At 49.9% G+C, this 224,496-nt stretch carries 256 protein-coding genes, 4 tRNA genes, 4 pseudogenes and 1 riboswitch (2 of these 265 only partly in view); of the genes and pseudogenes, 93 read left to right on the top strand and 171 right to left on the bottom strand.

Translation table 11 applies throughout. The features are described 5' to 3' along the window. From nhaB to I6L54_RS11780, 3 genes are all read left to right on the top strand, one after another. A protein-coding gene (gene nhaB / locus I6L54_RS11790) for a Na(+)/H(+) antiporter NhaB (protein ID WP_040232330.1) crosses the window boundary here: on the top strand, positions 1-234 show its 3' portion. Its footprint begins 1,311 nt before the window's first position; only the last 234 of its 1,545 coding nucleotides appear in the window; its start codon lies beyond the left edge, outside the window; it ends in the stop codon at positions 232-234. A 141-nt stretch (positions 235-375) separates the two neighbouring features. Further along, positions 376-906: a disulfide bond formation protein DsbB gene (gene dsbB / locus I6L54_RS11785; protein ID WP_005122248.1), complete on the top strand. Its 531-nt coding sequence runs from the start codon at positions 376-378 to the stop codon at positions 904-906. 109 nt (positions 907-1,015) lie between these two features. Continuing rightward, complete coding sequence (locus I6L54_RS11780) at positions 1,016-1,357, top strand: TehB family protein (protein WP_016153372.1); 342 nt, start codon at positions 1,016-1,018, stop codon at positions 1,355-1,357. A gap of 29 nt (positions 1,358-1,386) precedes the next feature. On the opposite strand, the gene I6L54_RS11775 is transcribed toward I6L54_RS11780, so the two are convergent. The 3 genes from I6L54_RS11775 to I6L54_RS11765 form a co-directional block, all read right to left on the bottom strand. Then, positions 1,387-1,833 carry a cysteine cluster protein YcgN gene (locus I6L54_RS11775; protein ID WP_005122244.1) on the bottom strand — a complete coding sequence of 149 codons (447 nt, stop codon included), beginning with the start codon at positions 1,831-1,833 and terminating at the stop codon, positions 1,387-1,389. A 93-nt stretch (positions 1,834-1,926) separates the two neighbouring features. Next, positions 1,927-2,586, bottom strand: coding sequence for a fumarylacetoacetate hydrolase family protein (locus I6L54_RS11770; RefSeq protein WP_040232332.1), 660 nt, complete (start codon positions 2,584-2,586; stop codon positions 1,927-1,929). 69 nt (positions 2,587-2,655) lie between these two features. Then, complete coding sequence (locus tag I6L54_RS11765) at positions 2,656-2,949, bottom strand: YcgL domain-containing protein (protein ID WP_005122238.1); 294 nt, start codon at positions 2,947-2,949, stop codon at positions 2,656-2,658. A 126-nt stretch (positions 2,950-3,075) separates the two neighbouring features. Between I6L54_RS11765 and minC the strand changes: the two genes are divergently transcribed. From minC to minE, 3 genes are read left to right on the top strand one after another with little or no spacing between them, the layout of a single operon-like run. After that, a complete protein-coding gene (minC, locus tag I6L54_RS11760) occupies positions 3,076-3,783 on the top strand; it encodes a septum site-determining protein MinC (protein WP_005122236.1) in 708 nt (235 codons plus the stop codon). Positions 3,784-3,806: 23 nt separating this feature from the next. Further along, complete coding sequence (gene minD, locus I6L54_RS11755; protein WP_005122235.1) at positions 3,807-4,619, top strand: septum site-determining protein MinD; 813 nt, start codon at positions 3,807-3,809, stop codon at positions 4,617-4,619. Between the two features lie 3 nt (positions 4,620-4,622). Continuing rightward, a complete protein-coding gene (minE, locus tag I6L54_RS11750) occupies positions 4,623-4,889 on the top strand; it encodes a cell division topological specificity factor MinE (RefSeq protein WP_001185666.1) in 267 nt (88 codons plus the stop codon). A gap of 85 nt (positions 4,890-4,974) precedes the next feature. On the opposite strand, the gene I6L54_RS11745 is transcribed toward minE, so the two are convergent. Beyond that, positions 4,975-5,892 carry a LysR family transcriptional regulator gene (locus I6L54_RS11745; protein ID WP_005122199.1) on the bottom strand — a complete coding sequence of 306 codons (918 nt, stop codon included), beginning with the start codon at positions 5,890-5,892 and terminating at the stop codon, positions 4,975-4,977. 103 nt (positions 5,893-5,995) lie between these two features. On the opposite strand from I6L54_RS11745, the gene I6L54_RS11740 reads away from it, so the two are divergent. Further along, positions 5,996-7,081, top strand: coding sequence for a tartrate dehydrogenase (locus tag I6L54_RS11740; protein ID WP_040232334.1), 1,086 nt, complete (start codon positions 5,996-5,998; stop codon positions 7,079-7,081). Positions 7,082-7,129: 48 nt separating this feature from the next. Here the strand turns inward: I6L54_RS11740 and rnd are convergent, their stop codons facing one another. From rnd to yoaA, 5 genes are all read right to left on the bottom strand, one after another. Further along, positions 7,130-8,245 (bottom strand): ribonuclease D, encoded by a 1,116-nt coding sequence (gene rnd / locus I6L54_RS11735; protein ID WP_005122195.1) that lies wholly within the window; start codon positions 8,243-8,245, stop codon positions 7,130-7,132. A gap of 84 nt (positions 8,246-8,329) precedes the next feature. Then, positions 8,330-10,015 carry a long-chain-fatty-acid--CoA ligase FadD gene (gene fadD / locus I6L54_RS11730; protein ID WP_005122193.1) on the bottom strand — a complete coding sequence of 562 codons (1,686 nt, stop codon included), beginning with the start codon at positions 10,013-10,015 and terminating at the stop codon, positions 8,330-8,332. 204 nt (positions 10,016-10,219) lie between these two features. Then, positions 10,220-10,804 (bottom strand): Slp family lipoprotein, encoded by a 585-nt coding sequence (locus I6L54_RS11725; RefSeq protein ID WP_005122191.1) that lies wholly within the window; start codon positions 10,802-10,804, stop codon positions 10,220-10,222. A gap of 94 nt (positions 10,805-10,898) precedes the next feature. After that, entirely contained in the window at positions 10,899-11,594 is a 696-nt protein-coding gene (gene tsaB, locus I6L54_RS11720) for a tRNA (adenosine(37)-N6)-threonylcarbamoyltransferase complex dimerization subunit type 1 TsaB (protein ID WP_040232337.1), read from the bottom strand. Positions 11,595-11,652: 58 nt separating this feature from the next. Further along, positions 11,653-13,563 carry a DNA repair helicase YoaA gene (yoaA, locus tag I6L54_RS11715; RefSeq protein ID WP_040232338.1) on the bottom strand — a complete coding sequence of 637 codons (1,911 nt, stop codon included), beginning with the start codon at positions 13,561-13,563 and terminating at the stop codon, positions 11,653-11,655. Between the two features lie 141 nt (positions 13,564-13,704). Here yoaA and I6L54_RS11710 point away from each other — a divergent pair, with 141 nt between their 5' ends. Next, positions 13,705-14,049, top strand: coding sequence for a RidA family protein (locus I6L54_RS11710; RefSeq protein WP_005122186.1), 345 nt, complete (start codon positions 13,705-13,707; stop codon positions 14,047-14,049). A 6-nt stretch (positions 14,050-14,055) separates the two neighbouring features. Here the strand turns inward: I6L54_RS11710 and I6L54_RS11705 are convergent, their stop codons facing one another. Then, complete coding sequence (locus I6L54_RS11705) at positions 14,056-14,235, bottom strand: YoaH family protein (RefSeq protein WP_003020986.1); 180 nt, start codon at positions 14,233-14,235, stop codon at positions 14,056-14,058. Between the two features lie 83 nt (positions 14,236-14,318). Here I6L54_RS11705 and pabB point away from each other — a divergent pair, with 83 nt between their 5' ends. The 4 genes from pabB to I6L54_RS11685 all read left to right on the top strand — a co-directional run bounded on the left by pabB (position 14,319) and on the right by I6L54_RS11685 (position 19,542). After that, positions 14,319-15,680: an aminodeoxychorismate synthase component 1 gene (gene pabB, locus I6L54_RS11700; RefSeq protein WP_040232339.1), complete on the top strand. Its 1,362-nt coding sequence runs from the start codon at positions 14,319-14,321 to the stop codon at positions 15,678-15,680. Positions 15,681-15,683: 3 nt separating this feature from the next. Next, positions 15,684-16,262, top strand: coding sequence for a CoA pyrophosphatase (locus I6L54_RS11695; RefSeq protein WP_005122183.1), 579 nt, complete (start codon positions 15,684-15,686; stop codon positions 16,260-16,262). A 183-nt stretch (positions 16,263-16,445) separates the two neighbouring features. Continuing rightward, positions 16,446-17,810 (top strand): L-serine ammonia-lyase, encoded by a 1,365-nt coding sequence (sdaA, locus tag I6L54_RS11690; RefSeq protein WP_040232340.1) that lies wholly within the window; start codon positions 16,446-16,448, stop codon positions 17,808-17,810. A 130-nt stretch (positions 17,811-17,940) separates the two neighbouring features. Beyond that, positions 17,941-19,542, top strand: a complete 1,602-nt coding sequence (locus I6L54_RS11685; RefSeq protein WP_040232341.1) for a cyclic di-3',5'-guanosine monophosphate phosphodiesterase PdeD — start codon at positions 17,941-17,943, stop codon at positions 19,540-19,542. 6 nt (positions 19,543-19,548) lie between these two features. Here I6L54_RS11685 and yoaE read toward each other — a convergent pair whose 3' ends face one another. Then, entirely contained in the window at positions 19,549-21,108 is a 1,560-nt protein-coding gene (gene yoaE, locus I6L54_RS11680; protein WP_040232342.1) for a CNNM family cation transport protein YoaE, read from the bottom strand. Next, positions 21,096-21,254 (bottom strand): protein YoaL, encoded by a 159-nt coding sequence (locus I6L54_RS24580; protein ID WP_371747004.1) that lies wholly within the window; start codon positions 21,252-21,254, stop codon positions 21,096-21,098. Before I6L54_RS24580 ends, yoaE begins: the two co-directional genes overlap by 13 nt. A 315-nt stretch (positions 21,255-21,569) precedes the next feature. Between I6L54_RS24580 and manX the strand changes: the two genes are divergently transcribed. The 5 genes from manX (at position 21,570) to mntP (ending at position 25,772) form a co-directional block, all read left to right on the top strand. Continuing rightward, entirely contained in the window at positions 21,570-22,532 is a 963-nt protein-coding gene (gene manX, locus I6L54_RS11675; RefSeq protein WP_005122176.1) for a PTS mannose transporter subunit IIAB, read from the top strand. 58 nt (positions 22,533-22,590) lie between these two features. Beyond that, complete coding sequence (locus tag I6L54_RS11670) at positions 22,591-23,391, top strand: PTS mannose/fructose/sorbose transporter subunit IIC (protein ID WP_005122174.1); 801 nt, start codon at positions 22,591-22,593, stop codon at positions 23,389-23,391. 12 nt (positions 23,392-23,403) lie between these two features. Beyond that, a complete protein-coding gene (locus I6L54_RS11665; protein WP_003833769.1) occupies positions 23,404-24,255 on the top strand; it encodes a PTS mannose transporter subunit IID in 852 nt (283 codons plus the stop codon). A gap of 60 nt (positions 24,256-24,315) precedes the next feature. Further along, entirely contained in the window at positions 24,316-24,774 is a 459-nt protein-coding gene (locus I6L54_RS11660; RefSeq protein ID WP_005122172.1) for a DUF986 family protein, read from the top strand. Between the two features lie 196 nt (positions 24,775-24,970). Further along, positions 24,971-25,071: riboswitch (yybP-ykoY riboswitch) on the top strand. A 134-nt stretch (positions 25,072-25,205) separates the two neighbouring features. After that, positions 25,206-25,772: a manganese efflux pump MntP gene (mntP, locus tag I6L54_RS11655; protein ID WP_005120198.1), complete on the top strand. Its 567-nt coding sequence runs from the start codon at positions 25,206-25,208 to the stop codon at positions 25,770-25,772. On the opposite strand, the gene rlmA is transcribed toward mntP, so the two are convergent. From rlmA to mgrB, 6 genes are all read right to left on the bottom strand, one after another. Further along, positions 25,769-26,578 (bottom strand): 23S rRNA (guanine(745)-N(1))-methyltransferase, encoded by an 810-nt coding sequence (gene rlmA, locus I6L54_RS11650; RefSeq protein WP_040232344.1) that lies wholly within the window; start codon positions 26,576-26,578, stop codon positions 25,769-25,771. The genes mntP and rlmA overlap by 4 nt on opposite strands. Before the next feature lie 63 nt (positions 26,579-26,641). Then, positions 26,642-28,387 (bottom strand): peptidoglycan DD-transpeptidase FtsI2/PBP3(PARA), encoded by a 1,746-nt coding sequence (ftsI, locus tag I6L54_RS11645; protein WP_005120196.1) that lies wholly within the window; start codon positions 28,385-28,387, stop codon positions 26,642-26,644. A gap of 219 nt (positions 28,388-28,606) precedes the next feature. After that, positions 28,607-28,816 (bottom strand): transcription antiterminator/RNA stability regulator CspE, encoded by a 210-nt coding sequence (gene cspE, locus I6L54_RS11640; protein WP_001062678.1) that lies wholly within the window; start codon positions 28,814-28,816, stop codon positions 28,607-28,609. A gap of 12 nt (positions 28,817-28,828) precedes the next feature. Further along, complete coding sequence (locus I6L54_RS11635) at positions 28,829-28,972, bottom strand: DUF2627 domain-containing protein (RefSeq protein WP_003034983.1); 144 nt, start codon at positions 28,970-28,972, stop codon at positions 28,829-28,831. A 645-nt stretch (positions 28,973-29,617) separates the two neighbouring features. Continuing rightward, positions 29,618-29,902 (bottom strand): YebO family protein, encoded by a 285-nt coding sequence (locus tag I6L54_RS11630; RefSeq protein WP_005120194.1) that lies wholly within the window; start codon positions 29,900-29,902, stop codon positions 29,618-29,620. 74 nt (positions 29,903-29,976) lie between these two features. Next, complete coding sequence (mgrB, locus tag I6L54_RS11625) at positions 29,977-30,120, bottom strand: PhoP/PhoQ regulatory lipoprotein MgrB (RefSeq protein ID WP_040232348.1); 144 nt, start codon at positions 30,118-30,120, stop codon at positions 29,977-29,979. A 164-nt stretch (positions 30,121-30,284) separates the two neighbouring features. On the opposite strand from mgrB, the gene I6L54_RS11620 reads away from it, so the two are divergent. After that, positions 30,285-30,524 carry a YobH family protein gene (locus tag I6L54_RS11620; RefSeq protein ID WP_005120192.1) on the top strand — a complete coding sequence of 80 codons (240 nt, stop codon included), beginning with the start codon at positions 30,285-30,287 and terminating at the stop codon, positions 30,522-30,524. A 105-nt stretch (positions 30,525-30,629) separates the two neighbouring features. On the opposite strand, the gene kdgR is transcribed toward I6L54_RS11620, so the two are convergent. Then, complete coding sequence (kdgR, locus tag I6L54_RS11615; RefSeq protein WP_005120190.1) at positions 30,630-31,421, bottom strand: DNA-binding transcriptional regulator KdgR; 792 nt, start codon at positions 31,419-31,421, stop codon at positions 30,630-30,632. Between the two features lie 175 nt (positions 31,422-31,596). On the opposite strand from kdgR, the gene I6L54_RS11610 reads away from it, so the two are divergent. After that, positions 31,597-32,964 carry an MFS transporter gene (locus I6L54_RS11610; RefSeq protein ID WP_040232350.1) on the top strand — a complete coding sequence of 456 codons (1,368 nt, stop codon included), beginning with the start codon at positions 31,597-31,599 and terminating at the stop codon, positions 32,962-32,964. A gap of 65 nt (positions 32,965-33,029) precedes the next feature. Here I6L54_RS11610 and I6L54_RS11605 read toward each other — a convergent pair whose 3' ends face one another. From I6L54_RS11605 to I6L54_RS11515, 20 genes are all read right to left on the bottom strand, one after another. Beyond that, positions 33,030-33,236 carry a hypothetical protein gene (locus I6L54_RS11605; protein WP_040232351.1) on the bottom strand — a complete coding sequence of 69 codons (207 nt, stop codon included), beginning with the start codon at positions 33,234-33,236 and terminating at the stop codon, positions 33,030-33,032. A 9-nt stretch (positions 33,237-33,245) separates the two neighbouring features. Further along, on the bottom strand, positions 33,246-35,471 hold the full coding sequence (locus I6L54_RS11600) for an IpaD/SipD/SspD family type III secretion system needle tip protein (RefSeq protein ID WP_082031742.1): 2,226 nt from the start codon (positions 35,469-35,471) through the stop codon (positions 33,246-33,248). A gap of 30 nt (positions 35,472-35,501) precedes the next feature. Next, positions 35,502-36,182, bottom strand: a complete 681-nt coding sequence (locus I6L54_RS11595; protein WP_005120186.1) for a LuxR C-terminal-related transcriptional regulator — start codon at positions 36,180-36,182, stop codon at positions 35,502-35,504. 135 nt (positions 36,183-36,317) lie between these two features. After that, positions 36,318-36,971: a lytic transglycosylase domain-containing protein gene (locus I6L54_RS11590; RefSeq protein ID WP_040232474.1), complete on the bottom strand. Its 654-nt coding sequence runs from the start codon at positions 36,969-36,971 to the stop codon at positions 36,318-36,320. Then, a complete protein-coding gene (locus I6L54_RS11585; protein ID WP_040232352.1) occupies positions 36,961-38,097 on the bottom strand; it encodes an EscU/YscU/HrcU family type III secretion system export apparatus switch protein in 1,137 nt (378 codons plus the stop codon). The genes I6L54_RS11590 and I6L54_RS11585 overlap by 11 nt, the downstream gene beginning before the upstream one ends. Positions 38,098-38,102: 5 nt before the next feature. Beyond that, a complete protein-coding gene (gene sctT, locus I6L54_RS11580; RefSeq protein ID WP_040232354.1) occupies positions 38,103-38,864 on the bottom strand; it encodes a type III secretion system export apparatus subunit SctT in 762 nt (253 codons plus the stop codon). A gap of 10 nt (positions 38,865-38,874) precedes the next feature. Next, positions 38,875-39,135, bottom strand: coding sequence for a type III secretion system export apparatus subunit SctS (gene sctS, locus I6L54_RS11575; protein WP_040232355.1), 261 nt, complete (start codon positions 39,133-39,135; stop codon positions 38,875-38,877). A gap of 2 nt (positions 39,136-39,137) precedes the next feature. Beyond that, positions 39,138-39,827: an EscR/YscR/HrcR family type III secretion system export apparatus protein gene (locus I6L54_RS11570; RefSeq protein ID WP_005120180.1), complete on the bottom strand. Its 690-nt coding sequence runs from the start codon at positions 39,825-39,827 to the stop codon at positions 39,138-39,140. A 9-nt stretch (positions 39,828-39,836) separates the two neighbouring features. Continuing rightward, positions 39,837-40,757, bottom strand: coding sequence for a FliM/FliN family flagellar motor switch protein (locus I6L54_RS11565; RefSeq protein WP_040232356.1), 921 nt, complete (start codon positions 40,755-40,757; stop codon positions 39,837-39,839). Continuing rightward, positions 40,754-41,173: a hypothetical protein gene (locus tag I6L54_RS24300; RefSeq protein WP_040232357.1), complete on the bottom strand. Its 420-nt coding sequence runs from the start codon at positions 41,171-41,173 to the stop codon at positions 40,754-40,756. The genes I6L54_RS11565 and I6L54_RS24300 overlap by 4 nt, the downstream gene beginning before the upstream one ends. Positions 41,174-41,187: 14 nt before the next feature. After that, positions 41,188-41,658, bottom strand: a complete 471-nt coding sequence (locus I6L54_RS24295; protein ID WP_040232358.1) for a hypothetical protein — start codon at positions 41,656-41,658, stop codon at positions 41,188-41,190. Continuing rightward, positions 41,646-42,095, bottom strand: coding sequence for a SpaM family type III secretion system protein (locus I6L54_RS11555; protein ID WP_040232359.1), 450 nt, complete (start codon positions 42,093-42,095; stop codon positions 41,646-41,648). The genes I6L54_RS24295 and I6L54_RS11555 overlap by 13 nt, the downstream gene beginning before the upstream one ends. Beyond that, the gene (gene sctN, locus I6L54_RS11550) at positions 42,085-43,386 is read right to left on the bottom strand and encodes a type III secretion system ATPase SctN (protein ID WP_052463768.1); all 1,302 of its coding nucleotides are present in this window, start codon (positions 43,384-43,386) and stop codon (positions 42,085-42,087) included. Before sctN ends, I6L54_RS11555 begins: the two co-directional genes overlap by 11 nt. Continuing rightward, positions 43,386-43,790: an InvB/SpaK family type III secretion system chaperone gene (locus I6L54_RS11545; protein ID WP_040232361.1), complete on the bottom strand. Its 405-nt coding sequence runs from the start codon at positions 43,788-43,790 to the stop codon at positions 43,386-43,388. Before I6L54_RS11545 ends, sctN begins: the two co-directional genes overlap by 1 nt. Positions 43,791-43,794: 4 nt before the next feature. After that, a complete protein-coding gene (locus I6L54_RS11540) occupies positions 43,795-45,825 on the bottom strand; it encodes an EscV/YscV/HrcV family type III secretion system export apparatus protein (protein WP_040232363.1) in 2,031 nt (676 codons plus the stop codon). Between the two features lie 26 nt (positions 45,826-45,851). Beyond that, positions 45,852-46,151, bottom strand: coding sequence for a hypothetical protein (locus tag I6L54_RS11535; RefSeq protein WP_040232365.1), 300 nt, complete (start codon positions 46,149-46,151; stop codon positions 45,852-45,854). Then, positions 46,144-47,271 carry an HrpJ domain-containing protein gene (locus I6L54_RS11530; protein ID WP_137378366.1) on the bottom strand — a complete coding sequence of 376 codons (1,128 nt, stop codon included), beginning with the start codon at positions 47,269-47,271 and terminating at the stop codon, positions 46,144-46,146. The genes I6L54_RS11535 and I6L54_RS11530 overlap by 8 nt, the downstream gene beginning before the upstream one ends. A 3-nt stretch (positions 47,272-47,274) precedes the next feature. After that, positions 47,275-49,023 carry a type III secretion system outer membrane ring subunit SctC gene (gene sctC, locus I6L54_RS11525; RefSeq protein ID WP_040232366.1) on the bottom strand — a complete coding sequence of 583 codons (1,749 nt, stop codon included), beginning with the start codon at positions 49,021-49,023 and terminating at the stop codon, positions 47,275-47,277. A gap of 203 nt (positions 49,024-49,226) precedes the next feature. Next, a complete protein-coding gene (locus tag I6L54_RS11520; protein ID WP_052463769.1) occupies positions 49,227-50,009 on the bottom strand; it encodes a helix-turn-helix domain-containing protein in 783 nt (260 codons plus the stop codon). Between the two features lie 15 nt (positions 50,010-50,024). Further along, on the bottom strand, positions 50,025-50,396 hold the full coding sequence (locus I6L54_RS11515) for a hypothetical protein (protein ID WP_005120765.1): 372 nt from the start codon (positions 50,394-50,396) through the stop codon (positions 50,025-50,027). A 251-nt stretch (positions 50,397-50,647) separates the two neighbouring features. Between I6L54_RS11515 and I6L54_RS11510 the strand changes: the two genes are divergently transcribed. The 6 genes from I6L54_RS11510 (at position 50,648) to I6L54_RS11485 (ending at position 54,601) form a co-directional block, all read left to right on the top strand. Continuing rightward, positions 50,648-51,922, top strand: a complete 1,275-nt coding sequence (locus I6L54_RS11510; protein WP_082031743.1) for a PrgH/EprH family type III secretion apparatus protein — start codon at positions 50,648-50,650, stop codon at positions 51,920-51,922. Positions 51,923-51,948: 26 nt separating this feature from the next. After that, a complete protein-coding gene (gene sctF, locus I6L54_RS11505) occupies positions 51,949-52,236 on the top strand; it encodes a type III secretion system needle filament subunit SctF (RefSeq protein WP_005120763.1) in 288 nt (95 codons plus the stop codon). Positions 52,237-52,313: 77 nt separating this feature from the next. After that, positions 52,314-52,625, top strand: a complete 312-nt coding sequence (gene sctI / locus I6L54_RS11500; RefSeq protein WP_223236825.1) for a type III secretion system inner rod subunit SctI — start codon at positions 52,314-52,316, stop codon at positions 52,623-52,625. Next, entirely contained in the window at positions 52,622-53,353 is a 732-nt protein-coding gene (gene sctJ / locus I6L54_RS11495; protein WP_005120761.1) for a type III secretion system inner membrane ring lipoprotein SctJ, read from the top strand. Before sctI ends, sctJ begins: the two co-directional genes overlap by 4 nt. Positions 53,354-53,412: 59 nt before the next feature. Further along, complete coding sequence (locus I6L54_RS11490) at positions 53,413-53,949, top strand: hypothetical protein (RefSeq protein ID WP_040232371.1); 537 nt, start codon at positions 53,413-53,415, stop codon at positions 53,947-53,949. Beyond that, positions 53,942-54,601, top strand: coding sequence for a type III secretion protein HrpE (locus tag I6L54_RS11485; protein ID WP_040232372.1), 660 nt, complete (start codon positions 53,942-53,944; stop codon positions 54,599-54,601). Before I6L54_RS11490 ends, I6L54_RS11485 begins: the two co-directional genes overlap by 8 nt. A gap of 76 nt (positions 54,602-54,677) precedes the next feature. Here I6L54_RS11485 and I6L54_RS11480 read toward each other — a convergent pair whose 3' ends face one another. From I6L54_RS11480 to I6L54_RS11470, 3 genes are read right to left on the bottom strand one after another with little or no spacing between them, the layout of a single operon-like run. Next, positions 54,678-55,526 (bottom strand): IpaC/SipC family type III secretion system effector, encoded by an 849-nt coding sequence (locus I6L54_RS11480; RefSeq protein WP_040232374.1) that lies wholly within the window; start codon positions 55,524-55,526, stop codon positions 54,678-54,680. Positions 55,527-55,552: 26 nt separating this feature from the next. Next, entirely contained in the window at positions 55,553-57,331 is a 1,779-nt protein-coding gene (sctE, locus tag I6L54_RS11475; RefSeq protein WP_040232375.1) for a type III secretion system translocon subunit SseC family protein, read from the bottom strand. Next, positions 57,312-57,845: a SycD/LcrH family type III secretion system chaperone gene (locus tag I6L54_RS11470; protein WP_005120757.1), complete on the bottom strand. Its 534-nt coding sequence runs from the start codon at positions 57,843-57,845 to the stop codon at positions 57,312-57,314. The genes sctE and I6L54_RS11470 overlap by 20 nt, the downstream gene beginning before the upstream one ends. 209 nt (positions 57,846-58,054) lie before the next feature. Between I6L54_RS11470 and I6L54_RS11465 the strand changes: the two genes are divergently transcribed. Continuing rightward, positions 58,055-59,095 (top strand): hypothetical protein, encoded by a 1,041-nt coding sequence (locus tag I6L54_RS11465; protein WP_040232376.1) that lies wholly within the window; start codon positions 58,055-58,057, stop codon positions 59,093-59,095. Between the two features lie 105 nt (positions 59,096-59,200). Here the strand turns inward: I6L54_RS11465 and htpX are convergent, their stop codons facing one another. The 4 genes from htpX to I6L54_RS11445 all read right to left on the bottom strand — a co-directional run bounded on the left by htpX (position 59,201) and on the right by I6L54_RS11445 (position 63,623). Then, positions 59,201-60,082 carry a protease HtpX gene (htpX, locus tag I6L54_RS11460; protein WP_040232377.1) on the bottom strand — a complete coding sequence of 294 codons (882 nt, stop codon included), beginning with the start codon at positions 60,080-60,082 and terminating at the stop codon, positions 59,201-59,203. A gap of 192 nt (positions 60,083-60,274) precedes the next feature. After that, positions 60,275-62,323, bottom strand: a complete 2,049-nt coding sequence (prc, locus tag I6L54_RS11455) for a carboxy terminal-processing peptidase (protein WP_040232379.1) — start codon at positions 62,321-62,323, stop codon at positions 60,275-60,277. Between the two features lie 19 nt (positions 62,324-62,342). Next, positions 62,343-63,029, bottom strand: coding sequence for an RNA chaperone ProQ (proQ, locus tag I6L54_RS11450; protein WP_005120752.1), 687 nt, complete (start codon positions 63,027-63,029; stop codon positions 62,343-62,345). Positions 63,030-63,125: 96 nt separating this feature from the next. Next, positions 63,126-63,623, bottom strand: coding sequence for a free L-methionine (R)-S-oxide reductase MsrC (locus tag I6L54_RS11445; protein WP_040232380.1), 498 nt, complete (start codon positions 63,621-63,623; stop codon positions 63,126-63,128). A 128-nt stretch (positions 63,624-63,751) separates the two neighbouring features. Between I6L54_RS11445 and yebS the strand changes: the two genes are divergently transcribed. From yebS to I6L54_RS11425, 4 genes are all read left to right on the top strand, one after another. Next, on the top strand, positions 63,752-65,035 hold the full coding sequence (gene yebS, locus I6L54_RS11440) for a membrane integrity lipid transport subunit YebS (protein WP_040232382.1): 1,284 nt from the start codon (positions 63,752-63,754) through the stop codon (positions 65,033-65,035). Then, complete coding sequence (locus I6L54_RS11435) at positions 65,004-67,637, top strand: PqiB family protein (protein WP_005120749.1); 2,634 nt, start codon at positions 65,004-65,006, stop codon at positions 67,635-67,637. The genes yebS and I6L54_RS11435 overlap by 32 nt, the downstream gene beginning before the upstream one ends. A 171-nt stretch (positions 67,638-67,808) precedes the next feature. Then, a complete protein-coding gene (rsmF, locus tag I6L54_RS11430; RefSeq protein ID WP_040232485.1) occupies positions 67,809-69,197 on the top strand; it encodes a 16S rRNA (cytosine(1407)-C(5))-methyltransferase RsmF in 1,389 nt (462 codons plus the stop codon). A 100-nt stretch (positions 69,198-69,297) separates the two neighbouring features. Next, a complete protein-coding gene (locus tag I6L54_RS11425) occupies positions 69,298-69,534 on the top strand; it encodes a YebV family protein (RefSeq protein WP_029139506.1) in 237 nt (78 codons plus the stop codon). A gap of 27 nt (positions 69,535-69,561) precedes the next feature. Here the strand turns inward: I6L54_RS11425 and I6L54_RS11420 are convergent, their stop codons facing one another. Both I6L54_RS11420 and I6L54_RS24290 read right to left on the bottom strand, forming a co-directional pair. Further along, the gene (locus I6L54_RS11420) at positions 69,562-70,407 is read right to left on the bottom strand and encodes an MFS transporter (RefSeq protein WP_245163447.1); all 846 of its coding nucleotides are present in this window, start codon (positions 70,405-70,407) and stop codon (positions 69,562-69,564) included. Next, positions 70,404-70,799 (bottom strand): MFS transporter, encoded by a 396-nt coding sequence (locus tag I6L54_RS24290; RefSeq protein ID WP_245163448.1) that lies wholly within the window; start codon positions 70,797-70,799, stop codon positions 70,404-70,406. The genes I6L54_RS11420 and I6L54_RS24290 overlap by 4 nt, the downstream gene beginning before the upstream one ends. A gap of 69 nt (positions 70,800-70,868) precedes the next feature. Between I6L54_RS24290 and I6L54_RS11415 the strand changes: the two genes are divergently transcribed. Further along, the gene (locus I6L54_RS11415; protein WP_052463770.1) at positions 70,869-71,786 is read left to right on the top strand and encodes a LysR substrate-binding domain-containing protein; all 918 of its coding nucleotides are present in this window, start codon (positions 70,869-70,871) and stop codon (positions 71,784-71,786) included. A gap of 72 nt (positions 71,787-71,858) precedes the next feature. Beyond that, complete coding sequence (locus I6L54_RS11410) at positions 71,859-72,050, top strand: YdfD/YebW family protein (RefSeq protein ID WP_005120744.1); 192 nt, start codon at positions 71,859-71,861, stop codon at positions 72,048-72,050. Here the strand turns inward: I6L54_RS11410 and pphA are convergent, their stop codons facing one another. From pphA to yobA, 5 genes are all read right to left on the bottom strand, one after another. Next, on the bottom strand, positions 72,051-72,692 hold the full coding sequence (gene pphA, locus I6L54_RS11405; protein ID WP_040232384.1) for a protein-serine/threonine phosphatase: 642 nt from the start codon (positions 72,690-72,692) through the stop codon (positions 72,051-72,053). 88 nt (positions 72,693-72,780) lie between these two features. Beyond that, a complete protein-coding gene (locus I6L54_RS11400; protein WP_052463771.1) occupies positions 72,781-73,611 on the bottom strand; it encodes a GIY-YIG nuclease family protein in 831 nt (276 codons plus the stop codon). A 614-nt stretch (positions 73,612-74,225) separates the two neighbouring features. Continuing rightward, positions 74,226-74,564 carry a YebY family protein gene (locus I6L54_RS11395; RefSeq protein WP_040232386.1) on the bottom strand — a complete coding sequence of 113 codons (339 nt, stop codon included), beginning with the start codon at positions 74,562-74,564 and terminating at the stop codon, positions 74,226-74,228. Positions 74,565-74,580: 16 nt separating this feature from the next. Further along, a complete protein-coding gene (gene copD, locus I6L54_RS11390) occupies positions 74,581-75,453 on the bottom strand; it encodes a copper homeostasis membrane protein CopD (RefSeq protein WP_040232387.1) in 873 nt (290 codons plus the stop codon). A gap of 3 nt (positions 75,454-75,456) precedes the next feature. Further along, on the bottom strand, positions 75,457-75,831 hold the full coding sequence (yobA, locus tag I6L54_RS11385; protein WP_040232388.1) for a CopC domain-containing protein YobA: 375 nt from the start codon (positions 75,829-75,831) through the stop codon (positions 75,457-75,459). Positions 75,832-75,973: 142 nt separating this feature from the next. Between yobA and I6L54_RS11380 the strand changes: the two genes are divergently transcribed. From I6L54_RS11380 to exoX, 3 genes are all read left to right on the top strand, one after another. Then, positions 75,974-76,204 carry a DNA polymerase III subunit theta gene (locus tag I6L54_RS11380; protein WP_005120732.1) on the top strand — a complete coding sequence of 77 codons (231 nt, stop codon included), beginning with the start codon at positions 75,974-75,976 and terminating at the stop codon, positions 76,202-76,204. A gap of 106 nt (positions 76,205-76,310) precedes the next feature. Beyond that, positions 76,311-76,967: a carbon-nitrogen hydrolase family protein gene (locus I6L54_RS11375; protein ID WP_005120730.1), complete on the top strand. Its 657-nt coding sequence runs from the start codon at positions 76,311-76,313 to the stop codon at positions 76,965-76,967. 23 nt (positions 76,968-76,990) lie between these two features. Beyond that, on the top strand, positions 76,991-77,653 hold the full coding sequence (gene exoX / locus I6L54_RS11370; protein WP_005120729.1) for an exodeoxyribonuclease X: 663 nt from the start codon (positions 76,991-76,993) through the stop codon (positions 77,651-77,653). Here the strand turns inward: exoX and ptrB are convergent. The 4 genes from ptrB to yebG all read right to left on the bottom strand — a co-directional run bounded on the left by ptrB (position 77,635) and on the right by yebG (position 81,315). Then, positions 77,635-79,710, bottom strand: a complete 2,076-nt coding sequence (gene ptrB / locus I6L54_RS11365) for an oligopeptidase B (protein WP_170974293.1) — start codon at positions 79,708-79,710, stop codon at positions 77,635-77,637. The two genes, exoX and ptrB, sit on opposite strands and share 19 nt — an antisense overlap. Before the next feature lie 86 nt (positions 79,711-79,796). Further along, positions 79,797-80,456 carry a tellurite resistance TerB family protein gene (locus I6L54_RS11360; RefSeq protein WP_005120724.1) on the bottom strand — a complete coding sequence of 220 codons (660 nt, stop codon included), beginning with the start codon at positions 80,454-80,456 and terminating at the stop codon, positions 79,797-79,799. Positions 80,457-80,547: 91 nt separating this feature from the next. Beyond that, on the bottom strand, positions 80,548-80,904 hold the full coding sequence (yebF, locus tag I6L54_RS11355; protein ID WP_040232392.1) for a protein YebF: 357 nt from the start codon (positions 80,902-80,904) through the stop codon (positions 80,548-80,550). A 120-nt stretch (positions 80,905-81,024) separates the two neighbouring features. Then, positions 81,025-81,315 carry a DNA damage-inducible protein YebG gene (gene yebG / locus I6L54_RS11350; protein WP_040232394.1) on the bottom strand — a complete coding sequence of 97 codons (291 nt, stop codon included), beginning with the start codon at positions 81,313-81,315 and terminating at the stop codon, positions 81,025-81,027. A gap of 132 nt (positions 81,316-81,447) precedes the next feature. Between yebG and purT the strand changes: the two genes are divergently transcribed. After that, complete coding sequence (purT, locus tag I6L54_RS11345) at positions 81,448-82,626, top strand: formate-dependent phosphoribosylglycinamide formyltransferase (RefSeq protein ID WP_005120718.1); 1,179 nt, start codon at positions 81,448-81,450, stop codon at positions 82,624-82,626. 102 nt (positions 82,627-82,728) lie between these two features. On the opposite strand, the gene kdgA is transcribed toward purT, so the two are convergent. The 3 genes from kdgA to zwf form a co-directional block, all read right to left on the bottom strand. Beyond that, positions 82,729-83,370, bottom strand: coding sequence for a bifunctional 4-hydroxy-2-oxoglutarate aldolase/2-dehydro-3-deoxy-phosphogluconate aldolase (gene kdgA, locus I6L54_RS11340; RefSeq protein ID WP_005120716.1), 642 nt, complete (start codon positions 83,368-83,370; stop codon positions 82,729-82,731). A 34-nt stretch (positions 83,371-83,404) separates the two neighbouring features. Continuing rightward, the gene (gene edd, locus I6L54_RS11335) at positions 83,405-85,216 is read right to left on the bottom strand and encodes a phosphogluconate dehydratase (protein WP_005120714.1); all 1,812 of its coding nucleotides are present in this window, start codon (positions 85,214-85,216) and stop codon (positions 83,405-83,407) included. 233 nt (positions 85,217-85,449) lie between these two features. Next, entirely contained in the window at positions 85,450-86,925 is a 1,476-nt protein-coding gene (zwf, locus tag I6L54_RS11330) for a glucose-6-phosphate dehydrogenase (RefSeq protein ID WP_005120712.1), read from the bottom strand. 535 nt (positions 86,926-87,460) lie between these two features. Between zwf and I6L54_RS11325 the strand changes: the two genes are divergently transcribed. Together I6L54_RS11325 and pyk are read left to right on the top strand one after the other, a co-directional pair. Then, positions 87,461-88,330, top strand: coding sequence for a MurR/RpiR family transcriptional regulator (locus I6L54_RS11325; RefSeq protein ID WP_005120711.1), 870 nt, complete (start codon positions 87,461-87,463; stop codon positions 88,328-88,330). A 119-nt stretch (positions 88,331-88,449) separates the two neighbouring features. Next, positions 88,450-89,892, top strand: coding sequence for a pyruvate kinase (gene pyk / locus I6L54_RS11320; protein WP_005120709.1), 1,443 nt, complete (start codon positions 88,450-88,452; stop codon positions 89,890-89,892). 86 nt (positions 89,893-89,978) lie between these two features. Here the strand turns inward: pyk and lpxM are convergent, their stop codons facing one another. From lpxM to znuA, 3 genes are all read right to left on the bottom strand, one after another. Continuing rightward, positions 89,979-90,950, bottom strand: a complete 972-nt coding sequence (lpxM, locus tag I6L54_RS11315) for a lauroyl-Kdo(2)-lipid IV(A) myristoyltransferase (protein ID WP_040232395.1) — start codon at positions 90,948-90,950, stop codon at positions 89,979-89,981. Positions 90,951-91,071: 121 nt separating this feature from the next. Beyond that, positions 91,072-92,391, bottom strand: a complete 1,320-nt coding sequence (mepM, locus tag I6L54_RS11310; protein WP_005120706.1) for a murein DD-endopeptidase MepM — start codon at positions 92,389-92,391, stop codon at positions 91,072-91,074. A gap of 15 nt (positions 92,392-92,406) precedes the next feature. Next, positions 92,407-93,351, bottom strand: coding sequence for a zinc ABC transporter substrate-binding protein ZnuA (gene znuA, locus I6L54_RS11305; RefSeq protein ID WP_005120703.1), 945 nt, complete (start codon positions 93,349-93,351; stop codon positions 92,407-92,409). 78 nt (positions 93,352-93,429) lie between these two features. Between znuA and znuC the strand changes: the two genes are divergently transcribed. Both znuC and znuB read left to right on the top strand, forming a co-directional pair. Beyond that, positions 93,430-94,185 (top strand): zinc ABC transporter ATP-binding protein ZnuC, encoded by a 756-nt coding sequence (gene znuC / locus I6L54_RS11300; RefSeq protein ID WP_040232396.1) that lies wholly within the window; start codon positions 93,430-93,432, stop codon positions 94,183-94,185. Next, positions 94,182-94,967: a zinc ABC transporter permease subunit ZnuB gene (gene znuB / locus I6L54_RS11295; RefSeq protein WP_005120698.1), complete on the top strand. Its 786-nt coding sequence runs from the start codon at positions 94,182-94,184 to the stop codon at positions 94,965-94,967. The genes znuC and znuB overlap by 4 nt, the downstream gene beginning before the upstream one ends. Positions 94,968-95,058: 91 nt before the next feature. On the opposite strand, the gene ruvB is transcribed toward znuB, so the two are convergent. From ruvB to aspS, 6 genes are all read right to left on the bottom strand, one after another. Continuing rightward, positions 95,059-96,069 (bottom strand): Holliday junction branch migration DNA helicase RuvB, encoded by a 1,011-nt coding sequence (gene ruvB, locus I6L54_RS11290; RefSeq protein WP_005120696.1) that lies wholly within the window; start codon positions 96,067-96,069, stop codon positions 95,059-95,061. Positions 96,070-96,077: 8 nt separating this feature from the next. Beyond that, positions 96,078-96,689, bottom strand: a complete 612-nt coding sequence (gene ruvA, locus I6L54_RS11285; protein WP_005120694.1) for a Holliday junction branch migration protein RuvA — start codon at positions 96,687-96,689, stop codon at positions 96,078-96,080. A gap of 80 nt (positions 96,690-96,769) precedes the next feature. Next, entirely contained in the window at positions 96,770-97,291 is a 522-nt protein-coding gene (gene ruvC / locus I6L54_RS11280; protein ID WP_003034867.1) for a crossover junction endodeoxyribonuclease RuvC, read from the bottom strand. 34 nt (positions 97,292-97,325) lie between these two features. Next, positions 97,326-98,069, bottom strand: coding sequence for a YebC/PmpR family DNA-binding transcriptional regulator (locus I6L54_RS11275; protein WP_003833836.1), 744 nt, complete (start codon positions 98,067-98,069; stop codon positions 97,326-97,328). A gap of 28 nt (positions 98,070-98,097) precedes the next feature. After that, positions 98,098-98,541 carry a dihydroneopterin triphosphate diphosphatase gene (gene nudB / locus I6L54_RS11270; protein ID WP_040232398.1) on the bottom strand — a complete coding sequence of 148 codons (444 nt, stop codon included), beginning with the start codon at positions 98,539-98,541 and terminating at the stop codon, positions 98,098-98,100. Position 98,542: 1 nt separating this feature from the next. Next, positions 98,543-100,315 (bottom strand): aspartate--tRNA ligase, encoded by a 1,773-nt coding sequence (aspS, locus tag I6L54_RS11265; RefSeq protein WP_040232400.1) that lies wholly within the window; start codon positions 100,313-100,315, stop codon positions 98,543-98,545. Positions 100,316-100,600: 285 nt separating this feature from the next. Between aspS and I6L54_RS11260 the strand changes: the two genes are divergently transcribed. From I6L54_RS11260 to cmoB, 5 genes are read left to right on the top strand one after another with little or no spacing between them, the layout of a single operon-like run. Further along, positions 100,601-101,167 (top strand): hydrolase, encoded by a 567-nt coding sequence (locus I6L54_RS11260; RefSeq protein WP_040232401.1) that lies wholly within the window; start codon positions 100,601-100,603, stop codon positions 101,165-101,167. Next, positions 101,164-101,982 carry a DUF72 domain-containing protein gene (locus I6L54_RS11255; RefSeq protein WP_040232403.1) on the top strand — a complete coding sequence of 273 codons (819 nt, stop codon included), beginning with the start codon at positions 101,164-101,166 and terminating at the stop codon, positions 101,980-101,982. Before I6L54_RS11260 ends, I6L54_RS11255 begins: the two co-directional genes overlap by 4 nt. Positions 101,983-102,034: 52 nt before the next feature. Then, on the top strand, positions 102,035-102,430 hold the full coding sequence (locus I6L54_RS11250) for an MAPEG family protein (RefSeq protein WP_003034689.1): 396 nt from the start codon (positions 102,035-102,037) through the stop codon (positions 102,428-102,430). Between the two features lie 40 nt (positions 102,431-102,470). Next, entirely contained in the window at positions 102,471-103,214 is a 744-nt protein-coding gene (gene cmoA / locus I6L54_RS11245) for a carboxy-S-adenosyl-L-methionine synthase CmoA (protein WP_005127669.1), read from the top strand. Then, entirely contained in the window at positions 103,211-104,179 is a 969-nt protein-coding gene (gene cmoB, locus I6L54_RS11240) for a tRNA 5-methoxyuridine(34)/uridine 5-oxyacetic acid(34) synthase CmoB (protein WP_005127670.1), read from the top strand. Before cmoA ends, cmoB begins: the two co-directional genes overlap by 4 nt. Before the next feature lie 155 nt (positions 104,180-104,334). On the opposite strand, the gene cutC is transcribed toward cmoB, so the two are convergent. Together cutC and I6L54_RS11230 are read right to left on the bottom strand one after the other, a co-directional pair. Then, positions 104,335-105,081 (bottom strand): copper homeostasis protein CutC, encoded by a 747-nt coding sequence (gene cutC / locus I6L54_RS11235; protein ID WP_040232404.1) that lies wholly within the window; start codon positions 105,079-105,081, stop codon positions 104,335-104,337. Between the two features lie 3 nt (positions 105,082-105,084). Next, positions 105,085-105,651 (bottom strand): VOC family protein, encoded by a 567-nt coding sequence (locus I6L54_RS11230; protein WP_005127672.1) that lies wholly within the window; start codon positions 105,649-105,651, stop codon positions 105,085-105,087. A gap of 238 nt (positions 105,652-105,889) precedes the next feature. Here I6L54_RS11230 and argS point away from each other — a divergent pair, with 238 nt between their 5' ends. Further along, the gene (argS, locus tag I6L54_RS11225; protein WP_005127674.1) at positions 105,890-107,623 is read left to right on the top strand and encodes an arginine--tRNA ligase; all 1,734 of its coding nucleotides are present in this window, start codon (positions 105,890-105,892) and stop codon (positions 107,621-107,623) included. 287 nt (positions 107,624-107,910) lie between these two features. Then, the gene (gene mrdA, locus I6L54_RS11220; protein WP_040232405.1) at positions 107,911-109,839 is read left to right on the top strand and encodes a peptidoglycan DD-transpeptidase MrdA2; all 1,929 of its coding nucleotides are present in this window, start codon (positions 107,911-107,913) and stop codon (positions 109,837-109,839) included. Here the strand turns inward: mrdA and bglB are convergent. From bglB to tar, 10 genes are all read right to left on the bottom strand, one after another. Next, the gene (bglB, locus tag I6L54_RS11215; protein ID WP_040232407.1) at positions 109,811-110,950 is read right to left on the bottom strand and encodes a beta-galactosidase BglB; all 1,140 of its coding nucleotides are present in this window, start codon (positions 110,948-110,950) and stop codon (positions 109,811-109,813) included. The two genes, mrdA and bglB, sit on opposite strands and share 29 nt — an antisense overlap. Positions 110,951-111,279: 329 nt before the next feature. Further along, positions 111,280-111,672: a flagellar protein FlhE gene (gene flhE, locus I6L54_RS11210; RefSeq protein ID WP_005127678.1), complete on the bottom strand. Its 393-nt coding sequence runs from the start codon at positions 111,670-111,672 to the stop codon at positions 111,280-111,282. Continuing rightward, positions 111,672-113,750, bottom strand: a complete 2,079-nt coding sequence (gene flhA / locus I6L54_RS11205) for a flagellar biosynthesis protein FlhA (protein ID WP_040232408.1) — start codon at positions 113,748-113,750, stop codon at positions 111,672-111,674. Before flhA ends, flhE begins: the two co-directional genes overlap by 1 nt. Then, positions 113,743-114,894: a flagellar biosynthesis protein FlhB gene (gene flhB, locus I6L54_RS11200; RefSeq protein ID WP_005127680.1), complete on the bottom strand. Its 1,152-nt coding sequence runs from the start codon at positions 114,892-114,894 to the stop codon at positions 113,743-113,745. Before flhB ends, flhA begins: the two co-directional genes overlap by 8 nt. Before the next feature lie 168 nt (positions 114,895-115,062). Then, a complete protein-coding gene (gene cheZ / locus I6L54_RS11195; protein WP_040232409.1) occupies positions 115,063-115,707 on the bottom strand; it encodes a protein phosphatase CheZ in 645 nt (214 codons plus the stop codon). A gap of 10 nt (positions 115,708-115,717) precedes the next feature. Next, the gene (cheY, locus tag I6L54_RS11190; RefSeq protein WP_005127682.1) at positions 115,718-116,107 is read right to left on the bottom strand and encodes a chemotaxis response regulator CheY; all 390 of its coding nucleotides are present in this window, start codon (positions 116,105-116,107) and stop codon (positions 115,718-115,720) included. Between the two features lie 17 nt (positions 116,108-116,124). Then, the gene (locus tag I6L54_RS11185; RefSeq protein ID WP_005127683.1) at positions 116,125-117,174 is read right to left on the bottom strand and encodes a protein-glutamate methylesterase/protein-glutamine glutaminase; all 1,050 of its coding nucleotides are present in this window, start codon (positions 117,172-117,174) and stop codon (positions 116,125-116,127) included. Next, complete coding sequence (cheR, locus tag I6L54_RS11180) at positions 117,171-118,037, bottom strand: protein-glutamate O-methyltransferase CheR (RefSeq protein WP_005127684.1); 867 nt, start codon at positions 118,035-118,037, stop codon at positions 117,171-117,173. Before cheR ends, I6L54_RS11185 begins: the two co-directional genes overlap by 4 nt. 19 nt (positions 118,038-118,056) lie before the next feature. Beyond that, positions 118,057-119,658: a methyl-accepting chemotaxis protein IV gene (gene tap, locus I6L54_RS11175; protein WP_040232411.1), complete on the bottom strand. Its 1,602-nt coding sequence runs from the start codon at positions 119,656-119,658 to the stop codon at positions 118,057-118,059. A gap of 43 nt (positions 119,659-119,701) precedes the next feature. Next, complete coding sequence (gene tar, locus I6L54_RS11170) at positions 119,702-121,363, bottom strand: methyl-accepting chemotaxis protein II (RefSeq protein WP_005127686.1); 1,662 nt, start codon at positions 121,361-121,363, stop codon at positions 119,702-119,704. Positions 121,364-121,769: 406 nt separating this feature from the next. Here tar and I6L54_RS11165 point away from each other — a divergent pair, with 406 nt between their 5' ends. Beyond that, on the top strand, positions 121,770-123,029 hold the full coding sequence (locus I6L54_RS11165; RefSeq protein ID WP_005127687.1) for a dicarboxylate/amino acid:cation symporter: 1,260 nt from the start codon (positions 121,770-121,772) through the stop codon (positions 123,027-123,029). A 77-nt stretch (positions 123,030-123,106) separates the two neighbouring features. On the opposite strand, the gene cheW is transcribed toward I6L54_RS11165, so the two are convergent. The 6 genes from cheW to flhD form a co-directional block, all read right to left on the bottom strand. Beyond that, positions 123,107-123,610 (bottom strand): chemotaxis protein CheW, encoded by a 504-nt coding sequence (cheW, locus tag I6L54_RS11160; RefSeq protein ID WP_003034638.1) that lies wholly within the window; start codon positions 123,608-123,610, stop codon positions 123,107-123,109. A gap of 21 nt (positions 123,611-123,631) precedes the next feature. After that, a complete protein-coding gene (gene cheA, locus I6L54_RS11155) occupies positions 123,632-125,680 on the bottom strand; it encodes a chemotaxis protein CheA (protein WP_040232412.1) in 2,049 nt (682 codons plus the stop codon). Positions 125,681-125,684: 4 nt separating this feature from the next. Further along, positions 125,685-126,614, bottom strand: coding sequence for a flagellar motor protein MotB (motB, locus tag I6L54_RS11150; RefSeq protein WP_005127690.1), 930 nt, complete (start codon positions 126,612-126,614; stop codon positions 125,685-125,687). Further along, on the bottom strand, positions 126,611-127,498 hold the full coding sequence (gene motA, locus I6L54_RS11145; RefSeq protein WP_005127691.1) for a flagellar motor stator protein MotA: 888 nt from the start codon (positions 127,496-127,498) through the stop codon (positions 126,611-126,613). The genes motB and motA overlap by 4 nt, the downstream gene beginning before the upstream one ends. A gap of 124 nt (positions 127,499-127,622) precedes the next feature. Then, positions 127,623-128,201, bottom strand: a complete 579-nt coding sequence (gene flhC / locus I6L54_RS11140) for a flagellar transcriptional regulator FlhC (RefSeq protein ID WP_005127694.1) — start codon at positions 128,199-128,201, stop codon at positions 127,623-127,625. A gap of 2 nt (positions 128,202-128,203) precedes the next feature. Beyond that, complete coding sequence (flhD, locus tag I6L54_RS11135) at positions 128,204-128,545, bottom strand: flagellar transcriptional regulator FlhD (RefSeq protein WP_040232414.1); 342 nt, start codon at positions 128,543-128,545, stop codon at positions 128,204-128,206. Between the two features lie 795 nt (positions 128,546-129,340). Between flhD and uspC the strand changes: the two genes are divergently transcribed. Next, positions 129,341-129,769 carry a universal stress protein UspC gene (uspC, locus tag I6L54_RS11130; protein ID WP_040232415.1) on the top strand — a complete coding sequence of 143 codons (429 nt, stop codon included), beginning with the start codon at positions 129,341-129,343 and terminating at the stop codon, positions 129,767-129,769. Here uspC and otsA read toward each other — a convergent pair whose 3' ends face one another. From otsA to I6L54_RS11100, 6 genes are all read right to left on the bottom strand, one after another. Further along, positions 129,770-131,191, bottom strand: coding sequence for an alpha,alpha-trehalose-phosphate synthase (gene otsA / locus I6L54_RS11125; protein ID WP_040232417.1), 1,422 nt, complete (start codon positions 131,189-131,191; stop codon positions 129,770-129,772). It lies immediately after the preceding gene. Beyond that, positions 131,166-131,969 carry a trehalose-phosphatase gene (gene otsB / locus I6L54_RS11120; RefSeq protein ID WP_040232418.1) on the bottom strand — a complete coding sequence of 268 codons (804 nt, stop codon included), beginning with the start codon at positions 131,967-131,969 and terminating at the stop codon, positions 131,166-131,168. Before otsB ends, otsA begins: the two co-directional genes overlap by 26 nt. Positions 131,970-132,144: 175 nt before the next feature. Beyond that, positions 132,145-133,131: an arabinose ABC transporter permease AraH gene (araH, locus tag I6L54_RS11115; RefSeq protein WP_005127703.1), complete on the bottom strand. Its 987-nt coding sequence runs from the start codon at positions 133,129-133,131 to the stop codon at positions 132,145-132,147. A gap of 14 nt (positions 133,132-133,145) precedes the next feature. Beyond that, the gene (gene araG, locus I6L54_RS11110) at positions 133,146-134,660 is read right to left on the bottom strand and encodes an arabinose ABC transporter ATP-binding protein AraG (protein WP_005127704.1); all 1,515 of its coding nucleotides are present in this window, start codon (positions 134,658-134,660) and stop codon (positions 133,146-133,148) included. 105 nt (positions 134,661-134,765) lie between these two features. Then, the gene (locus tag I6L54_RS11105) at positions 134,766-135,755 is read right to left on the bottom strand and encodes an arabinose ABC transporter substrate-binding protein (protein WP_005127705.1); all 990 of its coding nucleotides are present in this window, start codon (positions 135,753-135,755) and stop codon (positions 134,766-134,768) included. A 318-nt stretch (positions 135,756-136,073) separates the two neighbouring features. Continuing rightward, positions 136,074-136,631, bottom strand: a complete 558-nt coding sequence (locus I6L54_RS11100) for a DJ-1/PfpI family protein (protein ID WP_040232420.1) — start codon at positions 136,629-136,631, stop codon at positions 136,074-136,076. 545 nt (positions 136,632-137,176) lie between these two features. Between I6L54_RS11100 and I6L54_RS11095 the strand changes: the two genes are divergently transcribed. Then, entirely contained in the window at positions 137,177-137,680 is a 504-nt protein-coding gene (locus I6L54_RS11095) for a non-heme ferritin-like protein (RefSeq protein WP_005127707.1), read from the top strand. A gap of 80 nt (positions 137,681-137,760) precedes the next feature. Here the strand turns inward: I6L54_RS11095 and I6L54_RS11090 are convergent, their stop codons facing one another. After that, entirely contained in the window at positions 137,761-138,012 is a 252-nt protein-coding gene (locus I6L54_RS11090; protein ID WP_005127709.1) for a DUF2766 family protein, read from the bottom strand. 131 nt (positions 138,013-138,143) lie between these two features. Here I6L54_RS11090 and I6L54_RS11085 point away from each other — a divergent pair, with 131 nt between their 5' ends. Further along, complete coding sequence (locus I6L54_RS11085; RefSeq protein WP_040232423.1) at positions 138,144-139,565, top strand: MFS transporter; 1,422 nt, start codon at positions 138,144-138,146, stop codon at positions 139,563-139,565. 33 nt (positions 139,566-139,598) lie between these two features. Here I6L54_RS11085 and I6L54_RS11080 read toward each other — a convergent pair whose 3' ends face one another. Continuing rightward, positions 139,599-140,237 carry an RpiB/LacA/LacB family sugar-phosphate isomerase gene (locus I6L54_RS11080; RefSeq protein WP_005127717.1) on the bottom strand — a complete coding sequence of 213 codons (639 nt, stop codon included), beginning with the start codon at positions 140,235-140,237 and terminating at the stop codon, positions 139,599-139,601. 269 nt (positions 140,238-140,506) lie between these two features. On the opposite strand from I6L54_RS11080, the gene yecR reads away from it, so the two are divergent. Next, entirely contained in the window at positions 140,507-140,842 is a 336-nt protein-coding gene (gene yecR, locus I6L54_RS11075) for a YecR family lipoprotein (RefSeq protein WP_040232424.1), read from the top strand. Positions 140,843-141,034: 192 nt separating this feature from the next. Continuing rightward, the gene (gene ftnA / locus I6L54_RS11070; RefSeq protein WP_005127719.1) at positions 141,035-141,532 is read left to right on the top strand and encodes a non-heme ferritin; all 498 of its coding nucleotides are present in this window, start codon (positions 141,035-141,037) and stop codon (positions 141,530-141,532) included. Positions 141,533-141,577: 45 nt separating this feature from the next. Here the strand turns inward: ftnA and I6L54_RS11065 are convergent, their stop codons facing one another. Beyond that, positions 141,578-141,817, bottom strand: coding sequence for a YecH family metal-binding protein (locus I6L54_RS11065; protein WP_005127720.1), 240 nt, complete (start codon positions 141,815-141,817; stop codon positions 141,578-141,580). Positions 141,818-142,050: 233 nt separating this feature from the next. Between I6L54_RS11065 and tyrP the strand changes: the two genes are divergently transcribed. Then, entirely contained in the window at positions 142,051-143,262 is a 1,212-nt protein-coding gene (gene tyrP, locus I6L54_RS11060) for a tyrosine transporter TyrP (RefSeq protein WP_005127721.1), read from the top strand. Between the two features lie 93 nt (positions 143,263-143,355). On the opposite strand, the gene I6L54_RS11055 is transcribed toward tyrP, so the two are convergent. The 4 genes from I6L54_RS11055 to I6L54_RS11040 form a co-directional block, all read right to left on the bottom strand. Beyond that, on the bottom strand, positions 143,356-144,021 hold the full coding sequence (locus I6L54_RS11055; RefSeq protein WP_005127722.1) for a YecA/YgfB family protein: 666 nt from the start codon (positions 144,019-144,021) through the stop codon (positions 143,356-143,358). 207 nt (positions 144,022-144,228) lie between these two features. Then, positions 144,229-144,510, bottom strand: coding sequence for a heavy-metal-associated domain-containing protein (locus tag I6L54_RS11050; RefSeq protein ID WP_005127723.1), 282 nt, complete (start codon positions 144,508-144,510; stop codon positions 144,229-144,231). Continuing rightward, positions 144,507-144,863, bottom strand: a complete 357-nt coding sequence (locus tag I6L54_RS11045; protein ID WP_040232426.1) for a mercuric transporter MerT family protein — start codon at positions 144,861-144,863, stop codon at positions 144,507-144,509. The genes I6L54_RS11050 and I6L54_RS11045 overlap by 4 nt, the downstream gene beginning before the upstream one ends. Further along, a complete protein-coding gene (locus tag I6L54_RS11040) occupies positions 144,841-145,983 on the bottom strand; it encodes a transglutaminase-like domain-containing protein (RefSeq protein ID WP_040232429.1) in 1,143 nt (380 codons plus the stop codon). The genes I6L54_RS11045 and I6L54_RS11040 overlap by 23 nt, the downstream gene beginning before the upstream one ends. Before the next feature lie 310 nt (positions 145,984-146,293). Here I6L54_RS11040 and I6L54_RS11035 point away from each other — a divergent pair, with 310 nt between their 5' ends. Next, positions 146,294-147,313: a patatin-like phospholipase family protein gene (locus I6L54_RS11035; RefSeq protein ID WP_040232431.1), complete on the top strand. Its 1,020-nt coding sequence runs from the start codon at positions 146,294-146,296 to the stop codon at positions 147,311-147,313. 120 nt (positions 147,314-147,433) lie between these two features. On the opposite strand, the gene I6L54_RS11030 is transcribed toward I6L54_RS11035, so the two are convergent. After that, the gene (locus tag I6L54_RS11030) at positions 147,434-147,904 is read right to left on the bottom strand and encodes an SRPBCC family protein (RefSeq protein ID WP_040232433.1); all 471 of its coding nucleotides are present in this window, start codon (positions 147,902-147,904) and stop codon (positions 147,434-147,436) included. A 217-nt stretch (positions 147,905-148,121) separates the two neighbouring features. Between I6L54_RS11030 and I6L54_RS11025 the strand changes: the two genes are divergently transcribed. Beyond that, positions 148,122-148,460: a hypothetical protein gene (locus I6L54_RS11025; protein ID WP_072041470.1), complete on the top strand. Its 339-nt coding sequence runs from the start codon at positions 148,122-148,124 to the stop codon at positions 148,458-148,460. 168 nt (positions 148,461-148,628) lie between these two features. On the opposite strand, the gene I6L54_RS11020 is transcribed toward I6L54_RS11025, so the two are convergent. The 6 genes from I6L54_RS11020 to uvrY form a co-directional block, all read right to left on the bottom strand. Continuing rightward, a tRNA-Leu gene (locus I6L54_RS11020) sits at positions 148,629-148,715 on the bottom strand. A 12-nt stretch (positions 148,716-148,727) separates the two neighbouring features. Next, positions 148,728-148,801, bottom strand: a tRNA-Cys gene (locus I6L54_RS11015). 52 nt (positions 148,802-148,853) lie between these two features. Then, a tRNA-Gly gene (locus tag I6L54_RS11010) sits at positions 148,854-148,929 on the bottom strand. A 151-nt stretch (positions 148,930-149,080) separates the two neighbouring features. Then, positions 149,081-149,629: a CDP-diacylglycerol--glycerol-3-phosphate 3-phosphatidyltransferase gene (pgsA, locus tag I6L54_RS11005; protein WP_003030490.1), complete on the bottom strand. Its 549-nt coding sequence runs from the start codon at positions 149,627-149,629 to the stop codon at positions 149,081-149,083. A 55-nt stretch (positions 149,630-149,684) separates the two neighbouring features. Then, entirely contained in the window at positions 149,685-151,517 is a 1,833-nt protein-coding gene (gene uvrC, locus I6L54_RS11000) for an excinuclease ABC subunit UvrC (protein WP_040232435.1), read from the bottom strand. Then, positions 151,514-152,170, bottom strand: coding sequence for a UvrY/SirA/GacA family response regulator transcription factor (gene uvrY, locus I6L54_RS10995; protein ID WP_040232437.1), 657 nt, complete (start codon positions 152,168-152,170; stop codon positions 151,514-151,516). Before uvrY ends, uvrC begins: the two co-directional genes overlap by 4 nt. A 297-nt stretch (positions 152,171-152,467) precedes the next feature. Between uvrY and I6L54_RS24680 the strand changes: the two are divergent. From I6L54_RS24680 to I6L54_RS10985, 3 genes and pseudogenes are all read left to right on the top strand, one after another. After that, positions 152,468-152,548 (top strand): annotated as a pseudogene (locus tag I6L54_RS24680) (hypothetical protein); the annotation flags it as partial. Beyond that, positions 152,521-152,634, top strand: a complete 114-nt coding sequence (locus I6L54_RS24675; RefSeq protein ID WP_137378369.1) for a hypothetical protein — start codon at positions 152,521-152,523, stop codon at positions 152,632-152,634. The pseudogene I6L54_RS24680 and the gene I6L54_RS24675, both read left to right, overlap by 28 nt. Next, on the top strand, positions 152,631-152,855 hold the full coding sequence (locus tag I6L54_RS10985) for a DUF2594 family protein (protein WP_005127733.1): 225 nt from the start codon (positions 152,631-152,633) through the stop codon (positions 152,853-152,855). The genes I6L54_RS24675 and I6L54_RS10985 overlap by 4 nt, the downstream gene beginning before the upstream one ends. Before the next feature lie 66 nt (positions 152,856-152,921). Here I6L54_RS10985 and sdiA read toward each other — a convergent pair whose 3' ends face one another. The 8 genes from sdiA to I6L54_RS10945 form a co-directional block, all read right to left on the bottom strand. Beyond that, positions 152,922-153,644 (bottom strand): quorum-sensing transcriptional regulator SdiA, encoded by a 723-nt coding sequence (sdiA, locus tag I6L54_RS10980; RefSeq protein WP_040232439.1) that lies wholly within the window; start codon positions 153,642-153,644, stop codon positions 152,922-152,924. Between the two features lie 231 nt (positions 153,645-153,875). Then, positions 153,876-154,628 carry an L-cystine ABC transporter ATP-binding protein TcyN gene (tcyN, locus tag I6L54_RS10975; protein WP_005127735.1) on the bottom strand — a complete coding sequence of 251 codons (753 nt, stop codon included), beginning with the start codon at positions 154,626-154,628 and terminating at the stop codon, positions 153,876-153,878. After that, positions 154,625-155,293 carry a cystine ABC transporter permease gene (tcyL, locus tag I6L54_RS10970; protein ID WP_005127736.1) on the bottom strand — a complete coding sequence of 223 codons (669 nt, stop codon included), beginning with the start codon at positions 155,291-155,293 and terminating at the stop codon, positions 154,625-154,627. The genes tcyN and tcyL overlap by 4 nt, the downstream gene beginning before the upstream one ends. Before the next feature lie 21 nt (positions 155,294-155,314). Continuing rightward, positions 155,315-156,301 (bottom strand): D-cysteine desulfhydrase, encoded by a 987-nt coding sequence (dcyD, locus tag I6L54_RS10965; RefSeq protein WP_040232440.1) that lies wholly within the window; start codon positions 156,299-156,301, stop codon positions 155,315-155,317. 107 nt (positions 156,302-156,408) lie between these two features. Continuing rightward, entirely contained in the window at positions 156,409-157,209 is an 801-nt protein-coding gene (gene tcyJ, locus I6L54_RS10960) for a cystine ABC transporter substrate-binding protein (RefSeq protein ID WP_005127738.1), read from the bottom strand. 214 nt (positions 157,210-157,423) lie between these two features. Next, complete coding sequence (gene fliZ / locus I6L54_RS10955) at positions 157,424-157,975, bottom strand: flagella biosynthesis regulatory protein FliZ (RefSeq protein WP_040232441.1); 552 nt, start codon at positions 157,973-157,975, stop codon at positions 157,424-157,426. A 57-nt stretch (positions 157,976-158,032) separates the two neighbouring features. Next, positions 158,033-158,752, bottom strand: coding sequence for an RNA polymerase sigma factor FliA (gene fliA / locus I6L54_RS10950; RefSeq protein ID WP_005127740.1), 720 nt, complete (start codon positions 158,750-158,752; stop codon positions 158,033-158,035). A gap of 162 nt (positions 158,753-158,914) precedes the next feature. After that, a complete protein-coding gene (locus I6L54_RS10945; protein ID WP_040232444.1) occupies positions 158,915-160,420 on the bottom strand; it encodes a FliC/FljB family flagellin in 1,506 nt (501 codons plus the stop codon). A gap of 255 nt (positions 160,421-160,675) precedes the next feature. Between I6L54_RS10945 and fliD the strand changes: the two genes are divergently transcribed. The 4 genes from fliD to amyA all read left to right on the top strand — a co-directional run bounded on the left by fliD (position 160,676) and on the right by amyA (position 164,429). Then, complete coding sequence (gene fliD / locus I6L54_RS10940; RefSeq protein ID WP_040232447.1) at positions 160,676-162,079, top strand: flagellar filament capping protein FliD; 1,404 nt, start codon at positions 160,676-160,678, stop codon at positions 162,077-162,079. Between the two features lie 15 nt (positions 162,080-162,094). Next, positions 162,095-162,502: a flagellar export chaperone FliS gene (gene fliS, locus I6L54_RS10935; RefSeq protein ID WP_005127744.1), complete on the top strand. Its 408-nt coding sequence runs from the start codon at positions 162,095-162,097 to the stop codon at positions 162,500-162,502. Then, complete coding sequence (gene fliT / locus I6L54_RS10930; RefSeq protein ID WP_005127745.1) at positions 162,502-162,873, top strand: flagella biosynthesis regulatory protein FliT; 372 nt, start codon at positions 162,502-162,504, stop codon at positions 162,871-162,873. The genes fliS and fliT overlap by 1 nt, the downstream gene beginning before the upstream one ends. A gap of 68 nt (positions 162,874-162,941) precedes the next feature. Further along, positions 162,942-164,429, top strand: a complete 1,488-nt coding sequence (amyA, locus tag I6L54_RS10925) for an alpha-amylase (RefSeq protein WP_005127746.1) — start codon at positions 162,942-162,944, stop codon at positions 164,427-164,429. A gap of 40 nt (positions 164,430-164,469) precedes the next feature. Here amyA and yedD read toward each other — a convergent pair whose 3' ends face one another. Then, a complete protein-coding gene (gene yedD, locus I6L54_RS10920; RefSeq protein WP_005127747.1) occupies positions 164,470-164,883 on the bottom strand; it encodes a lipoprotein YedD in 414 nt (137 codons plus the stop codon). A gap of 185 nt (positions 164,884-165,068) precedes the next feature. Between yedD and yedE the strand changes: the two genes are divergently transcribed. Then, positions 165,069-166,274: a selenium metabolism membrane protein YedE/FdhT gene (yedE, locus tag I6L54_RS10915; RefSeq protein ID WP_005127748.1), complete on the top strand. Its 1,206-nt coding sequence runs from the start codon at positions 165,069-165,071 to the stop codon at positions 166,272-166,274. Continuing rightward, positions 166,271-166,504: a sulfurtransferase-like selenium metabolism protein YedF gene (gene yedF, locus I6L54_RS10910; RefSeq protein ID WP_000790504.1), complete on the top strand. Its 234-nt coding sequence runs from the start codon at positions 166,271-166,273 to the stop codon at positions 166,502-166,504. Before yedE ends, yedF begins: the two co-directional genes overlap by 4 nt. 57 nt (positions 166,505-166,561) lie before the next feature. Here yedF and fliE read toward each other — a convergent pair whose 3' ends face one another. Further along, positions 166,562-166,876, bottom strand: a complete 315-nt coding sequence (fliE, locus tag I6L54_RS10905; protein WP_005127749.1) for a flagellar hook-basal body complex protein FliE — start codon at positions 166,874-166,876, stop codon at positions 166,562-166,564. A gap of 216 nt (positions 166,877-167,092) precedes the next feature. On the opposite strand from fliE, the gene fliF reads away from it, so the two are divergent. The 14 genes and pseudogenes from fliF (at position 167,093) to rcsA (ending at position 178,598) form a co-directional block, all read left to right on the top strand. Beyond that, on the top strand, positions 167,093-168,772 hold the full coding sequence (gene fliF, locus I6L54_RS10900) for a flagellar basal-body MS-ring/collar protein FliF (protein WP_005127751.1): 1,680 nt from the start codon (positions 167,093-167,095) through the stop codon (positions 168,770-168,772). Beyond that, positions 168,765-169,760, top strand: coding sequence for a flagellar motor switch protein FliG (fliG, locus tag I6L54_RS10895; RefSeq protein WP_005127752.1), 996 nt, complete (start codon positions 168,765-168,767; stop codon positions 169,758-169,760). Before fliF ends, fliG begins: the two co-directional genes overlap by 8 nt. Then, on the top strand, positions 169,753-170,460 hold the full coding sequence (gene fliH, locus I6L54_RS10890; protein ID WP_005127753.1) for a flagellar assembly protein FliH: 708 nt from the start codon (positions 169,753-169,755) through the stop codon (positions 170,458-170,460). Before fliG ends, fliH begins: the two co-directional genes overlap by 8 nt. Further along, positions 170,460-171,830 (top strand): flagellar protein export ATPase FliI, encoded by a 1,371-nt coding sequence (gene fliI, locus I6L54_RS10885; RefSeq protein WP_005127755.1) that lies wholly within the window; start codon positions 170,460-170,462, stop codon positions 171,828-171,830. Before fliH ends, fliI begins: the two co-directional genes overlap by 1 nt. 21 nt (positions 171,831-171,851) lie before the next feature. Continuing rightward, positions 171,852-172,295 (top strand): flagellar export protein FliJ, encoded by a 444-nt coding sequence (gene fliJ, locus I6L54_RS10880; RefSeq protein ID WP_005127756.1) that lies wholly within the window; start codon positions 171,852-171,854, stop codon positions 172,293-172,295. Further along, a complete protein-coding gene (fliK, locus tag I6L54_RS10875) occupies positions 172,292-173,509 on the top strand; it encodes a flagellar hook length control protein FliK (protein ID WP_040232451.1) in 1,218 nt (405 codons plus the stop codon). Before fliJ ends, fliK begins: the two co-directional genes overlap by 4 nt. 104 nt (positions 173,510-173,613) lie before the next feature. Then, positions 173,614-174,081, top strand: coding sequence for a flagellar basal body-associated protein FliL (fliL, locus tag I6L54_RS10870; protein ID WP_005127759.1), 468 nt, complete (start codon positions 173,614-173,616; stop codon positions 174,079-174,081). A 4-nt stretch (positions 174,082-174,085) separates the two neighbouring features. Beyond that, on the top strand, positions 174,086-175,090 hold the full coding sequence (gene fliM, locus I6L54_RS10865; RefSeq protein WP_005127760.1) for a flagellar motor switch protein FliM: 1,005 nt from the start codon (positions 174,086-174,088) through the stop codon (positions 175,088-175,090). Then, positions 175,087-175,500: a flagellar motor switch protein FliN gene (fliN, locus tag I6L54_RS10860; protein WP_005127761.1), complete on the top strand. Its 414-nt coding sequence runs from the start codon at positions 175,087-175,089 to the stop codon at positions 175,498-175,500. Before fliM ends, fliN begins: the two co-directional genes overlap by 4 nt. Positions 175,501-175,502: 2 nt before the next feature. Continuing rightward, the gene (fliO, locus tag I6L54_RS10855; protein ID WP_040232452.1) at positions 175,503-175,877 is read left to right on the top strand and encodes a flagellar biosynthetic protein FliO; all 375 of its coding nucleotides are present in this window, start codon (positions 175,503-175,505) and stop codon (positions 175,875-175,877) included. After that, entirely contained in the window at positions 175,877-176,614 is a 738-nt protein-coding gene (gene fliP, locus I6L54_RS10850; RefSeq protein ID WP_005127763.1) for a flagellar type III secretion system pore protein FliP, read from the top strand. The genes fliO and fliP overlap by 1 nt, the downstream gene beginning before the upstream one ends. Before the next feature lie 9 nt (positions 176,615-176,623). After that, positions 176,624-176,893, top strand: coding sequence for a flagellar biosynthesis protein FliQ (gene fliQ / locus I6L54_RS10845; protein ID WP_003030425.1), 270 nt, complete (start codon positions 176,624-176,626; stop codon positions 176,891-176,893). Positions 176,894-176,901: 8 nt separating this feature from the next. Next, positions 176,902-177,694: pseudogene (fliR, locus tag I6L54_RS10840) on the top strand (flagellar biosynthetic protein FliR); the annotation flags it as partial. A gap of 280 nt (positions 177,695-177,974) precedes the next feature. Beyond that, positions 177,975-178,598 carry a transcriptional regulator RcsA gene (rcsA, locus tag I6L54_RS10835; protein WP_040232455.1) on the top strand — a complete coding sequence of 208 codons (624 nt, stop codon included), beginning with the start codon at positions 177,975-177,977 and terminating at the stop codon, positions 178,596-178,598. 47 nt (positions 178,599-178,645) lie between these two features. Here rcsA and dsrB read toward each other — a convergent pair whose 3' ends face one another. Beyond that, on the bottom strand, positions 178,646-178,834 hold the full coding sequence (gene dsrB / locus I6L54_RS10830) for a protein DsrB (RefSeq protein ID WP_005127768.1): 189 nt from the start codon (positions 178,832-178,834) through the stop codon (positions 178,646-178,648). A 162-nt stretch (positions 178,835-178,996) separates the two neighbouring features. On the opposite strand from dsrB, the gene yodD reads away from it, so the two are divergent. Next, positions 178,997-179,224: a YodD family peroxide/acid resistance protein gene (gene yodD, locus I6L54_RS10825; RefSeq protein WP_005127769.1), complete on the top strand. Its 228-nt coding sequence runs from the start codon at positions 178,997-178,999 to the stop codon at positions 179,222-179,224. Positions 179,225-179,411: 187 nt separating this feature from the next. On the opposite strand, the gene I6L54_RS10820 is transcribed toward yodD, so the two are convergent. Both I6L54_RS10820 and I6L54_RS10815 read right to left on the bottom strand, forming a co-directional pair. After that, complete coding sequence (locus I6L54_RS10820) at positions 179,412-179,612, bottom strand: YodC family protein (RefSeq protein WP_005127770.1); 201 nt, start codon at positions 179,610-179,612, stop codon at positions 179,412-179,414. Positions 179,613-179,689: 77 nt separating this feature from the next. Continuing rightward, on the bottom strand, positions 179,690-180,604 hold the full coding sequence (locus I6L54_RS10815; protein WP_170974294.1) for a DUF808 domain-containing protein: 915 nt from the start codon (positions 180,602-180,604) through the stop codon (positions 179,690-179,692). Positions 180,605-180,779: 175 nt separating this feature from the next. Here I6L54_RS10815 and yedA point away from each other — a divergent pair, with 175 nt between their 5' ends. Next, the gene (gene yedA / locus I6L54_RS10810) at positions 180,780-181,700 is read left to right on the top strand and encodes a drug/metabolite exporter YedA (protein ID WP_040232460.1); all 921 of its coding nucleotides are present in this window, start codon (positions 180,780-180,782) and stop codon (positions 181,698-181,700) included. Here yedA and I6L54_RS10805 read toward each other — a convergent pair. The 3 genes from I6L54_RS10805 to I6L54_RS10795 all read right to left on the bottom strand — a co-directional run bounded on the left by I6L54_RS10805 (position 181,692) and on the right by I6L54_RS10795 (position 184,339). Next, positions 181,692-182,159, bottom strand: a complete 468-nt coding sequence (locus I6L54_RS10805) for a very short patch repair endonuclease (protein ID WP_040232462.1) — start codon at positions 182,157-182,159, stop codon at positions 181,692-181,694. The genes yedA and I6L54_RS10805 overlap by 9 nt on opposite strands. Continuing rightward, positions 182,140-183,570 (bottom strand): DNA cytosine methyltransferase, encoded by a 1,431-nt coding sequence (locus I6L54_RS10800; RefSeq protein WP_040232463.1) that lies wholly within the window; start codon positions 183,568-183,570, stop codon positions 182,140-182,142. Before I6L54_RS10800 ends, I6L54_RS10805 begins: the two co-directional genes overlap by 20 nt. A 73-nt stretch (positions 183,571-183,643) precedes the next feature. Further along, positions 183,644-184,339 carry a phosphohydrolase gene (locus I6L54_RS10795; protein ID WP_040232465.1) on the bottom strand — a complete coding sequence of 232 codons (696 nt, stop codon included), beginning with the start codon at positions 184,337-184,339 and terminating at the stop codon, positions 183,644-183,646. A gap of 439 nt (positions 184,340-184,778) precedes the next feature. Here I6L54_RS10795 and ompC point away from each other — a divergent pair, with 439 nt between their 5' ends. Further along, positions 184,779-185,960, top strand: coding sequence for a porin OmpC (ompC, locus tag I6L54_RS10790; RefSeq protein ID WP_040232467.1), 1,182 nt, complete (start codon positions 184,779-184,781; stop codon positions 185,958-185,960). 170 nt (positions 185,961-186,130) lie between these two features. Here ompC and I6L54_RS10785 read toward each other — a convergent pair. Both I6L54_RS10785 and I6L54_RS10780 read right to left on the bottom strand, forming a co-directional pair. After that, positions 186,131-186,258: transfer RNA gene (locus I6L54_RS10785), tRNA-OTHER, on the bottom strand. A gap of 301 nt (positions 186,259-186,559) precedes the next feature. Next, positions 186,560-188,119, bottom strand: coding sequence for an EAL domain-containing protein (locus I6L54_RS10780; protein WP_040232469.1), 1,560 nt, complete (start codon positions 188,117-188,119; stop codon positions 186,560-186,562). A 269-nt stretch (positions 188,120-188,388) separates the two neighbouring features. Between I6L54_RS10780 and I6L54_RS24570 the strand changes: the two are divergent. Beyond that, a pseudogene (locus I6L54_RS24570) lies at positions 188,389-188,532 on the top strand (DinI-like family protein); the annotation flags it as partial. Positions 188,533-188,566: 34 nt separating this feature from the next. Here I6L54_RS24570 and I6L54_RS10770 read toward each other — a convergent pair. Then, a complete protein-coding gene (locus I6L54_RS10770) occupies positions 188,567-189,121 on the bottom strand; it encodes a recombinase family protein (RefSeq protein ID WP_040232470.1) in 555 nt (184 codons plus the stop codon). Positions 189,122-189,168: 47 nt separating this feature from the next. Between I6L54_RS10770 and I6L54_RS10765 the strand changes: the two genes are divergently transcribed. Continuing rightward, positions 189,169-189,732 carry a hypothetical protein gene (locus I6L54_RS10765; protein ID WP_217124641.1) on the top strand — a complete coding sequence of 188 codons (564 nt, stop codon included), beginning with the start codon at positions 189,169-189,171 and terminating at the stop codon, positions 189,730-189,732. 2 nt (positions 189,733-189,734) lie between these two features. Next, positions 189,735-190,241, top strand: a complete 507-nt coding sequence (locus tag I6L54_RS10760; protein ID WP_217124640.1) for a tail fiber assembly protein — start codon at positions 189,735-189,737, stop codon at positions 190,239-190,241. Between the two features lie 15 nt (positions 190,242-190,256). Here I6L54_RS10760 and I6L54_RS10755 read toward each other — a convergent pair whose 3' ends face one another. The 30 genes from I6L54_RS10755 to I6L54_RS24285 all read right to left on the bottom strand — a co-directional run bounded on the left by I6L54_RS10755 (position 190,257) and on the right by I6L54_RS24285 (position 212,298). Then, the gene (locus I6L54_RS10755) at positions 190,257-190,775 is read right to left on the bottom strand and encodes a tail fiber assembly protein (protein WP_281422427.1); all 519 of its coding nucleotides are present in this window, start codon (positions 190,773-190,775) and stop codon (positions 190,257-190,259) included. Continuing rightward, positions 190,768-192,138, bottom strand: a complete 1,371-nt coding sequence (locus I6L54_RS24500; protein ID WP_343216776.1) for a phage tail protein — start codon at positions 192,136-192,138, stop codon at positions 190,768-190,770. Before I6L54_RS24500 ends, I6L54_RS10755 begins: the two co-directional genes overlap by 8 nt. Continuing rightward, positions 192,050-192,613 carry a phage tail protein I gene (locus I6L54_RS10745; RefSeq protein ID WP_040230751.1) on the bottom strand — a complete coding sequence of 188 codons (564 nt, stop codon included), beginning with the start codon at positions 192,611-192,613 and terminating at the stop codon, positions 192,050-192,052. Before I6L54_RS10745 ends, I6L54_RS24500 begins: the two co-directional genes overlap by 89 nt. Beyond that, a complete protein-coding gene (locus tag I6L54_RS10740) occupies positions 192,603-193,523 on the bottom strand; it encodes a baseplate assembly protein (RefSeq protein WP_040230749.1) in 921 nt (306 codons plus the stop codon). The genes I6L54_RS10745 and I6L54_RS10740 overlap by 11 nt, the downstream gene beginning before the upstream one ends. Further along, the gene (locus I6L54_RS10735) at positions 193,507-193,860 is read right to left on the bottom strand and encodes a GPW/gp25 family protein (protein WP_040230747.1); all 354 of its coding nucleotides are present in this window, start codon (positions 193,858-193,860) and stop codon (positions 193,507-193,509) included. The genes I6L54_RS10740 and I6L54_RS10735 overlap by 17 nt, the downstream gene beginning before the upstream one ends. A gap of 39 nt (positions 193,861-193,899) precedes the next feature. Continuing rightward, on the bottom strand, positions 193,900-195,018 hold the full coding sequence (locus tag I6L54_RS10730) for a contractile injection system protein, VgrG/Pvc8 family (protein ID WP_040230746.1): 1,119 nt from the start codon (positions 195,016-195,018) through the stop codon (positions 193,900-193,902). Between the two features lies 1 nt (position 195,019). Continuing rightward, positions 195,020-195,235 carry a tail protein X gene (locus tag I6L54_RS10725; RefSeq protein WP_040230745.1) on the bottom strand — a complete coding sequence of 72 codons (216 nt, stop codon included), beginning with the start codon at positions 195,233-195,235 and terminating at the stop codon, positions 195,020-195,022. After that, entirely contained in the window at positions 195,210-195,671 is a 462-nt protein-coding gene (locus I6L54_RS10720; RefSeq protein ID WP_040230776.1) for a phage tail protein, read from the bottom strand. Before I6L54_RS10720 ends, I6L54_RS10725 begins: the two co-directional genes overlap by 26 nt. Positions 195,672-195,676: 5 nt before the next feature. Continuing rightward, the gene (locus I6L54_RS10715) at positions 195,677-197,380 is read right to left on the bottom strand and encodes a hypothetical protein (RefSeq protein WP_040230744.1); all 1,704 of its coding nucleotides are present in this window, start codon (positions 197,378-197,380) and stop codon (positions 195,677-195,679) included. Positions 197,381-197,482: 102 nt separating this feature from the next. After that, positions 197,483-197,782, bottom strand: a complete 300-nt coding sequence (locus tag I6L54_RS10710; protein WP_040230743.1) for a phage tail assembly protein — start codon at positions 197,780-197,782, stop codon at positions 197,483-197,485. A 58-nt stretch (positions 197,783-197,840) separates the two neighbouring features. Continuing rightward, a complete protein-coding gene (locus tag I6L54_RS10705) occupies positions 197,841-198,347 on the bottom strand; it encodes a phage major tail tube protein (RefSeq protein WP_016150414.1) in 507 nt (168 codons plus the stop codon). Next, positions 198,344-199,813 carry a phage tail sheath family protein gene (locus tag I6L54_RS10700; RefSeq protein WP_040230742.1) on the bottom strand — a complete coding sequence of 490 codons (1,470 nt, stop codon included), beginning with the start codon at positions 199,811-199,813 and terminating at the stop codon, positions 198,344-198,346. Before I6L54_RS10700 ends, I6L54_RS10705 begins: the two co-directional genes overlap by 4 nt. A gap of 38 nt (positions 199,814-199,851) precedes the next feature. Further along, positions 199,852-200,469 (bottom strand): phage baseplate assembly protein V, encoded by a 618-nt coding sequence (locus I6L54_RS10695; protein WP_040230741.1) that lies wholly within the window; start codon positions 200,467-200,469, stop codon positions 199,852-199,854. Beyond that, positions 200,462-201,016, bottom strand: coding sequence for a hypothetical protein (locus I6L54_RS10690; protein ID WP_040230740.1), 555 nt, complete (start codon positions 201,014-201,016; stop codon positions 200,462-200,464). Before I6L54_RS10690 ends, I6L54_RS10695 begins: the two co-directional genes overlap by 8 nt. Before the next feature lie 11 nt (positions 201,017-201,027). After that, entirely contained in the window at positions 201,028-201,684 is a 657-nt protein-coding gene (locus I6L54_RS10685) for a hypothetical protein (protein WP_040230738.1), read from the bottom strand. Between the two features lies 1 nt (position 201,685). Further along, positions 201,686-202,042: a head-tail joining protein gene (locus I6L54_RS10680; RefSeq protein WP_040230736.1), complete on the bottom strand. Its 357-nt coding sequence runs from the start codon at positions 202,040-202,042 to the stop codon at positions 201,686-201,688. Continuing rightward, entirely contained in the window at positions 202,042-202,377 is a 336-nt protein-coding gene (locus tag I6L54_RS10675) for a capsid cement protein (protein ID WP_040230734.1), read from the bottom strand. The genes I6L54_RS10680 and I6L54_RS10675 overlap by 1 nt, the downstream gene beginning before the upstream one ends. A 72-nt stretch (positions 202,378-202,449) precedes the next feature. Further along, positions 202,450-204,552, bottom strand: coding sequence for a ClpP-like prohead protease/major capsid protein fusion protein (locus I6L54_RS10670; protein ID WP_040230733.1), 2,103 nt, complete (start codon positions 204,550-204,552; stop codon positions 202,450-202,452). Beyond that, positions 204,509-206,020, bottom strand: coding sequence for a phage portal protein (locus tag I6L54_RS10665; RefSeq protein WP_040230732.1), 1,512 nt, complete (start codon positions 206,018-206,020; stop codon positions 204,509-204,511). Before I6L54_RS10665 ends, I6L54_RS10670 begins: the two co-directional genes overlap by 44 nt. An 8-nt stretch (positions 206,021-206,028) precedes the next feature. After that, complete coding sequence (locus I6L54_RS10660; protein WP_040230730.1) at positions 206,029-206,244, bottom strand: hypothetical protein; 216 nt, start codon at positions 206,242-206,244, stop codon at positions 206,029-206,031. Next, positions 206,241-208,358, bottom strand: coding sequence for a phage terminase large subunit family protein (locus tag I6L54_RS10655; RefSeq protein ID WP_040230729.1), 2,118 nt, complete (start codon positions 208,356-208,358; stop codon positions 206,241-206,243). The genes I6L54_RS10660 and I6L54_RS10655 overlap by 4 nt, the downstream gene beginning before the upstream one ends. Positions 208,359-208,361: 3 nt before the next feature. Continuing rightward, entirely contained in the window at positions 208,362-208,868 is a 507-nt protein-coding gene (locus tag I6L54_RS10650) for a DUF1441 family protein (RefSeq protein WP_016150425.1), read from the bottom strand. Between the two features lie 288 nt (positions 208,869-209,156). Then, a complete protein-coding gene (locus I6L54_RS10645) occupies positions 209,157-209,330 on the bottom strand; it encodes a GnsA/GnsB family addiction module toxin (RefSeq protein WP_003841960.1) in 174 nt (57 codons plus the stop codon). A gap of 204 nt (positions 209,331-209,534) precedes the next feature. Further along, positions 209,535-209,765 (bottom strand): hypothetical protein, encoded by a 231-nt coding sequence (locus tag I6L54_RS10640; protein ID WP_040230727.1) that lies wholly within the window; start codon positions 209,763-209,765, stop codon positions 209,535-209,537. Positions 209,766-209,838: 73 nt separating this feature from the next. After that, on the bottom strand, positions 209,839-210,027 hold the full coding sequence (gene ymcF / locus I6L54_RS10635; protein WP_082031717.1) for a cold shock small protein YmcF: 189 nt from the start codon (positions 210,025-210,027) through the stop codon (positions 209,839-209,841). Positions 210,028-210,037: 10 nt separating this feature from the next. Next, entirely contained in the window at positions 210,038-210,250 is a 213-nt protein-coding gene (gene cspG / locus I6L54_RS10630) for a cold shock protein CspG (RefSeq protein WP_003841958.1), read from the bottom strand. A 372-nt stretch (positions 210,251-210,622) separates the two neighbouring features. After that, the gene (locus I6L54_RS10625; RefSeq protein WP_040230725.1) at positions 210,623-211,159 is read right to left on the bottom strand and encodes a DUF2514 domain-containing protein; all 537 of its coding nucleotides are present in this window, start codon (positions 211,157-211,159) and stop codon (positions 210,623-210,625) included. After that, positions 211,156-211,704, bottom strand: coding sequence for a lysozyme (locus I6L54_RS10620; protein ID WP_040230723.1), 549 nt, complete (start codon positions 211,702-211,704; stop codon positions 211,156-211,158). Before I6L54_RS10620 ends, I6L54_RS10625 begins: the two co-directional genes overlap by 4 nt. Beyond that, positions 211,676-211,954: a phage holin gene (locus I6L54_RS10615; RefSeq protein WP_001568784.1), complete on the bottom strand. Its 279-nt coding sequence runs from the start codon at positions 211,952-211,954 to the stop codon at positions 211,676-211,678. The genes I6L54_RS10620 and I6L54_RS10615 overlap by 29 nt, the downstream gene beginning before the upstream one ends. A 155-nt stretch (positions 211,955-212,109) precedes the next feature. Next, complete coding sequence (locus I6L54_RS24285; RefSeq protein ID WP_040230722.1) at positions 212,110-212,298, bottom strand: hypothetical protein; 189 nt, start codon at positions 212,296-212,298, stop codon at positions 212,110-212,112. A gap of 345 nt (positions 212,299-212,643) precedes the next feature. Here I6L54_RS24285 and I6L54_RS10610 point away from each other — a divergent pair, with 345 nt between their 5' ends. Beyond that, entirely contained in the window at positions 212,644-212,814 is a 171-nt protein-coding gene (locus I6L54_RS10610; protein ID WP_162835200.1) for a YnfU family zinc-binding protein, read from the top strand. A 407-nt stretch (positions 212,815-213,221) separates the two neighbouring features. Here I6L54_RS10610 and cspE (I6L54_RS10605) read toward each other — a convergent pair whose 3' ends face one another. Beyond that, positions 213,222-213,437, bottom strand: coding sequence for a transcription antiterminator/RNA stability regulator CspE (cspE, locus tag I6L54_RS10605; protein WP_040230721.1), 216 nt, complete (start codon positions 213,435-213,437; stop codon positions 213,222-213,224). Positions 213,438-213,733: 296 nt separating this feature from the next. Here cspE (I6L54_RS10605) and cspF point away from each other — a divergent pair, with 296 nt between their 5' ends. Then, positions 213,734-213,946: a cold shock-like protein CspF gene (gene cspF / locus I6L54_RS10600; RefSeq protein ID WP_072041427.1), complete on the top strand. Its 213-nt coding sequence runs from the start codon at positions 213,734-213,736 to the stop codon at positions 213,944-213,946. 62 nt (positions 213,947-214,008) lie between these two features. Continuing rightward, complete coding sequence (locus I6L54_RS24565) at positions 214,009-214,098, top strand: hypothetical protein (RefSeq protein ID WP_420889181.1); 90 nt, start codon at positions 214,009-214,011, stop codon at positions 214,096-214,098. 134 nt (positions 214,099-214,232) lie between these two features. Here I6L54_RS24565 and I6L54_RS10595 read toward each other — a convergent pair whose 3' ends face one another. The 14 genes from I6L54_RS10595 to I6L54_RS10535 all read right to left on the bottom strand — a co-directional run bounded on the left by I6L54_RS10595 (position 214,233) and on the right by I6L54_RS10535 (position 221,787). Beyond that, positions 214,233-214,664: an antiterminator Q family protein gene (locus I6L54_RS10595; RefSeq protein WP_052463721.1), complete on the bottom strand. Its 432-nt coding sequence runs from the start codon at positions 214,662-214,664 to the stop codon at positions 214,233-214,235. A 14-nt stretch (positions 214,665-214,678) separates the two neighbouring features. Beyond that, positions 214,679-215,719, bottom strand: a complete 1,041-nt coding sequence (locus I6L54_RS10590; RefSeq protein ID WP_040230720.1) for a DUF968 domain-containing protein — start codon at positions 215,717-215,719, stop codon at positions 214,679-214,681. Then, on the bottom strand, positions 215,716-216,075 hold the full coding sequence (locus I6L54_RS10585; RefSeq protein WP_072041430.1) for a RusA family crossover junction endodeoxyribonuclease: 360 nt from the start codon (positions 216,073-216,075) through the stop codon (positions 215,716-215,718). Before I6L54_RS10585 ends, I6L54_RS10590 begins: the two co-directional genes overlap by 4 nt. Before the next feature lie 2 nt (positions 216,076-216,077). Further along, positions 216,078-216,278, bottom strand: coding sequence for a hypothetical protein (locus tag I6L54_RS10580; protein ID WP_040230718.1), 201 nt, complete (start codon positions 216,276-216,278; stop codon positions 216,078-216,080). A gap of 128 nt (positions 216,279-216,406) precedes the next feature. Continuing rightward, a complete protein-coding gene (locus tag I6L54_RS10575) occupies positions 216,407-216,652 on the bottom strand; it encodes a hypothetical protein (protein WP_048221170.1) in 246 nt (81 codons plus the stop codon). A gap of 45 nt (positions 216,653-216,697) precedes the next feature. Beyond that, entirely contained in the window at positions 216,698-216,931 is a 234-nt protein-coding gene (locus I6L54_RS10570) for a DinI family protein (protein ID WP_040230717.1), read from the bottom strand. Positions 216,932-217,831: 900 nt separating this feature from the next. Next, the gene (locus tag I6L54_RS10565) at positions 217,832-218,122 is read right to left on the bottom strand and encodes a hypothetical protein (protein ID WP_040230715.1); all 291 of its coding nucleotides are present in this window, start codon (positions 218,120-218,122) and stop codon (positions 217,832-217,834) included. A gap of 274 nt (positions 218,123-218,396) precedes the next feature. Beyond that, on the bottom strand, positions 218,397-218,609 hold the full coding sequence (locus tag I6L54_RS10560) for a hypothetical protein (RefSeq protein WP_052463720.1): 213 nt from the start codon (positions 218,607-218,609) through the stop codon (positions 218,397-218,399). Further along, entirely contained in the window at positions 218,606-218,944 is a 339-nt protein-coding gene (locus tag I6L54_RS10555) for a DUF977 family protein (protein ID WP_016150447.1), read from the bottom strand. Before I6L54_RS10555 ends, I6L54_RS10560 begins: the two co-directional genes overlap by 4 nt. A 5-nt stretch (positions 218,945-218,949) precedes the next feature. Next, positions 218,950-219,366 carry a PerC family transcriptional regulator gene (locus I6L54_RS10550; protein ID WP_040230714.1) on the bottom strand — a complete coding sequence of 139 codons (417 nt, stop codon included), beginning with the start codon at positions 219,364-219,366 and terminating at the stop codon, positions 218,950-218,952. A 15-nt stretch (positions 219,367-219,381) separates the two neighbouring features. Next, on the bottom strand, positions 219,382-219,927 hold the full coding sequence (locus I6L54_RS10545) for a replication protein P (RefSeq protein ID WP_082031712.1): 546 nt from the start codon (positions 219,925-219,927) through the stop codon (positions 219,382-219,384). Then, on the bottom strand, positions 219,839-220,750 hold the full coding sequence (locus I6L54_RS24280) for a DnaT-like ssDNA-binding domain-containing protein (RefSeq protein ID WP_040230771.1): 912 nt from the start codon (positions 220,748-220,750) through the stop codon (positions 219,839-219,841). The genes I6L54_RS10545 and I6L54_RS24280 overlap by 89 nt, the downstream gene beginning before the upstream one ends. A gap of 252 nt (positions 220,751-221,002) precedes the next feature. Further along, positions 221,003-221,557 (bottom strand): toxin YdaT family protein, encoded by a 555-nt coding sequence (locus I6L54_RS10540; RefSeq protein ID WP_040230712.1) that lies wholly within the window; start codon positions 221,555-221,557, stop codon positions 221,003-221,005. Positions 221,558-221,559: 2 nt separating this feature from the next. Then, positions 221,560-221,787, bottom strand: coding sequence for a transcriptional regulator (locus I6L54_RS10535; RefSeq protein WP_040230710.1), 228 nt, complete (start codon positions 221,785-221,787; stop codon positions 221,560-221,562). A 130-nt stretch (positions 221,788-221,917) separates the two neighbouring features. On the opposite strand from I6L54_RS10535, the gene I6L54_RS10530 reads away from it, so the two are divergent. From I6L54_RS10530 to I6L54_RS10510, 5 genes and pseudogenes are all read left to right on the top strand, one after another. Continuing rightward, complete coding sequence (locus I6L54_RS10530; RefSeq protein ID WP_040230769.1) at positions 221,918-222,325, top strand: helix-turn-helix domain-containing protein; 408 nt, start codon at positions 221,918-221,920, stop codon at positions 222,323-222,325. A gap of 270 nt (positions 222,326-222,595) precedes the next feature. Beyond that, a pseudogene (locus tag I6L54_RS24560) lies at positions 222,596-222,733 on the top strand (hypothetical protein); the annotation flags it as partial. Between the two features lie 164 nt (positions 222,734-222,897). Continuing rightward, positions 222,898-223,236, top strand: coding sequence for a hypothetical protein (locus tag I6L54_RS10520; protein ID WP_135107954.1), 339 nt, complete (start codon positions 222,898-222,900; stop codon positions 223,234-223,236). Further along, on the top strand, positions 223,236-223,574 hold the full coding sequence (locus tag I6L54_RS10515) for an RrF2 family transcriptional regulator (protein WP_232034684.1): 339 nt from the start codon (positions 223,236-223,238) through the stop codon (positions 223,572-223,574). The genes I6L54_RS10520 and I6L54_RS10515 overlap by 1 nt, the downstream gene beginning before the upstream one ends. Before the next feature lie 141 nt (positions 223,575-223,715). Beyond that, positions 223,716-224,496, top strand: the 5' portion of a protein-coding gene (locus I6L54_RS10510; protein WP_052463718.1) for a 3'-5' exonuclease. It continues 1,691 nt past the right edge of the window; the window shows 781 of its 2,472 coding nt (coding positions 1-781); its start codon is at positions 223,716-223,718; the stop codon falls past the right edge of the window.

Below are 224,496 nucleotides of genomic sequence, written 5' to 3'. Positions count from 1 at the left end.
AATACCGGAACCAACCTGCCTTCCGTGGCTACGCCAAATGGTCAGGCGGCATTCTTATTCCTGCTTACCTCTGCACTGGCACCACTGATTCGCCTCTCCTACGGCCGTATGGTGTGGATGGCATTGCCGTATACGATCGTCCTGACGCTCGTCGGTCTGCTTTGCGTAGAGTTCACGCTGGTCCCAGTGACCGAATGGATGACGCAAACAGGCTGGTTAGCTACACTTTCATAACAATAAACCGGGTAAATCACTGCCCGGTTTGACTTTTTGCATGATAATTATCCGATTACACAATATTTCAATTGCCGCTAGTGGCGCATAAATTGAATTGGTTTAAACTGCGGTCTCTACGCATGTTGCAGGGAAATTATTATGTTGCGATTTTTAAACCAGTGCTCCCGTGGGCGTGGAGCATGGTTATTGCTGGCGCTAACCGCCCTGGCGTTGGAACTTGTTGCCTTGTGGTTCCAGCATGTCATGCTGCTTAAACCCTGCGTGTTGTGTATTTACGAACGTAGTGCATTATTTGGCGTGATGGGTGCTGGTCTGGTGGGCGCAATTGCCCCAAAAACGCCACTGCGTTATGTGGCAATGCTTATCTGGATTTACAGCGCCTGGCGCGGGCTTCAGTTAGCGTATGAACACACGATGATTCAGCTTCACCCTTCACCGTTCATGACCTGTGATTTTGCCGCGCGCTTCCCGAGTTGGTTACCGCTGGATAAATGGCTGCCGCAGGTATTTATGGCATCCGGTGACTGCGCTGAACGTCAGTGGTCATTTTTAACCCTGGAGATGCCGCAGTGGCTGTTGGGGATTTTTGCCGCATATCTGGTCGTTGCAGTGTTGGTGCTGATTGCCCAGCCCTTTAAACCGAAAAAACGTGACCTCTTCGGTCGCTAACAGAACGCTCCTTCGGGAGCGTTTTTTTTGCCATAATGTCATTGCTTGCTGGCACCTATAAAATGTATATTAAATACATCTTATAGGTGCCACACAAAGGAGATGTCTTATGTCCCATTTACGCATCCCGGCAAACTGGAAAGTTAAACGCTCTACTCCCTTCTTTACGAAAGACAATGTCCCGGCCGCCCTGCTTTCTCACCACAACACAGCAGCCGGCGTTTTTGGACAACTCTGCGTGATGGAAGGCACTGTAACGTATTACGGCTTTGCCAATGAAGACGCAAAAGAACCTGAAGTAAAAGTGGTCATTAATGCCGGACAGTTCGCGACCAGCCCACCGCAGTACTGGCATCGTGTTGAATTAAGCGACGATGCGCAGTTCAACATTAATTTCTGGGTTGAAGATGACAACCATAGTGATGAGATGTATCAGGCGAAAAAGTCTTAATCCTTAACGCCTGTTAATCGATGGGCGGCTTAGTCCGCCCATGAAGGTTTGTTCAGAATATGGTCCTGCCAGTCACGCACTTCTGATTCTTTCACCGCGATATGGCGTACTGAAATACGCTCACCGTGCATCGCCGCCTTTGAACCCGTCAGCAAAGGGTGCCAGTCCGGTAATCCTTTCCCTTCCGCTAACAAACGATAGGCGCAGGTCATCGGCAACCATTCAAAGGTTGGCAGGTTATCACGTGTTAGTTTGATGCAATCGGGCTCGTATTCGAATCGACGTTCATAATTACGGCACTGGCAGGTTTTGATATTGAGCTGCTTACAGGCAACATTGGTAAAGTAGATTTCGTCAGTGTCTTCATCCATCAGCTTATGCAGACAGCATTGGCCGCACCCATCACATAATGACTCCCACTCGGCATCAGTCATTTCATCAAGGGTTTTACTTTGCCAGAAAGGTATGTCGCTCATCAGGGTATCCGCTATTTCACTAAAGCTGCACCTTATAACCAGTCTGGCACGTTGATGCAAGTTTTGCCGCCCGAAACAGGCGGCAAGCAGAGATTACAGCACCCGGGTGGCTAGCGTCTGACCATGGAAACTGATAGCCAGCTCATCACCGCTGTGTAACGGCCCAACGCCAGCTGGCGTCCCAGTCAGTACCACATCACCAGCTTTAAGCGTGAAGAATCGGCTCATGTAAGCAATCAATGGAACAATATGGTGGATCATATCCGCCGTAGTGCCCTGCTGGCGTACTTCGCCATTCACCGTTAAACCGAGCTGAGTATCCTGCGGATCACCGTTAAATTCCGCTACCGGAATAAACCCAGACAGCGGGCAAGAGTTGTCAAAACCCTTCGCTTTTTCCCACGGCTGCCCCGCTTTCTTCATTTTGCCCTGAATATCACGCAGGGTCAGATCCAACGCGACGCCATAGCCCGCGATGGCTTTGCGCACATGCTCTTCTGTCGCCTGGCGCAGAGTCGCCCCGATCAGCACGGCCAGTTCAACTTCGTGATGAACGGACCCCATATCCGCCGGAATGACCAGCGGTTGACGCAAATCACACAGCGCAGTTTCAGGCTTAATAAATAACACCGGCTCTTCCGGCGTTGTTCCCCCCATCTCTTTAATATGGTTTGCATAATTGCTACCTACGCAAACCACTTTGCTCACCGGATAATCCAGCAGAGCACCATGCCAGTTGTGATGTTGATACATTACTTTCCCCTAACGTAGTCATAGATTTCAGGTACTGCATCGATGAGACATGCTGCTGCCGGATGCAGTTTAACGTTTAGCGTCTGGTGTATTTTCTTTTACCGCAGATAAATGCTGTTTGAGTAAATCTTCAGGCGGCGGTGGTATTTGTAAATAATAGCCCTGCTCGGTTAGTGCCTGTTTTACTTTTTCAAGATCGGCATTAACCAGTTTTTTACGACCATCAAGCGGTAAAATCATAGCCAGCTTTGGCTGACCAAACCCTTTCATCAGTTCTTCAGGAACACGCGAGAAATCGTCTTTTTTTTCGACATATAAATAGGTCTGGTCACGTTTGCTGCTTCGGTAGATCACACAAAACATATCTTTTACTCTGAATTCACGGAATGGTGGCTTGCCTCAATATAATACTGACTATAACATGCCTTATAGTCTTCGGAATATCACCCGGCACTGGGGATGATAAATAGCAAATTGAGTAAGGCCAGGATGTCAAACACGCCAATCGAGCTTAAAGGCAGTAGCTTCACCTTATCAGTGGTTCACTTACATGAAGCAGAACCCGAGGTTATTCGTCAGGCGTTGGAAGACAAAATCGCGCAGGCACCTGCATTTTTAAAACATGCTCCCGTAGTGATCAACGTGAGTGGCCTTGAAAGCCCGGTAAACTGGTCGGCGCTGCAAAAAGTTATCACGTCCACCGGTCTGCGCATTATTGGTGTTAGCGGATGCAAAGATGCAAAACTTAAGGCAGAAATCGACGAAATGGGTTTTCCTTTACTGACAGAAGGTAAAGAAAAAGCCATTCGTTCCGCACCTGTTGAAGCTCCGGCACCAGCAGCACCGCCACAAAACGTTAATCCCATCACAAAAACACGATTAATAAATGTACCGGTTCGTTCCGGTCAGCGTATTTATGCTCCACAATGTGATCTGATTGTTACAAGTCACGTCAGTGCGGGCGCAGAGCTTATCGCTGATGGCAATATTCACGTTTATGGCATGATGAGAGGCCGTGCTCTGGCGGGCGCAAGCGGCGATCGGGAAGCGCAAATTTTCTGTACCCACCTGACGGCAGAACTGGTGTCTATCGCAGGTGTTTATTGGCTGAGTGATAAAATCCCAGCAGAATTTTATGGCAAAGCGGCACGTCTGCAATTGGCAGAGAACGCTTTGACAGTTCAACCGTTGAATTGATCCCTTTTTAACAAGGAATTTCTATGGCACGCATTATTGTTGTTACTTCGGGTAAAGGGGGCGTTGGCAAAACCACCTCCAGCGCGGCCATCGCTACAGGTTTGGCCCAGAAGGGAAAGAAAACTGTCGTTATTGATTTTGATATCGGCCTGCGTAACCTTGATTTGATTATGGGTTGTGAACGTCGCGTCGTTTATGACTTCGTCAACGTTATTCAGGGCGATGCGTCGTTAAATCAGGCGTTGATCAAAGATAAACGTACCGAAAATCTCTTTATTCTTCCGGCCTCACAGACTCGTGATAAAGACGCGCTGACCCGTGAAGGCGTCGCGAAAGTTCTGGACGATCTGAAAGCGATGGATTTTGACTTCATCGTCTGCGACTCCCCGGCAGGTATTGAGACCGGTGCGCTGATGGCCCTGTATTTTGCCGACGAAGCCATTATTACCACCAACCCGGAAGTGTCTTCTGTACGTGACTCTGACCGTATTCTGGGTATTCTGGCGTCGAAATCTCGTCGTGCTGAAAATGGCGAAGATCCGATTAAAGAGCATCTGCTGCTTACGCGCTATAACCCTGGCCGCGTAAATAAAGGTGACATGCTCAGCATGGAAGACGTACTGGAAATTCTGCGAATCAAGCTGGTTGGCGTGATTCCTGAAGATCAGTCAGTCCTGCGCGCGTCTAACCAGGGTGAGCCGGTTATTCTCGACATCAATGCTGATGCCGGTAAAGCCTATGCTGATACCGTAGACCGTCTGTTGGGAGAAGAACGTCCTTTCCGCTTCATTGAAGAAGAGAAGAAAGGTTTCCTCAAACGCCTGTTCGGAGGATAAGTTATGGCATTACTGGATTTTTTTCTCTCGCGGAAAAAGAGCACAGCGAACATCGCTAAAGAGCGACTGCAGATTATTGTTGCGGAACGTCGTCGTAGTGACGCCGAGCCACATTATTTACCGCAGCTGAGGAAAGATATTCTCGAGGTTATCTGCAAGTATGTACAAATTGACCCTGAAATGGTCACCGTACAGCTTGAACAAAAAGACGGCGATATTTCTATCCTCGAACTTAACGTGACTTTACCTGAAGCAGAAGAGTCTAAATAGCGTCTTTTGTAAATGAGTCATGGTTGAAAAAAGGCAGATTATTCTGCCTTTTTTATTTTTGATCGTAGTCCAGGCTACGCCACATTTATTCCAAACTGAACTTCGGGTAGTTCTCAGCAAAATAGCGACGTAAATACTCCACGGTAATACGGATTTTTGCCGACGTCGCCAGACGTGACACATAAACAGCCCAAATATTTGCTGGTTGATAATAGTCAGGCAATATATGAACCAGATGCCCACTGGCGATGTTATCGCAGACATCCCACCATGAACGTAGCGCAATCCCAAGGCCATCCACACACCATTGGTGAACAACTTCGCCATGATTGGAGGAGAGCGGCCCCGTCACCTTGATCGAGTGCACGCCCTCTTTATTACGCATTTGCCAGATGCCAAATGGATGATCGCGCTCTTTAATCACCAGGCAGGGCAACATGGACAGATCGTTCAGCTGTTTCGGTGTACCGTGCTGCGCCACAAACTCAGGTGATGCACACAATATTCGATAATTGGTTGCCAGCTTACGTGCGATCAAATTAGGTGCAATATCATCCCCGATGCGGATATCAAGATCGACACCTTCATTAACCAGATCGACTAACCGATCCTCAACGTCAAAGCGCAACTCCAGCTGCGGATACTCTTTTGCCAGCGCTGACAATGCCGGAGCCACTACACGGCGACCAAAACCAAAGCTGCTGATAATACGTAACATTCCCTGCGGGATCTGTCGGACATCAGACAGCTCATCCATCATCTGATCCACATCCTGCAGGATCCGCTGGGCCCATTCATAGATCCGTTCCCCTTCTTCCGTGATGGTGACACGCCGTGTTGTACGGTGTAACAACACCACGTTCAGTGTCTGTTCCAGCAGGGCAACTCGCTTACTGATAAAAGCCGGTGAAACGCCTAGCTCCTCGGCAACGGCGGCAAAACCCGCACGGCGGGCAACCAGCATAAAGACGCGTAAATCATTTAACAGCGGCAGATTATTCATGATCTGTGTTTTATGTTTCACCAGTTAGGGGGATTAACTATTAATCAGTCAATTATAGGATAAGGGGAAAGTCAATTTTGATGGCGTACAAGTGAGAGCTGCTATGAAGAAAACCTGTCGTATTGCCGCTATTCCCGGAGATGGCATTGGTAAAGAAGTCCTGCCTGAAGGCATTCATGTGTTACAAGCTGCCGCCGAACGCTGGGACCTGTCGCTTAGCGTTGAACAAATGGAATGGGCCAGTTGCGAGTACTATACGCATCACGGCAAGATGATGCCGGATGACTGGCATGAGCAGTTGAAATCCTTCGATGCTATTTACTTTGGTGCCGTCGGGTGGCCAGACACTGTACCGGATCACATCTCACTATGGGGCTCGTTACTCAAGTTTCGTCGTGAGTTCGATCAATACGTCAATCTGCGTCCGGTACGCCTGTTTCCTGGTGTTCCTTGCCCATTGGCGGGTAAGAAACCCGGCGACATTGATTTCTACGTTGTGCGTGAAAACACCGAAGGCGAGTATTCATCACTGGGTGGGCGCGTAAGCGAGGGTACCGAACATGAAGTGGTCATTCAGGAGTCGGTCTTCACCCGTCGCGGCGTGGATCGTATATTGCGTTACGCTTTCGAGCTGGCGCAAAACCGCCCACGTAAAACCCTGACCTCGGCGACCAAATCCAATGGCCTGGCTATCAGCATGCCTTACTGGGATGAGCGCGTTGAAGCTATGGCGGCTCACTATCCCGAGATCCGTTGGGATAAACAGCATATCGACATTCTGTGCGCCCGCTTTGTGATGCAGCCGGAGCGTTTTGACGTAGTGGTCGCCTCTAACCTGTTTGGCGACATCCTGTCCGATTTGGGGCCTGCCTGCACTGGCACGATTGGCATTGCACCTTCGGCAAACTTAAATCCGGAACGAACCTTCCCATCGTTGTTCGAACCGGTCCACGGTTCGGCCCCGGATATCTACGGCAAGAATATTGCTAACCCAATTGCCACCATCTGGGCTGGTGCGATGATGCTGGATTTCCTTGGCAACGGCGATGCGAATTATCAGGCGGCCCACGATGGCATTCTGGCAGCGATTGAACAGGTTATTGCCAACGGCCCTAAAACGCCGGATATGAAAGGCAATGCCACCACTCAACAGGTAGGTGAAGCCATTCGCCAGGCACTGTGTCGCTAACGCGAGTCCGATTAAAAACGGGAGCACCAGCTCCCGTTTTTAGGTTTTCTACTGTGGGTATTCCTGCAGCAGCGCGTTGAGTCGTTCTGCCATCAGTTCGCCACGCCAACCGGAAATCAGCTCCGGCAGACATGCCTGCGGCTTTAATTTCCAGTGCCAGTTGAGCAGCTGGTTGATTTGACGACGCGAAGCAAGGAGTTCCACGCTAAGATTCTGCTCCGCACTCACTTCGGCCACCAGGGCTTTAATGGCTTTGAACGCCTTGCGATAACCCGGCATATCCATCAGATTCAGCAACGGTTGCGGCAAGGCTTCTTCCGGCATTGCCTGCGCTTTCTCGACCAGTGAAATCAGCGTCTTACCATGGAAGCGAATTTCACTCCCTGAGAGACCCAGGCTATCCAGTTCCCCCAGACTTCCCGGCATATAGCGGGCAACCGCCCACAGATGTTCTTCGCGCACCACGAAGTTTACCGCCAGATCACGTTCACGCGCTTTGCGCAACCGCCAGTCGGCCAGTAGTTGCAAACAGGCGAGCTGACGGGTACGCAATTGCCAGGCATTGGTAATTTCTCGCCACGCATCTTCGGGCGCCAGAATTTCCTGACGACGCTGTTGCATCAAACGACATTCGTCCAGCGCAGCGGGCAACCAGCCGGACGCATCGGTTTCTGCCATCAGCTTTGTGGTGATCGGTAATAAATACCAGACATCTGCCGCCGCATATTCGCACTGCCGCTCGGTCAGCGGTCTGGCCAGCCAGTCGGTACGTGATTCACTTTTATCCAGCACCACCCCGGTGAACTCTTCCACCATCGCAGCAAAGCCCCACGACAGCGGGCGCCCACAAAAGGCGGCCAGAATCTGTGTATCGATAAGTGGTTGCGGGAGTTCACCAAACGTGTTGAGAAACACTTCCAGGTCTTCACTGCCGGCATGCAGGAATTTGGTAATGGCGGTATCACGCAAAATATCGCGCAGCGGCGACCAGTCGGTGATCTCTAGCGGGTCAATCAGAGCAACGTGTTTGCCATCAAACAGCTGGATCAGCCCCAACTGCGGGTAGTAGGTACGCGTGCGAACAAATTCTGTATCCAGGGCTATCGCCGGAAATTCACGGACGGCTTCGCACAGCGTGGCTAACGCGTCGTCCGTAGTGATCATTTGATAATTCAAATCGTGCTCTCTTAGGTTTGCGCCAAAAAAAACGCCGGATTATCCGGCGCTTTCTGCTGGCTGTCTTAACGCTCAGCCTTTATTGTCCACTTTGCCGCGAGCTTCGTCACGTAATTCTCGTCGCAAAATTTTACCGACGTTAGATTTCGGCAATTCATCACGGAATTCCACCAGTTTCGGAACTTTGTAGCCTGTCAGATGACGACGGCAAAAAGTAACCAGCGCTTCATCGGTTAACGATGCATCCTTTTTCACCACAAAGATTTTTACCGCCTCACCGCTGCTGCCCGACGGTACGCCGACAGCAGCCACTTCCTGAACGCCAGGATGCTGCATGACTACGTCTTCAATTTCGTTCGGATAAACGTTAAAACCCGACACCAGGATCATATCTTTCTTACGATCGACAATACGCAGGAAGCCTTCGTCGTCCATTACTGCAATATCGCCGGTGTGTAGCCAGCCGTCTTTGACGATTTCATCAGTGGCGTCTGGTCGCTGCCAGTACCCCAGCATCACCTGCGGACCTTTCACGCACAGTTCGCCCGGTTCTCCCGGTGGCACTTCGTTGTCGTCATCATCCACCAGTTTGACCTCGGTGGAAGGAACCGGTAACCCGATGCTGCCACTATGGTAGTCGATATCGTGCGGGTTGACACTCACCAGCGGAGCGCACTCCGTCAGGCCATAGCCTTCCAGCAGGTACTGACCCGTCAGCTTCACCCAACGTTCCGCTACCGCCTGTTGAACCGGCATCCCGCCGCCTGCGGAAAGGTGCAGTGACGAGAAGTCCAGTTGCTGGAACTCCTTGTTATTCAGCAACGCGTTAAACAACGTATTGACGCCGGTCATCGCGGTAAACGGGTATTTTGCCAGCTCTTTCACCAGCCCCGGAATATCACGCGGGTTAGTGATCAGCAGGTTTTGTCCGCCCAGTTCAATAAACAGCAGGCAGTTCATGGTGAGCGCGAAAATGTGATACAGCGGTAACGCCGTCACCACCAGCTCTTTACCCGGATGCAGCAACGGTCCGTAAGTGGCATTAACCTGCTCCAGGTTAGCCAGCATGTTGCGGTGCGTGAGCATCGCGCCTTTCGCCACGCCGGTGGTACCACCGGTATACTGCAGGAAAGCCAAATCTTCAGACACAACTTCCGGCTTCACATACTGCATGCGGTAGCCGTTTTGCAGCGCACTGCGAAATGAGATGGCATCCGGCAGATGATATTTCGGCACCAGACGCTTGATATATTTCACGACGAAGTTAACCAGCGTCCCTTTCGCGGTCGACAACTGATCGCCCATACGCGTGAGGATCACGTGTTGAACCGAGGTCTTATCGACCACTTTCTCCAGCGTGTGAGCAAAGTTAGAGACGATGACGATCGCCGACGCACCGCTATCGTTGAGCTGATGCTCCAGCTCGCGAGGCGTGTACAGCGGGTTAACGTTCACCACAATCATGCCAGCACGTAAAATCCCAAACAGTGCAACGGGATATTGCAGCAGATTCGGCATCATCAGCGCGACGCGATCGCCCTTTTTCAGTCCAAGTCCTTGTTGCAAATAAGCCGCAAATGCCCGACTGCGCTCTTCGAGTTTGCGGAAGGTCATCACCTCCCCCATGTTCATAAAGGCAGGCTGATCGGCATAGCGCCTTACTGAATGTTCGAAGAGTTCCACCAGGGATTGATAACGGTCAGGATTGATCTCCGCGGGAACACCTGCGGGATAACGGTTAAGCCAAACCTTTTTCAATACATCACCTCTAAAATGCGTATTCGTCGTCATCACAACCCCAGGCAATAAACAAACTGTTAACATAATATTAACTCAGCGTACCAGTTTGTTTATTACACAACGACAAGGTTGCGAAGCACGTCACTATTTATTTTTCTTATATCCACGTTAATGCAGAAACAGCGGACGAGCCGCTGTTTCTTTTACTAATAAAACAAAGAGTTACTCAGTTACTATGGTCTGAACCTGTGCCGGGCCGGGATTGTACCATCCCCATCCACCGTAGCCACCGTAAGGCCAGCCACGCGCACCGTAGAACCACGGGTCAATTGGCTGTGGCGGCATCACAATTTGCTGAGTAATATGCCAGCGTTTATAGCCAGTTACCTGCATCAGCATGAATTTATACGGGGTATTGCCGATTTTTCCGTCCACTGTACCGCTAATCGAACCGACGACAGTGACCAGTTGACCACGAAAATCTACCGGATCGAGGAAACCGTTAACATCGGCATAAATTCGCCCGCGTGACGCTTCGCCCAGAATCGGTCGTGCCCCACTATCGAGCGGCATGGTGGCGATCTCCAGTCGGGATTTCCCCTGCTGGTTTTGAATATTCACCACTTTGCCGCCGAAACGGGCTTCCTGTCCGACATACAGCTGCGGCGCATTCATCACCCGCACCAGATCCTGCTGCGGCGTAGGACTCGAACCTTTAATCGCGTCCGGGATGGTGACGCAGCCGCTTAGCATTAACGCTAATGCGCCTGCCAACACACCTTTCAATAACTGCTTTTGCACCGCCATATTACGACTCCCTTTTCTTAGCTTCTGCCCCGGCCTGTTCACAATGCTGTGCACCGACGTCGATAAAAATTAACCGGGGATGTACTACTAAGATTCATTCTTTACCGGGAAGTTTCTTCCACGCCACGGTGTTACGTAAATAAACCGGTTCCGCGTGTTCGACCGCTACGGTCTTACCCGCAGCCAGCATTTGCGTGGCGACAGGCAGCATATCTTCAGCCGCAGGAAGCAACACGTCACCATCGCTGAGCGTCAGACCGCTGTCTTTACCCAGTTCAGGCCAGGCAGGCCAGCCCGTTCCGACCGTTACCCACTCGCCAGACAACTGCAGTAAACGCTCATGCACCTGCTCAGGGGTTAACACCGCTTCGGTCTCTTCACCGTGCCAGTTACCGTTCTCATCACGCTGGTATTCGGCCCAGTAGACTTCGCCCATTCGCGCGTCGATCGCGGCCAGTACGCGGGTAGCGCCCGACTTACGCCAGGCTCCCTGCGCCATTGTCGCCAGAGTGGAAACGCCAATCATCGGTAAATTCGCACCTAACGCCAGCCCCTGAGCAATGCCAATCCCAATACGGACACCGGTGAAACTGCCGGGACCGCGACCAAACGCCAGGGCGTCGATGTCGGTTAACGTGAGATCGCCGGCGGCCAGGATTTCCTCGACCATCGGTAAAATTCGTTGGGTGTGTTCTCGTGGGCAAAGCTCGAAATGAGCCTTGATAGTACCGTCATTCCACAGGGCAACAGAGCACGCCTCTGTGGCGGTATCGATAGCCAGAATTCGCATGGGTGTTTGTGATCAGATCAATAAATTTGGCGCGCATCTTACCACACTCCGTAACAAATTACTCAGCCGATGGTATAGCAAGAAAGCGAACAGCACGCGCAATATCACGCGTGCGTGGCGCAGGCGGAAGGCTTGCCAGGAAGGTCGCGCCATAAGGGCGCATCACCAGACGGTTATCACAAATCACCAGCACACCGCGGTCGTCAGCATCACGGATCAGTCGCCCTACCCCCTGTTTCAGGGTGATGACCGCATCCGGGAGCTGTACCTCTTCGAAAGGATCGCCGCCGCGCAGTCGGCAGTCTTCCATCCGCGCTTTTAACAGCGGATCGTCCGGGGAGGTAAACGGCAACTTATCGATAATCACCAGCGACAGCGTATCGCCACGCACGTCTACCCCTTCCCAGAAGCTGCTGGTGGCAACCAGTAGCGCATTACCTGCGCTGACAAACTGCTGCAGCAGTTGCCCTTTACTGGTTTCGCCCTGCAGCAGAACGGGAAGCGTCATGGTGGCGCGGAATTGTTCCGCCAGATCGCGCATCATCGCGTGCGAGGTACACAGCATAAAGCAGCGACCGTTGTTCGCTTCGATAATGGGACGTAGCATCGATGCCAGCTGACGCGCAGCACCCGGCTGGTTGGTTTGCGGCAGATTGCGTGGTACGCACAGCAGTGCCTGACGCGTGTAATCAAAAGGACTCGGCAGCAGCATCGACTCGGCATCGTCAATCCCCAGCCGCGCGGTGAAATGGTGGAGGTCATCGTTTACCGACAGCGTCGCGGAGGTAAAAATCCAGCAGCCCGGCTTTTGCGCCATCACTTCTTTGAATTTATCCGCCACCGTGAGCGGCGTCAGCGCAAGGGTGAAATGACGGGAGGTACATTCATACCAGTAGCTGAAGCCTGGCTGGTTGATCTCTTTCAGACGCTTCAGGCGCGCACGGTAAAGTGTGGCGCGTTCAAACGCGGCATCCAGCAACGCCGAACGCCCAAGAGACAGCTTCGCCACGTCATAACACAACTCAAGTGTGTCATCGAGCAGCAAAAACGCGCGCTGCACGCGCTGGTCGGCCAGCAGTTCACGCAGGTTTCCGCGATAGCCCGGCTCGCCTAGCTGTAAGCGAAAGTCCTGCGCGCTTTGCGCCAGGCGGTCGGCGCATTTTTGCAGTTGCTGGGTGTCTTTCAGCTCGGTGCGATAAGCAATGGTGATGTCTTTTGCCAGATCCAGCAGTTGGCGGCTGGAGAGCGATTGACCAAAGTATTGACTGGCGATATCCGGTAACTGGTGTGCTTCATCGAAGATCATCACATCTGCCTCGGGGATTAATTCACCAAATCCACTCTCTTTCACCACCATATCGGCGAGAAACAGATGATGGTTGACCACCACTACATCGGCATCCATTGCTTTTTTACGGGCTTTGACGACAAAGCACTCTTTATACAGCGGACAGTCGCTGCCAAGGCAATTATCGTTTGTGCTGGTCACCAGCGGCCAGGCCTGAGAGTCTTCCGCCACGCTGACGCAGGTGCTGATGTCGCCATCAAGGGTTTGATTTGACCACGAGCGTAGCAGAATGACGTCGCTTAAGGTTTGTACCGGCAGGTCGCCCCCCGCCAACGCCTGCTGTTCGAGGCGTTCCAGACACAGGTAGTTGGAGCGCCCTTTTAGCAACGCCAGCTTACCGGTGAATTCCAGCGCTTTCGCCACGGTGGGTAAATCGCGGCTGTATAGCTGATCCTGTAATGCCTTCGAGCCCGTGGAGACAATGACCTTCTTACCAGCGCGCAGCGCAGGGGCAAGATAGGCGTAGGTTTTACCCGTTCCGGTTCCGGCTTCGACAACCAGCGGCTGTGATTTTTCGATAGCATGACTGACGGCGAAGGCCATCTGCCGCTGTGGTTCACGCGGTTTAAAACCTGGTATCGCTTTAGCCAACTGACCGTCTGCTGCAAAATCGTCCGTCACACTGCCCCCTGTTCATTTGAACAGGGATTATGTCAGGCCAGCGGGTCTTTCGCCAGTTGAAGAGGTGACGTGGGCACAACATTATGGCAGTCTTGGCGCAACCCAAAGCCATTATGAAAAAACGTAAATGAGGAATGATTTATGACGATTGTGCGCATTGATGCCGAAGCGCGTTGGTCCGACGTGGTTATCCACAACAACACGCTGTATTACACCGGCGTGCCGGAAAATCTGGATGCAGACGCTTTTGAGCAAACGGCAAATACGCTGGCGCAAATTGATGCGGTGCTGGAAAAACAAGGCAGCGACAAGTCACGTATCCTTGATGCCACCCTGTTCCTGGCAGACAAAAGTGATTTTGCCGCCATGAACAAAGCCTGGGACGCGTGGGTTGTTGCGGGTCACGCGCCAGTACGTTGTACCGTTCAGGCAGGGTTGATGAACCCGAAATACAAAGTTGAGATTAAGATTATCGCTGCAGTTTAAGCGGCGTTATTCGTCTTCATCTTCAAAACGCGCCACGATCCGCTCGCCGGTATGACTGGCGCGTAACTCTTCAGCAACAAGAGCAATGGCTTGTCCGCTGCTCATCCCCTGCGACATCAGCTCCTGAATACGCTCTACCGCTTTTTGCTGCTGCTCATGACTGAGTGAAGGTAAACCTGCAAACATTGTTAACTCCTGCTAAATTGTCTGCGCTAATTATTTCATGCTACCGGGCAGTTAGCCAGTAGAGTAGCAACGAGTCAGGACTGATGAAGACGTTATCTCCCGCAGTAATCACATTCCCCTGGCGTCAGGACGCCGCTGAACGCTATTTTTCGACATTAAGCCATCTGCCCTGGGCGATGCTGCTGCATTCGGGTCAAGCCGACCATCCGCATAACCGCTTTGATATTCTGGTGGCGGATCCCGTCACCACGCTTGTTACGCGAGCTACAGAGACCGTAGTGCAGGACGGGCACACAACCACGTGCTCGCTTGATGATCCCATGACGGTATTACATTCCGCACTAACCGCACACAAGATTCACCCCGAATATCATCCCGACCTGCCGTTTCAGGGCGGGGCGTTAGGTCTGTTCGGCTACGATCTTGGCCGACGCTTTGAATCTCTGCCCTCTCGTGCCGAACCCGATATTGCGCTACCGGATATGGCGGTAGGCATTTACGACTGGGCGCTGATTGTCGATCACCAGTTGCAGAGCGTGTCCCTGCTCAGCCATACCGATGTCGAAGCGCGGCTGAAATGGCTCGACGCGCAACAAGCGCCCACCAGCGAGCCATTTGCATTGACCACGGCGTGGCAGTCCAATATGAGCCGTGCCCAGTATGGCGAAAAATTCCGCCAGGTGCAGGGGTATCTGCACAGTGGCGACTGTTACCAGGTCAACCTTGCCCAACGTTTTCAGGCGCATTACCAGGGCGATGAGTGGCAGGCATTTGTCACACTCAATCACGCCAACCGCGCCCCGTTTAGCGCGTTTATTCGTCTTGAGGAAGGTGCAATCCTCAGCCTTTCGCCAGAACGTTTTATTCTGCTGGAGAATCAGCACATCCAGACGCGTCCGATTAAAGGTACGCTGCCCAGGCTTGAAGATACCACCGCCGATCGTGAGCAGGCCCAACGGCTGGCAAATTCAGCGAAAGATCGCGCGGAAAATCTGATGATCGTCGATTTGATGCGTAATGATATTGGTCGCGTTGCCACACCGGGTTCGGTACAGGTTCCGGAGCTGTTTGTGGTCGAACCGTTCCCTGCTGTTCATCATTTGGTCAGCACCATTACCGCCCGCTTGTCAGAGTCATTGCATGCCACCGACCTGCTGCGCGCCGCCTTCCCTGGCGGCTCCATCACCGGCGCGCCCAAAGTGCGGGCGATGGAAATTATCGACCAACTGGAGCCGCAAAGACGCAACGCCTGGTGCGGTAGCATTGGTTATCTGAGCTTTTGCGGCAATATGGATACCAGCATCACCATTCGCACGCTGACAGCCACAAACGGACAAATTTATTGCTCCGCAGGCGGTGGTATTGTGGCAGACAGTCAGGAAGACGCGGAGTATCAGGAAACGTTTGATAAAGTGAATCGTATTTTGCACCAACTGGAGAACTGACACGTGGAATACAGCAGCCTGACGCTTGATGACTTTTTATCGCGCTTCCAACTCCTGCGCCCGCAGGTCAATCATGCCGCGTTAAACCAGCGCCAGGCCGCCGTACTGATCCCTGTCGTACGCCGTGCGCAGCCGGGATTGCTGTTAACCCAGCGATCCGTTCATCTGCGCAAGCACGCCGGGCAGGTCGCCTTTCCCGGCGGCGCGGTGGACAGCAGCGATGCATCATTGATTGCCGCCGCCCTTCGTGAAGCACAGGAAGAAGTGGCGATCCCACCTTCTTGCGTTGAGGTGATTGGCGTGCTGCCGCCGGTCGACAGCGTTACCGGATTCCAGGTCACGCCAGTGGTAGGTATTATCCCGCCAAATTTACCGTATCGCGCCAGTGAGGATGAAGTGTCTGCGGTGTTCGAAATGCCGCTGGCGCAGGCCCTGCATTTAGGTCGCTATCATCCGTTGGATATCTACCGTCGCGGCGATTCACATCGTGTATGGCTTTCCTGGTATGAGCAATATTTCGTCTGGGGAATGACTGCCGGAATAATTCGTGAGCTGGCTCTGCAAATTGGCGTCAAGCCCTGACTATACTTATCTTTACGCACTCCATAGACAACTTGAAACTCAGGTCACAACATTAGTAAAACCGCGGTTATCTATTAGTTTAATTCATGTGAATAGTTAAGCCGATCGCCGCGTTCCCTCTTACACTATGCGCAGTTATAACATCGTTACTGGAAACCCCAGTCGCCCTGTAGGAGTATTATCGTGATTAGTCTATTCGACATGTTTAAGGTGGGGATTGGTCCCTCATCTTCCCATACCGTAGGGCCTATGAAGGCGGGTAAACAGTTCGTCGATGACCTGGTCGAAAAAGGATTACTGGACAACGTTACTCGTGTCGCCGTCGACGTGTATGGTTCACTGTCGCTCACGGGTAAAGGTCACCACACCGATATCGCCATTATTATGGGTCTGGCGGGCAATGAGCCTGCTACCGTGGATATTGACAGCATCCCCGGATTTATCCGCGACGTAGAAACGCGTGGGCGCCTGCTGCTTGCTCAGGGGCAGCACGAAGTGGATTTCCCGCAGAATGACGGGATGCGTTTTCACAACGGCAACCTGCCGCTGCATGAAAACGGGATGCAGATTCATGCGTACAACGGCGAAACCGTCATTTACAGTAAGACGTACTATTCCATTGGCGGTGGATTCATCGTTGATGAAGAACATTTTGGTCAGGATGCTGCGGGCGAGGTCAGCGTGCCTTATCCGTTCAAGTCCGCGACCGAAATGCTGGAATACTGCAACAGCACCGGCCTGTCTCTCTCTGGCATGGCGATGCAGAACGAACTCGCGCTGCACAGTAAAAAAGAGATTGAAGAGTACTTTGGCCACGTCTGGCAGACCATGCAGGCTTGTATCGATCGCGGCATGAACACCGAAGGTGTGCTGCCGGGGCCGCTGCGCGTTCCTCGTCGTGCTTCCGCCCTGCGTCGTATGCTGGTTTCCAGCGACAAGCTCTCCAACGATCCGATGAACGTGATCGACTGGGTGAATATGTTCGCGCTGGCGGTTAACGAAGAAAACGCCGCAGGTGGTCGCGTAGTAACAGCACCCACTAACGGTGCCTGCGGGATCGTGCCTGCCGTTCTGGCTTACTACGATCACTTTATTGAATCTGTCAGCCCGGATATCTACACCCGTTATTTCCTGGCGGCGGGGGCAATTGGCGCGTTGTACAAGATGAACGCCTCTATCTCTGGCGCCGAAGTAGGCTGTCAGGGTGAAGTCGGTGTGGCATGTTCCATGGCTGCTGCAGGTCTGGCTGAGCTCCTGGGCGCCAGCCCGGAACAAGTTTGTGTGGCTGCCGAGATCGGTATGGAGCATAACCTCGGCTTAACCTGCGACCCGGTTGCCGGACAGGTACAGGTTCCGTGCATCGAACGTAACGCCATTGCTTCCGTGAAGGCGATTAACGCCGCACGTATGGCGATGCGCCGTACCAGCGCGCCGCGAGTCTCGCTGGATAAAGTCATCGAAACCATGTACGAAACAGGCAAAGATATGAACGCCAAATACCGCGAAACATCACGCGGTGGCCTGGCAATCAAAGTCCAGTGTGACTAATACTTAATTTTCGCCCATCTGCGACGGATGGGCGAATTTACCCCTTCTCGCTCGTCTACTGTAATTTTCCCCACTACACTTGCTCTGTTGCTGTTGGCTTCTGGGACCAACGGCTTATCAGGCGGCCCGCATGCAAACAGCACAACGGATCATTCAAAACTATCGCCGTAATCGCTTAATCGTCTGCACAATATGTGCACTACTGACGCTCATTCTCACATTAACGGTTCGATTTATTTCGGAGCGTAATATAAATCATCGTTACACCGTCACCTTTGCTAATCATGCCGTTGAGGCACTGGATGATGTGCTGCTCCCACTGCAGGTCGGGCGCGATATACTGCTCCCATTGATTGGTCTTCCCTGCTCTGTGGCGCGTTTACCTTTGAGCAAGCATGCTGCCAAGCTACAAACAGTGCGCTCTATCAGTCTGATTCAGGGGGGGATTCTTTATTGCTCCAGTATCTTTGGCTATCGCAATGTGCCTATCAGCCAAATTCAGCCTGAATTACCGAGCCGGGAGGCGCAACTGCTGTTGTCCACCGACCATTCACTGATTAAAGGTAGTCCCATTCTGACGCAGTGGTATCCGGCCTCCGCGGATGGCGAAAATGGAGTGCTGGAAATCGTCAACATTGATTTATTGTCGACCATGCTGCTGGAACCCCAGCCGCCGCAAATCACCAACGCCAGTTTAACCGTCGGTAACCGCCACCTGCTCTACGGACAAGGTGTTGTCGAGACCTTGCCTGCACTGAACGATGAAAAACGTTATCAGCTTTCATCGCAACATTTCCCCTTCACGATCAGCGTCACCGGCCCAGGCGCCAGTGAATTGGCGATAAAACATCTGCCGACACAACTGCCGCTGGCGGTGATCCTGAGCCTGTTGGTGGGATACCTTGCCTGGCTGGCAACCGCCAGCAGAATGAGTTTTTCCTGGGAGATTAATCTGGCTCTCGCGGCACACGAGTTCGAGTTGTTTTGTCAGCCACTGCTGAACGCGCAGACCCAGCAATGTATGGGTGTAGAAATTCTGTTGCGCTGGAACAACCCGCGTCAGGGCTGGATTTCGCCGGAAGTGTTTATTCCTATCGCCGAAGAGCACAACCTGATTATCCCTCTTACCCGTCATGTCATCGCAGAAACCATTCAGCAACGACACGTTTTTCCGATGAGTAGCCAGTTTCATATCGGTATCAATGTTGCAGCCAGCCATTTCCGCCACGGTACGCTGTTAAAAGATCTCAATCAGTACTGGTTCAGCCAGCATCCCATCCAGCAACTGGTTATTGAACTGACCGAACGCGATGCCTTACTGGATGTGGATTATCGGATCGTGCGCGAGTTGAATCGCCTCGGCGTTAAGCTGGCGATTGACGATTTTGGTACCGGAAACAGTTCGCTCTCCTGGCTGGAAAAATTGCGCCCGGATGTGCTGAAAATTGATAAATCATTTACTTCGGCGATCGGAACCGACGCCGTGAATTCAACCGTCACAGACATCATTATCGCGCTGGGAAAAAGGCTGAATATCGAACTGGTGGCTGAAGGCGTAGAAACGCAGGCACAGGCGCAGCATTTACGCCGTCATGGCGTACATATCTTGCAGGGTTTTTTGTATGCGAAGCCGATGCCGCTTCGTGATTTTCCCAAATGGCTGGCGGGCAGTACACCACCACCCGCCAGGCATAACGGGCACCATATCATGCCCATTATGCCGTTTCGCTAACCCCGTTTACTCGTTTTCGTCGTGAGCGGGTTGTTCTTTAACAATACGAACTAAATCCACACGATAGTCATTGGCTTCGACAATCGTAATGCTCAGCGGTGCGACCTCAATAACATCACCTACACGTGGGATGTGACCGTTAGCCGCAATCACCAGCCCTGCTACGGTGGCGATGTCTTCGTCCTCATCCACCAGCGTATCCACGTCCAGCGCCTGTTGCAGCGCGTGCAGATCGGTTCCCCCTTTCACTAACCAACCGCCTGCATCAGCAATAATTTCAGGCGTTTCGTCGGCATCCGGGAATTCACCGGCGATCGCTTCTAATACGTCCAGAGGTGTTACCAGCCCCTGCACCACACCAAATTCGTTAGTGACGATGACAAAGCTACCGCGGGCACGACGCAGCACGCCTAACAGATTAATCGGATCCAGCGTTTCCGGGACGACAATGGCCGGCGAGGCAGAGGCAATGGCCGCCACATCCACACCGTCTTCCAGCGCCACCAGCAGCTCTTTAGCACGCACGATACCGATAATTTCGTCCAGTTCACCGCGACACACCGGGAACAGGCTGTGTGGAGAAGAAAGCAACTGTTCGCGAATTTCCGCTACGCTCAGATCGGCGTCGACCCAACTAATTTCACCACGAGGTGTCATGATGCCGCGTAATGAACGGGATGCCAGTGAGAGAACACCGTTGATCATATAGCGTTCTTCTTCCACAAACGCGCCTTCCGGGACCGGGACTGGCACCGGATTGTCGGATTCCATCTGCACGCTGGCCTGACGTTTACCCCCCATCAGACGCAGAATTGCATCCGCAGTACGCGCACGCAGCGGCAGAGTCGACTGGTGGCGAATAAAGTTCCGACGGGCAATCTGGTTAAACAGTTCGATAATAATTGAGAAGCCAATCGCGGCGTACAGATAACCTTTCGGAATATGGAAGCCAAACCCTTCGGCAACCAGGCTCAAACCGATCATCAGCAGGAAGCTCAGACAGAGCACCACCACCGTCGGATGTTGGTTCACAAATCGCGTCAGCGGCTTCGACGCCAGTAGCATCACCGCCATCGCAATAACCACCGCCGCCATCATCACCGGCAGATGGTTGACCATACCGACTGCAGTAATGACTGCATCCAGTGAGAACACCGCATCCAGGATAACAATCTGCGTCACCACGACCCAGAAACTCGCATAGCCTTTTGACTGCCCGGTCTCATGTTCACGGTTTTCCAGCCGCTCATGCAGCTCTGTCGTAGCCTTGAACAAGAGGAAGATACCCCCCAGCAGCATAATCAGATCTCGCCCGGAAAACGCGTAGTCCATGACCGTAAACAGCGGTTTTGTCAGCGTCACCATCCACGAAATAACAGACAGCAGTCCCAGACGCATAATCAGCGCCAGTGACAAACCAATGAGACGCGCTTTATCTCGCTGTTTCGGTGGCAGCTTATCGGCAAGAATTGCAATGAAGACCAGGTTATCGATACCCAGAACAATTTCGAGAACAACAAGCGTGAGCAAACCCACCCAAATCTGCGGGTCCATTAAGAGTTCCATGACAAGCTCCTGCTTAAGGAATGATCAAACTGCGCCCTGAACATCTCAGGCGTTAAAGCAATATGCAGATAAAGTTTGTGGCAAAAAGTGCCAAACTGACAGGCTTGATACGGCCTAAAGGTGAAATGACGTCGGTGACGATCCATATGGTGGGCTACTGCCCTATACTCCTGAGTAATTAAACAGATGCTAAACATAACAGAGACAACTGGTTTTTAGCAAAGATTTACCTTCCTTTGCAATAAGTTGTTTCGGAGATATTTCACCCTTCGAAATTTCTTATGATCGGAAGTTAAATTACGGATCTTCATCACATAAAATATTTTTTTCGATATCTAAAATAATTCACGAAAATCATAGGTTTTTCTTTGTAACCCTTATCTGAATCGATTCGATTGCGGACGAGCGATTCAAAATGCATCTTCACGTTGATGTGTTAACGATAATAAAGGAGGTAGCAAGTGACCATTGCTATTGTAATAGGCACACATGGTTGGGCTGCAGAGCAGTTACTTAAAACAGCAGAGATGTTGTTAGGCGAGCAGGAAAACGTCGGCTGGATCGATTTCGTTCCAGGCGAAAATGCCGAAACGCTGATTGAAAAGTATAACGCTCAGTTGGCAAAACTGGATACCAGTAAAGGCGTGCTGTTTCTCGTTGACACATGGGGAGGCAGCCCGTTTAACGCTGCGAGCCGCATTGTCGTCGATAAAGAGCATTACGAAGTTATCGCAGGCGTAAACATTCCCATGCTGGTAGAAACCTTCATGGCGCGTGACGACAACCCCAGCTTCGATGAATTAGTCGCACTGGCGGTTGAAACGGGTAGCGAAGGCGTAAAAGCGCTGAAAGCAAAACCCGTTGAAAAAGCCGCACCTGCCCCCGTCGCAGCACCTAAGGCAGCGGCACCCGCGAAACCGATGGGCCCGAACGACTATATGCAGATCGGCCTCGCGCGTATCGATGACCGTTTAATCCACGGTCAGGTGGCGACCCGCTGGACCAAAGAAACCAACGTAACGCGCATTATTGTCGTCAGCGATGAAGTCGCTGCTGATACCGTGCGTAAGACGTTGCTGACTCAGGTCGCACCGCCAGGCGTTACCGCACACGTGGTTGATGTCGCGAAAATGATCCGCGTCTATAACAACCCGAAATACGCCGGTGAGCGTGTAATGCTGCTGTTCACCAACCCGACCGATGTAGAACGCATCGTTGAAGGTGGCGTAAAAATTACCTCTGTTAACATTGGCGGCATGGCATTCCGCCAGGGGAAAACGCAGGTAAACAACGCGATTTCGGTGGATGAAAAAGACATCGAAGCCTTCAAGAAACTCAACGAACGCGGTATTGAGCTCGAAGCCCGTAAGGTTTCTACCGATCAGAAACTGAAAATGATGGATTTGATTGCCAAGGCGAAATAACCACCTGGCATTTACTTAGTTTTCACACTTAAGTCTGTATAGCAATAGGAGAAGTACAATGGAGATTACCACTCTTCAGATTGTGCTGGTGTTCATCGTCGCATGTATCGCGGGTATGGAGTCGGTACTCGATGAATTTCAGTTCCACCGTCCATTGGTGGCCTGTACGCTGATTGGTGCCGTTCTCGGGGATATGAAAACCGGTATTATCATCGGTGGTACCCTGGAAATGATCGCTCTGGGCTGGATGAACATCGGTGCTGCGGTTGCGCCTGATGCTGCACTGGCTTCCATTATCTCTACCGTTCTGGTTATCGCGGGTCACCAAAGTATCGGTGCAGGTATTGCGCTGGCTATACCGCTGGCAGCAGCAGGCCAGGTTCTGACCATTATCGTTCGTACCATCACCGTAGCATTCCAGCACGCGGCGGATAAGGCGGCCGAAAACGGCAACCTGACGGCGCTCTCCTGGCTGCACGTTTCCTCCCTGTTCCTGCAGGCTATGCGTATCGCTATCCCGGCGGTAATCGTGGCGATTTCTGTCGGTACCAGTGAAGTTCAGAGCATGCTGAACGCGATTCCGGAAGTCGTTACCGGCGGCCTGAATATTGCGGGTGGCATGATCGTCGTAGTGGGTTATGCGATGGTCATCAACATGATGCGCGCAGGCTACCTGATGCCATTCTTCTACCTTGGCTTCGTCACTGCAGCATTTACTAACTTCAACCTGGTTGCTCTGGGTGTGATTGGTGCCGTAATGGCCATCCTCTACATTCAGCTGAGCCCGAAATATAACCGCGTAGCCGGTGCGCCAGTGCAGGCGGCGGGTAACAACGATCTTGATAACGAACTGGACTAGCAGGTGAGCGAAATGGTTGATATGACTAAAACTACCACCGAGAAAAAACTCACTCCGAGTGACATTCGTGGCGTGTTCATTCGTTCTAACCTGTTTCAGGGTTCATGGAACTTCGAACGTATGCAGGCGCTGGGTTTCTGTTTCTCCATGGTGCCGGCAATCCGCCGCTTGTACCCGGAAAACAACGACGCACGTAAGCAAGCTATTAAGCGTCACCTGGAATTCTTTAACACTCATCCTTATGTCGCGGCTCCCGTACTGGGCGTTACGCTGGCGATGGAAGAACAGCGTGCGAACGGCGCAGAGATTGACGATGGTGCTATCAACGGTATCAAAGTTGGTCTGATGGGCCCGCTGGCAGGCGTGGGCGACCCGATTTTCTGGGGTACCGTACGTCCGGTATTCGCCGCGCTTGGTGCAGGTATCGCGATGAGCGGCAGCCTGCTTGGGCCTTTGCTGTTCTTCATCCTGTTTAACCTGGTTCGTCTGGCAACCCGTTATTACGGCGTGGCATACGGCTACCGTAAAGGTGTCGATATCGTTAAAGATATGGGCGGCGGCTTCCTGCAGAAACTGACTGAGGGGGCGTCAATCCTCGGCCTGTTTGTCATGGGGGCATTGGTTAACAAGTGGACGCACGTCAACATCCCGCTGGTGGTTTCCACCATCACGGGTCAGGATGGCCAAACGCGCGTGACCACTGTGCAGACAATCCTTGATCAGCTGATGCCTGGCCTGGTTCCTCTGCTGCTGACCTTCGCCTGTATGTGGCTTCTGCGTAAGAAAGTGAACCCACTGTGGATCATCGTTGGCTTCTTCGTCATCGGTATCGCGGGCTACGCTGTCGGCCTGCTCGGCCTGTAAGACTGTTGTACATCACCGGGGGCTTGCCCCCGGTTTTTCTATTTAGAGGGTTGAGGATTCATGACTATCACGGACCTGGTGCTGGTTCTATTTATCTTTTCGCTGCTGGCGTATGCCATTTACGATCAGTTCATCATGCCCCGCCGTAATGGCCCCACTCTGCTTACTGTTGCCCTGCTTCCACGCAGTCGAGTCGACAGCGTTATCTTCATCGGTTTGATTGTTATTCTGATCTACAACAACATCACCAGCCACGGAGCACAATTCACCACATGGTTATTATGTGCACTGGTGTTAATGGGGTTGTATCTGTTCTGGATCCGTACGCCCAAAATTATTTTCAAACAAAAAGGTTTTTTCTTCGCTAATGTCTGGATTGAATATGACCGGATTAAAGAGATGAATTTATCAGAAGATGGTGTGCTGGTGATGCAATTAGAGCAGAGACGATTGCTTATTCGCGTACGAAATATAGACGACCTGGAGAAGATATATAAACTTCTCATTTCAAACCAATAAGTTACAAATATAGCCTGAACTATGTTTTTTATATCTCAGTGAAAAACAAACATAGCTAAGGCTATATTACCCCGCCCATATGTTATTTAATTTAACGTTTTATCTATAAATAGATCTAAATGAAAATTATTTTCATTTAGAAGTCAAATAATATTTCTGCGTTTCTTGTTTTATATTCCAAAAATATGTTAAGGTTGCGCCCGTCGTTGGGGAGTAGCCGATTTCCAGACTCCGGAAATGTACGTGTCAACATACTCGTTGAAAAACGTGGCACGTACGGACTGAACATCACGTTTCGTCAGGCGAGACCATAGACACATCAACTGCAATGCATATTTGAATGGCTCTGTATAGACAGTGGGTCCGCTCAGTGTGCATGGTTACTGGGGGCAGTGATGTGTTTTATGGATTACCCCGGTCAGGACGCTGTTATGAATATCACCGCAACTGTTCTTCTCGCTTTCGGCATGTCGATGGATGCTTTCGCGGCATCAATTGGCAAAGGCGCCACCTTACATAAACCTAAATTCTCTGAAGCGCTGCGAACCGGCCTTATCTTTGGCGCAGTCGAGACCCTTACGCCACTGATTGGCTGGGGAATGGGCATGCTTGCCAGCAAATTCGTGCTGGAGTGGAACCACTGGATCGCCTTCATTTTACTGATCTTTTTAGGCGGCCGAATGATAATCGAAGGCTTTCGTGACAACGACGATGAAGATGAAGAGCCGCAGCGCCGCCACGGTTTCTGGCTGCTGGTCACCACAGCCATTGCGACCAGTCTCGACGCGATGGCCGTCGGGGTGGGTCTGGCCTTCCTGCAGGTCAACATTATTGCCACTGCGCTGGCCATTGGCTGCGCCACGTTGATTATGTCCACGCTTGGCATGATGATCGGTCGCTTTATTGGCCCGATGTTGGGCAAGCGAGCTGAAATTCTGGGTGGGATAGTCCTGATTGGTATCGGCGCCCAGATCCTCTGGGCACACTTCCACGGTTAATTCAGGCGCTGCCAGATATGAATACTAAAGTCAGTCTGGCAGTCAAACTTCGTTTTCCTCGCTAACGTTTCCCACACTTCCGGCTTTGCCCGCCAGGCAAACGGCGTCATTTGCAATAACGCAACGGCCTCGCGGCCCTTAAGCTGCATCTGATACCCCAGCGCAATACTCTGTTGCAGAACAAAACCGTCCAGTTGCTCTGTGTGTGGCGCATGTAAACGCACCTCATCATAAATCAGCCCTTTAAGTTCCATTAAATGACGCGGACCCGGCGTGGCGGTGATTACCCATCCACCCGGTTTCACCACGCGGGCCAACTCTTCTGCTTTGCAAGGTGCATAGATCCTGATAATGGCGTCCATTGACGCATCGGCAAACGGCAGACGATGGCTGGAAGCAACGCAAAAGGTCACCTGCGGATAGCGTCGAGCCGCGGCTTTAATTGCCACTTTGGAGACATCAAGACCAAAGGTTGTACAACCCGCTATCGCATCCGCGAAAGCGTGGGTGTAGTACCCTTCCCCACAGCCGATATCCAGAATCGACGCATCACTTGTTCCCAGCGTCTCGCTGAGCGCATTCACAATCGCATCGCGCAGCGGTTGATAGTGCCCGGCATCCAGAAATGCCCGGCGAGCCTGCATCATTTCCGCACTGTCACCCGGATCGCGCGACCGCTTATGCTGAACCGGCATCAGGTTGACATATCCCTCTTTCGCCACGTCAAACTGATGCCGTCCGGGGCACACAAAACTGTTATTCGCTTGAGTAAGAGGCAGATGACAAAGGGGACAGGAAAACGACATGACAACTCCGGCTGGTGATTTAGGGGCGCAAGTGTAACGCGATTCGCGCCCCGCGAAAATAACTTACAGCGACGGCGAGGCCAGGCTACTGCCGTGCATCACCAGTAGATGGTCAGAATCGGCTGGCATCCCGTCGGGTTTCACATTTTCCAGACGCAGGACATCACCCATGATCTGGCTGAAGACCGGCGCGGAAACGGCTCCCCCATAGTAAGCGCCGTTTTGTGGATTATTTATCACCACGACCAACGCGAATTTCGGCTCACTGGCAGGGGCAACCCCTGCCGTATAAGCCACGTATTTATCGACGTACTTACCGTCATCGCCTATTTTTTTTGCCGTCCCGGTTTTCACCGCAACACGATAATCCCTCACCGCAGCCTTGGTCCCACCGCCGCCGGGTAACGCAACGCTCTCCATCATATGTTCAACCTGATGCACTAGCGCCTCTGGCATTACGCGGGTTCCTATAACCGGTGGGTCGATACGTGTAATGGAAAGCGGTCGGTAGATGCCAAAACTGCCGATAGTGGCATAGACATGTGCCAACTGGAGCGGTGTCACCATTAACCCGTAACCGAATGCAAAGGTCGCACGATCCAAATCGCTCCAGTAACGTCGCTGAGGCATTAAGCCGCGACTTTCTCCAGTGAGACCTAAGCCGGTTGGATCGCCAAAGCCAAAGCTTTTATAGGTATCCAGCAGTTTCTGTACCGGCATTGCCAGCGAAAGGTGCGACACACCGGTATCGCTCGATTTCTGCAAAATACCGGTAAGCGATAGCTCCGGGTAAAATCCGACGTCGCGGATGCGATGTCCATCAACGTTAAAAGGATGAGTGTCAATCACGCTGTCCGGCTGCACTATTCCTTGCTGCAGAGCGGTCATGATCACTAATGGTTTGACGGTTGAGCCAGGTTCAAAGGTGTCGCTAATTGCACGGTTGCGGAAATCATCCAGTACCGCGCCTTCGCGGTTATTAGGGTTAAAATCGGGAAAACTCGCCATCGACAGGATTTCACCGGTGGCAATACTTACCAGCACCGCCGCACCAGAATCCGCTTTATTCCATGTCACGGCATTGTCCAGCGCATCTTCAGTCACCGTCTGCAAACGCTCATCAATACTGAGTTGCAATTCGTGCGCGGGGACTGGCATCACTTCCGTGATATTTTCAATCACATGCCCGAACTTGTCTTTGCGCACAAGGCGAGAACCGGGTTTACCCATCAACTGACTGTTGAAACTTTTCTCCAGGCCTTCAATACCTTGTCCATCAATGTTCGTAAAGCCGATAAGATTCGCCGCCACATGACCTGCGGGATAGAAACGGCGGGATTCTTCGCGCAGATTGATCCCCGGGAGATTAAGATCATCGACCCACTGCGCCTGCTGAGGAGAGATCTGGCGCGCCAGATAGATAAAGCGGCTAGCTGGATTGCTGTTAACGCGTTCAGCCAGCGTGCTGAGTGAAATATGCAGGGTCTTCGCCAATGCCTGCCAGCGTTCGTTATAGCCAACGCCACCTTTGCTGACAATCGTCTTCGGATCGGCCCAAACTGCATTCACCGGCACGCTTACTGCGAGAGGACGACCTTCTCTGTCGGTAATCATCCCACGCGGTGAGGCGATTGTGACTTCACGTAACGAACGCATATCCTCCTGCTTGACCAGACTCGTAGGGGTGACGATTTGTAACCACGCAACCCGACCAAGCAACAATCCCAGACTCAACAGAATTGCCACACAAAGCAGGGCAAAACGTACGGGAGTAAAATTGCGTGCATCGCCGACGTTTTTCTTTTTCACCGGGGCTCCTGCAAGATAGTTTTTCAGGTGACTGATTTAACGGGAATTGCCGGGAGAAAGCGGGGAAAACAATGCTACGAACATCACGCCTTTGCAACAAAGCGCTAATGGAGAGGCATTCAGAAATATTTTGACGTAATTTGAATTAAAAAGCCCCGCATAAGCGAGGCTTTATATCTGAATTGGTTGCGCTTGAGCGCTTCAAATCAGTGGTATCGATCAGATAGCTGTTACGTTAACAGCAGCCGGACCTTTCTGGCCGTCCTGAATTTCGAACTCAACGTTCTGGCCTTCAGCCAGAGTTTTGAAGCCGTTACCCTGGATAGCGGAGAAGTGTACGAACACGTCTTTGCTGCCATCAGCCGGAGTAATGAAACCAAAACCTTTAGACTCGTTGAACCACTTAACTTGACCTTTAATCTTTGCCATTTGCAAAATTCCTTAGAGTATTTTCTTCGCCCGCAGGCATAACATAGATAAAACTGAGACATTACTGCTTGAGGCACTAATATAAGGTTCGGCAGAGAAGCGGTATTCAACGTCAACGTGTTTACTCAGGACTTCTTTACTGAAAATGCCACACATAAACAGAACTGTACCTCGTTTAACCCAAACCGTGTTATCACATACAACGTTAATAATGGCAAGCCATTTTTAAACGTGTCTCGATCGGTCGCACAAATCCCGCAGTTCATCAAACAACAACTGCACAGTTATGCGCCAGGCCGAGTAGAGATATATTCTCGCCTCTCTCCCCTTGCCCCGGCTGGCCTGCGCCGTAGCAGGGACTTTTCTACCATAGCTCATCAGGTTCAACTGTTCCAGATTATCTGTCACAGCCTCTGCCAGATATCATTTTTTATGCTTAGTAATGCATAAAAAATCACAAGCTTAAAAATGAGATCGGCATTCTGGTTTTGCACTAAAATAATGAAAGAATGATGACAATGCACAAAAAAAAGGGAGAGAAACGTTTCGCTGATAATAAAACGATCGGCATCACAAAAATGACACAATCATATTATTAATCTATGGATAATTATATTTGTGTCAAACCAGAGATAAGATATTAATTGGTCAGAGCATCAGGAAGAACACAGGTTCGGCGTGTGCCGACGCAGTAATTGCCGGATTGTTGCAGAAGAAAATAATCTGATATCGTTGACGACAGGATGAGGATGAAGCATCTGAGAATAGCAGCTACAAACTCTCACCCTGTCTTTCTGTTTACTACCGTTCGGCTACCAGACGAATGATGTCATCATCTTCATCCTGAGTTTGCACCGCGGCTGGCTCTTCTGCTTTTTCCGGCTCGTTAGCTTCACAAAGACGGCGGAGCAATGCGCTCTGTCGTTTTTGTTGATCCAACAACGCCTCAAGCAGTTCAATCTGCTCGTTAGTACGCGAACTTGCCCGATTGATGAAAAACCACAATACAAGCCCGATTACCAGAACCACCACCGATACCACTAAAGACGCAAAACTCAACGCGCCAGAATTCAAAACTTCGTTCATTTCACCACCTCAATGTAGACAGCATAGTTTACCACTGCCGCACAAGAAGGTAATCAACTGTTACTGAAATGCGCTTACCAGGGAATAAATTTATTGATGGCGCAAATTCCGCTGAAAAATTGTACGTCCTGATCGCACATGATGTTGAACACCTGCGCCCACATCAGTATGCATACCAGCACGACAACGATCAGGACCACCCATCGAAATTTTTTCACTCCAACTCCACTCTCCGAATCTACAGCTTATGTTGATAAATTATCATGAGTTACCTAAACCCTAAGTTAACTGTAACGGCATTAAATGTTTTTAGGAATGATTCACTTGTTTCATCCCATGTACAGGCTAATCTAATAATAACGAGAAAAGATAAGAGGTTGTAATGCGTCTGATTATCCGCGCTATTGTGTTGCTCGCTCTGATTTGGATCGGTTTATTACTGAGTGGCTACGGCGTTTTGATAGGAAGTAAGGAGACTGCGGCTGGCCTGGGCCTGCAATGTCAATATCTGACCGCACGCGGGACCAGCACCGCGCAATACGTCCATACCAACAGCGGCATCATTGGCCTGTCAGATTGTCCCCTGTTGAGGAAAAGCACCGTCGTTATCGATAACGGTTAATACAGCAGCAAAAAATCAGTACGTTATTTGCTCCGGCGACGACGACAGATCGTAAAAAACCCGATACGCCGTATCGGGTTTTTTGTGTATCGCAACGCGTCAAAATCAGAAAGGGTAATCGTTATAACCCATTTGTTCTGAAATCTTACGCGCTGCGGTGTGCAGCATTTCGACATATTCGTGCAAACGTTCTTCAGAAAAACGCAGCGTCGGGAATGAGATGCTCAGACCCGCAATGACCACGCCGAAACGATCAAATACCGGTACCCCGATACAGCGCAGTCCTTCTTCCTGCTCTTCGTTGTCTTCGCCATAGCCCTGCTCACGGACTTTATCCAGTAATACCAGCAACTCATCGGTGTTAGTGATTGTCCGATCTGTACTGCGCTTGTACTCAATACCATCCAGAATTTGCTTCACTTCATCGCGGTCGCGCCATGCCAGCAGCACTTTACCAATGGCGGTGCTGTACAGCGGATTACGACGACCTACGCGAGAATACATGCGCAGATTGTACATCGAGTCGATTTTATGGATGTAGACAATGCTGTCTTCATCCAGCGCACCGAGATGTACTGTCTCTTTGGTCAGGCGCGAAAGTTCGCGCATCTGAATGTCAGCGCTACGGATAAGATCAACGTTTTGCAACGCGCGCGCGCCCAGCTCGAATAATTTCAGTGTCAGAGAGTATTTCTCAGACTCGCCTTCTTGTGCCACATAACCCAGCGTTTTCATGGTCTGCAAAAAGCGATAAACGGTACTTTTTGACATCATGACGCGTTGTGACAATTCGGTAATACCAATTTCGCGCTCTTCACCCAGCGCCTGCAGGATGCCAAAAACCTTCAGCACGGAAGATACAGAATCGGGTTGTTTATCCAGATCTGCGATAGCCATTTACCACCTCATTGCGAGTGTTTTATAAAAATCAGAACCGGTTTTTATTATAATTTCACGTACCAGCCGTCGCAATCTGTCTTTGCTCACTTAGTTACAAATCTGCGACCTAACGCCTGAATATCAATGCTAAAATTATTATTCTCATCATAATTTCCGACAATATTGACTTCCTATGGATAAGTTCCAGGCCGATGGCCTGCCATTGCCCCAGCGATACGGTGCAATTTTAACCATTGTTATTGGCATCTCAATGGCAGTACTGGACGGCGCAATTGCTAACGTTGCCCTGCCGACGATTGCCACCGCTCTTCAGGCCTCCGCGGCCAGCTCAATCTGGATCGTTAACGCCTACCAAATCTCGATTGTCGTATCACTCCTGTCACTCTCATTTTTGGGTGATATGTTTGGCTACCGACGCATATACAAGTGCGGACTGGTGGTATTTCTGCTCGCATCACTTTTCTGTGCCCTCTCCGATTCGCTGCACATGCTAACACTGGCGCGTGTGGCTCAGGGTTTCGGCGGAGCGGCATTGATGAGCGTGAATACAGCACTCATTCGCCTGATTTATCCGCAGCGTCAGCTTGGACGGGGCATGGGGATCAACTCCTTTATCGTGGCGGTTTCCTCAGCAGCAGGCCCGACTATTGCGGCAGCGATCCTCTCAGTTGCCTCATGGAAATGGTTGTTTCTGATTAACGTCCCACTGGGTATTATCGCGTTGCTGCTGGCCATGCGCTTCCTGCCACCTAATACACCGCGTAGCAATAAGCCGCGTTTTGATCTGCCTGGCGCGGTGATGAATGCGCTAACGTTTGGCTTGCTAATCACCGCACTTAGCGGTTTTGCACAAGGGCAATCGCTTAAGTTAATTGGTGCTGAGCTCGTCGGGCTCATCGTGGTAGGTTTCTTCTTTATCCGCCGTCAGCTCGCGCTACCAGTACCGTTATTACCGGTTGACCTGCTGCGTATTCCGTTGTTTTCACTCTCGATTTGTACGTCAATCTGTTCATTTAGCGCACAAATGCTGGCGATGGTTTCCCTGCCCTTCTTTCTACAAACCGTACTCGGTCGTAGCGAAGTAGAAACGGGCCTGCTATTGACCCCATGGCCGCTGGCAACCATGGTGATGGCGCCGCTGGCAGGTTATCTCATTGAACGCGTCCACGCCGGGCTTTTAGGCGCTTTGGGAATGATGGTGATGGCGTGTGGATTATTTTCACTGGTGTTGCTGCCATCCGCGCCGTCGGATTTCAATATCATCTGGCCGATGATGCTGTGCGGCGCGGGTTTTGGCTTGTTCCAGTCACCGAACAACCACACTATCATCACCTCCGCGCCGCGTGAGCGCAGCGGTGGGGCGAGCGGTATGCTGGGAACGGCGCGCTTGTTAGGGCAAAGTACCGGCGCGGCACTGGTGGCATTAATGCTCAATCAGTTTGGCGACAACGGAACACATATATCTCTGATAACTGCGGGTGTACTGGCAACGGTTGCCGCCATAGTGAGCGGCCTGCGTATCACACAGCCGCGCGCATAAACGCCAGGCCCGGCAGCACTTCCCCGGGCCTGGCGTCATTTATTATTCGCGTAACGGTTCCGATGTCACCACTCCGGTTGGTACATAGGATTGGACGGATCGTCAGTATCGCCCATAATACAATCTGAAAAAAAATCTAAACTAAATCCTGAAGTGGCTAGCTGCATCAATTTACGCTGTTCATCCGTTAAATTCGCTGTTGGGCCGAGTTCTTCTGCTGAAGCAGCATCTTCTGCGGAAACTGGCGTTGTGCTGATGGTCATATCGCCCATGACAAATACCTATTTGAGAAATTCTTTTTGGGTTTCCTGTAAGGCTTCTATCGTCGATGACAATACCTTGGTCAGGTTATTAAAGATGGTATTCGCCTGGCTTAATTTTTCGGACATAACTTGTGACTGGCTTTCTACTGTACTGGACATCGTGTTCATCGAGTTTTCCCACTCGTTAAATATACCGCTACTGATAGTGACAGAATCATTCGCGCCCTGACCTTCAAAATCCCAGGTCGATGCAGGAGAAACATAAATATTCGCTTTATCTCCCCCCTCCCCATTCATGTCATATGCCTTGTCCATAACAATAACACTTTCTGTAACATGTACACTAGCGTTACTATTACCAGCTTCAAAATTGGTTTCTGCCGGATCTAACATTGTCGTTGGGATTAAGACGCAATAATATTCGTGCTTTGCCCCATCCTTCTTTGAGGATATCAACGTATACCCATCCGGTATATAATAATTCCTATTACTCACCTCATCAATAGGCACAATAAACATATCGCTGTTAGCTGATACAACACTATATGTCTTCTCATTCAAATCATCCCCTGAATATCTTAAATCTTTATCATCCTTATTTAAATAAGGTGGTTCAATCTTCTCTGATGGATAGGCACTCCCTGCATTTTCTCGATAGGTATATGGTGGCGATGCCTGAACGCCGTGGGCATCAAAATCCCAATCAGCAACATCACTAACATAGATATTTGCAGCCTCCTCCCCTTCAACATTTGGGCCTTTATCCCTAATGTTATAGGATTCAGTCTCAAGAACAATATCTTCCGTGAGATGGCACTTATCTCCCCCATCGGCAATCACCATTGTTGATGGTACCAAAAAGCAATCATATTCGTGATAATCCTTAGTACTCGTTGATGTTATCAACGTATACCCATCCGGATACACAAACCCTTTCGTCTTAATTATATCCTCTGACACAACCATCATCTGGCGAGAAGAGGGAATGACAAAATAGGAGTTAGCCTGAGTATCCGCATAACCTAATTCATCATGCGCATATGAACCTTTGTCATAATCTCGCTCGAAAGGCTGGTTTCCGTAATAATGAGAATCATACCAGGGTACATCCGCATTTGTGGCCGTCTGACCAGCTGGCGTTGTTCCTGCACTTGCATCTGAGTCATTCCCAATTAAGCTAAACGTTGCGTCTTTGGCATCCCGTACGGGCTGGAGATCAGGGTAGACATACAGGGTATAAGTGCCATCAGCCTCCATTACCAAATAAAGCCGACAGTCCTCTTCTGGCGGTTCGACAAGATTAGTGACCGCATCAACCACCGTTATATTGTCAATATCATCCCCAGGATTACCCGTATTCATTTTCCCATCAGCCCCAGCCTCTGTATGTGTTGCGATAGCCAGTTGATCGGATAATGCCAGTTGCTCTGCCCAATAATAAACCCCCTGGGCATCTAACCCACGGATAGCAACAGGACCACGATCGGGATAGGGACCCGCTGTCGTTTCGGGGTTAATGGGATTTAGGTTGATATTGCCGTCAGCATCATATAACCCCCACCCATCAATTATAGCATCAAGTTCATCTTGCACACCACCGACATCGATTTTCATTTTATCTTCATCGCTGGAGATATATGTCACCATTCGAGCTTTAAAGCTATTAACATCATCGAGAAATTCAACGCTTTGATTAGCAAGATCCGTATATACATCCATATAATCTGTTTGCAGCCCAGCAAGCTCAGTACTAACATCCGCATAGATTTCCCAGTCACTCTCAGGGTAATTCACCCCATTGTCATGATCGTTATCATTTGACCAGATATAGGTGCTGAAATCGATATCATCATCAATCTTGCCATCACCATCCTTATCCATGTTTTTGTCAAAAGTGATGTCCCAGAGTGAGCCACCAACAGCCGAGTCCCCTAAAGGTTTTCCCACGCTTTTTTCGCTTGAAACGCCGGTGTTCATGAACCGAGAGAGAGACGATTTCAATACGCCCTGTGCAGGCGTCGTATCGATAAGGATCCCTTTATTGAGAAGCTGATGATACTGATCAGAATAGACTGCCAGTTTTTCTGTCAATATATCCATCACCTGCTGACGGCGTGTACCCGTTTCTGCCGTGCCAGCAGTTGTCGAAGCTTGTAGCACCTCAGGTGATGAAGAAACCGCATTCGTGGTGGTACGTAGAATTGAAAATGAATTTTGCCCTGCTGTTGTGACACTTGTAGACATCGTATCTTTCCCTGAAAGGTGTGCAACGTTTTAGTTACCTGGCATCCCGGCAAGCGTATCCTGAGATTGCACATAATGAAGCAATTGTATGTTGCTGGTAATTGCAAGTTTCTGCATCGCGTTGTGCTTATGTACCGCAACCGTACAGACTGAGCGCTTGAGAAGGTTTGCAATCTCTTTTACCCGCATGCCCCGTGCATACAGGCGAATAATTTCGAGTTCACGCGAGGTTAACAGGGACTGCTGTTGAGCATAATCAGTAGCTATATCCGCCAGTTGAATCCGCGGAGAAGAATAAAAGCGCCTTGCCGCCAAATCAGATAACGCTTTTGGCAGACAACGTTCCAAATCATCTTTCTTGCTTATTAACGCGTGTACCCCTGACGCCCGGAGACGTCGGAGCGTGGGAGTAAACGTGTAGTTTTCACTTACCAGCGCAATCAGTTTAAGATCCGGAGCTACCTTTTGAATTCTCGATATATAGTGACTGGCATCATTATTGTTTTCACAGTCAAAAGATACATCAACAATCAAAACTAAATTTTTATCATCGCATTTGCCTGATAACGTGCGAATCAAATCATTTCGTGAATGAGCTACAAATGCAATATCTGCATACCCGACAAGCAAGCTGCGCAATCCTGTAATAACAATCGGTTCATCACAGGCAACCGCAACGGAGAGTCGAGAATGTAGGAATTTATGAGACATACTCGGTTCCTTCTTATGCAAACGCTAATCAATCCTTAATTAGCTAAAAATAAACTATTTGCGATAGTTTCATGCACGGCAAAGCAACTCAAATTATTTATTCTAATTTTAGAATTAAAAACACATTAAATCATTTCATCTATGAATGGTTTTATACTCATTAATCACGTTTTTAATATATTTATGTGTCTCATTAAATGGGGGTATTTTATTGCTATACTTTGCAACGTTCCCCTCTCCCGCGTTATATGCGGCCAGAACCAGTTCGAGATTACTTGTATAGCGTTTAGCCAATTCTGAGAGCAAATAAGTGCCAAGATGAATATTCATCTCAGGATCAGATAATCTATGCTTTTCAAGAGAATACCCTAATGCTGAAGACAGGCGGTTCGCTGTATCAGGCATCAACTGCATTAAACCCACAGCGCCTTTTGCCGAGATAATGTCCGGATTAAATCCGGACTCAACAGCCATAACCGCCTTAACGAGATACGGATCGACACCATACTGCCTGGCATAGTGGCCGATAACCTTATCGTAACGACCGTTTGCCATTTGTGTCGTAAACTGACGCCGCGGTGAGGAACGCGATATGCGAATGGCGGAATTGGCTTTCGTGGCCTGCCAGCGTTGCACTGCATCATTTTTAGCGATAGCGCAACGCCGACCCTTGTTTGACGTTCGTTGCTGTTCGACATACATAATTCCCTGAGCATCTTCATAACACCACTGCGCTGCCATCGCAGCAGGCATGAAACAACACAGTAAAAGAAATATACTATGACGCATCTCCATCCCCTTCCTTGTTTGTTTCTGCATTTTCTTTATCGCAGTTAACATCAACCACCATCTCTTCTGACTCGTCATTCTGAGGAATATCATCTTTCCATGCTTGTTCCATCTGCTCGAGCCAGGTCAGTAAGCGCATAATTTCATCAATACTGCTGCTATCAATAAAAGTATAAATTTTCGCCGTCTTAAAAATTCGCCGTGCCAGCGAGATGTTGCGAATAACAGGGATATTATTTTTTTCCGCGAAAGCAATAACCGCAACAGCGCGAGAGTTTTTCTCGATGACTGAAATAAAAGGTAAGCCAATTACCGTAGGATTAAAATAAATTCCCAATGCGATATGTGTCGGGTTAGCCAACACCATTTTTGAAGTCAATATATTTGCTTTAGTCTGTTCAGAAAGCAATTCACGATGCAATTGCTTACGTGCGCTTTTAATGTGTTGATCACCCTCATTATTCTTATACTCTTGCTTAATTTCCTGTTTGGTCATCATCAAGTCTTTAATGTATAAATAAAAATCAACCAAAGCATCAAATGCCATAATGATTAAAAACGGTAACAAGGTATAACAAAAAAGCAATGGCATCAGTCCACGCCACACATTAATAAAGTGCTGGATCCCACCCGTCGGTATAGTAAATAATCGAGTATGATATTTTATAATAAAAACACTAAAGCCAGTGAGTGCCATCCCAAGATACAAAATAGCTTTTATACTGTCTTTCAGACCCCTGATGCTAAATATTTCTTTAAATCCTTTTATTGGATTAATGGCATTCAGATCCAATCGAATCGCCTCCGACGCCATTTTGAAACGTGTTTGTAGCAATGTCACCAGTGCCGAAGTGAAAACAGAAATCAGGGCGATACCAGAGATAATTTTAAACGCTGTTGTAAATACCAGTCGCGCATATTCTCCCGTTGATAGCATGAAACCACTACTGACGAATAAATCGAAATAAAATATTAACTCCCTGGCATCAATGGTCATCCACACAAATGAGGAGACAGCAATTAACGTAAGTAGTCCTACAAAATCTCGGCTAAGAAACATCTGCCCCTTTTTAGCAGAATCTTCTTTCTTCTTATGTGTTGGTTGTTCTGTTTTTTCTTCACTCATTATGCTTAACTCTTCGGTAAAAAATCACTCAACCGCAATCCTGTCAACTGGGAGATAAGTAATGGTGTTAAATAAATCAACAGTACGAAAATGGCGATAACGCTCTTTAACGTTAATGCGACAGAAAAAGCATTCAATTGTGATGCAAAACGTGAAAGTAAACCAAGTGCACATTCTGTGACAAATAAAGCGACGACGATAGGCCCTACCAAAATTAAAGCCTTCAGCATTAACTCATTAACAAGATGAACCACTTGCAATGCTAATGCTTTGTCAAAGTGAAAGGATTGTGCCACCGGAAATATTTGATAACTTTTTTTTATCGCCTCACAAAGCGTAACCATTCCGCCACTTAGCATAAAAGTCGCGCCATAGAAATAGTTCATAAAACTGGCGAAAACAGATGTTTCAACCCCTATCCCTGGATTCATAGTACTACTAATAGTTGCTCCGCGTTGGTTGTCAATGACCTCACCTATCACCAAAGCAATCCAGAATGGCACTGACAGGCAAATACCGCATAGTAAACCAATAATCGCTTCCCGAACGATAATCACCATTGGTGGCGCCGCTGGCGCCAGTGAAAACTGTACACTCAGCAGGGGCAAAAAACCGAGAAGCATAAAACACGTAATTACATTTTTGGCTAACATGCCCCCTAGCACCTGGCTGTTAAACCAGGGTAAGAAAAATGTCATTGGCAGAAGTCTGGCCATCCCGATAACAATCAACAGGATATATTCATGGTAGAGCACATAAACATTCATAGGCGACTCATTAGGGTATCTGGAATGCCAGGGCCAACACTTCGGCAGCGAAACTTTTCAGGCTGGAAACAAACCACGGTGCAGTCATAAAAAGCGCGGCACATACTGCCAGCAATTTGATACCAAATGGCAAGGTCTGTTCCTGGATATGAGTAATTGCCTGAAGAAGAGCCACAACTATCCCCACCACCGTTGCGACAATAACCGGAACTGAAGATAATATTAAGACCATATATAGTGCTTTATTGCCTATATAAAAGATACTGTCCATTGTTATCCCGCCGTTTTCCATAACGCTGCGTACTGCATGACCATGCCGGTCGCAATCTTAGACCATCCATCAATGGCAACAAAAAGTACCAATTTTATTGGTAATGATATTGTTACAGGACTCATCATCATCATGCCGAGAGCCAATAATACGTTGGAAACTAACAGATCCACTACAATAAAAGGAAGATAAACATAAAAACCTAAAACAAAGGCGCTTTTTATTTCACTCAGTGAATAAGCCGCTAACAGCGTAAATAACGAACTATTCTCAACTGTTGGTTTAACCCCAACAATCTGATGATCATCCGTTACGGGATATTGCTGCTGATAAATATTGCTAAAAAATGTAAGGAGTTCTTTATCAGAAAATCGGTATAAATAATTTTTATACCCAGAAAGGCCGTTATCGATGAAGTTTTGCACTGACTCAACATTATCGAAAGAGACACCTTCCTGGCGATAATAGTCATAGCCCTGCAAGGCAACAGGCGACATGACAAAAGCAGTTAATAGTAGTGATATGCCATTCAAGGTCATATTGGATGGCGCCTGCTGTAAGCCTATGGCATTGCGTATCAATGAAAAAACAATAGAGAATTTAATAAAACACGTTCCACCCGCAATGAAAAATGGCAAAAGTGTCGCAAGACTCAGAATCCCTATCAGACCAATGCTATTATAATCCGTCATAATTTCATCTCACAGTGTGTTGTAAACGTCCTCTATTTCCACCGCCAGGCGGTCATTCAGTAAAACAAGTTCTCCCGTTGCTAACGTACGTCCCTGAACCCGGAGTTCAACATCAACTTTGTTGTCTCCCAGACCAATCTGCGCATCTAATACATCGCCTGTTTGTATTTTACTAATTTCTGCTAATGTCATGGGTGTTTCACTGAGTACAAACTCAATGTTTAATTTGAGTCCATCTGTTGTCCATAACTTATCAACAAGAGCATTATTTGTTTGACTATCCATAATATCCTCACTTACAGTAAAATTGTGCTGTTCATATTGAACCGCACAATATTTTATGTTTCCGACATAAAGGTAAATCTGAACATTTGTAATCCACAAAGCGTCACCAATGGCCAAATTTTCGATATCACTCACGGGTAACGATGTGAATCCGAGAGAGACTTTGATGGGGCAAAGCAAATGCTGGCAATCGTTTACTGTTTCCGTAACCAGCACGTCTAATGAGGTTAGGGATGTTTTTGGAAACCAAACGAAACCGGCATCGTCACCTGCACTGTAGAATTTCTCATGAAGAGGAATCTGACATTCTGGGTCCTCAATAACAACTTCAGCAATAGGTGCTGAAAACCACTCAGTCCCCAGGGAGAGATTAGATAACAACTCACTGTACAGCGAAGAAATAAATTTATTGCCCATCTGCTGAACAGAAAATCGAGCATCCTCCATACCATATTTCTGCAAAAGCGTTTCTGCAGAGACAAAAAAACATACCTCCGTTCCGGCGTGAACACCGCTACAGCGGATGAACGCGCCCTGCATTCGTTTCTGATTTGTCAGCAAAGAGATATCATTGCGTGCGCAGTACTGCATGATCAGATTTTCTGTGGCATCCAGGTGCCGTAAACTTGAAAGAATGGTGTTCACGTCTCCTCCTCCTCGTCATTTAAATCATCCTTGTTTGCCTCATTCTGCTGCTGTGAGTTCTGCTGGTTCTGCAGATAGTCATTCACCGTTGACACGGCACCATCTACACGCAAACCGTGCAAAGGATGTTGCTGTTGGAAATTTACCAGCTGTTGTTCAGTTGCAATGTCCGATGGCAGAATTTGTATTTGCGTATCAGATCTATTCTGTGCGTGTTCTATGCGTACCTGGGCCGTCTGTTGAGTTGGAAAGGTCCAGCTGACTTCGGTCACATTCGATTTCGTGTTTACCGCAGGCGCTACATTTTTGGCAGACTTTAACGGCTGCTGATTAACTGTCTCTTTTCCGCGTACTCCAGGTGATGGCTCTTCCGTTGCCCATCCAGATTCATCGATAGTCTTGTCAGGTACTGCCATAGCGGAAAAAACGGTTACCTCTGAAGATTCATTTTTTTCTTATCAGTTTTCTGAGTATTCTCTTGATGTTGCGGATCCGCTGCGGTAAAAATTGTTGCCGATCGACTGTGGGTCAGGATTTCTTCCTTTAATCGCCCTAAATCTATATTCACTGTGGAAATACGTGTTGGCACATTAGATACTGAATTATTGCCCGTACTATTCGTTTGTAGCTGCTGCACGAATTTGGCCGACAGAGACGATAATAGCGGCTCCCCAGCTAATATTACCGATGCCGCAATCTGGTCAGTTTGCCCGGTGCCCTTATCTCCTTTTTTCTCATCTTTGTTACCGTCAAAATCCTCAATCTTAGTATTCTTTTTCCACTTGATATCAGTATCACTCAATAATTTCTGGATAATACCATCAATAGATTGTACACCGTCACAAGAGTCCATTTTTTCTGATAAATGTGCTTTCACTGATGATGTTTTTATATTTTCCATGCAATACATTCCTCTATAGAATATTCTTCCTGAGCAATTCTTTTGACATTACGTTGACGTTTAACTTTTTGTTGGCATAAAGACCACTTACGTTTTTTCCGTTCATAGCTGGCGCGTAATTGCAACAGACGCGATTTTTCATCTTCTTGTTCATGCTGACTTGCAATTAACTCATTTTTTTCCGCATCCAGACGATATAAAACTGAGAGCAGTAATGATTCTTTTCTTTTAATAGCATATATATTGTCTTTCGTTACTTCACTTTCGGTAACTCCATGCCATAAGGTGATGATACTGCCATCAGTCTCTTTATGACGTTCAGCATTAACAATCAGCAAATCTTTTAATCGTTCAATTTCGCGTTCAATACGTGTTACTTTCAGAACAACGCTATCGCAGTAAGTTGAATACAGATTTTCCATACTTTTATATGGCATACAGTGACTCCAACATTTGTGTAAATGATGTTTTATCTTCCATCTTTTGCTGGAGAAAATTCTTTATAATGTCAGTTTTCTCAACAATTTTATCTGTGGCTGGATTTTCACCCGATTGGTATTCACCTAATTCAATCATCAGCTTCAATTCGTCCAGTTTTGACAAATAATTGCGAAATAAAGATGCAGCTTCACGTTGCTCATCAGATGATACTGCACGCGTTACACGACTGACGCTACGTAATACGTCAATTGCCGGATAATGCCCTGTACCAGCCAGTTTTCTGGAAAGATAAATATGCCCATCAAGAATCGAGCGCACTTCATCACCGATGGGGTCTACTTCCTCTTCTTCTTCAAGCAGTACCGTATAGAACGCTGTAATGCTGCCGAATTGAGTTTTACCACTTCTTTCCAGGATCCGCGGCAAATTATCAAAAACAGATGATGGGTAACCGCGTCTTGCAGGCATTTCTCCAGCTGAAAGCGCAACGTCACGAAGCGCACGGGCATAGCGTGTCATTGAATCAATCATCAGCACAACATTCTTGCCGGCATCGCGAAAATATTCTGCAATAGTGGTGGCAATAAGCGCTGCATTCCGTCTTTCGACAGCGGGCCGATCGGAAGTAGAATAGACGACAATGGTTTTATCACGCTTTTCCTCCGGGATCCCTTCAGCTAAGAACTCGGTAACCTCCCTGCCTCGTTCACCAACCAGTCCAATAACATAAACATCGGCAGATGAATGGCTAATGATCATTGTCATTAAGGATGTTTTCCCGGCCCCCGCCCCAGCAAAGATCCCTACACGTTGACCTATGCCGCAAGTCAATAACCCGTCGATAGCTCTGACACCTGTGGCAAATAAGCTATCGATTGGCCGCCGCTCACTATAATCTGGCGGAGATTGCATAATGGGTCGAAGCATCGGTAAAAACGCGTTGCCAGGAGCTGGCAACGCAAAACGTTCACAAATCTCGCCTTGTGCATTAATAACTGTACCCAGCGTGTCCATCGATACTGAAAGTGAAAAAGCAGTACCATCCGGAACAATAATATTGGAGCATGAAATACCATCCGATCCGCCCAGCAGGCACAGCACAGCATTGCCCTGGCTAAAACCGATAGTCTCTGCTTGTCCAATGACCTGAGGATCGCTCAGAGAGCGATAAATACGGCATCGTTCCCCAATAAAAGTATGGCGCAACGGTGCAGTAATGATCGTCCCCTGAATCGACGTTATCCTGGCGTTACAATCAAAAATATCACTCAGCAAGATTTCCTGCATTATTTTAGCGCCTGGCTAAATTCATCCACACGCTCATAAAACTGGCTCAATACATCCGCCAATAACTCACCTTGTTCAATTACATTTTCACTTAAAAATGCTCTTAAAACAAAACTGCCATCATCTTCAACTAGCTGTAGCTGGCCTGTCATGCTCCAGTCACAAGTTGCAATCAATGATTCGATAAGTTGTGGAGCGGCATTTAATAAGGCATGACTATTATATTTTGCAATAGCACTCCAAAGAACCACAACACCGTTAACAGTACTAAACATAATTGACGGCTCTTCACCAAAACTAAGCTCGATTGTGGAATGATGATCTATATCAGAGATCAACGATGGATCACATCCCATTATCTCAAGCGCCTGTTTGAGGATATCTACAATTTTTGAAACATCCATTTAATTAGTCCACCATTTTGATTACGTTAACTTTAACACTTTCTGATATTTCACCAAACGAAATGACATCCAGATCAGAGAATTGTGACATTATCAAACGTTTAGTATAGCGTCTGATATCAACTGCAGTTAGAAATACAACATCCTTTCGTGAAAGATTCAATAAATGATGCTCAAACCTATCAATAACAAACTCATTATCTGCCGGTTCCATATTGATAAATGATCCTGAAGCTGATGTTTTAATTCCTTTGCGAATTTTATTTTCAATCTCAGGTGATAACACCATAACTGACAATACATTTTCAGTCGAAAACTTATCCGAAATATAGCGAGCTAACGCACTGCGCACATGCTCTACCAACTGGATAGTATCTCTCTCTTTCCCACCCCATAGTGCCAACGCTTCCAGCACTGCTTTCATATTTCTTACTGAAATGCGTTCACTTAACAAACGCTGTAAGACTTCAGATACTCGCTGGACAGTACAATGTCTGTAAGTTTCCTTTAATAACTCAGGATACTGGCGTTCAAATTTATCCATAATATTTTTGGTTTCCTGAATGCCAAACAGCTCAGGGATCTGTGCGGTCACCAGCAACTGAAAAGAGAGCATCATTTCATCTTCTGCCGAACGCAACGTAAATCCCAAGGATGAACATAACTCCTGGTTTTGTTCGGCGACCCAGTATTCTTTTTCATTTCCATATTCAGTGGTGATTACATCAATGCCGGGTAAATCAATAATGCCGTCAAGATTCAAAAGTTTAAAATACCCAAAGTTTATTGGAAATACACCTGCAGTAACTTCATTGATCAAGACAACAACATGGTTCAACTGCACGTTTGGGCTCATTATTACACTGACTTTCGGGAGTTCAATACCATAATTAAGGTAAAAATCCTGCGAAAAACGCATGCCAAAATGTTCAAGATCCAGATTGCTAAAATCCTGCTCTGGGAGCATTACCATCAACGGTACAGTTTCAGGTATAATACTTGCTGTGGGTAAACCAGTATATCCTTCACTACCTGAACTCCCCCCGGGACTCGTTTTTATACTCCCCGAAAACGTTGCCTGCTTTTTAGCTTTCATCGTACGGTTAAAATAAACAGCAAGAATAATGCTAGCTATAAGCATAAAAATTATCAATGGAAATCCCGGAAGACAACCAATTAAAATGGCGACAATTGCCGTAACAATCAAAACGAAATCACGCTGAAAAATCTGATCAATGATATTATTACCCAGATTTTTCCCATCCTCACTAACCCTTGTTACCACAAAACCGGTACCGATAGAAATAAGTAAAGCCGGAATCTGAGCGACCAGGGCATCGCCAATTGTTAAAATCGTATAGACATCGGTAGCCCCACTAAAGGACATGCCATGACGCCCCATGCCAATAGAAACGCCGCCAATGAAATTGACAAAGATAATCACAATGCTGGCAATTGCATCACCCTTGATAAATTTCATTGTACCATCTAATGCACCATACAGTTGGCTCTCCTTTTCCAGCATGGAGCGTCGCCGTTGGGCATCATCAGCATCAATATTTCCCGCTCGCAGATCTGCATCAATACTCATCTGTTTACCGGGCATAGCGTCCAGAGAAAAACGTGCACTAACTTCTGCGACACGCTCTGAACCTTTTGTTATAACAATAAATTGAAAAAGTGTAACAATTGAAAAAATGATAAAACCAACAATAATATCCCCTGCAATAACAAAGTTACCAAATGTTGTAATAATGTGTCCTGCATCAGCCTGCACCAGTATCATACGACTGGTACTGATAGATAACGCAAGACGAAAGAGCGTTGTAATGAGCAAAAGTGAAGGTAATGCAGAAAACTCCAACACTTTCTGTATATAAAATGTGCCAATAAAAATTAAGATAGAAAATGTAATATTAAAAGCTAATAGTACATCGATAAGCCATGTTGGTAATGGTATAATCAACATGGCTAATATTAATATCATCAATACAACCAAAAATAATTCTGGCCTCTGCGCTATTTTTTGCCACATATGTTTCTCAGACTACGCTATAAGTATTAATTACACTCTATATACTTTATAAATTTCTCGTATATAAGTGCTATATCTATTTTTTTCTGCAATACACAATAATAAACTTTATCGTGATGCGATAGAACTTGTTCATTGTGGCTAAGCATTTCACTGTTATTATATAACCATGCAGAAAGGTCGATCACACCTATGGGCATTTCCACCATTACAAAGTACCATACACCATATCGACAACAGCGGAATAAATTTCCCTTGAATGAAACAGAGATTTCTTCTCCGGCCAGCAAATTGCTTACCTCATCTTCCAGTCCGCTATTAACCATATGTCCTTCCGATATGAGTAAAACGAGCAAACCCGTCGATAATCATTGCAAGAGTATTCTCAATACTCATTTTCATTTTTTCAGCATCGGCCAGATCATCTGCAAAGATTGCAAATGGAAGTGGCTTAATAGCAGAATAAATTTGTTGAACAAAGTTGGTTTTATCACTACCTGAATAATATCTCATACAGTTGTTAATCAGTTCAATCGTTAAATTCTTGGTTTCATCAGGTTGCAAAATAATATGAAAGAAGAAATCAAGCAATCTGAAATCTCTTTCATTTGTTGATGGAATATACTCACCTTCATTCATCTTCGACATAAACATCTGATCGGCAGAACGAAGTATATTCATTCTAAAATTTGCTTCAAGTAAAGTGCCAAATTCAAGTAAACTGCATGAAGGGTCATAACTATTAATATCACAATGCAGTGCCTGAGAATAGTAATCCAGTACGGCATAGCGATTTTCAATGCCAAATTTTTCAATCGACATCTGGTATATTTCTAGCGGATCGATGTTCTGCGTAATAAAACCTTCATAAGCTTTACGCAATGACTGTTCGTTTTGCTTTAATTGCAAACTAAATTTTCTGGCTGTATTTGCACTGTTAATACCTGCTTTTATCTTTTTCCTGTCGGGTCCCTTCATCAGATTTTCAAGTGCAGACTCCAGAATATCCGAAGAAACATCAGGAAATTCATCATCATCTTTTTTCTTCTTTTTCATCAAAATAAACGCATGAAGAAGTAAAGCAATTTCTGTCGGATCGGCGAATAACTGATGCAGATAATTTAACAATTGCTTTGCCGTCATTACTCCGCCTTTGGCAAAATCATTGATTTTTACCACACAGTTTGGTGTTTTCTCCTTTATTGAGGCTTCACACTCTTCAGCAATGCTTTCTGGTGATGAAGGTTTTGCTTTCGCCGCACGGTTATTCTGCAGAAAAGAACTCAATAATGCTGACATATCATCGGCCATAGTCATCGCAACCGAAAAAGAACCTTTCTCCACCTTCACCTCTGCATCATCCTGCATCTTAACAAGGACGTTGCTTAAATCGCCAATCCCTACCGCACTTCGGAAGCGGGCCATTGGCAAAGATTCTAATGCCATATTCTACCCCTGATGAGTTGGTGTTATAAAAGCATCTTGATTAATTTTTTGCGTCTTATTCTGATAATTTTTAATAGCATCCCAGCCATCATTAATGTAACCATCAAGCGCATCCTTGTGGTTAAAATCATCTTCAAGTATCCTGGGCTGAATCAAAAAGAGTCTTACTGCCTTTGAAGAATTGTTTGTCTTTGTTTTAAATAAATTACCGATCCATGGAATATCGCCAAGCAATGGGATTTTAGTAACGCCATCAGACAACTGATCGCGTGTATAACCACCAATTAGAAGATTCTGGCCGGCTGTCACCCGAGCCATGGTGCTGATAGCTGTATTCCCCACAACCGGTAACTGATCTACCGTTGCAGTATCACCTTGATCATCAGCTACAGTATTTCCATCTGTAATGTCAATGTTCATCTCAACGAGTTTATTATCATCTGAAATCATTGGAATAACGTTAATGGAGGTACCATAGGTTACTGTCTGGAGTGAAACTTCTCTTTCCCCCATCAATTTGACATAAAAACTTCGCGAATTGTCAAAAATAGCCGGAATATTATCCTGAGCCAGGATGATGGGGCGTGATACAATATTCGCCTTATTCCTCTGACTTAGCGCATTAACGGTTGCCAAAAATATATCACTCTGCGAGCTTGTTAAGATACTTGTAGCATTAAAAAATGTCTGGATGTTCGAACCGACTTTATATTGCCCTTGCCAATTTACACCTATTTGTTCTAAATCATCCTTATTAATATCAATAATCCAAAGTGAAAACTCGACTTGCTTACGAGGAACATCAAGGCGTGCAATAATATCTTTTATCATGTTAACTTGATCTTGCGTGCCTTTAATAAGCAAACTATTACGACCCGAAAATGGTAACACTTTAATCTCACTACCAGAAAATCTGCCATTATCGTTAAATTCTGCACGCACGCCAAATTCAGATTCTTCGAGAATCCCTGTTTCAGTTGTAGACTCTGGCTTAATTTGCTTTTTCACTGCAACATTACTTTTTCCTTGAATTCCATTATCAGAAAATAAGTTGTTGATTGTGGTGGCAATACCTTGCATCGTTTTCGTTTGCCCGCGATAGCTATAAGTACGATCATCCACGAAAACATGCCGCAGTTTTACTGTATCAATAACTAATTCGCTGTTTGATGATGAATATCCCTCACCCATAAAGCCAGCTATACCAACCACGATTTCAATATATTTTGGTGGCCCTGAGATATAAAGTGTATTGGATGGCATATTCATTTTAAGTGGATATCGAGAATCATACATATCATTGCTGTGCAAGAAATCCTCCAGATCTCTATAGCTTCTGGCTGGAAAATGAATGATTGCAGTTTTAGCTTCTGAGGCTTCATATATATAATAGATTGAACCATCAAAGTACCAAATTAGCCCTAAGTCATGCGTAATGCGTTCAACCATTTCCATTGGTTTGTTAAGATCGAAACGGCCTGTCACCGAATATTTTTTCGCACGTGAACTTACAATAAATGGTTTATTAATTTGTGATGATATCGCTTTAAAAACAAAATCAACACTCTTATTATTGGCAGTAAAACTGTTAATTGGTGCCGTTAAAGCAACATCGTTACTGTGAGTCAATTGGCGAATGCCGTTACTTGTCGAATCATCCTCAACAGCAGAAACCACTCCACTATAGCTTAGTGCACTCAATACAATGAGCGTACTTAAATTTTTTATTACAGCTTCAGCCCTGAAAAACATTGATATATCCATCCATGAAAGACGTGAGAAATTCCATATTCGAGCATTCAAGTGGAAACAAACAAACCCAGCCGTTATTAATACCAATTTTACACGCAAAAAATTGATTCAATTTCATCACTAACATTGAGAGAACTGCATACTTATCAATAAAATATTCGTCGGTTAGCAGGAAAAGCTCATACTGTTCAGAATGACAGATATTATAATTTTTCATTTATCTTCCTCAATGAGGACGGTGTCATACCGAAAGAGGATAAGATAACCTGGTTCAAATGAGACTGTGAGCTAAATCCATTGTTCATTGCTATATGAGTAAGGCTTTCTTTTGTCTCTACAATATCCAACATTGTTTTTGTCAATCGCCATGCCTGCATCCGGGTTTTTAATGTATCACCGAAATATAGTTGTGTTTTTTTTCTGAAATTCGAGTATGACAAACCGTAACGTTCACTCAAGTTAGTAACATTGCCAATATCATTATTGATATAATTTTCTATAAGATAGTTTGCGAGAATATAAGATTCTTGCTGTCGTATAAATTCGCATAATGAAATAAAATCAATATCATCAATTCTTCGAATGTATCTAATAATAAATAATTGTTCCAGTTCTGAATATCTTAAGCATACATTGCCATTATATTTATTTTGAGCATCAGAATTCCTGTACGTATTTACGTCAGAACAAACCTGATACGCAGCATCAAGAAATGCAAGCAGTTCAGAAAAATACCCTATATTTACAGTACCCGTTAAAATCCGTGACTGCTGATGATAATCTCTGATCTGGCGGCCATAGACTAAATACTGTGAAAATCTTCCCTGTTCGCCAATCGTCCAGATATGGTCTTCACACCGCACATTCTTAGGACATTTATTCAATTGATTTTCAGTTCTTAGTGAAACGCATAGCAAAAAATTTTCAGATAACTGTCTGCGACTAATTTCATTTCCTGGATACCATTTAATTCTTTTAGCATTCATGGCCTACATCCGTTTTTATTCAAAACTCTGGTTGGCAGAAATTGTCATACTTCCGCTATCGTTAACATCAGCCATCATTGCCACAGCGTCCGTTACACAGATATTTAAGAAATGTTCCAGATTTTTGTCAGCGCTATTTATCGTTAAGGTTTTTGACTGAAGATTCCATCGAACTTTGGCATCTGGATGTCGGGTCTCGGCAAGATACTGCGTTGCACAGTACACAAGCTGTTGCCTGAATAAACGCGTAGAATGCGTAATATGTCCATCAGACACCAATGCGATGTCTCTTTTTAACGGTTTCTTAACTGTGCAGCCGAACAGTACGGTTGATAAAATCATTACAGCAACAAATGATAAATTCCCGTTATACATAATATTTTTCATATTTAAGTTCCCTTCCTTGTCCTTGGGAGCAAACTCATCTGCCGTTTCGCTACTGAATAATCCTTTTATCACCACGAGTCGGAGCCCTAGCTTTCGTCATAGGCTAATGCCTTTCATAAAAATATTACATAAATTTTTATTTATTTTTTTCATCTTTTTTTATGGAATAAATAAATGTTTATTCTTTTCATTTTCTTTATCCCTTAGACTGCGTTAGTAGCGTAGTAACCTTGTTTTTGTACGGGATTTTTATGGAAGAGAATTCGCAGTGTGCAGGGGATTGCCTGCCCCACTATGTCATGAAGGTGCTTTCTGGCTCGATGTATGGAGTAGACATTCCATTACCTCACTGCGAAAACGTGCATGTCCGCTTCATGTCACAGCAACAGTTATTAACTGCGGAACAAAGTGAACAGCAGTCTATTTTTAGCAGCGTCAACACTATTGTCGTCCCAGCCCCCGCAGAGCAGAGTACCTGCTTTCTGTTGTCGTTCGTAACTTCTGCTGAAACTGATACAGTGGCTGTATATTGCCAGCTACTATCACTCGCCGGAGAAGATCTCCTTTCTTCGGAAAATGACGGAGAGACTTCAGTTCGAGCTTTAAACCTGAACAGCCCAGTTAAGATTGGCCTGATAACTATTGCCTTAAAAATAAAGGATGAATCCTGGAATCAGGACGTTGTAAACTATTCCAGAGAGCCGTTTTCTGCTCTGCATCAGGATGAAAGCATTACCGATCCTTCATTTACTAAAGTATCAACCGATAAATCATATTTTCGTCGCCAACTTTATTGGCTGATTGTTCTCAGCACCGTTATCCTTATTGTAGCCGCCGCTTCTTTCATCGGCTATTGCGCTAAGGTGGATAATAGTGCTTCAGTATTGTCTGTATTATCTCCTGTTGAACCTGATATCGTTAAACTTAACGATGGCAGCATTTATGTCATTGTGAAGAACGATACCGACGTCGGCTGGGGCTGGCAGGAACTCAATAAAAGTAATATTAATACAGAAAAAATTCATATTGTATCTCTTGAATCGGCTCGCCTTGATCTCTCGGCAATGCTCCACGAACTGAAGATCCCATTCCACAAAATTGAACTCGCTGATTCTTCTACTTTAGTAATAAAATTTAGTACAGAACGTTGTACTAATGATACGTGCAATAAGCCATTTAACGCTTTGATTGGTAAAAATTATCCGTGGATAAAAAATACAATCATTGGTTCATTTGCCGATCAAGAAATAATTGCATCAGCTGAACGTAAACTCAATGAATTAGGATTTCAGTTTACAACAGAAATTACACCTTTAAGAGCAAGTTTTATTATTCATGGTGTTATCGAGAGAGAACAGTATTCTGTTATCCAGAATTCGATAGACAGTTTTAGACAAAACTTTGGCGGTGAATATGTTCAGTTTGATTTTGAACTGGACGAACCGGGGTTACGGCCGTTGACCTATCGGAACGGTGATGACAGTTATGCCATCATGTCTGATTACCATTGGCTTTATCCCTATTAAATTAAATGGAATATGAGGCAATTTGAATGGTCACATTTAATAATAAATCACATGATGCAAGTACTGTAACCGACCTGGCGTTTGGTTCGGGATATATTAGCAATATGTCTTTAGGATTTGAGCAAGGTACACAAGACCTTAGACAATCGCTGGATGATGCATTAGCGGTTTTACAAAATGATCCGAGTAACCCCGCTAATCTGGCGGCATACCAATCTGCATTATCTGAGTATACTCTTTACAAAAATGCGCAATCGAACGTTGTTAAATCGTTCCGTGATATTGACCAGGGCATTATTGCTAACTTTAAATAAAATGATGTGCGGCAAGGTAGGTCCGCTGCGTTTGCCGCTATCGATTTATCCTACGGACAGGGAGTACTAACGTGAGTATGTCTATTAATCAGATATCACCGCAGTCATTACAGACACCAACTTTTTCAGAATCACAACCCTCTTTAGTCACGGGTGATTTGGTTGATCTGGATACGCGATTGACTGAAGAAGTCTCCAGACTGGCAGCAGGTACCCAGGTTGAAAAAGACAGAATTACCGCCGCATTGAATAACCCAGCAGTCACTTCCGACCCGGAGCAACTTGCAATATGGCAAAACAAGCTGAGCGCTTATACTATTGACACCAGTTTATATAGCACGCTGGCTCGTAAGGGTGTTTCCGCGATCGAAACATTAATAAAAACATGATGAGATCTTTTAATGTAAAGACTGCGCTGTTGCTACTTATATTTCTACTCTGCGGGTGTAATGAAAAATTAGCTGACCAGTTATCTGAACGGCAAGCTAATGAAATCATTACACTTCTGGAGTCGAATAATATTGATGCGTTTAAAGTTGACAGTGGTAAAGGAAAATATTCCATTCAGGTTTCTTCAGAAAGCCTGGCTTCAGCGACGGTATTACTGACTGCTTATAATCTTCCCTCCGCTGATGATATTGAGATATCTCAACAATTTCCTGCGGATGCAATGGTGTCCACGCCCCTTGGTGAAAAAGCACGACTGATCTCAGCTATTGAACAGAGACTGGGTCAGTCACTGCAAGAACTGGAGCATATTACCAGCGCCAGAGTGCATTTGAGTTATCCAGGTATTAGCCCTGAAAACAATGACTCATCTTCAATGGTGGCATCAGTATTGATAACCTATCAGGGAACGATTGATGAGACAGCATATACAGATAAGATACGCCGTTTTATCAGGAATGGATTGCAGGATATGCACTATGAAAATATATCTGTGGTTATGTTCCGCCAATCCGCCCCACTAAAGTTAGTGAGTATCAAACCTTCACATCCGCTATGGGGATACACCTTTATCATAGTATCTTCAGTTCTACTATTGTTTCTGATTTTGCTTGGTGTGTTCTGGCCTCGTATATCTCAACGTTTTCTTTCTAAGAAAGAGACAGAGTAATCAATCACAATATTATTATAAGCGACGATTTCTTTTCGTCGCTTATCATTGGATAAGCTATGAGTGAGATAATTATGCTTAGCAAAATTGTGCTAATGCCGGCTGACTGGGCGAATACTACCAGATTAGCTAAATTGCGCAATGTGCCACGTACTATTGTAAACAGACTTCTGTTACCACATAACACTATTGATATTGACCTATTGCAACTCTCTGAACAAAATATGTTTTTTATTTCTCGCTGGCAAGAACTCTATAGTGCAGCAATGATGGCCGCATCACGGCAACTGGCTCCTATGTTCGTACGGTTTCCCGCCGCCCTCACGCTTTTAACGGCCAAACAGCGCGCTTTCCTTTATATTCCCTGGTTTTCATCTTTACCCATAAACCAGGAATATCGCCAACCTGATCTCGCTATGCTTGAACAGTATGCATATACATTATTGGTAAAAGCAATGCACAATCGATTCCCCCCTCCTCTTGTCCCTCTACTGGCCTTATTTTTCACTGATGAATGTCAAGAGCCTGATATCAGAGATGACCAAATCTATCCTGAAGAATATCTTCTTTTTTTGCAGGCCTTAGAATATGCTTAGACAAATCTCACTTCCGAAGCAGTATCCTTTGCCTGATACCCCGCTTATCAAAGCGAAATGGCTGAATTCAGCGACCAGTGCATCCAGACTTGAGCTGCTTGCCAGGAAGCATGCTCAGCATATTCTGCGTGATGCAAGAAACGAGGCTGATGAATTGCGTTCACTTGCCTGGATGGAAGGTTATAGCCAGGGAATACAGAAAGCATCACAAACTGTAGTCGATTACGTCAGCAATATTGAATCTGCAACATCACAGTTGTTGCAACATTCGCAACAGCAACTGGAGAAACAGTTACAGCAATTATTTGCCAGTGAGGCCGGTATAGAAAATATACTTGCACTGCTAGCTCATTATCTATCACGTGATGCTATTACAGGCACTAAAGCTATCGTTTCATTCCCTGCTTATGCCATTCGCTCAGCCAAATCCATCAGTGATAATTTTAAGCAGTCCGGAATTAATGTTGAACTTCGAACATGTCAAGCTGAAGAGTTACGGGTAGAATATGGACAGGAAATATGGTGCTGCGATTTTCAGCGCCAACCATCCCAGCTAGCTAAATTAGCTATTGCCGCGTCTTTTGCTACGCTGAATATTTCTGAACGCCTTGAAGAATATCGTCAGCAGGCAGTAGAATCTGTTTCGGAATAATCGAGTTAGATCTTTTATTTTTGATTGCGTCTAAAGGCCCGAAACATATCGGGCCTTTTTATATATTAGTTAGCCATCAGGCTTTCAGATTGCTACTGACTGTAGAAACCAGATCGGCTGACGAGTGTCGTATATCAGCCATCAGAGAAAGAAGGCTACTCATCACTTGCGCCGCTTTTTGTGCCGTTTCTCTACTCATCTCCATGGTTTGATCCATCATTTTGCCACTTGCCTGCAGGGACGTCTGCTCTGCTTCAGAATTTTTCGTCCCCATACCAAACCCGCCCTGCTCTCCTTCAGAAAGAGCTCGACCTATTGTGGTAGCTCCCGACGCTTTAGCTGAATATTTTGCAGCGGCGCCATTGAATTTTGAAGCATCAGCTTCATTCAAGCCTGCCTTGACGCTATTTTTTGCGCTCTTAGCGCCATAACCAATCCCCGCTGCCGCTCCAGCTATCTGAGTCGAACCACTTACGATACCCGATGACAAAGCCAACTCCCCCTGTTCGCGTAATTCATCTGCCGCAGCATTTGAAAAATCCTGGCTAATGACACCGAGTTCGCCGGACATTTTATAACCCGCAATTGAAGATTCATTTTCTGACTCAATCATGGCAACCAGGAGGGTCAGCAGTGCACTGGCTTTTGGCATTGACACGGTTATCACATTACCTGTGCTGGTATCGTTGCTGCCTAAACCACTATGCAACTGGCTAAGAAGTTGCTGAGCCTCTTTGCGCACTGCGGCTTTGTCTTCTTTAGTCTCGTCCACACCTTTGTAGCCATCGCCAACCAATTTCACTAACGTCTGGTAGGCCTGAGTATCTTTAATGTTCCGTCTACTATCCGTCTGGGCAACATCTGCATTCTCACTTGTATTAAGGTATACATTGCCCGTTACCACTGAATTAATCGATCCAACCATGTTATTTATCTCCATTTTTATTACAATTACGCACGGGTATGTGCCAGAATTTGCTTACCCACCTGCATTGACATACCCGATGCTTCTGTTTCATTTTTAATAATCGCGTTCATGGTTTTCATCGTGTTACTGTAGTTTTCCACGATCATATCCATAAATCTCTTTACAAAATCATTATCTTTCATAATTTCGATCAGCTTCGCTGAAATATTATCACGTTGTTGTTCATAAACACCGCTGGTGATTGAATAAGCGCCATTATTAATTCCGCTGGCAGTTAGCGAAACTCTGAATGTAATTTCAGACCCCATTTTCATAATGCGTCCGGCACCTGATGTTCCATGATTTGAAAGGACTCGCAAGATCGAGTTTGCTATTTTGCTTGCGAATTTATTATTCAAGAATTTTGCGCCCTTCCCCAGCACTACCGTAGCGGCAATTGTTGCTAACAACATTGTTATTGATGCAAGAATAGAGGCAACAAGCTCATCCGCCCCCATAGCTTCAAACATTTTAGCAAGTCCGCTCACAACGGCATTCATCGCTTTCCCCATAAAGGACTCGCCCGTTGCAGCTTTCGTGATTTGATCCGTTATCATGAGAGCCGTGCTGGCAACAAACAAAATTGCCATAACGCCACCGGTAAATAGTGCAGAAATGGCACCAGCAATCATCGTCACAGCCATAAGTACTTTGCCGAGAGCGCCAAAAATCTTATGCATCCTTTTTTGTTTTTCCGCGATTTTATCTGATTTTTCAGTTTCCTTTGCCAGTTCAGCCTGTTTGGCTGACTGCTGACTTTTGGCCAGCTCCATATTCGTCTTTAAGGTTTCTTCGTTACATTTACCTAAAATAGTCACTAACTGTGCCATCATAAGGTCGACTCGATTAATGCTACCTGTATTATCGTTATTTACGACCTGGGGGCTAACTGTCGCACTTTCCAATGCGTCCTGCGCTACTTTCAGCATCTGAGTTGCCGTAATCACCGCTTGCTGTTTTTGCTGGGCATTCTTAGTGGCATCGGTTGCTGCCGTTTGCGCCTTGCTTCTGGCATCAATCGCCTGTTGGCATTCATCAGCGGCCACATCCACTGCCTGCTGTGCACTCGTCACCCTATCTGCTGCCGTATTAATCGCTAGCGTTTTTTCTTCATCAGTGCTGTAAATCGCGTTCAGCGCATCGTTATATGCTATTTGCGCTGAAGTAAGAGCATCCTGGGCATCGTCCAGCGACAGCTTAGCGTTGTTTAGCGATGTTTCAACCTGTAGTAAATTATCGTTAGCCTCGTTTTCGGCCTTTATGGCCTCGCTATAAGCTGAATTTGCCTGCGTCAACTCCTGCTGTGCATTTTCAACACCTTGCGACTTCTGAATGAGTGCTGCGGATGCGGCGCTTCCCATCAACTGTGTCGCTGTGGCACGAAACATTTGCCCAACCACAGTAGAATCACCCAGTTTAACCGCTAATGTGGCCAGAACCTCTGCCAGAGAATAGGTTGATGATTGCGTGTTACCTCCCGACATCGCACTATTCGTCTCACCTGACTGCGATTCAGCTTGCAGGGATGATCGCAGCGTCACACTTTCAGGGGAACGCAACGTTGGTTTCCATGATTCGCTGGTCATAGCCAATTTCTCTGCGCGCGTAACCAATTTTTCCTGGACTATTTTCTGCGCCGCATTTCCGTCGCTGCTGCTTGTAGAACTAATGTCCTTTTTCTCAGTAGTTGCTCTTTCAACATCACCTTCACTGGTTACCTGCTGGGTAACCAGCGTGACAGGCTTATTTGTTATTCCGTACATGGTTATGATCCTCATCACTGTCGTTAATCTTTGTTAGCGCTTTAAGATACAGTTCGGCACGTTTGACCAGCTCAGGATCCTTTTCGTGAGCCACGACCTCTTCAAATGAGTCGCGTGCTTTCGAATAGTTATGCAAGTGCATATAGCACTGCCCTGCCTCAAAAATGGCGCGCAGATTGTCATCATCAAGCGCATAGGCAATTGCATAGATATCCAGCGCATGCTTGTAGTCCTGCTTTAGTTGATAAACGGCGGCCAGGCCAAATGCGTAATCAGGATTATAGAAGTCATACATCATTAAAAATTTAAAAAAGTGCTCCGCTTTTTCAATTTCTCCTTTTTGGTAATACTCGTATGCACAGGCGTAGAAACCGTTCATCAGGCTATCTGGAATGCCATACAGCTGTTTGCGGGTAGCGCCCGATTCAAATAAATCTTCAATAAACTGTTCGCGATTTTCTTCAGCGATCTTGCTGAGAAGATCCTCCATCAACACATCATTTCCATTTTCCATAATAAATCCAGTTCCATACAAATAATAGATGATTGTAATCTTATAATTATTACCGCATTTATCATTGAAATAAATAAATAAATATTTAGAAGGTATGTTTTCAGATTGCTAAATAAAGAAATCGAAGCATTTTTTGAAAGAAATCCACCAACCGTGATGACATCATACGTGCGATACTTGATGTTTAAAAAACGCACATGGAGACGGATATGTCAAACACAATTAAAGCATTCTCACACAGTGTTAGCCATTATAGGAGTGATTTCCACAGGCAAAGAGAAGTTAAGAACCATAATTTATTTTCCGCATGTTTTTCGGCTATCGCTAATGTCCCTAAAAATATTAGCATTGACAAAACCATTCAAAAAATAACAGCAGATTTGGCGCATGCTCGTGATACCGGATTTTCTATGCCGCTCTGTTTTGAAGATAATAAAGGTATCTGGACTCTAAATGCAGATCGCACAAAATTTTTGGGAGATACAGCTTTAAATATGCGTAACGCTGTAAATACTTTTGAAGATCAATACAAAATTAGTTCCCTTAGCGGAAAAAATTTAAAAGCCTTTACTGATCTGCAAGAAAAAAGGGAAAATTTTAAATCCAATTTTGGATCTTCGATCCAAACTTTTAAAGCAAGCGCTAACAGGCAAGAGGCCTGTATAAAAATGCTTAATGCTAATACAATAGATCCTATTTTTAATGCAATGCTTGATAAATATACTAAATTGGAGAAATCACCGGTCAGACAGAGTACAACGCTTAGTCTTGATGCTCTCAAGACCTCGTTCGCTGAAATAGTGAATCCCGGATATGGTACACCGGACAGTGGGGCAATTAGTAAGAAAGGTGATGCAGCAGCCCAAATTATCAAAGCGTTTCTGTCGTCTCCTCACACAGTGCATATCAGTGACGTTAACATCACTAAGCTTGAGCAGGCTGCTTTTAATGACTATATGAATCAACAACTTCAGGAGTTAGACGAAAATGACCGCGAACTGACATTATCCTTATATCAGGCTTTCGCTACACACCTAGACCCAGACCCAGCCCCAAAAAATGTTAAATCGTTTGATAGTGATGTTTCTTCTACTTTTTTCGGGCAGGCTATAATACTTAAAGATGATTTTTTGAAGTCCTGTAAAACTGAGGGTAATTCAATTTCAGTTCGTGAGGCTACTCATGTTGTATCTGAAAAATTTATTGCATACATTAAGACCACCGTCCCTGAAATTAATCCACCTGCATAGCATTTTCTTCGAAAATAACCATACTGCTCTCCACCAGCGGTAGTTTAGGTCTAACAAATAACAAACGAAGGGCCACGATGTGGCCCTTTTATCAACCCAGGCAACTTACTTCAGATATTCTCCGCTGCGCAGCGCTTCGATACGCTTATCCAGCGGTGGGTGCGTCATAAACAGCTCGCTCAACGACCTGGACTTACCGTTGATGCAGAAGGCCATCATGCTGGTTGCTTCCTGCGGCTCGTAGCTGGTTTTCAGTCGCTGCAATGCGGCAATCATCTTCTCACGGCCAACCAGTTTTGCTGAACCCGCATCCGCATGGAATTCACGATGACGTGAAAACCACATGGTAATAATACTGGCCAGAATACCGAACACCAGCTCCAGCACCGTTGCGACGGCAAAGTAGATTAATGGGTTACCATTGCTACCCTCGCCTTCTTCGCGGTTTCCGCCCATAAAACCGGCGGCGATTTGCGCCAGAATACGCGAGATAAAGATAACAAAGGTGTTCACCACACCCTGAATCAGCGTCATGGTAACCATATCACCATTAGCAATGTGGCTGATTTCATGCGCGATAACGGCTTCCGCTTCATCCGGACTCATATTTTGCAACAAACCGGTGCTGACGGCCACCAGCGACGCATCCCGGCGCGCACCGGTCGCAAATGCGTTAATATCTGGCGCATGGTAAATAGCCACCTGCGGCATAGCGATCCCGGCCTGACGAGCCTGTGTCGCCACAGTATTCATCAGCCAGCGTTCTCTTTCATTACGGGGCTGTTCAATCACTTCTCCGCCAACGGACTTTAACGCCATCCATTTGGACATCAGCAGCGAAATGAAGGAACCACCAAAACCAAACAGCAGTGCCATAATCAACAAGCCTTGAACGCTGCTTGACTGAATCCCTGTCAGGCTCAATACCAGCCCGAAAACGACCATCACAGCCAGGTTCGTCAGCAGGAAGAGCGCGATTCGCATCATAATTTTCTTTTAACCTCAATTTAACAAAACGCACTATGCGATTACCCATATCGTATGGGTCTTACGGCTATTTTCAAGCATGCATAGGTGCTAAGTCACCAGAAAGACACAACTTTACATTTTATCGTATCAGACTGACGTCTTCATGCGTTTGTTAAAAAAACAGGCACAATCTCTTGTGCCTGTTTGACGTTATTGACTGGTCGCGGGCTGTTCCGCTGGCTTTTCTTTTTCAAGATGCGCCAGGTCGAGCGCGATTTTCACCGTTTCATCCAGATACGGATCGGGCTCCTGGTAATCCTTCGGCAGATCGTCCAGTTTCTTCAGCGGCGGTTTACCTTCTCGCTTAAACCGATCGTTGATACGCGCCAGACGCATTGCGTCATCTTCGTTATTCTCTTTCTCACGCTGGGCGTAATTCAAAGAGGCGATGTTGCGCTTATCCTTCATTGCGTTGAAACGCGCAATGTCTTTCATGATGTACTGGAATTCAGGATCGTTGGCGATACGCGCATTGTGCTCTTTCAGCAATTCCGGCCCAAACGGCGTCAGGTTATCGGACTTGGTGTAGGTTGCCGCATCAATGCTGTCCCACGGCAGCGCGTTATCTTCGAACTTTTCACCGGTTTCGGTTTCTTCATTACCTGTCGGCATGATGATGTCCGGCGTAACGCCCTTACGCTGCGTACTGCCACCGTTTACACGGTAGAATTTCTGGATCGTATACTGCACAGAACCCAGCGCCGGCCATTCCGGACGCAGCATCTGATCGTAAATACGGTTCAGGGAGCGATACTGTTGTACAGTGCCTTTGCCGAAGGTTGGTTCACCAACGATCAGCGCACGGCCATAATCCTGCATTGCCGCGGCAAATATCTCTGATGCCGAAGCACTGAAGCGATCGACTAACACTACCAGCGGGCCTTTGTAGTACACAACGCCGTCGGTATCGCTGTCTTCACGCACTTTGCCGTTATTGTCACGAACCTGAACCACCGGGCCGGAAGGAATGAACAGACCGGAAAGCGAGACCGCTTCGGTCAGTGCGCCACCACCGTTGGTACGCAGGTCGATAATCACGCTGCTGACATTCTGTTTTTCCAGTTTCTGCAGCTGTACTTTGACGTCATCCGTCAGGCCAACATAGAAACCAGGAATATCCAGTACGCCGACTTTTTCTTTGCCAACGGTTTTCACGGACATTTTAACAGCGCGGTCTTCGAGACGAATGCGTTCACGCGTTAACGTGACAATGCGCGTCTTGGTGCCCTTACCGGCAGGCAGGATTTCGAGGCGAACTTTGCTGCCTTTTGGTCCTTTGATCAGCGCCACGACGTCATCAAGACGCCAGCCAATCACATCGACCATGCCTTTTCCGCTCTGACCGACGCCAACAATACGATCGCCAACGCTTATCGCTTTGCTTTTAGCTGCCGGGCCGCCCGCCACCATGGAGTTAATGACGGTATAGTCATCATCCATTTGCAGAACTGCGCCAATACCTTCCAGAGACAAGCTCATTTCAGTATTAAACTGTTCAGTGTTGCGCGGAGATAGATAGTTAGTATGCGGGTCTATTTCACGAGCAAAAGCCGTCATCGCCAGTGAGAACACATCTTCACTGTTCGTCTGCGCCAGACGGCGAATGGCAAATTTATAGCGACGCGTCAGCGTTTCGCGAATTTCCGCATCGGTTTTACCGGTCAGTTTCAGGCTGAGTTCGTCAAATTTAACTTTGCCGTCCCACAGCGTATTAAGCTCTGCTTCGCTCTGCGGCCACGGAGCTTTACTCCGGTCGAGGTTAAAATTGTCGTTACCGGTGAAATCCATTGGACGTGCCAGTACGCTTAATGCGTACTGGTAACGTTCAAACCGGCGCTTTTGCGCCAGATTATAGAGATCGTAAAAGACATCGAGCTTGCCCGAACGCAGTTCATCACCGAGGACGGTTTTCTTTTTGGCAAACTGCTCAATATCGCTCGCCAACAGCACGTTATGGCTGTAGTCGAGCAGATTCAGGTAGCGGTCAAAAATTTTCGCCGAAAACGCCTGATCCAGATCGAACTGGCGATAATGTGAACGCGTAAAGCGTGATGTCACACGTTCACTCACCGTCGCATGCTGAGTTTCTTCCTTTAAAACGGGGATTTGATCGGCACGCGTGATGTCTTCCACAGCGAGTGCCTGGCCTGCAAATGCAAGCAGACCAGCTAACGCAGTAAGCCTAAAAAAAGTGTTCATGCCAGGCCTGGCCTCCGTTTCAGAACACCAGGTGTTCTGCGCGTACAATCAAAGACATACCCGAATTCAGCTGTACACGGACGCCATCTTTGGTGATTTCTAATACGGTGGCATCCATCGCATTATTACCTGCTTTCACCTTCAGAGACTGCCCTACCGTCAGCACTGAAATATCAGATACTGGGGTATGCTGTTCTTCACGAGGAGCACGCGGTGCTTTTGCCACTGGTTTTTCAGCGCGAGGTTTACGCTCAGCACCTTCTTTACGACGCGGTGCAGGACGCGGCTTACGCTCGCGACGCGGTGCGTCTTCTTTTTCACCAGCAGCCGCCGCCGCTTCGCGTTTTTTCGCCTGCTGCTCTGCACGTTGCGCCTGAACGCGGGCTTTAGCTTCTTCAAGCTGTTTACGCGCATGTTCAACGTGTTGCTCATCCAGCTCACCACATGGGTTGCCGTCGAGGTCGACACGCGTTGCGCCCAGCTTAACGCCGTACAGATAACGCCAGCTTGAAGTATAGAGACGTAAGGCCGAACGGAGCTGTGTTTTACTGAGGTTCATTTCGCCCTCAACACGCTCTACCAGATCCTGAAAAATGCCAATTTTCAGCGGGCGCGCTTCGCCTTCCGCACTAAAACACTGCGGGAAGCGTTCGGCCAGAAACGCGATGACTTCTTTACTGCTATTCAACTTAGGTTGATTTTCCATGAAATTTCCTGATTACAACGGACGTAGCCAACAAGCGCAGGCATGAACAGGCGTCATTATAATGACGTCATCAGTAATTGCTACGTTATCCGTTGATTATCCTGCGACGGTCGCAAAGAATTTTTTGTAATCCGTCGTTGCAAGCACGGTTTCAAGCTGTGCCACAAGCGTCCGCAGACCCTGTTCATCTTCTTCAGTAAAGCGACCAAACGCTGTGCTATCAATATCCAGCACGCCGATTATCTGATTGTCGACGGTGATTGGCAGGACGATTTCCGCATTGCTGGCGGCATCGCAGGCGATGTGCCCGTCAAAGGCATGTACGTCCTCAATGCGCTGAACCTGGTTCTGCGCCACGGCGGTACCACACACGCCACGCCCTACCGGGATGCGTACGCAGGCGATTTTCCCCTGGAAGGGACCGAGCACCAGCATAGTGTTCTCAAGCAGGTAAAACCCCGCCCAGTTCACTTCTGCAAGACGTTCGTACAATAACGCGCTGGTATTCGCCAACGTTGCCAGAAAACTGGTTTCACCTGCCATTAATGCCTGAAAATCACGGTTCAGATCCGCGTATAGCTCTATTTTGTTCATTATGTAATCACTTAGTTGTCTTACTTAAATCTGCAGCCTACTAAAATAAACATTAAATGCGTAAATGCTCAAGATCATTCCCATCATGGGTTAAGATAACATTACTTCAACACTTTGATTCGCGATACATGGCCCTTACTCATCCACGCATCACGCCGACTAGAAAAATAGCCATCAGGTCCATTGGTGATGCACTTCCTCGTGCGAATTATCATCGCTGCCCTGAATGTGACCTGATCTTTAGTTTGCCTAAAATGCGTTCGCACCAAAGTGCATTTTGCCCACGCTGTCAGGCAAAAATTCGTGACGGACGCGACTGGTCACTAACGCGGCTGGCGGCAATGGCTTTCACCATGCTGCTGCTGATGCCCTTTGCCTGGGGAGAGCCGCTGCTGCACATCTATTTATTAGGTGTACGCATTGACGCCAATGTGCTGCAGGGCATCTGGCAAATGACCCGACAAGGTGACCCACTCACCGCATCTTTCGTGCTGTTTTGCGTTGCTGGAGCACCGCTAATTCTCGTTACCTCAATCGCGTATCTGTGGTTTGGCAATATTCTCGGGATGAACCTGCGCCCGGTGCTGCTGATGCTGGAAAGGCTCAAAGAGTGGGTGATGCTCGATATCTATCTTGTGGGCATTGGCGTCGCGTCAATCAAAGTTCAGGACTATGCTTTTTTGCAACCAGGTGTGGGGCTGTTTGCTTTTATTGCGCTGGTGATCCTCAGTATTTTGACGCTGTCGCACCTCAACGTAGAGCAGCTTTGGGACCGTTTTTACCCGCAAAGACCGGCCCGTCGCCCTGATGAAAAGCTCCGTGTCTGCCTCGGTTGTCACTTTACAGGTTATCCGGATGCTCGGGGGCGCTGCCCGCGTTGCCATATCCCGTTACGCTGGCGCAGGAATCAAAGTATCCAAAAGTGTTGGGCGGCGCTACTGGCCTCGATTGTCCTGCTTTTGCCTGCTAATCTGCTGCCTATCTCGGTAATTTATGTCAACGGTGGTCGGCAGGAAGACACTATCCTGTCAGGTATAATGTCTTTGGCAAACAGCAACGTCGGCGTGGCGGCGATCGTTTTTATCGCCAGTATTCTGGTGCCATTCACCAAAGTGATTGTGATGTTTACGTTGCTCATCAGCATCCATTTTAACTGCGAGCAAGGATTGCGTACCCGCATAAAACTGCTGCGTATGGTGACCTGGATTGGTCGCTGGTCGATGCTGGATCTCTTTGTTATCGCGTTAACCATGTCGCTGATTAATCGCGATCAGATACTTGCTTTTACTATGGGACCGGCTGCGTTTTATTTCGGTGCAGCGGTAATATTGACTATTCTTGCAGTGGAATGGCTGGACAGCCGCTTACTTTGGGATGCACATGAGTCAGGAAACGCCCGCTTCGCAGACTGAAGCGCAGATTAAAACAAAACGCCGTATCTCTCCGTTCTGGCTGCTGCCGTTCATCGCGCTGATGATTGCAGGATGGCTCATCTGGGGCAGCTATGAAGATCGTGGCAATACCGTGACCATCGACTTTATGTCCGCGGACGGCATTGTCCCTGGCCGGACTCCCGTGCGCTATCAGGGTGTCGAAGTGGGCACGGTGCAGGATATCAGCCTGAGTAAAGATCTGCGCAAAATTGAAGTCCGCGTCAGCATCAAGTCCACCATGAAAGATGCCCTGCGCAAGGACACACAATTCTGGCTGGTCACGCCGAAGGCATCACTGGCGGGCGTTTCTGGCCTCGATGCGCTGGTTGGCGGGAACTATATCGGCATGATGCCGGGCACCGGCGAGCCGGAAGATCATTTCGTCGCCCTCGACACGCAGCCCAAATATCGTCTGGATAATGGCGATTTGATGTTGCATCTGCGGGCGCCTGACCTCGGTTCGCTCAATAGCGGTTCGTTGGTTTATTTCCGTAAGATTCCGGTGGGCCGGGTGTATGATTACACTATCAACCCCAACAATCAGGGCGTAACTATCGACGTGCTGATTGAACGTCGATTTACCAATCTGGTGAAAAAAGGCAGCCGCTTTTGGAACGTGTCCGGTGTGAATGCGGATGTCAGTCTCAGCGGCGCGAAGATCAAGCTAGAGAGTCTGGCCGCGCTGGTCAATGGCGCCATTGCTTTTGATTCGCCTGAAGACTCAAAACCCGCCGCAGCCGACGACACGTTTGGGTTATACCAGGATCTCGCCCACAGCCAACGCGGGGTGATCGTCAAGCTTGACTTACCCAACGGGGACGGGCTCAAAGCTGGCTCAACGTCGCTGATGTATCAAGGACTACAAGTCGGCCAACTCACCAAACTGGATTTAAATCCAGGCGGTAAAGTCACCGGCGAAATGACGGTCGACCCCAGCGTCGTTACGCTGCTGCGCGACAGCACGCGGATTGAATTACACAGTCCCAAATTATCGTTAAACGATGCCAATCTCAGCTCACTGCTGACGGGTAAAACGTTTGAACTGGTCCCCGGCGAAGGCGAGCCGCGTAGCCAGTTTGTTGTTATTCCCGCAGAGAAGTCGTTGTTACACGATCCTGGCGTCATGACATTTACGCTGACCGCACCGGAGAGTTACGGTATTGATGCTGGCCAGCCGCTGATTCTCCACGGCGTTCAGGTCGGTCAGGTGATTGAGCGTACGCTCTCAAGCAAAGGTGTCTCATTCACCGTTGCCATCGAACCGCAGCATCGCTCGTTGGTGCAAGGCGACAGTAAATTCGTGGTCAACAGCCGGGTGGATGTCAAAGTCGGGCTGGATGGCGTGGAATTCCTCGGCGCCAGCGCCAGTGAGTGGCTCAGCGGCGGCATTCGCATTTTGCCCGGTACTAAAGGTGAAATGCAAAAAAGCTATCCGCTGTATGCCAACCTCGAAAAAGCGATTGAAAACAGCCTGAGCGATCTGCCAACCACCACGGTTAGCCTGAGCGCTGAAACGCTGCCGGATGTGCAAGCCGGTTCGGTGGTACTCTACCGCAAATTCGAGGTCGGTGAAGTGATTAGCGTTCGTCCACGCGCCGATGCGTTTGATATCGATCTGCATATCAAACCGGAATACCGCAATCTGTTAACCAGCAACAGCGTGTTCTGGGCTGAAGGTGGCGCAAAAGTTCAGCTTAACGGCAGCGGTTTAACCGTACAGGCCTCTCCCCTGTCGCGGGCGCTCAAAGGGGCGATTAGCTTCGATAACCTGAGCGGTGCCAGCGCCAGCCAGCGTAAAGGTGACAAGCGTATTTTGTATGCTTCCGAAACCGCCGCGCGTGCGGTGGGGGGTCAGATAACCCTGCACGCGTTCGATGCCGGTAAACTCGCTGCTGGCATGCCGATTCGCTATCTGGGGATCGATATTGGTCAGATCCAGACGCTTGAGCTCATCACCGCTCGTAACGAAGTTCAGGCAAAAGCGGTTCTGTATCCGGAATATGTGCAGACCTTTGCCCGAAGCGGTACGCGCTTCTCCGTGATCACGCCGCAAATTTCGGCGGCGGGCGTGGAGCATCTGGATACCATCCTGCAGCCGTATATCAACGTTGAACCAGGACGCGGCAACCCGCGCCGCGATTTTGAGCTGCAGGAAGCCACTATTACCGACTCTCGTTACCTCGATGGTCTGAGTATTGTGGTGGAAGCGCCGGAAGCCGGTTCGCTAAATATCGGTACGCCGGTACTGTTCAGAGGTATTGAAGTAGGGACCGTCACCGGGCTGACGCTGGGTTCACTGTCCGATCGTGTGATGGTGGCCATGCGCATCAGTCAGCGCTACCAGCACCTGGTGCGCAATAACTCTGTGTTCTGGCTGGCATCTGGCTACAACCTCGATTTCGGCCTCACCGGCGGCGTCGTGAAGACCGGTACCTTCAATCAGTTCATTCGCGGTGGTATCGCGTTTGCCACCCCACCAGGTACGCCACTGGCGCCGAAAGCGCAGGCAGGTAAACATTTCCTGCTGCTCGAAAGCGAACCGAAAGAATGGCGTCAATGGGGAACCGCCCTGCCACGCTAATCTTTCCCCTGCTCCGGCGTACTCGCGCCGGAGCGGTTAGCCTCGTCATACTTCAAGTAGGCGCATAGTTGTCCTGCAACTCGAATTATTTAGGGTATATGCTACACTGCGCACCTGTTTTTTTGCCGGTGGTACCAAGTGGCTTATTTTCCCGACGCCTTTCTGACACAAATGCGTGAAGCAATGCCTTCCACGCTCTCTTTTGAAGATTTTCTCGCTGCCTGCCAGCGCCCGCTGCGCCGCAGCATCCGTGTCAATACGCTGAAAATCTCCGTTGCCGATTTCCTCTCACTGACCGCGCCTTACAACTGGTCGCTTACTCCGGTTCCCTGGTGTGCTGAAGGTTTCTGGATCGAACGCGATGATGAAGAGTCACTGCCGCTTGGCAGCACCGCGGAGCATTTAAGCGGTCTGTTTTATATTCAGGAAGCCAGCTCAATGCTGCCGGTCGCCGCATTGTTTGCCGAAGGCAATACCCCGCAACGTGTAATGGATGTTGCGGCAGCACCCGGATCTAAAACCACGCAAATTGCCGCCAAAATGAATAATCAGGGTGCAATTCTGGCGAATGAGTTTTCCGCCAGCCGCGTCAAAGTTCTGCATGCCAATATCAGCCGTTGCGGGATTGCGAACGTCGCACTCACCCATTTTGATGGCCGGGTATTCGGCGCAGCATTGCCTGAATCCTTCGATGCCATTTTGCTGGACGCCCCATGTTCCGGCGAAGGCGTGATGCGTAAAGACCCCGACGCGCTAAAAAACTGGTCACCAGAAAGTAATCTGGAAATTGCCGCGACTCAGCGCGAACTGCTCGACAGCGCCTTTCACGCTCTGCGCCCCGGTGGCACGTTGGTTTATTCAACCTGTACGCTTAACCGTGACGAAAATGAAAACGTTATGCAGTGGTTGATTGAGAGTTACCCGGATGCTGTCGAATTTTTGCCGCTGGGCGATTTATTCCCCGAGGCCGAACGCGCCCTGACGCCGGAAGGGTTCCTGCATGTGTTCCCGCAAATCTATGATTGCGAAGGTTTCTTCGTTGCACGTTTGCGAAAAACTGCCCCTATCCCTGCACTGCCAACGCCGAAATATAAGGTGGGAAATTTCCCCTTCAGCCCGCTGAAAAGCCGGGAAGCCGCACAAATAACCCAGGCCGCTACCGCCTGTGGATTGCAGTGGCAAGACACTCTGCGCCTTTGGCAGCGTGATAAAGAGATTTGGCTGTTTCCAACAGAAATTGAGCCACTGATCGGTAAAGTCCGCTTTTCCCGACTCGGCGTCAAACTGGCTGAAACGCACAATAAAGGCTACCGCTGGCAACATGAAGCCGTCATCGCGCTCGCCAACCCAAATCACAGCCATGCGTTTGAACTGACCCTTGCCGAAGCTGAGGAGTGGTACCGCGGCCGGGATGTCTACCCACAAACCGCACCGACCACCGACGACGTGCTGGTTACGTTCCAGCACCAGCCGCTTGGCCTGGCAAAACGTATTGGTTCACGATTAAAGAATAGCTATCCACGCGATCTTGTCCGGGATGGCAAACTCTTTACAGGATAACGCACGTTTTTACTGGCGCTTTTGCTAACGTTGACTACGCTGAAAAATGGACGGCCTAACTGGTCGTACCACAACCAGCAAATCAACGGAGAGCACGATGATGAAAACCAGTGTGCGCATTGGCGCTTTTGAAATCGACGACGCCGAGTTACATGGCGAATCGCCAGGAGACCGAACGTTAACCATTCCCTGTAAATCCGATCCGGATTTATGTATGCAACTGGACGCCTGGGATGCCGACACCAGCGTCCCGGCTCTTCTGAACGGAGAACATTCGGTACTATTTCGCGAGCACTACGATCGTAAGTCAGATGCCTGGATCATGCGCCTTGCCTGATTCAAAAAGAACCCGTCGCCAGACGGGTTATTTATTGGCGTTAAAATAATTGAATCTAAGTACGCAGGCGGAGAAGAAAGCGATGGTTCCTCCCGCAGCCAGAACACTATAAGCGAGTTCCCAGCTTTGCGTTGAATCCATCACCACACCAAATGTTAAAGGCGCAAGAGACCCTACGCCAAATCCAAGCAGCGACCGCAATCCCATCACGCTCCCCAGCTTTGCCTGAGGCACATTATCGGCAATCGCGGCAGATAAGACGCCTGAATCACCAAGAATGAAGAAACTCCCCATAAACGCGAACAATAATGTCCACCCCGCCCCCCAGGAAACCGATAATCCCATCAGGAGTGAACTCAACGCACCGGCAGCGCCCATAAAAATCAACACCGATGCGCGATTAAAATAATCGGAGATTGCCCCTACAATCAGCGTCGAGAACATCCCCGATAAATGTACAGCACAGGCGACGATCAACCCGGTGGCCATCGGCTCCATCTGCCAGGCTTGCAGCGCATTCGTCACCAGGCTGGGGGTCCATGCCCAGCTCCCCAGTAACTCCCAGCAATGCGCAATATAACCTACCATCAGCAGTATCGCGCCGACCGACAGAACATGGCTCTTTGCCGATCCCCCCTGCTTCTGCGTCCTGTACATGTCTTCCTGATAGCCGGATAACGCCACTGAACCGGATACCGCGCCAACCAATGCGCCTGCGGCACATAAAGAGAACGCAAAGGAAGCTCCCCAGCGCAATGCTCCCCAGGCGGAGATAAATACAGACAGCAGGTAGCCAAACGAACCTGCGGCCAGGATCATCCCAACGGCAAGTCCACGTTTGGGCACGCTGTTCATGCCCATCGACAACATCATCGCTGGCGTGTAGGCCCCCCCTGGGTCAATCCAACAAAGGCCATCATGACCAGAGCGGAGGAATAAGAGCGGGCAAAACAGGCGAAAAGCAATAAAGCGAGCACACCGAACCACGAGAAAATGAGATACACCTTGCGAGCCCCCAGATAGTCGCACAGCCAGGAGGCAGCAAATAAGGCGCAGGCGTTTGAAATACTAAATACCGTCTGTATTGTTCCCGCAGCGGCGGCGTCTATATGCCACTCTTCACGTATTACCGGAAGTGCACCAGCAAAAGCCATTGTCCCCAGGCATGTCCCCGCCCGTCCAAGGCAAAACAAATTGAATGCTTTCACTAAAATTGCCTTCAGAAAAAGTGAATATCGATAATGAACCAGAGCGTTACCGGCCATGTTATGAGCAAGGGGAAGACGCTGACAAACGATCTTTATTGCGTCAATTGGTTGAGTTAGACTCAACCAATGACTCGATTACTCTCGCTCCCCCATTTGCCGGCATTCGAAGCTGCTGCGCGTAAAAGCAGCTTCAGTGCGGCAGCTGATGAACTGTTTATCACCACAGGAGCAGTCAGCCGACATATCCGCGCACTGGAAGCACAACTGGGCGTACAACTGTTTTATCGTGCACACAAATCTGTCAGGCTGACGAGTGCCGGCGAGACCTTTTCCCGTGTCGCAACACGGTTACTCGATGAACTTGCGCAGGCAGAAAAAGAGGTCAGCGCTAACACCTTTTCGGGAAGGTTAACCATCCAGTGCCTGCCCACATTCGCCATGCACTGGCTCATGCCAAGACTGGCTGAGCTGAATGAAATCCACCCTGAACTCACCGTCGATGTCACCACCAGCATTGGTCCCGTTAGCTTTGCCTCTCCCTTTGATATCGCGATTCGCCGGGATCCGGCGCATTTTTCCGGGCTTAAACCTGTTCCATTTCTTCGGGAATCAAGCCTGCTGGTTTGTAGCCAGCAGTACCTGCACAGCCGACCTCTCGTCTCGCCAAATCAGCTGGACGATCATATAAAAATTCAAATTCGTGCGCGTAACGATCTCTGGAAACGCTGGCATAGCCATTTCCCAAATGATCATCATAAAAATAACCAGATTATCACGCTGGATCATACATTTGCGGCAATGCAGGCGGCTGAAGATGGCTTGGGTTTGGTCGTAATGCCCTATTTATTCTGTGAAAAACACCTGAAAACAGGAAGGCTGGTTGCGCCATTTGGCGATTTAACTATCGATACCGGAACCTATTCTCTGCTGTGGAACGACAGGCAAGATGAGGCCGTAAGAAAATTTACCCACTGGTTGCAATCTTTCGAACTGCCCGGTGAAACGTCCCTGCCCTTCACGAGTGAGCACACAGTGACGCGTTAACTTATTTCCCCCCGCCCCATTAACTGCACTTTCTTCTACACTATTGATACGGCAATACAATTTGAGGATGGAATGTTCACGCTGATTCTTTTTGTTTGCTACCTGGATGGCGGTTGTGAAGATATCGTGGTTGATGTCTACAATACGGAACAGCAGTGCCTAATTTCGATGGACGATCAACGCATTCGCAACGGCGGATGCTTGCCGGCCGAAGACTATATCGACAGCTTCTGGCGTCCTGCTCAGGAATATAGCGATTTCTAATTATTGTAACTGTACCAACGTTAGTTCACCGCCAAATACCGCGCCAGTATCAATATAGTGCAGATTATCGCGATCAAGCCGATGACGCAGAGGCGTATGACCAAACCAAAAGTGATCTGCGCCATGAATTCCACTGCCTTTGTTCAGTAATCGCGCACGATCCCACAACACCCGTTGCAAATCGACCTCTTTTCGCCACAGATAATCATCATCCGGGTAATCGGCATGGGCAATCACGTGTACGCCATTCTGACAATGCAGTTCCAGAATCCACGGTAATTGCTGACAGGCTTCAAGAGCAAATCTTGCCGCGGGTTGTGCTGCCTGGGCAAACCACGAGCCCCCATTCATAAACCACAACTGCAGATCCCCCGTTACCAGCGCATCCAGCGCCATCTGCTCGTGATTCCCCCTGACCGCTATGATCCAGTTTCGGCGAAGCAACTGTAGACAGCGCAGACTATCAGGCCCACGATCGGTAACATCGCCGACGGAAACCAGCAGATCGCGCCACGGATCAAACCGACACTGGCGCAATTTATCCATCAGCATAGAAAAACAGCCGTGAAGATCTCCCACGACCCAGATGCGACGCCAGTTTGTACCTTCTATCCTCTGGTAGACGTTGTCAGGCTGCCCCATATGACCTTCTGCATTCTTGTTTCGCTCACCATTAAGTTTAGCAATAACAGCAATAGGCACTGTACCGTAGGGTTTGCGCAGCAAATGTTCAATTATTCATATGTAGTTGGGCATTCAGCATTTTCCCTCTGGAGGTAACAACAACTAGCGGTGTCGGTTTTAGTTCATAGCAGTCCAATATTCGCGAAAGAAGGTCACGCGGTACATTTAAAGAATCCATAGCCTTCATTACAAATGTTTTTCTATTAATAGTACGGAGAAGCAAGCTATCAAAAACAACTTGTTTATATTCATTGAACTCATAATATCGTTTTGCTTTACAAAAAGCTTTAGCCAATGCTTCCCATATCTGTATTTCTTTTTCTGAGTTATGATCTTTCATAAAGCCATCATACCACCTCGAAATATCATTATGAAATACATCAATAAAAACAAGCATTAATATCTCAATCCTATTTTTCTGATCAGCGGTTAATGTTGAATTGTAGCTATCTTGCTCAAGAAGGTCTTTAATCGACAGAATAAATCCCGAGCGATGATATTCTTCAATTTCAATAACTGTGTCTTCCTTTTGTTCTAAAATAACTGGATTAGTATAGTTTAACCCCAGATGTTCATTGATTTTATTACATTCGTCCAAAACTACCTTACTGCAAATTTCTATGGGCAGTTCAAAAAATTCCCTTCGGCGATTGACCCGATAAGGTTTAAGACGCGCGTGGACGTTCTTCTCTGCCTCCTGATAGTTACCTACCTGACAGGCCATCACGACATCAAAGGGCAACGGTACGCCTGTCATCCCGTTAAATAACTGCTTAGCCCTCTGTTCTGGCATGTTCTTTGTGAAACCTATTTTGAAGAGGCTTTTCTGAAAGGCTTCATTCTTCAGAATGTAGACATAGCCACTTGAATCATTCATACATTCGTTCCATTTAATCTAATTCTATAACTAAAAGTTAAATGTGCACCCGTAAATTCACTCCCTGAGTTCCTCACACTATATTTTCCCAGAATTAATAGAATTATTAATGTGTTAAGATGCTATCTTAACTGATAAAACACGACCAATGTTATATTTTCTCTTTATCCGATAAGTCCGTGTTCCGGGACGCGAGTTGTAAGTAAAGGCGCCGATACCCAGAAAAAAGGACCGAAAAGTACTTGGATGTGTGAAAGAAAATGTTTAGATTGTAGTAACAGCTTACGGAAACCGATGAGGATCTTTCGTGTTTTTCGGGGCTATGTCCTATAACTGGCTGGTTTATAAGGGACATAAAAAGAGACCGAATACGATTCCTGTATTCGGTCCAGGGAAATGGCTCTTGGGAGAGAGCCGTGCGCTAAAAGTTGGCATTAATGCAGGCTAAGTTACCCTGCCATTTAAGAATAGATGACAGCGCCAGGTTTTCCAGTCCGCGACTAAAGTGGTCTGAAAAAAAGGGGGATTGTCACTCGCTGCAATGTAAAAACCGCAAGTTCTCCTGTGAGATCCTTGCGGTTTTTTATTGGAAATCAGAGCGCTACATCTGACAATTAACAGAGTTTTTCTGCACGCTCGATAAACGGAGCAAGGCTCATTTTTTCGCCAGGTTTAGCTGGATCGTCAATCTGGATAATATCGATCGGTTTTGCCGTGGTTTTACCGCTCTCAACCTGCTGCCTGGCAACATCATTCAGCGGGTATTGCACCAGCGTGCTGGGGTTGATGACATACAGCGCGTTGCCCGGACGGCAGGTCAGCATCACCTCTTCACGATTAAACGCCCATTTATCTTTGCCAACCTCAAAACGACTGACGGTAATAACCTGCGGCGCAGCCAGTGCCGCTCCCGAACTTGCCAGTAGCAATAAAGAGATAATGATTTTTTTCATACGTTTTGCCAGTCCATCAGAACGGTTCGAGGGTTGCAAACAGGCTGACAATTGCCAGCACAACAGCGCCTATCCCCCATTCCAGCTTCGTCATCCAAATAAAATAGAGGGTCATGCAGCGGTTATCCTGCTGCATACGTGGAACAAGAACATACCGATTCGCCAGCGCAATCGCCACCATTAGCATGACCAGGCCACATTTTAACAGCAGCAGTCTCCCATAAGCCGCATGCCAGGGAACAGAAAAACCGACAATAAACAGCGCATTCATAATGCCGGTAAGCACCACGCCAATCACAAAAAAATGCCCATAGCGGGAGAAGCGCATCATGGTACTGATGGCTTGATCGCGCCAGCGTCCTTGCGCCATTCTCATACAGTAGAGCACCGGCAGCAAGCCGCCAAACCAGGCTGCAGCGCATATCAGATGCAGCGCATGGTTAATCTGATGGAATGTGCCAGTTACGCCATCGTGCAATGTCGCATGCCCAACGCCCGCCAGCAGAATAAACTGCGCAATCGTCAGCATTAGCAGTCGTCGCGGCATACTGCGCGGTACGATAATAGTCACCGCCAGTGTGACCAGCGCAAGGATAATTTGCCACAGCCAGACGCCCCCGAATTGTGTTTGCAGGACAGCTCCCCAAACGGTGATGGAGAGGACATCCTGCCAACCCGCGCCCATTAATCCCCCCTGAACCGCCAGCATCAGCGTCGCGCTGATAAAGCTCCACGCCGCGGCGTGGCGTTGCAGATGCAAGAAACGACGCATCATCAAACGACGGAGCGAAACAGGAGCCAGCCATGCGCCATAGAGCGCACAGCCAAACACCAGCATCAGCGTGGTAAAATGGATAAAACGCAGTGCAACCCAGGTAAACGCCAGCATTGGTTATTTCACACTAAAGCTATATTGTCCTTTCGTCTTGTGGCCATCCACTGACACAACGTGCCAATCGACCGTGTATTTTCCTGTTTCCAGTGGCTGAACGAGCGGAATAATCAGTTGCGTTTTATCCTGCTCATTACGCATTGCCTTGCCCGTTTTGATCTGCTCTTTGTTTGGATCTGTCAGCGTTGCACCGCTAAATCCCGGTTCCACACCTTCAGAGAAATTCAGCGTCAACGCCTGAGGAGATGTCGTTACCTCAGCATTAGCCGCCGGATTTTGTTTTGTCAGGTGAGCATGCGCCAGGGCGGCGGGCGTTGCCAGCACGCTGGCGAGTACGATGAGAGCGCTGCGAAGCATAGATGCAGATGAAGCCATATCAACTATTCCTTTTTGTTATGTCTAATCTATAGAGAATAACCTTCTACAATGATCGAGTCGAGAATCATCATTTCAGGCTTGCCATTAATGCGCACTCTTAGTAACTTTTGCGCGCCAATGGAGAGATGAGGAAAAACGTATGAATATTAATCTGGCCAAACTTGAGCAAGCCGAAATGGATAAAGTTAACGTCGATCTGGCTGCAGCAGGCGTCGCATTTAAAGAGCGCTACAACATGCCTGTCGTTGCTGAAGTTGTCGAGCGTGAACAGCCTGCACATTTACGCGACTGGTTCCGTGAACGCCTGATCGCGCACCGTTTAGCTTCCGTTTCCCTGTCACGTTTACCTTACGAGCCTAAAGTTAAATAAACCTTATATTAAGTTACAATTCCTTACATGATGCCTGCTACAGTATAAGTACATTCTTAATCTACTATTTAAGGATGGTTGTAGACACTATGAAAAGGAAATCATTATGTCACACTGGAAAATTGCAGCAGCGCAGTACGAACCACTTCAACGTTCATTAAGCGAACACGTCGCCCATCATTTGCAGTTCATTCAGGCTGCGGCTAAATGCCAATGCGAATTGTTGGTTTTTCCATCATTGTCCCTGTTGGGATGTGTGGACGAAGACGACACTCTCCCAGCCCCGCCCGATGAAGAGTTATTGCAACCTCTCGCCCACGCCGCGGCCACGTATCGTATGACCATCATTGCCGGGTTGTCGGTAGAGCATCGCGATCGCTTTGTGAAGGGAATAGCGCTTTTCTCTCCCTGGATGACCTCGCCGTTAATGTTTCATCAAAGCCATGGCGCCTGTATCGCCAGGCAACAAAATGCCATCAGCGTTGTCGACAGTCAGCCGGAAGGTATTGATATCGACCCGACATTTTCGCTGTTCACAACCTGTCAGTCCGTCAGCGAACCAGAATTGCTCTCTTCCGCTTCGCGCCTGCAAAGTTTTTCACATAAATTCGCCATTGCGGTGCTGATGGCCAATGCACGTGGCAGCAGCGCATTGTGGGATGAACGTGGTCGGTTAATTGTACGCGCCGACAGCGGTTCGTTACTGTTAACCGGACAACGCACGCCACGGGGTTGGCAAGGTGATATCATTCCATTACGCTAGTCGTTTTTGGTCTGGAGCCCGGCATGTTGCGCATAATAGATACAGAAACCTGTGGTCTGCAGGGAGGCATTGTTGAGATTGCGTCTGTCGATGTCGTTGACGGAACGATCGTCAATCCCATGAGCCATCTGGTGCGTCCTGACCGTCCCATCAGTCCACAAGCCATGGCTATCCATCACATCACTGAAGCGATGGTAGCGGATAAACCATGGATTGAAGATGTCATCCCGCACTATTACGGCAGCAAGTGGTACGTGGCGCATAACGCCAGTTTTGATCGGCGTGTGTTACCCGAAATGCCGGGGGAATGGATTTGCACCATGAAGCTTTCCCGCCGCCTGTGGCCGGGGATCAAATACAGCAATATGGCGCTCTATAAATCCCGCAAGCTGAGCGTCCAGACGCCGTCAGGTCTGCACCACCACCGCGCGCTTTATGACTGCTACATCACGGCGGCACTGCTGATCGACATTATGAAGACGTCCGGCTGGACCCCGGAGCAAATGGCCGATGTCACCGGTCGTCCTGCGTTGCTAACCACATTTACCTTCGGAAAATACCGCGGGAAACCGGTATCTGAAGTCGCTGAACGCGATCCGGGCTATCTGCGCTGGCTGTTTAATAACCTTGATAATATGAGCCCGGAATTGCGCCTAACGCTGAAACACTATCTGGATAACGCCTGAGTTGCCGCCTGACCGGGCAGTGTTCCCTGCGCAAGACCAATTAAAAAAGCGAACTCGAGGGCCACACCTTCATAGGATTTATAGCGCCCGGATTTACCGCCGTGCCCGGAGTCCATATCCGTACACAATAGCAGCAGATGATCGTCTGTTTTCATTTCACGCAGTTTCGCCACCCACTTCGCCGGTTCCCAGTATTGCACCTGGGAATCGTGTAACCCTGTGGTAACCAACAGATGCGGATAATCCTGTGCGGTGACGTTATCGTAGGGGCTGTAGCTTTTCATGTAGGTGTAATACTCTTTGTCCTGCGGATTGCCCCACTCTTCAAACTCACCAGTTGTCAGTGGAATTGACTCATCCAGCATGGTGGTCACCACATCGACAAACGGCACCTGGGCAATAACGCCGTGAAAAAGTGTCGGACGTTCGTTGATGGCAACCCCCATCAGCATCCCTCCGGCGCTTCCTCCCATCCCATAACACAATGAAGGTGAGCCGTAACCCAGTTTGAGCAGTGCATCGCAGACGTCGAGATAGTCATTGAAGGTATTTTTCTTGCACAGAAATTTCCCATCTTCATACCATTGCTGCCCCAATTCACCGCCACCGCGCACGTGGGCTATCGCGTACACAAAGCCGCGATCCAATAAGCTTAAGCGGCTGCTGCTGAAATCAGCGTCCATGCTTGCGCCATATGAGCCATAGCCATACACCAATAATGGATTTTTCCCTTTACGGAAATGCTGCTTATGGTAGACCAGCGAGACAGGCACCTCTGTACCATCGCGCGCGGTTATCCACACGTGTTCACTGCGGTAATTTGCGGCGTCAAAGCCGGGGACTGTAGTCTGCTTAAGTACGCGGCGCTCGCCAGTATCCATATCCAGTTCAAACAGCGTGTCCGGCGTAGTCATGGAGGAGTAGCCATAGCGCAGGCGCGATGTCTCCGGTTCAGGATTATAAGCCAGCCAGGTCACGTAGGCGGGATCGTCAAAGGCAATCCCTATTACTTCGCGCGTTTTGCGATTGATCTGCCGCAGGCTGGTTAACCCCTGTTGTCGTTCTTCCACCACCAGCCAGTCGGTGAATAGCGTAAAACCCTCCAGCATGACACTGTCACGCGCTGGGATTAGCGTCTCCCAGGCGTGTTCGTCCCGAACACGGGTACGATACAGACCGAAGTTTTTACCCTGACGGTTTGAACGCAGATAAAACGCGTGTTGATAGTGATCGAGACTGTATTCATGGTCTTTTCGACGCGCCAAAAAGACCAGCGGCTCGGCATCAGCCAGTTCTGCATCAATGAGCAGAACCTCACTGGTGGTTGCACTCGCAATATGAATAACAACATAGTGCTGTGAGGTGGTTTTATGCAGGCTGACATAAAACATATCATCAGCCTCTTCATACACCAGCCCATCATCGGAGGATGGTGAACCGACAGTATGCCGCCAGACCTGATACGGCAGCAATGTGGTTTCATGCTTGCGGACATAATAGAAAGTCTGGGAGTCGTTTGCCCAGACTAATTCCGGCTCGACGTTTTCAAGTACCTCCGGGTACCAGTTACCCGTTTGTAAGTTGCGAAAACGCACGCCATATTGCCGACGAGACAGATAATCCTCTGCCAGCGCCATAATGGTATTATCCGGTGATATTGCCAGACCACCCAATGTATAGAATTCGCTATGGGCTGCACGCTGGTTTCCATCCAGCAAGGTAACCCATTCATCCCATTCTTCACTGAGGGCAGACTGGCGTTGATAAATGGCATATTCACACCCCGGTTCATAGAGATGGCGATAGCGGTACCCATTTTTCACATACGGTGCAGACACATCCTGAGGGGGAATACGGTCGATAATCTCTTTCAGAACACGATCCTGCAAAGCTTGCTGCGAAGCCATCACCTGGCGGCCATATGCATTTTCTTGTTGCAGGTAATTCAGTACTTCTGGCTGCGAGCGGGTGTCATCTCGCAACCAGTAATAATTATCAACGCGCGTATCGCCATGCTGCGTCATGGTGTGGGGAATACGAGGAGCTTTAGGTAGCATGTCATTGTTCTTTTGCTTAAACATTCTATAAGGGTGGCAAAAGTCAGCAATGATGCAAGCAAAACATGCGTCTTAGCAGTAACTATTTAACCCGGCAGGGCCTGTTTTTGTTCCTTAAGATCCTGTTCAATCCCTTCACGAACATCCTGCGGGATCTTTAACGCATCACCCAATGCATTCAGATAACTGCGCTCCATAAAGTGGTCAATATCAATCGCCGCACAGCTCAGGAAGTAGATTTCCAGTGCTTCTTCTTCATTACGGATCCCCTGAGCCAGACGCTGAGGATCGAGTGGTTGTTCAATCGCACGTTCAATCAGAACACGCCCCTGCTCTTCGACTCCCGCTTCACGAAGTTGGTGTTCAATGGCAGCACGCTCTTTCGCATCGATATGCCCATCGCTTTTCGCCGCAAAGACCAGCGCCAGGATCAGACGCTCAGTTCGCTCATCCAGCGGCGAGCTCTGCGCACCAAATTGTGGTTCGCCCTGATGCGCCGCACGAACCTTATCTTTGTACTTGTTCCATAACACCGTACCGGCAACCGCCCCACCGCCAACCAAAAGCGCGCTGGTGCCGTATTTACTGAGTAATTTTCGTGAGGATTTGTTAGCAACCAGTAATCCTGCCAGACCGCCTAGCGCGCCAGGCACCAGCAGTTTGCTTAGCCCTTGTTCACCGGAAGATGACGCAGATGATGCTTTTTGCCCAAGAAGAGATTGTAGTTGATTCAGCCAGTTAGCCATTTTGCCCCTCAAGTACAGACGAATAATCATCAAAGCGTACCCGAGGGGATGTCAGGAAGTGTTCAGGTCATCAAAAGATGTGCAAATTCAGCTACTGACGCACCTGGTAATCGGCTGTGCCGGCTTTGCAATCAAGCTTTACCTGATAGTGAATGTCGCTGCTTTTGCCGCGCACGGTGAAGGGGACTGTCCACTGCCCGTCTTTACCGACAATATCCTGTGGATTGGCCCATGCTACCGGGTCAAGCTGACCGAGTTTCTTTTGATCGTCGGCCCAGCGCACAATGCGATTCTGCAGGTAGTCACGTTTGACGCTAGCCGCAATACCATCAGCGTCCAGACCTTCACAGTTTGGAAACTGAACTGTCTTACTTTCCGTATTCGCCGCAAATACTGATGCGCAGGCAGATAACAACAGCAGGCTCAATAACGCTCTTTTTTTATACATTCTTTTCTCCTTATCTCCCCTTCGACCTTCAGACCGCAGACCTGCGGTGTGAAGGCTGTCAGAGATTGCACAATGATTCAGGGAAAAGCATGGTACAAAATATCAGGAGCGCAAGTCGCTTCAGGCCGCCTGGGTATCATCCTCAGCAGATGCGTCGTTGTCGACTACCTGTGGAGAAGGCAGCTTGCCGTTTTTGAGGATGGCGCTCAGCACCTCTTTTTGCTCAGCCAGCCACAGAGAAAGCGCTTCACGCTGCTCATCTTCCAGCGCTACCGGTGATTGTTCCAGCCATGTGTCGAGCAGGTCGGCTGTATCGAGCATCTTGTCATACGCATCGGCTTCCTTTTTGCTGGTAAACGACATTTTTTCCTCACCTTCCCGAATGACTACGTATTTAACTTCAACCGCCATTTTTGCAGCCTCTTAAATTACCTGTATTTATATACAGCATATTCTTTTTCATCACTGAAATCAACCTGGTAATAAAGACAGACGCAAACGTTTTCGTATATACTGCGCCCAGTTAAAACAGGGGATTAATTTATGACGTTATTAGGCACAGCACTGCGTCCTGCAGCAACGCGTGTGATGTTATTAGGTTCAGGTGAACTGGGTAAAGAAGTGGCGATTGAATGCCAACGCCTGGGTGTGGAAGTCATTGCCGTGGATCGTTACCCCGACGCACCAGCGATGCACGTTGCTCATCGTTCCTACGTCATCAACATGTTGGATGGTGATGCATTACGCCAGGTTGTCGGGCATGAAAAACCGCATTTTATCGTGCCAGAAATTGAAGCCATCGCCACAGATATGCTGGTAAAACTGGAGCAGGAAGGCCTGAACGTAGTGCCTTGCGCCCGCGCGACTCAACTGACCATGAACCGGGAAGGCATCCGTCGCCTCGCCGCCGATGAGTTATCTTTACCGACATCATCTTTCCGCTTCGCCGACAGTGAAATGCGTTTTCGCGAGGCCGTGGACGAAATCGGTTATCCCTGCATCGTAAAACCGGTAATGAGTTCTTCCGGTAAAGGCCAGAGCTTTATCCGCTCCGCCGAACAGCTAACCGAAGCCTGGAACTATGCCCAACAGGGCGGGCGAGCTGGCGCCGGGCGTGTTATCATCGAAGGCGTGGTGAATTTCGATTTTGAAATCACCCTGCTTACCGTCAGCGCTGTTGATGGTGTGCATTTCTGCGCGCCGGTAGGTCATCGCCAGGAAGACGGCGACTATCGCGAATCCTGGCAGCCGCAGCAGATGAGTGAACTGGCTCTGGCGCGCGCGCAGGAGATTGCCCGTAAGGTGGTGCTGGCACTGGGCGGCCACGGGCTGTTTGGGGTCGAACTGTTTGTCTGCGGTGACGAGGTGATTTTCAGCGAAGTATCCCCTCGCCCGCACGACACGGGTATGGTGACGCTGATTTCTCAGGATCTGTCCGAGTTTGCCCTGCACGTGCGTGCATTCCTTGGTCTTCCCGTTGGCGCAATCCGCCAGTATGGGCCGTCAGCGTCAGCGGTGATCCTGCCGCAGCTATGCAGCCAAAACGTTACCTTTGATAATGTGGATGCTGCCGTTGGCGCAGGTTTGCAGATACGTCTGTTTGGTAAACCCGAAATCGACGGTACGCGTCGTTTAGGTGTCGTGCTGGCAACTGCAGAAAGTGTTGAAGAAGCGGTTGATCGCGCGAAAAACGCGGCTTCACAGGTAATCGTGGCAGGTTAAAACCGGCTCCGTAAACCGGATGAGGCAGTATCCTCCCATCCGGCAAAGCCCGATAGTGGCGCTAACGCCTCTTATCGGGCCTTCGGTTTACACGTTGATAGCTTACTGCTTCGCGCCTTCAACCGCTTCGCGAGCCAGTTTGGTGATACGATCGTAATCACCCGCTTCCAGCGCATCCGCCGGAACCAGCCAGGAACCGCCAATGCACAGCACGCTTTTCAGGGCCAGGTAGTCACGGTAGTTCGCCGGAGAGATACCGCCGGTCGGGCAGAAACGAACCTGAGAGAACGGACCCGCGATTGCCTGCAGTGCTTTCGTACCGCCGTTCGCTTCAGCCGGGAAGAATTTGAACTCTTTCAAACCGTAGTCCATACCCAGCATCAGTTCAGAAACGGTGCTGATACCCGGGATCAACGGAATCGTCCCTTCGGTTGCTGCTTTCAACAGCGGCTCGGTCAGACCCGGGCTAATCGCAAACTGAGCACCAGCCGCAGTAACTTCAGCCAGTTGCTGTGGATTCAGCACAGTACCCGCACCAACGATAGCATCCGGTACTTCTTTCGCGATTGCACGAATAGCATCCATCGCACATGCGGTACGTAACGTCACTTCCAGAACGCGCACGCCCCCTGCAACTAACGCTTTTGCCATCGGCACAGCGTGTTCCAGTTTGTTAACCACAATAACCGGTACAACCGGGCCAGTGGTCAGGATTGCTTCTGCACTTGTCTTCCAGTTTTTCATCAGAGTTTTCTCTCGCCTGATTACAAATTAAGTCTTAAAAAGTGATACAGGTTGCGCCCTGCTCCGCACCGGACAGCTTTTCACGCAACGCGCTGAACATTTCACGCCCGGTACCCACGCGCGAAGCGCTAAGGTCAGGAATGTGAGGCTGACGAGAGGCAAGTTCCTCTTCATCAACCAGCAGCGTCAATTCACCTGTCTGTCCATTCACACGAATGATGTCGCCATCGCGCACTTTCGCCAGCAGCCCGCCATCGTAGGCTTCTGGGGTTACATGGATTGCTGAAGGCACTTTACCTGAAGCACCTGAAAGTCGTCCATCGGTAACTAACGCAATTTTGAAACAACGGTCCAATAATACACCAAGTGGCGGCATGAGTTTATGTAATTCTGGCATTCCGTTCGCTTTTGGTCCCTGATGGCGCACAACGACCACACAATCCCGGTCAAGCAGACCCGCATCAAACGCCGGTAACACATCATGTTGACTTTCAAAGACCACTGCAGGTGCTTCAATCACCTGATTTTCAACTGGAACAGCTGAGGTTTTCATTACCGCACGCCCCAGGTTGCCACTCAGTACTTTAGTGCCGCCGTGATGGGAGAATGGCTGGTCAAAGGCGGCAATCACATTGTTGTCCAGCGATTTTTCCGCACCTTCGCGCCAATCCAGTTCGCCATTATTCAGCCACGGCTCCAGGGTGTAACGCGATAAACCGAATCCGGCCACGGTATTCACATCTTCATGTAACAGACCCGCGTTCAGCAGTTCACGCATTAATACAGGCACACCGCCAGCAGCCTGGAAATGGTTAATGTCCGCCGGTCCATTCGGGTACAGACGCGCCATCAGCGGCACGATATCGGACAGATCGGAGAAGTCATCCCAGTTAATCAGAATCCCGGCCGCGCGCGCCATAGCCACCAGATGCATGGTATGGTTGGTTGAGCCCCCGGTCGCCAGCAGCGCGACAATCCCGTTCACCACCACTTTTTCATCGATCATTTTACCGATCGGCATCCATTCATTGCCGTTGCCGGTCAGGCGCGTCACCTGACGGGCTGCGGCTGCGGTCAGCGCTTCACGCAGCGGCGCATCAGGGTGCACAAAAGAGGAGCCTGGCAACTGCATGCCCATGAACTCCACTACCATCTGGTTGGTGTTAGCGGTGCCGTAGAACGTACAAGTACCCGGTGCATGATAAGACGCAGCTTCGGATTCGAGCAGTGCCATACGATCCACTTTGCCTTCGGCATACAGTTGACGAATACGCACTTTCTCTTTGTTCGCCAGACCACTCGCCATCGGGCCTGAAGGGATGAAAATTGAAGGCAGATGACCGAAGGAAAGCGCCGCCATGACCAGGCCCGGGACAATCTTGTCACATACACCGAGGAACAGCGCACCATCGAACATATTGTGTGAGAGCCCCACGGCCGCCGACATCGCAATGACTTCACGACTTAGCAGAGAAAGCTCCATGCCGTCCTGACCCTGAGTCACACCGTCGCACATCGCAGGTACACCACCAGCAACCTGGCCCACCGCATTGGCTTCATGTAGTGCTTTGCGAATGATGGCCGGATAGTGTTCATACGGCTGGTGTGCGGAAAGCATGTCGTTGTAGGAGGTAATGATCGCGATATTGTTACGCAACATACTTTTTAGCGAGGCTTTATCCTCCGGCTGACAGGCGGCAAAACCATGCGCCAGATTACCGCACGCCAGTTGTGAACGATGGACGGTAGTCGTTTTAGCCTGTTCGATTCGAGCGAGGTAGGCGGAACGCGTGTCCCGGGAACGTTCGACGATACGTTGTGTTACGCGTAACAAATTCGGATTCATAGAGGCTCCTAAAATTTATCTGTCAGAGCGGTTGGGTAAACAATGTATTCAGCATCGCTAAATATTGCTGAATCGCTTGTTAGCCGTAGCTCAGGGGCAAAATCGTTTCAGGCAGTGTAATAAAAAAAACCTCGCGGGTGAATCCACGCGAGGTTTAAAAGTGCAAAAATTATTCTACAATCTGTGTTAGATCATGTTACCGGTAAAATAACACCTAATGGCTAGATGATCTTTTACTCGAATTCGTTCCAGGAGCGACCGTCACGGGTGATCATGGCCACCGACGCAACCGGTCCCCAGGTTCCTGCCTGATAAGGCTTCGGCGACTCGTTATCCATCGCCCAGGCTTCAGTAATTGAATCCACCCACTTCCAGGCTTCTTCGACCTCATCGCGACGCACAAACAGAGCCTGAATACCGCGCATGGTTTCCAACAGCAGGCGCTCATAGGCATCGGCCAGGTGCGTTTGGTTGAAGGTTTCTGAGTAGCTCAGATCCAGCTTAGTGATTTGCAGATTATGTTTGTGATCCAGACCCGGCACTTTGTTCAGTACCTGAATATCAACCCCTTCATCAGGCTGCAAACGAATAGTCAACTTGTTCTGCGGCAGATCCTGCCAGGATTCTTTAAACAGATTCAGCTCAGGTGTTTTGAAGTAAACCACCACTTCAGAGCACTTGGTTGGTAAACGTTTACCGGTACGCAGGTAGAACGGTACACCCGTCCAGCGCCAGTTATCGATATCGACGCGGATCGCCACAAACGTTTCCGTATTGCTGCTCTTATTCGCGCCCTCTTCTTCCAGGTAACCCGGTACCTTTTTACCCTGGGCAAAACCAGTGGTGTACTGGCCGCGAACCGTTTTTTCACGCACGTTCGAGCGATCGATGCGACGCAGCGATTTCAGTACCTTTACTTTCTCATCGCGAATGCTGTCGGCGCTCAGATCAGCCGGAGGGGACATTGCGATCATGCATAGGATCTGCAGCAGGTGGTTCTGGATCATATCGCGCATTTGACCGGCCTGGTCAAAATAGCCCCAGCGCCCTTCAATACCCACTTCTTCCGCTACGGTAATTTCTACGTGGTCGATAGTGCGATTATCCCAGTTATTCACAAACAGGGAGTTAGCGAAACGCAGCGCCAGCAGGTTCAGAACCGTCTCTTTACCAAGATAGTGATCGATGCGGTAAACCTGGCATTCTTCGAAATACTCACCCACCTGGTCGTTGATTTCACGGGATGTCGCGAGCGAAGTACCCAGCGGTTTTTCCATCACGACACGCGCAGGCTTCGCGTTAAGTTTTGCTTCACCCAAACCTTTGCAGATCGCGCCAAAGGTGCTTGGCGGCATAGCGAAATAGTTAATCGTGGTACGTGATTTTTGATCCAGCATCTCGCCCAGACGGCGAAATGCGGCGGTGTCATTGACGTCCAGGTTACAAAAATCCAGACGGCCACTGAGGGTTTCCCATAAACTTTCATCAATTTTTTCTTTCATGAACGTTTCGAGCGCTTCGCGTACAACCTTGGTATAGGCAGCTTTGTCCCAATCAGCACGCCCTACCCCAATGATGCGGGTATCCGGGTTAATCTGACCGGCCTTTTCAAGTTGATACAGGGAAGGCAGCAATTTCCGTCGCGCCAGGTCGCCCTTCGCGCCGAAAATGACCAGGTCACATGCCTGGGCTGTTTGCGTTACCGCCATGTCATTCTCCTCAATTGAGTGCCTGGTACTTTTGCCAGACACTGGTTGTAATTTTATTACAGTGCACTGTACTGCTTTTACGTGATTCCGTGAACCGTAAACGCTTATCCAGCCGTGCTGTTACCGAAAACAGCGGTTAAACAAGCGTCAGTTACGCTCAAAATGGATAAAAAAGTCGCTTTGTTTCGTACCCATGAAGAAGTATGAAAACCGGACTTCGATCATGTAATGAAAAAAAACAACAACTATTCTCTCCATTTTGCCCCGTTCCTTCACTCCCAGAGGTAGTATCTACGCACAAAATAATTCGTGTTGCAGGAAAGCGGCAAACGAGTGACAAATTCGTCAGGAACGAATTTTTCCAACCGAAGGATGTCCCTCATTTCATCCCGATGGGCTTACTCAAGTAAGCGATTCAGGTGAATTAACGTAGCCCCCTGCGGCTCGAAGTATGACGTGTATAGCAAAATTATGCCCCGATTTCCCCATATTGCTGAAATCGCTTTTGCCCATGACCCATGAGTCTACCTAAATCATGAATATGCTGGAAAAAATCCAGTTAAAACTGGAACATTTGAGCAAGTCAGAACGTAAGGTTGCTGACGTTATTCTTACCTCACCAGACCAGGCAATCCATTCGAGCATTGCTGCGCTGGCGCTGGAAGCCAATGTCAGCGAACCGACCGTTAACCGTTTCTGCCGCAGCATGGATACACGTGGCTTTCCTGATTTTAAACTGCATCTGGCGCAAAGCCTGGCAAATGGTACCCCTTATGTTAATCGCAATGTGGATGAGGATGACAGCGTTGAATCCTACACGGGGAAAATCTTCGAGTCTGCAATGGCGAGCCTTGACCATGTTCGTCAGTCGCTGGATAACGCAGCGGTAAATCGTGCGGTTGATTTACTCACTCAGGCGAAGAAAATTGCCTTTTTTGGGCTCGGTTCCTCCGCCGCGGTGGCGCATGACGCCATGAATAAATTTTTCCGCTTTAACGTTCCAGTTATCTATTCCGACGACATCGTACTGCAACGCATGAGCTGTATGAATTGTAGTGATGACGATGTCATTGTGCTTATTTCACACACCGGAAGAACCAAAAGTCTGGTTGAGCTGGCACAACTGGCAAGAGAAAACGATGCCATGGTGATTGCCCTGACATCTCCTGGTACTCCGCTGGCACGTGAAGCAACGCTGGCAATTACCCTCGATGTACCGGAAGATACTGACATTTATATGCCCATGGTCTCTCGACTTGCTCAACTTACCGTGATAGATGTGCTGGCTACGGGATTTACTTTGCGCCGTGGGGCAAAATTTAGAGATAACTTGAAGCGTGTCAAGGAAGCGCTCAAGGAATCGCGTTTTGATAAAGAATTACTCATCAAGAGTGATGACCGCTAAAAGCAATAACAATGTTCTACCCTTTTATCATCCGGGTCGTTCATTTTACCGTTTATGTTCGAGAACGGCCGGATCAATGTTCACGCAACACCTAGTTGTTTCAGTCAACGGAGTATTACATGTCCAGAAGGCTTCGCAGAACCAAAATCGTTACCACCTTAGGCCCGGCAACTGACCGCGATAACAACCTTGAGAAAATTATCGCCGCTGGGGCGAACGTTGTACGTATGAACTTTTCGCACGGCTCTCCAGAAGATCACAAAATGCGGGCGGATAAAGTCCGTGAGATTGCCGCCAAGCTGGGACGTCATGTAGCTATTTTGGGTGACCTGCAGGGACCTAAAATCCGCGTATCGACCTTTAAAGAAGGTAAAGTATTTCTCAATGTTGGCGACAAATTCCTGTTAGACGCCAACCTCGGTAAAGGTGAAGGCGACAAAGAAAAAGTCGGCATCGATTACAAAGGCTTGCCTGCTGACGTAGTGCCGGGCGATATCCTGCTGCTGGATGATGGTCGCGTACAGCTCAAAGTGCTGGAAGTTCAGGGTATGAAAGTGTTCACCGAAGTCACTGTCGGTGGCCCGCTCTCCAACAACAAAGGCATCAACAAACTTGGCGGTGGCCTTTCTGCTGAAGCGCTGACGGAAAAAGACAAAGCAGACATCATTACTGCAGCGCAAATCAGCGTTGACTATCTGGCGGTTTCCTTCCCTCGCTGTGGCGAAGATCTGAATTATGCCCGCCGCCTGGCACGCGATGCTGGCTGCGATGCAAAAATTGTTGCCAAGGTAGAGCGTGCTGAAGCTGTCTGCGACCAGAATGCGATGGATGACATCATCCTTGCCTCTGACGTGGTAATGGTCGCGCGTGGTGACCTGGGTGTGGAAATTGGTGACCCGGAGCTGGTTGGTATTCAGAAAGCGTTGATCCGTCGCGCACGTCAGCTGAACCGTGCGGTCATTACCGCAACGCAGATGATGGAGTCAATGATCACTAATCCAATGCCGACGCGTGCGGAAGTCATGGACGTGGCAAACGCCGTGCTGGATGGGACTGATGCCGTCATGCTCTCAGCAGAAACAGCCGCAGGTCAGTACCCGGCGGAAACCGTCGCGGCAATGGCTCGCGTATGTCTGGGCGCGGAGAAAATCCCAAGCATCAACGTTTCTAAACACCGTCTCGACGTACAGTTTGATAATGTCGAAGAAGCTATCGCCATGTCAGCGATGTATGCCGCGAACCATCTGAAAGGCGTTACCGCTATCATCGCCATGACCGAGTCCGGTCGTACTGCGCTGATGACATCACGCATCAGTTCTGGCCTGCCAATTTTCGCGATGTCTCGTCATGAGCGTACGCTGAATCTGACCTCTCTGTATCGTGGCGTTACGCCGGTCCACTTTGACAGCGAAACTGACGGTGTAGTGGCTGCCAGCGAAGCGGTCAATCTGCTGCGCGACAAAGGTTACCTGGTGTCAGGCGATCTGGTGATTGTGACCCAGGGTGATGTCATGAGCACCATCGGTTCCACCAACACCACACGTATTCTGACTGTAGAATAACGACGCTGCTGACTGCCTGATATTACTTGCTTATCAGGCGTGCAGGTCGACTGATACAAAAAAGCCTCTCGTTCGAGAGGCTTTTTCTATTTCTTAGGATAAAGATCTTTGCGTTTATACGGTTCAATTTCGCCGGGTTTGCGGGTCTTTAGCAGTTTCAGAATCCAGGTGTATTGTTCAAGATGCGGGGTGACAAAAATCTCCACTTCTTCATTCATCCGCCTGGCAATTGTATGGTCATCTGCCGTCAGAATGTCATCCATGGGTGGGCGTACCTGAATCATCAGACGATGCGTTTTGCCATCGTACACCGGGAACAGCGGTATTACGCGCGCATGACAAACCTTCATCAGGCGGCCAATCGCCGGTAACGTTGCCTTATAGGTCGCGAAGAAATCGACAAACTCGCTGTGCTCCGGGCCGTGATCCTGATCCGGTAAGTAATATCCCCAGTATCCCTGCCGTACCGACTGAATAAAAGGTTTAATACCGTCGTTACGAGCATGTAAACGACCGCCAAAACGTCGACGTACCGTATTCCAGACATAGTCAAATACCGGATTGCCCTGGTTATGGAACATCGCTGCCATTTTCTGGCCCTGAGAGGCCATCAGCATTGCCGGAATATCAACCCCCCAGCCGTGAGGGACGAGAAAAATCACCTTTTCCTCATTACGTCGCATCTCATCGATAATTTCCAGGCCCTGCCAGTCAACGCGGTGCTGGATTTTCTCCGGGCCACGCATGGCTAATTCTGCCATCATAACCATCGCCTGAGGCGCAGTCGCAAACATCTCATCAACGATGGCCTCACGCTCGGCTTCGCTGCGCTCAGGAAAACAGAGGGATAAATTGATAAGCGCTCTACGACGCGAACTTTTCCCCAGTCGCCCGGCAAGCCGCCCCAGTTTCGCCAGAATGGGATCGCGAAATGACGCAGGCGTTAATGCAATCCCTGCAATCGCTGCCACGCCAAGCCAGGCGCCCCAGTGGCGCGGGTGACGGAATGATTTATGAAACTCAGGGATATACTCAATACTCTTTTTTTTCGTTTCCATGCTCTTCCAGTATCGGGGGCCGCGAAAAAGTAAATCTGTTGATAGTGTAGCGGCGCACCGTGTCCCGTACAAAATAAAAAAAGCCGGCACGCTTAGCGTACCGGCTCTGTCAGTGTATTTATTAATCGAAGCGTAACTGAGGCAGAACCTCTTTCACCTGTGCCAGGTACTCGGTACGATCCGAACCACTCAGCCCTTCCGTACGCGGCAGTTTTGCCGTCAACGGGTTCACTGCCTGCTGGTTGACCCATACTTCGTAGTGCAGGTGCGGGCCAGTAGAACGCCCGGTGTTACCTGACAGCGCAATGCGATCGCCACGTTTCACTTTTTGCCCCGGTTTAACCAGCAGCTTACGCAGGTGCATGTAACGGGTGGTGTAAGTGCGACCGTGACGAACAGCAACATAGTATCCGGCCGCGCCACTCCGTTTCGCGACAACCACTTCACCATCACCGACTGACAGCACCGGCGTACCTTGCGGCATCGCAAAGTCGACACCTTTGTGCGGTGCAACGCGTCCGGTTACCGGATTCAGGCGACGTGGATTGAAGTTTGACGAAATACGGAACTGCTTCGCCGTAGGGAAACGCATAAACCCTTTAGCAAGCCCGGTCCCGTTACGGTCATAGAATTTACCGTCTTCAGCACGGATCGCGTAATAATCCTTGCCTTCAGAGCGCAAACGAACGCCCAGCAACTGGCTTTGCTCGCGTTTACCGTCCAGCATCTCGCGAGACATCAAAACGGAGAACTCATCGCCTTTCTTCAACTTGCGAAAGTCCATCTGCCATTGCATCGCTTTAATCACTGCGCTGATTTCAGAGCTGGTCAGGCCGGCATCTCTTGCACTGGCGACGAAACTACCGCCCACCGTACCGTTTATTCGGCTGTTGACCCAGTCACCCTGCTGCATTTCGCTGCTCATCTTGAAACCCGTTGTCGTACGATCATAAGTACGGGTTTCACGGCGGGAAACTTCCCAGGTCAGGCGCTGCAAATCACCTTCCGAAGACAGTGTCCAGGAAAGTTGCTGGCCAATTTTCAGATTACGTAAATCTTTATCAGATGCGGCAAGCTGGCTGATATCGCCCATGTCAATGCCGTACTGGTTCAGAATACTGCTCAGCGTATCACCGGTAGAGACAACATACTCATGAACCCCGGCCTCGCCAGAGGTCTTGTCATCGAGTTCATCCTGAGGGATAGCTTCATCTTCCTGAGCGGCTTGATCGATAGGTTCGCTGGCCTCGGGCAACAGTGAACGTATCTCACTTTTTTCCAGCTCAATGGTTTTAACGATGGGCGCAGAGTCGGGATGGTATACATAAGGCCGCCAGACTGCGACGGCCAATGTCAGAACAGTAAGCGACCCCAACATAACACGATGGGGTCGCGGCAAATTATTAAATGCCAGGCTGACAGCGCGAGCTATCTGTTGCACGTATTCACTTCCTCATTAATCTCCTTTCAGGCAGCTCGCATACTGGTTGGCTAATTGGTTCAGAAACGCTGAATAGCTTGTTTTACCCAGTTTGATATTCGTTCCGAGGGGATCCAACGTTCCCATTCGAACGGATGTCCCTCTCGCTACGGCTTCAACGACCGCTGGCCTGAACTGTGGCTCAGCAAAAACGCAGGTTGCTTTTTGCTCAACCAACTGTGTTCTTATTTCATGTAAACGCTGCGCACCAGGTTGAATCTCAGGGTTCACGGTAAAGTGACCAAGCGGTGTTAGCCCGTAGTGTTTTTCGTAATAGCCATAGGCGTCATGAAAAACGAAATACCCTTTCCCCTTGAGCGGTGCGAGCTCGTTACCTACCTGCTTATCGGTTGCGGCTAATTGTGCCTCAAAATCCTTCAGGTTGGCGTCAAGTTTGGCTCGACTTTGCGGCATAAGTTCCACTAATTTATCATGGATTGCAACCGCTGAGGCCCGCGCTATCTCTGGGGAAAGCCAAAGATGCATGTTGTAATCACCATGATGGTGATGCTCGTCACTTTTTTCGCCGTGAGCGTCGTTATGCCCATGATCGTCATCGTCATCGTCAGCGCCTTTCATGAGTAACGGTTTCACGTCATTGAGCTGCGCAATCGTTACCTGTTTTGCGTTAGGAATATTCTTGACTGACTTTTCCATAAACGCCTCCATTTCCGGACCAATCCAAACTACTAAGTCCGCGTTCTGTAAGCGTTTTACGTCTGAAGGACGCAGCGAATAATCGTGTTCGGAGGCCCCGTCAGGCAGCAGAACCTGGGTGTCTGTAACCCCATCTGCAATCGCCGAAGCAATAAAGCCCAACGGCTTAAGTGACGCCACTACAGCAGCATTTGCTGCCTGAGTTGCACTACCCCAAAGAGCAGCGGATAATGCTGCGAAAAGAAGCGTATTTTTATGTAACATAATGCGACCAATCATCGTAACGAATGTGAGAAATGTGATATTATAACATTCTATAACTTCTGCAAGACTAAAATTGATATGACGACTTTGGTTTCACTGGAAAATGTCTCGGTCTCTTATGGTCAACGCCGCGTCCTTTCTGACGTATCGCTTGAACTTCGACCCGGCAAAATTTTAACGCTTCTTGGCCCGAATGGGGCCGGAAAGTCTACGCTGGTGCGCGTTGTATTGGGGCTGGTAGCGGCTGATGAAGGGGTTATCAAGCGCAACGGGCATTTGCGGATTGGCTATGTACCGCAAAAACTCTACCTCGATACAACACTTCCGCTGACGGTGAGTCGCTTTTTGCGCTTACGTCCTGGCACAAAGAAAGCCGACATTCTCCCTGCGCTGAAGCGTGTTCAGGCCGGGCATCTGATGGATGCTCCGATGCAAAAACTGTCCGGCGGGGAAACGCAACGTGTCTTGCTGGCCCGTGCGTTGCTAAATAAACCGCAGCTCCTGGTGCTCGATGAACCGACTCAGGGAGTGGATGTGAATGGTCAGGTTGCACTGTACGATCTTATCGATCAGTTGCGACGTGAGCTGGATTGCGCCGTGCTGATGGTATCCCATGACCTGCATCTGGTCATGGCAAAAACCGACGAAGTCCTGTGTCTGAACCACCACATTTGCTGCTCCGGCACGCCAGAGGTGGTTTCAATGCACCCTGAATTCATTTCTATGTTCGGGCAACGCGGCGCTGAACAACTCGGAATTTACCGTCACAACCATAATCATCGCCACGATTTACAGGGTCGCATTGTTTTACGCCGGGGAAATGGTCACTCATGATTGAATTATTATTACCCGGCTGGTTAGCCGGGATCATGCTGGCCTGCGCTGCTGGCCCGCTTGGCTCGTTTGTAGTCTGGCGTCGGATGTCTTATTTTGGCGATACGCTGGCGCACGCATCACTGCTGGGCGTCGCATTTGGCCTGCTGCTGGATGTAAACCCCTTCTATGCCGTTATCGCCATCACCCTGTTGCTGGCCGCAGGCCTGGTTTGGCTGGAGAAACGCCCGCATCTCGCGATTGATACCCTGCTCGGTATTATGGCGCACAGTGCGCTGTCATTAGGGCTGGTTGTTGTCAGCCTGATGTCGAATATTCGTGTGGATCTGATGGCCTATCTGTTTGGCGATCTGCTCGCCGTCACCCCAGAAGATCTGGTGGCCATTGCCATTGGCGTGGTTATCGTTCTGGCGATTTTGTTCTGGCAGTGGCGTAACCTGCTGTCGATGACTATCAGCCCGGATCTGGCCTTTGTTGATGGCGTCAAGCTGCAACGTGTCAAGCTATTGCTGATGCTGGTCACAGCACTCACTATTGGTGTGGCGATGAAATTCGTCGGGGCACTGATTATCACCTCACTGCTGATAATTCCTGCGGCTACCGCACGTCGTTTCGCCCGTACACCCGAACAGATGGCAGGCGTTGCCGTAGGTGTCGGGATGATAGCGGTTACAGGCGGGCTGACCTTCTCTGCGTTCTATGACACACCGGCCGGGCCATCCGTGGTGCTTTGTGCTGCACTGCTGTTTATCTTCAGTATGATGAAGAAGCAAGCGAGCTGAGTGGTATTTCGCCGGATGGCGGTTTCACCTAATCAGGCCTACATCATACCGTAGGTCTGATTAGCGTAGCACCATCAGGCATTATTGGGGCTTAAGGCATTTCCGGTGGTGTAATGCCAAAGTGGTTCCATGCCCGCACCGTTGCCATACGTCCGCGCGGGGTACGTTGCAGAAAACCTTGCTGAATCAAATACGGTTCCAGCACGTCCTCAATGGTTTCACGTTCTTCGCCGATTGCCGCCGCCAGGTTATCTAACCCGACCGGACCACCAAAGAATTTATCGATCACGGCCAGCAGCAGCTTGCGGTCCATATAATCGAAGCCTTCCGCATCCACATTGAGCATATCCAATGCCTGGGCGGCGATATCCGCCGAGATGGTGCCGTCATGCTTCACCTCGGCAAAATCGCGTACCCGACGCAATAAACGGTTGGCAATACGCGGCGTACCACGTGCCCGCCGCGCCACTTCCAGCGCCCCTTCGTCACTCATCTCCAGTCCCATAAAGCGGGCACTGCGTCCAACAATATGCTGAAGATCAGCCACCTGATAGAACTCCAGGCGCTGCACAATCCCAAAACGGTCACGCAACGGAGACGTTAACGAACCCGCACGCGTTGTGGCGCCGATTAGCGTAAACGGCGGCAGATCGATTTTAATTGAACGCGCAGCCGGGCCTTCGCCAATCATGATATCCAGCTGGTAGTCTTCCATTGCCGGATACAACACTTCTTCCACCACCGGTGACAGACGATGGATTTCATCGATAAACAACACATCGTGTGGTTCAAGGTTGGTGAGCATTGCCGCCAGATCGCCTGCTTTTTCCAGTACCGGGCCGGACGTAGTGCGCAGGTTGACGCCCATTTCATTGGCAACAATATTGGCAAGCGTGGTTTTACCGAGACCCGGAGGACCAAAAATCAGCAGGTGATCGAGGGCATCGCCGCGCAGCTTCGCCGCCTGGATAAAAATCTCCATTTGCGAACGCACCTGCGGCTGACCAATGTACTCTTCCAGCAATTTAGGGCGGATCGCACGATCCACCAGATCTTCAGGGGTCGTGCTGACAGCCGAAATCAGACGGTCTGCTTCAATCATCCTCTACCTCACAGCGCAGCGCGAAGCGCTTCACGAATCAGGGTTTCACTGCTGGCATCAGGGCGGGCAATTTTGCTTACCATGCGGCTGGCTTCCTGTGGTTTATAGCCTAACGCTACCAGCGCAGCAACCGCTTCCTGCTCGGCATCATCGGTTACCGGACTGGCAGGTGATGTCAGCACCAGATCTGCCGCCGGGGTAAAGAGATCGCCATGCAGTCCTTTAAAGCGGTCTTTCATTTCGACGATCAATCGCTCCGCCGTTTTCTTACCGATACCCGGTAGTTTGACCAGCGCCCCCAGTTCTTCACGTTCTACGGCATTGACAAACTGCTGCGCTGACATGCCGGAGAGGATCGCCAGCGCCAGCTTCGGCCCCACGCCGTTGGTTTTAATTAGCTCTTTAAACAGCGTGCGCTCCTGCTTATTGTTAAAGCCATACAGCAGCTGTGCGTCTTCGCGCACCACAAAATGCGTGAAGATGATCGCTTCCTGCCCGGCTTCCGGCAGCTCGTAGAAACAGGTCATCGGCATATGCACTTCATAGCCTACCCCGCCCGTTTCCAGAAGGACCAGTGGGGGTTGTTTTTCAAGAATGATGCCTCTGAGTCTGCCTATCACATGACGCTCCTGCGTTAAGGGCTAAAAGGTAATGCGCTATCATAAAAAAAGGCTGGATAGATATCCAGCCTCATTTGTCACTAACGTAACCTACCGCGCGCTAAATTCAACCTCGACTCACTCATTTGCATGGCGTTCTGGCTGACATGGCAGTGGGTAATGGCAATCGCCAGCGCATCCGCAGCATCCGCCTGCGGGTTAGCCGGGAGTTTGAGCAGCGTACGCACCATGTGCTGTACCTGGCTTTTTTCTGCGCTGCCGATACCGACGACGGTCTGTTTAACCTGTCGGGCAGCATACTCAAACACCGGAAGATCCTGATTGGTCGCAGCAACAATCGCTACGCCGCGCGCCTGTCCCAGCTTCAGCGCCGAATCGGCATTTTTCGCCATAAAGACCTGCTCGATGGCAAAATAATCCGGCTGGAACTGAGTGATGATTTCCGTCACCCCCGCGTATATTAATTTCAGCCGTGACGGGAGATCGTCAACTTTGGTGCGAATACAACCACTGCCGAGGTAGGTCAACTGTCTGCCGACCTGACGGATTACGCCATAACCGGTAATGCGCGACCCCGGATCAATGCCGAGAATAATAGACATCACGCATCTCCTGTTATTTTATGGCTTAACCACATCATTCTAACGTAGCTGCAACCTCATCGGAGATTTCGCCGTTGTGGTAAACTTCCTGCACGTCATCGCAATCTTCCAGCATATCGATCAGACGCATCAGTTTCGGCGCTGTTTCTGCATCCATATCCGCTTTGGTGGATGGGATCATAGAAACTTCAGCCGCGTCCGCTTTCAGACCTGCCGCTTCCAGCGCATCACGAACTTTACCCATCTCTTCCCACGCGGTGTATACGTCAATCGCGCCGTCGTCGAAGGTTACAACATCTTCAGCACCGGCTTCCAGTGCCGCTTCCATGATGGCGTCTTCGTCGCCTTGCTCAAAGGAGATCACGCCTTTCTTGCTGAACAGGTATGCGACGGAACCGTCGGTACCGAGGTTGCCGCCTGTTTTAGTGAATGCGTGGCGCACTTCTGCAACGGTACGGTTACGGTTGTCAGACAGACATTCAATCATCACGGCTGTACCGCCAGGACCGTAACCTTCATAGATGATGGTTTCCATGTTGGAATCTTCATCACCACCCACACCGCGCGCGATTGCACGGTTCAGAGTGTCACGAGTCATGTTGTTTGCCAGCGCTTTATCAACCGCTGCGCGCAGACGTGGGTTGGCATCCGGATCGCCACCACCCAATTTAGCCGCCGTCACCAGCTCACGAATGATTTTGGTGAAGATCTTACCGCGCTTAGCATCCTGCGCTGCTTTACGATGTCTGGTGTTGGCCCATTTACTATGACCTGCCATAAATAATCTCTCCAAAAAGCGCGCCTTCTCAGGCGACGTTAATTACAAACTCTTCAATCGCCTGCCGGTTACTCCACGACTTGGTTAACTGTGCAGCCTCGTGCGCATTAACCCAACGGTAGGTCAAATGTTCGGTGAACACGATCTCTCGTTCAGTGGGCAGTGCCAGGCAAAACCAGGACTCCGTATTACGTACAATTCCTGGCGCATAGCGATGACGTAAATGACTAAAAATCTCAAACTCCACCGTGCGCTGGCAGTCAATTAAGGTCAGCTGCTCACGCGCAACATCAATGGCGACCTCTTCCTTTACTTCACGCAGGGCGGCTTGCGACGCGGTTTCACCTTCTTCAAGGCTGCCGGTGACCGACTGCCAAAAATCAGGATCGTCGCGTCGCTGTAACATCAGCACTCTCCCGGTGTCCTTTGCATAAATCACGACTAACACCGAGACAGGCTGTTTATATGCCATATCAGTTATTCTCGGCCTTCTTAACAACCTGAATACTCAGTTCCGCCAGCGCAGCTTCGTTGGCCAGGCTCGGCGCTTCGGTCATCAGACACGCGGCAGCCGTCGTTTTCGGGAAAGCAATAACGTCACGGATGTTATCAGTACCGGTCAGCAGCATGGTCAGACGATCCAGACCAAACGCCAGGCCCGCGTGCGGCGGCGTACCGTATTTTAACGCATCGAGCAGGAAGCCGAATTTCTCGCGCTGCTCTTGTTCGTTGATACCCAGAATACCGAATACGGTCTGCTGCATATCACCGTTATGGATACGTACAGAACCACCGCCTACTTCGTAGCCGTTGATAACCATATCGTACGCATTGGCAACCGCATCTTCGGGCGCAGCTTTCAGCTCAGCCGCCGTCATGTCTTTCGGCGAGGTGAACGGGTGGTGCATCGCGGTCAGACCGCCTTCACCATCGTCTTCAAACATTGGGAAGTCGATAACCCACAACGGCGCCCATTTGGCTTCGTCGGTCAGGTTCAGGTCTTTACCCAGTTTGAGGCGCAGAGCCCCCATCGCGTCGGCAACCACTTTCTTGTTGTCGGCACCGAAGAAGATCATATCGCCGTCTTGTGCGCCAGTACGTTCCAGAATGGCTTCAATGATTTCAGCATTCAGGAACTTGGCCACCGGGCTGGTTACCCCTTCCAGACCTTTCGCACGCTCGGTGACTTTAATGTATGCCAGACCTTTCGCGCCGTAGATCTTAATGAAGTTACCGTAATCGTCGATCTGCTTACGGCTAAGTGCAGCGCCGCCAGGTACGCGCAGAGCCGCTACACGCCCTTTCGGATCGTTAGCCGGGCCAGAGAACACGGCGAATTCAACAGATTTCAGCAAATCAGCAACGTCCACCAGCTCCATCGGGTTACGCAGATCCGGCTTATCGGAACCGTAGCGACGCTCAGCTTCAGCAAAGGTCATGATCGGGAAATCGCCCAGATCCACACCTTTTACTTCCAGCCACAGATTACGCACCAGCGCTTCCATCACTTCACGCACCTGCGGTGCGGTCATGAAGGAGGTCTCAACATCGATCTGAGTAAATTCAGGCTGGCGGTCAGCACGTAAGTCTTCGTCACGGAAGCATTTTACGATCTGGTAGTAACGGTCGAAACCAGACATCATCAGCAGCTGTTTGAACAACTGAGGAGACTGTGGCAGCGCGTAGAATTTACCTTTATGTACGCGAGACGGTACCAGGTAGTCACGCGCACCTTCTGGCGTCGCTTTCGTCAGCATCGGCGTTTCGATGTCGAGGAAGCCATGGTCGTCCATAAAACGACGCACCAGGCTGGTAATTTTGGCACGCGTTTTCAGGCGCTGCGCCATTTCAGGGCGACGCAGATCGAGGTAGCGATACTTCAGACGAGCTTCTTCAGTATTTACGTGGTTAGAGTCGAGCGGCAGTGAATCTGAACGGTTGATAATGACCAGATCGGAGGCCAGCACTTCAATTTCGCCAGTCGCCATATCGGCGTTGACGTTTTTCGCATCACGCGCACGCACGGTGCCCGTAACCTGGATGCAGAACTCATTACGCAGTTCGGAGGCCAGCTTTAACGCGTCCGCACGGTCCGGATCGAAAAATACCTGCACGATACCTTCGCGGTCGCGCATATCGATAAAGATCAGGCTACCAAGATCACGACGACGGTTGACCCAACCACACAGAGTCACCTGCTGCCCCTCGTGGGACAGACGTAGCTGTCCGCAATATTCTGTACGCATGAGATATCCCTTAACTTTGCCGCAGGCGGATTGTCACCTGCCCGGCAGATGACGAAGTCGCAGCTTTAGCTGAATGTCACAACTGAATGAAAAAAGGCGGCTATTATACTGGAAATTCTGCCGCACGATAAGAGCCTACTGGGATAGACTCTCAGTCCGGTACTGACTGTACGCATGTTTCCTAAGCGGGTATTGCGTAATCTCACAAAAAATAACAAAAATTGTCGCCCCTTTCACACAGATTCGCGATTAAGGTGTAACGGAAATCTTTTTACTGGAGTCACCATGCTGGAACTGAACGCAAAAACAACCGCTCTTGTCGTCATCGATCTACAGGAAGGGATCCTGCCTTTCGCGGGTGGACCTCATTCGGCAAACAACGTGGTCGAGCGCGCCGCACAACTGGCGGAAAAATTCCGTACCAACGGTTCACCGGTGGTGATGGTTCGTGTCGGCTGGTCTGCGGATTATGCCGAAGCGCTAAAACAACCGGTTGATGCTCAGACTCCGGCCAAAGCATTACCCGAAAACTGGCGGGAATACCCGCAAGCGCTGGGAAAAAGTGCGACAGACCTGGAGGTCACCAAGCGCCAGTGGGGAGCATTCTACGGTACTGACCTGGAACTGCAATTGCGCCGTCGTGGTATCGACACCATCGTCCTTTGCGGGATCTCCACCAATATCGGCGTTGAGTCCACCGCGCGTAATGCCTGGGAGCTGGGTTTTAGCCTGATCGTTGCCGAAGACGCCTGCAGTGCCGCCAGCGCCGACCAGCATCAGGGCAGCATGACGCATATTTTCCCACGTATTGCCCGTGTACGTCGCGTTGACGAGATCCTGCAAGCGTTATGATCTATATCGGCTTACCTCAGTGGTCACACCCGAAATGGATGCGTCTGGGGATCACCAGCCTTGAAGAGTATGCCCGCCACTTTAACTGCGTGGAAGGCAACACCACGCTGTACGCCCTGCCAAAAGCCGAGATTGTTGCGCGTTGGCATGCACAGACCACCGATGCGTTTCGATTCTGTTTTAAGTTTCCGGCCACCATTTCACATCAGGCTGCGCTGCGTAATTGTGATGACCTGGTACTGGAATTTTTCGCGCGCATGTCGCCGCTGGAATCACGCATTGGACAATACTGGCTGCAATTACCCGCGACTTTTGGCCCGCGTGACCTCCCTGCCCTGTGGCAATTCCTCGATGCCCTCCCTAAAACGTTTACCTACGGTGTCGAGGTTCGTCATCCGGATTTCTTTGCGAAAGGTGAATCAGAGATCCAGTTCAATCGGGGTCTGCATGAACGCGGGATTAATCGGGTCATTTTAGACAGTCGTCCGGTCCATGCCGCGATCCCACACACGGAAGCGATACGCGATGCTCAACGTAAGAAACCGAAGGTCCCGGTCCATGCGGTAGTCACGGCAAACCACCCGATGGTCCGTTTTATCGGTAGTGATAACATGACACAAAATAGGCAGTTCTTTGCCGCCTGGCTGGCAAAGTTGCCACTCTGGCAACAGACCACCACGCCATATCTGTTTTTACACACGCCGGATATCGCACAGGCTCCTGAGCTGGTAGACACGCTATGGGCAGATTTACGTAGTGCCCTGCCAGAGATCGGATCAGCGCCCTCGATTCCACAGCAATCTTCTCTTTTCTGAAAATGCCACCTATCATAGTCAATGCCAGCAGCCATTTTAAAAGGGAGTTTGTATGGTAAGCGCGCTTTATGCCGTCCTGGGTGCGTTATTGTTAATAAAGTTCTCCTTTGACGTCGTTCGCCTGCGCATGCAATATCGCGTTGCCTATGGTGATGGCGGCTTTAGTGAGCTGCAAAGCGCCATCCGCATTCACGGTAATGCAGTGGAATATATTCCCGTTGCATTAGTGCTGCTGCTTTTTATGGAAATGAACGGCGCTGAAACGTGGATGGTGCATCTTTGTGGGCTTATGCTGATAGCCGGGCGACTGATGCATTATTACGGATTCCACCACCGGCTTTTCCGCTGGCGCCGTTCCGGCATGAGCGCCACCTGGTGTTCACTGTTGCTCATGGTGCTGGCAAATCTTTGGTATATGCCCTGGGAGTTGGTTTTCTCCCTGCATTAGCGCACAATACGCCACTTTATTTTTCCCGGATTTTTACGTTATGTCTCACCGCGACACGCTTTTTTCTGCGCCTATCGCCAGTCTGGGTGACTGGACCTTTGATGAACGGGTAGCTGAAGTCTTCCCGGATATGATCCAGCGTTCCGTTCCGGGCTACTCCAACATCATTTCGATGATTGGTATGCTGGCCGAACGTTTCGTGCAACCCAACACGCAGGTCTACGATCTGGGCTGTTCTCTGGGCGCGGCGACGCTCTCGGTGCGTCGCAATATTCATCATGAGAATTGCAAAATTATTGCCGTCGATAACTCCCCGGCCATGGTTGAGCGCTGCCGTCGTCACATCGATGCCTATAAAGCCCCCACGCCTGTTGACGTGGTCGAAGGCGATATTCGCAACATAACTATCGAAAACGCCTCGATGGTGGTGCTGAATTTTACCCTGCAATTCCTTGAACCACCTGAGCGCCAGGCATTGTTGGATAAGATTTATCAGGGGTTAAACCCCGGCGGTGCGTTGGTGCTGTCAGAGAAGTTCAGCTTCGAAGATGCCAAAGTTGGCGAACTGCTGTTCAACATGCACCACGACTTCAAACGCGCCAATGGCTATAGCGAACTGGAAATCAGCCAGAAGCGCAGCATGCTGGAAAACGTGATGCTCACCGATTCGGTCGAAACGCATAAAGCGCGACTGCATCAGGCAGGTTTTGAGCACAGTGAACTGTGGTTCCAGTGCTTCAACTTTGGTTCTCTGGTGGCATTGAAAGCTGAGGCTAGCGCATGATCGACTTTGGTAACTTTTATCAGCTGATTGCCAAAAACCATCTTTCCCATTGGCTGGAAACGCTGCCAGCGCAAATCGCGACCTGGCAGCGCGATCAGCACGGCTTGTTTAAGCAGTGGTCGAATGCCGTGGAGTTTCTGCCGGAACTGACGCCGCATCGTCTGGATTTACTGCATAGCGTGACTGCCGAAAGCGAGGAGCCGCTCAGCGAAGGGCAGATCAAACGGATTGATACGCTGATGCGTCATCTCATGCCGTGGCGCAAAGGTCCATATTCGCTGTACGGCGTCAATATTGATACCGAATGGCGTTCCGACTGGAAGTGGGATCGCGTTCTGCCGCATTTATCCGATCTGACCGGGCGTACCATTCTCGACGTGGGCTGCGGCAGCGGATACCACATGTGGCGCATGATTGGCGCGGGGGCACATCTGGCCGTCGGTATCGATCCTACGCAGCTGTTCCTGTGTCAGTTTGAAGCGGTGCGTAAACTGCTGGGCAATGACCAGCGCGCACATCTGTTGCCGTTGGGTATTGAGCAGCTTCCGGCGCTCAACGCCTTTGATACCGTATTCTCCATGGGCGTGCTTTATCACCGCCGTTCGCCGCTGGAACATCTCTGGCAGTTGAAAGATCAACTGGTAAAAGACGGAGAACTGGTGCTGGAAACGCTGGTGGTCGAAGGTGATGAAAATACCGTTCTGGTACCAGGCGATCGCTACGCGCAAATGCGTAATGTCTACTTTATTCCGTCTGCGCTGGCGTTAAAAAACTGGCTGGAAAAATGCGGATTTGTCGATGTTCGTATCGCCGACGTGTGTGTGACCACTACCGAAGAACAGCGTCGCACCGAATGGATGATAACCGAATCGCTGGCCGATTTCCTCGACCCGAACGACCACAGCAAAACGATCGAAGGCTACCCCGCCCCACTGCGTGCGGTATTGATTGCGCGTAAGCCGTGATGGTTTGCCCGGTGGCGCTACGCTTACCGAGCAGTAGGCCTGATAAGGCATCGCCGCCATCAGGCATAATAAGGATAAAAAAAGGCCCCTGTTGAAATTGCAGGGGCCTGGTACGAGCAAGCATCATATTGGGCGACATGATGCAACGGTAAAAATCAGCTGGCCTGGTGGTGCGCAATGATTGCCTTCATTTCAGCAACCGCCGCCCCGTCTACCGCATAGCGTGAATACTCATCCGCCTGCGAATCCGAAGACATCGACAACCCCGAATTGCGATACCGCATGGGTGAAGCCAGCCATACTCCGGCAGAACTGTGGACTTCCTGCACTCCGGCATTAAGGAACAGGAACAAATTCGCGGCGCGAACCCCCGCTCCGGCCATAATGATTGGAGCATCTGCCTGCGCAATAAGTTCCATTATTTTTGTTAAACCTTGCGCTGCATCTGATTTTTGCCCGGAAGTCAGCACTCTGGCGACACCTAAATCGGACAATTTATTCAGCGCATTTAATGGGTTGGCACACATATCGAAGGCCCGATGAAACGTGACATTTAGCGGGCCCGCAGCAACCATTATTTTTTCCATACGTGGCATATCGACATTCCCGTCCACATCGAGAATGCCGGTCACCAGCCCTGAAAAACCCAAATCTCTGACCATCGCGATATCATCAAGCATCGCGGCAAATTCACCGTCGGTGTAACAAAAATCGCCCCCACGCGGACGGATAATGGGATTAACGGGAATAGAGACATGCTGGCGTACAGAGCGCAACACCCCCAGCGACGGCGTTAAGCCTCCTTCTTTAGGCGCTGAACAAAGCTCAATGCGATCCGCACCGTTTTGCTGCGCGGTGCGTGCGCACTCCATGCTGTAACAGCAGATTTCCAGTAATGCCATCACTCACTCCTGTTGCTCGCTTGCGACAATCGCTTCAATTGACCACGGATGAAATTTGAGGGTGACGCAGCCATCACTGACCGCCAGCGTCGGATTCGGTAAACGCTCACGCTCTCCTTTTGGCGAGCTGGTTTTCACGAAAATCCCCGGCTGACTCAATCCTTCATCAGAAAGCAGCGCCAGCGCTCGTGCATTCAACGTCTCCACGTCACCCGGCAGTACTATTTCCACATGTTCCCAGCCTTCATGCGGATAGCGTTTTTCGCCCGGCCATGGCAGTTCTACGATCGTAAATTGCCAGTGTTGCACACAAACGGGTTCATCAAGCTTGAACAAGCAAATCGGTCGGCCATTAATGATATTTTCTGACAACAATTCGCCACACTGTTCAAAACCACGACGCCAGCGCTCTGCGGTGGTATTTTGATGACAGCGCAGAGAAATGTGATCGGCTTCAAGCGATGAGACATCCAGCCCAAGTCGAGTGGAAAGATCCGTTAACGCCTGAATGAAATGCGGTAAATCTGCGGAAATATCATGCAGTTCTGCAACTGCTTGCCAGTTCGCCATAATGAAAGCTCATATCCTTGTTCAAAGCGGCTAATTTACCCTGTTGCGCTGCCCCAACCAACAGCTGATTTTCTTAAGCGCGATGTGAATAATTATACGTAATAACAATGTTTATATTTCAGGCTGCTGGCGGTACTCGCAATGCTGACGGCAACGGGCATTTGCAGTATACTCCCGCCCTTAATTCTTAAACTGGTGCGGTCAATTTTAAGCCGCTTCATAAATGTAAGGTATTCCGGTGAATATTCAGGCTCTTCTCTCAGAAAAAGTCAGTCAGGCCATGATTGCTGCAGGCGCCCCTGCAGATTGCGAACCGCAGGTTCGTCAGTCAGCAAAAGTACAGTTCGGCGACTATCAGGCCAACGGCATGATGGCTGTCGCGAAAAAACTGGGTATGGCCCCGCGACAACTGGCTGAGCAGGTGCTGACTCATCTGGATCTCAACGGGATCGCCAGCAAAGTTGAAATTGCAGGCCCGGGCTTTATCAACATTTTTCTCGATCCGGCATTTCTGGCGCAACACGTTCAGCAGGCGCTGGCCTCCGATCGTCTGGGCGTCACCCAACCGGCTAAACAAACCGTTGTGGTTGACTACTCCGCACCTAACGTCGCGAAAGAAATGCACGTGGGTCACCTGCGTTCCACCATCATCGGTGACGCTGCGGTGCGTACGCTGGAGTTCCTTGGCCACAATGTTATCCGCGCTAACCACGTCGGCGACTGGGGCACTCAGTTCGGGATGCTCATCGCATGGCTGGAAAAACAGCAGCAGGAAAATGCCGGCGAGATGGCGCTGGCCGATCTGGAAGGTTTCTACCGTGATGCGAAAAAACATTACGACGAAGATGAAGCTTTCGCAGAACGCGCCCGTAGCTATGTTGTGAAGCTGCAAGGCGGCGATGAGTACTTCCGTGAAATGTGGCGCAAACTGGTCGACATTACCATGTCGCAAAACCAGTTAACCTACGATCGCCTGAACGTCACCCTGACCCGTGACGACGTCATGGGTGAAAGCCTGTACAACCCAATGCTGCCTGGCATTGTGGCCGATCTCAAAGCGAAAGGCCTGGCTGTTGAAAGCGAAGGCGCTACCGTCGTATTCCTTGATGAGTATAAGAACAAGGAAGGCGAACCGATGGGCGTTATCATTCAGAAGAAAGATGGCGGCTATCTCTACACCACGACCGACATCGCCTGCGCCAAGTATCGTTATGAAACGCTGCATGCCGATCGCGTACTGTATTACATCGACTCCCGTCAGCATCAGCACTTAATGCAGGCCTGGACCATCGTGCGTAAAGCCGGCTATGTGCCGGACTCCGTACCGCTGGAACACCATATGTTCGGTATGATGCTGGGTAAAGACGGTAAGCCGTTCAAAACGCGCGCTGGCGGCACGGTTAAACTGGCCGATCTGCTGGATGAAGCACTGGAACGTGCGCGTCGTCTGGTGGCAGAGAAGAACCCGGACATGTCTGCTGATGAGCTGGAAAAACTGGCGAATGCCGTTGGTATCGGCGCGGTTAAATATGCGGATCTGTCGAAAAACCGTACCACCGACTACATCTTCGACTGGGACAACATGCTGGCATTCGAAGGCAATACCGCGCCGTACATGCAGTATGCTTACACCCGAGTCCTGTCAGTGTTCCGCAAAGCAGACATCGACGAAAGCGCGCTGGCAAATGCGCAGGTGATTATCAACGAAGATCGCGAGGCCCAACTGGCTGCGCGTCTGCTGCAGTTTGAAGAAACGCTGACCGTTGTGGCACGTGAAGGTACGCCGCACGTGATGTGTGCTTACCTGTACGACGTTGCCGGTCTGTTCTCTGGCTTCTACGAACACTGCCCTATCCTTAGCGCTGAAAACGAAGAAATTCGTAACAGCCGCCTGAAACTGGCGCAACTGACGGCGAAAACCCTGAAGCTGGGTCTGGATACGCTGGGTATCGAAACCGTAGAACGCATGTAATCACCTCGAGTGATGTGAAAGCCTGCGCTATGTCGTGGGCTTTTTTATTTTCCCGAATGACCTCCCTCGTAGGCCTGATAAGCGAAGCGCCATCAGGCGGTCAGGCGCACCTTGCCGGATGGCGGCGTAAACGCCTTATCCGGCCTACGAGAAACGACTACGTTCACTGTAATTTGTAACAACTCACAAGGAATGACACATTTCCGTAGAGGGATGGAACATTTTTTGCCTGTCATCCCGTTTACGCCTCCGTATCATTAGGCGGCGAATTAATCGGGTACGGGTCAATGACATTCAGAGATTTTGAGGCGGAAGAAAAACTTTTCCAGCGGCGTGTAATGGTGGCCTTTGGCCTGGTCGTCATCTGTTTTGGCATCCTGATTTATAACCTCTATAACTTACAAATCCGTCAACACCAGTATTACACCACCCGATCGGATGCAAACGACATCAAAATGCTGCCCGTCGCCCCAACGCGCGGTATCATTTATGATCGCAACGGTATCCCGCTGGTACGAAATGTCACCTGGTACGACATTTCTGTTACGCCTTATAAAATCAGCGATATGGACGCCCTGCTGAAGCAACTCACACCGATTGTTGACCTCACGCCAGATGATATTGACCAGTTTCGCCATGAGCTGAAGGCCAGTAGCCGCTATCGCCCGGTGGTGCTAAAAAATGCGCTAACCGATGTAGAAATTGCCCGTTTTTCTGTGAATCAGTTCCATTTCAGCGGTGTGACCATCAATAGCTACGAAGATCGCCAGTATCCTTATGGGGCGGCGCTGGCACATGTACTTGGCTACGTATCAAAAATCAACGATAGCGATCTGAAAGCACTGGATAAAAAAGGGCTGGCAGAGAACTACGCCGCCGATCACAACATTGGTAAACAAGGCATTGAGCACTACTACGAGAATGATCTGCACGGCAAAACGGGCTATCAGGAAGTGGAAGTTGATAATCACGGGCGTATTGTACGTTTGATTAAAGACGTCCCCCCTGTCGCCGGCAAAGATATCCATCTGACGCTGGATTTACACTTGCAGGAATACATTGAAAGCCTGCTGGTGGGCCAACGCGCCGCGGTGTTGGTGGAAGATCCCCATGATGGCTCCGTGCTGGCAATGGTCTCAAATCCCAGCTATGACCCCAACCCGTTTGTAAAAGGCATCAGCTACCAGGACTACAACACGCTGTTGCAGGATAAAAACCTGCCATTAATTAACCGCGTCACCCAGGGGTTATATCCTCCTGCCTCAACGGTAAAACCGTACATGGCGATGTCAGCCTTACTGGACGGTGTGATCACGCCGCAGACCAGCTTCTTCGGCGCGGCCACCTGGACGCTCCCCGGCACCGAGCGACATTACCGCGACTGGAAAAAAACGGGTCACGGTATGCTGGATGTCACCAAAGCGATTGAAGAGTCTGCTGACACGTTCTTTTATCAGGTCGCGTATATGATGGGAATTGACCGGATTAACAGCATGCTCGGCCAGTTTGGCTATGGCAAACCGACCGGCATCGATCTTGATGAGGAGTATAACGGCCTGCTCCCGAGTCGCGAATGGAAGCAGAAAGTGCATAAAAAAGCCTGGTATCAGGGAGATACCATTTCGGTTGGCATCGGTCAGGGCTACTGGATTGCCACGCCGATCCAGATGGTAAAAGCCATGGTCGCGCTGATTAACAACGGCAAGGTTATTGCCCCTCACCTGCTACTTGATGAAGAGAGCGGGAAAGCCATCACGCCGTATCAGGCTCCCGAAGCACCCACACAAATTGCTTCTGCTTCATCACCCTATTGGGGACTGGTGCGTCAGGCGATGTTCGGCATGGCGAATGCACCAAACGGTACCGGGTATAAATTTTTCCATACGGCACCTTATGGCATCGCGGCCAAAAGCGGGACATCACAGGTCTTTAGCCTGAAAGAAAACCAGACTTACAATGCGAAGATGATCCCCATACGCCTGCGCGACCACGTATTCTATACCGCGTTTGCGCCGTATAAGAACCCAAAAGTCGCCATTGCATTAATTCTGGAAAACGGCGGCAGCGACGGGGTTACCGCCGCGCCGGTCATGCGCCAAATCATGGATCATCTGTTTGCGCCGCCCGGGCAACCCGATGCCGCAGAACAACCAGGTCCGGTCAGTACAGCATCAGCGGGAGACACGATTAATAGTACTTACGCAAATATTCGGTAAGGCACAGCATTGCCATAGCCTGCCCGTAAGGCATAGAGGTGAGAGGGATGTTGTGGTAGAAATCGAGATTGTGCCCCATGCCGGTGCCAAACGAGGTATGCAGCAATTCACCTTCCGGTGAAATATGTTGCACAATACCTCTGATGGCTTTTTCGGCTACTGCTGCATAGTCTTGTCCGGCATAGCGTTTACGTACCGCCTTGAGGATCCCATAAGCAAATCCGGCGCTAGCCGATGCTTCCAGATATGACTGCGGGTCGTCCAGCAAGGTGTGCCACAGCCCACTTTCATCCTGGCATTCCGCCAGGGCTGCAATTTGCGCATTCAGAACCTGCACCAGATAGCGATGCACGGCGTTGTTTGCCGGCAAATTCAGTAGTTCAAGGAAGTCCGGGATTACAATCGTAAGCCAACTATTACCCCGCGCCCAGCGGGCGTTGGCGAAGTTATGCTGCCCCACATAGCTCCAGCCGTGGAACCACAGCCCCGTTTTCTTATCCATCAGATTTTGTACATGCAGCAGAAACTGATACGTGGCCTCTTCGATATACTCAGGGCGATTGAGCAACTTGCCAATTTTCGCCAGCGGTAAAACCGTCATCATCAGCGTGTCATCCCACATCTGCTGATGATTTTCTTCCGCCAGCGTAATGTGCTGCATACCGCCGAAGTCAGTACGCGGCATATCATGCATTGCCCACTCAGCCCAACTGTCAAGCCACGGCAGATACGCCGGATTACGCGTCTCTTCATAGCGATACGCCAGCGTTAAAAACGGTGCCATGGTGTTAACGTTTTTGGTGGTTGCGCCTTCCGCAAAGCGTTCGGCAAACCAGCCGTCGATGATATCGCGCATCGTTGCATCGCCAGTTTGCTGATAATACTGATACATTCCGTACAAGCCGACGCCGTGCGTCCACTCCCATCCGGCCCAGCCTTTGGTATCGATAACACGTCCGTCATCCAGTCGCAGCAAGAACTCGCCCGTTTCATCATGAATATTGACCAGGTTATGCGTCACCTTTTTAATGAGCGTTTTTAATTCATCCCTGGCAATAAAATGTTCTGGTTGACGCAACAATGGACTGTGTTTAACCGGGTAAACAATCATTTCCTTAACCTCTGTCAGTGTCGAATTCAATGCTGCGCCCTGTTCCAGTTTCGGCGCGGCAGGTTTATTACGATTCGGAAAATCCTGTGTGTTGTTACCCTAAAGTGATTCGTCAACATTGGGTATCATTACCGGGTCACAGTAAAAGCTAATCACAGGGGAAGCCTTTTTGTTTCTGCCAGGGGTTTTTGCGAAATGGCAATAGCACAAAGAGTCCGATAACACAGGTCACTAATTTTATAAAACGGCGTTTCTTTTTGATCGGGATGGTCATTCAGAACTGCGAGGTGACCAGCAGTGTCGCCTGCTGGCCGACGTAAAGAAGGGAATTAACGGTAGTTCACAATCACCTGATTGCTCTGAACCTGCAAGGCAGGGATCAGGCGACCGCCACCAGGCACTTCCCAGACGAAGTGCATGGGTTCAATCGCAGGGACATTATTAAAGCCATTGGTGGTACCGCTTTGTCCATCCAGTTCGACGCAACGAGATTGAGAGCATAAGCGCACACGTAACCCCGCAGGCGTAGGCCCATTTAATTCATAGCGCCAGGCGACCAGCGTCATCAGGCCGGAAACCGGCTGGCTGGGAACCAAAGGCGAAGATGAAGCCGACTCCCCACGATAATTTAAGGTAATCCCCATACCGCTTGCCTGCCATGTTCCTTCCCCGGCGGCCTGTACCGCCAGAGGAAAAAGCAACAGCCAAAGAAATTTACGCATTATTTACCTCCAATGGTCGCGGTCATACGGATATGGCGGTTATCGGAAAGCTCCATATTCGACAACACCACCAACTGCGGAATACTGCGGCGTAAAAAACGCGCCAGGAGAGGTCGCAGCGCATGATTCACCAGCAATACTGGCGGCGCACCCAACATTTCCTGACGCGACAGCGCTTCCTGCGTCTGTGCCAGCAGTCGGTCTGCCAGACCAGGTTCAAGGCCCCCACCGCCCTGTAACGCCTGTAACAACAGACGCTCAAGCGGTGTATCGAGTCCGATAACCTGAACTTCCTCGTTACCCGGGAACCACTGTTGAGTAATCGCCCGTCCAAGCGCCACACGCACCACTGCGGTAAGTTCATGCGGATCAGTCTGTAACGGGGCATGTTCCGCCAACGTTTCAAGAATGGTGCGCATATCACGAATAGGGACTTTTTCATCCAGCAGGTTCTGCAGCACTTTGTGCAGCGTGGTCAGCGTGACCACACCCGGCACCAGATCTTCTGTCAGTTTTGGCATTTCTTGTGAAACACGATCCAACAGCTGTTGCGCCTCCTGGCGACCAAACAGCTCTGCGGCAAACTGGCCAATCAGATGGTTCAGGTGTGTGGCAACTACCGTACTGGCTTCAACAACGGTGAAGCCCTGAATTTGCGCCTGCTCTTTTAGCGCGCTTTCAATCCAGATAGCATCCAGACCAAAAGCAGGATCAACCGTTTTCTCCCCTGGCAGCGATCCGGCCGCGGTACCAGGGTTGATGGCCAGCCAGCGCCCTGGGTAAGCATCTCCACTACCAATCTCGACCCCTTTCATCAGAATACGATAGCGGGCAGGTTGCAGATCCATATTGTCGCGAATGTGTACCACTGGCGGCAGGAACCCCATATCCTGGGCAAATTTCTTACGAATGCTGCGAATACGCCCCAGCAATTCGCCGTCCTGTTGGAAGTCCACCATCGGAATCAGGCGATACCCAACCTCCATTCCCAGCGTGTCTTCTAGCTGAACATCACTCCACGTAGCTTCCACTACCGAGTTGTTTTCCGGCATTTTTACCGGCTGAGCTTCTTCTGGTGCTTTTTGCTCGCGTCCGCGCATCCACCAGGCCAGCCCCAGCAATGCCGCGGTAAACATCAGAAACACCAGGTTTGGCATTCCCGGTACCAGCCCCAGTAAACCGAGGACCGCCGCACTAAGCAGCATAACGCTTGGGTTGCTGAACAACTGGGTGACCATCTGTTCACCCACGTCCTGATCGGTACTCACGCGGGTTACAATAACCCCCGCCGCCGTTGAGATAACCAACGCAGGGATCTGAGCTACCAGCCCGTCACCGATGGTCAGCAGAGTATAGCTTTCTGCTGCGCTGCCCATGCTCATACCGTGCTGCAACACCCCAACCAGCAAGCCGCCCACCACGTTGATGGCCATGATCAGAATACCGGCGATGGCATCCCCACGAACAAATTTACTCGCACCGTCCATGGAGCCATAAAAATCAGCTTCCTGTGTCACTTCAGAACGGCGTTTTTTGGCTTCATCTTCACCAATCAATCCCGCATTCAAATCGGCGTCAATCGCCATCTGCTTACCTGGCATCCCATCCAGCACGAAGCGCGCACCCACTTCAGCGATACGTCCCGCACCTTTGGTGATAACCATAAAGTTAATGATGACGAGAATGACGAAGACCACGATACCGATGGCAAAGTTACCGCCGACCAGGAAGTGACCAAAGGCTTCCACCACCTTACCTGCCGCCGCTGCACCGGTATGTCCTTCCATCAAAATGATACGCGTTGACGCGACGTTCAATGCCAGGCGCAGCAAGGTGGTGAACAGCAGAATCGTTGGGAATGCGGCGAATTCAAGCGTGCGCTGAGTGAACATCGCCACCAACAGCACCATGATCGACAGCGCAATGTTAAAGGTGAACAGTAAATCGAGGATGAAGGCCGGAAGCGGCAACACCATCATCGACAGGATCAGCAGAATGAGGATCGGCCCGGCAAGAATTTGCCATTGCGTGGATTTCAGGTTGCCGGGCAGACGCAGCATCGCGACCAGATTAGCCATCAGTATTCTTCTCGTTCATAAAATCCAGCGCTTCAGGCACCGGAAGGTTTCCAGGTTGTGGTGGCGGCGTGCCGCCAGCCAGACGCCAGCGTTTTAGCTGCCATACCCATGCCAACACTTCGGCAACGGCGGCATACAATTGGCCAGGTATTTGCTGACCGATCTCAGCATGGCGATATAACGCACGAGCCAGCGGCGGAGCTTCTAACGTTGGGACACGGTGCTCCGCGCCAATCTCTCGAATACGCAATGCCACCAGCCCGGCCCCTTTAGCCACAACTTTTGGCGCGCTCATTTTGTTTTCGTCGTACTGCAAGGCAACCGAATAGTGCGTCGGGTTGGTCACAATAACATCCGCCTTCGGCACATCCTCCATCATCCGGCGCTGTGCGGCCGCACGCTGCATCTGACGAATTTTGCCCTTAACGTGCGGGTCACCTTCGCTTTCTTTAAATTCATCACGGATATCCTGACGCGACATCCGCAGTTTTTTCACGTGGCTATAAATCTGGAAAAAGACGTCAAATCCCACCATCGGAATGACGCCAAGCACCACCAGTAATGCGCACATACCAACTAAATCCAGCGCATTTCCCATCGCCGTAATCGGGGATTCGGCCATCAGGCGCATCATCTCCGGCCAGTTATGCCAGAGATAGAAGCCCGCCACGCTACCCACCAACGTGGATTTCAATATGGCTTTGAGCAGCTCCGCCCCGGTTTGCGCCGAGAACATACGCTTAATACCCGGTAACGGATTCAGCTTTGAGAATTTGGGTTGCAGCGATTTACCGCTGAAGATCAAGCCGCCAAGCATCACCGGGGAGATCAATGCCACCAGCACAACCCCGGTAATCAGCGGCAACAACGCAATCATGGCGTCTTTAATCAACAGAATGATTTGACTCAGGATCAGGTTAGGGTCATTGACCATACTGTGGTCAAAGCGTAATCCGGTTGACAGCATGCCTGCCAACCTACGGGCGAGCGACTCTCCACCAATCCAGATAATGCACACGCCCACCAGCAAAATAAGCAGTGAGGTTAGCTCCTTGGATCGGGGTATCTGCCCTTCTTCCCGTGCTTTTTCAAGTCGGTGGGGTGTGGGGGCTTCTGTTTTGTCGTCGTCGCTTTCTTCTGCCACGCATCAGACCCTGGATAGAGATATAGGCGTGAATAATGCCAGAACAGCCATGCAACAATGGGGAGAGTAAGCGGTAAAAAAGACGGGATTTATGGCTTTAACGCCAATTGCCGATGAATAACATGTAAGCCGGATGAGAAGTTTCCTTCGGCATCCGGCAAATACACATCAGAAACCGAGGCTATCCAGCAGGTCGTCAACCTGATCCTGGCTTGCCACTACGCCGGCTTTGGAGGTGTCAACCTGCGGACCGTTCAGCAAGCTTTCGTTTTCACGTTTTGGACGAGCGCCCTGCTCCGGAATGTTTTCCAGCAGCACCATCAGCAGTTGACGCTCAATTTCCTGGATAACATCCATCATGCGCTTGATCACCTGACCGGTGAGATCCTGGAAATCCTGCGCCATCATGATGTCCAGCAATTGGGCATTGGTAAAGCTGGTATGGCCGGGGACATCACCAAGGAACTGGCGGGTATCAGTGACCAGTTCACGGGCATCGGACAGTTCAATCGGATTTTCGAACCATTCATCCCAGCGTTTGGTCAGGTCTTTTGCCCCTTTTTCCATGGCGTCCTGGTGCGGCTGTGAAGCTTCTACGCTGTTTAGCGCACGCTCTGCCGCCTGTGCAGTCATCTGTACAACGTAGTCCAGGCGATCGCGCGCGTCGGGAATGGCTTCCGCCGCTTCGGCAATGGCCTGATCCAGCCCCAGTTCACGCAGGCTGTCGCGCAGCATTCGGGTTAAACTACCGATGCGCGCAATGATGTCCCCTGCTGAGTGTTCGTCAACAGGTTTAATTTGTGGTTGCATCATCATCACATCCTCACATGCCCAGTTTCTCAAAGATCTTATTGAGTTTTTCTTCCAGCGTCGCCGCGGTGAACGGTTTTACAACATAACCACTGGCACCCGCCTGTGCTGCCGCGATAATGTTTTCTTTCTTCGCTTCTGCCGTCACCATCAGCACCGGCAGGGCAGACATGCTGCCGTCAGCACGAATGGTTTTCAGCAGTTCAAGACCGTCCATGTTAGGCATGTTCCAGTCGGAAATCACAAATCCGAATCCCCCTGCCTGCAGTTTGTTCAACGCGTCCACGCCATCTTCAGCTTCTTCAACGTTGTTAAATCCTAGTTCCTTCAGCAGGTTACGCACAATGCGACGCATGGTGGAAAAGTCATCCACAACCAAAAACCTAAGCTCTTTATCCGCCATAAAAATAAACTCCTGATTCAAATACGTATTGCCTGTCCGGCACTGATTTTCGCCAGCATTTGCTGGCTTACCTGGCTAAGATCGACCACTTCGCTTACGCCACCCATATTGATGGCCTCGCGCGGCATGCCGAACACCACACAACTTGCTTCATTTTGCGCAATGGTCCAGGCGCCAGCCTGGTTCATCGCTAACATTCCGGCGGCCCCATCGTTGCCCATACCGGTCAGGATCACCCCGACGGCATTGCGCCCCGCATGTTTCGCCACCGAATGGAACAGCACATCCACTGAAGGCCGATGCCGGTTAACCGGCGGGCCATCATGAATTTTGATCTGGTAGTTCGCCCCGCTACGCGCCAGTTCCATATGCTTGTCGCCAGGCGCGATATACGCATGCCCAGGAAGCACACGTTCTCCGTCTTCAGCCTCTTTCACAGTTATCTGACACAGTTTGTTCAGACGTTCGGCGAACGAACGGGTAAATCCTGGCGGCATATGCTGGGTAATAAGAATACCGGGACTTGAAAGCGGCAATGGCTGGAGTACATGACGAATTGCCTCTGTTCCTCCGGTTGAGGCACCAATCACCAGCAGTTTTTCCGAACTGAGTAACGGCCCCGCCTTCAAGGTCGCTGGCGCTGCCGTGGGTTTGTGGGCGGCCAGTTTTGCGCGCGATGCAGTGCGGATTTTCTCCGCAATCATCTCGCTATATGCCAGCATTCCTTCGCGAATCCCCAGCTGAGGTTTGGTGACAAAGTCAATCGCCCCCAGTTCCAGGGCCCGCAGCGTGACCTCAGAACCTTTGCCTGTCAGCGAAGAGACCATCACCACGGGCATCGGACGCAGACGCATCAGCTTTTCAAGAAAATCGAGACCGTCCATGCGCGGCATTTCAACATCCAGCGTCAGAACGTCGGGATTAAATTTTTTGATGAGATCCCGCGCAACCAAAGGATCAGGCGCTGTCGCAACCATCTCCATATCGCTGTGGCTGTTAATAATCTCGGTCATGATTTGACGCATCAATGCAGAATCATCAACCGACAATACCCTGATTTTACTCATGCTTTATCCTTACCTAGCGCATACACCGTCTGCCCGCGCAGGCTAAACTCGCGCACGAGGTTGCTAAAGTTTTCTGAATGACCGGCAAACAGCAGTCCGTCAGGTTTAAGGAGTGGAACAAAACGGTGCAAAATGTCCTGCTGAGTCGTTTTGTCAAAATAGATCATGACGTTACGACAGAATATGGCGTCGAACGGGCCTGGCACGTTGTATTTTTTGTCCAGTAAATTCACGCTGGAAAACTCAACATGGCTTGCCAGTTCCTGCCGTACGCGCACCAGCCCTTCATGAGGCCCGGTACCGCGCATGAAATAACGTTGCAGCTGTTGTGGCGACAACGTCTTTAGCTCGTCAAGACGGTAAATACCGCTTCTTGCCTTTTCCAACACCTCAGTATCAATGTCGCTGGCAAAAACACGCCAGCGACCCGGCGCCATACCCAGGGTATCGGCCAGCGTAATCGCAATACTGTAAGGTTCTTCTCCGGTAGACGCTGCCGCGCTCCAGACGCGATATTCACCGCTGCGTCGACTGGCGTGGTCAGACAGCACCGGAAAGTGATGCCCTTCGCGAAAAAAAGCGGTCAGGTTGGTGGTCAGGGAGTTAATAAAAGCCTGCCACTCAGCACTGTTCTGGTTAGCTTCCAGCATGCTGAGATAGCGACCGAAATCATCCAGTCCCAGGGTCCGTAACCGGCGAACCAGGCGGTTATAGACCATGTCCCGCTTGTGGTCGGCCAGCACGATCCCCGCGCGCTGGTAGATTAATTGACATATCCGACGAAAATGCGCGTCAGACAGCGCGAGGCGCTGTGTCATCTGTAACAATAATGACGTTTGCCCGGAGGGCAGAGATGATGTCATAGCGCCTTCTCAATCACATTCAGGATACAACGGGCACAACCTGCGGCTGCGCCAATTCTTGTTGTGTTACGGTTTGTTCTTCAATTTTAAAAAACGCGACACAGGCGGAAAGATTATCTGCCTGGGTAGCTAACTGCTCAGTGGCGGCTGCCGCTTCTTCAACCAGCCCGGCGTTCTGCTGTGTGACAGAATCCATCTGGCTGACGGCTTGCGCCACCTGCTCAATGCCTTTGCGTTGTTCATCGGAGGCCGAGGCAATCTCCCCCATGATGTCGTTAACCCGGGTAACCGAGCTAACAATCTCTGTCATCGTGCGCGCCGCCATATCCACCAACTGCGATCCCTGGTGAACGCGGGTGACGGACTCTTCGATCAGTCCTTTAATTTCTTTCGCTGCCTGTGCGCTACGGCTTGCCAGATTGCGAACCTCTCCGGCGACCACAGCGAAACCGCGCCCCTGCTCACCGGCACGGGCAGCTTCCACCGCGGCGTTTAACGCCAGGATGTTGGTCTGGAAGGCGATGCTGTCAATCACACTGGTGATGTCACCTATCTTCTGCGAGCTGGCAGAAATCTCATGCATAGTGCTGGCAACCTTAGCCGTCTGTTCCCCTCCTTTATGCGCCGTGTCAGCCGCACTTTTGGCAATGCCTGAGGCTTGTCGCGCGTTATCCGCATTTTGCCCCACGGTGGCGGTAAGCTGTTCCATACTGGCTGCCGTTTGCGCCAGCGATGCCGCCTGCTGTTCAGTTCGCGAGGACAGGTCGTTATTACCCATCGCGATTTCCGAGATCCCGGTATGCATTGCCGAGCTCCCCTGGCGTACCTCACTGACCGTCTCACGCAGTGCCTGTTGCATCGCTTTCAGGCTGGCAAAAATGGCTGAAATCTCATTGCGCCCATATACCGCTATCGGTCGCGCCAGATTACCCGCCGCAATGCTGTCGAAATGGCTACCGATGATCGCCAGCGGCTGTACAATCATTTTGCGCGACCAGTACAGCGCTGCGGTCGTTAATAGCGCCGCCAGTACCAGCATGGTGGCGAAAATCACCCCGGACATATGGTAACTACGCTGGCTGTGATCCTCTGCTTTTTGCAATACCTGGTTGATGTTGTTTTGCCACGCCGTAAAGTTTGCATCAAAGGCATCCTGTGAAGCCTGTACCGGGGCGGTCAAAAAATCTGACAGCTGATTATTTTCCAGCCAGGTTGCCTGGTGAACCAGATCGCTATGCCATTGACTGAAGCTTTTCTCGGTTGCGCTTTGCAGCGCCTTCCCCTCTTCTGCCGTCTCTGTCGTCGCCATAAAGCGTTTAAATATCGATTCGGACTGGGCCAGGCTGTCCTGTGCAATCGTCATCAGCGCTTTGATATCCTCTGGCGGATAGCTCAGCGCCGTCAGCGTGCCTGCTTTATTAAGTGCAGTACTGGCCTGTAATAACACAGCGCGGGTTTGCGCCAGCGCAGCGCGTTGCTGATTACTCTGTTCGACCTGGTTCAGGTTCTGAAAACCATCCCGAAATGCCCAGAAGGACAAGCCATTACTGCCAATCTGCAAAACGCCGCAGAGGATTAAAATCAAAAACAGCGTGGTCGAAATTCGCATACGATTAAACATCAACGCTCCCATCAGGCGGCGCAGGCCGCGGTTTAGCTGTCAGTCAAAATGTTTCCCAATGCGTATCTTGTTCGGTGGCTAGCTGGCGCGGTTGTGACGCCGGAGTCGCTGTTGCAGGTAGTCGTGTATCTCGCGTCTTTGATGATGCAGGACGTGACGCGAGGCGGAATGTCGACACCGACTGGGTCAGGCGACTGGCCTGCTCCTCGAGTGCGGCAGCGGCAGCGGCCGACTCCTGCACCAACGAGGCGTTTTGTTGCGTAACCCGGTCCATTTCAGACACAGCGAGCGCAACCTGATCTATCCCTCGACTTTGTTCATCGGATGCCGAGGCGATTTCCCCCATGATGTCGGTCACACGCGTGACTGCATTAACGATGTCATGCATGGTTTCCCCGGCGCTTTCTACCAATACAGAACCGGTATCAACCCGCGATACAGAATCTTCAATTAGCGCTTTAATCTCTTTTGCTGCCTGCGCACTGCGGCTCGCCAGGTTACGCACTTCACCGGCAACGACGGCAAAACCACGGCCTTGTTCACCGGCACGCGCAGCTTCCACCGCCGCATTCAGCGCAAGAATGTTTGTCTGGAATGCAATGCCATCGATAACGCTAATAATGTCGGCAATTTTCTTCGAACTATCGGCGATTTCGTGCATGGTATTCACCACGCTATCAACCACTTTGCCGCCATGTTGCGCGGTATCGGAGGCGCTTTTCGCCAGTTGAGAAGCCTGACGCGCATTGTCCGCATTTTGCTTCACGGTAGCGGTCAACTGTTCCATGCTGGCTGCTGTTTCTTCCAGCGCGGAAGCCTGTTGTTCAGTACGGGATGAAAGATCGGTGTTACCGCTGGCAATTTCACTGGTACCGGAATAAATCGCATCCGAACCTTCGCGCACCAGGGTTACCGTTTCGGTTAGCGAACGCTGCATATGATCGACCGTGCTGGCCAGCTCGCCAATTTCATTACGACCGCTGACAGCCAGAGTTGCGGTTAAGTTACCGCTGGCAATTTCACGGATATGCGCAATGACGCGAGACAAAGGGTTTAGCAAGGCATGACGAATGCCATACCACACCACCACCAGAATCAGTACCAGCACTACAGCCAGAATGCCGAGTTGCCATTGGGCAAAATGGTAATCGCTTGCGCTTTGATCAAAGGCCTGGCGGTAGAGTTTCTCGCTAACATCTGCATATTTACCTAACGCTGCGCCGAGGGCATTTTGCATGCCCTGAGTTGGCTGTGCGAAATAGGCATCCATGTTGCCGTTTTCAAGGAACTGGACAAGCTCCACCAGGGCCGCATGGTACTGCTGATATTTTTCATCGACGTTACCGCTGGCATCCGTCATATCAGGCAACGGCGTGATTTTTTTGAAATTAGCGTAATGCGCTTCGGCTTGCGCCAACGACGCTTTCGCATTCTTCAGCAGATCATTTTTCGCGCTGCTTTGCTGGTTGGACGCATCCATCATCATGCGCGCAGAGGAACGACTCAAATTGATGCGTGTTTGCAGCATCAGATCCCATGTTGAGGTGAGTTCGCTTTGCTGCTGTCGAAGATCATTAGAAATAACAAAACTTTGCTGATTCTGCTGCAATGAAGAAAACAACAGACCACCGGAAACAAGCTGTAGCAGTGCGAAAACCCCCAGCACCATCATCAGCATTGTGACAACGCGGATACGGTTAAACATAAGGCACCTTCCTGAAAACGAGTTATCAACATTATCGGCATTCACTGAGATAACTTTACGTTTGCAAAAAGGAAATCCATCAGGAAAGCAAGGCCCGGTGGGAGGAGGGAAAACCGGAGGCACAGAAACCACAACGCATTTACATAAAAACATAATAATTATCATGAAGATAACATTTTCAACTCGCCTTATTTTGCCGCTATTTGTATTCCCCGCCCCTTTTCGTGTGACACCGATCACATAACCATTCACCAAATACCACAACAAAATGGATAAAAAATTAAAAAAAGTTGTATCCGCTTACGCTTTAATTCAATTTATATGATGAATACTTCGTTACCACTTAATAAGTATAAAAAATGAGTAACCGAACAATAAATGTTAAATCCTTACTGAGGGCTTTTTAGTGGCAAATGCAAACAAACTCACGTTGTTTATTGTGATCTTCATGCTGGCGGGGATCCTGTCGGGTGCGGTGATCCACTCTTATGCCTCCCCCGGCGTCGTTACCGCCTGGGCCGATAATATTACGCTGCTTACCGACATCTTTTTGCGCCTGATTAAGATGGTCATTGCGCCTTTAGTATTCAGTACCCTGACCGTGGGTATTATGCGTCTGGGCGAAACCTCAACCATCGGGCGCGTGGGCGGCAAAGCGATGATCTGGTTTATCAGCTCTTCTATTCTGTCTATTCTGGTTGGTCTGTTTGTGGTCTCCCTCGAACAACCCGGCAGCGGTCTGAACCTGGCGATCCCGCTGGAAGCCACTGATACCGGCCTGGCCGTCGGTGGTATGAGCCTGAAAGGTTTTCTGACGCATACCATTCCCACCAGCATCGCCGAAGCGATGGCGAATAATGAGATCCTGCAAATCGTTGTATTCTCGATGTTCTTCGGAATCGGTGGTGCTTCGCTCGGCGAAAAATTTAACGCCCCGCTGGTTGCCGCGCTGGATGTGGTCTCCCACATTATGCTGAAAGTGACCGGCTACGTGATGTATGTTGCGCCGCTGGCTATTTTTGCCGCCATCTCTTCCGTTATCTCCACCCAGGGTCTGGGGATCCTGCTCAACTACGCATCGTTCATAGGTGGTTATTATGTGGCCATTTTGTTGACCTGTCTGGTTCTGCTGGCCGTGGGTTATATGATGCTGAAAAAAGAGGTGTTCCGCCTGGTCAGTATGCTCAAAGACCCGGTTCTGGTCGCCTTCACCACCAGCAGCTCCGAAGCCGCTTATCCGAAAACGCTGGAGCAATTAACCAAATTTGGTTGCTCGCCCAATATCGTGTCATTTGTACTGCCTATCGGTTATTCGTTTAACCTGGTGGGTTCCATGGTCTACTGCTCGTTCGCCTCTATGTTTATCGCACAGGCTTATAACATCCACCTTTCCTTCGCGGAAATTACCGTGCTGATGCTGACATTGATGCTGGCGTCAAAAGGGATAGCCGGTGTGCCACGTTCAGCGCTGGTGGTGCTGGCGGCAACCATTCCAAGCTTTAATATTCCGGTTGCCGGAATTTTGTTACTGATGGGTATTGACCACTTCCTGGATATGGGGCGCTCAGCGATCAACGTGTTGGGTAACGGGATTGCAACGGCGATGCTGGCACAGGATGAAGGTTTGCTGGAAGAAGAATCGGAGCTGGTTGAGCGGGAAGCGTAAAGGGAAAATCTGCCGGATAGCAACGCCTATCCGGCCTACAACAGCATTCATTGTAAGCCGGATAACATGCTTATGATTTATGCCACATGGGAAGCGGCAATATCCAGCAGCGCCATTTCTTCGCTGTTCAGCAGCTTCTCAATGTTGACCAGAATCAGCATCCGGTCTCCCAACGCGCCCAGTCCCGTCAGATATTCCGTTGACAGCGTAACCGCGAATTCCGGTGCCGGTCGGATTTGATCGGTCGTCAGCGACAGCACGTCAGATACGCCATCCACCACAATCCCAACCACCCGTTGTCCGAGATTCAGCACAATCACCACGGTGTTTTCGTTGTAATCCACATCGCTCTGGCTGAATTTCACACGCAGATCAACAATCGGCACAATCACGCCGCGCAGGTTAGTCACGCCTTTAATAAAGGCTGGCGTATTGGCAATACGCGTAACCTGATCGTAGCCGCGGATTTCCTGCACTTTCAGGATATCGATACCGTACTCTTCATCCCCCAGCGTAAACACGAGGAATTCCTGACCTGACGGTTCGCCGGCCAGTTTAGTTACATTACTCATACCGGTCATATTCTTCCCTTTCTTACTCTATCAGGCGGCTGTGATTGCCACACGTTGTTCGCGGTTTAACCCCTGCAATGCAGAGACATCGACAATCAGCGCGACGCTACCGTCGCCGAGGATCGTTGCTGCGGAAATGCCTGGCACTTTGCGGTAGTTGCTTTCCAGGTTTTTTACCACCACCTGGTGTTGACCAATTAACTGATCGACCAGCAACGCGTAGCGACGCCCTGCACTTTGTAAAATCACTACAATACCCTGAGTTGCTTCGGTTTTTGCACCTTCAACTTCAAAGACTTTCCACAACTCAACCAGCGGTAGATACTCACCACGCACTTCCAGAACACGCTCTCCCCCGGCCAGCGGATGGAGATCCTCTTCACGAGGTTGCAGAGATTCCATCACCGCATTCAGCGGCAGGATAAACACTTCATCGGCTACACGTACAGACATGCCATCAAGGATAGCCAGCGTCAGCGGCAGCAAGATACGGATGGTCGTGCCCTGACCCTGTTTCGACTGGATCTCAACATGACCGCCCATCTCCTGGATATTTCGTTTCACCACGTCCATACCGACACCACGCCCGGAAACATCCGTCACCTGCTCGGCGGTCGAGAATCCCGGGGCGAAGATCAGCATGCCGACTTCGTCATCGCTCATATTTTCGTGGATCGGCATCCCCTGGGAAATAGCCTTCGCCAGGATACGTTCGCGGTTCAGACCCGCGCCATCATCGGTCACTTCGATACAAATATTCCCGCCCTGGTGTTCGGCAGAAAGTGTCAGATTACCAATCGGACTTTTCCCTGATTCGATGCGTTTTTCCGGCAATTCAATACCGTGATCGAGGCTGTTACGCACCAGGTGCGTCAACGGATCGATAATGCGTTCGATCAGGCTCTTATCCAGTTCGGTGGAGCTACCGACCTGGGTTAGTTCAACCTGTTTCCCCAATTTACCCGCCAGATCGCGCACCAGACGCGGGAAGCGGCTAAAAACATACTCCATTGGCATCATACGAATCGACATCACCGACTCTTGCAGATCGCGGGCGTTACGTTGTAACTGCCCCATGCTGGTGATGAGATCGCCATGGTTTACCGGATCCAGTTCGTTCGAACGCTGAGCCAGCATTGACTGCGTGATGACCAGTTCACCCACCAGGTTAATCAGTTGATCGACTTTCTCAACCGCCACGCGGATACTGGTTGATTCGCTGGCCCGGGCAGGTTTCTCACGCTCTGCTCGTCCATGCGGCGCTTCGTTGGCGGTCGCTTTGGCCACTGGCGCAGGTGCAGCAACCGGCAGCGGCTGTGGTTCGGCGACATCTGCGACGGCTGGCGTTTCTGCAGCAGTCGGCGCGGCAGTGATGGTTTCGAACTCAATCTGATCCGCTTCAATGACGAAGCAGAGCACTGCAATAATGTCATCTTCGGCAAGGCTACCGTCGATCGTTGCCGACAGCGTATCGGCACCTTTGACCACATCGCTTAAGGTCGCCAGATTCCCCAGTTCCTCTTCCAGTAAATCGACTTCACTGGCTTTCAGGCGCGAGAGAATGATCCGCTTTTTGATCTCTTCAGTGACAGGGGCGGCTTCTTGTGCACCCACCTCCTCTGCTATCGCCGTGCCATCAACAACGCTCAGTTTGGCGCTATTGACCACCGCGGGCGCGGTTTCACCTTTTGCTTCGAGCGCTAACTGTCGTAACGCATTACAAATGTACTCAAAGCTGGCGGCATCTGGCTCCTCTGAGTTTTTATAGGCGTCGAGCTGTTCCTGCATAATATCTTTCGTTTCCAAAAACAGGTTGATAATGTCGGCATTGAGCTGCATCTCGCCACGCCGCGCTTCATCCAGCAGGTTTTCCATCAGATGGGTCGTTTCCTGCAAAATGGTAAAGCCGAAAGTGCCCGCCCCGCCCTTAATCGAGTGCGCTGCACGAAAAATGGCATTCAGCTGTTCGGAGTCCGGGGCTTCAGGCACCAAATCCAGCAGGTGTTGCTCCATGTCAGCCAACAGTTCGTCAGCTTCATCAAAAAATGTCTGATAAAAATCGCTAATATCCATGCTCACGCTATCACCTCGGATTGGCTGGTGGCGATGTGGGAACGCTTGCCGGCGGCAGCGCCACTGGCTGTTGTAAGACACTTACCGGCTCATTCTGGCTTTCAGCGTTTTCATGCAAAATGGCCTCTTCGGCCTGCTTATTCAGAACCAGCAGGCTTATACGGCGGTTGATGGCGTCCTCAGGACCGCGATCGCTCAGACGCATCGTGGCGGCCATACCTACCACCCGTAATACTTTTCCATCATCCAGTCCACCGCTGACCAGCTCGCGACGCGATGCATTGGCGCGATCGGCAGACAGTTCCCAGTTGCTATATCCCTTCTCACCGTTGGCATAGGGATAATCATCCGTATGACCAGAAAGACTGATACGGTTTGGGATCCCGTTCAGCACCGGCGCAATCGCCCGCAAAATATCACGCATGTAAGGTTCAACCTCTGCGCTTCCGGTTTTAAACATCGGGCGGTTCTGACTGTCGATAATCTGTATCCGCAGCCCTTCCTGAACCAAATCAATTTTCAGATGTGGGCGTAGTGCACGCAGCTTAGGATCAGATTCAATCAGTTGATCGAGATCGCCACGTAACTTGCTCAAACGGCTTTGCTCCATGCGCTTTCTCAGATCATCAATGTTGGGCTGCTTGTTCACTTCCCCCTGCTGCTGGGTGTAATCATCACCCCCACCAGGAATTGGGCTTTGGCTGTTCGAGATCCGATTTCCGCCCGTCACCGCAGTGGCCAGCGGAGTACGGAAATATTCGGCAATTTGAATCAGTTCTTTAGGGCTGGAGATGGAAATAAGCCACATCACCAGAAAGAAGGCCATCATCGCGGTCATAAAATCGGCGTAGGCAATTTTCCACGAACCATGCGCCCCACCACCGTGATTTTTATGTTTGCGTCGCTTTACGACGATAATGGGATGGGCCTGATTTTTCATGCGTCCTCGGTCGTCTGCTGCGCTGCTGGATTCCTCACCGCACGAACATGCTCTTCCAGTTCGATAAACGAAGGACGCTCGCTGGAATACAGCGTCTTACGACCAAACTCGACCGCAATCGGTGGCGCGTAGCCATTCAGATTGGAGAGCAGAGTTATCTTCACACACTGCATCATCTTGGTTGTTTCAGCGCTCTTCTGTCGCAGGACGCTGGCGAGTGGGGAAATAAATCCATAGGCCAGTAATATACCGAGGAATGTCCCTACCATGGCATGTGCAATCAGGGCACCCAGTTCAGCAGCGGGACGATCGGCAGAAGCCAGCGCATGTACAACCCCCATCACCGCAGCCACGATCCCGAACGCCGGTAATGAGTCACCGACCATCGCAAGACTGTTAGCCGGAACTTCGGCCTCACTTTCATGCGTCTCAATCTCTTCGTCCATCAGCGCTTCAATTTCAAACGTATTCATGTTGCCGCTGATGATCAGACGCAGATAATCGACAATAAAATCAAGCATCACTGCATCCGCAAGAATACGCGGATAGCTGGCGAAAATTTCACTCTCTTTTGGATTTTCGATATCGCGTTCCAGCGAGAACATGCCTTGCTGACGTGACTTGGCCATCAGGCGGTAGAGTAAGGCCAGCAGGTCCATATACATGGCTTTGGTATATTTCGAACGACGAAAAAGCAACGGGATCGCTTTCATCGTCCCTTTGATGGCTTTACCGTTGTTACCAACGATAAATGCCCCGATACCTGCGCCACCGATGATCACCAGCTCAGCCGGTTGATAGAGTGCCCCAAGGTGTCCGCCGGTCATCATGTAACCGCCGAAAACTGTACCAATAACAACCAGGTAACCTAATAAGATAAGCACGACATCATCCTTTCGCAATTGACTATGACAGGATGCGCAGTCGGGCAGTTAACTCATGGTCAGGACAAAAAAAAGCAGCGGTAATCGCTTACCGCTGCTGGAGTGTTTATCCACACCGTTTCAGTTAAACAGCCTGTTCGATCTGTTCATCCAGCAGTTGTGGAATAATATCGGCAGCATTCTGGGAAAGTTTACGTCTTTTTACGGCTCGCGATGGCGGCTGACATAAACTGCAGGCAAAGCTGCCTGCGGGTTGGTGCGCGTGGGTAATGAAATTTCCGCCGCAGCAGTTACAGGCGGACAATTCAAGTAAACCACTGTCAACAAAACGGACAAGGGTCCACGCACGAGTAAGCGCCAACAATGGCCCTTCTTCTGGCTGCGGACACTGCTCAAGATATAACCGATACGCTTTAATCACGGCATCCACGCCGCTGCACAAACCGGTTTTAAGCAGAAATTGCCATGCATTACAAAACATCGATGCATGAATATTTTGTTCCCACGTCATAAACCAGTCGGTGGAAAACGGAAGCATCCCTTTTGGCGGAGGACTACCGCGTAATTCTTTGTACAGCTTGATGAGTCGGCCACGGCTTAATTGCGTTTCGCTTTCCAGCATTTGCAAACGGGCGCCCAATGTGATTAATTCCATCGCTAACTGGATATCACGCGCTTCCTGAACAATGCTTTTTTCGCTCATCATCAAGCCCTTTTCTTACGCGCTGCGTCATCGATATCGTTAAGCAGGCGTGTTGAAAGCATAATACCGGTATGAATTTGCTGAAGATCGTCAACGCGGGAATCTTGCGTCAAACGCGTTACAGTCTGATGATCGTCGAAACGGAAATGGCATACCAGTTGATTGGTTTCAGCCAATTTGACCATTTGAGGAAGTGTTAATGTTGCCAATGTATCTGCCATCTCCTCGCTGATACCCAAGCGGAACATTGCAGACGCTTTGTCCTGAACGATCAAACGCTGTGCTAGCAATAAATACGACAAATTGATGTCATAAATGTGTTTCAGCAACTCGGATGTATGCATTATTTGCATCCATAATAACCAACATTATTTTCATGCGGCAGAACCGCACCCCGTGATGTCGCCGGGAAGGCCCGGTAAAAAAAAAGCAAAAGGTCAAATACATAGCAACGTGATGGCGCTTACGCGTTGTCTTAACATTCCTTTCTTAGAATGCCGCGCCCCTTACAAGCTCACATCATTTCTTACAAATGTCTAAGATTTTTCCTAATTCGACGCAACTCTACCCGCCACCCGTTACACATACAACGTAGCCATGCTGCGAATTTAAAGAATATGTGACGCAGATCACATAATCAAGCTAAACACTTAACATAAATCCATCAGCACAGCTTTTATTTTGGCTATTTTTTAAACCACCATTATCTTTTTCGATTCCAGCCATACGAATAATCTTGCAATAAAATCGAATAGTATTCTGTTTACGAACGTTAATATCACGCGCTAAAATAGCGAGCTGGCTCACAGATTTAATATGAAATAACCCTCCGCATTAAATTCTTTATAAACAAAGACTTAAATATTAAGACTGATTAATTAATACCGGGCTGTGATAACCGTTTAAATGTTAAATGATGTATACTTTTTATTAACAAATTGTTTTTATTAGAGATGAGTTTAACTTAAATCATCCGAACAGATTTACAGCTTATATGAAGTGATTATTCTATTTATAAGAATAATTAATGAATAATCATGATGGCATTCACACAATTACCGTACGAAACGTAGCAGTATGGCGTTATACGATCAAAACTGAAGAGTTCTCTCATAATTCATGAACAAAAGGAGCGAGTTATGAGCTATGCGCACATTCTTGTCGCTGTTGCCGCCACCCCCGAAAGTCACCAACTGTTAGCAAAGGCTGTTTCAATCGCTCGCCCTGTCAACGCCCGCATTAGTCTGATAACCCTGGTTTCAGATCCTGAACTGTATAACCAGTTTGCCGCCCCAATGCTGGAAGATCTGCGGGAAGTCATGCAAGAAGAGACCCATAATTTTCTCGATCAGTTAAGCAAAGAGGCACAGTACCCCATTGAGCACACGTTTATTACCTATGGGGCATTGAACGACCACATTCTGGATGTATGCCGCAAACACGAGGTTGATCTGGTGATTTATGGCAACCATAACCACAGTTTCTTTTCGCGAGCCTCCTGCTCAGCGAAAAGCGTGGTCAGCGCAAGCCAGGTTGATGTGTTGCTGGTGCCGCTTGCCGGCGATTAATCACGCCAGTTTGCTGCAGGCTGTCTGCGGGTCAGGCGACAGGTTTTCCGTATGACGCGATGCGATGTTCTTCAGATCGCAAATAAATCTCGCCTGCCAGTTGTTGATATCATTTTTAACGATAGTCTGCAGCATTGCCGCATGACGGGAAATGCGCTCGGCAAGCGGCATCGTCAGAGCCAGGTTTAATGCGCCTGCGACGTCATCCCGATCATAAGGGTTTACAATGAGTGCAGAAGTCAACTCATTCGCAGCCCCGGCAAACTGCGAGAGCACCAGAACGCCGGGGTTAGCAGGATCCTGTGCGGCGACAAACTCCTTGGCCACCAGATTCATGCCATCGCGCAGTGGCGTCACCAGTCCAACATCTGAGTAACGGAAGACCTTCATCAGTAATTTACGGTCAAAATACTGATTCAGGTAGTACAGCGGCGTCCAGCCCAGTTGCCCGTATTTACCATTGATCCGCCCGGCCTCGGTCTCTAACTGATGACGAATATCCTGATAAGCCTGTACCTCCTCACGCGAGGTCGGTGCTATCTGCGTATAACGAATCTTACCGTGATGCTGGGGAAACTGTTCCAACAGCGCCTCGTAGGCCTGAAAGCGCTCCGGCAGGCCTTTGGAGTAATCCAGTCGCTCAACAGAGAAGATATTTTTCACATTTTTAAGCTCTGCTTTTAACTGCGCCAGTTTCGGCGGTAGCGATCCTGATGCTTGCCGTGCAATCTCTTCAGGTGCAATACCAATAGGATAAACTTCCGTGCGGAACGCTTTACCCCAGGCCAGATGTTGTTTCTCGCTGGGCGTAGTTACCTGAGTTTGCGCCGTCAGACAGTCAAGAAAAGCCTGGCGATCGTTGTCGGTTTGAAAGCCCAATAAATCAAAGTCGCACAGTTGCTCAAGCAACGCCTGATGTGGCGGCAACGCATTGAAAATTTCGGGTGTCGGAAAAGGAATATGCAGAAAAAAACCGATGCGATTATTCACACCACGTTTGCGTAGCTCGCAGGCAAAGGGTAACAAGTGATAATCGTGAACCCAGATGATATCGTCATCGCTAAGCAGTGGCAGCAGCTTATCAACCAGTAAGGCATTAACCCGCTGGTAGCCTTCCCAGGCACTACGCTGAAACTGTACCAGGTCCAGTCGATAATGGAACGCAGGCCATAACACGGCATTCGAAAACTGGCAGTAATACTCCTCGTAATCCTGTTCACTCAGATTAAACGATGCCCAGGTGATGTTGCCACGGGTAACCTTTTTTAACGGTTGTTCCTCATTGCCTGTATCACCGCTCCAGCCGAACCACAGGCCGCCAGCCGCCTTCAGGGCGTCCAGCACACCTATAGCAAGGCCGCCAGCACTGCCTTTGTCATCCGGTGAGGCGATGCGGTTAGATACTACGACTAAACGACTCATAGCCACCTCTCCTGTCATTCGTTGCTTCTTGTTCCTGCTGCGGACAGTTGATTTGTTCCAGCCAATGCCAGACGTTCCTGACAGCAGCCAGGCGCCATGTCGCCTGAGTCTCCCCGCTTCCCACTTTTACCGAGATACCACCGGCGCGATTGACCACGGCAAAACCTGTTTCATCGGTCAGATCATCACCAACAAAAACAGGGGTCCGTCCGACAAATGGCGCTTCCTGCATAAATGCCGCAATTGCGTCTCCTTTATTGGTGTCCTGTGATTTGATTTCCACCACACACTTCCCGGGCTGCAATGCCAATTGCGGCCAGATATGGGTAATACGTTCAGCCAACGCCAGCAGCGCGGCCTCATGCTCAGGCGCCTGCCGGTAGTGCAGAGCGAAAGCCATGCCTTTAGTTTCAAGCGTTGTCCCCGGTAACGTCGCCAGCGCCGCATGCAATAACGCCCCCGCTTCGCGCTCGACCGCCGCAGGCAAATGCACAATATGGGTTTGACCATTGATGTCACGGCGTTCTGCCCCATGCACCCCGGCGAGCGGGAAACGATAAGGGGTGGTGAGTGCGTCAAGCTCTGCCATTGAGCGCCCTGAAATCAATGCCACAGCACCCGCATTTTGCGTGGCCAGGCGATGTAATAACTGCAGAATGGTCTGTGGAACAACAACCTGGTCAGGATGCGGTTTGATTTCAGCCAGTGTGCCATCGAGATCGAAAAAATAAGCACAGTTTGTGGGATGCTCAGGGGGTAAGGTTAGCGATGCTGTCACCCGATTCTCCTCCTCGTCATGGTCTGTACGCCGCGCGGATCGCGCCGTATATAGGATGTATGACGGGTATAAGTATAGACAGTGTGACCGTGCTCGCCATTTAGAAAAACAATCGCCAGCCGGGTAGCGGCTGGCGATAAGCGGAAGCTAGACTAAAAAGTTGGGATTTAAATCATTAAACAGTACGCTTAGCTTTTTGTTTGTAGCGGTCGAAGATCACCGCTGCCAGCAGGATCAAACCTCGCACCACATACTGTGCGAATGGAGAGATATTCAGCAGGTTCATCGCGTTCTCAACCGTCCCCAGAATCAACACCCCTGCGACGACATATGAGATTTTTCCGATGCCGCCTTTGAGCGAAACGCCGCCTAACACACAGGCAGAAATCACGATCAGCTCATAACCGATAGAGGTCATTGGCTGGCCGCTGGTCATACGTGATGCCAGGATAATCCCCGCCACGGCGGATACCAGACCGGAAAGGATAAAGATAATAATCTTAGTGCGAACGACCGGCACCCCAGCCAGACGAGCCGCCTCCTCATTGCCCCCAATCGCCAGCGTATTGCGACCAAACGTGGTTTTATTCAACAGCAGGCCAAAAATAATAAAACAGCCCACGGTTAACCAGATCGGCGCCGGCAGTCCTAACCAGTTGGCATAGCCAAGCGTAAAGAAGCGCTCGTCTTCGATTCCCACCGCTTTACCGTCGGAGATAATGTAGGCCAGACCACGAACAATTTGCATGGTGGCGAGTGTCGTGATCAACGCGTTAATTTTTAAGCGTGCAATCACGAAACCATTCACCAGACCGCACAGAACGCCGAGCAACAACCCTGACGCCACGCCAATCCACAGGCTTTCGGTCATATTAATGACCACGGCCGTCGTCACCCCTGCGCAGGCAATAACAGACGCTACCGAGAGGTCAAAGTCGCCGGATGCCAGGCAAAATAACATCCCGCACGCAACCATACCCGACATAGATACCGCCAGTCCCAGCCCCTTCATGTTGATGAAAGTCGCAAAGTTTGGCACAAAAATAGCGCAAACCAGGAACAACACGGCAAACACCACCAGCATCCCGTACTGATCCCAAATTCGGCCAAGATTTAGCGCCGACTTCGCAGCGCCTGAACCCGATGTAGAAACGGAAGACATCATATTCTCCTTATTCAGGCAACTGCCTGGCTGACTTTAGGCATAGCAAGGCTCAACGCCTGGCGTTCATCCGCCTGTTCATGAAGTAATTCACCTGCGATCTCACCTTCTCTCATCACCACAATGCGGTCGGCGACACCAAGAACTTCCGGCAGGTCACTGGAGGCAAACAGCACGGCAACACCGCGCGCAGCCAGGGCATAAATCACGTTATAAATTTCATGCTTCGCACCGACATCAATGCCGCGGGTGGGCTCATCCAGCAAAATCACTTTCATCTCTTCCGATAACCAACGCCCCAAAATGGCCTTTTGCTGATTACCGCCAGAGAGGTTCATGATCAGTTGCTCTGCACCCGGCGTTTTAATGTTAAGTGAACGGATATGATGGTCAGCATTGGTCTCTTCCCAGCCGTTGTTGATCAGACATCCCCCCATGACATGTTTACGGCGCGCACTAATATTGATGTTGTTACGTACCGAATGGACCGGGATGATCCCTTCGGCTTTACGATCCTCCGGACACAGCATCATGCCTGCTTCAATGGCGTGACTGGGTTTGCGGATATCTATCGCCTGTTCGTCAATAAACACCTGGCCTTGCGTGATACGCGTCCCGCCAAACAGACCTTTCATTAATTCGCTACGTCCGGCACCAACCAGGCCGAACAGTCCGACAATTTCGCCGCTACGCACCGATAAGCTGATCGGGGTGCGCACGCCTGGCGCTTTTACCTCATGCAGACGCAGACGCTCCGCGCCATAAGGTCTGGCTTTCCAGCCATAGATGTCCCCAAGATCACGCCCCACCATCGCCTGTACCAGTGCGTCGTGATCAACCTGCTGCATATCCGTAAACGTTTTGACGTATTGCCCATCCTTAAACACCGTTATGGCATCGCTGAGGGCGAAAATCTCCTCCATGCGGTGGGAAACGTACAGAATGATGCGGCCCTCATTGCGTAGCTCACGAATTACGCGAAACAGATTGTCAATCTCCCTGGCGGAAAGAGAGCTGGTGGGTTCATCAAAAGCGATAATCTTGGCATTACGCGCCAGCGCCTTAGCAATCTCCACCATTTGCCACTGACCGATGGAGAGATACTTCAACGGAATATCAGGATCGATATCCATTCCCAGATGCTTTAACTGCAGCCCCGCCTCGTAGTTCAACAACGAGCGGTTCACAATCCCACCCTTATGCGGAAGCTGACCTAAATAGATGTTCTCGGCGACGGTCATTTCCGGCACCAGATGCAATTCCTGGTAAATAATGGCGACACCGGCATTCAGCGCAGTGGTTGTGTCCGCAAACGAAACTTCCTGTCCGCGGATCGCTATAGATCCCGTGGTTGGCGCGTAGTTACCGCTGAGAATTTTTAATAATGTTGATTTCCCTGCGCCATTTTCACCCATCAGTGCATGCACCTGACCGGCATAGCAGTCGAAACTAATATCCGTTAGCGCTTTTACGCCAGGGAAGGTTTTGCCGATGCCGCGAAATGAGAGATACGGGGTAGACTGTTGCATAACGTCTCCGTGGATCTAAACGGTTGCCGGATGGCGGCGTAGCCTCATCCGGCCTACTAAGGGCGTTATTTGTAGGCCGGATAAGATCGTTTTACGGCAGTTGAGTTATTTGCCGCCTAAGCCTTTTTTCGCCAGTTCTTCTTTGAAGTTGTCGCGGGTAATCAACACCACATCGGTAACTTCAGTAAACACCGGCGGTTCTGCGCCTTTGGTGACCCAGTTGTAGAGCATTTCGCTGGATTTATAACCGTGAACGTCCGGGCTAGGCAGCAGTGAACCGTAGAATCCGGTGGCTTCCGCTTTTGAAAGTTCGCTAATTGCATCAACACCGTTAATACCGATACCAATCACGTTTGCTGCTTTAAACCCCTGCCCTTCGGTAGCACGCACGCCACCCAGCACGGTGTTGTCGTTCATACCGACAATCAGCCAGTGTTTAACTTCAGGATGTTGCACCAGCATGGAGTTTGCGGCGTCGAATGCGCCAGGGATATCATTAGATTTGGTTGGGACCTGATAGATCTGTTTTTCCGGGAAGCCTGCAGCTTTAAGCGCTTCCATCGAACCCGATGTACGACGGCGCGCGGTATCCAGTTCGTTTGCGGTAATCGCCATTACAGCGGAAGATTTCACATCCCAGCCACGTTTCTGCATCTCTTTGTACAGTTCCTGGCCCTGGCGTTCACCAATTTTGGTTGCTGCCATCATCACCAATGGCACAGTATCCATCGGCTTACCTTTCGCATTGGCGAACTGATCGTCAACCGCGATGACTTTCATGTCATAGCCACGTGCCTTTGCCATAATAGCAGGCCCAAGTTTTGGGTCCGGCGTACAAATTACAAATCCTTTTGCACCGCTTGCCGCCAGGCTGTCGATGGCATTCAGGGTTTTCTCGCCGTCTGGAACGGCAATTTTAATCACCTCAAACCCAAGGTCTTTACCGGCTTTATCAGCAAACTTCCACTCTGTCTGGAACCAGGGCTCTTCCGGTTGTTTGACCAGGAAACCGAGCTTCATGGATTCTGCGATAGCGGATTGTGACATAATGGCAGCCAGACCGATGGCCGCCAGCGCTTTAGTGAATTTGTGCATGGTTAACTCCAGCTTTAACGTTCTTTTATGTAGGGTAAAATCAAACGATTTTTTGTAATCCGGACGTAAAACAAGGCATTACCTTTTATTGATAAGATCAATGCCAGTGCTGAGAGTATTTTTAGCGGGAAATTGATTCTCCATAAGAGAGCGGCATCACACCCTGAAATTACAGTAGTTGCGTACATAAATTCAGCGGAAAATGACATAAAAAAACACAATTTTCAGAATGGAAAAAATAAGAAATAGCAGGTTAATCCATAACATCAGCCAGTGAATCCTTGTTCCCGAATATCGAAACATCCGGGAGTCCAATGATTACCAGGGGTAATAAATATGGTCAGCGTGATCGCGCACAGGGATATCGTCGTCTAACAGACGAGCAGAAAGCGTAAACGCAAAATCAAAAATATGGCCCAGCCCTTTGCCACTGATAAGATTGCCATCTTCAACAACAGCCGCATCGACATACTCGCCGTCAGTGATGGTTTGCCACAGCTCACCTGAACACACGTAGCGCCGTCCTTTCAACAACCCATTACCCGCCAGCACCCGCGCGGCTGCCGAACAAACCGGGCAAATCAGTTTTCCTGCATCGTCATGGCGAGAGACAAACTGGACGACTGCAGCACTGGCGGCAAGATTTACGCTACCCTGTGGTCCTCCTGGCAACACGATCGCATCGTAAAAGGCATCCCGACGGGCCTCCAGCGTATTGTCGGTCACCATAGGCACGTCATGATAGCTCACCACCGCCCGAGACTCAGCGCAGGCCAGCGTCTCAACCTCAATTTGCAGGCGACGTAGAATATCAATAGTAACAATGGCTTCAGCTTCTTCAAAACCGGGTGCCAGCAACACCGCCACCTTCTTCATATACAACTCCTCGATTTATCCACCGATATCCAACAAAAAATGCCGAATAATTCATTCCATTAAATTTATTAAAAATGATCTGGCGCAAGAAATTAGGTTGCAGATAATTTCCAGACACATCACTTCACCGGGAAATTCCCATCAAAACCCACAGTGATAATCACCAGATGTCATAGAATACCGCGGCATGAAATTTAATTTTGAGAATTGAAACGTCATTTTACTATCTGCATTCTAAATAAATACATTATAAATCATCAAATTACATTCACATCAATTATATATCGAAACGACATGGCTAAGCATATTGTTATGCCAATATGTAAAAAAACATAAATAGGTGGTTTTAAGGATTCTCTTGATGCCAGGCACGCGCTATGCTGAATCACGATCGGAAGCGAATATAATTCGTGATCATCTAAAGGACCGGCGGAACGGATTTATTCTGCTAACAGTATTACTCGTACGTAGATGTGAAGTATAACGGCAGCCCGTTGTACTGGCGTTGGTGACGTACTTCACCTTTCTGAAATAAGGATATTGATATGGCTGCAGTTGGAATTGTTCACAAACTCAACACGCAAATGAATCTTGAGTTTTACGCATCGAATCTCTACCTTCACCTCAGTGAATGGTGCTACGAACACAGCCTGACAGGTACCGCGACGTTTCTGCGCGCTCAGGCGCAGGGTAACGTGACGCAAATGATGCGTATGTTTAATTTTATGAAAAGCGCAGGGGCTAACCCCATCGTCAAAGCCATCGATGTTCCCGGTGATGACCTAACGTCCCTTGAAGAGCTGTTTCAGAAAACGCTGGAAGAATATCAGCAGCGTTCCCGTACGCTGTCGCGTCTGACGGATGAGGCAGAAGCGTTGAACGACGCGTCAACCGTTGATTTTCTTCATGATCTGGAAAAAGAACAGCAGCAGGATGGCGTGCTGCTACAAACGATTCTTGATGAAGTTCGTAGCGCTAAACGTGCTGGACTGTGTATGGCGCAAACGGATAAGCATTTGCTAAACGTCGTAAACTACCAACATCACTGATATCCGATCGCGACAAATCTGCGCCTCCCGTTCTGAGAGGCGTAAAAAAACCTTTCTAAAACCTGAAACAACGGTTTATTTTAGTGAGACTCATTCTGCGGGGTGAATTTCAGCTCGATCAACGCAACCGCTTTTTGAATTGCGCGCATCGTAACGGGATCAGCGCCCGCTGGATGGCTGGAAAAGTCGATGCTTTTCAGTTGACTGGACATTTTTTCCCGAACTTCTACCGGGGCAATAACATCAATAACATCCAGAATTTGCTTGATAACCAACTGGCAGGCAACAACGTCCGAGAGCAGTTCCTGATCGGCATTCAGTGTTTGGGACATAATGAGCTCCTTATAGAAAGGTCGTCATAGTACCTATTCAGCGCTCGAAACGGTAGCGGTGCAAGCAGTACAACCGCGCTGAAAATAAAAAAACAGACCCAGTTAATTTCGTTTGAGATGGCAAGCACAACATGAGTGAACATTTAGCGGTTGAGAATAAGCGGGGTCTTTCTCCAGCTGCACTACTGGTCGCTGGGGCCTTCTTTATGGAGTTCATCGATGGCACGGTGATTGCGACGGCCTTGCCCGATATGGCAAAAAGTTTCGGCGTGCAGGCCGTTGATCTGAACATCGGCATCAGTGCTTATCTGATCACGCTGGCGGTTCTCATCCCTGCCAGTGGCTGGATTGCCGATCGTTTTGGTGCCCGAAAAGTGTTTACCCTGGCACTGGCGATCTTTACCTTCGCCTCAGTTTTATGCGGACTCGTCACCAGTATTGAAGTCTTTGTGGCAATGCGCATTTTACAGGGTGTCGGAGGGGCACTGATGGTGCCGGTCGGCCGCCTCGCCGTTCTGCGTACCACGCCTAAACATCAGTTGATCACCGCGATCGCCACCCTGACCTGGCCTGCCTTAGTGGCACCAATAATTGGCCCCCCCTTGGGCGGATTTATTACCAGTTATGCCAACTGGCGCTGGATCTTCTTTATTAATGTGCCACTGGGGTTGCTGGCGATAGCGCTGGCGCTGCGTTTTATCCCGGATATTCATGATGACGAGCGTCGCCCGTTCGATTTTCCCGGCTTTATTGCCACATCGGTCGCGATGGTCAGTCTGGTCTATGCGATGGAACTGCTTGGAACCCAACAACCGCAAGGCTGGTTAACAGCAGGACTTCTGACACTTGGAATAGCCACGTTCCTGTTTGCCCTGCACCATTTTCGCCAATCCGCGTGGCCAATGATTCGTCTGGATGCCATGCGTGTGCCTACATTTCGTGTCACGATGTACGGAGGCTCGCTGTTTCGTGCCTCTATCAGTGCGGTACCCTTTCTGTTGCCACTGATGTTTCAGGTTGGGTTTGGTATGAATGCTTTCCATGCCGGTTCGCTGGTGTTGGCCGTGTTTGTTGGCAACCTGACGATTAAACCCGCTACTACGCCGTTAATACGTTGGTTAGGCTTTAAAAAACTGCTGTTGATAAATGGCGCGCTTAATGTGCTGGCGCTATTGGCCTGTGCGCTGATCACGCCGCAAACTCCCGTATGGGTAATTTTACTGGTGCTGTATCTGGGCGGCGTTTTTCGCTCAATTCAGTTTACCGGTGTCAGCACGTTGGCATTTGCGGATGTTCCTGCATCGCAGATGAGCTATGCCAATACGCTGTTTAGTACAGCGACGCAACTGGCTGTTGGATTAGGGATTTCGTTGGCGGCTATCGGGATCCGTATCGGGGATCAAGTGAGTGAATGGTTGTCACTGGGTGCAATACCCGGCATCAGTTTCCGGCTGGCATTCGTCGCTATCGCCATGATTTGCCTGATAGGAATGGTTGATACCCTGCGACTTACCCGCGATGCGGGAAGCGCAGTGTCAAATAAGCGTCGATAAGCCCGATAGTCCACGCCATCGGGCCAACCGGGTTTAGCCAATAACTTCACGGACAAAGGCTTCAATCGCTTTATCCTGGCAGTTTTCAAAGAAACACTGCTGGAAACGTGGGCCGGAAACGGCGGTTTTCACCAGTTCAGGATCGATAGCGCGCAGGGTATCAAGATAATTTTCTTTTACTACTGCCGCTTTCACCTGGTTTAAAATCCCCGCATTACGCACCTGCGGGTCTTTACGCTCCGGCGGATAACCTTCACCATTACGACCGGTAAACGCTTTTTCAAACATATACCGGACGTTCAATTCAGCCCCCCAGCCAAACCCTTTCGCAAAGGCCAGCGAGAGCGCATTACCGTTGTTTATCTGCGCAAACAGGAACGCATCCGCGGGATCAAGGCAGTAGCCACACACAACGCCTGGGTGAATATTCAGTGACATCATTGCCCCCTGACCCGTACCGCAGCCCGTGACAACGAAATCAATCGCTTTTGAATTGAGCAGAATGCTGGCCATGATCCCTAAATGGATGTAAGTCAGATGGTGATCGTTTTCGTCGCTCATCCCGACATTGAACACAGGAAAACCTTTTTCATCCGCGACAGACTTAAGCTCATGGTGAATTATCGCGTTTTTGCTTGCCTGGCTGTTTTCCATCATCAGTGCAATTTTCATTGTGTATTCTCCTGAATGCGTCGCGGAGGTTCCGCCGTAACTCATGACATTTCAGTCACATTACTATTTAGCAAATCATCTTTCAAATTTTATGAAATTAAGTTTCATAAAATATCGAGATGCTCACGGTTTTTGCGCCAGCCTTCAGATTTAACTCATAAACAGGGTGTCGTTGTGATTAATCGCAGGTGATCTTCTGGCTATTCAGGCCATTGACTAGCCGTGATGTATGTCAGGATAGCGTATCACCGATTTTTCAGAGCGATTTCATGAAGACCTTTATTCTTGCCCTCTTACCGCTCATGCTGACGGGATGCACTATCACTAAGCAGGCTCAGGTCAGCGAAGCCAGCAACATTACCGGCGTGGTTCGTCTGACTTACAACCAGGCCATGCTACAAACAGCACGTACCGACGACTATGTTGCTCAGGGAACTGCGACAAAAGCATGTCAGCGCATGGGTTATGCCAGTGCAGTCGGATTTGGCCAGCCGGTTGCGACCTGCAGCGTTTATGCGGGTTCTCTGTGTTTGAATACCAAAATCACGCAGTCCTGGCAGTGTCACGGTGTTGCCGTACCACAAACTTCTACTTTCCATTATTAATCATTTCGACCAGCACTTCTGCTGGTCATCTATTCTATTTTTATTTATATCATCAATTTAATAGCGCTAATGCGTTTTATTCCCATTCGCATTTTTAATAATTAAATTTATTATTTTACCTTTTGCAAATAATTAAATAACAACTTATAGTGGCGCCACGTCAATATATAATACCGTTCGTGGAGCAGAACCATGCTGAAAACAGAAATGATCGATAAACTGAATGAGCAAATGAATCTTGAATTATATTCGTCCCTGCTCTACCAACAGATGAGTGCGTGGTGCAGCTATCACAGCTTTGAAGGTGCCGCCGCGTTTCTGCGTCGCCACGCCCAGGAAGAGATGACGCATATGCAGCGTCTGTTCGATTACCTGACGGATACCGGCAGCCTGCCGCGTATTAATACCGTTTCTTCACCGTTTGCAGAATATGCGTCCCTGGATGAACTGTTCCGTGTCACCTATGAGCACGAACAATTGATCACGCAGAAAATTAATGAACTGGCGCATGCGGCAATGACCCACCAGGATTATCCGACCTTTAATTTCCTGCAATGGTATGTTGCTGAGCAGCACGAAGAAGAGAAATTATTTAAATCTGTCATCGATAAGCTATCGCTGGCCGGTAAAAGCGGCGAAGGTCTTTATTTCATCGATAAAGAACTGGCAACCCTTGATACACAGAATTAATGTTGTTGGGTAACGGTGGCCGTTTGCCACCGTTATTCGAGAATCTTAGTGGCGGCAGATCTTGCTTTCATGCGTAGAGAAGCCGTCTTCTTTGGCAATAAACTTCCCTTTCGCCGCTAAAAACGCGACCAGTTCGCCCGCCGTCATGCCTTCTGCTGAACAGGTGTGAAAACGTGCCTGCTCGCCAAAACGCGCGGTAATCGCCGCCTCAAGGCTGGCATGTGAATACTGCTCACCAGATTCAATCATCATGTTGAGCACCTCGTGACCGTGAATAGATTCCATACTACCTCCTCAATAAAGCCCGTAGCCTAATGTGAACCGTACAATGCTGCTTTGCGCTAACGCAGGTTTATGCGGGCAGAGCGCAGATAAATATCATTTTTAATACATCTTAACCCCAGCCAACTGTAAATATTAATATACAGCGATTGTAACGGTGATTTGACGAAAATAGCGTTATGCCTTAACCTGCGCCGCAGATATAACCGTTGATTATCTCTGGGACAGAGGAAAGCGTGAAAAACAGAACCCTGGGTAGTATTTTTATCGTGGCGGGAACCACGATTGGTGCCGGTATGTTGGCAATGCCGCTGGCGGCGGCAGGCGTGGGGTTTAGCGTCACGCTGGTGTTGTTAGTTGGGCTATGGGCCCTGATGTGCTATACCGCACTGTTGCTGCTTGAAGTGTACCAACATGTACCGGCAGACACCGGGCTTGGCACACTGGCAAAACGCTATCTTGGTCGATACGGGCAGTGGGTAACGGGCTTTAGCATGATGTTCTTGATGTATGCCCTGACCGCCGCCTACATCAGCGGTGCAGGCGAGCTGTTGGCCTCTAGCATCAGCGACTGGACCGGAACCAGCATCTCGCCCACCACAGGCGTATTGCTGTTCACCTTTGTTGCCGGTGGCGTAGTGTGCGTCGGGACTTCACTGGTTGATTTGTTCAATCGTCTGTTGTTCAGCGCCAAAATCATCTTCCTGGTGGCAATGCTCGCGCTGTTGATGCCGCATATTCATAAGGTGAACTTGCTTACCCTGCCGCTTCAACAAGGCCTTGCGCTTTCCGCGATCCCGGTTATTTTTACCTCATTTGGTTTTCACGGTAGCGTGCCCAGCATCGTCAGCTACATGAACGGCAACATCCGTAAACTGCGCTGGGTGTTTATCAGCGGTAGCGCCATCCCGTTAGTGGCTTATATTTTCTGGCAACTGGCCACGCTCGGTAGCATTAACTCGTCAACGTTTATGGGGCTCTTAGCCAATCACGCTGGCTTAAACGGTTTGTTACAGGCATTACGTGAAGTCGTGGCTTCGCCGCACGTCGAACTGGCTGTGCATCTGTTTGCCGATCTCGCACTGGCAACCTCTTTCCTCGGTGTCGCACTGGGATTATTTGATTACCTGGCAGATCTCTTTCAGCGCCGTAATACTGTGGCTGGCAGGATGCAAACTGGCGTCGTGACGTTCCTGCCACCGCTGGCATTTGCTCTTTTCTATCCGCGAGGTTTTGTCATGGCGCTGGGATATGCAGGCGTTGCTCTGGCCGTTTTGGCTCTGTTGATCCCCTCCATGCTGGCCTGGCGGAGCAGAAAGCACAACCCACAGGCAAACTACCGCGTAGTGGGCGGCACGCCAGCGCTGGCGCTGGTCTTTATTTGCGGTATCGTGGTGATAGCCGTGCAGTTTTCTATTGCCGCAGGGCTGCTGCCTGAAGTGGGTTAACGGGGATTTTGCCTGATGGCGCTTCGCTTATCAGGCCTACCATTGACTCTGCCAGAAGCGCATTAAAGTAAAAGGGGCTTACGCCCCTCTCCCTTAATGCAGGCAGCACTGTTTATATTTTTTACCACTGCCGCACGGGCATGGGTCGTTGCGCCCCACTTTGGCATCAACTTTTACCGGGACGCTAACCGGTGCTTCCTGCGGATGCGCCATCCAGTAAGCGTGCAGATCCAGAGCCGCCAGACGAATGGCATCCACGCTCTCTTCAAATGCCTCTGGCGTCAGTTTCTCCACCACCTCGAAGTTTTCTTCTGTCCCATGTAGCGCAATAGCATCGAGAGCGGGTTTCAGTGAATCAGGTAGCGTTGACCAATCCGACAACGCGACGCCTCGCATATAGCCAAAGCACCACTCTTCTACAATAGTCAGCTCATGCTCTTCAATTTCACGCAGGCCGAACAGCGGTTCAAACTGCTCCGGGAACTCATCCAGACGATCGGCCGTATCCGCCATATGCTGGAACGCCAGATTCATGAAACGCGCCATTTCTTTTTCGGAGGACCAGCGCGGAACATACTGTGCACCGCCCCAGATAGCGACCAGCCACTGCTCCGGCTCGATCTCATACGGTGAACTGAGCACCGCCGTCAGTAAGCCATCCAGCTCTGACACATCCAGAATAGACTTGTCCGTATTGTACTTAGTCAGCACATCATCCAGCCATTCCAGCTCGCTCTCGTTTAGTGGTCCCGTTTTCATAACGCTTTTCCTTAGTAAAAATTCTCGCCTGTGATTATCTTACATGGCTGGGGGGATAACAGATCCAAATGGGCATGAGCGGCTTACAGGTACCGCCAATTCAGGTTAACAGGAAACGAGGGTAATTCCGGTAGTTAACGCACAAAAGGCAGCATCAGCCGCCGGGCATCATACGCGGAAAACAGAACAAAACCACCCGAAGGTGGTTTATTGTGGCTCAATACGGTTCAACGTTGCGGTATATCCCGTTTTCGCCACCGCGTTAAGTAGCGTGTCGGTGGAAAATCCCTCCGGGACGATAGCCTCTGCCTGCCGGGTCTTGAGCGAAGATTTGGCCTTAATCACCCCATCAGTTTCACGTAGCGCCTGATTGACCGAAATGACACATAACGAGCAGGTCATATTTTGGATATCCAGCACCACTTTCTGATTGGCAGCCAGAGTCCACAATGGCAACAGCAAACATGCGATTAACGTAATAATCTTCACTCAAACACCTCATAAAACCAGGCCACGATCGTGGGGTAAAACAACACGGGCAGAATCAGCGCCAACGCACACCAGTAGATAACGCGCGCTTGCTTCAGGGACAACCATCCGGAGCACCATAGCTTTTTTGAAAAGTAGAGTCGCCAGAAAACACGTAATAATAGCCCTAAGGACAGCAACATCAGGGGAACGCGCAGAAACTCAAACTGAGTGAACACGGCAAAGCTCGCCGCCGAAATACCAAACAGCAGATACAGCAGCGGTCCGACGCAACATAAGCCAGCTGTGACGGCAGCCGCGGCGGCCGTCAGCAGGGTCAATCCCGCCCCTTTAGCGTTGTTCTGTTGCGACATAGTGGTAAGAGAACGCTTTCGGGTCATAGAAATTGATGGGGTCACCGTCTACTTCAGCATAAGGATAACCAAAGTTGTTCATTGCTCCCTGCTCAGTAGCCGGGTACAGTTCAAAGTCACGACCATAGTTGAAGCCAACCCAGTTCATTTCCCAGTTGCCAAACAGATAGGTATTCACCGCCTGGACGTCCGCATCCTGATGCGTTTTTTTCTCCGCCAGACGCATTTTGGTCACATCGGCCGGATCGCACGGTAACCAGCCGTAACCCGCCAGGTAGAACTCCGCACGGCAGTGCTGACCCCCGCTAACATCAGCAACACCTGCACTGTCGGCTTTGCCAAATGCGCTTTTTGAGTAGCGCTCCAGTTTGTTTGCTTTCCCCAGACGAATCCCGAACAATTCACGAGCAGGAATGCCGCTGGCTCGGGCCAGGGCGACAAAAACGGAGCTCATATCGGTGCATTTGCCCTTGAGCTTCCCGCTTTTCAAAATCTCCGCTACATCCCCGGTTCCGCAGCCGATAACGTCATTATCACGCTCCATATGACTGCTCACCCACTCATATATCAGGCGAGCTTTTTTCAGCGGATCTTGTTCATTACCGGTAATTTTACGCGCTGTTTCCAGAACCAGCCCATCAATCGGGGTGTGCGTTGTTGGCAGCAGATACGGTTTTGCATCCAGCGGATAAGTAATCTGTTCCGGTGCTTGCCAGTTTTTTAACGCGTCATGCTGCAGTGGTTCCCAATCGGCTGTCTCAATGTCGAGATCAACCTTGATCAGCAACTCTCCCTGCGAGTCAGGCCAACTTGCAAACAACGTTTTTGCGCCATAGACATTGTTGGTTGTGACATACGCCTGTTTATAATTGCCGCTAAAAGCAAGACTTATCATTTGCTGGAATGCGGTATCGACCGGCAAAGGGATCCACAACTTCACGACACCATTCGAACCCTTTGGTGGGTTGAGCTTATACGTTTGCGTTAGCACAAAGCGCCGACGAGTGGCTGGCGCGACTGAAAGTTCTGCGGCCCTTACCGTCTGGCTGATAACCGCTGGGCCGACTAAACCGGCGGCGGAAAGGAGAACGCTATTTTTGAGAAATTGTCGACGTTGCATTGGTGTCTGTCCATGTTGTAAGAGTTGTGCTACGGAAACCGTATGCGATCATCACAGTAGACAGACGCTGATAAAAAAGGTGAATCGATGGAGGCTATTCACCAATAACAGACCTGTTAACTGTGAATGAAATAAGAAACTACGTGGCCGCCATTAAGCCATTTACCGGCTAGAAAGTACAGTAATGGCGGCATGAAGATCCCCCATTCTTATTAAGGAAACACCGCCGAAAACCTGTCTATATTTAAACGCAGGCACTTCCACATGTAGTCCCCCGCTTTCATGTTTCATACACTGAGGGGAAGTCAAAATGGCGATGAGAATACTGTCTATTGATGGCGGTGGCATCAGAGGCATCCTGCCAGGTATGCTATTAGTCGCACTGGAGAAGAAGTTACAAGATAAAGAAAAAAAACCAACAGCAAGAATCGCTGATTATTTCGATTTAGTCGCAGGCACCAGTACTGGCGCCATCCTCTGTTCTGCTTATGTGTGTCCCGACGCGACAGGAACCCCCAAATTTTCCGCTCAGGAAGCCGTCAACTTCTATCTTCAGGACGGCGATGAGATTTTTGACGTCGGCATTTGGAAAACCATCAGTTCATTAGGCGGTGTAAGTGATGAAAAATATCCGGCAACGGAACTGGAGCGAGTATTAAAAACAGCCTTCGGTGATACAAAACTGAGTGAATTATTAAAACCAACCTGCATTGTTGCTTATGATGTCAGCAGTCGTCTTCCGGTGATCTTCAAACAACACTCTGCCGTAGCCAAAAAACGGGATTTTCTGGTCAGAGATGTTTTACGTGCTACCTCCGCAGCACCGACGTACTTCGAAGCAGCGCGGATTTACTCGCTTCCCCCATTGCCGCAAAAGTATGTCCTGGTCGATGGTGGTGTCGTGGCGAACGATCCAGCACTGTGTGCCTATTCCGAGGCGATTAAGTTTTCAAACGTCGCTGGCATCAAAGACATGATCATTGTCTCTCTGGGTACCGGTAAAAAACTGCAGGGCTATTCATATTCAGAGGTTAAAGACTGGGGCCCCTTTGGCTGGGCGAAACCCGCTATCGATATCGCGCTCGAAGGTGGTCCGCAGATGACTGCCTACTATTTACAACAAATCGCCTCAACGGTAAAAAATGCGAAATATTACAGGCTTCAACCCGAATTATATGATGCCGATCCAACGCTGGATAACGCATCACGAGAGAATTTAGAACGGCTGCATAACGCAGGACTGCAAAATGCAGCAGCATTCGACAACACGTTAAATGAAATTGCCACATTGCTAGTTAGCAACGGCGGGATTTTTAACTTTCAGGGCTAAAACTGCCCCTGAGAACAGAGGACGAAGAACCTGTCCAGCAAGTGTTATTGACGCAAACAGTTTGAGCACCGCCCAGCGGTGAAATGGCAAGTAAATAGCCCTAATGGGATAGGCTCTGAATCAAAATATATACACATGGGTGCCAAGTTTACGGGCTAATCCCTTCGCCCCCTCGCGCATTACCGTATCGTGGTTCCAGCGAAATACCGGTGCCGCCAGCGGGGCAAGTATATTCATCCAGCGAATCGTGGTTCGTACATTCCAGTCGTACCTGACAATAGTCTCCCTACCGGTATCAATAAAAGACCATACCCCGCGCCCTTCAACCTCGCCGCTGGCAGCACCTTCAAGAAGAGCGTACTGCAAAATAGTTAATACATTGATATCAAAGGTTAAACGATACGGAAGTACCCCCTTCCAGGTGTAACGATGCAACGCTCCGACCCCCTGTATATCGCCTTTCTTGATCTCAACAACACGCTCAAGGCTGCTCCACCATTCTGGCCACTGATCCGGGTGGGAGAAAACATCCCAGACATCCTGCAGTGAAGCCTCAACCTGCCAGACCGTGGAAAACTGATAGTCAGCCATCGCCTTCTCTCCCCTATGGGGTGAAAAATCTGCGGCACCTGCCTGTGCTACGAACAGGCATAATCACCTGTGAGCTGTTTTTATTATAGTGTTTAATTACACGGCCAGTCCCCCCAAAATCACCGCCTCAGCTGCCAGAAAATGGTTATTTACCGCCCGGATAAGAGCGTCATCAAACGCTATACTTTAATAGCCACATTATTTATGAGTATTTATCATGAAACTACCACGGGTATTTTCATGCGCCGTCCTTGCACTACTGCTGTTGGCATCTTCATCTGTTGCAGCCGGCGCATTGCAACGTCAGGCTCAACGAGAGCAAGAGTTGAGTGCTGCGTTAGCTGTCGGCAATGGCGTTATTGTGATTGGCGGAGCAGATGATTTTGCGTTTACGCTCAGAGCCCGTAACCGGATCCACAGATCCTTTGCGATTGAGGATGGCATTAACGATCCCCTCATAATGAGCGGTTTTCAGAACCATAACCCCGCCCGTGATGGGTTCATGAACAACCCTGCCCGCGGAGGGTTTATGCTGAGCGCGCCTATTCGCCGATAAACGAATGGGCTAAATCATGTTAGTGAATTGGGCGTTTTGGCGGTTTTGCTTTATTGGTGGGTATTGCGACGCAAGCTATTAGCTGTCAGTCAGTTTCAGGCACAAAAAAACCACCCGTAGGTGGTTTCACGACACTGCTTATTGCTTTGATTATTCTGTTCTTTCCCATGGTACCCGGAGTGGGACTTGAACCCACACAGCGCGAACGCCGAGGGATTTTAAATCCCTTGTGTCTACCGATTCCACCATCCGGGCTCGGGAAGAAATTGGAGGCGCGTTCCGGAGTCGAACCGGACTAGACGGATTTGCAATCCGCTACATAACCGCTTTGCTAACGCGCCGAAATCTTCTGGCTTTACAGCCAAACATCCGCAAATGCCGATGTTTTAAATTTGGAGCGGGAAACGAGACTCGAACTCGCGACCCCGACCTTGGCAAGGTCGTGCTCTACCAACTGAGCTATTCCCGCATCACCAAGTAACTTTGTTAATCACTTGATTTTGTTATCGTCTGGCAATCAGTGCTGCCGTTCGATGCGTTGCATTCTACTTACCTGACGCAATGAGTCAACGATATTTTTCACCACTGACGATCGTTTGCTGAAATTTGCGGCGAAACGATCACTGATCAAGCAAATCTCCCCGTGCGGCGCTCAAATACTGGAACATTGACCATAAAGTCAGAATCGCGGCGACAAAGAAAAGTGCAATCCCGGCATACTCTACCCAGATATTTGGACGCCACAGCAGCCATGCCAGCGCCGCCATTTGCGATGTTGTTTTGACTTTACCGATCCACGACACCGCCACACTGCTACGCTTGCCAAGTTCTGCCATCCATTCACGCAGCGCTGAAATGATAATTTCACGCGCGATCATCGTGGCGGCTGGCAATGTCACCCACCAGCTATGGTAGTGCTCCGTCACCAGCACCATCGCGATAGCCACCAGAACCTTATCTGCCACCGGATCGAGGAACGCCCCGAAACGTGTACTTTGGTTCCAGCGGCGCGCCAGAAAACCGTCAAACCAGTCGGTAACGGCTGCAATACAGAAAATCAGCGCACAAACGAAGGGAGCCCAAGTGAATGGCAGATAAAACGCCAATACAAAGAATGGGATCAGAATGACGCGAAACAGCGTGAGCAATGTAGGGATATTAAATTGCATATGACGGATAACTATCTGTTGTCAGTGAAATTACCCCTATGTTGCTACAGAGGGCCTAATGTTTCAACGAGTAGAAGATCTTTTCTGCCAGAGCTTGCGAAATACCCGGCACTTTTGCAATTTCTTCGACACTGGCGTTACGAAGCCCTTGCAAACCCCCCATATACTTCAGCAACATTTGTCGGCGCTTAGGGCCAACGCCTTCGATGGTTTCCAGCGTGCTGGTGCTTTTCACCTTCGCCCGTTTTTTACGGTGTCCGCTAATGGCGTGATCGTGAGACTCATCGCGGATATGCTGAATAACGTGCAACGCAGGGGAGTCCGGCGGCAGGCTAAACCCCTCGCCTTCCGGTTCAAAGAACAGGGTTTCCAGGCCGGCTTTGCGATCTGCCCCTTTTGCCACACCCAGTAACAGAGGGTGCTGTTTATCCCAGGGCACGTCCAGTTCAGCAAAAACAGCTTTCGCCTGCCCTAGCTGGCCTTTACCGCCGTCGATCAAAATAACATCCGGGATCTTACTTTCTTCTATTGCCTTACCATAACGCCGACGCAGTACCTGGTTCATCGCCGCGTAATCATCACCCGGTGTAATACCCGTAATGTTATAGCGACGATACTCCGCACGCAGCGGCCCGTTAGCATCAAAAACCACGCAGGAGGCAACGGTCTGCTCGCCCATTGTGTGGCTAATGTCAAAACACTCCATGCGTTTCACCGCAGGCAGTTTCAGCACGGATGCCAGCGCCGTCAGACGTTGGGTAATAGTGGACTGCTGGGAAAGCCTGGTGGTTAACGCCGTAGCCGCATTGGTACGCGCCAGCTTCAGATATCGGGCACGATCGCCTCGCGGCTTCGTCTGGACGTTAATCTTCCGCCCGGCCAGTTCAGACAAAGAGTCAGCCAACAGCGTCTTATCGCTAAGATTGAAATCAAGCAGGATTTCACCAGGCAAGGTACGCACCTGGCTACCCTGTAAATAGAACTGCCCAACGAAGGTTTCAACCACCTCGCCCAGTTCCGTTCCCCCAGGTACTTTAGGAAAATAGCTGCGACTGCCTAACACTTTGCCCTGACGAATGAACAAGACGTGTACGCAGGCCATTCCGGCATCAAATGCCACGCCGATAACATCCAGATCGTCGCCAGTATTGGAAACAAACTGTTTTTCAGTGACACGGCGAACCGCCTGAATTTGGTCGCGGATACGCGCGGCCTCTTCAAACTCAAGGTTCTGACTGGCCTTCTCCATCCGGGTTATCAGTTGCGTTAACACCTGATCGTCTTTGCCGGATAAAAACAGCCGTACGTAGTCGACCTGCTGCGCGTACTCTTCTTCACTCACCAGACCGGCGACGCAAGGCCCAAGGCAGCGGCCAATCTGATATTGCAAACACGGGCGTGAACGGTTGCGATAAACGCTATTTTCGCACTGACGTATTGGGAAAATTTTCTGCAATAGTGCCAGTGTCTCGCGGACGGCATAACCGTTAGGAAACGGTCCAAAGTATTCACCTTTAGCATGCTTCGCGCCGCGATGCGTCGCCAGACGCGGATGGGTATCGCCACTGAGGAAAATAAAGGGATAGGATTTATCATCGCGCAGCAATACGTTATAGCGCGGTTGGTACAACTTGATGTAATTGTGCTCTAGCAATAATGCTTCAGTTTCGGTGTGCGTCACCGTGACATCAATCTGCTGAATTTGTGCCACCAGCGCTTCGGTTTTACGCGACGCAAGGTTGCTGCGGAAATAGCTGGAGAGCCGTTTTTTCAGGTCTTTCGCTTTACCGACATAGATAACCGTCCCGGCGGTATCGTACATACGATAGACGCCAGGCTGGCTGGTCACGGTTTTCAGAAACGCTTTAGCATCGAACTGTTCGGTCACAGGCTTGTTAATGTCTCCGCATTACACAGGCCATGGCGAATTGCCAGGTGAGTCAGCTCCACATCGCCATGAATGTTTAATTTACTGAACATTCGATAGCGGTAGCTGTTCACTGTTTTGGGACTAAGATTCAGTTGTTCTGAGATCTCATTGACCTTCTGGCCTTTGGTGATCATCAGCATAATCTGCAACTCGCGTTCAGACAAACTGGCAAACGGGGTTTCCGTTTTCTCTGGCTCAATCTGGCTAAGCGCCATTTGTTGAGCAATATCGGAAGCAATGTAGCGCTGCCCGGAAAAGACCGAACGAATCGCGCTCACGACTTCCTGAGGGGCGGCCCCCTTGCTGAGATAGCCCGCGGCTCCCGCCTGCATAACTTTTGCCGGCAATGGGTTTTCGGTATGAACAGTCAACATGATCACTTTAATGTCAGCCGAGGAACGCGCAATTTTGCGGGTTGCCTCCAGACCGCCAATACCGGGCATATTCATGTCCATCAGCACAACGTCGACGGCGTTAACGCGGCACCATTTGACCGCATCTTCGCCGCAGCACGCCTCGCCGACAACTTTAATGCCTTTTATATCTTCCAGAATGCGTCGTATCCCTGCGCGCACCAGTTCGTGGTCATCAACAAGAAAAACGTTGATCAAAGGAATATCTCCAGAATAGGGATAACGCTACCGATAGTTAATCGGTCCTATGTTAACGGGTTTTATCTCAACTTTGAAATCTAAAAAACACCCGACTTTCGATTTTGCTCTCGTTTTTGGAAATTAGATTGTACGAACCGTGGAAACTTTCACGGTTGAAGGGCGTTTGCCCGTGCTTATATCTGCATAGCTGTTTCAGAATAGTGACAAAAAATTCATATTCTTACGTCGAATGCTAAATAGGAAGGTAAGCTTGTAACAATAATTAACGAGTGAAATACTCGGAATAAACAATGAATGGAGAAAATATATGCACTGCAACATCTTGTTTATTTTAATCTCATTGGGTTTTGTTTGCGCAAAAAACAACCTCAGATATTTTTAGCCGAGCTTATGGTATACTCCGCCGCCTTGACGTTTGCCATCGCACTTTTTCATTGAAACATAACGAGGAAAATAAATGAGTACGCCTGATTTTTCCACTGCTGAGAATAATCAAGAACTGGCTAATGAAGTCACCTGCCTGAAGGCCATGTTAACGCTTATGCTGCAGGCAATGGGACAAGCCGATGCAGGACGCGTGATTCTTAAAATGGAAAAACAGATCGCGCTGATTGAGGACGAAACACAGGCCGCGGTATTTACCAGCACTGTTAAACAAATTAAACAGGCCTATCGTCAGTGATAAGAAACCGGCTGACAGCGATGCTCTCAGCCGGTTTTGCGTCTGACACTCAGAACGACATTTTATTCAGATAAGCCCCGTTGCGGCAGCATAACAAGCAATCTGTGTTTTGTTTGGCGCGTTAAACTTCTTCTGCATATTCTTCTGATGAAAGTTAACGGTATTTTCAGAGATCGACAGAATCATTGCTATCTCGGAAGAGGTTTTCCCCTCAGCGGTCCATTTCAGAATCTCTTTTTCGCGCTTGCTAAAACGCATCTCCGGCGCCATGACCATGTCATCTTCCAGCCGCATAAGTACTGACAGACTTTCTCGTATCAGCAGTTGCATCCTGAGCTCGACTTCATCCTGCGCATAGCGGCCATTACGCACGCTTGCGCGTGACACGGACAAAAAGCCTAGCGCCCGATTTGGCAACATTAGGCATTGCGTCATCCCCTTGCGCAGACCGTGATTACGCGCGGCGTCCCACAGCGGTTGTGCGTCACGGAACAAGGCGTCATCCCACGGTAAGTGGCCCTGACTGAAGTTTTCGGGTTTCAGTACCGGATCGATAGCGAAATAATTTTCGGATTGGTAATGTGCGACCCATGCTTTGGGATACGTCGTATGAAGTACCGTTTTAGGTCGGGTAAAGGGTACGGGATGCCGGACGCAGAGCGCATAAAAGTCGAACTCTAAGTGCTGCGTCTGATGTTGTAATTCGTCATAGACATCCTCTGCCGCCGCCATTTCCTGAAAGCGTAACAGCATGCTCCGTCGCCAGGTGAAGAAATCATGATCCTGCATACTAAGTGGTAATGCCCCTGAGATTGATAATCATCCAAATGTATGAAACAAGCTAACACATAAATGTATTTTATATATGCAAATTATCGGACAAATAAGAAATTACTTGAGTGTAACGTAACAGCCCACAATGCTGGCAGGATGAAGCAATAATAATAAAGCAGCAATTATAAATAGTTATGCAACAAGCACTCACCAAAAAAAATATTTCGATGAGTGCTCTCTGACCTTTTATTGCATCAGGAACTTTTCAAGAAACTGACGGGTTCGCGGTTGCTGCGGATGCGTGAATAATGATTTTGCAGGCCCCTGCTCCACTATCTTGCCCTGATCCATAAATATCGCCCGGTCAGCAACGTCACGCGCAAAACTCATTTCGTGCGTCACAATGACCATGGTGCGTTTTTCCTGCGCCAGCTGACGAATAGTATTAAGTACTTCGCCAACCAGTTCCGGGTCAAGCGCGGAGGTCGGTTCATCAAAAAGAATAACTTCCGGACGCATAGCCAGCGCCCGGGCAATAGCGACTCGCTGCTGCTGACCGCCGGATAACCGCCGTGGATAGCTGCTCTCTTTACCCGCAAGCCCAACCTTTGCCAGAAGTTCACGCGCGCGCGCTGTCGCTTCCGCCTTCGGTTCGCCCTTCACAATTACCGGACCTTCAATAATGTTTTCCAGTACTGTGCGATGTGGAAATAAATTAAAGTTCTGGAACACAAACCCCACATGCTGGCGCAACTGGCGAATCTGTCCTTTCTGCTGGCTTAAGGAACGTGCGGTATCAATGGTAATGTCTCCAACCTTGATGGTGCCCGCCTCCGGTTGTTCCAGCAAATTTATACTGCGCAACAGCGTGGTTTTGCCTGAACCGCTCGGCCCGATAATCGCCACGACTTCACCAGGCTTAACGTCCAGATCAATGCCGTGCAGTACCGTTTGCCCGTGAAATTTTTTCACCAGGTTTCTGACTTCAATAGTACTCATTTCGGATCTCTCTCCTGGCGGTTGAGCTGTTCTTCAAAATAGTTCTGCAGCGCAGAAAGCACCGTCGCCATGATCCAGTAAATCAGCGAGGCCGCCAGATACATGGTAAACACCTCCAGCGTGCGTGAAGTAATCAGCTGCGCCTGGCGGAACAGTTCCGGGACCTGGATGGTCGCGGCCAGTGATGTGTCTTTCACCAGACTGATAAAACTGTTGCTCAGCGGCGGCAATGCCACGCGTGCAGCCTGCGGTAGAATCGCCCTGCGCATCGTCTGCCATGGCGTCATACCGATACTCGCCCCGGCTTCCCACTGACCTTTATCAATGGAGGAGATGGCCGCACGCAGCGTTTCTGCCGCGTAAGCCGCGGTATTCAGCGACAGACCGATCATTGCTGCGGGAATCGGATCCAGCTCAATACCAAACTGCGGCAGACCGTAGTAGATCATAAACAGCTGGGCAATTAACGGTGTGCCGCGAAAGATAGAGATATAAAAGCGCGCCAGCCAGCGCACAGGTAACAGTGACGACAAACGCATTAGCGCCAGGATGAACCCCAGCACCAGGCCAAAAAACATCCCGCCGATGCTCAGTTGGAGCGTAAATACCGCCCCTTTCAGCAGATACGGCAGCGAATCAATGACCAGTTGGATACTTTCTTGCATGAGTATTTTTCTACCTGGTTGTCATACATGTGGATGGTAGGCAAACAACGCAGGTGCCCCACCGGTATGAATAAAGAGGATTGGCCCTTCGTCTTTAAAGCGTTTCTGGCTGATACCGTCAATCAGGCCTGCCATCGCTTTACCGGTATACACCGGATCCAACAAAATGCCCTCCAGACGAGCCAACAGTTTTACCGCCTCCATGCCTTCTTCATTTGGCGTACCGTAACCCGGCGCAAAGTAATCATCCCACAGTAAAATATCTGCCGCCGCAGTCAGCTCCAGCTCACTGGCAATGGCCTGCTGCAACGCAACGACTTTTGGTTTTTGGTCAGCAACGCTGCGCGAAACGGTGACACCGATAAGCTCAACATCCGGCATCAGTTGCTCCAGACCCACCGCCAACCCGGCGTGCGTTCCCGCACTGCCCGACGCGACCACCACGGAAGAGAGCGAAACGGCCCCTTCACACTGCTGGGCAATTTCCAGCGCGCTTTCCACATAACCCATCGCCCCCAGAGCATTAGAGCCCCCAATAGGGATCACATACGGGCGGAACCCTTGCGCTTCAATGCGCGTCGCCAGCTCCTGCAACTGCGCATTCGGATCGGTTAGCGCGTCACACATTTCGATCTGCGTATTAAACAGATCCAACAGCAGACGGTTGCCATTGGTGAGATAGTTTTCCGCCGTGGTGCCAATCGGATTTTCCAACAGCGCCACGCAGTGCAGGCCAAGCTTAGCCGCGACCGCCGCAGTCTGACGAACGTGGTTCGACTGGATAGCCCCTGCGGTGATCAATGTGTCTGCGCCTTCACGCAGCGCGTCTGCGGCCAGGAATTCCAGTTTGCGCAGTTTATTGCCGCCCATCGCCATCGGCGTGACGTCATCGCGTTTAATGAAAATATCGCGCCCGAGGTAGTCGGAGAAACGTGGAAGATATTCGAGCGGCGTTGGCGCGCCAATAAATTCCAGACGTGGAAAGCGCGTTAAGTTATGCAGCGGCATACAGCCTCCGGTATTCGTTGTTGTGATGTTCTTTTTATTATGCACGCTCAGGCGCAATGAAATAAAAAAAGGCGCTGTTAAAGGCGCCTTTTTTCATCGGATGCCGATTATTTCGTCACATCCGCTCCAAACCATTTTTCGGACAGGGCTTTCAGCGTGCCGTCTTTTTGCATATCGGCAATGGCTGCATCCACGGCTTTCAGCAGATCTTCATTGCCTTTACGCAGCGCCACACCAGATTCCTGGCGGGAGAAAGCTTCACCGGTCACGGCCAGTGTGTCTTTGGTTTTCTTCACCAGATCCAGCGCTGCCAGACGGTCAACCAGAATGGCATCGATACGGCCTACGCGCAGATCCTGATATTTGGTCGGGTCATCATCATAGGTACGAATATCTACGCCCTGCACGTTCTGACGCAGCCACTCTTCGTAGTTGGTTCCAAGCCCAACACCGACTTTTTTACCTTTCAGGTCCGCCGCGGTTTTAATAACGCCTTCGTTACCTTTTTTCACCAACGCCTGGATACCAGAAACCGTATACGGGGTAGAGAAATCGTATTTCTTCTTACGTTCGTCAGAGATGGTTACCTGGTTTATCACCACATCGATACGTTTGGAATCTAACGACGCCAGCATGCCGTCCCATTTGGTCGGCTTGAGCGAGGCTTTCACACCCAGATGTTTAGCCAGCTCCTCGGCAAATTCCACTTCAAAACCAGTCAGTTTGCCATCGTCACCCTGGAAACTAAACGGGGGGTAAGTCCCTTCAAGCCCCACCAGCAGCGTGCCGCGCTCTTTCACTTTATTTAACAGACCTTCGTCCGCAAATGTTTTTGCGCTCATACCAGCGACAAGTGCAACAGCCATTACACCCATCAGCGCCTGACGTCCCAGAAGTGCTAATTTCATAGTTACCCCGAATATTGTCATTAGTGACTGCTATTTATCCACAAAATCATTCGAGTTGCATCAAGGCGGCAAGCGAGTAAGTCCCCAGGAGCTTACTAAAGTAAGTGACTGGGGCGCCAACGCAGAGACAGCTTGAAGGATGACGTGTATATGACCGTAGTGTAGAGCGTTTGTCATGATCCACAAACACCACTCTGTTACACCTTATTCGTTTTTAATATATATCAGAACTGGCTGTCCAGGCGGATTTCTGCATATGCCCCATATGTGTATGGGCTTTAAACTGCTCATACTTACGTAGCGCAATGCGGTAGTTATTGGTGCTGGTTTCTGGCAGCCACGGGGCGAGGTTTTCGTCGAGGAACCCTTCCTGCAGCAGGTCATGAGAAATTTTTTGTTCAGTCAGATGATTGCCGAGACGACGCAGGCGAACAACATATTCGCGCACCGTACCGTGGCTCATTTCGGTTTGCTCAAACAAAAATTGTTTAAAGCCGATGATGTCAAAGAAGTCGCTTTGCTCTTTGCAATGCAAATCACCGCAGAAACGGCATAACGCCACCCACTCTTTTTTCTCTTGCGCCCATTCAGCATCATCAAGCAGCGTGTCCAGGCGGGAGATGGCTATCTTATTCACAATCTGCCCGCGACGAACCAGCGTGATCCTGTCAAGCAACTTAAAGCAATGGGCGCAATGCGTCTGGCTGTGTTTGAAATCTTTGAGGTAGCGGCTTAGTGGCCGTCTTTTTGATTGCTGCACCGTCATGAGAACTCCTGGTAGTCAATACGTTATGCGGCATTGTTCAGGGGCAAAGATTACCCCTTATAGCTTACCCAGCTTGGTGCGTAGACGTTTGATAGCCTGGCTGTGCAACTGGCTGACCCGTGATTCGCCCACTTCCAGAACAGCACCAATCTCTTTCAGATTCAGCTCTTCCTGATAGTACAGCGTCAATACCAGCTTCTCGCGCTCCGGCAATGCATCAATCGCATCCATCACGCGCTGACGGAGGTTCCCCTCAAGAAGCTGTTGTAACGGGTTTTCTTGCTGATGTTCTTCTGTCACCAGCTCAATACTATCGCCATGCTCTTCCCGCCACTCGTCGTAGGAGAAGAGTTGGCTGTTATTGGTATCAAGCAACATCTGACGATACTCTTGTACAGGGATCCCCAGACGCTCCGCCACTTCAGTTTCCGTCGCGTTGCGCCCTAATTCCTGCTCCAGTTGCCCCATCGCCTGTGCCACTTCGCGGGCATTGCGCCGAACGCTACGCGGCACCCAGTCCCGGCTGCGTAGTTCATCCAGCATAGCCCCACGAATACGCTGCACTGCGTAAGTGGTAAATGCCGTTCCTTGCAAAGCGTCATATCGGTCAACTGCATTCAATAACCCGATGCCGCCCGCTTGTAGCAGGTCATCCAGTTCCACGCTCGCCGGCAAGCGCACCTGAAGGCGCAATGCTTCGTGACGCACCAACGGTACATAACGCTGCCACAGCGAGTGTTTATCCATTACACCTTCAGCGGTATACAGTGAATTCACGATAAACAGCCCTGCGTTAAATGAGTTATCGGCATGATTATCCGTTTCTGCAGGGGTTTTAATCGGGTGAATAGTGGGTGAAATGGGGGGTTATTTGGGGGTTACGGGTAAAGCGGAATGTAAAAAACCCCGCCGGAGCGGGGTTTGCGCGATAAGTGTAAATTAACGCAGCAGAGACAGGACGTTCTGCGTGGTTTGGTTTGCCTGCGCCAGAACAGAAGTACCCGCCTGTTGCAGAATGTTTGCACGAGACATGTTGGACACTTCGGTCGCGTAGTCAGCATCTTCGATACGGCTACGGGCTTCAGACAGGTTGTTTACGGTGTTACCCAGGTTAGTGATGGTAGAGTTGAAACGGTTCTGTACCGCACCCAGGTCGGAGCGCAGGTCAGCAACTTTCGCCAGCGCCGCGTCGATTTTAGCCAGCGGGCTTTCGGTTTTGGTTTTTGCAACTTCGTTCAGCGCGGCACCCGATTTGAAGTTATGATCTTTTACACTGGATGCCAGGTACTCTTTACCACCCACGCTAGCCACTTCGGTTTTACCGTTCACACCACCAAACTGAATCGCTGCCTTCTGGGGAGCGCCTTTGTCATCAGTATAAGCAACCGTTTTAGCAGTGATAGTTCTGGTTTTCTCATCATATTCAGCGGCATATTGTTTACCGTTGTAGCTCAGAGCATAACCTCCATCAATAACTTTGCCATTTTTGTCTTCAAAAGACATTTTGACTAAAGTAGTATTATCCTTATCCGCACCTACAACGCCAGCAGCAACTAATGCTTTTGCTGCGTCTTCAGTCACTGGCTTGCCGCCTGCAAAATCTTCAGCTTGATATTTTGTTACTGTTGTAGTTTCAGCTTTAGTAATATTTGTCTCTTTAGCGCCAATCACTACGGCACCAGTAGTGTCGCTGATAGTCGCTTTGTACATTCCGTTACCTTTACCGGCGTCGGTACTACTTGAGCCAGTGATATTTACATAATGTTGACCATCTTTGAACTCAACTGTCGCCTTACCCTCGCCTGCAGTACCACCAACAGCGTTATCAATTTCTGTCTGAGTAGGTGCAACAATGTCCACACCATTTTTATAAGTCTTAGGAGCCGTAACCTCAGCAGCAGTCGTCTTATAACCATCCTGCACGCTCAGGCTATCCAGACCCAGGGTTTTGGAGTTGATTTCTTTCAGGTTGATATCGATGGTTTCGCCATCGTTAGCACCAACCTGGATGGTCAGGGTGTTGTCTTTCGCCAGTACTTTCACGCCGTTGAACTGGGTCTGACCGGATACGCGGTCGATTTCGTTCAGACGCTGAGTGATTTCAGCCTGGATGGAGTCGAGGTCAGACTGGGAGTTGGTACCAGTAGAAGACTGAACCGCCAGCTCACGAACACGCTGCAGGTTGTTGTTGATTTCAGACAGAGAACCTTCAGTAGTCTGCGCGATGGAGATACCATCGTTGGCGTTACGGGACGCCTGAGTCAGACCCTTGATGTTAGAGGTGAAACGGTTAGCAATCGCCTGACCTGCAGCATCGTCTTTCGCGCTGTTGATACGCAGACCGGAAGACAGACGCTCAATAGCGGAGCTCAGAGAAGACTGAGATTTGTTCAGGTTGTTCTGGGTCAACAGCGACAGGCTGTTTGTATTGATGACTTGTGCCATGATCTTTTCCTTATCAATTACAACTTGATGTTATTGGGCTGTTGCCCACGGTTTCTGACCGTAACCCATGTATCGGCACCTTAAATTCGAACTTTAGAAAATTTTTACTTTCCGCCCATTTTTTTCTTAGCCCCGGAAATACCCGCTTTAATTACCACTATTCCGCGCATTATTTTTGCAAAACTATTATTAAACTTTGCGCGCAGATTGCCGATATAGCGGTTAACTACTGTTTGCAATCACAAGGAATTAGGCATGCCTTCATTTACATCACTGGGCGTTGGCTCGAACTTACCACTGGACACATTGCTGACAAACTTAACCACTGCTGAGAAAAAGCGCTTAACGCCCATTACCCAGCAGCAGAGCGCTAACACCTCGCGTCTGACCGCGTACGGTACGCTGAAAAGTGCATTAGAAAAATTTCAAACGGCGAATACCGCACTGAACAATGCCGACCTGTTTAAAAGCACCACGGCAACCAGCAGCACAGAAGACTTAAAGGTCAGTACAACCGCCGGTGCTGCTCCCGGTAAATATACCGTCAGCGTGTCCAAACTGGCACAAGCACAGTCGCTATCAACCACGTCCAAAATTACCTCTACCAAAGAACAGTTGGGCGATACCAGTGTTGATGAACGCACCATAACGATTTCACAACCGGGTCGTAAAGAACCCCTGGAAATCAAGTTAGGCAAAGGCGAAACCTCTCTGGAGGATATTCGTGACGCCATTAACGATGCGGACAGCGGTATTTCGGCAAGTCTGGTAAAGGTTAAGGAAGACGATTATCAGTTGGTGTTAACCGCGGAAAGCGGCACTGAAAGCGAAATGACCATCTCCGTCTCGAATGATTCGAAACTGAGCGATTTACTGTCCTATGACAGCAAAGCGGGCAGCGGCAAAATGAAGCAACTGGTCGGTGCGCAAAATGCGCAGCTGACCGTCAACGGCATTGATATTGAACGTCAAAGCAATACCGTAACTGACGCACCGCAGGGCATCACGCTGCAACTGACCAAAGAAGTCAAAGATGCCTCTATCACGGTAACAAAAAGTGATGAAAAGGCCACAACGGCAATTAAAGCCTGGGTGGAAGCCTATAACTCACTGGTGGATACCTTTGGTACGCTGACTAAATATAAAGAAGTTGAACCGGGTGAAGCGGCCAGTACAGATAACGGCGCGTTACTGGGCGACAGTGTTCTCCGTACCATTCAAAACGGTATTCGTGCGCCATTTGCTAACAGCGGCAGCGAGTCCCCGTTTAAAACCATGTCTGAGATTGGCATTACTCAGGATGGCGGCACTGGCAAGTTAAAAATTGATGAAGAAAAACTGGCTAAGGCACTGAAAGATAACACAGCAGCGACCCGTGAACTGTTGGTGGGTGACGGCAAAGAAACCGGTATTACCACCAAGATTGCCACCGAAGTAAAAAGCTATCTGGCCGATGACGGTATTATCGACAATGCGCAAGACAATATTAACGCCAACCTGAAACTGCTGACAAAGCAGTATCTGACCGTGAGTAACAGCATTGATGAAGTCGTGGCTCGCTATAAAGCACAGTTTACCCAACTCGATTCCATGATGAGTAAGCTGAACAGCACCAGTACCTATCTGGGCCAACAATTTTCAGCGATGAATAATTCCTGATAACACGAGGTAAGCATGTATACCGCGAGCGGTACCAAAGCCTATGCACAGGTCAGCGTGGAAAGCGCCGTGATGAGCGCCAACCCGCATCAGTTGATCGAAATGTTGTTTGATGGCGCACATAGCGCCCTGGTGCGCGCTCGTCTGTTTATGCAGCAAGGCGATATCGTTGCCAAAGGTGAAGCATTAAGCAAGGCAATCAATATCATCGATAATGGTTTGAAGGCGGGTCTGGACCACGAAAAAGGAGGAGAGATCGCCACCCATCTTTCTTCGTTGTACGACTATATGGTTCGCCGTTTATTACACGCAAATCTAAATAATGATTGTCAGGCGATTGAAGAAGTCGAAGGGTTGCTCGGAAACATCGCGGATGCCTGGAAACAGATCTCACCAAACGCGTCGTCCCAGGAGTCCCGTTAATGACCTCAGCCGTGGAGTTTATCAACCGTTGGCAGCGCATTGCGCTGCTCAGTCACTCGCTGCTGGAACTGGCACAGCGAGGTGAATGGGACCTTTTACTGGAACAGGAAGTTACCTATCTGCAAAGTATTGAAGTGGTCATGGAAGAACAAACTCCATCAGGCATTACGCGAAGCGTTCAGGATTTGATTGCCGGGTATATTAAACAGACGCTGGATAACGAACAGTTGCTTAAAGCATTACTGCAGCAGCGTCTGGATGAACTCAGTACGCTGATCGGTCAGTCAACCCGCCAGAAGACGCTAAATAACGCCTACGGTCGGCTTTCCGGTATGTTGCTGGTTCCTGATGCCCCAACTGCCCCACAATAATTTCCCGTTACGTCTGAAAAATCCTCCATACTCCAGAAGTCGGCCAAACGGCTTCTGGAGTATGGAAGATGAAAAATCCCACCTTATTGCAGTACTTCCACTGGTATTACCCTGATGGCGGCCAGCTCTGGTCGGAACTCGCCGCACGCGCGGGTGGACTTAACGATATCGGCATCAATATGGTATGGCTGCCCCCAGCCTATAAAGGCGCGTCCGGCGGATACTCCGTTGGCTATGACTCCTACGATCTGTTTGATTTAGGCGAATTCGACCAGAAAGGCACTATTGCCACCAAATACGGCGATAAAAATCAGTTACTGGCGGCAATCGACGCGTTAAAGCACAACGATATCGCGGTACTGCTGGATGTGGTGGTCAACCACAAAATGGGAGCCGATGAGAAAGAACACATTCAGGTTCAGCGCGTAAACGCCGATGACCGTACACAGATAGATGACGAGATTGTCGAATGCGAGGCCTGGACGCGGTACACCTTCCCTGCCCGTGCGGGTCAGTACTCTCAATTCATTTGGGACTACAAATGCTTTAACGGCATCGATCATATTGAAAATCCCACCGAGGACGGCATTTTTAAAATCGTTAATGATTATACCGGCGAAGGCTGGAACGATCAGGTCGATGACGAACTGGGCAACTTTGACTATCTGATGGGCGAAAATATCGATTTTCGCAATCATGCCGTGACCGAAGAGCTCAAATACTGGGCACGGTGGGTGATGGATCAAACCCATTGCGATGGTTTTCGCCTGGATGCCGTCAAACACATCCCGGCATGGTTCTATAAAGAGTGGATCGAGCACGTCCAGGAAGTCGCTCCCAAACCGCTGTTTATCGTCGCGGAATACTGGTCCCATGAGGTCGATAAACTGCAAACCTATATTAACCAGGTCGAGGGGAAAACCATGCTGTTTGATGCCCCTTTGCAGATGAAGTTTCACGAAGCGTCCCGCCAGGGGCGCGATTATGACATGAGCCAGATTTTCACCGATACGCTGGTGGAGGCCGATCCCTTTCATGCGGTGACGCTGGTTGCGAACCATGACACCCAGCCGTTACAGGCGCTGGAAGCCCCGGTCGAGCCGTGGTTTAAGCCGCTGGCCTACGCGCTGATCCTGCTGCGCGAAAACGGCGTGCCATCAGTGTTCTACCCCGATCTCTATGGCGCACACTATGAAGATACTGGCGGTGATGGCGAAACCTACACCATCGATATGCCGATTATTGAACAACTTGATGAATTGATCCTCGCACGTCAGCGCTTCGCGCACGGGGTACAGACGCTCTTTTTCGATCATCCTAACTGTATCGCCTTTAGCCGCAGCGGAACGGACGACGATCCCGGCTGCGTGGTTGTTCTGTCTAACGGCGATGACGGAGAAAAGACCATCAATCTCGGCGCGAATTACGGCAATAAAACCTGGCGTGATTATCTGGGAAATCGCGAGGAAAGCGTGGTCACCGATGAAAACGGCGAAGCAACGTTTTATTGCAACGGCGGGAGCGTCAGCGTGTGGGTGATTGAAGAAGTGATTTAAAACTTAACCCCGGTGGCCATTGGCTACCGGGGCGTACGGCTTATGGCAGTGGCGTAGGCAACGGCGTTTTATTTAACGCATCGGCGCACTCCTGCGTCGGGCGATCCACCCGTTGCAGCGTCATACCGTCATAATCCAGCGTATTGCCATCGCGATCGATCTCATACAGCTCGCGTTTCACCGTCACGTTGGTGAGGTCACCGGAAAGCATGGTCAATTTCCCGGGGACGGCAATCACTCGCTGCCACTGACGGCAATCCAGCGTATCCCCCTCTTTCGTGACAATCAGACTGGCAATCGCTTCCGGGCTCACCAGCGCGCGCTGCGGACCTTTAGACTGCCAGTAACCTGCCAGACCGGCAGGGGCTGGTGTTTTCACCACGTCATTATAATTTTGTACTTCGGCGCAGCCGGCAAGCACCAACAATACACCCACAATTGCTAATTTTTTCATCATTCATCCTGCATGCGAAGAAAAAGGGATTGTGGCATTAAAGCCCTGATGTCGCCAGCCTTTCGGCAGCCCGGAGAAAGATTGATCCCGACGGTGTTACCTCTTATTACTCATAGTCAAAAATTCTGATCGGTGTAATATCCACGCTTCTTGTTACATACCTTCTGAGTTCAGAGTCAAAACGCATGTCATGGCAACACTTCAAACAGGCCTGGTTAATTAAATTTTGGGCCCCTGCCCCTGCGGTTATCGCAGCGGGTATTCTCTCCACTTACTATTTCGGCATTACGGGAACCTTCTGGGCCGTTACCGGCGAATTTACCCGCTGGGGTGGGCAAATCCTGCAACTGTTTGGCGTGCACGCCGAAGAGTGGGGATACTATAAACTGATCCACCTCGAAGGCTCGCCCCTGACCCGTATCGACGGGATGATGATCCTCGGTATGTTCGGCGGCTGTTTTGCCGCCGCGCTGTGGGCCAACAACGTCAAATTACGCATGCCGCGCAGTCGGATCCGTATTCTGCAGGCGGTGGTCGGCGGGATGATCGCCGGTTTCGGCGCCCGTCTGGCAATGGGCTGTAACCTGGCCGCGTTTTTTACCGGTATTCCACAGTTCTCGCTGCATGCCTGGTTCTTCGCGCTGGCGACGGCAATGGGTTCATGGTTTGGCGCCCGCTTTACCCTGCTACCGATGTTTCGTATTCCGGTTAAAATGCAGAAAGTTTCCGCCGCCTCGCCGCTGACGCAAAAACCTGAACAAGCGCGTCGTCGTTTCCGCCTCGGTATGCTGGTATTTATCGGCATGATCGGCTGGGCGCTGCTGACCGCAATGGACAAGCCGAAGCTGGGTCTGGCCATGTTGTTTGGCGTTGGGTTCGGCCTGCTGATTGAACGGGCGCAAATCTGCTTTACCTCGGCCTTCCGCGATCTGTGGATTTCCGGGCGCACCCATATGGCAAAAGCCATTATCTTCGGCATGGCGGTGAGCGCCATTGGTATCTTTAGCTATGTGCAGCTGGGCGTTGAGCCGAAGATTATGTGGGCCGGTCCAAATGCGGTGATCGGCGGCTTACTGTTTGGTTTCGGTATCGTGCTGGCGGGCGGGTGTGAGACCGGCTGGATGTACCGCGCGGTTGAGGGCCAGGTGCATTACTGGTGGGTGGGACTGGGTAACGTTATCGGCTCGACCATTCTGGCTTACTACTGGGATGACTTTGCCCCTGCCCTTGCCACTCGCTGGGATAAAGTGAATCTGCTTGACACCTTTGGGCCGCTCGGCGGGCTACTGGTGACTTATCTGCTGTTGTTTATCGCATTGATGCTCATCATCGGTTGGGAAAAACGTTTCTTCCGCCGCGCCGGGCTGACGCCTGCTAAGGAATCCGCATGAAAAATATCGTACCTGATTATCGCCTCGACATGGTCGGTGAACCGTGTCCTTACCCGGCGGTCGCCACGCTGGAAGCCATGCCGCAGTTGAAGAAAGGTGAAATTCTGGAAGTGGTCAGCGATTGCCCGCAGTCAATCAACAATATTCCGCTGGATGCGCGTAACCATGGGTATACGGTGCTGGATATTCAGCAGGATGGACCAACTATTCGCTATCTGATTCAAAAATAATAAGTGTTTGCCGGATAGCGCTGTGCGTATCCGGCCTACATTCTCAGCTTGTTGCACCTACACCTGCATCGACATCACTTCCTGGTATGCTGATACCAGTTTGTTACGCACCTGAATGCCCATCTGCATCGAAACCGACGCTTTCTGCATATCGGTCATCACATCATTCAGCGCAATGCCTGGTTCACCCAGGGTAAATTTTTCAGCCTGAACGCGAGAGGCGGTTTGCACATCACTGATTCTGTCCAATGCCGCGTGCAGTTGACCGGCAAAACTCACGGTCGATTGTGGCTGCACATCCTGCATTTTCGCTGACATTGCCGTGGCCTGTAGCTGACTGATAACCCCTTCAATCCCCTGTATTGCCGACATTCTGATCCCCTGGATGATTTTTTACGTAGCAGAGATTACCAGTTCGTCAATAAGATAAAGGCGCTAAATAACGATAAAAAACCTCGGTTTTTAACGCATAGAAAAATTCGAAACCGCAAATAATGAGACCGTCAATTTTTCGAGTTTGCTGACCCGGGAGTGAGTCTTGTTCCACTTTGCAAAAAACGCCGTCCACGATAAGCCACGAGGTGCGAGATGAGTGCGACAGCATCGACTGCAACCCAACTGAAACCTCTCGAGTGGTTAAATCGCCTGCGCGCGAATCCCAAAATCCCTCTGATTGTGGCGGGAGCCGCTGCCGTCGCTATCATCGTTGCAATGGTCCTGTGGGCCAAAACACCTGACTACCGCACACTGTTCAGCAACCTATCCGATCAGGACGGTGGCGCGATTGTCACGCAGCTGACGCAGATGAACGTTCCTTATCGTTTCACTGAGGGAAGCGGCGCCATTGAAGTCCCTGCTGATAAAGTTCACGAACTGCGTTTACGTCTGGCACAGCAAGGGCTGCCGAAAGGCGGCGCGGTGGGCTTTGAGTTACTGGACCAGGAAAAGTTTGGTATCAGCCAGTTTAGCGAGCAGGTCAATTACCAGCGAGCTCTGGAAGGCGAATTAGCCAGAACCATTGAAACACTGGGGCCGGTAAAACGCGCCCGTGTCCATCTTGCGATGCCCAAACCGTCACTGTTCGTACGTGAACAAAAGGCTCCTTCTGCCTCCGTCACGGTAAACCTGGAGCCGGGTCGAGCACTGGACGAAGGCCAGATTAGCGCGGTAACGCATCTGGTCTCCAGCGCTGTCGCAGGCTTACCGCCGGGCAACGTGACGCTGGTCGATCAGGCAGGACATCTGTTAACGCAGTCGAACACCAGCAGCCGCGACCTGAACGATGCGCAGCTGAAATATGCCAGCGATGTTGAAGGTCGCGTACAGCGTCGTATTGAATCAATTCTGTCGCCAATTGTCGGTAACGGCAACGTACATGCACAGGTTACCGCACAGCTGGATTTTGCCAACAAAGAGCAAACCGAAGAGAAGTACAGCCCAAATGGCGACGACTCACAGGCTGTTCTGCGCTCACGCCAGCTTAACGTCAGCGAGCAGATAGGAAGCGGAGCGCCTGGCGGCGTACCGGGCGCACTGTCTAACCAGCCCGCGCCGGCGAATACGGCCCCGATTAATACGCCACCGGCAAATCAGCAAAATGCGCAGAATGCACAGAATGCGCAAACGGCAAATAACGCCAATGCCGGCCCGCGCAGCACGCAGCGTAACGAAACCAGCAACTATGAAGTTGACCGTACCATTCGTCACACCAAGATGAATGTGGGTGATGTGCAGCGCCTGTCGGTGGCGGTAGTGGTCAACTATAAAACGTTACCGGATGGCAAACCGCTGCCATTAACCGCCGACCAAATGAAACAAATTGAGGACCTGACCCGCGAGGCCATGGGCTTCTCTGAAAAACGCGGCGATACCCTGAATGTCGTGAATTCCCCCTTCACCGCGAGTGATGACATGGGCGGAGAGCTTCCATTCTGGCAACAGCAGTCCTTTATTGAACAGCTGATGGTAGCCGGTCGTTGGTTACTGGTTCTGCTGGTGGCCTGGATCCTGTGGCGTAAAGCGGTTCGTCCGCAGTTGATGCGTCGCAGCGAAGAGGTCAAAGCCGCACAAGAACAAACACGTATTCGCCAGGAAACGGAAGAAGCGGTTGAAGTTCGCCTCAGCAAAGACGAGCAGACCCAGCAACGCCGTAACAACCAGCGGCTGGGTGCTGAAGTCATGAGCCAGCGTATTCGTGAAATGTCAGATAACGATCCGCGCGTCGTGGCGCTGGTCATTCGCCAGTGGATAAATAACGAACATGAGTAATCTTAGCGGCACCGATAAAAGCGTCATCTTATTGATGACCATTGGCGAAGATCGCGCGGCGGAGGTCTTTAAGCACCTTTCCACGCGCGAAGTACAGGCCCTCAGTACGGCAATGGCCAACGTGCGTCAGATCTCCAACAAACAGTTGACGGAAGTTCTGGCCGAATTTGAACAAGAAGCCGAGCAGTTTGCCGCACTGAACATCAACGCCAACGAATACCTGCGCTCCGTGCTGGTAAAAGCGTTGGGCGAAGAACGTGCCTCCAGCCTGCTGGAAGACATTCTGGAAACTCGCGATACCACCAGCGGCATTGAAACGCTCAACTTTATGGAGCCACAAAGCGCCGCCGATCTTATTCGCGACGAGCACCCGCAGATTATCGCCACCATTCTGGTTCACCTCAAACGGGCCCAGGCCGCCGATATTCTGGCGCTGTTCGACGAGCGCTTACGCCACGATGTCATGCTGCGTATCGCGACTTTCGGCGGCGTACAGCCTGCCGCACTGGCAGAACTGACCGAAGTGCTGAACGGCCTGCTCGATGGCCAGAACCTCAAACGCAGCAAAATGGGCGGCGTGAGGACAGCAGCAGAAATTATCAACCTGATGAAGACGCAGCAGGAAGAAGCAGTTATTACCGCGGTGCGCGAATTCGACGGCGAGCTGGCGCAGAAAATTATCGACGAGATGTTCCTGTTCGAAAATCTGGTGGATGTCGACGATCGCAGCATCCAGCGTCTGTTGCAGGAAGTGGATTCCGAATCGCTGCTGATAGCCCTGAAAGGTGCCGAACAACCATTGCGCGAGAAGTTCCTGCGCAACATGTCGCAGCGTGCCGCCGATATCCTGCGCGACGATCTTGCCAACCGAGGTCCGGTACGTTTGTCGCAGGTGGAAAACGAACAGAAAGCGATTCTGCTCATCGTACGTCGTCTGGCCGAGACCGGCGAGATGGTGATCGGCAGCGGCGAGGATACCTATGTCTAACGATCTGCCATGGAAAGTCTGGACGCCTGACGACCTCGCCCCGCCAATGGCGGAGTTCGTACTGGCCGATCATACCGACGATCAGCCGTCCGACGAGACAGAAGAGCCACAGCTATCTGCGGAACAACAGCTTGAGCAGCAGTTGGCGCAAATGCAGCTCCAGGCCCATGAGCAAGGATATAACGCCGGCCTGGCTGAAGGTCGGCAAAAAGGGCACGAACAAGGTTATCAGGACGGACTGGCCCAGGGGCTGGAACAAGGTCAGAACCAGGCTCGCGCCCAACATGCGCCGATTCATGCCCGCATGCAGCAACTGGTCAGTGAGTTTCAGAATACACTGGATGCCCTGGACAGCGTCATTGCATCGCGCCTGATGCAAATGGCACTGGAAGCCGCGCGCCAGGTTATCGGCCAGACACCCATCGTGGATAACGCCGCGCTGATTAAGCAAATCCAACAGCTGTTGCAACAGGAGCCGCTGTTTAGCGGTAAACCGCAGTTGCGCGTCCATCCGGACGATCTGCAGCGGGTAGAAGAGATGCTGGGGGCGACCCTCAGTCTGCACGGCTGGCGACTGCGTGGCGATCCAACGTTGCATCACGGTGGCTGTAAAGTCTCTGCTGACGAAGGCGATCTGGACGCCAGTGTTGCAACCCGCTGGCAAGAGCTCTGCCGTCTGGCAGCGCCGGGAGTCGTGTAATGACCACTCGCCTGACTCGCTGGCTCAACACGCTGGACAACTTCGAAGAGAAAATGTCGCTGCTGCCTGCGGTGCGTCGTTACGGGCGTCTGACCCGCGCCACCGGACTGGTACTGGAAGCCACAGGTCTGCAGTTACCGCTGGGTGCCACCTGCGTTATTGAGCGTCAGGATGGCAACGAAACCCAGGAAGTCGAAAGCGAAGTAGTTGGCTTTAATGGTCAACGCCTGTTTCTGATGCCGCTCGAAGAGGTCGAAGGCGTTCTGCCGGGCGCGCGCGTTTACGCGAAAAACATCGCCGGCGAAGGGCTGCAAAGCGGAAAACAATTACCGCTGGGCCCTGCCCTGCTGGGGCGTGTTCTCGATGGCAGTGGGAAGCCGCTTGATGGGCTGCCTGCCCCCGACACCACGGAAACAGGGGCGCTAATCACCCCGCCATTTAACCCCCTGCAACGTACCCCGATTGAACACGTGCTGGATACTGGCGTACGACCTATCAATGCACTGTTAACCGTCGGGCGCGGTCAGCGAATGGGGCTTTTCGCCGGTTCAGGTGTGGGGAAAAGTGTTCTGCTCGGCATGATGGCACGCTATACCCAGGCTGACGTCATTGTTGTCGGTCTGATTGGCGAGCGTGGACGCGAAGTTAAAGATTTTATTGAAAATATTCTTGGCGCCGAGGGACGTGCACGCTCGGTGGTGATCGCTGCTCCGGCGGACGTTTCCCCGCTGTTGCGTATGCAGGGTGCAGCCTACGCCACGCGCATCGCCGAAGATTTTCGCGATCGCGGCCAGCACGTGCTGCTGATTATGGACTCCCTCACCCGTTATGCAATGGCACAGCGTGAAATCGCACTGGCGATCGGCGAACCTCCGGCAACGAAAGGCTATCCGCCCTCGGTGTTTGCTAAATTACCCGCACTGGTTGAACGGGCTGGTAACGGTATTCATGGCGGCGGTTCCGTGACCGCATTTTATACCGTACTGACCGAAGGCGATGACCAACAGGACCCTATTGCTGATTCCGCCCGTGCCATTCTCGACGGCCACATTGTCCTGTCCCGTCATCTGGCAGAGGCGGGTCACTATCCGGCCATTGATATTGAAGCCTCAATCAGCCGCGCAATGACCGCATTGATCAGCGAGAAACATTATGCGCGGGTACGCAACTTTAAGCAGCTACTGTCCAGTTTCCAGCGTAACCGCGATCTGGTCAGCGTAGGCGCCTACGCCAAAGGCAGCGATCCCATGTTGGATAAAGCCATTGCCTTATGGCCACAACTGGAAGCATTTTTACAGCAAGGCATCTTTGAACGAGCCGACTGGGAAGACTCCCTGCAGGCTTTGGATCTGATTTTCCCTGGTGTGTGATTAAGCAGGAGAGCATAGGTCATGGCACAACATGGTGCGCTGGCAACACTTAAAGACCTGGCTGAAAAAGAAGTCGATGACGCAGCTATCTTATTAGGCGAGATGCGCCGCGGATGTCAGCAGGCGGAAGAGCAGTTGAAGATGCTGATCGATTATCAGCATGAATATCGCAACAATCTTAATAGCGATATGGGTCAGGGTATCACCAGTAATCGCTGGATTAACTATCAACAATTTATTCAGACGCTGGAAAAAGCGATTGAGCAACATCGCCAACAACTCAACCAATGGACGCAGAAAGTAGACCAGGCGCTGAGCAGTTGGCGCGATAAAAAGCAGCGACTGCAGGCATGGCAGACTCTGCAGGACAGGCAAACCACAGCCGCGTTACTGGCTGAAAACCGCCTGGATCAGAAAAAAATGGATGAATTTGCTCAGCGTGCAGCTATGAGGAAACCCGAATGATTACTTTACCCCAACTGATTACCACCGACACCGACGTAGCCGCAGGTCTTCAGTCAGGCAAAGCGGTAGATTCCCCCGAGGATTTTTTAGCGTTGCTGGCAGGTGCATTAGGTGCAGGCGATGCACAGGGTAAAGATGCCCCGCTGTCGCTGGCCGATTTACAGGCCGCAGGCAGCAAACTGCAAAAAGGGTTATTGCAAAAGAATGGTGATACCGCGCAGACGGTAAAATTAGCCGATCTGCTGGCACAAAAAGAGGTCCAAACCGAGGCGTCGCTGACCGACCTGACTGATGCACAACAGCTGTTGTCTGCGCTCACGCCGTCACTGAAGGTTAATGCCCTGACAACACTGGGTAAAACCGCACAGCAGGATGAAAAAACAGTCCGTCTGAGCGATGACGAGCTCGCCAACCTGAGTGCGCTGTTCGCTATGCTGCCGGGGCAACAGGTGACCACTCCGGCTGTTGATGCCACCCCAGCCCCGGCGGATACGACGCTGTCGGTGCTGTTACGTGGTAATACCCCCAACACGACTACCGATAGCGCCAGTGAATTACTGACCGGTGAAGGGAAAAAAGGTAAAGCAGATACAGCGATGCATACCAGTGGCGCGGATCAGACCAATAATGTTGGTTTAACGCCATTAACGGTAGCGGCAGCTACGCGCGCGGAGATTGAAAGTTCACCGTCACCAACCAGCGTTGGCGCAACAATAGCTCCGCTGGCTGGCACACAGACACATGCGCAGCCGTTACCGACTGCCGCGGCACCGGTATTGAGTGCCCCGCTGGGAAGCCATGAATGGCAGCAATCACTGAGTCAGCACGTCACGCTGTTCACCCGCCAGGGCCAGCAAAGTGCGGAATTGCGCTTACATCCGCAGGATCTGGGGCAAGTGCAGATTTCCCTCAAGCTCGATGACAACATGGCGCAACTACAAATGGTCTCGCCTCATAGCCACGTGCGCGCGGCGCTGGAAGCAGCATTACCGATGCTGCGTACTCAACTGGCTGAAAACGGGATCCAACTGGGGCAAAGCAGTATCAGCAGCGAAAGCTTTGCCGGTCAGCAACAGTCGCCTTCGCAGCAACAACAGGCTGGGCGTGCGCATGGACAAGATATTTTTGCTCCCGAAGATGATGCTGTTCTGGCCACACCTGCCGCACTGCAAGCCGCGGCTCGCGGTGATGGTGCAGTAGACATCTTCGCCTAACGCCAGAGGTAGCATGATTATCCGTGTCTTTTCCACGCTTTGTCGTGGTCAGGACACGGGATAATCAGCCTATAAGCTGTACCGAAACAGGAAGCCCGTATCTGATGACTGACTCCGCGATTAACAAAAAGAGTAAACGCGCTATTTGGATCCCTCTGCTGGTGTTAATTACGCTCGCCGCCCTCGCTACTGCGGGCTATAGCTACTGGCGCATGCAGCAGCAGCCGTCCGCCAGCGTAAAAGCGGAACCGGCTCCACCGCCTGCCCCAGTGTTCTTTGCACTGGATACGTTTACCGTCAATTTAGGTGATGCAGATCGCGTGCTGTATATCGGTATCACACTGCGCATGAAAGACGAGGCGACACGCTCGCGTTTTAACGAATATCTGCCAGAAGTGCGCAGCCGTCTGCTGTTATTGTTCTCTCGCCAGAACGCCGCCACGCTCGCAACAGAAGAAGGCAAACAGCAGCTGATTGCCGCTATCAAAGAGACGCTCGCGACTCCGCTCGTTGTCGGGCAGCCGAAACAGGTTGTCACCGACGTTCTTTATACAGCTTTTATTCTGCGGTAAAGACATGGGCGACAGTATTCTTTCTCAGGCTGAAATCGACGCATTGCTTAACGGCGATAGCGAAACTAAAGACGAACCCATTTCCGGTATCGCAAATGAAAGCGATATTCGTCCTTATGATCCCAACACTCAGCGCCGCGTCGTTCGTGAGCGTTTGCAGGCGCTGGAGATCATTAACGAACGCTTTGCGCGCCAGTTCCGTATGGGGTTATTTAACCTGCTACGCCGCAGCCCGGATATTACAGTGGGCGCGATCCGTATCCAGCCCTACCACGAGTTTGCACGTAACTTACCGGTTCCGACCAACCTGAACTTAATCCACCTGAAACCGTTACGCGGGACAGGTCTGGTGGTGTTCTCACCGAGTCTGGTGTTTATCGCCGTAGATAACCTGTTCGGCGGTGATGGTCGTTTCCCGACGAAAGTCGAAGGCCGTGAATTTACGCACACTGAACAACGCGTAATCAACCGCATGCTGAAACTGGCGCTGGAAAGCTACAGCGACGCGTGGAAGGCTATCAACCCACTGGAAGTGGAATATGTCCGTTCCGAGATGCAGGTGAAGTTTACAAATATCACCACCTCCCCGAACGACATCGTGGTGAACACCCCGTTCCACGTTGAAATCGGCAACCTGACCGGTGAATTTAACATCTGTCTGCCATTCAGCATGATTGAACCGTTGCGCGAACTGCTGGTAAACCCGCCGCTGGAAAACTCGCGTAATGAAGATCAGAACTGGCGCAATAATCTGGTGCGTCAGGTTCAGCATTCCGAGCTGGAACTGGTAGCAAACTTTGCTGACATTCCGCTGCGCCTGTCCCAGATTTTGAAGCTGAAACCCGGCGATGTACTGCCGATTGAAAAACCCGACCGCATTATTGCTCATGTGGACGGCGTACCTGTGCTGACCAGCCAATATGGCACCGTAAATGGTCAGTATGCGTTACGCGTAGAACATTTGATAAACCCGATTTTGAATTCGCTGAATGAGGAACAGCCCAAATGAGTGACATGAATAATCCGTCCGATGAGAACACTGGTGCATTGGACGATCTGTGGGCTGACGCGTTAAACGAGCAAAAAACAACGACCACCAAAAGTGCGGCCGATGCGGTATTCCAGCAGTTAGGTGGCGGCGACGTCAGCGGTGCGCTGCAGGATATCGACCTGATCATGGATATTCCGGTCAAGCTGACCGTTGAATTGGGCCGCACCCGCATGACCATCAAAGAACTACTGCGCCTGACGCAAGGTTCGGTCGTCGCGCTGGACGGTCTGGCGGGCGAGCCGCTGGATATTCTGATCAACGGTTATTTGATTGCTCAGGGTGAAGTTGTGGTAGTCGCAGATAAATACGGTGTACGTATTACTGACATTATTACCCCATCTGAACGTATGCGTCGTCTGAGCCGTTAACGATGAATACCCAGGCCACCGTCGCTCAGCCCGCTGCTGTACCCGGATCACCGTTAGTGCAGGTCAGCGGCGCGCTGCTGGGGATCATTGTGTTGATCCTGGGAGCCGCCTGGCTGGTTAAGCGCCTGGGATTTGCCCCCAAAAGCGTCAGTACGCGTGGGCTGAAAGTTTCGGCCAGTACCTCATTAGGCCCACGTGAGCGAGTGGTAATTGTTGAGGTCGAAGACGCGCGTCTGGTGTTGGGCGTTACAGCATCGCAGATTAACGTTCTGCATACCCTCCCCCCGGCACCTGCCAGTGCAGAAGAAAAAGCGGCCTCCCCTGCGGATTTCCAGGCCATGATGAAGAGTTTGCTGAAGCGTCCTGGGAGATCCTGATGCGCCGTTTGTTATCCCTCACGCTGACGGGTTTGTGGCTTTTCAGCCCAGCAGCCCTGGCCCAACTACCGGGTCTGGTTAGCCAACCGCTGCCCGGCGGCGGACAAAGCTGGACGTTGCCCGTCCAAACGCTGGTGTTTATCACCTCGCTGACGTTCCTGCCCGCTATTTTGCTGATGATGACCAGCTTCACCCGCATCATCATCGTTTTTGGCCTGTTACGTAATGCGCTGGGAACACCGTCAGCACCACCGAACCAGGTTTTACTTGGACTGGCGCTGTTTTTGACCTTTTTCATCATGTCGCCGGTGATCGACAAAATCTACGTTGATGCGTATCAACCCTTCAGCGAAGAGAAGATCTCCATGCAGGAAGCCATGGAGAAAGGCGCACAGCCGTTGCGTGAGTTTATGTTACGTCAGACCCGCGAAGCCGATCTGGCTCTGTTCGCCCGCCTGGCAAACAGCGGCCCGTTACAGGGGCCTGAAGCAGTGCCGATGCGCATTTTGCTGCCGGCTTATGTCACCAGTGAGTTGAAAACGGCATTCCAGATAGGTTTTACCATTTTCATTCCATTTCTGATAATCGATCTGGTTATCGCCAGCGTCCTGATGGCGCTCGGGATGATGATGGTGCCTCCTGCCACCATTGCACTTCCATTCAAGCTCATGCTGTTTGTGCTGGTTGACGGCTGGCAGCTGCTTGTCGGCTCGCTTGCACAAAGCTTTTACAGTTAGAGGCGCGAAATGACTCCTGAATCGGTCATGATGATGGGCACTGAGGCGATGAAAGTTGCCCTTGCCCTTGCCGCACCTTTGTTGCTGGTTGCCCTCGTTACGGGTCTTATCATCAGTATCCTGCAGGCGGCAACCCAGATTAACGAAATGACGCTGTCCTTCATTCCGAAAATTGTCGCGGTCTTTATTGCCATCATCGTTGCCGGTCCGTGGATGCTTAACTTGCTGCTCGACTACGTGCGTACGCTGTTCAGCAATATTCCCTACATCATCGGGTAAACGACGCTATGTTGCAGGTGACCAGCGTTGAGTGGCTCCACTGGCTGAATCTTTACTTCTGGCCCCTGCTGCGCATACTGGCGCTCATTTCAACGGCTCCGATACTCAGCGAACGCGCCATCCCCAAACGGGTAAAACTGGGGCTGGGGTTGATGATTACCATGGTTATCGCTCCGCTGCTCCCCCCCGCAAACGTGCCTATCTTTTCTGTCGGCGCGATATGGCTGGCGATGCAGCAAATCCTGATCGGCATCGCGTTAGGGTTCACCATGCAATTTGCGTTTGCCGCGGTGCGTACCGCCGGGGAAATCATCGGTCTGCAAATGGGTCTCTCCTTCGCAACCTTCTTCGACCCGGGCAGCCGCCTGAATATGCCCGTTCTGGCACGTCTGATAGATTTGCTGGCGATGCTGTTGTTCCTCACCTTTAATGGTCACTTGTGGCTTATCTCGCTGTTAGTGGATACCTTCCATACTCTGCCTATCGGTGGCCATCCGGTTAATAGCAATGCCTTTCTCGCGCTGGCGCGGGCGGGGGGGCTCATCTTCCTCAATGGTCTGATGCTGGCTCTGCCGGTGATGACGCTGCTGCTCACACTCAACCTCGCACTCGGTTTGTTAAACCGTATGGCGCCGCAGCTATCGATATTTGTCATTGGTTTCCCTCTCACCCTGACCGTGGGTATTTCATTAATGGCTGCGCTCATGCCATTAATTGCCCCCTTCTGTGAGCGCTTATTCAGTGAGATTTTTAATTTGCTGGCTGACATCATCAGTGAAATGCCTTCAAAATAATAACCCTTATTTTTTATCCTGTCTTACTAAGGATTGTCCTAAATTCAAATACAGACAACATCCACCAGGATAACGCTGTCGCTGTTTATTTGTTTTTGCCTCCCTCACATAACGCAACATTTACTTTACTTTAAGATGTTTCCTGGCAAATTATACGCAACTTTACGGGATAGTAAATTCGCCTGAAAACAGCGAAAGCGTCATATTGGGTCGTTATTATTCCGTTTAGTTGTGATGAAATAATCAGGTAAGGGGAATTATCGTTACGCATTGAGTGAGGGTATGCCATGTCAACGATTATTATGGATTTATGCAGTTACACCCGGTTAGGGTTGACCGGATATCTGGTAAGTCGGGGGGTGAAGAAAAGGGAAATCAACGATATTTCAAGCGTTGATGAACTCAGCATCGCCTGTGTCTCACTGCAGCCGTCTGTGGTGTTTATTAATGAAGACTGCTTTATTCACGATCCGGATAACAGCCAGAGAATTAAGCAAATCATTAATCAACATCCCAGCACTTTATTTATTGTATTTATGGCGATTGCCAATGTCCATTTTGATGAGTATCTCTTAGTAAGAAAAAATTTATTAATCAGTTCTAAGTCGATTAAACCAGATTCACTGGATGAACTTCTTGGCGATATTCTGAAAAAGGAAGTGGATATTGTCATTGATGTGAACCTGCCAACACTATCATTAAGCCGTACCGAATCCAGCATGCTACGTATGTGGATGGCCGGTCAGGGAACAATACAGATATCCGATCAAATGAATATCAAGGCGAAGACAGTCTCATCCCATAAGGGGAATATAAAACGAAAGATCAAGACCCATAATAAACAAGTTATCTATCACGTTGTACGACTCACAGATAACGTCACCAATGGTATCTTTGTGAATATGCGTTAGGATGTTCTGACTGGTGGGTTTGCCACCAGTCAGAATCAGCGTCTGGATTACTCCACTTTTTCCACAAAGATCCCATCCTGATGGCCTGACTCATTAAAGAACCAGATACCGAGCGGGTAGTCTTCCAGAGAAACCAGGTACATGGTGCCTTCACTAAACTCTTCAATCGCCAGTACCCGGCCTGGCCGACGCGGCCCTCCGTCCGTTTTGACTGTAACCCGATCATTCACCTTCATCATTTTCCTCCTGTGGCTTTGTGCCAGTGTAGAACAAATTCCTTTTCCTGGCAGCGCCCTGCTCGCGTGATTGCGGGTTTTCTCGACGGTCTATACTTAACTTGTACGCATCAGAGATTCTGATACGTGCCCCGGTATCCTTAACGGTTGAGAGGTATGAGGATGAAAACCGCGAAAGAGTACAGCGATACGGCCAAACGTGAAGTCAGCGTCGATGTGGACGCGCTATTGAAAGCTATCAACGAAATCTGCGAGAGCGAAATTCACCGCAGCCATGATGACCCCGATCGCGTCAGCATTGATGGCCGGGATTATCATACATGGCATGAACTGGCCGACGCGTTCGAGCTTGATATCCATGATTTTAGCGTGACGGAGATCAATCGCTGACTTTGGGCGAAAAAAATCCCGGCCCTTATCGGGTCGGGATCAAACTTGCTTATGCAAGAAGCACTTGAAAATTCGTTACACCAGGAAATCTGATGCGAAACCAACCTTATCTGCAATTTTTTTGCCTGACAAGTAAATAATTCTCACCAAAATGATAAATATAACTAATGGTTGAGAGATCACCAGGTTACGCCAGCCTGCGGTATTCAGGCATCCTGCGTAGTGGACTGCGTTCGCCAGGAACCAGTTCATCTTCACGAAATGCCTCCCGTTTGACGCCAAAACCGTCATACCAGCGGCACTCCACCATTCCGCTGGCATACCCGGTAACGATCATGCGTGGGCCACCTTCTTTCGCGGTGACTTCCTCACTGACAGAAAAGACCATACCCGCCTCCTGTATCAAGAGAAACCTTTTCACCTTAGACGACAAAGAGACGTTTTGCGTAATTCGGTACGCGACAATTAGTGCGAAACTCCGCGTAACCTGGCTACCATATTTACCAGCAGTACCACGAACCCACCGATAATAAAGCCGAGCACCAGGTTCAGCAGAGTCGGAAGCATCAGAGCAATGAATGAACTCTTCTGTTGGGCAAATTGCTCAATCGCATGATGCAGCGGCGCAATACCGTGTACCACAATGCCGCCGCCGACTAAAAACATCGCCAGCGTGCCAACCACGGAAAGTGATTTCATGAGCCAGGGAGCAACCACCAGCAATCCTTTACCCAGAGCCTGAGCAAGTGCGCTGCGCTTTTCTGCCAGCCAGTAGCCAATATCATCGAGCTTCACAATAATACCGACCAGACCATACACGCCAACGGTCACCACCAAAGCAATACCCGACAAAACCAGGATCTGATTCAACAATGGCGCATCCGCCACAATACCCAACGTGATGGCCACTATCTCTGCAGATAAAATAAAGTCGGTACGTACCGCCCCTTTGATTTTATCTTTCTCAAACGTCAGCGGGTCCTGTGCGGCAAGAGACGTCAGACGTTGCTGGCGTTCTTCCGGTGTTTCCTGGTGTTTTCGCGCTTCCAGGGTGTGAAGCACTTTTTCCACGCCCTCAAAACAGAGGAACGCCCCGCCAATCATCAATAAGGGCGTGATCGCCCATGGAATGAAGGCGCTGATCAATAGCGCCAGCGGCACCAGGATAACTTTGTTGACGAAAGATCCTTTGGCTACACTCCAGACCACCGGAAGCTCGCGGTTCGCCCGCACGCCCGACACCTGTTGCGCGTTAAGCGACAAATCGTCTCCCAGCACACCCGCCGTTTTTTTCGCGGCCAGTTTTCCCATCACTGAGATATCGTCCAGAAGCGTGGCGATGTCATCAAGCAAGGTGAGTAAGCTACTTCCTGCCAAAATTTTAACCCTCAATATTATTTTTTTGCAGCCATAAGTATGAAGTAAAACACGCCATGCTGAAACAGACCTTTCTGGTCAACAAATATTTAACAACGGCAGGCAATTATAAGTCTCGCCAGCATGATAGTTTTGACGTTTACTATGTTGCACCTTTTTATTTCCACCGTGAGGGATTATGCGTTTCAGGCAATTGTTACCGCTTTTCAGTGCGCTATTCGCGCTGTACATCATTTGGGGTTCCACGTACTTCGTTATTCGCATTGGCGTAGAAAGCTGGCCGCCGTTGATGATGGCTGGCGTACGTTTTCTCTCTGCTGGAGTGTTATTAACATTTTTTTTACTTCTTCGCGGACACAAGCTACCGCCTCTGCGCCAGCTCCTGAACGCCGCGTTAATTGGTATCCTGCTGCTGGCCGTGGGTAATGGGCTGGTTACCGTTGCAGAACATCAAAATGTTCCTTCCGGTATAGCCGCCGTAGTGGTTGCCACCGTCCCGCTGTTTACGTTGTGCTTTAGTCACTTTTTTGGCATCAAAACGCGCAAACTGGAATGGATGGGGATCGCAATTGGACTCGCCGGGATCATCATGCTGAACAGCGGTGGTAACTTGAATGGTAATCCCTGGGGGGCGGTATTAATCCTGATTGGTTCAATGAGCTGGGCGTTTGGCTCCGTGTACGGCTCACGCATAACCTTGCCCGTTGGCATGATGGCCGGAGCTATTGAAATGTTAGCCGCGGGTATTGTGCTGATGTGCGCATCGCTGCTCAGTGGAGAAAAGCTGACCACGATGCCAACCTTCTCCGGTTTTATGGCGGTGGCATACCTCGCCCTGTTCGGCTCAATTATTGCGATTAACGCTTATATGTTCCTTATCCGTAATGTAAGCCCGGCGTTAGCCACCAGCTATGCCTATGTCAACCCGGTAGTGGCGGTTCTGTTAGGTACGGGACTGGGAGGTGAAAGCCTGGCGTTGATCGAGTGGCTGGCGCTCGGAGTCATTGTTTTTGCCGTGGTATTGGTGACGCTGGGGAAATACTTATTCCCGGTCAAAGCTGACGCGGTCGCAGCCCCATCGGAAAAGTCGTTACAGTAAATGAATGCCCTGAGTGTCGATCTGCGCAGTGGCACCGCCGCCGCAGATCCACTCGATAACCCGTTCAGACAGCGCCTCGTTATCCAGTTTCTCACGCCCACGCAGGGCGCACTCCCAGACAATCAAGACCCGCCATCCCAACGACTGCAATTTTTCGCAGTCCCGCTTATCACGTACCACGTTTTTTCCTATCTTCTCCAGCCAGAACGCCGTGCGGGTTGCCGGGACTTTAAAGAGATAGCAGTTGTGCTGATGCCAAAAACAGCCGTGGGTAAAGAGAACACAACGATAATCATCCACCACGAAATCGGGGCGGCCGGGCAACGTCGCATCCTGCACGCGAAACGTTACCCCCTGCTCCGTCAGGATGTCGGCCAGACGTTTTTCGATCGCCGTATCGCGGGTTCCTATCGCCCGCATATTTTTACTGCGTGTCGCCTTATCGTGAACGTCTGCCATGCTGCTGTTCTTTCTCACGGAGTGCAACAGCCTGTTTGATCTTCGGCTCCAGCAGTTTGGCTACCGCCGCAAATGCCGGAACGACCACCGAATTACCGAACTGGCGGTAAGCCTGGGTATCTGATACCGGAATGCGAAACTGGTAACCCTGAGGAGACTCAAACCCCATCAGGCGAGCGCACTCTCTTGGCGTTAATCGACGAGGACGATGTCGCTGATTGGCGGGATCATCGAAATCCTGTTCACCCAGCGCCATATCCCAGCCACGGTCTATCAAAATTTCAGCCCCATCCTTATAGTAACGTGCGGATAATGTACGCGTTACGCTATCGGGGTTACCGGGATAGACCATACCGTAGCCAAACCCATTGCCCCGTGCCTGATGTTTTTTCGCATAGCGATACAGGTATTTCCACAGGACCGGTGTCAGCACATATTTCGCATCAACGGTCGGTTCAAGCAGCTCTGCGAGCGTCGTTCGACGCTGAGGGTAGCGGCTGACAATATCGCGCAACGTAAAGTCTGACTTCAGGCGCAGATCACGTCGGAAGCCGACGAGCACGATACGTTCGCGATGCTGGGGTAAAAAATGTTGCCCATCGATAATCTTCGGATCATCCGGGCCATTATCTGCTGCATCCGCCACGTCATAGCCCAGTTCATCCAGCGTTTGCATAATGATGCGAAAAGTTTTTCCCTGGTCATGACTCTTCAGATTTTTAACGTTTTCGAGCACAAATATAGCCGGTCGCCGCGCGTCGATAATTCGCACCACGTCAAAAAAAAGCGTGCCTTGCGTATCACAGGCAAAACCGTGGGCACGCCCTAACGCGTTTTTCTTTGATACACCCGCCAGAGAAAATGGCTGGCAAGGGAAGCCAGCCAGCAGTACATCATGCTCGGGAACATGTTGACAAATATGTTCTGCAGCCTGCTCGTCACTCACCCCCTCATGATGGCTGAGGGTGATATCACGAATATCTTCATTAAAGTGGTGCTGCAGAGGATCGCAGTAGTGATTCGCCTTGTAGGTGCGCACCGCATGCCTGTTCCACTCGCTGGTAAACACGCACTGCCCGCCAATCGCTTCAAAACCGCGACGAATCCCGCCAATACCAGCAAAAAGATCGATAAAGCGAAAAGCATAATGTGGATGATGCGCAGGCGGCGTCGGGAGTAAAGAATACAGGTGAGCAAACTCACGATCGCTGAGGCGATGCCATGTTTGATTGGCGACCACACGCTTAAAGATGGCCGGACTCCAGTGGTTTTCGCCGACGCCATTAAGATGAGCAACCAGCGTTTTCACATCGTATATTTCAAGCAACTTAGCCAAAATCACCTGAACGGTAACTCCGGTATCATCTGTCATCGGTTTCATGGAGCCTGCTACTGAAAAATTATCCTGCATACGTTTAACCGGCCGAAATGGATAGTCGACAGGTTAACATAAATTGGTGCAATTGACGTTTCAGCAATGACGACTACTGATATGCTTTAAGGAGTTGAATCGCCGCAAGATCCAACATTTCATATTCTCCTTTTAATTCTGCGCTGAGTTTTGCCATATACGTCAATAAAAAGTCAGCATTATGCTGTGCCAAATGCCGCCCTTGTTCAGTTTGCATTGTCAGTGGCAGCGTCAGCAGTTTGGTCTGGAAATGATCAAGCGCGTACTGTTTATCATCCAGGTTGCGCTGCCGGGCAAACGGATCCTCCGCATCAAACAATGCCACACCCAGCGAGCCAGAAACGGCGAACACGCGCGCCAGACCGATAGCCCCCAGCGCCTCAAGCCGGTCAGCATCCTGCACGATTTTGGCTTCCGGGGTTTCTGGTATGATTTTGGCGCTGAAGCTGTGCGCCTCAATGGCATGGCACACGGCAGGTATTCTTTGTTGTGGAAAATCAGGGAAATCGTGCATCAAAACGCGACGGGTTTCCTGGGCTGCCAGTACCGACGAACGATGGCGATCGGGATGATTCTTCGGCAAACTGACGAGATCATGGAAGTAGCACGCCGTCAGCACTACCAGCCAGTCTACGTTCGCATCCGTGCTCAGCTTTTGAGCCGTCTTCCACACGCGGCGAAAGTGAAAGATGTCGTGGGCAGCGTCGTGCTCTGAATGATTTTCACGTAACCAGGCTTCAAATCGCGACTGCCAGTCGTGGAGTTCCATGCTCTCTCCCTTTACATAAAGAAAACCACCTTAGCAATAATTTTTACTCCGAACCACTGTCTGCCCTCTTTTATAGCAAAATTCAATTATTAAATAATATTTATAACGAATATCAATTTATAATTTCTGCATGCAGCATTGATAAAAAATCACCCAAAAAGCACGAGCAATAATAATAAAAGCACATAAAATACACATAACAAATACTAAAACCATAAGCATAAACCAATTGATAAATATACATTTGCGTGTTGAATAAAAACAACAAAAACATATAAAAATAATTTAAAATATTCAAATAGAAACATTTTGAAATATTTAAAATATAATTGTTACATGTTATATTTTAAATTAAATGAACTTCATAGATAGTATCGAAATGTAGTTTTCAGGACATCACTACACATTCATTTTAATTATTAAATAAAGGGAATACATAATGAAAAGAAAGGTACTGGCACTGCTTCTCCCAGCTTTATTAGCTGCAGGCGCAGCAAATGCGGCTGAAATTTATAATAAAAACGGCAATAAACTGGATCTGTACGGAAAAGTCGATGCCCTGCGTTATTTCTCTGACGATGCAGGCAGCGACGGCGATCAAACTTATGCGCGTCTGGGCTTTAAGGGCGAAACGCAGATCAACGATATGCTGACTGGCTACGGTCAGTGGGAATATAACGTTCAGGCTAACGGCACCGAAGGTGACAAAGGCGATTCCTGGACTCGTTTGGCTTTCGCAGGCCTGGGCTTTGCTGAAAACGGCACCTTCGATTACGGTCGTAACTATGGCGTCGTGTACGACGTTGAAGCCTGGACCGATATGCTGCCAGAATTCGGTGGTGATACTTACACTCAGACCGACGTGTATATGCTGGGTCGTACCAACGGCGTTGCCACTTATCGTAACCACGGCTTCTTTGGTCTGGCTGATGGCCTGAACTTCGCCCTGCAGTATCAGGGTAATAATGAAGGTAGCAGCGTAGGTCAGGAAGGTTCTGGTAATAGTGAAAACCGCAAACTGGCGAAAGAAAACGGCGACGGTTTCGGTATGTCCACCTCTTATGACTTTGACTTCGGTTTAAGCCTCGGTGCGGCGTACTCCAGTTCTGATCGCACTAATGACCAGGTTGCTCGCGGTTACAACGATGGCATTAATAGCCGTAACAACTATGCTGGCGGTGACAAAGCTGATGCCTGGACCATTGGTGCGAAATATGATGCCAATGATATTTATCTGGCAGCGATGTATGCAGAAACCCGCAACATGACCTACTACGGCGGCGGTAATGGCGAAAGCAATGGCGGTATCGCAAACAAAACGCAAAACTTTGAAGTTGTGGCTCAATACCAGTTCGATTACGGTCTGCGTCCGTCCATCGCTTACCTGCAGTCCAAGGGCAGTGATTTAGGTGGTCAGGAAGTGAGCCATGGTAACTGGCGTTACGTTGACAAAGACCTGGTCAAATATGTTGATGTGGGTATGACTTACTACTTCAACAAAAACATGTCCACCTACGTTGATTACAAAATCAACCTGCTGGACGAAGACGACAGCTTCTATGAAAGCAATGGTATCGCGACTGACGACATCGTTGCCGTTGGTTTAGTCTACCAGTTCTAATTTTGCACAATACGTATCAGGCCTGCTTCATATGAAGCGGGCTTTTGTTTATTTTGAAGCGGATTTTTATGTCGCGAAGGCAATAGAACGACAAACTTGTGAGGATACTCAAAGAAAAAAACATCCGTGACTGCTGTCGTTGAAAGCAAGGCGTGCAAGTGTTTGAATAGTGGCGGAGAGAGGGGGATTTGAACCCCCGGTAGAGTTGCCCCTACTCCGGTTTTCGAGACCGATTTTATTGGCAATATTTTCAATAACTTAACTTTTCATGCTGGTATATCAACAATATTTCCACTCCATAAAATTCAACTATATACGCGTTTATCCATAGTTAATATACCAACACTTTCTGAGCTAAAACCTATACTTCAAAGTACAACCTGCAGGTGAAAATGTGTGGAAAATTTTCCCAGTCAATGACGCGTGAAGACTATCTCGCCTGCAATCTGAAGAAGCTGTACGCGACATTTCACTCAATCTCGAACCAACTAGTCAACTATATTCGGCACGAGATATTAAAGTTCAGCTGTTAAATTTATATGGTACACGGTTACACGTATCTTATATAAAATTAAACAATAAAAACAATGCAATACATATTAAACCCCATTAATATTATTTACTAACTTTGTCAATTTATCTATAGATAGTGGCTGTGAGTAATACCATCCTTGGACACCGCACTCAGGGAACATTTCAGTTAAATATTTCACCTGAGTTGATGTCTCGACACCTTCGAAAACGACTTTGTTAGTTATATCTTTAAAAATCTCCACCAATCCTGATACGATATTATTATTTACAGAGGGTTCACCAATAGAATCTGTAATTGACTTATCAATTTTAATTTCATCTATTTGTAAATTTGATAGCCAGTTTAAATTTGAATGACCAGTCCCGAAATCATCAATAGCTATTGATATACCTTTATTATTAAATAAAGAAATAACCTTTTGGAGGGAATTTATTTCCGCGCTCTGCCTTTCTGTTAGCTCCATCATTATCATACCAGGTTTTATATTTGATTCATCAATCATCTGAAACACTTTTTCTTGAAATGATTCCGACAGAAGGTCTTGAGAACTAACATTAATGCTTATAAAAATATCAAATTCCTCAGAAAGAGACATGGTTTGCTTTACTGCCATTCGAAATACAAAATCACTTATTCCCTGGATTAAACCATGCTTCTCTGCGATAGGGATAAAAATATCAGGAGGAATGCTACCAATATCATGATCATCCCATCTAATTAGTGCTTCCACACCAATAATTTTTCCGGTTTTTATTTTATAAATAGGTTGATACACAAGATATAATGATTCGCTTCTTATCGCATTTTTTAATCTTGAAACTAATGATTGCTTACGTGCAACTCTTTGATTATAAAAACCACCCAGAAGAACACCGGTTACAATAGATGTAAAGGAAATCAACAACATCGTTAACCAACTATCGAAACTCATCCACGGAAATTTAACTCCCCCCATGACACAGACATTATTATTTTTATTACAGCTTTGCGTGGTAATAAGTCCTAGTTGGTAGGATTTATCATGCTGAGCCTCTTCAAGAAGATCGACCTGCTCACCAAGTTTGAACAAATGAAGCGAATGATCTCTGTCACCTACAATTGCAGAAAACCCCTTCTCTTCATGGTCTGTAACAAATCTATTAAATGCAAATGGTGAAATCGTTATGGCTAATTTTTGATTGCTTAGCAAATCAGCTTTTACATTATTTTCCAGTAACACACCAAAAAACCAAGTTACATTGTCCTTTTCAACTTTTCTATCATAGATATTGAGAAGCAATGGTGCTGGCAACACCCCCCATAAAGCACTACATATGACTGCACCATTTGAAATAAATGATATATCTTTTATAAGAGCATAGGGCCATAAGGCCACTCTTAGAGCATGAAGTTGTAGTTCACTACAAGGACTATAAGCATTAAATATTTCATAACTATTATTTATTTTATCAATCTGTTGAATGAGACTAACGCTTCTATTCAAAACTCGTTCTGTATATGATGCAATCCTCTCCTTGTATATATAATACATTGAAATCTCAGACAATGAGAAAAAAATAAAAAATGAAAACGTGATTGATATCACATAAGGCTTAATTCGTTTTAAATTGTGGTTATTCTTCACACCGACCTCTTTATATGCCTGACCCTATGTAACAACATACATTCTACTATCTGTCGTGAATCAAATACATACAGTTAAAACAGATTATCGGCTAAAACAAATATTTCTTTATGTTTTTTATTAGAAAAGAACGTTATAAAATAACGCAAAACCACATCCAAGTTAGATTTGTGTTTGCATTTTAGCCAAATAAGTGGCACTTCATCTTGCATTCATAGGTCTAATGTAAAGGATGTAATTCTAAGGGAAATAAGTGTGAAACCGCGCCTTTTCCCGATACTGGTACTTGGGTAAAACCGATGATGACGCTGCCGGCTATCAACACTGACGCCAGCAAGCATGAGAAAGAACAGATAAGCCGGACTGTTCAGGAAATGTTTGAAGAGGCTGAGTTCTGGTTAGTCAGTGAATAAGATTCTGCCCGCTACAGCACTAGCTGTAGCGGGGTCATGAACCACCTACAGGGAATTTCTTATACAGCGTTGAAACACCAACATCGTATATGATCGCTACCTGCTTTCTGTCCATGCCACTTTTTATCAATCTCCCCATCTGGGCCCACTCATCATCACTAAACTTTGGCCTCCTTCCACCTATCCTCCCTTCTGTGCGTGCGGCTGCTAAACCAGCTCGGGTGCGTTCGACAATAAGCTCCCTTTCCATTTCGGCCAGTGCACCCATAACATGAAAGAAGAATCTCCCCATAGGCGTACTCGTATCGATGCTATCGGTCAGGCTCCGGAAGTTAACTCCTTTCTCCCGCAATTCCTCCACCAACCCAACAAGATGTCGCATGCTTCGCCCGAGCCGATCCAGCTTCCATACTACCAGCGTATCGCCCTCAGATAGCGTCCGTAGCACCTTTTTTAATCCAGGTCTGTCGGACACCTTACCGCTGATCTTGTCTTCGAAAATCAGCTCACATCCTGCACTTTCGAGCGCGTTTCGCTGGAGTGCTGTGTTCTGGTCATTTGTTGATACTCTCACGTAACCAATAAGCATGTATTTCCTTCCTACAAAAGGCCGGAATCATGCCACCTGAGCGATAATTGATCATTATTAAAAATGTTGGTTTGGTAGAAACGATAAATCGTGCAGCTGCCGCAGTGCAAAAATTAGGCGACACAATGACCGGAAGCCTGACACTCAAGGGTGATTACCGGCTGGGTTTTATTATCCAGAATGAAGATGGTTCTGTCCGTGCTTATATCTTTAAGGACAAAGGTGGCGACGGTATTCGCATCAGTAATGGCGATGATGGCGGCGGTGATTTTGTTTTTGGTAAAAATGGACAGTTTTACTGCCCGGACATTATGCATGTTGGTAATACGGTTGTATGGGGTGACGGCAATATCGAGGGGGCGCGATGGAGCGGTTTGTTGAGCGACTATATTAACTTGCGAGCACCCTATGAATGGGTTAGCCAAAACTTTGTCAACCGTGTACAGCGCGGCGCACAGGCCAGCATGACTATGGACGGCGTACTTGTAGAAGCTCCAGCTGGATGTTTTCTTACGGGGGGAAACGGTAACGAGAGCAATCAAATTGGTATAGCGCTATACCGTTCATTACTAATTTTCCGTAATGGTGGTTGGGTAATAATTGAGGGGTAAAAATGAAACTGATTAATTTACAGCGTTACACACCTGATGAATTGTTTTTAGGCGACGGCATTCTGTATTTTATCGATGCCACGGGAAAGGACTGGTATAAATCACTGTCTCAATTCACAAAGAAATACAGCCTGGCTATCGAAAATGATACGGGCGTTATTCGCAGCATTAGCGAAGATGCATCCCGGCTTTATCCCGGTGGTTTGACGGTTGTTGATGTTGACAGTATTCCTGATGGTTGTGACATTTTCGGCGGATGGGTATTTGATGGTATTAAAATTAAACCTCGCCAATATTCACAAGACGAATTGATGGCACAAACTGAAAAAAAGAAAACAGAACTACTGTCTGCCGCAGCAGTGGCAATAGCCCCTCTTTCTCGCGCTTTGAGATTAGGCATGGCGACTGATGAAGAAATCAGCCGCCTTGAGAAGTGGGAACGTTTTAGCGTGCTGGTCAGCCGGGTAAGTCTTGAGAAACCTGTATGGCCTCCGAAGCCGGATGAATAGGATGATTTGTAATCTCTAAACGTTAGGAGGTGTAGGCCATTCAGGCCTTGTTTTCTCAACGCGCATAACCTTTACTCTATATTTCTTCCATTCTGACAGTGCGGCGGTTTCTTCTTCCGTCGCTATTCCTTCATCAACAGCATCCTGCAGTGGTGCAATAGCAACAGCTGCGGCAGACAGTAGTTCTGTTTTCTTTTTTTCAGTTTGTGCCATCAATTCGTCTTGTGAATATTGGCGAGGTTTAATTTTAATACCATCAAATACCCATCCGCCGAAAATGTCACAACCATCAGGAATGCTGTCAACATCAACAACCGTCAAACCACCGGGATACAACCTGGACGCATCTTCGCTGATACTACGAATAACGCCAGTATCGTTTTCGATTGCCAGGCTGTATTTCTTTGTGAATTGAGACAGTGATTTATACCAGTCCTTACCCGTGGCATCGATAAAATACTGAATATCATCACCCAAAAAATACTCGTCAGGAATATAGCGTTGTAAATTAGTTAATTTCATTTTTTTAATCACCAATCGTTACCCAGCCACCATTTCGCCATACTTGCAGAGGACGATATAAAGCGATACCGACCTGATTGCTCTCGTTTCCGTTCCCGCCAGTCAGGACGCAGCCGGAAGGAGCTTCCACCAGCCCGCCATCCATAACCATACTGCTCTGTGCACCACGTTTCACACCAGTAATAAAGTTTTGGTTAACCCATGTTTTCGCATCATTAATGCGATTGGTTATCCAAATATTTATCCAGCCCGAATTACCGTTCTCTCCCCATGCAGTGCCGTAAATATTTGCATCACCCTGGATGATACCCGACCCAAATCTTATATTGGCCTGTGGAATACTGAACTCGCCAGTTTCCAGATTGAAAGTGAATTGTTTAACAGGGCCACCACCCCACGGGACACCAAAAATACGAAACCTTCTGTCAATAAGGTCCATACTCACTGATGCCCCCGTTGTGGTGTTAATAATTGTGTACTGCGGACTGTCTGAACTTGATGTTTTTAGGACGATATCGCTTTCTACCAGCGTCAAGCCTCCAGTCATCGTGTCGCCTGATTTTTGCACTGCGGCAGCTGCACGATTTATCGTTTCTACCAAACCAAGGTTTTGTAGAAATAATGCGACATTCGGTATATCCGAACCGTTCCGGTCTTTAGCCAGTCGCGCATTCGCATTATCCATCGCGATTTTGACAGCCAGCGGAGTCGCCGACTGTGTTTCACTGGTGCTGTTCACCGCACTGTTAAGCTGGAGCAGCCCCTTTTGTTGTGTAGAACCATCAACGACACCAATTGACTCCCGCGATGTTTTTTGTGCTTCCGCGCCACGCGCTTTTATCTCTTTCAGGTTCTGGTCTATACGCAGAAATAACCCGTCTCCTGTGGAAACATTCAGCGTGATGTTTGAGGTATCTGATACAGCCAGGCGAAACTGCATATTTACGCTGACACCACCAACAGGTTTATCGATCGATGGGCAGTTTGCCACCGCGTAAAGTTCTCCGGTATCCGTCATTAAACCAACTTCACGAACGGTAAATCCACCAATCCCGGTCGGCAGAACGATTTTCGCCATTAACTGCGTGGACTGTTCCGGTGACACAACCAGATCAGCGATATCTCCCCGGTAAGTTTCATTAATCAACCGGACTTGCGCCGGATCGGGCTTGACCTGTTTGCCATTACTGTCACCCACCACAAATTGAGTCAGTGCAATCAGACGACCACTGGCAAGCGCCTCTGCCTCCAGTTCTTTACCCCGGTTAGTGATAATTGAGTAGTAATCAGCCATGAGATTCCCCGGCAAAAATGTCCACATCGATATGCGCTGTTGTCGCACCCGAAATATAAAAAAACCCGTCCATACCCACATTCGCCATCACATCAATTTTGCTCAGATAGCTGCGCAGGTTCTTGGCACGGTCAGTAAGCTGGCGGATCTGATGATAGAGAGCGTCACTGACCCCTTCACTGCTCTGTACTTCAATCCGGAAGGTGTAAGGTGCAGCGCGTGGGGTGTCTTCCCACCACTCAACCACGGTCGTGGGCAGGTTCACTGACCCAAGAGAACGGCGGACCGCCCCGGCCGTTCCCCTGTGCTGATGAACATAAGCGGCATCTTTTATCACCTGCCGCTTTTGCGCCTCTGTCCAGCTGTCATCCCAGAAATCAACAGCATGCTCCCAGGCCAGCCAGGGGAGAAGATGTGCCGGGCAGGTATCAGGGTTTTTGGATTTGCGTACCATATTGGTATCGAGCGTGGCGATTTGCTCAGCGCTGGCCTGCTCCTGCGCCCGCTCTTCATGAAATGCGCCAGGAGGCAGCAGGGATCGAAACTTAGCCGTCATTGCTGCTTACCTCCCTGCGGGTGACATTAATGGCGGTACACCACGGTGCTTTACCCGCTTCCGCTTCCAGATCTGCCACCGGAGAAATCAGTCTTACCCTGACCACACCGGATTGCTGCAGAGATGCATAAATGGCGGACAGCGGGACGACGGTTTTAATCCGATGGGAAAGCGTGGTGTATGACCGCAAAACATCGATGGCATTATTCAGCACCGTACTGGCGTCCGGTCCTTCCGGAATTTCCAGTTCCGCCGTAACAGCATAGTTTGCAATCGTGGCACTTTTTACCGTTACATAGTCCGTTAACGGGCGGATTTCATCCGCATTCAGCGTGCTGTTAACCTTATCGAGTAGGCGCTGCTCCGCCGTCCCATCCCCGGTACGGGACAGGACATAGACATCAACGTAACCGGGCCGGTTATGGGTTTCCGGCCCATAAGCATCTGCATCCAGCACATCCGTATCGGCAGACTTTGCATGAAAGCGGTAAGCGTTACGTGCCCCTGCTGTATTCAGCTGCGCCCATGAAAGCTGGATACGTTCGCGAAATGCTGCATCGCCTTCCAGTTCAGGCTCTACGGGCGGAACGGCAAGCGGATCGCCGGGCTTAATCACCTGCCGTTTAACGTTGAATGCGGCACCTATCTGGTCAAGGTCAGCCTCTTTTGCACTCGCGAGAAATACCGCCCGCACGGCATCATTAACCCGCTGAAAAGCCAGCGTCAGCTGATAGGCATTCACCTCCCCTTGTTTAAACGTCGGATCGGATTCCACCAGCGCATCAAACTGCTCATCAAGTTCCCGCAGGCGCGCCAGCCACCGGGTGAAGATTTCAGTCGCATCCGGCACCACAATAGCATCCGGTACGTCCAGTTCTGACAGGTTGATCACGTCATAGCTGCTTGCCATAAATCGTTATGTCTCCCGTTCTGACAGGTAAATTGGTTTCCTTGTTGATCCCCTCGATATCCAGTACACAGCCGGTCTCCCCTTCAGGAAAGGAGACAAGCACACGGGTTACCTTCAGCCGCGTCTCCCACCGGGCCAGTGCGGTCGCAGACGCGGCGATTATTTGTAGACGGGTCAAATCATCCCGTGGGTTATCCACCAGAGAAAACAGATCACTACCATAGTCACGGACAAGAACCCGGCTCCCGATGGGCGTGGTCAGTATGTCGCTGACGGACTGGCGCAAATGGGCGACGCCGGACAGGCGTTTTCCGGTCCGGTTGTTTACACCGTTCATGATTAAATTCCGTTGCTGAGTCGCCGGATGGCGGGCGGGTTAACCGAAGTAGGACGGGCCTGTTTTGTCCTGCTTTTCTGATTTTTTCGAAGCCGCTGCGGGTTTACGAATGTCCACGACAAGGTTGTAGGTGTAGCTGAATCCTGCTGATGTCAGAGAAAAGACCAGAGACTCAACCACCCATGCCCGATCCTCACGGGAGCCAAAACCGGATGTCGTCACACCAGCCTCTGCTGTCAGCAGAACATGTTTAGGGCGACATGGCCCCGTGAGCGTCATTTTCTGCTCGTTACGTTTTGCCTGTGTTTTCCTGGAGTTTGCCTGTTGCTCGGCGGTGGTTTTCTCCGACTGGGTATAGGGATTGATCATCGCCGGGCCATCATGTTCAACCGTGGAGGTCTTTGTCGTACCATCCTCCTCGTCGTAATAGCGCACACCGATTTTCTCTTTGGCTTTTCCTCCGCTCCCCGTGGCTTTCCCCGTCGAACTCCCCCGCTCACCTTCACTGTAGGACCAGTTTGATACTTCATCCGGTGTGATGGTTATCCCGCCAGCCTGTTTCCCTGAAGCCGTGACCGTGGCTCCCTGCTGCAAAAAAAGCCAGTAACCGCCTGAAGGTTTGCTCACTGCATTGTAGTCACGCGCAAGCCTTGCGAGCAGGTTGGCATCAGATTCCGCCACCTGATCGATGTGGCTGATATGAATATCTTTTAGTGCGTCGGCCACGCGGGGAATAAGCCCGTTATCGGTGGCCACTGTTTTGACAACATCGGCAAGGCGAAGGTTATCCCAGCTCCGGGTCTTCTGGCTTGTCACGTCTCCGGGTTGTTTCTGGGCATTCATCGGCGCGGCGGTCGCATACAGCTCGATACGCCTTGGCGGGCCACCGCTCGAGACGCCACTGACAACAAACCAGCCTTTATCGATCAGTTGATCATTGAATCCCAGGGCGACCCGAAGCCGGGCACCTTTGGTGGGAAGCGCCAGCGTTTCAGAGATTAGACTGATTTTCAGTTCATCTGCTTTTGCTGTTGCCCCACCATAATCCGTCAGGGTCAGTTCACACAGGCACTCTTGTAGCACCCGGGTTATATCTTTCCCTTCGGCCTGTATGCTGAATGCCGGCGCATATTCCGGCCTTGCTGTCTGATCTGCCATATTAATCCCATAAACTGAATGGCGATTCCGCAACGGGTGTCACCAGATCCGGCAGTGTGATGTACAAGCCGGAAGGATACACAGCCCCCTGCTCCGCAAGCCCCTGATTGGCCTCAAGAACCTGAGTCACTGAGTCTGAAATGTTTTCAGTACCGTAATGCACGGCGCAAATCGCATCCAGTACGTCCCCGTCACGGGTTTGATAGATCGTCGGCATAGTGTTTTAGCGTCATCGTCCAGTTTTTATTTCGGTGACCACCACCCGGTAAAAACTTACTCGTCGTGTCTGAAAAGTCGGTCACCACCCACCACCCCAGCACATCACCTTCTCCGCTGACAAGCTGCTGGGGCTTAGCCTGTTCGGCAAGATCAAATAACTCATTCACCGCACCCACCCCTTTACGGAAAAAGGCGTGAGACTGCCCTTCAAGCCTGACAGTACGCCCGGGCTTTCCGGTGTACTGAAGAAGGTCCTGTTTGCCGATGCGTTCCTGTTCACTCCAGCGCCAGCTGGCCTCACGGGTGAGTTGATGATAAGCCGTTGTATCAATCGAAAAGGCAAAATTCCCCAGCATCATCATGACGCGGGCTTCCTGCCCACCCCGTAATGCGCCTGTACTGCGCTGACCGGAATCTTCAAATATCGGGATAATTTCACTCACCAGAGAAGTCCCCCGTCCAGAAGGCTGTTATCACCATTAAAGGCAGAATTGTTTTTCGTCACCGTTGTGACTTCATCGGCAATGGCTTTCTCATCCTGTCCCGGCGCGGCATTAATTTCGAATCGGTATTCGAATTTTCGGTTGTCTGTAACCTGCCTGGATGGCGGCTGTTTATCCAGGTTGTCCATACGCTGAAGCAAGTTATCCCAGTACCCGACATCTCCACCCGACGAATCAGAGGGTGGTTGCACTGAGCGCCCGTTGTTCCTTTGCAACGCTGCATTCCAGTTTAAAAGCGTGTCGCCGCCTTCCGGTGACAGGTATTTATCAAGCGATTTGTTAAATGTCTCATCATCAGAATCAAAGCCAAACAGTCCACGAGTTGATTCCCATGAGCGTTTAACTTTATCCGGCAGATCCGGGCGCTCTTTCAGTTGCTGTTCGAACCATTCCCCCTGTCCGTTTTGACTGGCCCTGAAGCGCGCTCTTTCTACCCCATTAGAAGCAAGTGTTTTGAGTACATCACGCTGGTCATTCCGGTCATCCGGCAACAACCACGACAATTTTTTAGCCAGGGCATAAATAATTTTGCCGACAAAAACCACCCCCTGCCCGAAAGACAGAACGCCGGGATACAGGTCGTTTCGCAGGAAAGTCACAATGCGCCTGACCCCACCACCTTTGAACCAGTCGGCAAGATCATCCGTCAGGCGCCTGATATCAGGTGCCAGTTCATTACCCAGTTGGCCGGAAATTTCTGCGACCGCAGAAGAGAAAACCGTGCGGAGATTATTGATAGCCTGATTACCCGCAACCGCACCATCAGCCCCCTCTTTGGTCACGAGGTTGTAGCGCCGCTGTTCATCCATCAGGTCGCGGTAGCTCCGGCCAGACTGCTTGATAAGCATAAGCAGTTTGCTCGCTTCCCCGCCAAAAAGAGAATCCAGGGCGAAGGAGGCTTTTGATTCGTCCTGAAGGCTGAGCGCCCGTTCAACAATTTTGTCGAACTGCGCCATATCGCTGAGCCCGGCAAAATCACCCGCTTTGAAACCGAGCGTTTCAAACGCATCCTGCAGCGAGCTCTGCTTACCGTTCTGTTTGTACTCCCCGGATTTGTGCAGATACTCTTCAAAGAGATCGCCAATGTTTTCCGCATTCATGTCGTACTGCTTCGCCAGAGAATCCCAGGCATTAAACGTGGCCACGTCCACGCCGTAGCTTTTTGCCACATTAGTACGGGTTGCCGTTTCAGCATTGGTGGCGGCTGGCGCTATCAGTGTGCCAAGTGCTGAAGCCACCACACCGCCACCGCCAATAGCCAGCCCGGATCCAAACATCCCGCCCACCTGCCCGGCGATCCCCAGACCGCGCCGGAACAGGCCTTTACCGGCACCTTTGAACGCCTGAATGCGCTGTGCTTTTTGCATCTGTACATTCAGTTTCTGCTGCTCCGCCTCCGTTTTGCGAATTTCCCTGGAAACATCGGTATAGCGGCGCTTCAAATCCCCCAGGCTTTCACCGGCCAGTTTGGCGCGTTTGATTTCTGCTGCCAGTCTGGTCTGGTCTTTTGTCAGTCGCTCAGACTGCTTTCCGACATCTTTCAGGCTTTTTTGCAGGCCATCTGCAGATCGTTTCCATGAATTATCCAGGTTTCCGCCAAAGGTAATGACGGCTTTAAGGTTCTGACTTATTGCGCCCACGGTTCATCGTCTCCAGTTCGTCGGTCAAAAAAACAGAGAAAGTGCTGAACGGCATATCAAGGTATTCCGCCATCGGGAAATGCAGCCGCCGCCCCAGAAACCTTATTGCCCGGAGGAGCCCACCTTCGGTCGCTTCGCGGGCGGGAGCATAAAAACGTTAAAGGCATCCGTGAGCTGTGAATAATCTGCTGCCGTCATCAGCCAGAGATCCTGTTCACTGAGATTGCACAGCAACGCAATCATGCGGGCTTCTTTCTCTTCTTCGTTGCCGCGGTCTTTGGCATGAGTGATGCGATCACGAACCAGCGGTTCACGCATGGTGACTTCATCGATCACAACCCCGCTATCAAGTGATACGGGGGAATACAGTTTTATAACGCGGGTTTCACCAGGAAAGCTCATAATGTGCTCCATAAAAAAACGGCCCGCAGGCCGTTACAGTGGTGGGATAACAGTAAAATCAGAGACGCACTTTGGCAGCCAGGCCAGAAAGCACATCCACGCCATTCACCCGGCGGGCGAAACGCTCTGTATCGATGGCGAACAGTTCGCGCCCGTCCAGTGACTGACGGTAGTAGCTGACAGCAATATCAACCGTCACGGCATTTTCGGAAAGCGTGTCCTTACTCCGCGCATCCGGCGTAACGGTCTGTACAAACCCCTCAATTTCCTCAACCGTACCGCGCGCAGTGCCGTTACCGAGATAGCCCTGATAAGCCGTAAAGCGTGAACGGCTGCCGCTGACAAAACCGAAGCTGGCCAGCATATCCGTATCTATCCCATAAAATTTAACCTGACAGGTCAGTGCTTCCATGCCGTCATCAACCGGGGTGGGCGCATCCTGTGCGCCGGTACGCAAATCCGTTTTAACAATAGCCAGAGACGGCGGCGTAAATTCATGCGCCCCCTGAATACGGATCCCCTGCCGGAAGAAGGTCCAGACGCGTAGTGTGTTTTTATCGCTCATGCTGCAAGCATCTCCTCAAGCGCATAGTTATTGTTCACCCGGACGCGCAGGCTGATAAGTTCAGTCGGCGATTTCGGACCAAAGTCATAGTTGATGTACAGGACACCCGACGCCATGGTTTCCGCGGTGTTCAGTTCTTCATCCAGCCAGGCCCGCCCACCGAATATGGCGCCAAGACCGACCAGTTGCCGCATATAGGCATTGATGGTGCCGATAATGTCATCCGCATTTTCCCGGTCCAGTGGGCGGTCAACATACTCCAGCATGGTTTCCTGAATGCTGTCCTCAATAACATCAGCAGTACGGCGGACAGATTCAAAACGCCACTGTGGATTGGTAGCACACAGACGGTTCCCCCAGTGTTTAAAACCCGCACGGCGGATAATGGTGGACACGTTCTGCATATTGAGCAGGTTTGCATCGCAGTTCTCATCCCCGAGGATAAATTCATCGATCTGCTCAACACCGAGGATGTTGTTGATGTCCTGGTTTGACTTGCTCCACCACCAGCCTTTTTCAAAGTCGATGCGGGCTCGTAACCCGGCAGCGAACGCAGAGTAAGGACGATAAACCAGTTGGCCATCTGCATCGCTCGCCTGGACCCGCGGGCGCAACAGTTCAGTTCGTGCGCCATAGGACTGGCGACGCTGTACCACTTCCTGCAGCGTCGCACCGGAGGCGCAGTCAACATATGCAACGGCGCGCAATTTCCCGGCCACGGTTTCCAGCCCCTTACCAACCGCATCGTCCTCACTGAATCCCGGCGCTATCACAATACGCGGCTGGTAGGTGGTAACAGATTTCGCTGAAGACAGGGTGCCGATCCCCTTCAGTACCGCAGCGCGTCGTTTTGCCACATCGTTTTCATCTGCCACACGCACCACCACCGTCAGCGCATTACGCTGATCGTTAATGTCTGTCAGTGCCTGTTTCAGCGTACCTTTTTCACCCAGGCGGGATAACAGCGTGGTGCCGACGACCGCCACCGGCGTATTGAGTGGAAAGGGTTCATCTTCACCCCCCGCCAATTGCAGGCTGAAGGGCTGGACAATCCCGTCACCGCGCCCGCTCGCACTGACTTTTGCGCCATCAACACCACCGACAGCCTCAGCAACGTCTCCGGGTTTAGCCGTGATAACACCGTGCTCATCACAACCCAGCGTGATTTTCAGCGTCAGCGATTCAGGATCCCAGCTTGCTGACGTCACAACCGCAGCAGGATTTTCGGCTGCCGGCTGTCCGGCCAGCGCAGCGACATTGATGACATTGCCTTCCCTCCCCTTGATGGTTGCAGTGAAGTCGGTAACGTTATCGAGAATGGGTGTACCGGATGATCCCGATGCGGCTGTTCCCCCCGACGCATCAGGTGCCGTTCCCACCAGGCCGATAATGGCGGTCTGAATCGTGGTAACCGCCACCGTACCCGAGGTGAGTTCAATAGTTTCAACGCCATGTAACTGAGACATGTTTTTTCTCCAGGCATAAAAAAACCTGCCGCAGCAGGTCACATTTTCTGATTAGGTTTATCGGTGAGCCCGCCGCTGTCGCCGCGGTGATCGTGGTTGTTAAAGACTTCACGTATCTTGCTCATGCTGCCGGATTTATCCGTTATCTCCTTTGACGCCCCGATATTCCCTGTAACCGACGTGTCAGCATTAATCCAGGTTTTGCCCTGAACTGTCAGGGTATCGGTAATTTCAACCGGACCATCCAGCGTGCCTTTACCGACAATTTTGTAAGTTCCACCATCAGCCAGCGTAATCGTCAGGGCATGCGCGTTCCTGTCATAACGGATCTCGGTCCCGTCGCTGTAACGGGTAATGTGCTCGCTGTCACTTCCTTCCGGCACCGGCAGCTTTCCCGTGTTCCATCCGGGAAACACCCGCCCGTTGTTGAGATCTCCGGCTTCGGACAGGACCGTAACCGCATCCCCCACGGCATAAGGATTTGAATCAGCGCGGTTAGTTCCGGAAAACCCCTGGCACAACGGCAGCCAGGTCGTGATGATATCCCCCAAATCCACCCGGCATTTTGGGATGCGATCGTGCCTGACGGAGTGGATAACGCCGCGCCGGACAAGGTTCGCCAGCCTGCGCTGCAGGTCGCCTGCTATATCACTCATCGGGCTGAGCCTCCCAGATAAGTTGATAGTCATCCACGTGATTACGGCCCGTATCAGGTGCAGCACCCAGCCAGGCCTGCTGCAGAGGAATGCCGTTGTTTGCAAAGGGGTCAGTACCAAATGCAGCCGCCTGGGTGAATGAAATACGCCAGACCAGATAATCATCCATTCGCGGATCAAACTCATCACGTTCAGCCGTGGTGAATACCGCAGGCTCAATATGCCCCAGACCAAACTGCTGCCCGTCAATCCACTGGGTAATATCGGCCGCAGCGGTTCTGACAAAAATCTCAGGCTGACTCACACCCGATCCGGCGGCATCCACCACCACGAAGAGATCACAGGTTAAATTAACGCCCAGTTGCCCCTCATTACCTCCGCCCTGTTCCCAGCTGTTAATCGAGAAATACACCGCGGGCGTGGTCAGGCCCGAAAAGCGGGGAACATTCCTTTCCGGATACGCACCGGCATCACGCACCCATCCGATTTTTTTTAATGCGTCAGTCACAGCATCGTGATACCGCCCCAGCAACAGTGGCTCGGCCATCGTTCGTTACCTCAGACAGAAATACGGGCTTTTACGCGCCCGCGAATGTCGGTTTCAAAGTGATGCATAAAAATCTCCATCGCTTCCGCAAATGCGTTGTCCTCGATGTAGTTCAGCATCGGTTCGTAGATATCCATTTCTGCTTCGCGTGTCCGGCGGGTCAGGGGATCGCGAATAACCACCGTCCGGCGATTATCCCGTTTTGAACGGGACACCTCCCCGTTTTCAAACGACCGTTCGCTCAGCAGATTACCTTTCGGGGAAAATCCGGCGTTTTCTGCCTGGCGGCGCGCTTTAATAAAACGCCCCGTGTTGCGGTCACGCCGGGTATGGTGCGGTCGCAGCCGCCCGTTGATTCGTCCTTTAAGGTCTTTCACCTTAATGGCATTCAGCCCGAACCAGAGCCGGAAGTTATCCAGTTGTGATCCCCTGTCCAGACGAAAAGACAGCAGACGGCGCCGGACAAGATCCATACTGCGTGGGGCCAGCCCGTCTTTCAGATCCGCCATCGCTTTCTTTCGCAGCGTGGCGGCAGTACGCCTGAGCGCGCGCGAGTATGCTGCACGGAACTGTTTTTGCGTCGCACCGATACTGTCCGCAATTCGCCAGATAACATCCACATCAATATCGACGGGTAAATCCCGCCGCAGTCGAGACTCCCGCGCCATATCAGCTCCATTTATCGATCTGAGGCTGTGTTTTGCCGGGTTCCCCATATGCCAGCGTGACGCGGGTCCGCCCTTCTTCATCCGCGCCGATATGTGTCACCCGGTAAGGGATGGTATTGATCACCACACCGTCATGTTTTTCGAGACCGGAAATATCCGCAGTCATTGCACTGAACGCCGGGGAATGGTTCTGAATTTCCCCGCCGCCCGGTACACCCGACAGCGCATCCGGTGATTCAAAAATCACGGTCACCAGACGCGGGCCTTCACCCGTTTGCAGGCATGCAGGGACTTCTTCGGCAAACGCCCGGTTAATCCGGGCATCTGCTTTAGCCAAACGCTCCCGGAACCGGCTCATCAGAACCCCAGGCGGACGGCAACATCAGCATCATCTGCCTCAGCTGCTCCCCAGGCGGAACCAACAACCGGGTTTGGCGTTGCATCATCGCCTTTTGCCACCGTCAGCTTGCCGCCAGCCAGATACAGTTTCTGGCCTGCCGCAATTTCTTCTGCCGCTTTAGGCAGCACAAAAACACCGGCCATATGCAGTGTTCCCCACTCGCCAGCAGGAATATCGCTGTGTGCCACCCCGGCAATTCCGCCGACCGCCACCAGCGCACCGGATGAAACGGCATCAACACCCGCATTGTGATAATCCAGTGTGGTACCGTCCTGCTGATAGTTATTCGCCATGTTTTTTCTCCATAAAAGGAAAAGGCGACCAGCGCCGCCTTCAGGGATAAAAAAACCGCCAGGCGGCGGTCGTTATTTTTTGGTGACTTTAACCAGCCCGCGCCAGTCAAGCGGGGCCACACCCGCATCAATGCGCACCTTGAAAGCGGCACCGTCCACAGTGAAGCCCTGCTGCTGTTCCAGATACGGCGTGTCGATACCGTCCAGATACGCCACTTCAATGGTGTCGCGCCCCTTCGCAGCCGACAGGTAATAATCCGTCGGGCTGCTGTCATCCAGTCGCGCCTCTGAAAGTACCGTGGCAAAGTTCCGGATCGGGTTATCAATACCACTATTGGCATCTGCCCCGGGCACACTGGCAGACTTGATTAACTGGTTCGCACGTGACTCAATCGCCACAGGCGTCAGTGCAAATTCAGGTCGGATATTAAGATGTCGCTCTCCGGATTTCTGTAATTTCATAGCCTTGCGAGCACTGTCCAGACCATCAATGCTAAGTTCGGCGGCAATGAGGTTACCGTGATCTGCATGGAACAGCGGCTTACCATCCGACATTTTCGGATTGCTGGTCAGCACCGCCCACACAAGGTCGCCGATGGTAGCGCGCGCCGCCCCCCCCATCGCCATAGGGATGCGCGTCAGCATGTCCATGTCATCGTTGATGATGGTCTGGCGATCAAGGCTGAACAATTCGCCGTAGGTCGCCAGCGCAATCGGCTCACCGCGATCTTTCAGGGTGACATACTTATATTCCGCCCCGGCGCGCACCTTGCGTAGGGTCGGGAAGGATTCCAGACCGATACGGTGCGCGGTTTTGAAATCGGTCAGTGTGCCTTTGCGGGTCCACTGGTCGAAGGTTTCATTTGCCTCATCCCAGCCCTGTAGCGCTGCCTTATGGGCAACATCCATCAGAATATTGCCGAAATCGCTGCTGCTGTGGGTGAAGGCAAGTCCCACCATCGCCAGCGGCGTCGCATGGCCGGAAATGCCAATACCACGATCCACCAGCGACGCGCGCGCCAGCTCACGCAGGGTATAGCCGTTATAGGCATTGTCTTTCTCTGCCTGGGCAAATCCTGCACGAGACATAATGGACGCACGAATGGAGTCGCCAACCAGATTACCGTTGCCTGCATGGATGTGAACCGCTCCAGGTCCGGCACTCGGCGTTGTACCGGCCGCCAGCGCATTGAGCAATTTGGTGCGGGCCTGTTCCGCTGAGCAGGAAATATCCGTGATGCATTCTGCTTTCAGAGAGCCGAAAGCAGGAAACGCATCAAACACAGCGGAAACTGCGCTTACTCGTTCAGTATTCGCCGCCTGCATCTGCTGCTGGAGCTGGGCGGCCAGCGCGGTAATGTCGATATTTCCTGCCAGCGGTTGCTGGGTGGGTTGATGTGCCGGTGGGTTATTTGCGGCCTGCGGCACCGGGTTTTGTGCGGGTTGCGGCTGACTTGCAGGGCCTTCGGCACGCGGCCCAAAAAGGTTTTTAATCTGTTCTGGCATATTCTGGTAATCCTTCAGTTTATTTTGATTCACACAAGCCGCGGCCTGCAGTTCTGGTTCAAGCGTGTCAGCGAAGCCTTTTTCCACCGCCTCCGCGCCATTAAGCCAGGTTTCAGCTTTCAGCATCGACTCCAGTTCTTCCTGCCCCAGCCCGGTCTTGTTCATGTAGGCACTGAGCATCAGCGCTTCATTACGATCAAGCCAGGCAGCGTAGTCACGCATATCATCGGAATCCCCGGCGATCCCACCCCACGGCTTATGCACCATCAGCCAGGCATTCTCAGGCATATGCACCGTGGCACCGGGCAGGCAGACAATCATTGAAGCCATACTGGCAGCCACGCCGTCCACCCAGATATCCAGCTTCGCCTTCAAACGGGACAGGGTGTTAAAGATGGCAAATCCCTGCATCACATCGCCGCCCGGACTGTGGATATGCAGATCGACGGCGCTGGCCTCAAACACTCCGGCCTCCTTACAGTCGGAGACAAACTGCTGAGCGGTAATCCCCCAGCCGCCGATCACGTCATAGAGAAATATTTCCACCCGCCCGGCAGCCAGGGCGCGTATCTCATACCAGCACTGACCGTTTGCGGCATCGATACCAGCCACACTGGCACAGGGATTAATCATCATCCCGCGACGGGGCGGGCTTATCATTTGCTGCATCAGGGAGCACTCCTTTATCGTTGGCGGCGTCTGAGTCAAACACCAGCCCGTTTTCTCGGTTGAATTGGGTTTCCCGGAGACGCTGGCGTTTCACCTCCTGCGGATTCTTGCCACGTGCACGCGTCCATTCGGCTTCTGTACCTGCCCCTCCACGGACTATCGCCTTCCAGGCTGCAGCCTCTTTTCCCGGATCAATCCATGGCATGACTGGCCCAAGATAGAGCGCGTTGTAAAGGGATTTTTTGTCGACATCTTTGGGGATGGTAACGCCGCTGAGCAATGCCATTGCCAGCCAGTTTCGGTATACAGGACGGCTTTGCTGCCCAACAAACCACTGCTGCAGCACGTTGTAACCTTCAAAACTCTCTACCAGCTCCTGCCGCTGTGAACTGTAGGTGCCGTTGTAATCCCGCGCGATGCTGGAATAACTGCCACGAGTCCCCGCAGCCACAGCGCGCATCTGACCGTTCCTGAACTCATACAGATGAACATTCGGGCGATTCGACTCAACCATGCCCAGATCCTCGCCTGGCTTTAGCTCGTCATAAATCATCCCCGGCGCAATATCGTAATGGCGCTGTCCACCCGGTGTTGAAAACTCGGTTTCTGTATCAAGAGACTGAGCATCCCCACGTTTGATATAGAAACCCAGCGCCGCCGCAATACGTGCCGCCACGCGCTCACTCTCTTCATAATCCTTAATATCGGAGAGCCGGGTGATCACGCCATGGATGAGGCTGATCCCTCTTAACTGGTGAAGCCGTTTACGCATAGCCAGGTGCAGCATGCTGTCAGCCGAAACAGTTTTTAAATCAGCATTGAGTCCCGCAAAACTGGCAGGATGGTTCTTATAAACTCTGTAGCCCGTCGGTCGCCCCCAGGCATTGACAATAATCCCCTGGCGGATCTGCTGCCCGGAGGTACTGTTCAGGTTAAACGGAACAAAATCCGCCTCCAGCAGTTCTAGAGAAAACGGTACCTGGGTTGAATGCTGCAAACCGGCTACATTTCCCCGCACCATCTGTGTAAACACTTCACCATCACGCAGTGCTGAACGTAACAAAAGCCGCTCTGCTTCCGGACGGGTAAACATCCCGGTCACTTCCGGACGAACCGACCATTCCGCCCAGAGCGCGGATAACTGACCAGCAAACTCAGAGTGAAGATTACCTTCAAGATCAAGCGGCTGCGGTTCAACGTGGATCCCGTGAGCACCGATAACCCGATCCTCCATCTTGTCAAAAAGACCAATCACCAGATCATGGTTTTCATCCAGCCAGCGGGCCTGTTCTCGTAATGAAGTACCGGCTGCAAATACAGCGGTGTCCGCCGACCTGGACTCACGTTTCCCCTTATGCAGGCGAGTCGGATTTGCTGCCTCATAGGCTCTGAGTCTGAGTCGGTTTTGTGCGCGTGATGCCGCCCACCCGGGCGATATTGCGCCCAGTGCCTTTTCAAAAAATCCCATGATTTGCCTTACAGAAAGTTAGCGAGTTTGAACGAGCCGCTGCGGTTTGAGACAGCGCGCCAGCGCCTTTCCCAATATTCAAGCTCGTCACGCAGGGCTGTAGGGTCATGGTTGGTGATTGCCCGGCCATTAACCCCCGTGAATGACACGCTTTTACCATCCAGAGAATCCCGGTAAGCCTGGCGCACAGCTACCAGCATCTGTTGAACTTCTGATTTCGTCACAGCCAGCCTCCGTTACCACTGACACCCAGCCAGCCACCAGATAACGGGCTGGACTGTTCAGATTCAGGAACAGGAGACGAACGTACAGGTACCGCTTTTTTCACAGCAATCTCCCTGGGGTGCTCCCCGTCAATGATGTTTGAATTACTCTCCTGAGCAGCAGCCCATACCGGGGGCTGTTCCCAGTCCCGGATTTTTTCATAACCACGCAGGACAGCGACGGCGTGGGCATAACAGAAAAGGTCAAAGGCTTCGTTATTACCTTTTCCGGGTTTGCGCCATTTTCCGTCCGTACCGCGTTCTTCGTAGGTCAGTTCTTCGTAGAACCACTCTCCCAGCCAGTCAGGAAAATGGATATACCCGGCACCGGGTGTTTCACGCTCAAGGTTGTTACTGAGCTGATCTTTCAGCAGGTCTGTCTGCAACAGATATACCGGAACCTCACCACGCGCATCCGCCCGGCGATCGCTTCGGCCTGTGTTGTCAGGGTGCGTTTTGGTAATGATTTTCTGGCGTCGGGTGCTGTCACCTTTTATCAGGTAAACCCGTTTACCCAGTCCGTCACGACGACACTGGCGCCAGAATTTATAGGCGTTATCCGTTACCCCATCTTCCCCGCCGCTGTCGACAGCCATTGCATGAATGGGCATCCGTCGTGAAGGGTCTGACTGCAACGCATAGGTTTTTTCGAGGACATCCGTGATGAGCAGTTGCCAGTCTTCCGGATAGGATCCGGGATGCACCTGCTGTGCCTCACCATTTTCATCACAGCGCAGGGACTGGCGGATGTTATAGCGGTCCACCAGCCAGCGTTCGCCGTTTTCACCGTACCCGATGATCTGGACGACAAAACGGCGCTTCTTCCCGCCCTGCACATCCACCGACGCCAGAAGAAAACGGACTTTCGGCGGCACAAGCCGTTTGCCATAGTCTTCTGCCCGCAGCATAAGCACGTCAGCACGTCGCTGCTCACTGGCTGCACGGGGAAGATAAGGAAGCCCCCAGTCAGTATTTATTACCGTCTTGAGCGTTTCTTCGCTTCCAGTGGCCTCATAGTCCTGTTCCGCCGTCAGTAATTTGTAGACCAGTTGCGCCCATGTCTGGTATGCCGCCGCTGGTCCCTCCATCCAGAACGAGGCAATGCGCGAGCGTCGGGCTTTTCCGGTGATATTGCCCTCACGGTCGATAGTCTGTCCCTCTCTCAACCAGACACCCTTTCCGTTCAGTTCCCGCTTCCTGTCGGCGGTAATCATGCCGCTACAATGCGGACAATCAATATGCGCCGCTTCGCTGGCCTTTACCGGGTCAGACGTTTCCCGGTAGCCTGTCATCGCCTCCATGGCCGGTTGAAAGTATTCCCCGCAATGTGGACATGGCCAGTACCAGCGACGACGATCGCCGCGGTTATATAAAGAAAGGATCCCGGTCGTGGGAGGAGCTTCGTGAGGTGACTTTCTCCGCCACTTTGTATTGGTGATTTCCCTGCCCGGTGAACTCTCGACCAGCGTCATCCCCGCCGACATAAAGGTGGTGGTACGTTTTGAAGCAAGCGAAAATCCGTCCCCTTCCCCGTCGATATCTTCCGGGAAGCGATCGTAATCCGTCAGCGCCACACACTTAAAATCTGAGGAGGACATGATGTTGATAGACGGCCAGCCTATCTTCAGGTAGTTCCCGGCAAGGAAAGTCCGGTCATGGACGTTGTTGTCGTTGCGTGAAGGACTCAGCCGGCATGCCACCTCCGGGCTGACACGAAATGTTCGGGCCAGACGTTTTTTTGAGTGTTCACGCGCTTTTTCTTCCGTCATCTGAATGATGAGCATGTCAGACGGATCACAGACAACGTTGTACACCACCCAGCCATCAATCAGACCAATGGTTTTACCCGTTCGGGCAGGGCCAACAAAAATGACAGCATCATATTCGCGTGATGCCAGGCAGTTCATCGGCTCCACAACATAAGGGGCAAGATTAGGATCCCACTCAACAGAGTTACCCACGCCGACCGGAACACGCATATATTTATGTACGGCTTCGGCTACAGGCATTCGACGCGGTGCTCTGATGATCCCGGCAGTGTTTTTTCTTAGCTCCGCCGCCGTGGCCTGTCGCATGGCTTACTCCTCTTCTGGCGAACTGTCCTCCTGTTCCGGCGTATCTGCCTGCTCAACCTTCAGGGCTATCTGATCCCGCAGGTCATCAATGACTTTTTGCACCCGAACGACAGCTGCAGGCGTCATCGCGCAATCACGTTCAAGAATATCCGGCAGCGTTTCCAGCACCTGAACGACAGCTTTTGCCATCGATGAAAATTCTCGGGTCACTGTCGATGCCGGAATTAACTCACCTGTTTCCTGCTGGAATTTAAGCCTCTCGCGTTCGGACTGAAACCACGCCTTACGATCCGGCGGTAACATCTTATCGATATCCACCAGCTCGGGTGCCGTGGTACGGCCCAGCAGTTCCCGGAGAATATCGACAACAGAATAAAGTTTGAGACGAGAATTACTGCCAGGCGCAGGCTCAACATTATTCAGCCTGCTGGCGATCGTCTGACGATGAAGATCGGTCACCGCTGCCAGCTGATTGATATTGAGGCGAAGGTTTTTCAGTTCGTTATCCATGATGATGAACAATAATTAACCATTTCGACATCGTGAATAATTTCACGACTGAAATATCAACAAGTTAAGGGAATGATGATGATGCCGATAAAATGCAAAAAACCAGCCGTTTTCCGCGTGTCCTCGCCCCCTCGGTGTTCAGAATCGCCAGAAGGACCCGTTAAAAGGTAGGCAGAAAATCTATGCTTAGAAGTGAAGGCTTTGACAACGTTCTAAATTTTATGACAGAAATAAAAAAGCATTACCTTTCAAGATAATGCTTTTCACTCGAACTGAGTCTTATACCAATTAGATTAATGTAATTTTAATATCATAGCTTTCAAGCCCAGTCATTTTTTCACGAGCAGTAAACTGGATGTCGGAAACTTCTTTTCCCGTCTTCTTTTTGAGTTCAATAATTTTTTTTGTGATGAATTCAGAAATATCCGCTTCAGTTTTTCTTTTTAAATCTTCGACGTTCATTGTTTACCTCTCTTGATCTCTAACGTATCAACGCCAAGCATGTTACATTCCCCGTGGAGCACTTGTATAAGCGCTGACATGTTTAAAAGATAGAATGGAAAGACTCAATTATCAAGAGGTTGCAGTACAATCTTCATGCAAAAGAGCTCGCGCCCCCACAAACTACTGTACTAAAATCCGGGTAGGTCACGAAACAACCAGTTCTCATCTCAAAAGCTTCGATGCAGCCTCGAGAATCTCTTCGGAACTGACATCACGGTCAGAAGCCACATAAACTATTTTATGGTCTCCAGTCAGAGATGGGAATCCCGCAGACATCACGGATAAATGAGCTTTTTCTCCATTGGGAAACTCACGCATTATCGTCGTAACACCCTTCATTACAGATACAACTACTGCCGGTTCTGAGTTAAAAAAAACAATTACTTTTTTCATAATTATACCGTGATGGTTCTTACATAAATGAACAGTTAAGCATACAAAAAAGGCTCCATAAGGAGCCTGAAATTTATTTTCTAAAATCTAACGAAGACTGACCAGAACGAATGTATAGTGCAACATTATCAAATGTTATCATTGTTGATTTGCAAAAAATACATTTTGCTCCGAAAGGATTTTTTTCAGTAACATCAAAGTTTGACGTTCTGTATTGAGATCCGTGACAACACGGGCATCTGAAGTGAATATTATTAGTAATAACAGTTACCTTATACAGCCACGACATTAACTGCCGAGGGTCCTTTGGGTCCCTGTTCAACACTAAATTCAACTTCCTGATTCTCATTCAGAGTTTTGAAATCATTGCTCTGGATAGCAGAGAAGTGTACAAACACATCTTTACTGCCGTCCTTAGGGGTGATAAACCCAAAACCTTTTTCAGGATTGAACCATTTTACTAAACCAGTCATTTTATTAGACATAATCATTACCTTAATTGAGTGGGCCCTTGGGCAGATTGGTCCGAAAAAAATTATCAGAGAGAAAAGCTAACAAGGAAATCTCAACAGGAACAAGGAATAAAATTACTTCAGCGACTGCTTCAGATAAATTCGTAACAAACCAGAGATTCATTAACGCATGATTAACCAAACATAGCAAGATTTAGTTTTGTAAGGAAATAACACATAACTTTGAGCATAAAAATTAATTTAAATAGCTTAAATCGAAAATCATGTCATGCTGCTTAAGACCTTTATCTAGCATCCTAAGTTGTCAGGGATTTTGACTCAGGGATGAGTCGTATTTCATTCATTGGATAATTCATATCCATCACATGTAAAAGTGCCAACCTCTTAATTTTTATCTTTATTTTGCCTTTTTTCTATGCGTCCATTATTGGTATTTCTCATAACCTCATATACGCGTTCACAAGTTAATCCGGCATAGAAGCGGTCGTCAGCAATCTCAGCATAATATTTAGCTTCTGCTGCAATATTTCCGAGCATGTCGGCGAGCATTGTGACGTCGGCTCTGGCTGTTTTGCTTCTGACGGTAGCGGCAAGATCTGCGGTGTGCTTTGCGGCATCCAGGCTGGTGGCAAGTTTTGTTGCTTCGGTGCGCAACTGGCTAACAGTGGCAGACAAGCCAGCAGCAGTGGCAGCAGATTTAGCGACTTGTGCTTGTGCATCTTTAACGGCCTCATCCCGAGCAATAATTCGCCCTTGTTCAATCATGCGGGCTGCGGTCTGCGCGTTCGCCATTTGCGATGATTCCACACTATCACGTTCCGCCCACTTACTTTCCCAGCCACGGTTACTCCAGGCATTTCCGCCGATGAATGCGACGGCCACCAGCAGCAAAATGGCAATAAACTGATAGCGCAGGCTCACTGGTCTATCCCCCAGCACGTCAGCGCGCTTTCCTGGTCTCGTCGCTCTACCTGCCCATAGCAGCCATTTTTCTGGCCTTTGGTCTGGCGACAATCGCGACCACCGTCTTTAATCCACCAGCGAATGGCTTCACATGCACCTTTACGGTCTCCTGTATTAATTCGCTTATAGAAAGTAGACGGGAAGCATTTTCCGGGACCGATGTTATATGGGCAGAAAGATGCGATCCCGGCTTTCTGTGGTTCGGTCAGTGGTACCTTGATATTTCGCTCAACCCACGCCAACGCCTTGTCGCGTTCTTTGCCATTCACCTGGGCGCACTTCTCAGCAGACAGTTTCATGCCCTGAACTACCGGCTTATCATCAACCATCGTGGCGCCACGGCAAATCGTCCAGAGCCCTCCGCCGTCGCGATACGCCGTCAGACTATTCCCCTCTTTCTCATCCAGAAACTGATCGAGAATAACGGGCGCGGATGCCCCGGCAAGAATCAAACCAACGACAGCTGCACTCAGTTTATTCTTCAGCTTTGGTGGCATAGCCATTGCGCCGATCCTCCCGTTCTTTCCAGCGGAAATACCAGTTCACTGCACAGGTGATAACTGTGCATGCGATACCGACAATAATTGCCCAGTCGCTCAGGCTTAACCCTGCAATTCTGTCGGCCAACATCCAGGACACCTCTTTTGCTGTTTTAGCTGTTTCGGCATATGCCTTCGCTGATACACCGCAGCCGGTCAGCGTGGTTCCTGTTCCATATGAAAGTCTGCTGTAAATGGTGCTCATTCTGGTCATAGCCTCACCTCCGATTTTTCGGATGGCGCTGTGTGTGTATGAAAAGGGTCAGGCTTCACGTGCTGGATTTATCAACAAAGCACGTAGTGAGTGATACCCGTGAGCCTGAAATGAAAAAGGCCGCCATGCGGCAGCCTCGGAGTAAGTACGGGTGTTTACATTGGTGGAGTGATTGGGCCTTGTAGCACCTCAGCTTCACCGTTATGGCAAATGTCATCGCCTCTGGTCAGATGCCAGACACCTGTGATTGTTTTACCTGTTTCCAGATCATCAACAGTGTCATTCGTATAGTACGCTACCTGTACAACACCGACATGCTGAATCCAGTAATACCCTTCCTTCATATCTCCCCCAATAACTAAAAATCATATTGTAAAGGAAGACTCATATGCTGTTTGTGCAAGAAAACACAACGGACAAGGGTGAGACGTCCCATTAGGTCACTGTCCGTTTTCTCAGATAGGGGCATTCTCATACTCAGGTTCTTTACGAGACTTTTTCTTAGTGCTATTCACCGCTAACCACTATCTTCTCGGCGACTCATTACAATCAATCTATGCGCGTTACCTTACTAATGGCTATATCAATTCAGTCACCGATATTTTTATCAGCTTCCTATCTTTTCATAAAATTAAGATTTCCTGGGCAAATTAAGGTAAAGTTGAAGTCCATCCATCAAGGAAAAGCCTATGTCAGAACGTAAAGACTCTAAATCACGCCGTAACTATCTTGTCAAATGTACCTGCCCAAACTGTACCCAGCAATCTGAACACAGTTTTTCAAGAGTACAAAAAGGTTCCCTTTTAATCTGTCCTCATTGCAATAAAGTATTCCAGACGAATCAAAAAGAAGCAGCCTGAATCTGTTTGAGATACCGTTTCTCGCACAGAATCACTACGTCTGTATTTTAAGATTATTCAAGTTACAGATAATAAAAAACCCGCTGGCTGCGGGTTTAGTATTTTCATATTCAATGAATAGTAATTATGATGATATCTGGGAAAACCATCCCCTTGCATACTTTAGTAGTGTAAGGCAAGCAGTTAGTCTCTACCGTTAAACTTTCCGTGCAGTGAACCTACACTCAACGACAATGGTCAGTATACTTTCTTTTCAAGATAGAGATGAAATATGCTCACCGTTGCCTTTAATGCTGGATCAGTAACATTCTAACGCTACTGATCCAACAATACATCCATTACTTCTGTCAGTATATCTACTCAGGCCTTAGCCGTCATCGTTATCGCATACAGACAAAAAAAGGATTTTACTCTGTGATAACTACACTGCCGGCAACCGGACCTTTAGCACCATTCTCAATGGAGAATGAGACTTTTTGGCCTTCAAACAAGGTGCGGAAATTATCGCTCTGGATAGCAGAGAAATGAACAAATACATCTTTACTACCATCTGCAGGAGAGATAAAACCGAATCCCTTATCAGCATTAAACCATTTTACTAAACCAGTCATTTTATTTGACATTTTCATTCCTTAATTTGGCCTTCCGGCGAACATGGTTTTATTACAGAAACTACTTAGCGCTTAGTGGAGAGACTCAAAGAAGGGATAAATATACAACACCTGAAATGAGAACTGCTTTAGTAAACTACTTTGTATTTTGTCTGATCTTAAAACCGACACAATCATTAACGCATGGGCGTATATAATAATCAATATTTATTTTAGCCATCCAGATCTCACGATGGCCGAAAAGTATTTCTGGCATTATCTATGAGCATGTGTATAGTGCACCTCGTTATTAGCTTTAAGGAATTTTTTTGTCTCGTAAAATGACAGGTATTGTCACAGCCTTTGACTGCAAAAGCGGAAAAGGTCTAATCTCCCCCTCCGATGGTCGCAAAGATGTGCAGCTTCACATTTCAGCTCTAAACCTCCGTGACTCAGAAGTACTCCTTCCCGGATTACGCGTTGAGTTTTGTCGAATAAATGGTCTTCGAGGCCCGTCGGCAGCGAACGTATATCTCTCATGACTTGTAGCCCCCTCTGACTTCTGGAATCATAATAGATAATTTAAAAACAGGGAGAGTTTCATATGTATCCGAAAATCTACTTAAACGACTGGCTGACAGGTCTTAAGAGCTCATGCTGCACGCTGATAGCGACTATACTTCTTTTCATCTAACCTGTTAGTTCGCCGCGTCCTGCTGGCCCCAGCTTGAAAGCAGGGGCTAGGAATCATGGTATCATCTGGAAAACACTGCAAATTCAAGCAGATGTCATTACAAATTGCGGTGCGAAATAACAATACTTAACAGACTAAATAGCTTTTTGGAATTCCACAACCCTTTTTGCTTTATATGTGCCAGTATTTTTTCTCGGGCATTCTATATCCATCTCCAGAGTTACATCCACCATCGCCAAGCAACCTTCAATAAAACCCTCAGCAGCCTGCAGTCGCTTTAATACTTGCGTATGGGAAATTCCCAACTTTTTCCCCATAACACGAACGGGAATACAATGGACGTAATACCATTCAAGCATCACACACAAAAGAGGATCATGTTTCTTAAGTCTGGCCATTGCGCAATTAATAATTAACCCATCGTTATCACTGCAAGACAATCTGGTTTTGCATGTCTGGGGCAACAGCCCCTTGAATCCTGCTGCTACTGGAGAATAGTTCACTCCTGAACTATCACTAGCGACCCAACCGCCCCATCGTTTTAAAGCCATCTGAATATCTCGCATGTTATCTCCTCTATTCATGCCAGTACGCCGATTGCCAGCGCACGATCTATAACGCGAAAAACAAGCATCAACTGGTCACCATATTTCGCTTCAAATGCCACAGGATCAGCATGCAACTCATCGTGATGTTCTCTGCACAGTGGTATAACAAACAAGTCGTGCGCCTTTGTTCCCATCCCCCCCTGTCCCTGGCCAATCAGGTGATGCGGATCATCTGCCGGTCGCCTACAACATTCGCAGGGTTGAGTTTTAATCCATGCCAGATATCTGGGAGCCGTCCAGCGGATCCGCTTTGGACGTTTCATATAAGTTTGCGGGGATTCAGGATCGACCAGAACACCAACAACGGGCTTAACCGCTGGTGCCTGCGCTGGTGGCATTTTCACGTTTACTGTGCTGGCTTTAGCTGTAATGATGCTGGTGGCGGTTACACCCGGTTCGATATCGCATTCACGCATGACTGACTGATGTTCTTCCGAAGGAATACGAAGCGCCCGACCGGCTACTGATTCGGGAATTGCGTCGGTAACCCCCATACGTACCGCCCACCAGCAAAGCTCCGCCAGCGACAATTCTTTGGAAGGATCCTGATTCAGCGCCACCATGATGCTGTTGATAATCCAGTTAATAACATTACGTCTCGCCAGCTCTGCAAGTTGCTCGCTGTAGTGGTCACGCAGATGGTTATCACAATGCCCACACAGAAGAACCGATCCGGGTTCATGATGTAGGATGGTTAACTCATGATAATGGTAATCACTGTGTGGCCACTGGCAGCAGTTACCGCCATAACGCATAAGCCAGTAATCAAGACCACCTAACCCACCAGCAGCCTTTGTAACCTTTTCGTCCAGGAAGAACGGTCGCAGGGACTCGTCACACGCAAGCGGCTGGCGAACGTCAGGAACGCGGCCTGCAGGCAAACGCTCCATACCTGCTGGCTGGCTTTCCACCAGCACGCGTTCACAACTGAATAATGACATCAGCTCACTGCCCGGCTTGAGCAGCACAATTCCAAGCTCACGTGCAACCACGGGTTTTAGCAGCGCCCTCATTCTGCTATCTCCCCGATAATTATTTGTCCCTTCTCTCCCCATAATTTAGTGACTCGTGAATCCCAGATGTGAGCGTCATCTTCGTAGATGGCATCCATCAGGGCTTTCATCATGTTGTCGAAATCAGGTTTAGCCTGGTGTGGTTTACCGTTTAACTCAGCCCGTTTCTTTTTGCTCCAGCTCGCCGGCATCGGAAGAATAAAGGTGACATGCGAACCGCTTTCCGGCAGATCAACACTCTGCAGACGTACTTCATCACAGAAAGCCCGGTAACGCAGAACCTCAGGGCGCTTTTTCCATTTGTCAGCGCGCGTCATTCTGGGCTTACCCATTGGGGTGATATCGTAGACTTTCACATTCACCTCCATGTCCGTTGTTGCCAGGTTCTGTCCTGACGCGGAGGCTTAGATACCTCTGGCAAGAACGCGCTGATCGTCCAATGAACGAAGTCATTATCCAGACTACGCACGGTCTTAATCTGCTTTGCGTGATAGCGGGCTTCCAGTTCGTCAGCCTGCTCAGTGGTGAGTTGGGTATGTTGAAACCAGCTTTTCTTCATAACGCACCTCTGGATGCGGCAAAAAGAAAATCGCTGGCGTTGGTTAACGTCAGTACGTGGGATTTCTTGAATTGATCTTGCGCCATGGGGCTTTCTCCTGTGGCGCAGCAGGTATAGGTTGTTCAGGCCTATGACGGGAGTGTAACAGAATTCTGGGTAACGCGATAACCAGCCCTTTCCAGCATCTGAGTAAACAACGTAGGTGTACCAATAATTTCATTATCCTGAAGAGGCATGAAAGACACCATGCTACCGCGACGGTACATCAGGGCGCGCTCACACTCTGGAAATGATTGCAGTCTGGCAACGATGACCCCATCGTGACATCTGATGACTGCGTAGCCTTTTTTGGGCAATTCTACTTTTTCTTTCACCTAAACTCCCCCATGCAAACGGGATCAAAGTAACACCCAAAATAATTAATAAAACCAGTCGTCAGCGCTTTCCCAGGTATCCTGGAGGATTGATTCAATTTTCTTTTTGTCGTCCTTGTCACCGCCTAAAACATTTAACCCATCTGACCCGGCACGGCGGATTGTGAGCCTGCAATTGTCATAGTGATCATTCAGGCGCTTAAGCAATTCTTTCTCCAGTGCTGGTACCGCGCCTTTAGGAAGTTCTTTCATGCGATCAATGGTTAATTCAACTTTCATAATGGCCTCCACTGCATATACTGTGTTTTTATACAGTATACCTACACACGAAAATGATCAACGGCTTAAGAGCACAAATTGTTAAATTTCTGTCAGTAGTAAAAAAAGAAAACCCGCCGTAGCGGGTTGAATTAGCAATGTTTTATTAAGACGCTATTTGTTTCTGCTGACAAAACTTCGTCAGGTTAGCCCTTACCAGAGATTCAGCTAATGGTGGCTATACAACAAAAAGTAAAACTACTATGGTGGCCTTTTGGTTAGCCTCTCTACGCTATCGGATCGGCCTGCCTATCTGCAAATACTTATCACCTAATCTGTTTAAATTACTGATGGTGCTTAGCAGAAATCATGAAGCGAAGATGTAAAAAAAAGCCCACTCGGACATGGGCGGGCTAAAAGAAGAGAAATCGAACCTATTATTATACGAGGTGCTGCAACAAGATGTGACGCATCTTATCAAATGTAAAATGCGGTCATCCCTTTGAAAAACTTAAACGTAATCTCATTTTTTTTCAAATCAGTCCTCGCACTACACTTCATCTCCATTTGGACTGCTTAGTTCAATCTCCCACTCTATATCCTTCCCCTGGAACTGGGGCATTACCTCGCCCTTATCAACACTTGTCACAACCTTATATGACTCGTTTTTCCATAAACCCGTCTGAGGGCAGATTTGACCTGATGTTGACTTAGAGGCTGGAGGTGCTGCTCCATCTTTAAGATAATTATAACTGTCAACATAACCATACCCACTACGATTCACTGATGAAACCATAAATACTCCACACGATTATCCATTCATAGTATGTAAATGCGGTCACACACTCTGATAATTAACATTGCAACAATAATTTATTGATATATGTCACAAAAACTAGCTCATTCCTGCTAAGTCTCGGTTCATATGGTTGTGAGTAAGTCCTTCACAAAGATAATCCAGTGGGTTTTATCGTTCTTTCCGGTACGCTGGCCAATTGCAGGTTTCACATCAATGCCAGCTGCGGCAACTTCAGTCTTCACGGGAATGAAACGAGATGGCGACCAGTCGCAATAGATATCCGTTTCGGTGTGTCCGAACATGGCTTTACAGCGCCGGATGTGATAGCAGTTACCGCAACTCGAACCTTTTGGTAGGCGCATTTTGTCCGGGTCGGAATGGTCATAATTCAGCACCTTGATGGCGTCGCTCATGACTGCACTCCTTGGCGAAGTTGGGCGGAGAGCTCATCAACCGCATCCGATAGCGAACGGTAGTAAGCTTTAGTCTCGACAAATACGGAATTTTCCTCACCGCAAAACTTCAAGAATCCTTCCACACCCTGTGCCCGCACTTCGGCCAGGAAAGCGTCAGTGGCTGGGGTTTCTGGCTCGTAACCATCGGCGCTGACGTAACGGGTAATCTCCTCTTCGTAGAAAGTTTCCGGCTCGATGTGTGCAACATGACAATCGTTAATGATGAAATTTTTCAGCCCCGCATTCTCCGCCGCCAGCTCCCTGCACTGCTCTCGGCATTAGCAAGCTGTACTGCCAGTTCTTCGTTTTGCAATTGCAGATTTTCGATACCAGCTTCTGCAACATCACAGGCCTTTTCCACGCCCTCCATCAACTCGTTTAACGCAGCAAGTTTCGATTGCTGCAATGCACATTTTTTCTCTAATTCTTCGTATGACGGTTTCATGCTGGCATTCTCCCCACGATATCTATAACCCGGCGCATAACCGCACTTCCCCGAAAATCTGCTGGTAACTCAATCACAGGCTTACTCGATCCGTATGAAAAACGTTGGAGATCGAAATCAATCACAGCCTTCTGGTCCCTGAACAAACCAAGACGACCGTAACGAATGAGTTCTCCGCGTTCAGCTGCTACACGGAAATACTTCTCAGCAGTCTGACGGTGCAGCGACAACATCTGTGATGCCTCGCTAACGGTTAAGCGTCCGCGGATTTTCACCTCTTCGATGATCACCCGGATAAGTGCTGCCTGCTCTTCTGGTGTATTTGGCCTTGGCATGCTGATCACCTCCGGGCCATACGCAGGCATTCATTTCGTTGCTGCGCTATACGTGAAACTTCAGCTGAACTACGGGCAATGTCTAACATGTCGGTATATACCTTTGCCGCGCGCCGCCAGAGTCCTCGGGACTGCAGGTCTTTCGCCATTTTCTCCGCTAATTGCGTTTCAACCGGATCGCTTTTCTCTTCCATGAAGGGCAGTTTTACGTCAGGTAATTCTGCATCCGGAGCGATGTTATAAACATACTGAGTTCCGTTGTGAGTTCGCAGAACTGTGCCGCTAATAGTCAACGCGCGCAGAAACTTACCTGCGGTACCGGATGGAATATCCAGTGCTTCACATACGTCACGTAATATGCAGTTCGGGGTATGGCGCACCACTATCGCTACCCGGTCTTTCTGAGAGATTTCTATGGTCATTGGTCAATACTCGTTTTAGTTAATTAAACCTGCCGCTTTGCGGCGTTTGTATTCTTCCATCAGTATTTGCGCTGGCGTTGGTCCCGCCGGATGGTGCGGCGCCGCCAGTTGACGTCGAATTGGTGGCACACTTAGTCCATTACCAACATGCTTCGACCACTTCGTAAGTAACTTTTCCGCCAGACGTTTCAGCTCCCCCTCTGTCATTTGTCGTTCTACACCGGTTCTGCGCATTTCGATGCAGATGTGATACAGCACTGGCTGAGGCCATGGATATTTATCGCTACCTGAATACCGATATGACTCATTGCGCCAGCGCCGGTATTCCGTCATAACCTGTTCCGACGTCAGTCCGAATGGATTAGCTCCACTCTCCGAAACCAGAGAAACAAACTCAGCAAGGTCAGGCGGCCATGTATTTCCCATTGCGCAGCGCTCCATGCACTGCTGACAGACCAGCCGAATTTGCTGTTCAGTCATCGAACCTATCTGGGCTATCCAGATAGGCGAAGGCTCCGCCCCGTTCTTCTGGGTCCATCGATTCGAATACACCTCCCCCATGACCTGCCACAGACGCCAGGCTGTTTCCGTCGCCATCAAGTCCATTCCTGCGGCGCCACTCTGCGTGGGCTGACTGAATTTGCTGAACTGCCCGGGATGCTGTTGGTTCTGATCCTGTTCCCACATGACTGTTACCTCCGGTTTCTGGTTTTACCTGCGTTCTCACCCGGGCTACATGTCGGGCAAATTTTTGTTCCCACTGGATTTGCGTAAAAACTTTCCCTTCCGACTCCCAGTACGCGGTGAATTCTGCGAGTTCAGTCAGAAGGTAATCTGGTTCAGGCAGGGAGATACCCCACGATGCGGCACGCTGTCGGAAGTCTCTGGAGGGAAGCCAGCTATCTGTCATGCTGAATTTCCCGATCGGTTCATCAACACCGTCCAGATATCGGGGCATGGCCGTGGATGGTAGTTCCTCCCCATTCGAATTTTTCATCGCGCCCGCGTTAAGAGAGGGGTTTAAGATCTGTTTACTGCTAACTGCTTTCTGGATACCTGATGGCAAAGGTTTAGCCAAAGACTTAGCCTTATCCTTAGGCAAGGCGAAAGCCTTATCAAAAGCCATCCCCATAGCGTCAGAAACCCCGTAACAGGCGGCTTTGAGAGCTTCATATGCTTTATCTTTCAGTGAACATTCAGGCAGTAATTCAAACGATCTCGCCCATGATTTGATCACGTTCACTGATGCTGGCGGGTTATGTTTGACCGCATTAGGCAACCAAAAAACTCTGGCTTTAAGGTCGGCTTCCACCATACCTAACGCTATGGCTTCGCCTAAGGCTAAGTCGAAGGCTTCAACATCCCAGTTTAATTCTTCAGCCATAGCAGCCCTCCCCGCCTTATACAGACCGGGGATGATCCCCGTGAATGGACCAGTTAGCAGGTAAATAAACAGACTCTGCCCACTTGGCGGGAGTGGTGATAAGGCTCGAAATTTCGGATCATCCCACATGGTGATCTTCACCTTCCGGTAAGGCTCGTTGCTAGCCTTACTCTTAGGCATGGCCTTAGCCAAAGGATTAGGCATACTTCACCCCGCGAGTTGCAGTAATAATGGTCATTGGTCAAAACTCGATTAAAACAATTGCGGCGCTACGGCGCTTAAACTCGCCAGTAGTGGTCCCGCCGCGTCAGCTGGTAGCATGTTGAACAATGCGATTGCCGCTTCACGAATTTCCTTCTCGAGCTTCTGTAACGGAGCGCCGATTAATTTGGCCTGGTGTGCCTCGCTGCATTCTTTGATAGCGCTGGCCACCAGCTCCGCTTCTGTGCTCGCATTACTTAACCCGTGCTTTCTGGCAATCTGAACTGGCATAGCAGCAATGATTGAACCTGACAGCTGCATAACGTAAGCCGTGTATTTTTCTGATCCCCCTTCGTTTTTCAGATACCGGAATAAATTCTGTTTATTAACAGCAATTCCACGGCCATCTGCTTTGGCCCACTCTTCTGCCACCAGCTGAGCGATCCGTTCCTGTGCCTGTCCTGGTAATGTCGATTCCCATTCACGAACGGCGGCCAATATGACACGGTGCTGGATGCTGTCACGGCGCTGGGGTTTAAAATGATTTTGCGTTTTCAATGGAACAGCTAAGCGTTGGCTATGATGTTGATACGTAGCTGATTGCATGATTAAGCCTCCTTTTGAGGTAAACCATCAGTGGGGTTTGGATAAAGATCCGGACGCAATTCGTGAGGGGTAACTTGCCAGTGGACAGCCTTGGATACACGAACAACTAGCTCGCCTGGAACCTTTTTCTTAAACCATCCATTAACTGTTTGAGCTCGTCGATTTAGACGACGTCCCAGTTCAGCCTGACTGCATATTGCTAACATTTTCTTTTGCGTTGAGAGATTCATTGGCATATCTCGGGAAGTGAACGAGATATGAGTAAATCAAATTATTTCGATATCGTCAAATTATATCGATAGGTTGAGCTACAGATAAAATCTGTATAATCGAATGTATGTTTTTGAGCGGGCTAGGAATATGAACTTCGGAAAGCGATTACAAAAAGCCATCCATGATCTTGGAATCTCTCAATCGGAATTGGCACGCAGATTAGGAGTAAAAGCCCAGTCAGTAAATGGCTGGTGTAACTCCAATATACTTCCAAGAGCTGACATTCTAGATAGACTTCAGTCCGCTACAGGCTTTCCGCTTTATTGGTTTTTTCTTGAGGAAACTGAAACCGACGCTATCCCTGTAATTGCATCAGACAAAAAACGACAACCTCAGTCAGATCAGGAACAAAAGCTACTTGAGCAATTTGAGCTTTTGCCTACTGATGATGAAAGAGAAAAAATTATTAAGTTGATCGAACTACGGCTGCAAGAGCTTGATGATGTTGCTACTGCTTACCTAAAAAAACGAAAAATAATCCCGAGTAACGAATAACACCATTCCTTCAACCTTCATAAACCTCGAAAAATCAATCCGATATACTATTCGGTGAGTTATTCACACCTATGCATATCTATTTAATTTGACATATATCGATTCAATCGATAATACTACTCCCAACGCAAAAGAAGTCATCAAGGCAGGACGCCCACGAAGTAGCTGCCGGCGGCATACGAATCACCGGATGAGATGGCAGGCATTAACACGCAGCAGGTTCAACGTTCCGCCAGCCTGGCGACAAGGGCAACACAAGAGGATAAATCCATGATCGATTTCGCACGTAAACCAGTGCGGTGTCAGGCCGTACATCTAAATCGCATTGAAGTAATCATTCGACTGATTTGCTACATGCTTGCCCAGAAGGGCGACCCGTCTGCCGACCAACAGACTGCAGTTCGTTAATAACGAGTTTGACCAATGGCTGTTGCCAGCCTCATGCCCGGTGCACAGGGCATTGTGATGGTAATACCACCATCGTAACCAAACAGGAGACGAAGACCTGTTCTGGTTAAATTGGAAAAGTGTTCTTTGCCCGTCCCGTGGCGGGCTTTTTTCCGGAGGTTTTTATGTCAGCGAACGATCTGGCATTGCGCTTCAGCAGCGCACCAGCAGAGGCATTAATCGGGGTTTTGCCTGTTCTGGAAGTAAAAGAAGCATTACGTGAAGAAGTTGAAAGTGATGTGATGGATGAAGTCTGGACTGAGCACAACTTTGAAATGGAAGCGATGGGCGAACAAGTTGATGAAACGGCCAGGCTCGCTCGTAAATTTGAATGTGCGGCTGAAGCTCTTGGAACGGCGATCAAACTTGCTCTGACTCTCCCACATAATGAGGCAATGCAAGTTCTGAATGACGCCTTAAACGATAACCCAGGATACGGTCGCGAACCGGCAAAGGATGCGTGATGGAATTTGGAATGAAACGTGTGGTGGCTTCAGTTCAGGTCGTTGCCATTCTCAACAGAATTTACAACGGCAGCCCTGTTTCCATCGCATCGATCAGTAAGGAATCAAAGCTGTCTGTGTCTTACCTCGAGCAGATTTTCTCGAAACTGCGCACCAGTGAAATCGTCACCAGCCAGCGTGGCGCTGGTGGCGGGTACCACCTTAGCAAAGCAAACCCCAGCGTGGCTGACGTCGTTCGCGCCGTAACAAACACGCCTGATTCATTTGAACCCGTGCTGAATGCTCTGGAGTGGGTCCCCGTCGCGCATCTGGCGCAGGGAAAATCACCTACCCCATAAAGCACAAAACCCGCGCAAGGCGGGTTAAGTACCCGGTCAGCCGACCAAAGCTTTCCGGAACGAGTTTTGACCAATAACCACTACCTTAGGCGGCGATCATCAGCTGCCGGGTATCTTACAATCCAATGGAGCCCGAACGCAATGTTAACGTATGCGTATCTTATTAAAGCCAAAGCGAAAGCAACTGAGGCAAAAAACCTGTTTTGCTGGTTCTCTGCGAAATCAGATTCCCGTGCAGAGCGCGAAATCCTCAATATTCTCGAAGACAACGGTATTGCCGTCGGACGTGGCGCTGACTATCAATTACCTGTCCGCACCAACTGGTTTGTTGTTGACGATCTCCCAGAGGAAAACGCACTCGATGACACATGGTGCGATCGTTACGAACTGGCAGAAGACCAGCAAACATGGCAACCGAAACAGAAGCCTGAGAATGAAAATCAGGGGGCTACCGGCCAGCAAAAACCTGAAACCGCCAGTACTAATGTACCCACCAGCGATGCACCAGCATTGCTCCGCCCCATATCTCGCCTGCGCCTGTCTCAGCGACTGATTGCGCACCTGGTCAATGACACTGAAGAGAAGGAAATCAGTGAAGCGCAGCACATCCAGATCGGACAAATGGAACTGGACGAAAATAATCTCTATGTACAAAACCTGTTACTGGCCGTTGCGAATGTGCCGGCTGTGAAAGAGCTTTCTGCTCATGTCGAGTGGAACCTGGCAAACGCAATAAAAGAAGTCTTCGATCGTGAGCTGGTCTATACCGTCTCTTCATTCGAGGAATTTATTACCGAATGGATTGCGGAACCGAAAGCGCGGACTCATACCGTGCAGGAGTGGGTTAACGATAAGAAAGCACGAATTGTGGGTGATGAACCCACCGTTCCACCTGTAACGCCAGAACTCATTACCGTTGCGA

This window comes from Citrobacter pasteurii, assembly GCF_019047765.1.
Taxonomy (GTDB): domain Bacteria; phylum Pseudomonadota; class Gammaproteobacteria; order Enterobacterales; family Enterobacteriaceae; genus Citrobacter; species Citrobacter pasteurii.
Note: the sequence above shows the minus strand (reverse complement) of the source record. Positions and strands in the feature narration are given on the sequence as shown.

Bases quoted from the DNA above. Each gene is read 5' to 3' on its own strand.
- I6L54_RS10705 (WP_016150414.1), bottom strand. From the start codon at position 198,347: ATGAGCGATAAAAACACACTACGCGTCTGGACCTTCTTCCGGCAGGGG.
- fliH (WP_005127753.1), top strand. From the start codon at position 169,753: ATGTCTAACGATCTGCCATGGAAAGTCTGGACGCCTGACGACCTCGCC.
- fliZ (WP_040232441.1), bottom strand. From the start codon at position 157,975: ATGACGGTGCAGCAATCAAAAAGACGGCCACTAAGCCGCTACCTCAAA.
- I6L54_RS10665 (WP_040230732.1), bottom strand. From the start codon at position 206,020: ATGGGATTTTTTGAAAAGGCACTGGGCGCAATATCGCCCGGGTGGGCG.
- cheZ (WP_040232409.1), bottom strand. From the start codon at position 115,707: ATGATGCAACCACAAATTAAACCTGTTGACGAACACTCAGCAGGGGAC.
- I6L54_RS24290 (WP_245163448.1), bottom strand. From the start codon at position 70,799: ATGGCCGGTAACGCTCTGGTTCATTATCGATATTCACTTTTTCTGAAG.
- I6L54_RS11620 (WP_005120192.1), top strand. From the start codon at position 30,285: ATGCGTCTGATTATCCGCGCTATTGTGTTGCTCGCTCTGATTTGGATC.
- yobA (WP_040232388.1), bottom strand. From the start codon at position 75,831: ATGGCTTCATCTGCATCTATGCTTCGCAGCGCTCTCATCGTACTCGCC.
- I6L54_RS10725 (WP_040230745.1), bottom strand. From the start codon at position 195,235: ATGCCGACGATCTATCAAACCCGTGACGGGGACGTACTGGATGCGATT.
- tcyL (WP_005127736.1), bottom strand. From the start codon at position 155,293: ATGCAAGAAAGTATCCAACTGGTCATTGATTCGCTGCCGTATCTGCTG.
- rsmF (WP_040232485.1), top strand. From the start codon at position 67,809: ATGCGTGAAGCAATGCCTTCCACGCTCTCTTTTGAAGATTTTCTCGCT.
- copD (WP_040232387.1), bottom strand. From the start codon at position 75,453: ATGCTGGCGTTTACCTGGGTTGCACTGCGTTTTATCCATTTTACCACG.
- I6L54_RS24565 (WP_420889181.1), top strand. From the start codon at position 214,009: ATGTATCCGAAAATCTACTTAAACGACTGGCTGACAGGTCTTAAGAGC.
- I6L54_RS10795 (WP_040232465.1), bottom strand. From the start codon at position 184,339: ATGGAACTCCACGACTGGCAGTCGCGATTTGAAGCCTGGTTACGTGAA.
- I6L54_RS24500 (WP_343216776.1), bottom strand. From the start codon at position 192,138: ATGTGGGTATGGACGGGTTTTTTTATATTTCGGGTGCGACAACAGCGC.
- I6L54_RS10680 (WP_040230736.1), bottom strand. From the start codon at position 202,042: ATGAGCCGGTTCCGGGAGCGTTTGGCTAAAGCAGATGCCCGGATTAAC.
- I6L54_RS11595 (WP_005120186.1), bottom strand. From the start codon at position 36,182: ATGTCTCATAAATTCCTACATTCTCGACTCTCCGTTGCGGTTGCCTGT.
- I6L54_RS24285 (WP_040230722.1), bottom strand. From the start codon at position 212,298: ATGAAGGAAGGGTATTACTGGATTCAGCATGTCGGTGTTGTACAGGTA.
- I6L54_RS11590 (WP_040232474.1), bottom strand. From the start codon at position 36,971: ATGCGTCATAGTATATTTCTTTTACTGTGTTGTTTCATGCCTGCTGCG.
- I6L54_RS10545 (WP_082031712.1), bottom strand. From the start codon at position 219,927: ATGGGGGAGGTGTATTCGAATCGATGGACCCAGAAGAACGGGGCGGAG.
- otsA (WP_040232417.1), bottom strand. From the start codon at position 131,191: ATGAGTCGTTTAGTCGTAGTATCTAACCGCATCGCCTCACCGGATGAC.
- yebS (WP_040232382.1), top strand. From the start codon at position 63,752: ATGGCCCTTACTCATCCACGCATCACGCCGACTAGAAAAATAGCCATC.
- nudB (WP_040232398.1), bottom strand. From the start codon at position 98,541: ATGGCATATAAACAGCCTGTCTCGGTGTTAGTCGTGATTTATGCAAAG.
- I6L54_RS10760 (WP_217124640.1), top strand. From the start codon at position 189,735: ATGAAACTGATTAATTTACAGCGTTACACACCTGATGAATTGTTTTTA.
- I6L54_RS11095 (WP_005127707.1), top strand. From the start codon at position 137,177: ATGGCTGCAGTTGGAATTGTTCACAAACTCAACACGCAAATGAATCTT.
- I6L54_RS11670 (WP_005122174.1), top strand. From the start codon at position 22,591: ATGGAGATTACCACTCTTCAGATTGTGCTGGTGTTCATCGTCGCATGT.
- I6L54_RS24295 (WP_040232358.1), bottom strand. From the start codon at position 41,658: ATGGAAAATATAAAAACATCATCAGTGAAAGCACATTTATCAGAAAAA.
- rcsA (WP_040232455.1), top strand. From the start codon at position 177,975: ATGTCAACGATTATTATGGATTTATGCAGTTACACCCGGTTAGGGTTG.
- fliK (WP_040232451.1), top strand. From the start codon at position 172,292: ATGATTACTTTACCCCAACTGATTACCACCGACACCGACGTAGCCGCA.
- minE (WP_001185666.1), top strand. From the start codon at position 4,623: ATGGCATTACTGGATTTTTTTCTCTCGCGGAAAAAGAGCACAGCGAAC.
- I6L54_RS24280 (WP_040230771.1), bottom strand. From the start codon at position 220,750: ATGGCTGAAGAATTAAACTGGGATGTTGAAGCCTTCGACTTAGCCTTA.
- I6L54_RS11400 (WP_052463771.1), bottom strand. From the start codon at position 73,611: ATGAATGATTCAAGTGGCTATGTCTACATTCTGAAGAATGAAGCCTTT.
- rlmA (WP_040232344.1), bottom strand. From the start codon at position 26,578: ATGTCGTTTTCCTGTCCCCTTTGTCATCTGCCTCTTACTCAAGCGAAT.
- I6L54_RS11585 (WP_040232352.1), bottom strand. From the start codon at position 38,097: ATGAGTGAAGAAAAAACAGAACAACCAACACATAAGAAGAAAGAAGAT.
- I6L54_RS10690 (WP_040230740.1), bottom strand. From the start codon at position 201,016: ATGGCCGAGCCACTGTTGCTGGGGCGGTATCACGATGCTGTGACTGAC.
- tcyJ (WP_005127738.1), bottom strand. From the start codon at position 157,209: ATGAAATTAGCACTTCTGGGACGTCAGGCGCTGATGGGTGTAATGGCT.
- I6L54_RS10745 (WP_040230751.1), bottom strand. From the start codon at position 192,613: ATGACGGCTAAGTTTCGATCCCTGCTGCCTCCTGGCGCATTTCATGAA.
- I6L54_RS11630 (WP_005120194.1), bottom strand. From the start codon at position 29,902: ATGAACGAAGTTTTGAATTCTGGCGCGTTGAGTTTTGCGTCTTTAGTG.
- I6L54_RS10645 (WP_003841960.1), bottom strand. From the start codon at position 209,330: ATGAACGTCGAAGATTTAAAAAGAAAAACTGAAGCGGATATTTCTGAA.
- flhA (WP_040232408.1), bottom strand. From the start codon at position 113,750: ATGGCTAATCTGGTCGCGATGCTGCGTCTGCCCGGCAACCTGAAATCC.
- ftnA (WP_005127719.1), top strand. From the start codon at position 141,035: ATGCTGAAAACAGAAATGATCGATAAACTGAATGAGCAAATGAATCTT.
- I6L54_RS10515 (WP_232034684.1), top strand. From the start codon at position 223,236: ATGGAATTTGGAATGAAACGTGTGGTGGCTTCAGTTCAGGTCGTTGCC.
- I6L54_RS10740 (WP_040230749.1), bottom strand. From the start codon at position 193,523: ATGGCAAGCAGCTATGACGTGATCAACCTGTCAGAACTGGACGTACCG.
- ompC (WP_040232467.1), top strand. From the start codon at position 184,779: ATGAAAAGAAAGGTACTGGCACTGCTTCTCCCAGCTTTATTAGCTGCA.
- I6L54_RS11105 (WP_005127705.1), bottom strand. From the start codon at position 135,755: ATGCACAAATTCACTAAAGCGCTGGCGGCCATCGGTCTGGCTGCCATT.
- tsaB (WP_040232337.1), bottom strand. From the start codon at position 11,594: ATGCGAATTCTGGCTATCGATACCGCCACAGAGGCGTGCTCTGTTGCC.
- cheY (WP_005127682.1), bottom strand. From the start codon at position 116,107: ATGGCGGATAAAGAGCTTAGGTTTTTGGTTGTGGATGACTTTTCCACC.
- I6L54_RS10700 (WP_040230742.1), bottom strand. From the start codon at position 199,813: ATGTCTCAGTTACATGGCGTTGAAACTATTGAACTCACCTCGGGTACG.
- pabB (WP_040232339.1), top strand. From the start codon at position 14,319: ATGAAGACGTTATCTCCCGCAGTAATCACATTCCCCTGGCGTCAGGAC.
- I6L54_RS10730 (WP_040230746.1), bottom strand. From the start codon at position 195,018: ATGGCAGATCAGACAGCAAGGCCGGAATATGCGCCGGCATTCAGCATA.
- I6L54_RS10735 (WP_040230747.1), bottom strand. From the start codon at position 193,860: ATGAACGGTGTAAACAACCGGACCGGAAAACGCCTGTCCGGCGTCGCC.
- I6L54_RS11535 (WP_040232365.1), bottom strand. From the start codon at position 46,151: ATGGTTAATAGCGGACTGGAAGATGAGGTAAGCAATTTGCTGGCCGGA.
- dcyD (WP_040232440.1), bottom strand. From the start codon at position 156,301: ATGCCGCTGCATAACTTAACGCGCTTTCCACGTCTGGAATTTATTGGC.
- I6L54_RS10560 (WP_052463720.1), bottom strand. From the start codon at position 218,609: ATGAAACCGTCATACGAAGAATTAGAGAAAAAATGTGCATTGCAGCAA.
- I6L54_RS11255 (WP_040232403.1), top strand. From the start codon at position 101,164: ATGATCTATATCGGCTTACCTCAGTGGTCACACCCGAAATGGATGCGT.
- lpxM (WP_040232395.1), bottom strand. From the start codon at position 90,950: ATGGAAACGAAAAAAAAGAGTATTGAGTATATCCCTGAGTTTCATAAA.
- pyk (WP_005120709.1), top strand. From the start codon at position 88,450: ATGTCCAGAAGGCTTCGCAGAACCAAAATCGTTACCACCTTAGGCCCG.
- purT (WP_005120718.1), top strand. From the start codon at position 81,448: ATGACGTTATTAGGCACAGCACTGCGTCCTGCAGCAACGCGTGTGATG.
- cutC (WP_040232404.1), bottom strand. From the start codon at position 105,081: ATGGCATTACTGGAAATCTGCTGTTACAGCATGGAGTGCGCACGCACC.
- flhD (WP_040232414.1), bottom strand. From the start codon at position 128,545: ATGCATACATCCGAGTTGCTGAAACACATTTATGACATCAATTTGTCG.
- I6L54_RS10820 (WP_005127770.1), bottom strand. From the start codon at position 179,612: ATGGTCTTTTCTGTCAGTGAGGAAGTCACCGCGAAAGAAGGTGGCCCA.
- I6L54_RS11530 (WP_137378366.1), bottom strand. From the start codon at position 47,271: ATGGCATTAGAATCTTTGCCAATGGCCCGCTTCCGAAGTGCGGTAGGG.
- I6L54_RS11085 (WP_040232423.1), top strand. From the start codon at position 138,144: ATGAGTGAACATTTAGCGGTTGAGAATAAGCGGGGTCTTTCTCCAGCT.
- yebG (WP_040232394.1), bottom strand. From the start codon at position 81,315: ATGGCGGTTGAAGTTAAATACGTAGTCATTCGGGAAGGTGAGGAAAAA.
- ruvC (WP_003034867.1), bottom strand. From the start codon at position 97,291: ATGTCTATTATTCTCGGCATTGATCCGGGGTCGCGCATTACCGGTTAT.
- I6L54_RS11780 (WP_016153372.1), top strand. From the start codon at position 1,016: ATGTCCCATTTACGCATCCCGGCAAACTGGAAAGTTAAACGCTCTACT.
- I6L54_RS11435 (WP_005120749.1), top strand. From the start codon at position 65,004: ATGAGTCAGGAAACGCCCGCTTCGCAGACTGAAGCGCAGATTAAAACA.
- uspC (WP_040232415.1), top strand. From the start codon at position 129,341: ATGAGCTATGCGCACATTCTTGTCGCTGTTGCCGCCACCCCCGAAAGT.
- I6L54_RS11025 (WP_072041470.1), top strand. From the start codon at position 148,122: ATGAAACTACCACGGGTATTTTCATGCGCCGTCCTTGCACTACTGCTG.
- yedD (WP_005127747.1), bottom strand. From the start codon at position 164,883: ATGAAAAAATTAGCAATTGTGGGTGTATTGTTGGTGCTTGCCGGCTGC.
- amyA (WP_005127746.1), top strand. From the start codon at position 162,942: ATGAAAAATCCCACCTTATTGCAGTACTTCCACTGGTATTACCCTGAT.
- I6L54_RS10685 (WP_040230738.1), bottom strand. From the start codon at position 201,684: ATGGCGCGGGAGTCTCGACTGCGGCGGGATTTACCCGTCGATATTGAT.
- yecR (WP_040232424.1), top strand. From the start codon at position 140,507: ATGAAGACCTTTATTCTTGCCCTCTTACCGCTCATGCTGACGGGATGC.
- fliE (WP_005127749.1), bottom strand. From the start codon at position 166,876: ATGTCGGCAATACAGGGGATTGAAGGGGTTATCAGTCAGCTACAGGCC.
- znuA (WP_005120703.1), bottom strand. From the start codon at position 93,351: ATGTTACATAAAAATACGCTTCTTTTCGCAGCATTATCCGCTGCTCTT.
- edd (WP_005120714.1), bottom strand. From the start codon at position 85,216: ATGAATCCGAATTTGTTACGCGTAACACAACGTATCGTCGAACGTTCC.
- cmoA (WP_005127669.1), top strand. From the start codon at position 102,471: ATGTCTCACCGCGACACGCTTTTTTCTGCGCCTATCGCCAGTCTGGGT.
- flhC (WP_005127694.1), bottom strand. From the start codon at position 128,201: ATGAGCGAAAAAAGCATTGTTCAGGAAGCGCGTGATATCCAGTTAGCG.
- I6L54_RS10550 (WP_040230714.1), bottom strand. From the start codon at position 219,366: ATGACCATAGAAATCTCTCAGAAAGACCGGGTAGCGATAGTGGTGCGC.
- I6L54_RS10615 (WP_001568784.1), bottom strand. From the start codon at position 211,954: ATGACCAGAATGAGCACCATTTACAGCAGACTTTCATATGGAACAGGA.
- I6L54_RS10555 (WP_016150447.1), bottom strand. From the start codon at position 218,944: ATGCCAAGGCCAAATACACCAGAAGAGCAGGCAGCACTTATCCGGGTG.
- dsrB (WP_005127768.1), bottom strand. From the start codon at position 178,834: ATGAAGGTGAATGATCGGGTTACAGTCAAAACGGACGGAGGGCCGCGT.
- araG (WP_005127704.1), bottom strand. From the start codon at position 134,660: ATGCAACAGTCTACCCCGTATCTCTCATTTCGCGGCATCGGCAAAACC.
- I6L54_RS11520 (WP_052463769.1), bottom strand. From the start codon at position 50,009: ATGAATGCTAAAAGAATTAAATGGTATCCAGGAAATGAAATTAGTCGC.
- I6L54_RS11765 (WP_005122238.1), bottom strand. From the start codon at position 2,949: ATGTTTTGTGTGATCTACCGAAGCAGCAAACGTGACCAGACCTATTTA.
- rnd (WP_005122195.1), bottom strand. From the start codon at position 8,245: ATGATCACTACGGACGACGCGTTAGCCACGCTGTGCGAAGCCGTCCGT.
- I6L54_RS11665 (WP_003833769.1), top strand. From the start codon at position 23,404: ATGGTTGATATGACTAAAACTACCACCGAGAAAAAACTCACTCCGAGT.
- yodD (WP_005127769.1), top strand. From the start codon at position 178,997: ATGAAAACCGCGAAAGAGTACAGCGATACGGCCAAACGTGAAGTCAGC.
- I6L54_RS11360 (WP_005120724.1), bottom strand. From the start codon at position 80,456: ATGGCTAACTGGCTGAATCAACTACAATCTCTTCTTGGGCAAAAAGCA.
- tar (WP_005127686.1), bottom strand. From the start codon at position 121,363: ATGTTTAACCGTATCCGCGTTGTCACAATGCTGATGATGGTGCTGGGG.
- aspS (WP_040232400.1), bottom strand. From the start codon at position 100,315: ATGCGTACAGAATATTGCGGACAGCTACGTCTGTCCCACGAGGGGCAG.
- I6L54_RS11470 (WP_005120757.1), bottom strand. From the start codon at position 57,845: ATGGAAAATGGAAATGATGTGTTGATGGAGGATCTTCTCAGCAAGATC.
- zwf (WP_005120712.1), bottom strand. From the start codon at position 86,925: ATGGCGGTAACGCAAACAGCCCAGGCATGTGACCTGGTCATTTTCGGC.
- kdgA (WP_005120716.1), bottom strand. From the start codon at position 83,370: ATGAAAAACTGGAAGACAAGTGCAGAAGCAATCCTGACCACTGGCCCG.
- mntP (WP_005120198.1), top strand. From the start codon at position 25,206: ATGAATATCACCGCAACTGTTCTTCTCGCTTTCGGCATGTCGATGGAT.
- I6L54_RS11250 (WP_003034689.1), top strand. From the start codon at position 102,035: ATGGTAAGCGCGCTTTATGCCGTCCTGGGTGCGTTATTGTTAATAAAG.
- fliP (WP_005127763.1), top strand. From the start codon at position 175,877: ATGCGCCGTTTGTTATCCCTCACGCTGACGGGTTTGTGGCTTTTCAGC.
- htpX (WP_040232377.1), bottom strand. From the start codon at position 60,082: ATGATGCGAATCGCGCTCTTCCTGCTGACGAACCTGGCTGTGATGGTC.
- pphA (WP_040232384.1), bottom strand. From the start codon at position 72,692: ATGGGGCAGCCTGACAACGTCTACCAGAGGATAGAAGGTACAAACTGG.
- I6L54_RS11775 (WP_005122244.1), bottom strand. From the start codon at position 1,833: ATGAGCGACATACCTTTCTGGCAAAGTAAAACCCTTGATGAAATGACT.
- I6L54_RS11395 (WP_040232386.1), bottom strand. From the start codon at position 74,564: ATGAAAAAAATCATTATCTCTTTATTGCTACTGGCAAGTTCGGGAGCG.
- I6L54_RS10540 (WP_040230712.1), bottom strand. From the start codon at position 221,557: ATGCAATCAGCTACGTATCAACATCATAGCCAACGCTTAGCTGTTCCA.
- I6L54_RS11445 (WP_040232380.1), bottom strand. From the start codon at position 63,623: ATGAACAAAATAGAGCTATACGCGGATCTGAACCGTGATTTTCAGGCA.
- pgsA (WP_003030490.1), bottom strand. From the start codon at position 149,629: ATGCAATTTAATATCCCTACATTGCTCACGCTGTTTCGCGTCATTCTG.
- I6L54_RS10620 (WP_040230723.1), bottom strand. From the start codon at position 211,704: ATGGCTATGCCACCAAAGCTGAAGAATAAACTGAGTGCAGCTGTCGTT.
- I6L54_RS10580 (WP_040230718.1), bottom strand. From the start codon at position 216,278: ATGAAGAAAAGCTGGTTTCAACATACCCAACTCACCACTGAGCAGGCT.
- sctE (WP_040232375.1), bottom strand. From the start codon at position 57,331: ATGTACGGAATAACAAATAAGCCTGTCACGCTGGTTACCCAGCAGGTA.
- I6L54_RS11540 (WP_040232363.1), bottom strand. From the start codon at position 45,825: ATGTGGCAAAAAATAGCGCAGAGGCCAGAATTATTTTTGGTTGTATTG.
- I6L54_RS11230 (WP_005127672.1), bottom strand. From the start codon at position 105,651: ATGGCGAACTGGCAAGCAGTTGCAGAACTGCATGATATTTCCGCAGAT.
- exoX (WP_005120729.1), top strand. From the start codon at position 76,991: ATGTTGCGCATAATAGATACAGAAACCTGTGGTCTGCAGGGAGGCATT.
- fliF (WP_005127751.1), top strand. From the start codon at position 167,093: ATGAGTGCGACAGCATCGACTGCAACCCAACTGAAACCTCTCGAGTGG.
- I6L54_RS10805 (WP_040232462.1), bottom strand. From the start codon at position 182,159: ATGGCAGACGTTCACGATAAGGCGACACGCAGTAAAAATATGCGGGCG.
- I6L54_RS11375 (WP_005120730.1), top strand. From the start codon at position 76,311: ATGTCACACTGGAAAATTGCAGCAGCGCAGTACGAACCACTTCAACGT.
- sctN (WP_052463768.1), bottom strand. From the start codon at position 43,386: ATGCAGGAAATCTTGCTGAGTGATATTTTTGATTGTAACGCCAGGATA.
- I6L54_RS11380 (WP_005120732.1), top strand. From the start codon at position 75,974: ATGAATATTAATCTGGCCAAACTTGAGCAAGCCGAAATGGATAAAGTT.
- fliT (WP_005127745.1), top strand. From the start codon at position 162,502: ATGACCTCAGCCGTGGAGTTTATCAACCGTTGGCAGCGCATTGCGCTG.
- araH (WP_005127703.1), bottom strand. From the start codon at position 133,131: ATGTCTTCCGTTTCTACATCGGGTTCAGGCGCTGCGAAGTCGGCGCTA.
- tcyN (WP_005127735.1), bottom strand. From the start codon at position 154,628: ATGAGTACTATTGAAGTCAGAAACCTGGTGAAAAAATTTCACGGGCAA.
- I6L54_RS10535 (WP_040230710.1), bottom strand. From the start codon at position 221,787: ATGAATCTCTCAACGCAAAAGAAAATGTTAGCAATATGCAGTCAGGCT.
- I6L54_RS11605 (WP_040232351.1), bottom strand. From the start codon at position 33,236: ATGGGCGATATGACCATCAGCACAACGCCAGTTTCCGCAGAAGATGCT.
- sctS (WP_040232355.1), bottom strand. From the start codon at position 39,135: ATGGACAGTATCTTTTATATAGGCAATAAAGCACTATATATGGTCTTA.
- I6L54_RS10675 (WP_040230734.1), bottom strand. From the start codon at position 202,377: ATGGCGAATAACTATCAGCAGGACGGTACCACACTGGATTATCACAAT.
- minC (WP_005122236.1), top strand. From the start codon at position 3,076: ATGTCAAACACGCCAATCGAGCTTAAAGGCAGTAGCTTCACCTTATCA.
- I6L54_RS10945 (WP_040232444.1), bottom strand. From the start codon at position 160,420: ATGGCACAAGTCATCAATACAAACAGCCTGTCGCTGTTGACCCAGAAC.
- I6L54_RS11090 (WP_005127709.1), bottom strand. From the start codon at position 138,012: ATGTCCCAAACACTGAATGCCGATCAGGAACTGCTCTCGGACGTTGTT.
- dsbB (WP_005122248.1), top strand. From the start codon at position 376: ATGTTGCGATTTTTAAACCAGTGCTCCCGTGGGCGTGGAGCATGGTTA.
- I6L54_RS11080 (WP_005127717.1), bottom strand. From the start codon at position 140,237: ATGAAAATTGCACTGATGATGGAAAACAGCCAGGCAAGCAAAAACGCG.
- I6L54_RS11420 (WP_245163447.1), bottom strand. From the start codon at position 70,407: ATGATGTTGTCGATGGGCATGAACAGCGTGCCCAAACGTGGACTTGCC.
- I6L54_RS11425 (WP_029139506.1), top strand. From the start codon at position 69,298: ATGAAAACCAGTGTGCGCATTGGCGCTTTTGAAATCGACGACGCCGAG.
- I6L54_RS11040 (WP_040232429.1), bottom strand. From the start codon at position 145,983: ATGCAACGTCGACAATTTCTCAAAAATAGCGTTCTCCTTTCCGCCGCC.
- znuC (WP_040232396.1), top strand. From the start codon at position 93,430: ATGACGACTTTGGTTTCACTGGAAAATGTCTCGGTCTCTTATGGTCAA.
- I6L54_RS11490 (WP_040232371.1), top strand. From the start codon at position 53,413: ATGAGTGAGATAATTATGCTTAGCAAAATTGTGCTAATGCCGGCTGAC.
- fliS (WP_005127744.1), top strand. From the start codon at position 162,095: ATGTATACCGCGAGCGGTACCAAAGCCTATGCACAGGTCAGCGTGGAA.
- I6L54_RS11685 (WP_040232341.1), top strand. From the start codon at position 17,941: ATGCAAACAGCACAACGGATCATTCAAAACTATCGCCGTAATCGCTTA.
- I6L54_RS10595 (WP_052463721.1), bottom strand. From the start codon at position 214,664: ATGCGAGATATTCAGATGGCTTTAAAACGATGGGGCGGTTGGGTCGCT.
- I6L54_RS11660 (WP_005122172.1), top strand. From the start codon at position 24,316: ATGACTATCACGGACCTGGTGCTGGTTCTATTTATCTTTTCGCTGCTG.
- cspE (WP_001062678.1), bottom strand. From the start codon at position 28,816: ATGGCAAAGATTAAAGGTCAAGTTAAGTGGTTCAACGAGTCTAAAGGT.
- I6L54_RS10770 (WP_040232470.1), bottom strand. From the start codon at position 189,121: ATGCTTATTGGTTACGTGAGAGTATCAACAAATGACCAGAACACAGCA.
- I6L54_RS10520 (WP_135107954.1), top strand. From the start codon at position 222,898: ATGTCAGCGAACGATCTGGCATTGCGCTTCAGCAGCGCACCAGCAGAG.
- I6L54_RS11410 (WP_005120744.1), top strand. From the start codon at position 71,859: ATGTTCACGCTGATTCTTTTTGTTTGCTACCTGGATGGCGGTTGTGAA.
- I6L54_RS10565 (WP_040230715.1), bottom strand. From the start codon at position 218,122: ATGAGCGACGCCATCAAGGTGCTGAATTATGACCATTCCGACCCGGAC.
- I6L54_RS11275 (WP_003833836.1), bottom strand. From the start codon at position 98,069: ATGGCAGGTCATAGTAAATGGGCCAACACCAGACATCGTAAAGCAGCG.
- yebF (WP_040232392.1), bottom strand. From the start codon at position 80,904: ATGTATAAAAAAAGAGCGTTATTGAGCCTGCTGTTGTTATCTGCCTGC.
- fliD (WP_040232447.1), top strand. From the start codon at position 160,676: ATGCCTTCATTTACATCACTGGGCGTTGGCTCGAACTTACCACTGGAC.
- proQ (WP_005120752.1), bottom strand. From the start codon at position 63,029: ATGGAAAATCAACCTAAGTTGAATAGCAGTAAAGAAGTCATCGCGTTT.
- I6L54_RS11030 (WP_040232433.1), bottom strand. From the start codon at position 147,904: ATGGCTGACTATCAGTTTTCCACGGTCTGGCAGGTTGAGGCTTCACTG.
- fliG (WP_005127752.1), top strand. From the start codon at position 168,765: ATGAGTAATCTTAGCGGCACCGATAAAAGCGTCATCTTATTGATGACC.
- I6L54_RS10670 (WP_040230733.1), bottom strand. From the start codon at position 204,552: ATGCAGCAAATGATAAGCCCGCCCCGTCGCGGGATGATGATTAATCCC.
- I6L54_RS11510 (WP_082031743.1), top strand. From the start codon at position 50,648: ATGGAAGAGAATTCGCAGTGTGCAGGGGATTGCCTGCCCCACTATGTC.
- I6L54_RS11515 (WP_005120765.1), bottom strand. From the start codon at position 50,396: ATGAAAAATATTATGTATAACGGGAATTTATCATTTGTTGCTGTAATG.
- I6L54_RS11555 (WP_040232359.1), bottom strand. From the start codon at position 42,095: ATGCCATATAAAAGTATGGAAAATCTGTATTCAACTTACTGCGATAGC.
- ptrB (WP_170974293.1), bottom strand. From the start codon at position 79,710: ATGCTACCTAAAGCTCCTCGTATTCCCCACACCATGACGCAGCATGGC.
- sctC (WP_040232366.1), bottom strand. From the start codon at position 49,023: ATGTTTTTCAGGGCTGAAGCTGTAATAAAAAATTTAAGTACGCTCATT.
- I6L54_RS11325 (WP_005120711.1), top strand. From the start codon at position 87,461: ATGAATATGCTGGAAAAAATCCAGTTAAAACTGGAACATTTGAGCAAG.
- sctJ (WP_005120761.1), top strand. From the start codon at position 52,622: ATGATGAGATCTTTTAATGTAAAGACTGCGCTGTTGCTACTTATATTT.
- motB (WP_005127690.1), bottom strand. From the start codon at position 126,614: ATGAAAAATCAGGCCCATCCCATTATCGTCGTAAAGCGACGCAAACAT.
- I6L54_RS11055 (WP_005127722.1), bottom strand. From the start codon at position 144,021: ATGAAAACGGGACCACTAAACGAGAGCGAGCTGGAATGGCTGGATGAT.
- I6L54_RS11035 (WP_040232431.1), top strand. From the start codon at position 146,294: ATGGCGATGAGAATACTGTCTATTGATGGCGGTGGCATCAGAGGCATC.
- I6L54_RS11705 (WP_003020986.1), bottom strand. From the start codon at position 14,235: ATGTTTGCAGGTTTACCTTCACTCAGTCATGAGCAGCAGCAAAAAGCG.
- mrdA (WP_040232405.1), top strand. From the start codon at position 107,911: ATGACATTCAGAGATTTTGAGGCGGAAGAAAAACTTTTCCAGCGGCGT.
- I6L54_RS11045 (WP_040232426.1), bottom strand. From the start codon at position 144,863: ATGTCGCAACAGAACAACGCTAAAGGGGCGGGATTGACCCTGCTGACG.
- fliQ (WP_003030425.1), top strand. From the start codon at position 176,624: ATGACTCCTGAATCGGTCATGATGATGGGCACTGAGGCGATGAAAGTT.
- sctI (WP_223236825.1), top strand. From the start codon at position 52,314: ATGTCTATTAATCAGATATCACCGCAGTCATTACAGACACCAACTTTT.
- sdiA (WP_040232439.1), bottom strand. From the start codon at position 153,644: ATGCAGGATCATGATTTCTTCACCTGGCGACGGAGCATGCTGTTACGC.
- yedF (WP_000790504.1), top strand. From the start codon at position 166,271: ATGAAAAATATCGTACCTGATTATCGCCTCGACATGGTCGGTGAACCG.
- fliJ (WP_005127756.1), top strand. From the start codon at position 171,852: ATGGCACAACATGGTGCGCTGGCAACACTTAAAGACCTGGCTGAAAAA.
- I6L54_RS11610 (WP_040232350.1), top strand. From the start codon at position 31,597: ATGGATAAGTTCCAGGCCGATGGCCTGCCATTGCCCCAGCGATACGGT.
- I6L54_RS10800 (WP_040232463.1), bottom strand. From the start codon at position 183,570: ATGCAGGATAATTTTTCAGTAGCAGGCTCCATGAAACCGATGACAGAT.
- yoaE (WP_040232342.1), bottom strand. From the start codon at position 21,108: ATGGAACTCTTAATGGACCCGCAGATTTGGGTGGGTTTGCTCACGCTT.
- I6L54_RS10985 (WP_005127733.1), top strand. From the start codon at position 152,631: ATGAGTACGCCTGATTTTTCCACTGCTGAGAATAATCAAGAACTGGCT.
- I6L54_RS11600 (WP_082031742.1), bottom strand. From the start codon at position 35,471: ATGTCTACAAGTGTCACAACAGCAGGGCAAAATTCATTTTCAATTCTA.
- kdgR (WP_005120190.1), bottom strand. From the start codon at position 31,421: ATGGCTATCGCAGATCTGGATAAACAACCCGATTCTGTATCTTCCGTG.
- I6L54_RS11100 (WP_040232420.1), bottom strand. From the start codon at position 136,631: ATGAAGAAGGTGGCGGTGTTGCTGGCACCCGGTTTTGAAGAAGCTGAA.
- I6L54_RS11770 (WP_040232332.1), bottom strand. From the start codon at position 2,586: ATGTATCAACATCACAACTGGCATGGTGCTCTGCTGGATTATCCGGTG.
- yedE (WP_005127748.1), top strand. From the start codon at position 165,069: ATGTCATGGCAACACTTCAAACAGGCCTGGTTAATTAAATTTTGGGCC.
- I6L54_RS11480 (WP_040232374.1), bottom strand. From the start codon at position 55,526: ATGGTTGGATCGATTAATTCAGTGGTAACGGGCAATGTATACCTTAAT.
- yedA (WP_040232460.1), top strand. From the start codon at position 180,780: ATGCGTTTCAGGCAATTGTTACCGCTTTTCAGTGCGCTATTCGCGCTG.
- ruvB (WP_005120696.1), bottom strand. From the start codon at position 96,069: ATGATTGAAGCAGACCGTCTGATTTCGGCTGTCAGCACGACCCCTGAA.
- I6L54_RS10610 (WP_162835200.1), top strand. From the start codon at position 212,644: ATGTCAGAACGTAAAGACTCTAAATCACGCCGTAACTATCTTGTCAAA.
- I6L54_RS11260 (WP_040232401.1), top strand. From the start codon at position 100,601: ATGCTGGAACTGAACGCAAAAACAACCGCTCTTGTCGTCATCGATCTA.
- I6L54_RS10655 (WP_040230729.1), bottom strand. From the start codon at position 208,358: ATGCGACAGGCCACGGCGGCGGAGCTAAGAAAAAACACTGCCGGGATC.
- I6L54_RS11710 (WP_005122186.1), top strand. From the start codon at position 13,705: ATGACGATTGTGCGCATTGATGCCGAAGCGCGTTGGTCCGACGTGGTT.
- fliO (WP_040232452.1), top strand. From the start codon at position 175,503: ATGAATACCCAGGCCACCGTCGCTCAGCCCGCTGCTGTACCCGGATCA.
- fliL (WP_005127759.1), top strand. From the start codon at position 173,614: ATGACTGACTCCGCGATTAACAAAAAGAGTAAACGCGCTATTTGGATC.
- I6L54_RS10530 (WP_040230769.1), top strand. From the start codon at position 221,918: ATGAACTTCGGAAAGCGATTACAAAAAGCCATCCATGATCTTGGAATC.
- I6L54_RS24300 (WP_040232357.1), bottom strand. From the start codon at position 41,173: ATGGCAGTACCTGACAAGACTATCGATGAATCTGGATGGGCAACGGAA.
- I6L54_RS11185 (WP_005127683.1), bottom strand. From the start codon at position 117,174: ATGAGTAAAATCAGGGTATTGTCGGTTGATGATTCTGCATTGATGCGT.
- I6L54_RS11485 (WP_040232372.1), top strand. From the start codon at position 53,942: ATGCTTAGACAAATCTCACTTCCGAAGCAGTATCCTTTGCCTGATACC.
- cheW (WP_003034638.1), bottom strand. From the start codon at position 123,610: ATGACCGGTATGAGTAATGTAACTAAACTGGCCGGCGAACCGTCAGGT.
- prc (WP_040232379.1), bottom strand. From the start codon at position 62,323: ATGAACACTTTTTTTAGGCTTACTGCGTTAGCTGGTCTGCTTGCATTT.
- fliM (WP_005127760.1), top strand. From the start codon at position 174,086: ATGGGCGACAGTATTCTTTCTCAGGCTGAAATCGACGCATTGCTTAAC.
- I6L54_RS11415 (WP_052463770.1), top strand. From the start codon at position 70,869: ATGACTCGATTACTCTCGCTCCCCCATTTGCCGGCATTCGAAGCTGCT.
- I6L54_RS10695 (WP_040230741.1), bottom strand. From the start codon at position 200,469: ATGAGTGATATAGCAGGCGACCTGCAGCGCAGGCTGGCGAACCTTGTC.
- sctF (WP_005120763.1), top strand. From the start codon at position 51,949: ATGGTCACATTTAATAATAAATCACATGATGCAAGTACTGTAACCGAC.
- I6L54_RS24580 (WP_371747004.1), bottom strand. From the start codon at position 21,254: ATGGATCGTCACCGACGTCATTTCACCTTTAGGCCGTATCAAGCCTGT.
- I6L54_RS10650 (WP_016150425.1), bottom strand. From the start codon at position 208,868: ATGGATAACGAACTGAAAAACCTTCGCCTCAATATCAATCAGCTGGCA.
- znuB (WP_005120698.1), top strand. From the start codon at position 94,182: ATGATTGAATTATTATTACCCGGCTGGTTAGCCGGGATCATGCTGGCC.
- cspE (WP_040230721.1), bottom strand. From the start codon at position 213,437: ATGTCAAATAAAATGACTGGTTTAGTAAAATGGTTTAATGCTGATAAG.
- tap (WP_040232411.1), bottom strand. From the start codon at position 119,658: ATGTTTAATCGTATGCGAATTTCGACCACGCTGTTTTTGATTTTAATC.
- I6L54_RS11740 (WP_040232334.1), top strand. From the start codon at position 5,996: ATGAAGAAAACCTGTCGTATTGCCGCTATTCCCGGAGATGGCATTGGT.
- I6L54_RS10570 (WP_040230717.1), bottom strand. From the start codon at position 216,931: ATGAAAGTTGAATTAACCATTGATCGCATGAAAGAACTTCCTAAAGGC.
- I6L54_RS11545 (WP_040232361.1), bottom strand. From the start codon at position 43,790: ATGGATGTTTCAAAAATTGTAGATATCCTCAAACAGGCGCTTGAGATA.
- I6L54_RS11745 (WP_005122199.1), bottom strand. From the start codon at position 5,892: ATGAATAATCTGCCGCTGTTAAATGATTTACGCGTCTTTATGCTGGTT.
- I6L54_RS11635 (WP_003034983.1), bottom strand. From the start codon at position 28,972: ATGTGTGGCATTTTCAGTAAAGAAGTCCTGAGTAAACACGTTGACGTT.
- I6L54_RS11725 (WP_005122191.1), bottom strand. From the start codon at position 10,804: ATGGCGGTGCAAAAGCAGTTATTGAAAGGTGTGTTGGCAGGCGCATTA.
- I6L54_RS11570 (WP_005120180.1), bottom strand. From the start codon at position 39,827: ATGACGGATTATAATAGCATTGGTCTGATAGGGATTCTGAGTCTTGCG.
- I6L54_RS11465 (WP_040232376.1), top strand. From the start codon at position 58,055: ATGTCAAACACAATTAAAGCATTCTCACACAGTGTTAGCCATTATAGG.
- I6L54_RS11065 (WP_005127720.1), bottom strand. From the start codon at position 141,817: ATGGAATCTATTCACGGTCACGAGGTGCTCAACATGATGATTGAATCT.
- I6L54_RS10640 (WP_040230727.1), bottom strand. From the start codon at position 209,765: ATGAAAAAAGTAATTGTTTTTTTTAACTCAGAACCGGCAGTAGTTGTA.
- minD (WP_005122235.1), top strand. From the start codon at position 3,807: ATGGCACGCATTATTGTTGTTACTTCGGGTAAAGGGGGCGTTGGCAAA.
- flhE (WP_005127678.1), bottom strand. From the start codon at position 111,672: ATGCGTAAATTTCTTTGGCTGTTGCTTTTTCCTCTGGCGGTACAGGCC.
- cheR (WP_005127684.1), bottom strand. From the start codon at position 118,037: ATGACATCATCTCTGCCCTCCGGGCAAACGTCATTATTGTTACAGATG.
- I6L54_RS10710 (WP_040230743.1), bottom strand. From the start codon at position 197,782: ATGAGCTTTCCTGGTGAAACCCGCGTTATAAAACTGTATTCCCCCGTA.
- bglB (WP_040232407.1), bottom strand. From the start codon at position 110,950: ATGATTGTTTACCCGGTTAAACACAGTCCATTGTTGCGTCAACCAGAA.
- fliI (WP_005127755.1), top strand. From the start codon at position 170,460: ATGACCACTCGCCTGACTCGCTGGCTCAACACGCTGGACAACTTCGAA.
- cspG (WP_003841958.1), bottom strand. From the start codon at position 210,250: ATGTCTAATAAAATGACTGGTTTAGTAAAATGGTTCAATCCTGAAAAA.
- I6L54_RS10590 (WP_040230720.1), bottom strand. From the start codon at position 215,719: ATGAGGGCGCTGCTAAAACCCGTGGTTGCACGTGAGCTTGGAATTGTG.
- fliN (WP_005127761.1), top strand. From the start codon at position 175,087: ATGAGTGACATGAATAATCCGTCCGATGAGAACACTGGTGCATTGGAC.
- cmoB (WP_005127670.1), top strand. From the start codon at position 103,211: ATGATCGACTTTGGTAACTTTTATCAGCTGATTGCCAAAAACCATCTT.
- sctT (WP_040232354.1), bottom strand. From the start codon at position 38,864: ATGAATGTTTATGTGCTCTACCATGAATATATCCTGTTGATTGTTATC.